This is a genomic window from Burkholderia sp. TSV86 (genome assembly GCF_001522865.1).
Taxonomy (GTDB): domain Bacteria; phylum Pseudomonadota; class Gammaproteobacteria; order Burkholderiales; family Burkholderiaceae; genus Burkholderia.
In genome coordinates, this window is the sequence record NZ_LOWB01000075.1 from 57672 (window position 1) to 285875 (window position 228204).

Consider the following 228204-nt stretch of genomic DNA (forward strand, 5'->3'; position numbering starts at 1 on the left):
TCAGTTCGGCACGAACTGGTCCGGCTTCTCCAGCTTCGCCGGCTCCGTCACCGGCCCGCTGCTGATGTACGAAGTGATGACCGCGTTCTTTCTCGAAGCAGGCTTCCTCGGCATCATGCTGTTCGGCTGGAATCGCGTGAGCCCGCGCGCGCACTTCGGTGCGACGCTGATGGTCGCGCTCGGCACGCTGATTTCGACATTCTGGATTCTCGCGTCCAATAGCTGGATGCAAACGCCGCAAGGTTTCGAGATCGTCGACGGCCGCATCGTGCCGACCGACTGGTTCAAGATCGTGTTCAACCCGTCGTTCCCTTACCGGCTCGCGCATATGGCGCTGGCGGCGTTCATCGTTGCCGCGCTCGTGGTGGCGGCGGTCGGCGCATGGCATCTGCTGAAGGGCCGCCGCGACAAGGCCGTCAAGAAGATGTTCTCGATGGCGCTGTGGCTGCTGCTCGTGCTCGCGCCGCTGCAAGCGGTCGTCGGCGACCAGCACGGCATCAACACGCTACGCCACCAGCCCGCGAAGATCGCGGCAATCGAGGGCCTGTGGGATACCGAAAAGGGTGGCACACCGCTCAATCTGTTCGGCATCCCCGACATGGACGCGCAAACCACGCGCTACGCGCTGCAAATTCCGCATCTGGGCAGCCTGATCCTCACGCATAGCTGGGACGGCGAAATTCGCGGGCTGAAGTCGTTCCCGCCCGAGGACCGGCCGAATTCGACTGTGGTGTTCTGGAGCTTTCGCATCATGGTGGGGCTCGGCTTCGCGATGATCGGCGTCGCCGTGCTTGCATGGCTGCTGCGCCGCCGCGGCCGGCTCTACGAAGCGAAATGGTTTCACAAGCTCGCGCTCGCGATGGGGCCGAGCGGCTTCATCTCGCTGCTCGCCGGCTGGGTGACGACCGAGGCGGGCCGCCAGCCGTGGGTCGTCTATGGCGTGATGCGCACGTCGCAGGCGGTGTCGCCGCTGTCGGCACAGCAAGTCAGCGTATCGCTGATGACGTTCGTGGTGGTCTACTTCCTCGTGTTCGGCACCGGCGTCTACTACATGCTGAAGCTGATGAAGAAGGGGCCTGCGCTGCCCGACGAAGCACCGGACACACAGCCGCAGCGCCCGGACCAAACCGCGCGCCGCCCACTGTCGGCCGCGCGTCAATTGATCGACGCCGCGTAAAGCCGGCGCGCCCCATCAACGAGGTCAAATCATGGATGTCACCGTAATCTGGGCTGCGATCATCGCGCTCGGGCTGTTCATGTATGTCGTGCTCGACGGTTTCGATCTGGGCATCGGCATCGTATTTCCGTTCTTCCCCGCCGAAAGCGAGCGCGACCTGATGATGAGCACCGTCGCCCCCGTGTGGGACGGCAATGAAACCTGGCTCGTGCTCGGCGGAGCGGGCCTGTTCGCCGTGTTTCCGATCGTTTATTCGACCGTGTTGTCGGCGCTGTATCTGCCGCTTATCTTCATGCTCGTGTGCCTGATTTTCCGCGGCGTATCGTTCGAGATTCGCGCGAAGGCGCGGCGCACCAAGCATCTGTGGGATCTCGCGTTCATCGGCGGCTCGACGGGCGCGACGTTTTTTCAGGGCGTCGCGCTCGGCGCGTTCCTGCAAGGCATTCCCGTCAACGGCAACGGCCATTTCGCCGGTGACGCATTCGGCTGGCTCACGCCGTTCAGCCTGCTGACAGGCCTCGGTCTCGTCGCGACCTACGCGCTGCTCGGCTGCTGCTGGCTCGTCGCGAAAACCGAAGGCGATTTACAGCGGCGGCTGCATCGCGTCGTGTGGCCGCTTACCGTCGTGCTGCTCGGTTTCATCGCGATCGTGAGCCTTTGGACGCCGCTGCAGGATGCCAACATCGCCCAGCGCTGGTTCACCTCGGGCCTGCTCTGGCGGCTGTTGCCGGTGCCGTTCCTGGTTGCCGGATGCGCGCTGTGGATGCGCCGCGCGGTTCGCGAACGGCACGACACGATGCCGTTCGTGATCGCGCTCGCGCTCGTGCTGCTCGGCTACGCCGGACTGCTCGTCAGCATCTGGCCGTATGCGATTCCGCAAAGCCTGACTTTATGGGAAGCCGCGGCGCCGCGCTCGAGCCAGATGTTCACGCTCGTCGGCGCAGCCGTGATCCTGCCGATCATCATCGCGTACACGACCATGGGTTACTGGGTATTTCGCGGCAAGGTGCGTCATGAAGACCAGCATTACTACCACCACTGATACGCGCGCTGCCGCCGTGCGCGGCGCGCGGCTGCCGGGCTGGCTATGGTTCGCTGTGCTGTGGCTCGGCGGCGTGGCCGGCGCGGTAACGCTCGGCTATGCGTTCAAGCTGTTCATGAACCTGACGCTGTTCGCTGTCAAATGATCCGGCAAGCGGCGCGCCGCGCACGCGCGCGCCGCTCGAGCGTCATGTGCGCCGGCCGAATGCCTGTTCGATCTTCTTATCCGTGTTGTACTGACTGAGCGCGTACACGGACCAGATGGCGGCCGGCAACCAGCCGATCAGCGTGATTTGCAGAATCAGGCAGATGATGCCCGCGAACGGGCGGCCAATCGTGAAAAATTGCAGCCAGGGCAGCAGCAACGCGAGTAGAAGGCGCATCGATTTTTCCTCTTCCGAAGTGCAGGCGGGCCGGAAACGGCCTGCCTGCAGGTGGCGGCGAAAGCGCGGTTTTCAAGCGCGGTTCAAGTGCGATAGCGATAGGCGGCTTGCCCGCCCTCTGCGTAGCGCGCAGCCCATGGCCACGCGATATGCCGCCGTCACGCGGGCGCCATGGAAGCCCTCATCCCGCCCCCGCCATCCGTCACCGCGCCGCGAGCCGCGCGTCGACATCGGCGATCAACCCATCGAGCCACGCGCGCAGCATCCGGTTCGACATCGCGAGCGGAATCGAACGGGCGACGATCCGGTACACATCGCCGCGCCGAACCTTCGACGCGTGCGCGGGATCGAGCCACGCATCGTTCGATGCCAGCAACGCAAGCGTCTTCAACCCGATGACGATCGGCCACAGACAAGCCAGCCGCAAGCGCGGCGCACGGCGCGCGATCGCGAACGTGTAGTCGATGCCCGCGCGGAAATGCTCCAGCGTCGTGCGCACGAGCGCGTCGAGCAGCGGCCGCGCGCGCAGCGACGCATCCGGGCGCAACAGATCCTCGACGCGCAGCCCGAGATCATCGAGCATCGTTTGCGGCAAATAGCAGCGGCCGATACGCAAATCCTTGCCGCAATCGCGCAGCACGTTGGTCAATTGCAGCGCCTTGCCGAAGCGGATGCCACGCTCGGCCATCGTGCCGGCCGGCTCGGCGAGCAAGCCGGGTAAGTGCGCGCATGTCATCTTCGTCCAGAATTCGCCGACGCAACCGGCAACCAGGTAGGTATAGCGATCGAGCGCCGGCCACGCCGGCAACGCGGCAACACGGCCCGAATGCTCGTCGGGAAACGTGCGCAGGTCGAATTCCATTCCTTCGGTCAACGTCGTCACGACATCTCGCACCGCATCGCGATCGGATGCGCTCAATTGCGACAACACCGCCAGCGCCGGACCGAGCGATTCGAGCAGCGTCTTTTCGTCCGACGCGGCCTGCTGCCCTGCCACCTCGCCGGCAATTCGCGCCAGCGCATGCGCATCGGGCGTGCCGCGCACCTGCGCGCGCAGCGACAACAGCAATTCGAGCCGCTGCGCGGGTGCGATCAGCGACGTATCGGCGATCGTATCGGCCGCGCGCGCGAGCAGGTAAGCCAGGCCGATCGGGTCGCGCATCCCGGCGGGCAACACGCGCAGCGTCAGATAGAACGAACGGGAAACGCCCTTCAGCAGAGGGCCCAGCAGAAACGCTCGGGGAGGATGGCTCATGAATCGGGAAGTCGGTCGGACGTGCTGCCGCATTGTATCGGCAATCGCACGCGTACAATCCGGTCCTTTCAGCAAAACGGCGGGAGATGAATGCGATGGCAATGAAGAAAACCGATCTCGAAAAGAATAAGGCGTTGAAACTGACGCATGCGATGAAACAGTCGGCATCCGCGCGCTTCGGCAAGGGCTCCGAAGCGTCGGCGCCCGATCGCCGCGAACGGCGCAGGCTCGACCAGGCGCAAGGAATCGTGCCGTTCGCGTGCAAGCTCAACATCGAGCTTGTCGCGCGTCTGACCGAGCGCGCCGCATCGCATCCGGAGGGGATGACCGGACTGCTGACCGAGCTGCTGCAGCGCGGTCTCGACGAAACCGCCGAATAGGCCCGACGAGACCACGGCGTTCGCGCCGGCGGCACGACATGCGATTTGCGCATCGCACGCGCGCCGGCACATGCGCTTGCCGGGATGCGCGGCCGGGACACCCGTCCGGCGGCAGCGCAGCGCTCATCGGTGCATTCACGCGCCGTAGAACGGCGCGGCGCGCCGCCGCTGCAAGCACAACGGCCCATCCGGCGCGCCGCGCACGCGGCCGTCGGCACGCCCCAGTCCGCGCGCCAGCGAAGCCGGCGCCGCCCGGTCGCCTTCGAGCGGCCGTCCAACGATCGTTCCGACCGCTCCAAAACTCCACACATTGATTGATTCAAAGCTGAACAATCAGCGCGCTCTGATCGGCCAATAGCGGCCATGCAGCGCTCATGCAGCGGCCGGGACATCGGCGTGCAGGCATTGGTACGGTTCATGCGTCCGCAAGCGGGTGCTGCACGCGAACCCACCATGACCAAGGAGACGACATGAGCTACCTGAACATCGCTGAGCGCACTGACAGCTTTTTCATGCCCTGCGTCACCCTCATCGGCCCAGGCTGCGCGCGGGAAACCGGAACGCGCGCCAAATCGCTCGGCGCGAAAAAAGTCCTGATCGTCACTGACGCGGGCCTGCACAAGATGGGGTTGTCGGAAATCATCGCGGGCTACCTGCGCGAAGCCGGCCTTCAAGCGACGATCTTCGCGGGCGCCGAACCCAATCCGACCGATCTCAACGTTCACGACGGCGTCGCGCTGTTCGAGCAGCACGGGTGCGATTTCATCGTGTCGCTCGGCGGCGGCTCGTCTCACGACTGCGCAAAAGGCATCGGGCTCGTAAGCGCCGGCGGCGGCCATATCCGCGATTACGAGGGCATCGACCGCTCCAGCGTGCCGATGACGCCGCTGATTTCGATCAATACGACGGCCGGCACCGCGGCGGAGATGACGCGCTTTTGCATCATCACGAATTCCAGCAACCACGTGAAGATGGCCATTGTCGACTGGCGCTCCACGCCGCTCGTCGCAATCGACGATCCGCGCCTGATGGTGGCGATGCCGCCGGCGTTGACCGCCGCGACCGGCATGGACGCGTTGACGCATGCGGTGGAAGCCTACGTGTCCACCGCGGCGACGCCGATCACCGACGCCTGTGCCGAAAAGGCGATCGCGCTGATCGGCCAGTGGCTGCCGAAGGCTGTCGCGAACGGCGAATCGATGGAGGCACGCGCGGCGATGTGCTACGCGCAATATCTCGCCGGCATGGCGTTCAACAATGCGTCGCTCGGCTATGTGCATGCGATGGCGCATCAGCTCGGCGGCTTCTACAACTTACCGCATGGCGTGTGCAATGCGATCTTGCTGCCGCACGTGTGCGAGTTCAATCTCATCGCCGCGCCCGAGCGCTTTGCCGCCATCGCTTCGCTGCTCGGCGCGAGCACGCCGGGGTTGAGCACCACCGAAGCTGCCCGGGCCGCTATCGCGGCCATCCGGAGCCTGTCCGCGTCGATCGGCATTCCGTCGGGCCTGGCCGGCCTCGGCGTCAAAGCCGACGATCACGAAGTGATGGCGCACAACGCGCAGAAGGATGCTTGCATGCTGACGAATCCGCGCAAGGCAAGCGTGGCCCAGGTCATCGCTATTTTCGAAGCGGCCATGTAAGCGTCGGCGCCCAGCAAGCGCCGCAGGCAGGTGCGCGCCGCGCGGCCTTCGGCGCGCCACCGGCGCTGCCGATGCGCGAAGCCGCGCGCATCCCGGCAACGAACCGGCATTGTGCGCGCGCCCGGTTCGCCGGGCGTTTTTGGTGTTTCGTGTGTTTCGCACGCCCCGTCTGCCCATCCACCTCACGCCCGGCAACGAACCGGCCGTACAGCAATTGAAATCGCGGCCGTCACCATCGAGCCGGTCAAGAAGACCGGGACTATCGCCCCATATAAGCCGGATGATCGATATCGGCGATGAGCCCGGGCTGCTGCGGCTGCCAGCCCAGCGCGGCCCGCGTCCGCTCGCTCGTGGCCGGACAATCCGTGCCCACGAACGCGGCAAGCCAGCCAAAATGCGCGTGCGCCTCTTGCGGCGGCAGCGACACGACCGGCACATCCAAGCGCCGCCCGATCACCTCGGCAATCGCCTTGAAAGGCACGCCCTCATCGGCAACCGCATGGAACGGCCCCTGTTCCGCGCGATGCTCGAAAGCCAGCCGGAACACACGGGCGGCATCGACGCGGTGCACCGCCGGCCAGCGGTTGAGACCGTCACCGATGTAAGGAGATACGCCCTTGTCGCGCGCCAGACCGACGATGCGCGGAATGAAGCCACGGTCGCCATGACCATGCACCGACGGTGGAAGCCGCACCACTGTCGCACGCACGCCCCGCGCGCTCAGCCGCGCAATCGCGCCCTCCGGGTTGCGCGGAAACGATGTGGACGGCTCGCGGGCCGGCGTCTGCTCCGTCGCCATGCCGCCGGGCGCGAGCAGCGCGATGCCCGACGTCGCCACGAATGCACGTTCGGAGCCTTCGAGCGCGGCGCCGATCGTGTCGATCACGCGCAGCTCGTGCGCCGCATTCTCGGCGAATTTCGAGAAATCGTGATTGAAGGCGGTATGGATCACCCCGTCCGATTGTTCCGCGCCTCGCCTGATGCTGTCCAGATCTTCGAGCGAGCCGCGCTGGACCTCAGCCCCCGCCGCCGCCAAAGCGTCGGCCCCTTGATCCGAACGGGCCAAGCCAAGCACCTGATGGCCGGCTTCGATCAGTTCCTTGACGACGGCCGAGCCGACCCAGCCGGTCGCGCCTGTGACGAATACACGCATCGCATTTCTCCGCAGGTATGTAATGCAGGCTATGATCGATCCACGCGTTATCCTGGTAAAGTAGTGACGTCATCATATTATGATCATTAACAGGACAGCAGGATGGTTAAGCGCGATTCATCGGGCAATCCGCTGGGAACCTATTTGAGAACCCGCCGGATGAAGCTCGATCCGGCCGCGTTCGGCTTTCCGTCCGAGCGTCGCCGCACGCCCGGCCTGCGCCGCGAGGAAGTGGCGCAGCGCGCGCATATCAGCCCGACCTGGTACACGTGGCTGGAGCAGGGGCGCGGCGGCGCGCCATCGGCGGACGTGCTCGACCGAATCGCCGGCGCCCTCATGCTGACCGACTTCGAGCGCGAACATCTGTTCGTGCTCGGCCTCGGCCATCCGCCCGAAGTGCGCTATCAGAAGAACGAAGGCGTCACGCCGCGGCTGCAACGCGTACTCGACGCGCTGGACCCGAGCCCGGCGCTCATCCGGACGGCAACGTGGGACGTTGTCGCATGGAACCGTGCGGCGACCATCATGCTGACCGACTATGGCGCGCTTCCGCCGGAGCAACGCAATATCCTGCGCATCGTGTTCCTCGATCCGCGTGTGCGCACCGTGCATCAGGATTGGGCCAACGCGGCGCGGTTCGTAGTGGGCGCATTCAGGGTCGACGCGGCGCGCGCGGGTGCGGCGGCGAACGTCGAGCCGCTCGTCGACGAGCTTTGCCGGCTCAGCCCAGAGTTCGACGCGATGTGGCGCGACCATCACATCAGCGAAGCGCATGGAGAAGCCGTCAAGCGCGTGCGGCACCCGGTGCTCGGCCCGATTGGGTTCGAGTACTCCGTCTTCGCGGTGGACGGCCGGCCGGATCTCAGCATGGCGGTCTACAACCCGGTGGAACCGGCGGACGCAGCGGCGAGGCTCAGCGCATTGATCGGCGCGCCGCCCGAGCGCACCAGGCCGGCAAGCACCGCGAATTCCCGCTGATCGAGTCGATCCGCGGCCCGCATGATCCCCCACCGTCGCTTCTGCAAGTGGCCCCAACACACGCGCCGCACCTTCGATCCGTTTGCAAGGCATTCCCGCCGTTTGGCTTGCCGATCGCTCGATGTGCGCATCTGCCGCGCACGCAAGCGCTTTTTTTCCAAGTTGGCGAAAGACTATTGACGTGCGATAACGGGCCATCACGATCCGGAGCACTACGATGGCCACGCTGGAAGCATTACGCTGCGTGCTCGACGACGAGCGCACCCCCGACATCATTCGCCACCACATCATCGACTCGCTGCAATACACGTTGCGCAATTACGGGCAGGTGTTCAGCGCGAAGGAAATCGCATGGTTGAGCGAATGGGACGATCCGCGCATTCCGATCGCCGCGCGTAAGGAACTCGACAAGCGCGAACCGGCCGGCGCAGTACGCTGACGCGGCAGCGCGCGCGACGCGCCGCCGGGCCGCCCGGCCGCGTCAGTGCCGCCATTCGAGGCCGCCTGCGTCACTTCAGCCCGAAGTCGACGCGCGTTGTCGCGCCCTTGTCGTCGATGCCTTTCGCGTCGAGCTTCGGCGCGACGATGAAGATTCGGTTCGCATCGACCTTGCCGTCCAAATATCGACGCACCGCCTGCGCGCGGTTCTGCGCAAGCGCGAGCAGCGCCGATTCATCGAGCGGCGCGTGCTCCGCGAGCGCCTTCTTCATGTCGGCGTCGGGCAGCGTCTTCGTCAAACCAATCATATTGCGCGGCTTCTTGAAATCGGCGGCCTTGTACGCTTTCGTCAGGTACTTCGAGTATTCGGCCGGCTCGACTTTCACGGTGACCGGATCGACGCTTTCGCCTTGCCCGATTACGTCCTTGAGCTTCTGCTGTTTGACGAGCCGCTCGACATACGCATCGCGCAGGCCGGGCAAATCCTTATCGGGATCGACGCGGCCGATCAGGTCGAGCCGGATCGACGGCTTGTCGGCAAGCATCTTCGAGATCGTGTCGAGCTTCTTCTGGTCCGCGTCGGACAGTTTCGCGTAACCCGGCTCGAACTCGACGTAACCGAGTTCCTCGCTGCCGCTGCCGAACGCATGCGCAAGCAGCGTGAACGGCGACGTGACGGCCTTCGCGATCAGGTTCAGCACCGCGCGCCAGATCAGCCCGCCGATACTGAACTCCGGGTTCGACAATGATCCGGACACCGGAATATTCACGTCGATTTGGCCTTGCGAGTTCTTCAACAGCGAAATCGCAAGCCGCACCGGCAGCTTCGTCGCGGTGTCGTTATCGATGTGGTCGCCGAACGTCAGTTGATCGATGAAGATGTGATTGTTCGCGGTGAGTTGGTCGTTGTCGAGCTTGTAGCTCAGATCCACGTTCAGCTTGCCTTTCGTGATCGGATAACCCGCATACTTCGCCGAGTATGGCGTGAGGTTCGTCAGCTCGATATCGTGCGCGGTCGCCGTCAAGTCGAGCGCGGGCTTCTCGATCAGCGGATTGACCGTGCCCTTGATCGCGATCGGCCCGTTGGCGGCCAGTTTCGCGTCGATGTTGACGGGCGCGGCCGTGGTGGAGTCGGTGCCGAACGCGCCGACCGTGCCGTTGATCGCGACGAGATTCGCCGAGTAGTTCGGCTTGATGAAGTTGTCGGTATACGTGACGCGGCCTTTTTGCAGCAGCAGTTGGCCGAAATGCAGCCGCACCGGATGCGCCGGCGGCGCGGCCGCTTTCACGATCACGGGAGCGGACGCGCCCGCCGGTGCGGCGGCGGATTCGGACGCGGCCGCGGACGATTCGGCAGCGGCCGGGGCCGCCTGCGTCAACGTAGCCGCGTTCGACGCGTGCGCCGCCACATCGGAGGCGGCCGTCCCTGCATGCGCGCTTGCCGCCCCGCCTGCCGCCCGCTCGCCGGCGGCAGCCGCCCCCGATACGGCCTGCGGCGACAGCGGCACCGGCTCCTTGCCGCTCGCATCGCGCGTGAGCGACTTCGCTGGGCCGGTTTCCTGCGCCACGACCTGCCGCAAATTCAGCTTGCCCTGCGCGTCGAGCAGCACGCGCCCGTAGAAATTCGAGAACGTCACGCGCGCCGCATCGACGTCCGTGCCCCGCACGCCGTCGTAATTCGCCTTCAGATTCGTGAGCGCGAGCGAGCGCCAGCCGGCAAACGGATCGGACGTCGCCTTGTCGAGCAAACGCACGTCGACGAGCGCCGCATCGCCGCGATACGACGCGCGCGCGGCCTGCTTCGTCTGCTCGAATTCGAGATCACCCTTCGCGTTCAGCAGCGCGCTCGCGATTGTCGCGTTCAGCATGCTGCCGAAATACGGCTCGAATGCGGCCGCGTCGAGCCGGTTGCCGTTCAGCTTTAGGCCAACCTTCAGCGGCGTCGCCGTCACGTCGCCCGATACGTCGAGCGAGCCCTTGCGATTGAGCGTCGCCGTGAGCTTGACGGGCAGTGGCCGGGTCAGATCGTCGCTGATCTGCCGCACGTTGAGCTGCAGCGGCGCGAGCGCAAGCTTCACGGCGCGCGGCGTCGAGCGGTCGGTGAAATTCGCGCTGGCGTCCTTCACGTTCAACTCGTCGATCTTGTAATGCCAGGCGGGCTCGGCTGCACGAGACGATGGCGCGTGCGTGCGTGCTTGGTCCGCCGGTTTGCCGCGCGATTCGCCGAGCGCCGCCAGATCGATCCGCCCGTCCGGCAGCCGCGCGACGTCCAGCGCCAGGCCCGCCGCATCGACACTCGCGATCTCGGCACGGCGCGCCGCCAGATCGACTTTCGTCACCTTCACGCGTGCATCGGGCACCACGATCGCGGGCGTCTTCGAATCCGGCAGCGCGATCTTCAGCGATTTCAGGCCAAGTTCGCTGTCGGTCACTTGCGCGTCCAACGGCGTCTTCGACCAGTCCGCCTTCGCGTTGAGCGTCGTGCTGAGCGCGCCGTCGAGCAGGTGTGCGGATGTCGCACCGGCCAAATACGGGCGCACGGCCGACAGGGCGAACGCATCGATGGCGAGCTTGGTGTCCGCCTGCCGCGCGGCAAGATTGAACGCGCCTTGCGCGTTGATCGCGCCGCCGCTCGCGAGGTCCGTCGCGAGCGTGTAGCGCGCGGGCGCCTGGCCCGTGAGCGAGAAATCGGCGAGCGTCGCCGCGACGTGCGTAAACGATAAGGCCGCGGGCGTCGCGAGCGATGCGTCGGCCACGTTCAGCGTGCCGTCGTTGATCGCGAAGCGCTTGATCGTCAGATCGAGCGGTTGCGCGTCGCGCCGCACGGGTGCGGCAACCGGGCTCGACGCGGCGCGGGCCGCGACGGCGGAAGGCGCGGACGCAGCCACGGCAGCCGGCGTTGCGGCAGCGCGCACCGCGCCCGGCACCGAAACCGCACTCGCGGAACCCGCCGCGCCGTCCGCCGGCGGCGACGACGACGCGCCCGCCAGCTTCTGCACGTTCAGCATCCCGGCCTTGTCGCGCGTCAGCGCGACGACTGGCTGATCGATCCGGATCTCGTCGAAATGCAGCGCGTTGCGCAGCGGTTCGAGCTGCGCGGCCGCCACATGCACGCCGCGCGCGGCGAAAAGCGGCTCGTTTGCCTGGCTCGTCACCTGCGCGTCGCGCAAATCGGCCGTGCCCGATATCCGCAGCACGGACGCGTCGCCCGACATCGCGAAATTCACGTTGACATCGCTCGTGAGCTTGCCCGCGCGCACGTCGACGGGCAGCTTGGCCGGCGCATACGACAGCAGCCGCGGCAAATCGAGCCCGTCGAACTTCAGATTGATCGACGATTCGCGCGACTGCGCAAACGGCTTGGTCTTACCGTCGATCGCGAACGGACTGCCGTCGACGCGCGCGCGCAGCCTCGGCTCGACGAAGACGTCGCTCTTCGAGGCCAGCGTGGCGATGAACGGAATGCCAAGCGACCATTGATCGACGACGTGCTTTTCGTTCAGCAGGCGATCGTCGAAATCGATCCGCCCGCGGTTGACCTGAATGTTCGAGACGGAAAACCGCACCGGCTTGCTGTCGGGCTGCGGCGACGGCTTGGAAAATTTGTCGATCAGATCGGTGAAATTGAAACGTTGCGCGTCATAGCGAACGACGCGCAAGTGCGGGTCATCGAGCCGCACTTCGTCGACGATCGGCGCAAGGCGCGCGACTGACGCCCACGACGCGCGCATGACGAGCGTGCCGATGTCAATGAAATCGCCCTGCCCGCCGCGCTCGCCGATTCGCACGCCGCCGGCTTCGAGCCGCAGCGTATAAGGATTGAAGGCGATCCGCGCGATCGTCGCAGGGCGCTCGAGCTGCTGGCTCAACTGCTGCTCGGCGATATGCCGGATCAACGGCGGCGCGGCGAAAAAGCCCAGCAGTCCGAATAGTATGACGAAAATCAGCGCGCCAATGCCGGCGCGCTTCGCGCGGCGCGACCGGGCAGCATCGCCGAGCTTGTGCAAGGTCGATTGGACGGGTTCTTTGTCGAAGCTTGCCATGAATGAAATGCATGATGCCGCCATCGCGGCTGGGAAAATTCGGAACGGAAACAGCTTTTGCCAGTATAGGCATGCGCGTTTTGCCGTGCAGTCACGTCGCACGCGGCCTTATGACCGGGCGACGTGTGCAAACGTTCACTTGCGAACGACCGCCGGCGGACGCCAGCTATCGTCGCAGGCTTGACGTTTCGGCGCGTAGAGGTGCAGCGCAAGCGCGAAATCGCTGCGTGGCGCGGGCAGCCAGTTCGATGCGCGGCCGCCGGGCGGCGTCGCGGACACGGCAATCTCGATTGAGCCGTCGCGGCCGCGATGCAGGTCGTGCTCGGTAAGCGAACGGCGGCCGCGGCCCAGCTCGGGCAACGCGCCGTCCGGCATGTACGGCGCAAGCGACCAGAATGCGCGCACGGGCGGCAGCGCATCCGCCGCGAAACGGATCGCGTAGCGATACGCGCCGTTCAGCGGCCGGCCCGCGCTGTCGGTCTTGACGACAGCGACCGCTTCATCGGAGCACGTCGCGGCGTCGAACTGCGTCGACGCGGCATACGCACGCAACGCATAATCGACGCCATAGTTGCCGACACCGTCGCCAAGCCAGCTCCAACCGTTCGCGGTCATCGCGTTCGGCGGCGGCGCGGCAAGCCGCACACGCGCCTCGGCGACACCGCGCTCGGCCGCGGCCAGCCGGTCGCCCTGCCACTGCACGGGCGCACCGGCCGTCACGCCGATATCCGCGAGGATTTGCTGCGCATGCGCGTCAGCCGCGGGCGGCGGATTGTCCCGCAACGCGCGCGCGGCGCGCGAGAAGAACGCATTGGGATCGAGCGCCGCGACCTGCTCCACCGGCCCGAGATCGGACGCGGCGGCCGCCGCTGATGCGTCGCCTGGCGAGCGCTCCACCGCAGACGGGCCACCCCACGCCGCTTTTGTTGACGGCAAACCCGCCGCCGGCTGCAGCGTGGGCGATTGTTGCGCCGTGCCCGATTGGGCCGCTGCCGCACGTTCGGCCAGCGGCCGTGGCTGATCCGCAGACCGTGCGCCGGCCGGCGCCTGAGGGTTCGCCATCGGCTGCCCCGCCGGCGCGCTGCCGGCCGAAGCCGCCGGGCGGCGCGCGGCCGACGCGCCTCGCGTGCCAGCCGCGCCGATATAGGCCGATAGCGGCACGACGCGAATCGCGCGCTGCAGTTTCCTGGCGGCTTCCAGATCGTGATTGCCCGCCGCGCGGATGCGCACGTCGAGCCAGACACCATGCGTGGGCGCATCGACCCGCACGACGCCCGCCGGCAGCTTGCCCGTCCAGCCGGACGCCGCGAACGCGATCGCCGACGGGCGATCCGGCCGCCCATTCGCGCGCGCGCCCGAACCGGCCATCGCCGTCGACCACAGCACATTGGTCCACATATCGAGCGCGCGCGCGTCGAGATAACGGCCGTGCGAAGCCGGCAGCACGACGACGACGGGCTCGTCGCGAACATCGAGCCACGCGGTCGAAGCCAGCAGGTCGCTGCTCGCGAGCGGCGGATTCGGCGCACCGGGCGCGGGCAGCGCGCGCGCATGGCGCAATGTGTTGACCGGCACGCCGTCCGCCGCGTCGGTTTGCCTGGCAAAGTCCATCAACACGAGCGGATAAGCGTAAATATAAGAATCGACAACTTCGCTGCGCATCCAGCCGGTCTTGCGTTGAATGGCATCCGGCGTCGACGCGCACCCCGCGAGCAGCGTCAGCGCGACAAGCGGCGCGCAGGCGCGCCGCCACGAACCAGCAGTTTCTTGCGATATTTTTATCATTCGGTGGCACGGCAAACGCGCGGCAAAGCCGCGCGCGTTGATTGGCGGTCGGCGCTCGCGTGATCTCGTGTGGTCCTCGTAGCGTTCATGCCGGCCGGGTGACGCTTGATCAGCGCTATTTTTAGGATCGGCTGTATCGTAACCTTGTCACCCCGGCAAAAACAATGTCTGCCAGCATCGGCAGCATGCGTGCTGTTCCGATGCCTGCCCGCCTCAAGCTACCCGCGCAGTTCGACAAGCCGCCCGCTGTCCAGCCCGAAACGCCGCACGACCTTCACCGATGGCTTCTGCGCAAACGATGCGCCTTCCGGCCGGTCCAGATATTCGACAACGACCACCGCCGCCGCGCCACCACGCTCTATCGATACCGCAACGGGCGTCAGCCGGTCGCCGAGCAGCACGGCCGGCGCGCCGCCGCGATCCGGCTGCGCCGCCGCGACGTACAGAAATTGACCGCTGCCGCCCGGATCGTCGCTGAGCAGCACGGCCGTCACCGGCCGGCCAGCGACCGTCACCGTGCTGCTGCGCGCGATGAGCTTCGTCACACGCTGCGTCGCGGAACCCGGCGCGGCCGCCTGCACCGCCGCGCCGTTCGTCAGTTTGATCGGCTCACCGTCGATCACGTAAACCGCACCGGCCGGATCGGCCGATAGCGGCGCCGCCGGGCCGGACGCTGCGGGCACGCCCGCAGCACGCAGCGCGAGCCGCTCGTCCGCGACGTCGCGCAACGCGGTGATCCGTGCGGTGTACGCATCCGTCAAACAGGCGATCCTGCCCCCGCACGCATCGCGCACGCGCTGCCGCCAGCTCTGCTGGCCGCCGCGCAACGCATCGCGAAACTCGCGGTAAGCCATCCCTTCATCGGCCGGACGTGCGCGCTGCAAAATTTCGTAGTACGTCGCCATCCGCACATCCAATTCGCCGAGCGCGGGACTTGCGCAGATCGCACGTTCGGCCGCGTTCGACGCGCGCGCGCAATCGAAGCTCGCGGCAAGCGCAAACGGAATATTCAGTGTCAGCGCGGCGCCCAGCGCCACGGCCCGCCATCGTATTGTCGACATCGTCTTTCCTCGCTTCACGCGCCTCGACGCCGCCGCGGCCGTTCCGCGCGACGTGCCCGGCCCCGGCAATCCCGCCCAGCACAGTACGCGCCGATTGTAACCAAACCGTCAGCCGCGCGGCCGAACGGCGCGCGCACGGCGTGCGCGCCCGTGAATCCCGTTCGGCGCGCGGCGGCCTCCTGCTTCAGGCATCCACCGCCGAACCCGCCGCGCAGCGGCAGCAAACGCTGGCGATGCATCATCCGCTTGACCTTCCTATCATGGGAATGTTGATACTTCACTCATCGGCGGCCTCGCCCGCCTTATCGAATTGGATCGCAGATGACTGATCTGTCCATTCCCGCCGACCCGGCCACGGCGACGCTGCGCATTGAAGGCATGACGTGCGACGGCTGTAAGACCCGCGTCGAGCAGGCGCTCGCCCGCGTGCCGGGCGTAAGCCGCGCGCACGTCGATCTTGCCACCGGCATCGCGAAGCTCGACACAACGCCCGCGCTCGATCCGGCCGGCCTGCTCGACGCGCTCGGCGCAGCCGGATATCGCGCGACATTCGCGCCGGCGGCCGCCGAAGGGCGTGAAGCCGGCCTGCACGCCGAAGAAAACCGTCGCGGCGACGAAAGCGAGCACGGCGACAGCCACCGTGCCGTGCAGGTTGCGACCACCGTTTCGCTCGACATCGGCGGCATGACCTGCGCGTCATGCGCCGGACGCGTCGAAAAAGCGCTGTCGCGCGTTCCCGGCGTGGTGCGCGCGTCGGTCAACCTCGCCACCGAAACAGCGACGGTCGACGCCGCCTCCGGCGTCGCCGCCGCCGCGCTCATCGATGCCGTGCGCCACGCCGGCTACCGCGCTTCGGCAATCGACAGCATCGCGCCGCCCGCGCCCGCCGCCGCCCATTCGAGCGCCGGCGAGCGCAAGCTCGCCGAAGCCCGGCGCGAGCGCCAGCTGATGATCGCGTCCGCCGCGCTGAGCGCCCCGATCGTGTGGCCGATGCTCGTCGCGCCGTTCGGCATCGACGCCGCGTTGCCCGCATCGCTGCAGCTCATATTGGCCTCGATCGTTCAGTTCGGCTTCGGCGCACGCTTCTACCGCGCCGCATGGCATGCGCTCATCGCGCGCGCCGGCAACATGGATCTGCTCGTCGCACTCGGCACGTCAGCCGCATACGGCCTGAGCCTTTGGTTGATGCTGCGCGGCGAACCCGGCCATCCCGCGCATCTGTACTTCGAGGCGGGCGCCGTGATCATCACGCTCGTACGTCTGGGCAAATGGCTCGAAGCACGCGCGAAGCGGCAAACCACCGACGCGATCCGCGCGCTCGACGCATTGCGCCCCGAGCGCGCACGCGTCGTCGAGCACGGCGTCGAGCGCGACGTCCCGCTCGCGCAAGTGTGCGTCGGCACGGCCGTGCGCGTGCGGCCAGGCGAGCGCATCCCGGTCGACGGCCGGATCGCGGCGGGCGTCACCCATGTCGACGAATCGCTGATCACCGGCGAAAGCCTGCCTGTGCCAAAGCATCCGGGCGAGCACGTGACCGCCGGCTCGATCAACGGCGAGGGCGCGCTCACCGTCGAGACAACCGCGATCGGCGCTGAAACGGCGCTCGCGCGAATCATCCGGCTCGTGGAATCGGCACAGGCCGGCAAAGCGCCGATCCAGCGTCTTGTCGATCGCGTGAGCGCCGTGTTCGTGCCCGCGATCGTCGCGATCGCGCTCGTCACGCTCGCCGGCTGGCTCGCCGCGGGCGCGAGCGTCGAGACGGCGATCCTCAATGCCGTGGCGGTACTCGTGATCGCGTGCCCGTGCGCGCTCGGCCTCGCGACGCCGGCCGCGATCATGGCCGGCACCGGCGCCGCCGCGCGGCGCGGCGTGCTGATCAAGGATGCGCTCGCGCTCGAACTCGCGCAGCGCACCCGCATCGTCGCGTTCGATAAAACCGGCACGCTGACCGAAGGCCGGCCAACTGTCACGGCGCTCGAGACGATCGAAATCCCGCGCGCCGATGTGCTCGCGCTCACGGCCGCCGTCCAGCGCGACAGCACGCATCCGCTCGCGCGGGCCGTTGCCGCCGCGTTCGCCGCCGACCCCGCCGCGCGCCGCTCGCCATTCGCGGATGCGCCGGCACACGCGCCACGTGCGGTTGCGGGGCGTGGCGTCGAAGCGAACATCGACGGGCAACTGATCGCATTCGGCAGCACGCGCTGGCGCGACGAACTCGGCATCGGCGTGCCGGCCGGCATCGCGCAGCGCGCGGCGGCGCTGGAAGCGGCGGGCCATACCGTATCGTGGCTGATGCGCATCGACGCGCCGCGCGCCGCGCTCGCGCTCGTCGCATTCGGCGACACCGTCAAGCCGCAGGCGCGCGCGGCGATCGAGCGGCTGGCGGCGCGCGGCATACGCAGCGCGCTCGTCACCGGCGACAATCGCGGCAGCGCCGAGGCCGTGGCCGCGTCGCTCGGCATCGACGAAATACACGCGCAGGTGCTGCCCGACGACAAAGCGCGCGTCGTCGCCCAGATGAAGCAAAAGGCGGACGGCGGCATGGTCGCGATGGTCGGCGACGGCATCAACGACGCGCCCGCGCTCGCCGCCGCCGACGTCGGCATCGCGATGGCGACGGGCACCGACGTCGCGATGCACACGGCCGGCATCACGCTGATGCGCGGCGATCCCGCACTGGTCGCCGACGCGATCGACATCTCACGCCGCACCTACCGCAAAATCCAACAAAATCTGTTCTGGGCGTTCGCCTATAACCTGATCGGCATTCCGCTCGCCGCGCTCGGCTGGCTGAATCCGATGATCGCCGGCGCGGCCATGGCGTTTTCGAGTGTGAGCGTCGTCGCCAATGCTCTGCTGCTGCGCCGATGGACAGGAAAAGCATGATGCACGCCCCCCCGATGGCCAATGCCGCGTGCCGTCCGCGCCGCGACGCCCGCATATGGCGGCGCGCGCTTCATGCGGCCCTCACGCTCGCGGCGATCGCCGCCGGGCTCTGCCTGCCGCGCACGAGCGCGGCCGAAATCCGCTGCGGCTGGCTGGAAAATCCAACGCCAGGAAACTGACGGCTGACGGACCGCAACGGCTCATGGACACTCAGCATGATGGGCGGCCCCGAGGCCAACGGCATGGACTGGCTCCCGGCATGGCGGGCGATCAATACGTGCGGACGAACGGCTACCGCGGCTACGGATGCGCATGCCTGACCGTGGTCAGCCGCAAACGGACACAACGCATCGTGAAGGTGCTCAAAGCACGGCAATTGCCGCTGTCGGCGTGCAGGCGGGACGAGCGGCTCAAGGAGCCGTCTCGCGAATGAGCAGGGCCGCGCGCTGCGCGATTCGGAGTTAAACCAGCGTGATCGGCTTGACGAACGTCGTCGTCATCGCGGTGAAGCCCAGCGCTCGATACAGCGCGAACGCCGCGCTGTTGTGATTGAACACCGACAGGCCGATCTCGGTCACGCGCAATCGCCGCGCGTCGTCCTCAAGCGCCTGTAGCACGCGTGTGGCCCAGCCTTGACGGCGATAAGCCGGATCGATTTCGAGATCGTAGATGAACAGCGACCGATGCGGCCCTTCGGTGAGCGCTCCATACCAGAGATAGCCAAGCGCGAGGCGGTCGCTGGGGTCGCTTAGCGTCAGCAGCGTCTGATCGTCGGTCAGCAGGCCATCGGGCAACAGCGTGTCGATGCAGGCCAGCGCGCGCGCGCCGGCTTCCTCCGCCGTGCTCTGCCCGGACGCGATCAAATCCTGCGCGTAGCCGCGCGCCGCGTGCAACCGGTACTCGCGAAATTCCGTCTGGGTCATCGGGCGCATCTCGAGCATGTCGCACCTGTTTGGACGAGCGGAAACACTACCCAGTGTAGCGGGCCAAGTGCGATCACGCGAATCGGGGATGCCGGAAGCGGATCGATCAGAAATACGGGATGCCGAGCCGATCGGACGCTCGATCCGGCGTTCATTAACGTACCGGACCGCCATGCCGTGCTCTGAGGTGAACAGATCGCGTCGGCGTGTGCGCCGGCGCGAAGCGGCGTTTATCGACGGACAGACGGTTTCATTGCACCGCGCTACGGCACGGACGCTACCGCTCATCCCGATCGAGCAGCCCTTTTCCCGGGCCGGTGTTGGCGAGCCCGGCAAAGCGCCGGGCCAACACGCGCCGTACCGCGCGGCGGCTTTAGCGACGAATCAAGCCGAATTGCGCGACTTGCGACTTGCGCTGACGCTCGGCTTCAGCGTGGCGGGCCTTGTACGAATAATCGGCATCGAGCGGCAGGTGCGGGGAGGCGAAAAGATCTTCGATCTTTTGAAGCAGCGCGAAAATGAGGCTCATATGCGGCTCCTGGCAGCGAGTGACTAGGGTTTTCCCTTAGCCATCATTCTAGGTGTTTTCCCTAGATTTGCCTAGTGCGCCGCAGCAATTACGCCACGCGATCTGCGTTTCGCGCGTGTTTTCAGATCTGCTCGTTGCAGCGTCGCAACATCGAAATCCGTCCCGCTTTTCAATGTCCGTGATACGGCCGCTTGACTGGCTTGGCCGCGCCAGCGAGATGGTTCGTCAGCCGACCGACCTGCTCGCCCTGCTCGTCCAGGCGCTGCGACAGCGTGACGAGGCTCGCCTGCTGTGACATCTGCTCGGCGACGAGCCTGTCGATCCGTTGCTGCAATGCAACGGCCTCGGTGCGCAGCCGCGAAGCCTGCATCGATTGGACGATCAGCCCGGCGATCGAAAACAGCACCATCACGCCGAGCCCAAGCAGCAGGCGATTGACGCGGCGCATCTCCGCGCCGGCCGCCCGGCGCATATCGAAGATTTCTGCCTGCAGCACTCGTAACTTGTCCGCGAGCGGGCGGATGTGCGTATCGATATCGACGCTGTCGGGGGCGGCGCAGGGCGGCGGCGTCCCCGGCAGATCGCAAGCGGTGGCCGCGGACTCACGGACGGGCGACGTCTGATCGCCGGACAGCGATGCCGATGCGGCAGCGGCGGCCGCCCGGCTTGCGCCGGCCACCTGCGGTGCGGATGCAGATGCGGTGCCGCACGCCGCGTTGCCGCTTGCCGCCCGTGATTCGGGTGACGGCATCGCGGGCTCCGGTTTGGCCGAAGCGCCCGGCGCGCGCCGCTTCGACGCGCCCGCTGCCGGCGCACCTCGTCCCGGCGATTTCGGCTCGGACTTCGCGCGCTTTGGATTGGCGCGAGGCGCCGGAGCCGTCTGCCGCCGCGCCGAGGATTCGGAGCCGGCCGCCGCAGTTTCGGTGTCGATGGCCGGACGGCCGGCATGCAACGACATGTCCGCTTCGGCGCGAGCGCCCGGTACGGCCGGATCGACGCTGGCCGATGTTCGATCGCGTTCGCCCGGCATGGCGGCGGCACGCGCGGCGTCAGCGCGTGCCGCCGCGCGTGCATCGCGGCCCGCATCGCCTGCATGCGCCGCCAAGGCTCCCGCAGCCTGCGCGGCCTGTGGATCATCGGCCGGTTCGCTGGCGGAAGCAGCGGCATGCTGCGGCGGCGTCAACGCGCGGTGGTCAAGCTCACCGCCGCTACCGGCCGCCGCTTGCGCGCTGGCGGCCGTCACGTCGCCACGCGCGCCGTCAGCCGTCCCGCCGCCATTCTTGCCATCCGCGTCGTGCGCGGGCCACTGAACCGCCGCATTGGTGTCCGCGCCGCCCGCTTCACGCGCATCGCCGGCCGGCCAATCGAAACCCTCGAAGCTGCGCTGCCGCTCGTCCACGTCGGCCATCGCCGGCTGCGCCGCCTCGCGCGCCGCCAATAATGGCTTCGCGCCGGGAAGAGCGCCGCCGAACAGATCGAGCGTGCGATCGTCGCGATCGGCGTCGCCGGGCATCGCGTCGTGCGCGGCCAGGGCCGCCGCTCGCGACGGTGCGCGGCCGTCAGCCGCCACGGCACGCGGCCGCTTCGCAGCGGACGAACGGGGCAAGCGGGAAGAGCGGATATGGGAAGAAGTTGCGGAATCGGTCATGGATCGAGCAGCAGCACGCCGCATGCGCACCGGACAAATCTGTGAACAATGTCGGGAGCCGGCATTGTCTCATGCCACGGTGCCGGCACTGCGGCGGGCCCGCCACACATGCCGAGGAAGCCGGCATCCGCCGGCGCGAGCCCCCGCATGCCGCTACGCGCCGCTCTCCAACCAGCATTCACACTGCCGGACAAGCCGCACGCATCATCCGTCCTGCAACACGCCGTGCCGCTCGCGAAAACCCTTCACGCCCGGCAATTGCCTCAACCGCTTGCAAATGCTCTCGTATTCGATGTCCGATACGCGGCTCAACGCGATCGTCACATCGTCGCGATCGGCCGAATCTCTGCTTTGCTGGACGATGAATTGCTTGACGCGCGCGCTGTCGATGCCAAGCGCATCGTGCAACGACGCGAGCGTCAACGCGCCGCGCTCGACGCTCAGCGACAGATGACGGCGCTGACGCACGGTGAGGTAGCGGCGCTCGAGCGGCTTGAGGCCCGCGAGAATGATCAGGATGATGACCGTCGCCGCGATCGCCGCCACATACAGCCCGCCGCCGACCGCCAGCCCGACGGCCGCGACCGACCATAGGCTCGCGGCCGTCGTGAGGCCACGGACGATCTCGCCGCGCAGCAGAATTGATCCTGCCCCCAGAAAACCGATCCCCGACACCACCTGGGCGGCCATCCGCGACGGATCGAGATCGACGTGCGGCCGCCCGAGCACGTCGGCAAAGCCGAACGCGGACACAATCATGATGAGCGCCGAGCCGACGCAAACGAGCATGTGCGTGCGCAGCCCCGCCGCCCACGACAGCCGCCCGCGCTCGATGCCGATGACGCTGCCCAGCCCCGCCGCGAGAATCAGCCGCATGATCAATTCGAGATTGTTCTGCATTTTCCGCTCTCCTTTTTTCGACGGCGGCCGGGCGCATGCTTTATCCTTGCCGCTCGGCCCGCCTCGGCGGCCGCCGCGTTTTTCCGTCGTCAACCGCGCCGTCATCCGCCATGCCCATATCCGATTCTGCCTCCGGGCAAGCCGCGCAATTGCGCCATCATTTCGCGCAAATCGTCTTGCCGCTCTGGCGCGGACCCGGCTTCAATCCGGCGCTGCAACTGCCGTTCGAGGCCATCGCGCCGCACACGCATGCGCCGCTGCCCGTCGCCCGGTATCGCGCGATGGCCTGCGCCCGCCAGCTCTTCGTGTTCGCGCACGCCAACGATGCGGCGCATGCGCACATGCTGTTCGCCGCATTGTGCCGCCACTTCCGCGATCCGCGCCACGGCGGCTGGTTTTACAGCGTCGACGCGCAAGGCGCGCCGCTCGAGCGGACGAAGGATCTGTATACGCACGCGTTCGTCGTGTTCGCATGCGCCGAGTACTTTGCGGCATTCGGCAACCGCGACGCACGTGACATCGCGCAACACACGGCGGCACTGATCGTCGAGCGCTTCGCGCGCCAGCGTGGCGACGCATTGCTCGACGCCGCGCGCAGCGAGGATTTCGCCGAAACGGCGGGTGCGCCGCTGCAAAATCCGCTGATGCACCTGACCGAAGGCTGGCTCGCGGCGAGCCGCGCCTTCGGCGACGCCGCATTCGACGAAGCGCTGCTGCGCACCGCGCAAGCGGTCGAGCGCGCGTTCGTCGCGCCGCGCACCGGCTGCGTCGCGGAACTGCCGCTCGGCAGTGCGGACAACCGGTTCGAGCCGGGTCATCAATTCGAATGGTTCTATCTGGTCAGCGCGGCGGGCGCCCGGCTCGCGGCCACGGGCCTGCCCGACGCGCTTGCTCGCGCGTATGCGTTCGCGCAACGGCATGGCGTCGATCCGCAGACGGGCGGCGTCTGCGCGGCGCTTGACGAGCACGGCGCATGCATCGACAGCACGCAACGGATCTGGGCGCAAACGGAGTATCTGCGCGCGCTCGCGACGCACGGCGGCAGCGGGCCGCACGCGCTTGCGCAGCAGGCCGAGCGCTTTCGCACGCGCTTCCTGCATCCGCGCGGCTGGCACGAATGCAAGACCGCGCAGGGCGACGTGTCGCGCGCGGATATGCCGTCGACCACGCCCTATCATCTCGCGACCGCTTACGCGGCGTTACCCTGGGGCGATTGACCGGGCGACCAAGGCACGGCCGACGCCCCGGACCGCGAAGGCTCCGCGCGCGCCGCCTGCCTCGGACAGCAGCGCGCCGCGCGCCTTCTGTCGCGGCATCCTGTTGCGACCGCTGATGCAGCGCGGCTCGTGGATGATCGACGGCGCGGCCGGCCAAGCGCGGCCGTCGGCGACACAACGAAGCTCCACGCACCGTCGGCCGCAAACGGGAGCACACCACGCGTTGCGTGTCATGTGCCGAAACCGCGGCAAGCGGCGGCTCGCCCGCTTGAGCCGCCGCGCAACGCACACGCGCATCGCGCCACCGCGCTTGGCCGCCGTTACTCTCCCGTTAAGCCCTCGTTACGCCGCCGCGAGCCGCGGCGGCGCCGCTTCGCCTCCCGCAACAGCCTGCGCGGCGCGCGTATCGCCCAACTCGAACACCGCGACCGATCGCTGCAACTGCTCGGTCTGCTCGTTGAGCGCGCCGCCCGCCGCGGCAACCTCCTCGACCAGCGCGGCATTCTGCTGCGTCAATTGATCCATCTGCGTAACAGCCTGATTGACCTGCTCGATCCCCGCGCTCTGCTCGACCGACGCGGCCGTGATTTCCGTCATCGTTTGCGCGACCCGCTCGATCGACGCGGACACCGTGCGCATCGCACCGCCCGCGCGCTCGACAAGCTCCGAGCCGCCATTGATCTGCGCGACCGACTCCTCGATCAGTACCTTGATTTCCTTCGCCGACTGCGCGCTGCGCTGCGCGAGCGCGCGCACCTCGCCCGCGACCACCGCGAAGCCGCGCCCCTCCTCGCCCGCGCGCGCCGCCTCGACCGCCGCGTTCAGCGCGAGGATGTTGGTCTGAAACGCGATCCCATCGATCACCGCGATGATTTCCGCGATCCGGCCCGAGCTATGCGCGATTCCGCGCATCTTGTCGATCACGTCGTCGACGATCGCTCGGCCTTCGTGGGTCGCCTGCAGCGCCTCGTCGGCGAGCGCGCTCGCCGCGCGCGCGCCGTCGCTGTTCTGCCGCACGGTCGCGGTCAACTGCTCCATGCTCGCGGCCGTCTCCTCGAGCGACGCCGCCTGGCTCGCGGTGCGCGCCGACAAATCCGCATTGCCGCTCGCGATCTCGGCCGCGCCGATATGGATCGCGTCCGACGCGCCACGCACCGCGCGCACCGTCGCCGCAACGCTCGCCTGCATCGCGGCAAGCCCCTGCATCAGCCGGTCGATCTCGTATAGGCCGCGCGGCATGACCCGCTCATCGAGCCGGCCGCGCGCGATCCGCTCGAAATGCTTGCCCGCGTCGGCCAGCGGCGCGACGATCGCGCGCCGCGCCACAACGTAGATCGCCGCCGTGCACGCGAGCATCGCGGCGAACAACGCGACGCCGACCGCGTTGAACCACGCGATGCCCGTATCGATCAGGCCGAACGCATTCTTGCTGACCTTGCCGCTGAAATCGGAGAACGTGCGCAGCTCGGTGAAATACGCATCTTGGATCGATTGCGTCGGCTGATCGAGGAACGCCTGCATGTTGTCCGTTTCGAGATATTGAATCAGTTCGTCGAGCGCGGCGCGATACTTCCGGTAGCGCTCGACAAGCGCTGCGGCGCGCGCCGTGTTCTCCGCGCCGATCGACGGCTCGGCCGTCAACGCCGCGAACGCGCGATCGGCGTTCGCAAGCTGATCGCGCACGTGGCGAAGCATGTCGGCGGGCTTCGGATCGCCGCGCACCATCCGCGTACTCGCGCGCGACAAATTCGTGCGCGCGTCGAGCATGTAATGGGTCGCCAGATTGGCGGCGTCGATTTGCCGGATCGCGACGCTGGACAGATCGTCGACGCCGCGACGCGTCGACGACAGCGCCCAAAAGCCGAGCCCGTCGATCGCCATCATGAATAGACAGAACACGACGAGCACGCCGAGCAAACCGGATGCGAGCTTGATTTTGTTGATCATGAATTTCCGTTGGAGCCAAAAAAGAAGGGAGCTGCGTCGGCTTTAGCGGCATTTCGGCGGCGGACTTGAGCAATCCGGCCCGATCCCGCGATGAATTTCTTCGCCCGATTTCCTTGCGTAATGCCCATCCCATACCTAGAGTGGAGCGCAAAGGGCGGGATAGCGGCAGCGGCCTGCCGCATCGGCCGCTCGACTCAATCGAGAGCGAAGGAGCATCGATGACCGACATCGTGGATCACGCGCGCGGCGCGTTGCGTGCGCAACCCTTCAGCATGCTGCTCGGCACCGAACTCGTGCACATCGGCGGCGACGAGGCGTCGCTGCGCCTGCCGATTCGCGAAGAACTCCGGCAGCAATACGGTTTCGTTCACGGCGGCGTCATCAGTTACCTTGCCGATAACGCGCTGACATTCGCCGGCGCGCTCGCGCTCGGGCCGCGTGTCGTGACGGGGGAATACAAGATCAATTACCTGCGCCCGGCCGTCAACGGCACGCTGATTGCGCGCGCGAAGCTGGTTTACCGGGGACGGAATCAAGCGACCTGCCAGTGTCACGTGTTCGTGATAGACGGCGACCACGAGCGGCTCGTCGCGGTCGCGCAGGGGACGATCAATCGGGTCGGGGATGGGCGGGAGGCGGGGGCGGTGGAGGAGAATGCGTAGTGGCGGCCCGCTCGCGGCTGGGCCGGCGTGTGCCGGGAAAACGGCATGACGCCGACGCGCGAGGCTTCGTGAATCGCCGCGATTTGCCGCGATCCGTCAAGTAAATGGAATGACTCAGGAATGCCGCACTAGCGCGCGGCGAGCCTCTTGGTGCCACGTTTGCCCTATCTATCCATCCACACCACCGAACCGCGCCGGCACAGCCTAACCGCGCGATCAATCCCCCGGCACCCGCACCCACCCCTCCATCAACACCCGCGCGCTGCGGCTCATGATCGCCTTGGTCACCACCCATTCGCCGTTTTCCTGCTGCGCCTGCGCGCCGACGCGCAGCGTGCCCGACGGATGCCCGAAGCGCACCGCCTGGCGCTCGCCGCCGCCTGCCGCCAGATTGACGAGCGTGCCCGGAATCGCCGCCGCGGTGCCGATCGCGACCGCCGCCGTGCCCATCATCGCGTGATGCAGCTTGCCCATCGACAGCGCGCGCACGAGCAAATCGATCTCCGCCGCCGCGACGCGCTTGCCGCTCGACGCAACATAATCGGCCGGCTTCGCGACGAACGCGACCTTCGGCGTATGCTGGCGCGTCGCGATTTCGTCTAGCGTCTTAATGAGCCCCATGCGCAGCGCGCCGTGCGCGCGAATCGTCTCGAATTTCGCGAGCGCGGCGGCGTCGCCGTTGATCGCGTCCTGCAACTCGGTGCCGGTGTAGCCGATCGCGGCCGCGTCGACGAAGATCGTAGGAATGCCCGCATTGATCAGCGTCGCCTTCAGCGTGCCGACGCCCGGCACCTCAAGATCGTCGACGACATGGCCGGTCGGGAACATCGCGCCGCCGCCGTCGCCGTCTTCGTCGGCGGCCGGGTCGACGAACTCGAGCTGTACCTCGGCGGCCGGGAACGTCACGCCGTCAAGCTCGAAATCGCCCGTTTCCTGCACCGCGCCGTTGGACACCGGCACATGCGCGACGATCGTCTTGCCGATGTTCGCCTGCCAGATCCGCACCGTCGCGATACCGTCACGCGGCACGCGCGCCGCATCGACGAGCCCGCCGCTGATCGCGAACGGCCCGACCGCCGCCGACAGGTTGCCGCAATTGCCGCTCCAGTCGACGAACGGCTTGTCGATCGACACCTGCCCGAACAGGTAATCGACATCGTGATCGGGCCGCGTGCTCTTCGACACGATCACCGTCTTGCTGGTGGACGACGTCGCGCCGCCCATCCCGTCGATCTGCTTGCCGTATGGATCGGGGCTGCCGATCACGCGCAGCAGCAGCGCGTCGCGCGCGGCGCCCGGCACGCGCGCGGCCTGCGGCAGATCGTCGAGGCGAAAGAACACGCCCTTGCTGGTGCCGCCTCGCATGTACGTCGCGGCAATCCGGATTTGAGGGAGGTGAGCCATAGATATCCGTGTAGGTCCGATATAACGGGAATGGTGTCGAGCGGCCGGTGCGCGCTGCGCCGCCGGCCGTTCTGCTTCGTCATGCCGCCGCATGCCGGGCCGGCGCGGCGTGACCCGGCCCGGCGGTCCGCTGATGCGCGCCACCGCGGCAGAGGAACGGCCGGGCCGAGCGCACCCGGCCGCCCCCTAACGCCCTATGCTGCCGCACCGCCACGCCGCCCGCCGAGTCAAACCACGCGGCCCGGCGCGCGCCGCGCGTTCAAGCCGCCTTCGACGATTCGAGGAAATCCTGCGCGAAACGCTGCAGCACGCCGCCCGCTTCGTAGATCGACACTTCCTCGGCGGTATCGAGCCGGCACGTCACGGGCGTCTCGACACGTTCGCCGTTCTTGCGGTGAATCACGAGCGTCAGCGTTGCGCGCGGCGTGCGCTCGCCGATCACGTCGAACGTCTCGGTGCCGTCGATGCCGAGCGTCAGGCGGTTCGTGCCCGGCTTGAACTCGAGCGGCAGCACGCCCATGCCGATCAGGTTCGTGCGGTGAATCCGCTCGAACCCCTCGGCGACGATCGCCTCGACACCCGCGAGCCGCACGCCCTTGGCCGCCCAGTCGCGCGACGAGCCTTGCCCATAATCCGCGCCCGCGATCACGACGAGCGGCTGCTTGCGCGCCATATACGTCTCGATCGCCTCCCACATCCGCGTGATGCGGCCTTCGGGTTCGATCCGCGCAAGCGACCCCGGCTTCACGTTGCCCGCCTCGTCGCGCACCATTTCGTTTTTCAGCGTCGGATTCGCGAACGTCGCGCGCTGCGCGGTCAGGTGATCGCCGCGATGCGTCGCATACGAATTGAAGTCTTCCTCCGGCACGCCCATCTTCGCAAGATACTCGCCCGCCGCACTGGTCGGCAGGATCGCATTCGACGGCGACAGATGATCGGTCGTGATGTTGTCGCCGAGCACGGCCAGCGCACGCATGCCGTTGAGCGTGCGCTCGCCCGCGAGCGCGCCTTCCCAGTATGGCGGGCGGCGAATGTACGTGCTCCGCGGCCGCCAGTCGTACAGCGGCGCAGCCCGCTCGCCTGCGTGGGCGGGGCGCGCGAACATCGGTTCGTAGACCTGGCGGAATTGCTCGGGCTTCACGCTCGACGCAACGATCGCGTCGATTTCGTCGTCGCTCGGCCAGATGTCCTTCAACGTCACCGGCTTGCCATGCTGATCCACGCCGAGCGCGTCCTTCTCGATATCGAAGCGGATCGTGCCCGCGATCGCATACGCGACGACGAGCGGCGGCGACGCGAGAAACGCCTGCTTCGCATACGGATGAATGCGGCCGTCGAAGTTGCGGTTGCCCGACAGCACGGCGGTCGCATACAAATCGCGCTCGACGATTTCCTGCTGGATCTTCGGATCGAGCGCGCCCGACATCCCGTTGCACGTCGTGCATGCGAACGCGACGATGCCGAAACCCAGCTTCTCCAGCTCCGGCAGCAGGTTCGCCTCGTTCAGATACAGCTCCACCGCCTTCGAGCCCGGCGCAAGCGAGCTCTTCACCCACGGCTTGCGCGCGAGGCCCCGCGCATTCGCGTTGCGCGCGAGCAGGCCCGCGGCGATCACGTTGCGCGGGTTACTGGTGTTCGTGCAGCTTGTAATGGCAGCGATGATCACCGCGCCGTCCGGCATCTCGCCCGCCTTCTGTTCCCACTTGCCGGCAATACCCCGCGCGGCGAGATCGGACGTCGGCAACCGCTTGTGCGGATTCGACGGGCCGGCCATGTTGCGCACGACCGACGACAGATCGAACGTCAGCGTGCGCTCGTACTGCGCGTGTTGCAGCGTATCGGCCCACAGACCCGCCTGCTTCGCATAGGTTTCGACGAGTTTGACCTGCTCGTCGCTGCGCCCCGTCAGGCGCAGATAATCGATCGTCTGCCCGTCGATGAAGAACATCGCGGCCGTCGCGCCGTATTCGGGCGCCATGTTCGAGATCGTCGCGCGATCACCGAGCGTGAGGCTCGCCGCGCCGTCGCCGCGAAATTCCAGATACGCGCCGACCACCTTCTCGCGGCGCAGGAACTCGGTCAGCGCGAGCACGATGTCGGTCGCGGTGATGCCGGGCTGCCGCCTGCCGGTCAGCTCGACGCCGACGATATCCGGCAGCCGCATCCACGACGCGCGGCCGAGCATCACGTTCTCCGCCTCCAGCCCGCCCACGCCGATCGCGATCACGCCGAGCGCATCGACGTGCGGCGTGTGGCTATCGGTGCCGACGCAGGTGTCCGGATACGCGACGCCGTCGTGCAGCTGAATCACGGGCGACATTTTCTCCAGATTGATCTGGTGCATGATGCCGTTGCCGGGCGGAATCACATCGACGTTCTCGAACGCGCGCTTGGTCCAGTCGATGAAATGGAAACGATCTTCGTTGCGGCGATCCTCGATCGCGCGGTTCTTCGCGAACGCGTGCGGATCGAAGCCGCCGCATTCGACCGCAAGCGAATGATCGACGATCAATTGCACGGGCACGACCGGATTGACCTTCGCCGGATCGCCGCCGCGTTCGGCAATTGCGTCGCGCAGGCCCGCGAGATCGACGAGCGCGGTCTGGCCGAGAATGTCGTGGCAAACGACGCGCGCCGGATACCACGGAAAATCGCGCTCGCGCTTGCGCTCGACGAGCTGGCGCAGCGAATCATCGAGGATCGCCGGATCACAGCGCCGCACGAGGTTTTCGGCGAGCACGCGCGACGTGTAGGGCAGCGTGTCGTAAGCGCCCGGGCGGATCGCGTCGACGGCGGCGCGCGCGTCGAAGAAATCGACCGACGCACCGGGCAGGGGTTTGCGGTAAGCAGTATTCATGGCGTGGGGACACACAAGTAACGATCGGCGCCCGGCGGCAACGCTGCCGCGCGGGCAAACGCGCCGGCGAACGCGCGGCGCGGGCATCGCGCCCTGGCGCCGCGCCGGCCCGCTCAGCGTTTCTCGATCGGCACGAATTTCAGGTTTTCCGGGCCGGTGTAGTTCGCGCTCGGTCGGATGATCTTGTTGTCGATCCGCTGCTCGATGATATGCGCGCTCCAGCCGGACGTGCGCGCGATCACGAACAGCGGCGTGAACATCGCGGTCGGCACGCCCATCATCCGGTATGACACGGCGCTGAACCAGTCGAGGTTCGGGAACATCTTCTTCGCGTCCCACATCACCGATTCGAGCCGCTCGGCGATGTTGAACAGCTTCATGTCGCCCGCCTCCTTCGACAGCTTGCGCGCGATCTCCTTGATCACCTTGTTGCGCGGATCGGAGATCGTGTAGACCGGGTGGCCGAAGCCGATCACCACTTCCTTGTTCTCGACGCGGCGGCGAATATCGGCCTCTGCTTCGTCGGGCGTGCGGTAGCGGCTTTGAATCTCGTAGGCGACTTCGTTCGCGCCGCCGTGTTTCGGCCCGCGCAGCGCGCCGATCGCGCCGGTGATCGCAGAATAAATGTCCGAGCCCGTACCGGCGATCACGCGGCCGGTGAACGTCGACGCGTTGAATTCATGCTCCGCGTACAAGATCAGCGACGCGTGCATCGCCGCCACCCACGATTTCGACGGCTCCTTGCCGTGCAGCAGATGCAGAAAGTGGCCGCCGATCGAATCGTCGTCGGTTTCGGTCTCGATCCGGCGGCCGTTGTGCGAATAGTGATACCAGTACAGCAGCATCGAGCCGAGCGATGCCATCAGCCGGTCCGCGATATCGCGCGCGCCCGGCAGATTGTGATCGTCCTTCTCGGGCAGCACGGTGCCGAGCACCGACACGCCGGTGCGCATCACGTCCATCGGATGCGCGGACGCGGGCACCCATTCGAGCGCGGCCTTCACGTTCGCCGGCAGCCCGCGCAGCGCGCGCAGCTTGGTCTTGTACGCGGCGAGTTCGGTCGCGTTCGGCAGCGTCTCATGCACGAGCAGGTGTGCAATTTCCTCGAATTCGCTCGAGCCGGCGATATCGAGAATGTCGTATCCGCGGTAATGCAGGTCGTTGCCAGTCTTGCCGACCGTGCACAGCGCGGTGTTGCCCGCCGCAACGCCCGACAGCGCGACCGATTTCTTCGGCTTGAAACCGCCCGCCGCGCTCGTTGCCGTTGCTTCTTTCGTCTCGCTCATTGTTCGTTCTCCTGGGGTTCGAATCCTTGAATCCGGGGGCCGCTTCAGTTGCGGCCTTCGCTGAAGAGCCGGTCGAGCTTCTCTTCGTATGCGTAATAGCCGAGATAATCGTAGAGTTCCGCGCGCGTTTGCATCGTCGGCACCGCGGCTTTTTGCGTGCCGTCGCGGCGCACCGTTTCATAGAAGTTCAGCGCGGCCTTGTTCATCGCGCGGTAGGCGCCACAGCAATAAAGCGCGATGTCGACGTTCGCGCTCTTGAGTTCGTCCGTCGTGAAGAACGGCGTCGAGCCGAACTCGGTCAGGTTCGCGAGAATCGGCACCTTGACGGCCGCCTTGAAACGCCGGTAATCGTCGAGCGTCTTCATCGCCTCGGGGAAGATCATGTCCGCGCCCGCCTCGACATAGGCAACCGCGCGCTCGATCGCCGAATCGAGCCCCTCGGCCGCGGCCGCGTCGGTGCGCGCCATGATGACGAAGCCGTCGTCGGTGCGTGCGTCGACGGCCGCCTTGATCCGATCGACCATCTCGCCGGCCGGCACGCATTCCTTGCCGGGCCGGTGGCCGCAGCGCTTCTGCCCGACCTGATCCTCCAGATGCACGGCCGCGACGCCCGCCTTGATGAACGAGCGGATCGTGCGCGCGATATTGAACGCGCCGCCCCAGCCCGTATCGATATCGACGAGCAGCGGCAGGCTGGTCGCGTTGGTGATCCGGTTCGCGTCGATCAGCACGTCGTCCATCGTGCTGATGCCCAGATCGGGAATGCCCAGCGAATTCGCGGCAACGCCGCCGCCCGACAGATAAACCGCCTTGAAACCGACCGCCTCGGCCATCTTCGCGGCATACGCGGTGATCGCGCCGACCACTTGCAGCGGCTGCTCGGCCGCGACGGCCGCGCGGAACTTCGCGCCCGCGCTGGTAGGTTGTGGGTTGCTCATCGACTCCTCCTGAAAGATGGCCGCTATTCAGCAAAGACTGGGCCAGCTTACCCGCCTCGCGCTAACGTGCTGATTCTGCACTCATTCCCGGTTCGGCGCTCGACGCCGATGATTTCAGTTTCGAAATCAAAATTCCATATTTGCAATCATCGCGCGATAATGGCACGGTCTTCACTTCGTCCGGCGCGCCCGAGCGCCGCCCCGCCCCGATGAGCCTCTTTGCGACCGACACGGGCGTGCGCCCGCGCATCTGGGCAGTCGGCATCAGCCGGCTGCGCGCGCTGTTTCGCGACATCGCCGACGAGTACGACGAACGCGCCGACCTGCGCATCGTCGCGCGCGGCTACGAGGAAGCAATCACCGCGCTCGCGACCGCAGGCGCCGAGCGGCCCGACGCGATCGTCGCCGCGGGCTCGAACGGCACATATCTGAAAACGCGCGTGCGCGTGCCCGTCGTGCTCGTCAATCCGACCGGCTTCGATGTGATGCACGCGCTCGCCCGCGCACGACGCGACGCGGCCCGCATCGCGTTCGTCAGCCACGGCGACGCACCGGCCGAGGTGCGCAGCCTCGCCGCCGCGTATGAGCTCGACGTTGCGTTCGCGTCGTACCAGACCGCGCACGAAGCGCGCCTGCGCGTGCTTGAGCTGCGCGAGCGCGGCATCGAGACGGTGGTGGGGCCGGGGCTCGTCACCGATCTCGCCGCGAGCGTCGGAATGGGCGCGGTGTTTCTGTACTCGCACGCGTCAGTGCGCGCGGCCGTGGACACCGCGCTCGAAGTCGCGCACGCCACGCACAGCGAAGCGCTGCGCCGCCAGCGGCTCGACAATCTGCTCCAGCATCTGCGCGACGGCGTCGTCGCGCTCGACGGCGACGGGCGCGTGGAGGCGATCAACGAGCGGCTCGCGAGCGCGCTCGGCGTCGAACCGGCGGCCGCCGTCGGCCGCGCGCTGTCCGAACTCACGCCTGAGCTGCGCACGCTGCGCGCGGCCGACGGCGACACGCTCGCGACCGTGCGCGGCGTGCGCTACGTGGTTCATCGCGGGCCGCTAGCGACCGGCATCGGCGGCCGCGCGCCCGGCAGCGTGCTGACGTTCCAGGAATCGCGCGCGGTGGAGCGGCTCGACCGCACCCTGCGCACGCAGCAGCACGGCCGGCAGTTCACCGCGCGCTACCGGCTCGACGATATCGTCGGCGCGTCGCGCGAAATCGCGCGCGCGCGCGACCTCGCACGCCGCTACGCGAAATCGGACGCGACCGTGCTGATCCTCGGCGAAAGCGGCACCGGCAAGGAGATGATCGCGCAGAGCCTGCATGCGCTATCCGCGCGCCGCAAATATCCGTTCGTCGCGGTAAATTGCGGCGCGTTTCCGGAGGCGCTGCTCGAAAGCGAGCTGTTCGGCTACGACGAAGGCGCGTTCACGGGCGCGCGGCGCGGCGGCAAGGCGGGGCTTTTCGAGGCCGCGCATCGCGGCACGCTGTTTCTCGATGAAATCGGCGAAATGCCGCCGTCGCTGCAAAGCCGGCTGCTGCGCGTGCTGCAGGAGCGCGAAGTGGTGCGCGTGGGGTCGACCGAACCGGTGCCGATCGACATCCGCGTCGTCGCGGCAACGCATCGGCCGCTGCTTGCCGCAGTCGAGGCGGGCACGTTCCGCGCCGATCTGTACTACCGGCTGAACATCCTGAATATCGGGCTGCCGCCGCTGCGCGAGCGCGCGAGCGACATTCCCGCGCTCGCCGCGACGCTGCTCGCCCAGGCCGCGCAGCGCGAACCGCGCATCGGCGGGCAGCTGCGCGATGCCGAAGATGCCGCGCGCGCGCTCGCGCCGGCGAACGACGCGTTGATGCGTCACCAGTGGCCGGGCAACGTGCGCGAGCTGCAAAACGTGATCGAGCGGATTGCGGTGGAACTGGCCGATGCAGGCGGCGCCGACGCAGACTGGCGCGTCAGCCCCGACACGTTGCGCGCGATCGCGCCGGAAGTGCTGTCGGGCACACGGAGCACGCCGGACGATTGCGCAGCGCCGAAAACCAACGCCACGGCCGCGATCCGCACCGCCGATGCACACGACAACGACCTCGGCGAAGCCGTCGGCTTCCGCGCAGCGCCGCCTTTAACGCTCACGCAACGCCGCCGCCGCGCGGAAGCCGACGAAATCCGCGCGGTACTCGACGCGTGCGGCGGCGACCGCGACCGCGCTTGCGCGATGCTCGGCATCAGCAAGACGACGCTGTGGCGCAAGCTTTCGGCACAATCCGGCCGCAAGGACCGACAACCCCGGTAGCGCACCGCAGGCCAACGCCGCGGCCAACGCGATTCACGGGTGCGTCACTGCGCGGCGCCGCACGGCACGGCACACGCGCAAAATACACGCGTTCGAACCGCAAACCGCCACGCGCCCGTTCATTCATCGAACGTCCGCGCCGCGCCGGCCACGCACCCTACACGTCCTGCCGCTACGTGCCCCGCTTGCTCGCGATGAAATGGAACCATGCTTCGCCGCTCAAATCCTGATCGTCCCGCAACTGCCTGCCCGTTGAACTACCAAATGCGGCTTGCAGATGAAAGCCCGCTGCGTCCAATTGCCGCCGCTGAGTAGCGAAATCGGTGTAGGTGACGAGAATTCCAAACTTATGCGCCGCGCACACGCGCCGCGCATATCCGTCGAATTCCTGATTCAAACGCGAATTGCGCCAGTAATTCAACGTGCTGATCGGCACCGTATAGACGATTCTTGCCGCATCGATCGCCGTGACCAGCGGATTGGCCGAACGCCGCGGCCACCGAATCAACTGCGCAGGCCCCTCCCGGTAGCTCGGCCCGGCGAGATTGTGCGTCGAGAACCACATAAGACCGCCCGGTTTCAGCACGCGCGCAAATTCGTTCAGCACCGATACGCGGCCGTCGTGATCCACCGCGTCGATGCCGTTGTAGCTGAATACGACGAGCGAAAAGCTGCCGTCCGCGAACGCAGATAGATCACGTGCATCCATCAAATAGACACGCGTATCCGGATGATTGCGCCGGCAAACGTCGACCAGCTCGCTTGTGTAATCGACGGCAATATAGTCGTCACCAAGCGTCTTCAACAGCGGCACGGTGCGCCCGCCGCCCACGCCGACATCGAGAATCGGTCCGCCGTCCACCCGCTGGGCCAACCATTCGAACGCCGCCGCCTCGCCGGGATCGGTCCAGCCCGATGCGTTCCCATACGCGCGCAGCGAACTGGAACTGCGCCATGCTGCCTGATTGATGCGATCCTGCTCCAAGCCCTTATCCATCCCGCCCTCTCTCTGCCGGTCCGTTCAGTGACGTTCCGTGCTGCATGGAGTCCGCTTCGAGTATGCGACGCCACCACGCGTATCTGTGTGTTGAGGATTACACATTGGATTGCTCGCATCGAACGATGCAGTCCCGTTCCGCGCACGGGGCCGGCGAGATTTGCCGCAACGCCAAGGCCGGCTCGCGCCGCCTCCCGTCTGACGGCGGTTCGGCCGTCTACTGCGAACCTTTCGATCAAGCTTCAGTGGCCAATCTCGTGTATGGTCCTGCTAGGACACTCGCCAATCCGCCCACACACGCACCTTCGGGCGCTCTAAGCAACAAGCAGGCGAAGTCGTGGAGTCGCAGATCGTCAGGAGCGGCCGGCCTCTCGATCCCGGCACTGAGCGCAACTCTGTCGTCGACGAGGCCACATGAAAGGGATCGCCACCGAAGCAGATGTCGCTGCAATCGAATCGCAAGCCTGGCCGTCGGATCTGCCGGCGAGCACCTATGAAATGATTTGCCGCGGTGCGGCAATCGATCCGTCCGCACCCGCGCTGTCGTTCTTCCTGCGCGCGCAAAACCACCGCGACGTCGAGCGCTGGACATATCAAGAACTGTTGCGCGACATCACACGCACCGCGAACCTGTTCACCCGGCTCGGCATCGGCCGCGATCACGTCGTCGCATATGTATTGCCAAACCTGCCCGAAACGCATTTCGTCATCTGGGGCGGCGAGGCCGCCGGCATCGTCTGCGCGATCAATCCGCTGCTCGAGCGCGATGCGATCGCCGCGTTGCTGAACGCGTCGGGCGCGAGCGTGCTGGTGACGCTCGCGCCCTTCCCCGGCGTCGATCTATGGCAGAAAATCCAGCCGGTGCTCGACCGTGTTGCGTCGCTGCGCCACCTGGTGCTGGTCAATCTCGCCGACCACGTTCACGGGCTGCGTGGCGTCGCCGCGCACATGCTGCAACGGCGCGAGTGCACGCGCCTGCACGGCCCCGGCGGCGCGCGGCGGGCGATCCGCCGCGCCGTGCCTGCGCACGTCGACGTTCACGATTTCCGGCAGGCAATCCAACGCGAATCCGGCACGGCGCTCGTCAGCGGCCGCACATTCGATTCGGATGACTTATCGTCATATTTCTGCACGGGCGGCACCACCGGTCTGCCCAAGATCGCGATGCACCGCCATCGCAACGAAGTCAGCAACACTTGGAGCGCAAGCCAGTTTCTCGGCGCCGACATCGGTCCAGGCAAAACCGTTTTTTGCGGCCTGCCGCTGTTTCATGTCAACGCCGTATTCGTCACCGGTCTGCTGCCGTTCTCGCGCGGCGCCCATGCAATACTCGGCACGCCGCAAGGCTACCGCGGCGACGGCGTCGTCGCGCGTTTCTGGGATATCGTCGAGCATCATCGGATCAACTTTTTCAGCGGCGTGCCGACGCTCTATGCAGCGCTACTCGACGTGCCGATCGACGGTCACGACCTGCGCTCGCTCGAATATGCGTTATGCGGCGCCGCGCCAATGCCCGTCGAAGTCTTTCGAAAATTTCAGGAACGCACGGGGGTACGCATTCTGGAGGGTTACGGGCTGACCGAAGGCGCTTGCGTAAGCAGCGTGAATCCGCCACTGGGCGAACGCAAGATCGGCTCGATTGGACTGCGGATTCCCGGGCAAGCGATGAAGACCGTGATCGTCGACGATGCTGGCCAATACGTGCGGGACTGCTCGACCGACGAAATCGGCGTGCTCGTGATCTCGGGGCCGAACGTATTCGCCGGCTATACGGATCCCGAACAGAACCGCGGGCTCTGGCTTGATCTCGGCGACGGCGCACGCTGGCTCAACACCGGTGATCTGGGCCGGCGCGATGCCGACGGCTATTTCTGGCTGGCGGGGCGCAAAAAGGAACTGATCATTCGCGGCGGGCATAACATCGATCCGGCGGTAATCGAGGAAGTGCTGCATCGCCATCCCGCCGTGCAGATCGCCGCCGCCATCGGGCGCCCGGACGCCCACGCGGGCGAGCTGCCCGTTGCCTACGTGCAGCTCAAGCCTGGCGCCGCCGCGACCGAGGACGAACTGATGCGCTTCGCGTGCGCAACGATCGGCGAGCGTGCCGCACAGCCGAAACGGATTCACATCGTCGAAGCGCTGCCGATCACGGCCGTCGGCAAGATTTTCAAGCCGGAGCTCAAGCGCCGGGAAACGATCGATGCGTTGCATGCGGCGCTGGCCGACGCAGGCATCGAGGGCGCTTGCGTCAGCGCGCACAGCGATCTGGTCAGAGGTGGCGTCGCATTGGAAGTGGCGCTCGCCGACGCCGAGTTTGAAGCGATTGCAAATGCGGTACTCGGGCGGTTTGCGTTTGCGTACACGATCACGGTGCGCAACGAGGCAATCAAAACTCGCTGACGGCATTCCGAGCCAATGGAGCGAATCACCGATCAACCGAATGCGTATGCCGGCGCGCACGCCATGATGCCTCTGACACAAGCTCAGCCGCAGTATGCACGCGCGCTCAACGTGACAGGCACATACGATCACCCAGTGTTCTCTTGCGGCGATTTGCCGCAACGATCGTGCGATTGCAAAAATGCGGCATTCGCTACGCGAACGGTGGCGCCCCTTTGACTCTTCGCCCCTTTGATAAGCCAGCGCCAATTGTTCCGCCCCGCCCCGCGGCATTGGTGCCGAATTGAATTTCACGACGCGCGCGATGCCGGCTCGCCGCAAGACTCGAACGCAGGCAATCACGCATAAGCTTGTCACCAAACGAGCTAAAGGCATGGTGATACGGCTCATATAATCGAGCGACACTTTCACGCACGCTTCATTTCATCCGATTGATCGACCGGAGCCCTTCATGGCCGAACCCGCATCTGCTGCCGATTGGCGTCTCGAAACGATTGCCGTGCACGGCGGCTACCGCCCCGATCCCACGACTCGCGCGGCTGCGGTGCCGATCTATCAGACTGTCGCGTTCGCGTTCGACGACACTCAGCACGGCGCCGATCTGTTCGACCTGAAAGTCGAAGGCAACATCTATTCGCGCATCATGAATCCGACGAACGGCGTGCTCGAAGCGCGCGTCGCGGCGCTCGAAGGCGGCATTGGCGCGCTCGCGCTCGCATCGGGGCAAGCGGCCGTCACCTATTCGATTCTCACGATCGCAGAAGCAGGCGACAACATCGTCTCGGCAAGCACGCTGTACGGCGGCACCTATAACCTGTTCGCGCATACGCTGCCGCAATACGGCATCACGGCCCGGTTCGCCGATCCGCGCAATCCCGCTTCGTTCGAAGCGCTAATCGATTCGCGCACGAAGGCGATCTTCGCCGAATCCGTCGGCAACCCGCTCGGCAACATCACCGACATCGCCGCGCTCGCCGAACTCGCGCATCGTCACGGCGTGCCGCTGATCGTCGACAACACCGTGCCGACGCCCTATCTGCAGCGGCCGTTCGAGCATGGCGCGGACATTGTCGTCCATTCGCTGACCAAGTACCTCGGCGGTCACGGCACGAGCCTGGGCGGCGCGATCGTCGATTCGGGCCGCTTCCCGTGGGCCAAGCACGCCGAGCGCTTCAAGCGGCTGAACGAACCGGATGTCAGCTATCACGGCGTGGTCTATACCGATGCTTTCGGTGAAGCCGCTTACATCGGCCGCGCACGCGTCGTGCCGCTGCGCAATACCGGCGCGGCGATCTCCCCGTTCAATGCGTTTCAGATCCTGCAAGGCATCGAAACGCTTGCGCTGCGCATCGAGCGCATCAGCGACAATGCGCTGAAAATTGCGCAGCATCTCGCGGCGCACAGTAAGGTCGAATGGGTCGATTATTCCGGACTGCCGAATCATCGCGACCATCCGCTTGTCGAGCGCTATCTGTCGGGCCGCGGGCCAGGTATCCTGACGTTCGGCGTGAAAGGCGGCCGCGCGGCCGGCGCGGCGTTCCAGGACGCGCTGAAGCTGTTCACGCGGCTCGTCAATATCGGGGACGCGAAATCGCTCGCCACGCATCCCGCATCGACGACCCATCGTCAACTCTCACCCGACGAGTTGGCCAAAGCGGGCGTGAAGGAAGAAACCGTTCGGCTGTCGATCGGCATCGAGCACATTGACGATCTGCTCGCCGACCTCGATCAAGCGCTTGCGCAAGTCTAAGCGCTCGGCTCACCTGGCTTGGCTGGACGCGCTACCACGACGGCGACGCGTGCGGCGAACCGGCTGCCGCACTTACGAATAAAAAATGAGCAGCAGGTTCGTCCCGCCAATCACCGCGAACAACGCCCACGCGGCGCTCCGGGCGAACCCGCCGATCGCATGGCCGTTCATCACGCGCTGGTCGCTGACCGAGCGAATCAGCGGCCACATCGCGAACGGCAATTGCAGGCTCAGCAACACCTGGCTCCACACCAGCAGTTGTCCGACCGCGCCGTCTCCGAGCCACAACACGCCGACGAGCGCAGGCACGAGCGCGAGCCCGCGCGTAATCAAGCGACGTTGATAGCACGGAATTTTTACGTGCAGAAAGCCGTCCATGATGACCTGACCGGCGATCGTGCCGGTCAATGTCGAACTCTGGCCGGAAGCCAGCAGCGCGATGCCGAACAGCACTGCGGCACCGCCGCCGACAAGCGGCGTGATCAGCTTGTACGCCTGCTCGATATCGGTAACATTGGTCTGGCCCGCCGTGTGGAATGCGGCGCCCGCGAGAATCAGAATCGCCGCGTTGACGAGCATCGCGACGAACAGCGACACGCAGGTATCGATGCGCACCATCGCGAGCGTGTCCCGCACGCCGTCGCCCGCGCCACCGACGACGCGCCGCGTCTGCACGACCGACGAGTGCAGATATAGATTGTGCGGCATGATCGTCGCGCCGACGATGCCGAGCGCAAGCAGGATCGCGTCCTTGCGGGCGTGGCCCGGATCGCCCGGCGCGAGCCCGTGCAGCACCGCCCGCCAGTCCGGCGGCACCATCGCCACTTGCGCGACGAAGCAAAACGCCATCGTGCCGATCAAGCCGAGGACGATTGCCTCGATCTGCCGAAAGCCCTTGCCTTGCAGGCCGAGCACGATCATCGTGTCGAGCGCGGTCAGCACGATACCCCATGCGAGCGGCACGCCCAACAGCAGCTTGAACGCGAGCGCGCAGCCGAGCACTTCAGCGATATCGCACGCGATGATCGATACTTCGGCCGCGATCCATTGAACGACACGCCCGAGCGGGCCGTAGCGCTCATAGCTCGCTTGCGCGAGATCGCGGCCGGCGGCAAGCCCCAGCCGCGCGGCGAGCATTTGCAGGAAGATTGCAGCGAGGCTCGAAAACACGACGACCCACAGCAACGCATAGCCGAATTGCGAGCCTGCCTGGATATCGGTCGCCCAGTTGCCGGGGTCCATATAGCCGATCGCGACCAGCAGGCCGGGACCGGCAAAGCGGCGCAGCTTCGCGACGCGCGAAACCCGTGCATCGACGACGATGCTGCCTTTGACTTCGGCCGGGCAAAATGGAGCGGTGGGAATGGTCGGGAGCGGCATGAAAACGCGTGCGGACAATGAAGTGCCGGTCATTTTACGCATGCGCAGGCGCCGCGCCCAATATGCTTGGACAGCCGCTCGCAAAGCCGTGCGACGCACGGCTCGCCCCTTACCTGCCGCACCGTCAAGCGGCGCGGCTGCGTCGTCTCGCGGAAGAACCGGGGAGTATGCCGCCGAGTCGTGGCGGGCACCGCCGCCCGTCTCTGCTCACGCGCGCGGCGTACTCGCGGATACGCTCGCCAAGTGCCGCGCAACCGCATCGATGGTTCGATGCAAATACAAATCACCGATCGACAATCCGATATTCCGCGCACGCGTGGCCACCACGACACGCAGCGCTGTCAGCGACTGCATGCCGTATGTCGCGAACAAATCCTCGCCGCTCGACACTTCCGCACGCTTCAACACGTCCGACACGATCTGCAACAGCGCCTGCGCGATCAGCTCCGCCGATTGAACAGGGCTGCTTGTTTCCGGAGTCGTCATCGTCTTGCTCCACGTCGCGTTCATCGCGGCAGAATGGGCAGCACCTTCGCGCGTGAAGGTGCAGTACGCGGCCTTGGCATGGGCATCGGCATGTTCGGCTCGGCCAGATATCGCCGGCGCGCCGCAATCGCGATGTTGCGCAATCTCGCCATCACGTCGTCACGCACCGATGGATTATCCGGCGTCACGAATTTCATCCCGACCAGCTCGTTGAAGCCTCGCACGAACGATATGACGTCGTCGCGCGAGAAGCCGTGGCGCATCAAATAATAGATGCTCCAATCCTCGAAACCGTTCTGAGGACACCACACCGAATTCCGGATCGTCAGGAACATATGCTCGATCAGCGCGCTGGCTTCATGGTTGTCCATCGTCGGATGCTGCCACTCGAAACCACCGCCGACGACGCCGAGCTTCTCGCGATCGCGCCACACCGGCGTAGCCGGGTCGAGATAAAAGAGCTGGGCGCGATAGAAAGTCGGCGCGTGCGTCTCGATGAATTCCATCGTTTCGAACACCGAATCGCGCGTCTCGCCGGGAAAGCCGATAATGAACGAGCCGTAGGTCGTGATGCCGACTTCCCGGAATTTGTCGATGGCGGCTCCGTAGTGCTTCTTTCTCGCCGCCTTGTTCATCAACTCGAGGATACGATCGCAGCCGGATTCGATGCCTAGAAACACGCCCTCGCAACCGGAAGCGGCCATCAGTTCGATCGTCTCGGCGTCACCGTGATCGGAGCGGTAAAACGAATTCCAGCGAAACCCATAGCCGCGATCGATCATCAGACGCAGGATCGATTTGAAACGGCCCTTCGGCACATTGAACGTATCGTCGAGAAATGTGAGCGTCGACACGGTACCAAGCTCCGCGATCGCATCGAGTTCCCGCTCGACGTAATCGAGGTCCGTATAGACGTAATTGCCCGCACGCTGCGGAAAACCGCAGAAATTGCAGTTGAACGGGCACGACTTGGCGGTGCGCAACGACACAAAACGGCCGATTGCCTCCGGCCCGAACAGCGAATAGTCGATCGGCTCGTCGTGCAATTCATTGCGTTCGGTTTCTAACGGATGAAAATCGAATGCTGCTCCGTCTGCGCCCGGCACAGCGATGTTCGGGATTCCGTCGAGACTCTCGCCGGCCTTCAGCCGCGCGATGATTTTCGCAAGCGCCGTTTCGCCTTCCGAACTGATGACATAGACATCGCCGCCGATGAAATTGAAGAGCAGCGACAGTTCATCCTCCGACATGACCTTGTGCTGGTTCGAGATATACGGCCCCCCGATGATGATCGGCGCGTCGATGCCGATCGAGCGCAGATATTCGACGATTTCGATGATCGGCTGCGGCGACACATATACCGTCGTCGTGATGACCACGCTGCGAAAACGCTTGCCTTCGAAGCGTTCGGGCAGTTCATCCTTCTCGCGATGGAACAGGCTCACATAATCGAATGAGAACCCTCGGCGGTGGAGAAAAGAACCGAGGTACAGGACGACCGGCCAGACGAAATCGCAATTCTCATAGGGCGTATCGGGCGGCATCCCGGCTTCGGTCATCAAGTGATTGATCAAATCGAGACAGCGTAACGGCACGCCTCCCACTTCGGTGAACGTCAGGTTCAAGTCGCGGAACGCACCCGTATCTTCTCCCGTACCGCGCATCATCTCTACGAAATCGGAGAAGCTCGGGTCATGAAAGCCGATGATCAAGCAGTCCTTGATCGATTCGTCGATGTCGTTCATGGTAGTGGACACTGGACTCTCACGTGCGCGACGAGCGCGCGATCGATGTTGAATTGGAACGGCCATTGGCCGCGTTCGATTGCTTCAGGCGCTCAACGACTTCCGCAAGGCCTTCAGCCGTTGGTTGAAGATAGAAATCCTTGATCGACACCTGAACACCATGCGATTGCCGAATGCGAGACAGCACTTGCAACGCGAGCAGCGAATGGCCGCCCGCCTTGAAGAAATTATCGCGTGGCGCGATCGTGCCACGCTTGAGCAGCGCGGTGAAAATCCCGGCGATTTCAGCAGCCATGCCGTCGCCCGGCGTTTCCGGCTCGTCCTGCTGCGTGCGCGCCGCCGATGCACCGTCGTTGCTCCATTCGAGCGCTTCGACGAGCTTCGCCACATCGGTTTTGCCGCTCGCCTTGACGGGAAACGTGCGCGTGATTTCAATGCGCTGCGGAACCAGATAGGACGGCAGCTTCACGGCAAGAAACTGGCGAACCGCATCGACATTCAGTTCGTGACTGCCCGCCGGCATCACGAAAACGACCAGCGTCGGATCGCCGTTCGGCGCGGTGGCAATGGCCGCCGCCGCGGCCTGCGCATGAGGAAATTGCGCCAGGCAACGCTCGATCTCGCCCAGTTCGATCCGAAAGCCGCGGAATTTGATCTGGTTGTCCGCGCGCCCTTTGTGGAGCAACGTGCCGTCCGGCAGCCGAAGCGCGAGGTCGCCGGTTCGGTAGATGCGCTGCCCCGGCTCTTTCGCATATGGGTTCGGAATGAAGCGCTCAGCGGTCAACGCCGGTGCGTCGAAGTAACCGCGCGCGAGATTTTCGCCGCCGATATAGAGTTCGCCAATCGCGCCCGGCGGCACCGGCTGTAGATCGTCGTCGAGCACGTAAATCGACAGATTACCGAGCGGGCGGCCGAGATAACCATCCCGATACACGGTGCGTTCGGTCGCCTTCGCGCCTTGATACCGGATGCCGGCGGTGATGACGGTTGCTTCGGTTGGTCCGTAGGTGATCAACAAGCCGACTTCGCCGCCGCGATCGACGCGATCCCAACTGATCAGTTGATTTGCGCGGATCATCTCGCCGCCGATGACGACCTGCCTCACCGGTTCGGGAATCGACTTGCCCCGAGCAACGAGCAATTCCAGCCAGACGTTCCAATAGCCGGCCGTGAAATCGAGAAAAGTCAGCTGATGTTGTACGATCAACCGCTCGAGCGTTTCGATCGGAATCGGCCGCTCAGGATGGATCGCGAGCGTTGCGCCAGTCAGCAGCGGCGCAAAAATCTCTTCGACCGAACCGTCGAATGCAAAGCTCGAAAACAACATGCAGCGATCGTTGGAACGCAAGCCGCTCGCCTCGCGGAACGAGCATACGTGGTTCAGCACACTGCGCCACGAAATCGCAACAGCCTTCGGGTTGCCCGTCGATCCTGACGTGTACATCAGATATGCCAATTGCTCGGCGCTACTGCCGCGCACGGATTCCGGCTTGCCTGCGGCCTCGAACAAAGCCGCGTCGCGATCGAGCGTGGCGCTGCGCAGGCCGCTGCTTGTAAACTTGCCGATGAAGCGCTCCTGCGCAAGCACGAACGAGAGGCGGGCGCTGTCGAGCAGATACGCGAGACGCGACGGCGGATTTTCCGGATCGAGCGCGACATATGCCGCGCCAGCCTTCAGGATGCCAAACATGCCGACGATCATATCGATCGATGCGTCAGCGCACAGACCCACCCGCATCTCCGGGCCGATGCCCTGCTTTTGCAGATACGCGGCAACGCCATCAGTCGCACGGTCGAACTGCGCATATGACATATGGCCGTCACCGGCAACCAGCGCCGCCTTGTCGGGCATATCGCGCACGATCGCGGCAAGTAAATCGGCAATGCCCGCGTTCGTGTCGTAGTCGCGCTCGGTCGCATTCCAGCGGTACAGCAGCAGGTCGCGCTCGCGCTCGTCGATGAACGCAATGCTCGAGACCGGTTCGGACGGTGCGGCCAAGCATGCATTCAGCAGCGTACTGAAGTGGCGGGCGAAACGCTGTATCGTGGCGCGCTCGAACAGATTCGTTCGATATTCAAAGCGGCATTCGATCCGACCGTCGGCACTCGGACAGGCATCGAGCAGCAGTTCGAATTGCGCGATTTCGGGGCCGGCGACGAACGGCTCGCACTGCAGACCGTCGAGTGCAAGCACTTCGCGCGCGGCAACATGGTAATTCACACAGCATCTGAAAAGCGGATGCCCATCGACGTCGCGTGCGGGATTGAGTTCGCGCACGATCTTCTGGAACGGCACGTCCTGATTCGAATAAGCATCGAACAGCAGATCGCGCACTTGCTGAACGACATCCTCGAAACTCGGCTGCTCGGTGAATTGAATGCGCAGAACGAGGCTGTTGACGAGCATGCCGATCATCGATTCGCTTTCGGGCAGCAACCGTCCGGACACGATGTAACCGAGGCTGATGTCCCGCTCGCGCGTGTAACGGTTCAGCACCAGTGCGAGCGTCGCGACGAGGATCGCGGCGGGCGGCGCGTGAACGCGGCTGGCGAACGCATCCAGCGCCCGCCGAGCCTGCGAATCCAGCGTGAAGCACTGGCGCTCGCCGCGATAGTCGTCATGCCCCGGATTCGGCCGGTGATCGGCAGCCACCATCACCGGCGCGGCGGCGTCCATCAGGCAGCGCCGCCAGTGGCTTAGTTGACGCTCTATTTCCGGCGCGGCCTCGGGCCGGCGCTGCCAGGCAGCGTAATCCGGAAATTGCATGCGCGGCGGCGCAATTTCCGCACCGTTGCCGCCACTCGCCGCTATCCGGTACAGCACGCCCAGTTCACGAATCAGAATGTCCGTCGACCATTCATCGAAGACGGCGTGATGCACTGTGAACATCAGCACATAATCGTCCGGCGCCATTTTAGCGATCGTCAAACGCACGAGCGAGCCGCGCTCGAGATCGAATGCGTCGAGACTCGTCGCTTCCGCGAGGCGGGTAAGCTCCCGTTGCGCGGCCTGCGGCGGCATCGCGGACAGATCGATGGAACGCGTATCAGGCGGCAACTCCGTGTGAACCACCTGCATCAGACCTTCTGGCTTCGACACGAAGACGGTCCGCAAGCTGTCATGGCGCTGAACCAGCATTCCGAGCGCGGCCGTCAACGCGGCGCAATCGAGATTGCCGCGCACGCGGAATGCGAGCGGGCAATTGTATAGATAACGCCCGGCAATCGAGTGATGGAGCAGCCATAGCCCTTCCTGAGAAGGCGTGGCGAGAAGCGTGCGGGGGGATGAGCGCATCGATGCTTTCCGTGTGTGCTGGTCGCTGATCATGATTTCCGTCACCTCCCCGCGGCCGGGACGCCTTCGGATAAGGTGGCGCAAGCTATGCGCTTCAGGCGCAGATAGTCGATCTTTCCGTTGTCGTTGACGGGAAACGGCGCGAGCGGAACGAAGATGCGCGGCACCATGTACACCGGCAATTCGTTGGCGCACAGCGCCGCGAGTGCATCGCGATCGCACTCCAGCCGATTGCAGAACGCAACGAGCTGCATTTCCTGCTCGTCGCCGCCTCTCGCCGCGACCACGGCAACCTGCTGATCCGGCAAAAGCCGCCGCAGCGTCGCCTCGATTTCCTGAAGTTCGATTCGAAAGCCGCGCACTTTCACCTGATGATCGGCCCGGCCATGAAAGACATAGCCATGACGAGGATCCCGGCTGACGAAATCGCCCGTCCGATACCAGCGCACCCGTTCATCGACGGAGTCGGCAACGAAATGGCGGCTCTGGTCGATCGCGTCGCCCCAGTATCGATCGACGACCTGTGGGCCGGACAGCAACAGCTCGCCCGTCGAGCCGTCCGGTGCGGACGATGTATCGATACGCGCAACGACAGTGTGGAGCGGCTCGCCGATCGGCACCCATTCGCTTTGCGGCGGGCGGTCCGGATCGAAAGTGTAGGAAGTCGCGAAAACAGCGGCCTCGGTGGGACCATACAAATTGACGATTCGCGACGCGGGCGCCGCGTCATGCCAAAAACGCGCGATGCTAGTCGGAAGCGCTTCGCCGCAAAAAAGCGAGAGCCGCAGCGTCGGCATCGGCTCGCTTCCGAGCGCGCTCAGTTGCTGGACGTATGCCGCAAGCGTCGGAACGGAACTCCACAGGGTAAGCGCGTTGCGCCTAACGAATGCAGACGGGTCGAGCAAATCCGACTGAGACGGCACATAAAGGCAAGCGCCCGCGTCCCAGCATGGAAAGATCTCGCCTATCGAAAAATCGAAACTCAGCTCCGCGAAATGCGTGAGCCGATCGTCACGCTTCAGCGCGAGCAACGGGCGAAGGCCGGACAACAGCGCAAGCACGTTCGAGTGCGCAACCGGCACGCCCTTCGGCAGGCCGGTGCTGCCGGATGTAAACATCAAATACGCAAGAGCGCAACCGTGCGCAGCGGACGGCGAGACCATGGCGTCCGTTGGATGGACGATACGCAGCCAACGTGTGGATGCCGGAGGGTGGCCGGCGTTCTGCGTCGCGTCGACGACGACGATCGTGCCGGCCGTCTCCGCGCCCGTCAGCATCGCGGCGGCCAGATCAAAAGACGCCGAATCGACGACGAACGTCGAGATCGCGGCCTGCTCGATGACGCGACGAAGACGTTCGACCGGATGACCCGGATTGAGCGGAACGTATACGTTGCCGCTGCCCATGATCGCCAACATACCCGCATACGCCGCAGGCGATTTCGCGCACAACAGCCCGATAGGCCGCCGGGCGTCGTACAGACCTTCGTCGATCAGCGTCGCCCGTATCCGTTCCTTGAGCCCGGCCAATGCCGCATAACTGACGAAACGTCCGTCGACGTGCAATGCGGGCGAATCCGGATACTCGGCGGCGCGCGCGTCGAAAAGCGCATCGAGACTTCGCGGGTGCGCATGAGCGCCTTTCATCGAATGACTATGCATCTTGCCACTTCATAGCTAGAGATTGCGTTCGAAACGCACGCTGGCGCGTATGTTCCACTCACATCTGCAACGAACGACAAAAGCACAAAACAAATCGGCCTGGATGCCGGTCACATGCGAATCACCGCTATCGGCATGCAGTTCCTGCCGAACAGCGCGCTTGGCGCCATCCGCCACGGCAGACTCGTTCGGACACCCCAACGAATCTGCAAGCCGTACTTCATCGATATCATTCGACGGCGCGTACGCCGCCGGCCAAACATGATTGCCGCGTTACTGCACCGCGCCGGCTCGTAACAGCAAGTACGCGCAATCTGCTCAACTTTTTTGCGCATGCGCGGCCATGCGCTGTGCGCGAAGCGCGTCGTTACGTGCGCGAGCATCGGCAACAAAACGCGTGATCTCGATCGACTCCAGCACCGCGACGTGCTCATGCGCAGGATGATCGACGGGCAGCGGCCGCCGTTCGTATGTCCGGCCAAAGCCGTCACGCTGCCAATAGCCCATGTCGATCAGCGTTCGCCTCAACTCGACATGATCGATCCGCAGCATCGCGCCTTCTTCGTCCAGCCACCGCCTGAGCGCCTGATTGACCGCGCTTTCGGCAAGCGCGACATTCGCCGGGATGCACATGGCTGCCATCGCAAGTGTGACGGTCATATCGGGCGATGACATATTGCCAAGGGTAATGCCCTTCTTGGACACCAACTTCTCGAGCGCCGCCAACGTCCTTGATTGATCTGACGGCGGTTGAGTGTCAATCGGTTCTTTCATTCGTCGATTATCCAAAGTGAATAAACATGCTGCCCAATCCGCATCGACCGATAGCGCGATACATTGCACCGTCAATCGCTGAAAAAAGCTGACTGCGCCCTCAATGTCCTTCGAAATGCAGCCGCTGCAATCCGGTCCAGTTCGCTACACGCCTGCTCGATGAGACGCACGCGCATGGCGTGAGGGAAAACGTCGTCATCCGCGACGATCCTTATTTCATTGACGCCGTCACTCCGGTCAACGTTGATTGCGACGTTGATCGGGTAATGGAAGCGATCCTGCCCCGCCCAGTTCGATGTCACGAATCGATCAGAGCGCCGAACTGCGTCGAAATTGGTGAAGTTCAACGAATATCGGAAATCCCTATTCCCGCGCGCACGCAAAATCCGCGACAACGGATACAACGAGAAATCGGCCGCTTCGTTCAATGCGCGATGCACGCCCGTCAGTTCGCTTTCGATATCGGCGGCTGCATCGACGTGCATCGAGAACGGCAAAATGTTCCAGTAAAGGCCGACGGATTCCAACGCTCGCTCGATCTCCGCTGTCCGGCCATTGGTTACCGCACCGAGCGTAACGTCTCTTTCACCCTCGATCGATGCAATCGCCCGGCAAACGGCGCAAAAAAAAGCCGCTTTCGATTGCACGCGGATCGCTTGGCAATATCGATAAATCGCATCGACGGCGTGCGCGCGGATCGATTCATCTGTCTCGCCGATCCGCGCCACCTTGTGATCCCCCGGTACGCACAGGAAGTGGTCGTGCATCTCATAGCCGTCCCAGAACCGGCGTGCGCAGGCCGATTCGCTCTGCTCACGCTGCAGCCGCACGTATGCGTCGAACGGATCCGGACTCGCCTCGACTGGCTGCTCCGGCCGGCCATAGCGATCGAGCGTCGCCGTCAACAGTTGCTGCTGCCCCCAGCCGTCGTCGATTGCATGATGGGTTTCGAGCGTAACGCGCGTGCACCGCGCCGACAACGGCGTCAACTCGACGTACATCAACGGGCTGTCGGCATCGAATGGATCGATCACCTTCGATGCGCGCCCTGCCGTTCCCGGCGTCCAGGGTGGGGCCGACTGTCCGTTCGGCGTGACCGACACGGCTAGCCGCGGCGTGTCCGCACGCCGCCTGACGATATTGCCGTCGAGCCGCTCGAATACGGTGCTGAACACCGGGTACGCCGAAAACGTTTCGATGAAGCTGCGCGCCAGTTCGTCGAGATCGATATCGGCGTGAAGATCGCACAGGTCGAACGATTGCACGACGTGATAAACCTCGTTGCGTCGCGCGAGATTCGCGTCATACGCATTCAACATGATCGTCTGCATGTCGGACGCGAGCGCGCTGCCGCCGCGCGCCGGCACAACCTGTCGCTCCGCCGAGCGGTTGCATGCGGCCGCGATATTTCTGACGCTGCCCCTCACGAAAATATCCTGTACTCCGACACGCCAGCCCGCACGCGTCATCGCAAGAGCCAGATCGACCGCTCGAATCGAATCGCCGCCCGCTTCGAAGAAATCCGTGTCAACGGATACCGCATCGCTGCCGAGCACCGATCGCCAAATCGACAACAAAGCCGATTCAGCCTCGGACGGCATGGCGGCCGAGTGTGCGGACAACTCGACGGCGTGTGCTTTCATGGCGGCCAAGTCGATCTTGCCGTTGCGCGTCAGTGGAATCGTCTCGATCGAATAGAAGTTTTGCGGCGCGCAAAAGTTCGGCAATTTACGGCCGAACTGCTCGCGCAACTCGCCGATGCTCAATTGCGCGTCCGCTTCCGGCTTCACGTAGGCATCGAGTATGTCGACACCGTCGGCCGCACGTATCGATACATAGGCATCCTGCACACCATCGCACGTGCGCAACGCCGCTTCGATTTCACCGAGCGACACGCGAAACCCGCGCACCTTCAAATAGCCGCTTTTTCGCGACACGTAACCGATCGTCCCGTCAGGCATCCATTTCGCCAGATCGCCGGTTTGGTACATGCGCTCGCCGGCACGTTCGGCATATGGGCACGGCATGAACACATCGGCAGTCAAGTCGGGGCGGCCTTGATAGCCTCTCGCAAGGCCTGGTCCACTCACGAATATCTCACCAACGACGCCCTGTGGCACAGGTTCGAGATGCTCATCGAGGATGAACACCCGCAGATCGGCAATCGGATCGCCGATCAAACTCTCGCTCACGGCCGGTTCCGACACACAATCCACCGGATGCAGCGTGACGTGCACCGTCGTTTCCGTGATGCCATACATATTGACGACGACAGGTCCGGATTGGCCGGCAAGCACATACCAGCGGGCCAACTTGGTATAGTCGAGCCGCTCTCCGCCAAAAATGGTCAGCTTGACCGTCGACAGCTTGCGCAGGTCGCCAGGATGCCGCTCCAGGTATGTACATAAACGATAGAAAAACGACGGCGTCTGGTTGAGCACGGTCACGCCCGCGCGCGCGATGAATTCGCACAGCACCGCCGGATCGCGCACGTCGGGGCCGTCGGGAATTGCGAGACGCCCTCCATACAGCAGTGCCCCCCATATCTCCCAAACCGAAAAGTCGAATGCGACCGAATGCAACAACGGCCACGTGTCGTCGGGCGAAAATTCAAAGCTGTCTGCGGTTTCGTGAAAAAGCCGCATCACGCTTCTATGCGACACCATGACGCCTTTCGGGCCGCCTGTCGAACCGGATGTGTAGATGACGTATGCCAGGTTGTCCGGATTGATCGCCGGCAAGTGGACCACGTCATCGCCTTCCGATGCCTGCGCCGCGTCATCGACATAGAAGATCCCGATGCTCGGATCGAGCTTGAGCTGCCGAAGACGTTCGGATGCCATCCGAGGCGCGACGATCGCGGCAAGTCCGGCCTCGCACACGATGTTCGACAAGCGCTCGGGCGGATATGTCAAATCTAGCGGCACATACGCCGCGCCACTTTTCATCGCGCCCAGTATGGCGACGACCGCCTTCGCCCGATCGTCGATCACCACGCCAACCAGGCTCTCGAGCCTAACGCCATTGCGCATCAAGCGCATCGCGAGCGCCGAGCTTGCGGTGTCCAACTGCCCATAGCCGATCGATTCCGCACCGCGGACGATTGCCGTGCGGTTCGGACTGGCGGCGGCGATCACTCGAAATCGATCGACGATGGTTAGCGCTTCATCTTCCATGGTGGAAAATACTTGCATATTGGAGAGATTGAAAAAGCAGCGCCTCGCGTAATCGCGCCGTCAGCGTGCATGAAACCGAACGCCTGTCCGTTTGCGCCATTTACGCGGCCCCATACAGCAGATCCGCCGTGCGGCCGTATTCGCGCCGGCTGTCGATGTCGTAGGCGAGATTCAGCGCCTTGCGTCGCGTGCCACGCGCGATCGGCGTCACGCGGTGCAGGCATGCGCCCGCGTTCAACAAATAGCAGTCACCGGCCTCGTGATGCTCGACTTCGATCGCCGCCTGCGCATTGGCAAGCGCCACGCCTTTTTCGATGTCGCCGTCGGGATCCAATTGCCGATCGGTGCAAAACGTTTGCCAGTTGCGAATGATCTCGACGTTGCCGCCCTTGTCGCGCGCCGGCGATTCGAGAATCACGACCAGCGCGAATTGCGGATCATCGAGATGCCAGCCATGCGTATCCTCGAATGATTCAAGATAATTTGCCACCATGAATTCGGTCTGGTGACGCACGAAAAAAACGGGCCTTTGCGCGATTTTCGTAACGACGTCGCGCAGCGCGCTGTTTCCATACAGCATCGCCAACGCGATCGACTCGTCGACGATCCGATCGCCGCCGATGACGGACAAGCGGCGAGGCGTGTTGTACCCCGGCATCGTAAACTCGCGCCGGATACTCACCTCCTGAATTCTCTCGACTTCACGCTTGATGAATTCAAATGCATCTGCCTCGAAGAATCCCGGCAGCTTGACGTACCCCCTCGATTCGAAGTCCTCCGCCAATGCACGGACGACATTCTGATCCAGATAACGGCTTGCTACAGGATTGCAAACCAGCCAACCGAATAGAAAACGATTGTCCATATATGCTCGCACGCGACGACTCACTGAAAAATTGCATCTGCATCAATGCGCGGCCAAAACTGCGCGCTGTGGCACAACCATCGCTCAATGACCTGAAACCGGCAATCGTCAAGGCGTTTTCAGACCGATCCTAGACGAGACTGACATCGGCAAGGTACTCGGTCAGTGCTGCTTCGAGGGTCTCGCTGATCCCGGCGAGCGTTTCGAAGGATTCGAGCACAAAGTACTGCTTCTGCAATTTGAAGCTATCGTAACCAGACGCAAAAACCTGTGCGAAATCGAACGGCCGCAGTTCGATCTTCCCTCCGTAGACAGCCTCGCATTCCGCCGCCGACGTGATGATCGCGGCGCCCAGAATCTTGGTCGCGCCCGCTTCCATAACAAGCCCCGTTTCGATCGTGTACCAATACACCCTTGCCAACGACCGCAGCGCCAGGCCGTTGTCCAGAAATTTCAAGGCGGCAGCCGAATACGTGCGCAGGAATTCACCGTAAAGATCGTTGGTCAACAACGGAAGATGGCCGAGAGAGTCATGAAACAAATCCGGCAACACCGAGAATTCAAGTTCTTCCGGCCGCCGGACGTCGGCTGCAATCGGAAACGTTCGCCGTTGCAGGAGCGAATAAAACTCGTCGTCCGGCAACAGCCCATCGACGGGCTTCACGCTCCAGCCGCACGCCTGCCGGATCTTCGCATCGAGATCATCAATGCGCTCGACCGTGTGTTCGGCAAACGCCAGCCGCTTGAAGCCATGCTTGAATTCCCCACATCCGTGTGTCGACAAACGCGATATATATCCGCCCATCAACCGGGCCCACGTCTGATCGTCTTGACATTGGCCGCTACTTCGTGACACTCCGACTTGTCCGATGCTCATTAAGAACTCCGTATCAAATATCGTGCAGCACACTGTGGAAGTCCGGCTATGCGACGGGCCGGGCGGAACGCAACGCCTTTCTCGGCTGACGTAGGGCCGGAGGCTCGAAGCGCTTGGTCACCGTGATCGATGCATCGGCAGATGCCGACGCAAACAACTCAACCAAGTTTTCCAGATATCCGCGAATCGTCGCGTCGGTGAAGATATCGGTCGAATACTCGATGGCTATCGCCATACCATCCACGCCCGAGCGCAATGCGAACGACAAGTCGAACTTGGCGGTTTGCGCCGGAATGGCGATCTCCCGCGCCGGGGTGTCATCGAGAATCCACATCTGTTCGTCGGTTTCGCAGGTCACGCACACCTGAAACAGCGGATGCCAACCGAGTGAACGCGCCGGCTCCAGCGCCTCGACCAATCGGTCAAACGGCAGATTCGCATGATCGAGCGCGTCGGCCACATGCCGCTGTGTTTGCTCGACTGCCGTATGAAACGTCATTTTTTCGTCGAAACGACTGCGTAGCACCAACATGTTCGTGAAAAGGCCGATCGTGTCCTCGAATTCGGCGTGGCTGCGTCCGGCAACGGGATATCCAATGCAGATGTCGCGCACTCCACTGATCCGGTGCAACAACACGCTCACAGCGGTCAAAAACACGACGAACAGCGTCGTGGATTCGTCGCGAGCCAGTGCGGAAAAATTCGCTGCGGTGTCGGGCGGCAGCGTCGTTTGCACGATTTCGCCGGCGTAACTGCTGACCATCGGACGCGGCTTATCGAGTGGCAGTTCCAGCAACGCGGGCGCCCCCGCCAACACATCACGCCAGTAACTGAAATCTTCAGCCATTCGGTTGCGGGCATAAGCGTCGCGCTGCCATTGCGCAAAATCCCGGTATTGCGCGCGCACGTCAGGCAATCCGTGCGCACCGCCATGCTTGAAAGCGCGATAAAGCGCGTCAAGCTCCCGCGCCATTACCTGCGCGGACCATCCGTCAATCACGATATGATGAATCCCAAGCAGCAGCGCGTGCCGATCGCGCGCAAGGCGCACCAACGTCGCGTGCAAAAGCGGCCCTCGTGCAAGATCGAACGTCTGCGCGGTGAATCTTCGCGTGAGGTCGTCGAACTTTGCCGATTTCACCTCGTCATCGAACGCCGTCAAATCTTCCCATCCGAGTTCGAATCGTGCGGAATCGGCAATGCGCTGGCATGCCTGCCCGTCGACCTCGACGAACGTCGTTCTCAGCGCTTCGTGCCGGGCCACCAACGCGTTGAATCCGGCGTCGAGCGCTGCGCGGTCGATTTCGCTGTCGAACGCCAGGATATAGCGAATCGAATACGACGCATTACCTCCCGCAATCTTGTCGACAAAATACAAGCCGGCCTGAGGCGCGCTCAGCGGTATCGGAGATTCACGGTTCGTCGCGTCGACAAGCGGCATCAAACCACCGCTCGACGCATCGGGCGCGGCGTGTTCAAGTACTTGCGCGCATTCCATCAACGTACTGTTGCCCAGTAAAACGGAAAGCGGCAGCTTCCGCCCCATCTCCTGCTCGCATTTCGCCAATAAGCGGATTGCGCCAAGAGAACTTCCGCCATTCCCGTAAAAGCTTTCGTCCGTCGATAGCGAATCGACGTTCAACAGTTCGCGGATCAGCTCGAAAAAACGTGCTGTTGTCCCGGTAACGAATTCACCTCTTTGCGCCTGCGCTGCGTTTTTCTCGCGCGCACGTTGGCGCAGTATGCTGATGTCCGGTTTGCCGTGCGACGTAAGCGGAATGCCCGGCACGTCGTAGATGCGCTTCGGCGACAAATAGGCGGGCAGCTTGTCATCCATCCAACGCCGAATTCCACGAACCCGAGTTCCGGCATCGCCCGGCTCGAGCACGACGTAGGCCACTAGCCGCTTTTGCCCCAATCCGTCTTCTTCGACGTCCGCCACGGCCTCCTTGACGTCCGGATGTTCGAGCAGCTTGGCCAGCACCTCGCCAAACTCGACGCGAAATCCGTCGATCTTGATCTGGCCGTCGCGCCGGCCCTTGTACCGAATGCGGCCGTTCGAATCCCAAATGCAAACGTCGCCGGTCCGGTACAACCGGCTTCCCGGTACACCATCGAACGGATTCGGCACGAACCGCTCGGCTGTTAATTCGGGCTGCCGATAATATCCTCTGGCGAGCCCGGCGCCACCAAGATACAGTTCGCCTTGCACTCCGACCGGCACCGGCTGCATGTCCTCATCCAGGATATATGCGCTAGTGTTTGCAAACGGACGGCCAATCGGAACGTCACCATCGCGGATATCGTCGTCTTGCACAACATGCGTGCAGCTCAGCGTCGTGACTTCAGTGGGGCCGTAGCCGTTGATCAGCTCGGCCCGCACACCCGCCTGCCGCAGCCTGAGCAACGCGGCTGCATCCGCGCGATCACCGCCGAAGATGATGTGCTCGACATCGACGAACATTTCCGGCATCTCGTGCGACAGCCTCGACAGCAGCGTGCTCGCGAAATTGATCGCCTTGATCTGGTGCCGCTGTAAAAACGCGCTGAACTCGGCCGGGCTCAATACCAAGTGGTTTTCCACTAGCGCCACCGCTCCACCGTGCAGCAGCGCGCCCCAAATTTCCAGCGTCGAAGGATCGAACGACGCGCTTGCAAGCTGCGGGATCGTCAAGCCGCGCTCGAATGGCAAAAACGGATTCGATATCACGAGCCGCGCGATCGCGCGATGATCGATCGCGACGCCCTTGGGGCGTCCGGTGGAGCCCGACGTATACATCACATAGGCAAGTTGCGCGGGCGATTCGAGACGCGGCGGATTCGCGATCGCGCCGGATACGTCGGCGGACTCCGATTTCAGATCGTCGAGTTCGACGAGCGTCAACCCTTCGCGGCGACCCAGCAATGCGGCTCGAAGCTCCGATTCGAGCACAACGGCCTCGATGCCTGAGTCGTTCAGCAGATATGACAAACGCTCCGCTTGATAGTTGGCATCCAGCGGAACGTAGCAGCCGCCCGCCTTCAGGATACCGAGAATGCCGACGACCATGTCGAACCCGCGTCCGACGAGCAACCCGACCGGCGTTTCGCTATCGACGCCGAGCGCTCTGAGCCGCCATGCGAGCCGGTTGGCCGCCACGTTCAGTTCACGGTACGTCATACGGCGAGCACCGTCGATCAGCGCGGCGCGATCGGGCGTGCGTTCCACCTGTGCTTCGAACAGCCCGGCAACCGTGATCGGCGGCAATTCGCGTGCCGGGCCGGAACCCTTTTGCAGTAACCCGTCACGCTGCTCGTCACTCAGAAGACGCAGGCGCGCAGCCGCCTGATCGGGATCAGCGGCGGCGCACGCAATCAACAACGTCAGTTGCGCCAGCATGCGATCGATCGATGCGCGCTCGAACAGCTCCGTGCTGTATTCGGCCTTCAAACACCATGACGCATCGGCGTTCTGCTCGATCGCAAGCAGCAGATCGAACTTCGACGTATGTGTCGGAATATTGGCGTCGAGCGCAAACACGCCGTCGAGCGACCACATCCGTTCGTTCGCCTCGTGCGTGACGCATACCTGAAACAGCGGATGCCATCCGAGCGAGCGCGCCGGCTCCAGCGCCTCAATAAGTTGATCGAACGGCAAATCCGCATGGGCAAGCGCATCGAACACTTGATGCTGGGTTCGCTCCACGGCCTGTCGGAATGTCGTCTGCCCGTCGTGACGGCTGCGCAGCACAAGCATGTTCGTGAAGAGGCCGATCGTATCCTCGAATTCCACACCGCTTCGGCCCGCAACCGGATAGCCAATGCAAATATCGCGCTCGCCGCTGATTCGATGCAACAGTATCCGTGCGAACGTCATGAACAACACGAACGGGGTCACGGCCATCGCATCGATCAGCGCCGCGAAGCCGGCAGCCGCATCCGGCGGCAGCTCGGCCCGCACGATCTCGCCCGCATAATTCCGAACAGCCGGCCGCGGCTTGTCGAACGGCAGTTCCAGCAACGCCGGCGCATCGCTCAACGTCTCACGCCAGTAAGCCAAATCTTCGGCCATGCCGTCCTGCATGTATGCGTCGCGCTGCCACTGCGCGAAATCGCGATATTGAACGGCCATTTCCGGCAAACCATGCTCGACGTCATGCTTGAACGCGCGATAAAGCGCATCGAGTTCATGTGCCATCACATGTGCGGACCAGCCATCGAATACGATGTGGTGAACGCCGAGCAGCAGCGTATAGCGCGCGTTCGCCAAGCGCATCAGCGTCGCGCGCATCAGCGGGCCTGCCGCGAGATCGAATCGCCGTGCGGCGAATTCACGCGTGATTTCGTCTGCCTTTACCGCTCGTGCGGCGTCGTCGAGATCGGATAGATCTTCCCATCCGAGTTCGCATCGCATCGCATCGACGACATGCTGACACACCTGCCCGTCGATCTCGACGAACGTCGTGCGCAATGCCTCGTGTCTGCGGATCAGCGCATCGAGCGCCGCCTCCAATGCGGCTCGGTCGATCTCTGCGTCAAACTCCAACGTGTAGGGCACCAAATAAAGCGCCGCATCGCTGCCTATCTTGTCGAAGAAATAAATTCCTTCTTGTCCATATGCACACGGAAACACGTTCGTCATTTTCATGATGCGGGTTCCGCCGTTGGAGTTAATCGGCCGAGTAAGCCAGATCGATCGGACGCCAAAACAACGCCGCCCCCCACAGCAGCGTGGCGGCAACACTAACGGCGCCAATCACGTAGAACGCCTTGTCGTTCGGCATCGCGCCGAACAACGCACCGCCGATCAGCGCTCCGACCGGCATCGCACCCCAGACGATCAGACGGATGGCGGACGTCATTCTCCCGAGCAGCGGCTCGGGCGTGACTTCCTGACGCAACGTCATCTGCATAATCGAGGCGATCGTCGACGTTCCGCCCATCACGGCGAGCGCGAACCCCGCGATCGTCAGATCGACGAGCGCCGACGATTTCGCGAGCGGAATTGCCAGAATCGATATGACCGAGACGAGCTGCATCGAAGCCAACACCGGCAGCGGCCCCATCCGGCGGCGCAGCATTGGCGTAAGCGGCGCGCTGACGGCCGCACCGATTCCAAGGCAGCTCAACACAACGCCGATCTGCGTGGCAGACGCGCCGACGGTTTTTTGCAGCCACAAGTACAAGCCCGGCAGCAACGCAAAATAGGCGATGTGCCAGATCACGCCTCCCAGCGCGATCAGCACCAGCAGCCGGTTCGTCAAGACGAAGACCAAGCCCTTCTTCAGCGCGGGAAAAAACCGCTCGCCGACAGCTGCGGCGATGTTTTTTTCCGGCTCGTGCCGCACGAAGCAGATCAGGAAAAACGACCACAAATAGGACAGCGCGTCGAGCAGAATCGCGCCGGGCGCGCCGATCAGCGACATGATCGAACCGGCAACACTGGGGCCGATCGTCTCCGCCACGGACTGCGTCATCGCCAGCCGGCTGTTTCCTTGCGCCAACTCGCTCTTCTCTATCACGGTGGGCACATAGGACCAGAACGCCGTGTCGAAAAATACGCTGAGCGACGACACCGTGAATGCAACCGCATAGAGGCTGAATGCGTGCAGCATGTCCAGCCAATACAGCAACGGCACCAACAGTAAAATCGCGAATCTCGCGATGTCGCAGGCGATCAACAGCCGGCGGCGCGGCATTCGATCGACCAGCACGCCGGCAAACAAACCAAACAGTACTGTCGGGAGACCTTCGAGCGACAAAAGGAAGCCGAGCTGGATTGCGGAAAAATGCAAATTCTGGACGGCGAAAAGCGGGATGACCACTTGAGATATCTGGCTGCCGACGGCCGATGTGCCATGTGCCAGCCAAAGAAGGCCGAAGGTCCTTCCCGGATTCTTTCCCATTCAGCAATCTCCCGATGGGCAATTCATCGCTCGATAGAATGAATCAATGGCGATGCATTGTCCCGGCTTCTTGTGGCGAAAAACCTTCGCACGTCAGCTATGTGGATTTGACGGATCGACACGGCACTGCCGCCATCGGTTCGTCCCAAACCGACAAGCAAGACCGTGACGGGAAAGCATCAGCGCACAACACGCCAACTCAGTCTTTCGAACCCGCCTGCTCCATTGCAAGCCGCAGGCTTCTGGGCCGCATATCGGTCCACACGTCCTTGATGTGATCAAGACATGCCTCTTTCGATCCACGGTAGCCACTCGCCCGCCAGCCGGCGGGAATCACCTTGCCTTCCGGCCAAACAGAGTATTGTTCTTCGTCATTGAGTACCACGATGTAATTCGCCATCCGAATCTCCATCAATAATGGTCAAGTCAATGCGCAATTACGCTGGAATCTCATGTCCGATTCAGATCGGAACCAGACATTTCCCAGACAATGATTTGGCGAATAAATCGCCTTGATTCAATTGAGCCCGATTGACTTTTTTAGATACGGCGACAAACCAATCAGACGGCTCAAAAGCCAGATGCACGTTTATCTTGAAATAAACGCGCCTACCGCACAGGCATGGAAATACTTCGCAATCCTTGTAGATTTCATACAAGGTGCGTCGATACGGAAACATCGAAAGGAGTCTATTGCGCGTCTCGCAGATGATACGTCATCCGGCATTCGCTCATCAAACTTTTTTTCCTGACCTACTCCCGCGGCGCTAAAAGACGGCTGAATCGGGGAATGTGGATTGCTCGTCGGCGCGACGTTGAACGATCAGATATTTTTCCACCAAATTCTGATCTTGCAGAAACCGCGCGACGATCGGTTCATAGTCCGTCGCACACCGAACGGACAAACCGCACTGCATCAAATCCGATTATCTCGGGAAATCCGGCAAGCAGCGCGGCGAATATCGGTCGCGTTGAATCGGCATATCAGCGAAGATCCCGAGGCCGCCTACGCCGAATGCGAATCAGGTCGGCATGCAGCGCCGATTATGTGGCCGCACGCGTCATCTGCACCTGCTCGCCGAGCCCCGTCACGCCATAGCGCACCGTCTGCCCCGGCTTCAGATAGACAGGCGAAGGCTTCACGCCCATCCCGACGCCGGGGGGCGTGCCAGTCGCGATCACGTCGCCGGGATGCAGACTCATACAACGCGACAGATAAGCAATCAGGCTCGCGACCGAAAACACCATCGTGCCCGTATTGCCGTTCTGATAGCGATGGCCATCCACGTCGAGCCATAAATCGAGTGCCTGCGGATCGGCAATTTCGTCACGCGTGACAAGCCACGGGCCGATCGGCCCGAACGTGTCGAAGCCCTTGCCCTTATCCCACTGGCCGCCGCGGTTGACTTGCCATTCGCGCTCGGAAACGTCATTGATCACGCAATAGCCCGCGACGTATGACAGCGCGTCGGCCTCGTCAACGTTCTTGCACACACGGCCGATCACGACGCCGAGTTCGACTTCCCAATCGGTCTTCGTCGAGCCGAGCGGAATCTCGATGCCGTCATACGGGCCGCAAACCGCGCTCGTCCACTTGCCGAACACGATGGGCTCTTTCGGCACCGGCAGCCTCGCTTCGGCAGCATGATCCGCGTAGTTCAGGCCGATGCAGACGAACTTGCCGATCTGGCCCACGCATGCGCCAATGCGCGGCTCGCCCGGCACGCGCGGCAGCAACGCGAGATCGGTGTCGCGCAATCGCGCCAGGCTCGCGTCGGACAGCGCATCGCCCGCGATGTCGTCAATCAGCGCGGACAGGTCGCGGATATGCCCGTCGGCGTCGAGCACACCCGGCTTTTCATGACCCTTAGGGCCGTATCGCAGCAATTTCATAACGAGCGGTCTCCCGGTTCGATTCAAACAGAAACAAGCGGCTGCCTTCTGGCCGGCCTGCCGCAGCCCGGCACGCATTGCGCGAGTCTTTGTACCATTCGCGACGCTCGGCGGGACACCGCGCAACAGATAACGATTATTGGAGTAAGCGCTGTTCGCGCCTCTTCCGGTACTCGCTCCGACGTCAGTCGGCAATCGATTGGAGCCAGTACTTTGCACGCATACACTCGTTGCGTGCTACTGTTTTATTCAAATTTTTTGCAAAAATATCATATAAAGTTCCAATCAATTGGGTATCGTGATGATTAACACTGCTGCTTAGTTAACGCATGAACCGACGCTTCGCCGGTAGGCGTCGCGCGCCGCTGGAACGCGTGTCGCAACGCCATCGGTGTCCGGCGGTTCGTGAGCTTTATCAATAATGAATTCGATGAACCACCAACCGGCCGCGGGCGATGGAGAGCCGCGCGAGGGCAAAGAAGCCGGACGCTATCGCGCGCCCGCGCTCGACAAAGGGCTCGATATCCTCGAACTGCTCGCCGAACAGCGCGAAGGGCTGACGCGCGCGGAAATCACCAAACATCTCGGCCGCAACGCGAGCGAAATCTACCGGATGCTCGAGCGCCTCGTCGCGCGCCAATACGTGGTCCGCTCGGCAAACGGCGAGCGCTATACGCTCAGCTTGAAGCTTTACGCGCTCGCGCATCGCCACCCGCCACTCAAGCGGCTGATCACGGCAGCCCTGCCGCCGATGCAGCGCTTTGCCGACGCCGCCGAACAATCGTGCCACCTGTGCGTCTACGACCGCGGCAATCTGCTCGTGATCGCGCAAATTGAAGGCCCTGGCCCATGCGTGATTTCGGTCAGGCTCGGTACGCGGGTAAGACTCGTCGAGTCCGCGTCCGGCCCAGTACTGCTCACATTCCAGACGCATGAGCAACGTGCGCAGATGCTTGCCGAGCACGTGAAGACGAGCAACGAAACCGCGCCCGACATGCACGCGCTCGACGCACTCATCGACAGCATCCGCACTGCCGGTTCGTTGCGCCGGGACAGCCGCCAGGCGCGCGGCGTCATCGATCTTTCGTATCCGGTGCTCGGCCCGTTCGGCCAGGCGATCGCCGCCCTCACCTGCCCGTACATGCGGCGCATCGACACCCAAGCCGCGCCTTCGATCGACGAAGTCGACGCACGGCTGCGCGATGCGGCAACGCACCTGTCGATGATCAGCGGCCAATCGGCATGAGCACACGCCCGCACGCGCGCCTCAATCGGCCTGCGCCCCACCGCTGCTAAAATGGCGCCCCTTTCAAATCACCGTCCGCCGTCGACGGCGGACGTCTCACGGATGTCATGGCCAAACTTCTGACCGACCTCGAATTCCAACGTTTCTCCGAACTCCAGCAGAAGCAGGCGAGCTTCACGATCACCGCCGAAGAAGCCGACGAGCTGCGCGATATCGTCGCGCGCGCGCAAAAAAAGCGTGACGACCGCGCGTGCGCCATGCAGACCATCGAAGACTACATCGCGCAATTCGACATCACGCCAGACGAGCTGTTTTCGCCCGACCAGATCGGCGAGGCGGCACGGACGTATGGGCTGATTCCGGCCGGCAAGAAAGAGCGCTCGCTGCCGCCGTCGATCACGTTCAACGGCAAACCATATCAATGGATGAAGACGTTGCCGGACGAAGTGCGGCAACCGCTGTTCGACACATTCAAGGCCGGCGAATCGATCAAGCGCTTCCTCGCGATGCCCAAGGATACGGCCCGCTGCGCGCTGACCGTCGCGCGCCTCGAACGTGAGACGGGCGCGGTCTATCCGGATGCACTGCTCGATGAACTCGCGATATCGCGCATGCAAGTGGAAGAAGCCGCGGCAAAGCTCGCGGCCTGAAACCGTCCGCGCGCAAGTTCGCGCTAGATCGGCCCGAGCGTGCCTGGCGCCAGGCACGCTCGGCAGATACGCCGAGCGGCTCGCCAATGTCGCATCGCGCAAGCTCACGCAAGCCTCGGCGAGCCGATATTTCAAGCATTCCGAATCCTCCCGTAAAGCCTCACCTTCGCTTGCCTGCCGCTCCCGCAAACCCTCACCGTTAGCGATCAAACCGGCTGCAGCTTCAACCGAAGGCCCACGACTCCCGGCTCTCCCGTCGCCGCGACGGTGAATCCGCTGTGCTTGGCCAATGCGATCATCGCCGCGTTCTCGCGCAATGCCTCGCCAACCATCCACGCGGTGCCGCGCGAGCGCGCGTAGTCGATAATGCATGAGAGGAGCAGCCGCCCGAGCCCCTTGCCCTTCTGATCCGGACGCACCGCGATCGCGAATTCCGTTGTTTCGTTATCCGGATCAGTAACGGCGCGCACGACGCCAAGCGTCATCGTATGGCCGTGCGATCCATGGGTTGTCGCGATCAGCGCCATCTCACGGTCGTAATCGATCTGCGTCATGCGCGCGATTTGAGAATGATCGAAATCACGCACCGCGCCGAAAAAGCGCATCCGCAAATCGTCCGGCGTCATCGCACTCAGCAATTCACGATGCGCGGCCTCGTCTTCCGGACGAATCGGCCGCACCGTCAAACGCTCGCCGCGCCAATCGATCTGCTGCTCCAGATAGCGCGGATATGGGACGATCGCGAGCCGGCTGCGCCCCTTCGCGAACCCGATACGCGGACCGAGCGCGACGACGCGCTCGCTCAGAACCCGTAACACGAGCGTCATCCGCACGACTTCCCGCACCTCGCACACTGCTTGTGACAGTGCCGTCAGCGCGTGAAGCAGCGGCTGTGCCGGCGCGCGGTGCGCATATGGCGAACGCGCGACCACCGCTCGCGCGAGCACGGTATTGAACGGCGGCAGCCCATACACGACGAACGGCGCGCGCATGCTGTCCACCGCCGGCACCGAATAGCGGAATACCGGCCCGAAATTCGGATCGTCGTACAGATCGACCGTGATGTCGACAATCGAGTCGCCGTCATGCGCATCACTCGCGCGCTCGATGCCGAAGCGGGCAAGCCAGTCGAGTGCCGCATCGTCTTCGAGCGAGTCGCGCCCCTGCGCCAGCGCCATGGACGCGACTTGCTGCGCGGCGGTGACCGATGCCGGCGGCTGCGGCGGCATTCCCTCCGGGGTTTGCATCAGCAATTCGCGGCCAAGCTGATAGTCGACAAGGCGCGCATGTGCACGCGCGAGCCGCTGCGGCGTCGTATGCACTGGAATGCCGTGCTCGTGCAACGCATCGCGCGTCGGTGCATCGAGACCGCCCAGAAAGCACGCGAGCATCCCATGGTGCGCGAACTGGCGCGAACGGATCAGCACGTTCGCCACATCGCGCGCGGGCGCGCTATGCGACGTCGCGTGAACGACGAATACCGCCCCCGTTTGCGGATGCTGCGCGAGTGCTTTCAATGCCGCCTCGAAATGTTCCGGGCGCGCATCGTCGCCGAGTAGCAACGGATTGCGCGCGGCGATGCTCGCGGGCAATGCACGGCCCACGTCGTCGAGCGCGGCGGGCGGCCAATGCGCAAGCGTTTCGCCTGCCGCCGACAGCGCATCGACCGCGAGCTTCGCGACACCGGTATCGCTCGTGACGAGCGATACCGTGCCGCCCGCAACCGCACGGCCGACGCCGAGCGTCTCGATTTCATCGAGAAGATCGTCGAACGCGTCGACGCGCACGATCCCTGCCCGCTGGAACGCGGCGGTATAAAGCAGATCACCCGAATCGCCGCGCCCGGTTCGCAACGCAAGCACCGGTTTGTTGCGCGCCGCCGCGCGCGCAGCCGACATGAACTTGCGCGCGGATTTCACTGTATCGAGTTCGAGCAGGATCGCGCGCGTTGCGGTGTCGCTCGCCAGATAATCGAGCACGTCGGCGGCATCGACATCCGCTTCGGCGCCCAGCGCGAACGCATGCGAGAAACCCAGCCCGCGCGCATGCGCCCAGCCGAGCACGGCGTTGGTCAGCGCATTCGATTGAGACACCCATGCGACTGCGCCCGCTTTCGCGATACACGCGGGCGCGCCGAAGTGCACGTTCAACGCTGGCGACACCACCCCCAGACTGCCCGGCCCGACGATTCGCAGCAGATGCGGCTTCGCCGCGGCGAGTGCGCGCCCCAGCGCGCCGCGGTCGGCATTCGAACGAACTTCGCCGACGATGACGGCTGCCCGAACACCGAGACCGCCAAGCTTACGCACGATGCCCGGCCAGGTGGCGGGCGGCGTGCAGATGAGCGCCACCGACGGTGCGCCCGGCAGATGCTCGACGTGCGTATAGACTTTGTATCCGTTCAGTTCTCCATACTTTGGATTGACGGGCCAGATTGGGCCATCGAACCGGCCGTCGAGCACACATGCCCAAACCATTGCGCCGATGCTGCCTGGACGCGCTGACGCACCAACCACGGCAACGGAAGCCGGCCGGAACAAAGCATCGAGATTACGAACGGTCACGGCAACCTCACTGAAAAATTGGATGGCGATCACACAGGCAACAAGGAGACGTCACCCATAAATTCACACAATTTCCGTACAGATTAGGTGAAGCGGCGAACATTACCCGTTCGCCAACCAATTTAATTGACGATGCTCAGAAGACCCGCTGCGCCGCCAATGACGCAACGCGAACGATCGCAGCAGCCGCGGGATCGCTGAAGGTGAGAATTTTCGGGAAACAAGGTGAGCGTTTTCGGGATCAGGTAAAACACGCGATAAACCCCCCGCGAATTACCCAGGCTGACACAGTGTAATCCGCCCGAAAATACCGTAAATCAAGCCTTTTACATGCCCAAAACAAAACGGTGCGAACGGCAGGTCTGCCGTTCGCACCGTTTTCAAGGCGCCAAAGGTGAGCGTTTGCGGGATCAGTCCTTAATCAGAAAACGATTGCGATTCTTGCCGAGCCACGCCGGCGCGCGACCGCGGCCGCTCCACGTTTCGCCCGTCTTAGGATTGAGATACTTCGGCGGCAGCGCCCGTTTAGGCTTCGCGGTGGTCTTCAGGCTTTTAAACCCCAACTCTTCCGGCGTGATGTCATATTCCTCGATCTTCGCCCGAATTTCCGCAATCGCATCAGTGATCGCTTTTTCGCGCTCCTTGTCGATTTTCTGCTGAAGTTTTTCGAGCTGGACGGTCAGTTGCCTATAGGTCGCCATATGAATGATGCTCCGTGTCGTTATTGGATCGAAGTATATGAATCAATTCTGGTCAATCAAACATTTTCCGCTTGGCTTTCATATCCCGCAAACGGAGCTCAATAGCCTCTTCCCGCCTTGCACGCGAAGAGAAGGTTGCGCACACCGTTATCGACCGATTGCTGGATTGTATCGAAGTCACCGCCGCACATGCCTCGCGCATTCTGGATGCAAGTCTCCCACGGGCCGCCCGCCGGACACTGGACCATCGTGGTCGAACGCCCATCGGATGTGAACAATGGCGCACTGCCTCCGCAGCCAGAAAGCCCTGCCATTAAAGCAATCAAACAAACCATCCGCAAGAACGCGCCGTATCGCCGCGGCGCTGGCACACCCGTCTGTTTCATGAATCGGCCTATCGCTCAACATTCTTCTTGGACGACGCGAGTATATGCCATGCAACGCGGCAATGGGACACTCAGCGCCCCGCGCGGCTTGCACGAAGGGCATCGGCACGAATCGTCTGCAAGCCAAACGAATGTCCGGCCCAACCCGGGCGGTGTATCGAGCCGGCCGCCATCCGTTGCGATTGAACCACACGGCCGTCGATCTTTCGCCATCGGCAAAACAATGCTGCATCGTAATCCAATTGCTCGCAGCGAATAAAGTCACTTTGCCCATCAATCGCTTTTTTCCAACTTTTTCACAATCGGATTGTCATATAAATAGCAAATCGGCTTGCAGATGCGATGCAGCGAGCCAGACAATCGCGCCAAGTTCAGTTCGCTTAAGCGCGTTATCCGTCATTTTGACCGAGGATCATCAACAGTCCGAAGGGAACCGGACAATCGGCAATTGAATTGGCCCGTGCGAAAACGGTTCGCCGCCACCGCGTCTATCCATTCGCTTTACACGGCGAATCGGTCAATGATTGGGCTCACCCGCTTTCATCGCGATGACCAATGCCTCCGGCAGACGACGCGCGCACGCGGGCACGCCGATCCGTCTGTCGTTCGTCTCGCGCACATCAGGTGCCAATGCCGAGCGCCGCAAGCTTTTTGTAGAACGTCGCGCGTCCGATGCCGATCCGCGCGGCAGCCTCGGTCACCTTGCCGCCAGACGCCGCGAGCGCATCGAGCAGAAAGCGGCGCTCCCATGCGGCGAATGCGTCGGCGTACAACGTCGCGCCACCAGAAGGGTTCGCGGCGCACGCTGGCGCAACGGGATCGCGCGGCACGGCAACCGGTTCGCCCACGCCGCTCGCCGGCCCGAGAAGCGGCGCGAGGGCGTGTGCGTCGATCGTTGCACGATCAGACAGCATCAAAGCCCGTTCGAGGGTGTTGCGCAGCTCGCGCACATTGCCGGGCCACGGGTACGCGCATAGCAGCCGGAGCGCATCGTCGGTCAGTTCGCAGTGCTCAGCAAGCCGATGTTGAGCGGCCAATTCCTCGAGCATCGTGTAAACAAGTGTCTCGATATCGGAAACCCGATCGCGCAGCGGCGGCGCGTGGATCGTCAGCACGTTCAAGCGATAGTAGAGATCCGCGCGAAAGCGCCCCGCCGCAACGAGCGCGGGCAATTCGGCCGACGTCGCCGCGATGATCCGCACGTTCGCACGAACGATCCGGTTCGAACCAACCGGTTCGAACTCCTTATCCTGCAACACACGCAACAGCTTGCCCTGCAACGGCAGCGGCATATCGCCGATTTCGTCGAGAAACAGCGTGCCGCCGTCGGCAAGCTCGAATTTGCCGACGCGTCCTTTGCGGTCCGCGCCGGTATAGGCGCCCGGCGCCGCGCCGAAGAACTCGGTCTCGAGCAGCGTATCGGGAATCGCCGCGACGTTGACGCTCACGAGCGGCTTCATCGCACGCGCGGACGCCGCGTGAATCGCGTGCGCCAGCAGCTCCTTGCCGGTGCCTGTTTCTCCGAGCAGCAGCACCGGTGAATCAACTTGCGCGGCACGCCTGCCCTGGCGCTTGGTTTCTAGGCTGACCGCGCTCGTGCCGACGAAACTGGCGAACGTATATTTCGGGCGGCGCGCCTGCGCGAGCGAACGCTGCGTCGCGATCAGTTCCTGCTGCACCTGCTGGTAGCGCGAAAAAAGCGGCGTCAACGTCTTCAGCTCGTCGAATAGCGCAAAGCCGATTGCGCCGACGGTTTGGCCTACGTCGTCGCTAAGCGGCAGACGCGTGACGACGAGCGGCTCGCGGCCGGTCTCCATGATGTCGAGCAGGATCGGGCGGCCGGTCTCGACTACCTCGCGCAACAGACTGTGCGGAATCACCGCCTCGCAATCGAGGCCGATCGCCTGCTGCGGATCGGCGTAACCAAAGCGGGCCGCATAGCGCGGGTTGATCCAGACGACTCGCGCATGCTTGTCGACGATCACCGTGCCGACGCTCGAATGCTCGAACGTCCTGAAAAGCGCTTCGGCGGCACGCCGCAATACATCGCTGTAATCGACGGGCGGCATCATCCAGCCGTCCGAACCATTTATGGTGGTCTGCATCATCGCTATTCTGTCTTGTCTCCAAACCGGGACGAATTATCTCATTTTCGAGACATCCAGCTCTACCGCATGAAATCGCGCCATAGGGAAAATGTGGCAGCGCGATCGTCTCGATTACGAGACGACTTCGGTAGAATCTGCTGCACACCGGCCCGCGTCCGTCATGAAGCGGCCCACCGGACGGCTCGTGGCACGATTCCTGCGGCTGCACTTGCACAATAAACAACCAAGATCCAGGAGACGTCCTTGTCATTCATCATCGTTCTCGCCGCGCTGGCCTTTCTGATGTTCGCCGCGTACCGCGGCTACAGCGTGATTCTGTTCGCCCCCGTCGCCGCACTCGGCGCGGTGCTTCTGACCGATCCCGCCGCCGTTGCGCCCGTTTTTTCGGGCATCTTCATGGAGAAGATGGTGGGCTTCGTCAAGCTCTATTTCCCGGTTTTCCTGTTGGGCGCCGTGTTCGGTAAGGTCATCGAACTGTCTGGCTTTTCCGAGTCGATCGTCGCGGCTGCGATCCGTTATATCGGCCGCTCGCGCGCGAATGCGGTGATCGTCGCGGTTTGCGCGCTCCTCACCTATGGCGGCGTGTCGCTGTTCGTCGTGGTGTTCGCCGTCTATCCGTTCGCCGCCGAACTCTATCGCCAGAGCAACATCCCGAAGCGCTTGATGCCGGGTGCGATCGCGCTTGGCGCGTTCTCGTTCACGATGGATTCGCTGCCCGGCACGCCACAGATCCAGAACATCATCCCGACCACGTTCTTCAAGACCACCGCGTGGGCCGCACCTGCGCTCGGCACGATCGGCTCGCTGTTCATCATCGTGGTTGGCCTCACGTATCTCGAATGGCGCCGCCGCTCGGCGCTCGCGAAGGGCGAAGGTTACGGCACGTCGCTCACGAACGAGCCGGAGCGCGTCGAAACGAAGTCGCTGCCGCATCCGCTCTTGGCCGTGTCGCCGCTCGTACTCGTCGGCATCGCGAATTTCGCGCTGACCAAGCTGATCCCGACGTGGTACGGCAGCGCGTCCTACACGGTGCCGGCAAACGTGCTGCCCGGCGTGCACACGCCCGTCACGACACCGATCAAGACCGTCGTGGCAATCTGGTCGGTCGAGGCCGCGCTGCTGCTCGGCATTCTGCTCGTCGTCGCCACCGCGTTTGCGCGCGTGCGCGAGCGCTTCGCAACCGGGACCAAGGCCGCCGTCGGCGGCGCGCTGCTCGCCGCGATGAACACCGCGTCCGAATACGGCTTTGGCGGCGTGATTGCCGCGCTGCCGGGCTTCATCGTCGTTGGCGACGCGCTGAAGAACATCCCGAATCCGCTCGTCAATGCAGCGGTGTCGGTCAGCTCGCTCGCGGGGATCACCGGTTCAGCCTCGGGCGGCATGAGCATTGCGCTTGCGGCAATGTCCGATCTCTTCATCAAGGGCGCGCAGGCCGCGCAGATTCCGATGGAAGTACTGCATCGCGTCGTCGCGATGGCAAGCGGCGGAATGGATACGTTGCCGCACAATGGCGCAGTGATCACATTGCTCGCGGTGACCGGGCTTACCCATCGCGAATCGTATCGCGACATCTTCGCCGTCACGATGATCAAGACGCTCGCCGTCTTCTTCGTCATCGCAGTGTATTACGCGACGGGGCTCGTTTGAGCGGCGCGGCCGGCCCGCGCGCGGGCCGGCATTTCATCTGACACGATACGGCGGCGCACCGTTCGAGTGCACTCGAAAATCTCAATCCTCCCGTCCGGTTCGCGTTAAACTGCGTGGAAACAATTCGTACCATCGATTTCACGACGACGAGGACACGTTCAATGCGCACTACGGGTTCTTCCGGGGCCATGACCCTGCTAACCGAATTCGATCCGGCCGACGGCCGCGAGCTTCGCTCGCTGCGCCTCTCGGCAGCCGAAGACGGCAAAAGCGTACTGCTGATCGAGATCGACGAACGCAAGCCCGGCATTCACCGGGAAGTACGCTACGAAATCACTCCCGCCGAACTGATTGCCGCGATTCGCTCGCACGGCGCCGAGTTGCCGGGCGAAACGCATGGCGCGGCCTCACTCGCCCGCAGCCCGTCCTGATCCCTCCCCACGGTGAAACTCGGCCCGCTGGCGTTTCACCGATTCCGCCGCGCAGCCGCGCGCGGCGCCCAGCTTTTCCGCCCTGCCATTCCGTTGAAAATGGCCGATAATCGGCCCATCTAAGCCACTGCTCGCCCGCGCGCGCGAACGTGCGCCGCTTCGATATCGTTTCTCCATGCTTCATGATCTCGTCGCCCGTTACGGGCCGCTCATCGTGTTCGCCAACGTGCTCGCCGCCGCAATCGGCCTGCCCGTGCCGGCAATGCCAACGCTCGTACTGTTCGGCGCGATGGCCGCACTGCATCCGAGCATGATCGGCACGCAGGTCGTAACCGTGCTCGCGCTATCCGTGCTTGCGGCGTTGCTTGGCGATACCGCGTGGTATATCGCCGGCCGGCGCTATGGCGGCAGCACGCTGAAAACGATTTGCCGGCTTTCGCTGTCACGCGATAGCTGCGTGAAAAAAACCGAGCGTTTCTTCGGTCGCTATGGTGTACGCGTGCTGGCCATCGCCCGCTTCGTCCCCGGCCTGTCGCTCGTCTCGGTGCCGATGGCGGGCGCGCTCGGCACACGCTATCGGACATTCGCCGGCTATGATGCGCTCGGCGCCGCGCTGTGGGCCACCTGCGGGCTGCTCGTCGGGTATGTCTGCCATCAGCAGATCGACTGGCTGTTCGCCGGCGCCAGCCGGCTCGGCCGCACGGCGCTCTTCGTCGTGCTGGTGCTGCTCGCGATTTATATGGCGGTACGCTGGACGCGCCGCCGCGCATTGATTCGTCAGCTCGCCAACGCGCGGATCAGCGTCGACGAACTCGACACGCTGCTGCGCGACGCCGCCGCGCCGGTGATTCTCGATGTACGCTCCGCCGAACACCGCAAGCTCGATCCGTTCTCGATTCCCGGTGCACAGTTCGCGGACGAGCGGCATATCGACGCCATCATCGCCCGCTATCCGGTCACTCAAAAGTTTGTCGTGTATTGCTCGTGTCCGAACGAAGTGTCGGCTGCGCTAATGGCAAAACGCCTGCTCGATGCGGGCTTTGCCAATGCGCTTGCATTGCGCGGTGGCCTCGATGCATGGCGCGATACCGGACGCCAATTGACATCGCTTGCAGGCGACGAGCCCGCCGTGGCACCGGCCGAGCCTAAACCAGCCTGAAACGCGCAAACACGCTAGAGCCTGCGATGCGATGCGGCATGGCGGGCTGATGCATCATATTGCGGCACGCACTTGCTTGCGAATACATATCAACGATCTCGAACTGAAGCGGGGATATCCCCGGCAAGACGCCCCTCGCGTCGCCTGAGCCCAAAACCGCTATTCGGGGGCGCCCAGTTAGGCATTCCTAACCAGGCGCTTGCAGCCAAGATCGGCCGGAGCCAGCCTCCGCGGCGCGTGATCGGGCGGGTGGCGGAATCTCAGCCGCACCCGCGCCCCTCCGTGCGCCCCGTCAAAACACCTTCACCGGCAAATTCACGACCAGCCGGTACTCCTGATTGCCGCTGTCCGAATAATGCGTGGAGCCGACATGCCACATCGCAATGAACGTGATCTTCGTGTCCTTGAACTTGCCGCTCTGAACCGTATAAGACGGGATAAAGCCGAACTCGTGGTGACGCCCTTGCACGGGCTTGCCGTTCTTCCAGTAGATGCTCGAACGGGTCGGATCGAGCGCCGCGCCGGCGGAACCGTCCGCGCCCCAGCCCGTCACGCCCCATACCATCGCCTTGAAGCCCGGCAGGCCTGCATCCTTGCCGTAGAACGTGTAGCGCAATTGCAGCGATTTTTCGTGCGGCGCGTTATAGTCGACATCCATCGAGTTCACGAGAAAAATCCCGTTCGTCTCGTTCAGGTAATCAAAGAACTGATCGCTGAGCACCTGCTGATAACCGAGCAGCAGCTCGTGCGCGCCGTGCTGCGCGGCAAGCGACAGGCTGTACGCATTGTTGTCGATCTTGCCCTGGCGTGCGTCGCCGGTGTCGTGCGTCGAATAGAAGTTGCCGAAGCCCGTCCACTTGACCGTCTGCGGCGAGCCGTAACTTTGCTTGACCGAACCGTAATACTGACGCCACACGTCGTCGGCCTGGCCGCCGTACAGCGACACCGAGCCCGTCGGCGAATAGTCCCAGGTGCCGCCCACATAGGTGAAACGGTCGACACGCGTGCCACCGTACTGGGTAGTCAGATTCGTGAGCGTCGTGTGACCCCGCGCATTGGTTTTCGTGAAGCTGCCCGCCTCGAGCATCACATTCTTGAACTCATTGCTGACGATGGTCGCACCGAGGAAGGTCGGCGGCAACGCGCGGTTGTCGTGCTGCTCCATGAATGGATTGTCGACCGCCTGCAGACCGTATTTGATCACCGTCTCGGAAATGCGTGCCTTGACGTCATAGATGCCGGGAAACGCCCACGCAAGTTGATTCGAGCCACCGCCGCCCTTCGCGATATGCACGAAGCTGCCCGCTCCCTGGCCGCCGTCGAGCTTGAGTGCCGCGTAGATCGATGCATCGAAGCCGATGCCGACGAGCCCGGTCGTGTAACCCGACTCGAAGTTCGCCATCGCGCCCTGAACCCATGCGTGGCGATGCGGACCGCCCTTTGCATCGAGCACGTCTGCGTAGTTCCGAAACAGGATATTGAAATGGCTGTCGGCGATGAAGCCTTTCGATTTCGCCTGACTCGATTGCAACTCCGGTGGCGTAACCGCCTGCGTGGCCTCCGTGTTGATGACCGCGTTCGGCGTGGTCGCTTCCTGAGCAAGCGTCAAAGCAGGCGCCGCCTGAGCGGGCGCTGTGCTTATCATGTCGTCCGCACGCACGGCACTCACGACCGAAAAGCCCGCGAGCATCGGCACGCCCCACGCGAGCATAACTGCCCGCGTGGCCCTCTTGATTTGATATGTCGTCATTGCGTTCTCTTTTTATGTCACTACCCATTCGCCGGCCGCCAATCGCGGCCGGCGATACCCCACGCGCCGCCGTGGCGGCGCGCCTTCCCACGACGCGAATCAGATTCGCGCCGCCCACACCCCTGTCGGCTTTTTATATAAAACGACTAATCATTCATCCATGCACTTCATGCGCCGCGCCGGCACGAATACACGCGACGCATGCGGCCGATCCGCCGCGCACTTCGGGCTGCGGCACCTCTTGCGCGCAGGCATCGATCGCATCGGGGCAGCGCGTGCGAAACGCGCAGCCCGAAGGCGGATTGAGCGGCGAGGGCATCTCGCTCGCGAGCAGTAGCGGCCGCCGCGCACGTTCACGCGCCGGGTCCGGCACCGGCGCGGCGGCAAGCAGCGCACGCGTATACGGATGCTGAGGCACGCCGTACACATCGCGGCGCGCGCCGAACTCCATCACGCGGCCGAGATACATCACGAGCACGCGATGGCTGATGGCTTTCACGACAGCGAGATCGTGCGCGACGAACAGATATGACAGCGACAGCTCGCGCTGCAAATCGCGCAGCAAATTCACGATCTGCGCCTGGATCGATACGTCGAGCGCGGATACCGGCTCGTCGCAGATCACGAGGCGTGGCTCGCCGATCAGCGCGCGCGCGATACCGATCCGCTGGCACTGGCCGCCGGAGAATTCATGCGGATAACGAAGCAAATGATGGGCGTTCAAACCTACGCGCTCAAGCATCGTCAACACACGCCGGCGCATTTCTTCACGGCCGATGCCGGGCTGATGCGTGACGAGCGGCTCGGCAACCACCTGCTCGATCGTCATCCGCGGATCGAGCGACGCGAGCGGATCCTGAAAGATCATCTGCATCTCGCGGCGCAGCTTGTTCACATCACGGCGCGAGCCGCTGATAAGCGGCTCGCCGCGCCAGTAAACCGCGCCCTCCGTCATCGGCGCGAGGCCGATCAACGCGCGTGCGAGCGTCGACTTGCCGCAGCCCGATTCGCCGACGAGCCCGACGGTTTCGCCGCGGCGCACGTCGAACGACACGCCGTCGACCGCGCGCAACGTGCCCTTGCGCGACCACGGATAGCCGCCGAGCGGCACACGGAAATGCACTTTGAGATCGCGCACCGACAATAGCGTGTCGGCTTGCGGCGCCGCATCGGCGCCCGAAGCAGAAGCGGCAGACGAAGCCGCGGACGACATGAGACCAGGCGCGCTCATCGCAGCTCCTCGACGATTTCCGCAATGGGTTTGTGGCAAGCGCGCACGGCGCCGGCTTCCGAATAACGCACGAGCATGGGGCGCTCGGTCGCACAACGCTCGGTCGCGCACGCGCAGCGCTTCGCGAATGCGCAGCCGGCCAAACCCTGGCCGGGCAACGGCGGATTGCCGGCAATCGCCACCAACGGCGCGTCATCGGGCGCATCGAGGCGCGGCAGCGCGTTCAGCAGCCCGATCGTGTACGGATGCGACGGCGCGGCGAAAATGGATGCGGCGCTCGCATATTCGACGGTGCGCCCCGCGTACATCACCATCACGTCGTCGGCGAGCCCCGCGACCACGCCCATGTCGTGTGTGATCAACACGATCGCCGTGCCGCGCTCGCGATTGAGTTCGCGCAACAATTCGATGATCTGTGCTTGCACGGTGACGTCTAGCGCGGTCGTCGGCTCGTCGGCGATCAGGATCTCGGGCTCCAGCATCAGCGCCATCGCGATCATCACCCGCTGACGCATACCGCCGGAGAATTCGTGCGGATACATGCGAATCCGGCGCGCAGCGTCCGGAATCCGCACGGCTTCGAGCGCCTCGATCGCGCGCTTGACCGCCTCCTTGCGCGACAGCTTGCGATGAAGCTGCAGGCTCTCGGTCATTTGCCGTTCGATCGTCAGGAACGGATTGAGCGACGTCATCGGATCTTGGAAGATCATGCCGATCCGGTTGCCGCGCACTTCGTTCAACTGCCGCGAGTTCATCGCCAGCAGGTTCTCGCCGTCGAAGCGCGCATCGCCGGACGTCGAGCCGTTGCCCGCGAGCAGCCCGAGTAACGCCATCACGGTCTGGCTCTTGCCCGAGCCCGACTCACCGACGATGCCGAGCGTCTTGCCCGCATCGAGCGAAAACGATACGCCGGATACGGCGTCGACGGGCGGCCCGTCCCTGCGCGTGAAGCGCACGCCGAGATTATCGACTTCCAGTAGTGCCATCTCAGCGGTCCTTCGGATCGAGTGCATCGCGCAAGCCGTCGCCGACGAAATTCACGCAATAGAGCGTCACGCACAGCATCACCGCCGGCGCGAGCAACAGCCACGGCATCGCATCGAGCTTCTGCGCGCCGTCCTGGATCAGCACGCCCCAGCTCGTCATCGGCTCCTGCACGCCGAGACCGAGGAACGACAGCACGGATTCGGTCAACACGATCGCCGGCACGCTGACGGTCGCATAGACCACCACCACGCCGAGCAGGTTCGGCACCACATGGCGGCGCACGATCGTCGCGGGCGCGACGCCGATCGCACGCGCTGCATCGACAAACTCGCGCGAGCGCAGGGACAGTGTCTGGCCGCGCACCACGCGCGCCATGTCGAGCCACGAGAACGAACTGATCGTCAGCACGACAAGCCCGAACGAGCGGCCGAACAACGTCATCATCAGGATCGAGATCAGCAGATAAGGAATCGCATACATCATGTCGACGACGCGCATCATCGCCGTGTCGACACGCCCGCCCGCGAAGCCGGCAATCGCGCCCCACGCAACGCCGAAGAGCCCCGACACGAGCGTGCCGAGCAACCCGACCTCGAGCGACACGCGCCCGCCGATCAAGGTGCGCACGAGCAGATCGCGGCCCAGCTCGTCGGTGCCGAACCAGTGCATGTTCGCGAACGTCGGCGCGAGGCTGATCGACGACCAATCGCTCGCGGCCGGATCGTTCGGCAACAACAGTGGTCCGATGAAGCACGCAAGCGCGATCAACACGAGCACCGCCAGGCTCGCGAGTGCCGCGCGATTACGCAGGAAGCGGCGTGCGGCAAGCTCGAGCGGCGTGCGCGACTGCGGCGGCGCATCGGCTGGCTCGTGCAGCTCTATTGAAGAGGAAACAGGCGCCATGTCGGCCTCCTCAATAACGGATGCGCGGATCGAGCCACGCATACGCGAGGTCGACCAGCAAGTTGAACAGCACCGCGAACACGGTCGTCAGCACGACAAGTCCGAGCACCAGGGTGTAATCGCGATTAATCGCGCCGTTGACGCACAACTGGCCCAAGCCCGGCAACGCGAATACCGATTCGGTCACGACAGCCGCCGTGATCGACGAAATACAGACCGTGCCGAACAGCGATACGACCGGCATCAGCGCTGGCTTCAACGCATGGCGCAGAACGATCGTGCGGCCAGGTAGCCCCTTTGCGCGCGCGGTCCGGATGAAATTGCTCGACAGCGTTTCGATCATCGAGCCGCGCATCACGCGCGCAAGCAGCGATACGTTGATCAGCACGAGCAGCGCGATCGGCAGCACGCGGTAGCGCCAGCCGCCGTCGCCCCAGCCACCGGCGGGCAGCCAGCCGTCGCCGTCCGCGCGCTTGAGCACGATCGCAAAAATCAGCACCAGCACCGGGCCGAGCACGAACGGCGGAACCACGTTGCCGAAGTTGCCGATCAGCATCACGAAACGATCGACCGGGCTGTCGCGCCGCACCGCCGCGATGGTGCCGAGCAGCACTCCCAGCACGATCGAAATCGGAATCGACATGCCGCCGACGCCAAGACTCACCGGCAGGGCCTTCTTCACGAGATCGTTGACCGTCCAGTCGACGTAGCGGAACGACGGGCCGAGATCGCCGTGGAGCAGCGAATTCAGATACAGCAGGTACTGCTTCCACAGCGGCTCGTCGAGGTGGTACTTGGCGTTCAGGTTCGCGAGCGTTGCGGCGGAAAGCTGCTTCTCGCTGTCGAACGGCCCGCCGGGCGTGAAGTGCAGCAGCAGATAGCAGACGGTGACGACCGCGAGGATCGTCGGCACCGCCCATAACGTGCGCCGCAATGCATAGGCCAGCATGATCGGCTCCGCTTCAGTTTTAGTGCTTGGTCAGATACATGTCCTGCGAAGCGCGCATGTCGATATAGTTCGTCAGCGTATAGCCTCCGACATACGACTTGACCAGACGGTCCGCCGAATACTGGAACAGGATCGTCATCGGGTAATCGTTCATCGCAAGCTCGTGTGCCTGCGTAAGCAGCGCTGAGCGCGCGGCGTCGTCGGTCTTCTGATTCGCTTCGGCAACCAGCGCATCGACCTTCGGATTGCAGTAGCCGACCGTGTTCTGCGCGCTGCCGCAGCGAATCAGATCGAAGAACGTCGTAGCGTCGTTGTAGTCGGCAAACCAGCCGTCGCGCGCGACCTGCACCTTGCCGTCATGGCGCAGTTTCATCAGCACCTTGAATTCGACGTTCTCGAGCTTCGCGGTTGCGCCGAGCTTCGTGCGCCATTCGGATGCCGCGAAGAGCGCAACCTTCTTGTGCAGATCGTTCGTGTTGTACGTCAGCGTGAACGTGAGCGGTTTGGAATCGCCGTAGCCTGCTTGCTTGAGCAGATTCTTCGCGTATTCGACCCGCTTGGCCATCGGCCACGATGCCCAATCCGGCACAAACGGATGCTGGACGCCCTTGACGCCCTTCGGCATCAGGCCGTACATCGGCACCTCGCCTGCCTGCGTGATCTTCGAGGTCAGGATATCGCGGTCGAGCACCATCGACAGCGCCTGACGCACGCGCTTGTCCTTCAATGCCGCGTCGCCGCTGTTCGTCTGATTCAGGTAGTAGTAATAGGTGGCGAGTTGCAGGCCCTGACGCAATTCCTTGCCGAACTGCTTGTTGACCTGAGTGAACGCGCCTGCGGGAATCGAATAGGTGTAGTCAATCTGGCCCGCCTGGTACATCCGCATCGCGGTCTCGTCGTTCTCGACGGGCAGATAGGTAACCTTACGAATCACGACGTTGCGTGCATTCCAGTACTTGTCGCTCTTCACCATCACGATGTGATTGTTCGGCTGCCAATCGACGAGCGAGAACGCTCCGTTGGACACCATGTTCTTCGGCTGCGTCCACGCGGTGCCGAACTTCGTCACCGCGTCCTTGTTGACGGGCAACAGCGGCGCCATCGCGGTCAGCTCGGGGAAGTACGCAACGGGCACTTCGGTCTTCACTTCGAATGTGTACGGATCGATCGCGCGAATGCCGAGATTGGCCGGCGGCTGCTTGCCCGCGATGATCGCCGAGGCATTCTTCACGAACTCGACAAGGATCGTGTATTTCGAGCCCGTCTTGGGATCGGCCAGGCGCTGCCACGCATAGACGAAATCCGCCGCCGTCACCGGCTGGCCGTTGCTCCACTTCGCGTCGTGGCGCAGCTTGAAGATCCACGTATCCGGCGCCTTGCGCTCCCACGACTGCGCGACGCCCGGCACCACGTCCCCTTTCGCGTCGATGCGCGTGAGACCTTCGAACAGATCGAGGCCAATCGTGTTGCCGGTCCACGACTCGATGTACGCGGGATCGAGTGACTCGACCTCGGCGGGCGCTTGTCGCGTCAGATCCTGCTGCGCGGCGAGAACGACGTTCGAGGCGACCGTGACGGCGGACGCCAACGGCGTCATCGTCAGAGCGAGCGCGGCCAGCACGGCCGAGATGGCATGCGAGTGTTTCATGGTGTGCGTTTGATAGAGGTGACGGGAAAGCGGCGCGCGGCACGCAACCGTGCGGGCGCGACGCAAGAAACCTTACGGTTGCGTGGAAGCGGACTGGCCCGAGTGCTCGTATTTCGTGTTAGTCATCTCCATGCTCCTTTCGACCGGCACCCCATTTCCGAAGGAACAAAGGCATGCCGAGCCCTAGAACAATCTCGGTGTCCCGACCCAGACCACCACCGACTCGATTTTCGCGGTGTTGACCCAGCTATGCGGAACCGTCGACTGATAATGCGCGCTGTCGCCGGCTTGCAGGACGAACGACTTGCCCTCCAGCGTCAGCGACACTTCGCCTGTAATCACATACAGGAATTCCTCGCCTGCATGCGTCGTGACTTCAGACCGCTTTTGTCCCGGCGGCAGCCGCACGAGAATCGCCTCGAGCTGACGCCCTTCCGACACATTCGTCAGCCGTGCAAACAGATTCGCCGAATCGGCAAAGCTGAAAAAGCGCAACTGATCGCCGCGGCTGACCGAACGCTCTTCGCTTGGCGTCTCGACGAAATACTGCACCGTGACCCCAAGCGCATGCGCGATGCCGGCCAACGACGTGATGGACGGCGACGCAAGCCCACGCTCGACCTGCGACAAAAACGGCTTGGAAATACCCGCGGCGGTCGCTGTTTCTTCTAGCGTACGCTTCAACCGCTGACGCAGTGCTCGAATCTTGCTGCCGAGCGCGACGCCTGTACTGGCGGACCGCGTGTTTTCAGTGGAAAGAACCATATCAGGCCGAAATCTGGTCGTCAAAAATTGTTTGATGGAAAATAACGAAGTTTGATGAATAAGGCAGAATCTTCGTTGCGTCAAACGGCGTCACCCACGCATGCCCGTTGGAAACAATGCGCGCGATAGGTGACGGCCGCTATCTTGCCAGACTCATTGCGTTTACAGGCAAGCGTTGCGCGGGATTGCGCGCCACATCCTTTTTTTTCGTGGCGCATCCCTCCATATCTCAACGAAGATTATTTTTTTCAGGGATTACCCTGAGTGACGAGGGTCCGGCACGCCGTGAGAATCGCGGCCGCTGTTGACGGACGTTTCGTCTGTTTTATCCAAAGGAACACCATGAATACTCGCGTCTCCCAGACCCGATCGTTTACGACGGTCTTTCTCATCGAAATGTGGGAGCGTTTCGGCTACTACGGAATGGCTGCACTGCTCGTGCTCTTCATGGTCGACAAGCTCGGCTTCACCGACAGCCATGCGAATCTGACCTGGGGAGCGTTCACCGCGCTCGTCTACACGTCACCGTCGATCGGCGGCTGGATCGGCGACAAGGTGCTCGGCTCGCGCCGCACGATGATCATCGGCGCCATCGTGCTGTGCGCAGGTTACCTGATGCTTGCGATTCCGAACGATCGGCTTGCGTTCATGTACGCATCGCTCGGAGTGATCGTCGTCGGCAACGGGCTCTTCAAATCGAACGCCGCGAATCTCGTGCGCCGCATCTATGAAGGCGACGACGCGCGAATCGACAGCGCGTTCACCATCTATTACATGGCGGTCAACATCGGCTCGACGACGTCGATGCTCGCGACGCCTTGGATCAAGGATCACTGGGGCTGGCATGCGGCGTTCGCGGTGTGCTGCGCGGGCATGGCGCTCGCCGTGGTGAACTTCGTGTTGATGCACCGCACGCTCGCTCACATCGGCTCGCAGCCGGATGCCGAGCCGATCCATTGGCGCCGCCTGTTCGCCGTCATCGTGGGCGGTATCGCGCTCAGCGTGGCAACGATGTACGTGCTCAAACACAAACAGCTCGCCGTTGCGAGCGTATGGACAGCGGCGTTCGGAATTCTCGCGATCTTCGCGTACATGATCGCGAAATCGGAGCGCTCGGAGCGCGCCGGACTCATTGCGGCGCTGTTGCTGATCGCGCAGGTGATCCTGTTTTTCATTTTCTACGTGCAGATGTCGACGTCGCTCACGCTGTTCGCACTTCGTAACGTCGACCCGCGCTTCATGCTGTTCGGCACGACGCTCTTCACATGGAGCGCCGCACAATTCCAGGCGCTCAATCCGATCTGGATCATGGTGCTGAGCCCCGTGCTCGTCGCCATCTATAACGGCCTCGCCCGGCGCGGCCGCGACATCCCCGTCGCACTGAAATATGCATTCGGCTTCGGCGTCGTCGCGCTTGGCTATCTCATGTTCGCGATCAGCGGCCGCTACGCAATCGACGGCCGCGTGTCGTCATGGTTCATGGTCGGCGGCTACGGCTTTTATTCGCTCGGCGAACTGCTTGTGAGCGGGCTGGGCCTCGCGATGATCGCGCGCTACGTGCCGGCCCGCATGAGCGGCTTCATGATGGGCGCGTATTTCGTCGCAACCGGCGTATCGCAATATCTCGGCAGCGTTGTCGCGAACTTCGCGCAAATGCCGTCGAACGATCTGCCGGCCACCGCATCGCTGCCGCTCTATACCGAACTGTTCACCGGCCTCGGCTGGCTCGCGGCTGGCGGCATGGTATTCGGCTTGCTGCTGCTGCCGCTGCTGAACAAGCTGTCGCGCGAGCATCATCGCTGCGAAGCCGAGCGGCGCGACGCACAAGCGGCGTCGGCCGCCGCCCACTGACAGCGGGAGCGCCGCCACTTTCCCCCTCATTGCCCCGATTCGCATGCGTTGCCGGAATCGGGGCAGAACCGGCCGCATGCATGGGCGCATGCGCGCGGCCATCGCCGCCAGCGCCCCAGCCATCCGCCGCCGCGCCGAAGCAGGAAGCTGCCGAGCGCCCGGCAGAATCGTCGTTCCGTCATCCCCCGCGCGGCAAGCAAACAATTAGAAAGCCGAAGCGATGCTGTGCGCCGTGCGAATCGCGCCTATGCAGGCGCGCATGCATAGGCGCGTTGCGATACGTAGAAACATATACGTGAAAATACCCAGCGCATTTCTGTGACTTGCCCATCACATTCTCACGCTATTCCTTCGCAATCGTCCTACACTGAAACGAATTCATCGGCAGGGAGCGAACGATGAAAAACAGGACGACGAGGCTATTGCGGATGTTGTCGGACATCCGCCGCGCGCAGCGGTGCACGGCGCTGCGCGCGGCCGCCGCGGCCGCCGAAGCGGATGCGCTACTTACCGCTCGCGACGACGATCCCGCCGACAAGCCGGACACGACGCAGGACGACGCAGTCCCCGCAGCGCAACCGCGCACGAATCTGCGACATTGAGCAAACCGCGAGCGCGCGATCCGGCAGCCTGCGCGAGTCAACCGTTCGCACTCACACCGTCGACTTTCCCGGGCAGACTGGCTGTCGAGCGGCCGGGTTTAGGGCGCGACGGTTTGATTCGACCCGGCCCGCCAGCCGGTGCCGCAACACCAATATTGTCCGCCACGCAGTAACCCGCCGCCTGCAAGCGAAGAGGCGACAAGCGCTAAGCGCCGGCGCTATGGCGTGCACGTCGATCGGGACACCGTCATGCCGTCGAAACGGCCCGCACGCCCGTCACACGCATCGCGAGCCAGCGCCCCGCACCAAGGAACTGCGCGGGCGCCCTTCAACGGCAACTGGCGCGCGCAGACATCGCGCCAGTTGCCGTTGAAGGGCGCGGCGCATGCGTCCAACATCCGAGCGCCCCCGGAACTGTGCGGCCTAGTAATCGAGCGCAAGCGAAATCGCCGCATCGACGAAAAACACGCCCTCCCGCGCCAGCCGGCCGTAACGGCACACTGCGCCCCGCCCGCGCGACCGATGCAGGCCAGCCGGGCGACAAGGCCGCGCCACCGGCGACGACCGCCACGCTCACGACAGCCGCCCAACCCGCCGGTCAATGCTGCTGGAATCGCTCGAAGCGCTTATGCGCCGCGCGCTCGTCGAACGTCACCTCGGTCACGCGCGCGGCGGGCGGCCCATGCCGAAACCAAGCAAGCATCCGGTCGATCTGCGGCGCGGGGCCTTGAATCATTGCTTCGACCGAACCGTCGTCAAGATTCGTCACCCAGCCGCGCAAGCCAAGCGCATGCGCCTCGCGCACGGTCGCATGGCGAAAACCCACGCCCTGCACAATGCCACGCACGCGCACGTAATAGGTTTCGATCCGCTCGTCCAGATCGCCGCCGTCCATCATTTCCTCCTTGCCGTTTCGGGTCGCTTCAAGCCCGGCATTGTAGTCGCGCGCAACATACGATGCGCCCACCGCACGCTCGCGCGATCCGAGCACGTACAATCTCGCCCCATGCCCAACCCGCCGCACGGCGCGCCCGCGCGGCCACGAATCCATGACTGACACACAACGCGATCTTGTTCTGGTGACCGGCGCATCCGGTTTTGTCGGCTCCGCCGTCGCGCGCGCCGCGCGGCGGCAAGGCTACCGGGTGCGCGTGCTCGTGCGGCCGACGAGCCCGCGCACGAACGTCGCGGATCTCGATGCCGAAATCGCGACCGGCGACATGCGCGACGAAGCGTCGATGCGCAGCGCGCTCGCCGGCGTGCGTTACCTGCTGCACGTCGCGGCCGATTACCGGCTCTGGGCGCCCGATCCGGGCGAAATCGAGCGCGCGAATCTCGAAGGCGCGGTTGCGACGATGCGCGCGGCGCTCGCCGAGGGGGTCGAGCGGATTGTCTACACGAGCAGCGTCGCGACGCTGAAGGTCACGCCGTCCGGCGCATCGTCCGACGAATCGGCGCCGCTCACGGCCGAGCAGGCGATCGGCGTCTACAAGCGCAGCAAGGTGCTCGCCGAGCGCGCGATCGAGCGGATGATCGAGCACGACAAGCTGCCCGCGGTGATCGTCAATCCGTCGACGCCAATCGGCCCGCGCGACGTCAAGCCCACGCCGACCGGCCGCATCATCGTCGAGGCCGCGCTCGGCAAGATCCCGGCGTTCGTCGACACCGGCCTGAACCTCGCGCACGTCGACGACGTCGCGCAAGGCCACCTGCTCGCGCTCGAGCGCGGCCGGATCGGCGAGCGCTACATCCTCGGCGGCGAAAACCTGCCGCTGCAAACGATGCTCGCCGATATCGCGCGGCTGACGAACCGCAAGCCGCCGACGATCGCGCTGCCGCGCTGGCCGCTCTATCCGCTCGCGCTCGGCGCGGAGGCCGTCGCGAAGGTGACCAAGCGCGAGCCGTTCGTCACTGTCGACGGGCTCAGAATGTCGAAAAACAAGATGTATTTCACGTCGGCGAAGGCAGAGCGCGAGTTGGGCTATCGCGCGCGGCCCTATATCGAAGGCATCCGCGACGCGCTCGATTGGTTCCGGCACGCGGGCTATCTGCGCTGACGCGGCGCGCGGCGAGCCGAAAAAGGTGGGCTAACCAGCATTTTGTTACATGCCGTGCTCGAACCCGCATCAGGGCTGCGGGTAAAATTGCGGGTCCTACGTAGAGATAGCACGCATGAACTTCAACGATCAGATCGATGCGCTCGATGGCCGCATCGATCAGCTCATCCATACGGCGCATGCATTAGCAAGCGCCGCCCAGCAGGCCGCAGACAAGGCCGCCGCCGATCAAGCCGCCGCGCAAAGCGCGGCCGAAGCTGCCTTCGCCAAGCATGCGCAGGCGGAAAGGATGTGCATCGAGCAGTCGACGCTGGACACGCTCGCCGCGCAAGCCGCCGCTGATAAAGCCGCTGCCGAATCGCTCGCCGCGCAAGCCGCCGCCGACAAAACCGCTGCCGAATCCCTCGCCGCGCAGACCGCCGCCGACAAAGCCGCTGCCGAATCGCTCGCCGCGCAGACCGCCGCCGACAAAGCCGCTGCCGAATCCCTCGCCGCGCAAACCGCCGCCGACAAAACCGCTGCCGAATCGCTCACGGCTCAAGCCGCCGCCGTTCAAGCCGCGGCCGAGGCCGCCGCCGCGCAAGCCGTCACCGACAAAGCCGCTGCCGAATTGCTTGCCGCCCAGATAGCGGCCGAACGCACCGCCGCCGAACAGGCGGCCGTGCAAGCCGCAGCGGACAAAGCCGCCGCCGAAACGCTAGTGGCACAGGCTGCCGCAGCACGCACGACGACCGATTCGGACCTCGAAGCCGAGCGCGCGGAGATCGAACGCCTAGCCTCGCAAGCCGCCGAAGACAAAGCCAAGGCCGAAGCGCTGGCCGCTCAGGCTGCCGCCGACCGCGCCGCAGCCGAGCAGGCCGCTGCGCACGCCGAAGCCGATAAGCAGGGAGCGCAATCGCTGCTCGCCGAGGCCGCCGCCGAACGCTCGGCCGCGCAAGCCGCCGCCGAGCGCGCCGCCAACGACAAGGCGGCGGCCGAGGCGCTCCGCGCGCAGACCAGCCAGCCCTTGCCGGCCGCCGGCGCAGCCTCCAACCGCCCGGCGGCAGTACCGGTACCGGCCACAAACGAAGTAGGCGCGAAACCGTCGCTGCATGTCGCACGGCCGTCGCAAGATGAAATCACGCTTTCGCTCGGCGAGTACACGGTCACGCTGCCCGCGCCACAGGTCAGCCAATTGATCGAGGAATTAGCATACGCACGCGCATCGATGACGATCGAGCAGCCGTCCGGCTTGCCGAACGGCTGGCGTTTCGTGTCGACGAAAAATCCGCTGATGGCGGTTCAAAAACAGGCGAACGGCGATCGCCTGCTGGTCATGCGGCACACCGGCCACGGCTGGGTACCGTTTACGCTCTCGCCGGACGTCGTGATCCAGCTTTATATGCTGCTCACGCAAAAGTAACACGCTGCGCGCATTGGCCGGGTTCGAGTCCAATCAACTCGATACCGGCCCACAGCGTGCAGGCGAACCACTCCGCGCCGCGCCGCGATCATTCAACGATCGCGGCGCTCTTGCCTGCCTCCCCCGCGCCAGCCCTCGCGGCGCGTGCAGACGCGCCGATGTGGCGCGCGCTTCGGTTCGCGTCAACGCTCCTGCACCGGCGCCTGCACGCGCGCTTTCCACTGGCCGCCCTTGCCGCGCCAGTAACGCACCGCCGACGCGACCGTCGCGCCGACATAGAACAGCGCGACGAGCGGCAGCGCGGGCGCCCATAGCGGCGAGCGGCGGTAATAGCTCAGCATCGGCGCATACGCGGTGCACATCGACGCCCACGCGAGCCATGCCGGCCATGCGCGCGCGCCATACGCGAGCGCCGCCACGGGCGGCACCAGATAGATGATCGTCATGCCGGCGAGCGTGCCGGCCAGCAGCAGCGGCGAATAGCGAAGCTGCGTGAACGCGGTGCGCGCGATCATGTTCCAGATGTCGCGCCAGCTATCGTAAGGCCGCAGCGACACGCTGCGCTGCGCGAGATCGAGCCGGATCGGATGATGGCCGGCGCCGCGATGCTTGATCTGCGCGGCCAGGCTGCAATCGTCGATCAACGCGCCGCGAATCGATTCGATCCCGCCCGCTTCGTCCAGTGCCGCGCGCTTGACCAGCATGCAGCCCCCGGCCGCGCCCGCCGTCTTGTTGCTCGGGTCATTGACCCAAGAAAATGGATAGAGTTTTGCAAAAAAGAACACGAACGCCGGAATCAGCGCCTTCTCCCAGAACGAATCGCAGCGCAGCCGTACCATCAGCGACACGAGATCGCGCCGTTCCGCCCGTGCGCGGATGACCAGTTGCTGGAGCGCATCGGGCGGATGACCGATGTCGGCGTCCGTCAGCAATAGGTAATCAGCAGGCAGACCAAGCGAGCGCACCGCGGCGATGCCCTGCGATTGCGCCCAGACCTTGCCCGACCAGCCGGCCGGCAGCGGCTGCGCGCTCAGCACGGTAAGCCGGTCGGCGCGGCCGACGGCCGTCGCGGCGGCGCGCGCGGCCGCCGCCGTGCCGTCGGTGCTGTGATCGTCGACGACGATCAGGTGGAACGGCCCAGGATATTGCTGCCCGATGAGCGACGTAACAGCCTCGCCGATCACGTCGGCTTCGTTGCGCGCGGGCACGACGGCAGCCACCGCCGGCCAATCCGACGGCGCCGCGTCGGGCGGCAGAGGCCGCGCCGGACGGGCGCGCCAGAAACCGCCACGCGCGAACAGCAGCACGAGCCAGATCACGAGCGACAAACAGGACAGCAAAAACACGGCCACGAGCGTCATGCGCGCCCCCTTACCGGTGCGCCGCCCGGCAGGACGGCGCCACGCCGTGCCGTCTGCACCCCTGCCGTCTGCACCCCGTTACGTTCGTTCTTCATGCAAATCAGCCTTTTCTTTTCAATGCCTTTCGATATACGCGAATCGGTCAAGCAACCGAAAGATTCGATGGAACCGCTTAGTTTACTGGGTTTGGCTCGCGCGGGCGCCGGACTCGGGTGTTGTGCCAATTGCCACATTGTCAGGAACGTTAAAGCAAGGTGGAGCCGATAAGGTTAAAATGCGCGATTACTTCGGGGTGCCGGGTCCGTTTCCCGCATTCATAACATCCAAAGTTGGGGCGATCTGGCTGGCGTGCCGGCCTTCTCGCACCCCGCGTCAGTCGTCGGAGTTCGCCTATCTATGCGAGTCATCCTTGCCCAGCCCCGCGGCTTTTGTGCGGGGGTTGTCCGTGCGATCGAGATCGTCGAGCGCGCGCTGCAACAGCACGGCGCGCCGGTTTATGTACGCCACGAGATCGTCCATAACCGGCACGTCGTCGAAAATCTAAGAAATAAAGGGGCGCGATTCGTTGAGGAACTCGACGAAGTGCCGCATGGCGCCGTCGCGATCTTCAGCGCGCACGGCGTGGCCCAGACCGTCGAGAAGGACGCGCAGGCCCGCGGCCTCGATGTGCTCGACGCCACCTGCCCGCTCGTCACGAAAGTGCACGTGCAGGGCCGCCAGTACGTCGCGGCCGGCCGCCGGCTGATCCTGATAGGACATGCCGGCCATCCAGAGGTTGAAGGCACGATCGGCCAGATTCCGGGCGAGGTGATCCTCGTGCAGAGCGAAGCCGAAGTCGGCACGCTGACGCTGGCCGCCGACACGCCCGTCGCATACGTCACGCAGACGACGCTGTCGGTCGACGACACGCGCGGCATCATCGAGGCGCTGATGCGCAAATTCACCGACATCGTCGGCCCGGACACGCGCGACATCTGCTATGCGACGCAAAACCGTCAAGCGGCCGTGCGCGAGTTGAGTGCGCAGGTCGACGTGCTGCTCGTCGTCGGCGCGACGAACAGCTCGAACTCGAACCGGCTGCGCGAGATCGGCACCGAAAGCGGCGTGCCGAGCTATCTCGTCGCGGACGGCTCGGAAATTCGCGCCGAATGGTTCGAGGGCGCACGCACGGTCGGCCTCACCGCGGGCGCATCGGCGCCCGAGGAAATGGTCGACGACGTGATCGCCGCGCTGCGTGCGCTCGGCCCCGTCGAAGTCGCGACGATGGAAGGCCGCGAGGAAAAAGTCGAATTCAAGTTGCCGGCGAAGCTCATGCAAGCTGTCGCCCGCGAAGTTTAAGGAGGACACCCTTGTCTATTCCGCTGCTCCAGCAAGTCCGCGTCGGCGCATACATCGTGCGCCAACACCTGTCCGGCAACAAACGCTATCCGCTCGCGCTGATGCTCGAGCCGCTGTTCCGCTGCAACCTCGCGTGCAACGGCTGCGGCAAGATCGACTACCCCGATCCGATTCTGAACCAGCGCCTGTCGATCGACGAATGCCTGCAGGCGGTCGACGAATGCGGCGCGCCCGTCGTCTCGATCGCGGGCGGCGAGCCGCTGCTGCACAAGGACATGCCGAAAATCGTCAAGGGCATCATGAAGCGCAAGAAGTTCGTGTACCTGTGCACGAACGCGCTGCTGATGGAAAAGAAGATGGACGACTACCAGCCGAGCCCGTACTTCGTCTGGTCGGTCCACCTCGACGGCGACAAGGACATGCACGACCATTCGGTGTCGCAGGAAGGCGTGTACGACAAGGCCGTCGCGGCAATCAAGGAAGCCAAGCGCCGCGGCTTCCGCGTGAATATCAATTGCACACTGTTCAACGATGCGATCCCCGAGCGCGTCGCGAAGTTTTTCGACACGCTCAAGCCGATCGGCGTCGACGGCATCACCGTGTCGCCGGGCTACGCTTACGAGCGAGCGCCGGACCAGCAGCACTTCCTGAACCGCGACAAGACGAAGAACCTGTTTCGCGAGATCCTGAAGCGAGGCGAAGGCGGCAAGCGCTGGTCGTTCAGCCAGTCGTCGCTGTTCCTCGATTTCCTCGCCGGCAACCAGACATACAAGTGCACGCCGTGGGGCAACCCGGCGCGCACCGTGTTCGGCTGGCAGAAGCCGTGCTATCTGGTCGGCGAAGGTTACGTGAAGACCTTCAAGGAATTGATGGAAACCACCGACTGGGACAACTACGGCGTCGGCAACTACGAGAAGTGCGCGGACTGCATGGTGCACTGCGGCTTCGAGGCAACCGCTGTGATGGACACGATCGCGCATCCGCTGAAGGCGCTGCGCGTCAGCCGCAAGGGCATCAAGACCGATGGCCCGTTCGCGCCGGACATTCCGATCGACAAGCAGCGCCCGGCCGAATATGTGTTCTCGCGCCATGTCGAAATCAAGCTCGAGGAAATTCAGCGCGCGGGTAAGGGCAAGCTGCAGAAATCGGCAAAGTCGACCGCGGCGGCATAAGCCGCGTTCGCGACGCGCGTATGGCCGCAACGGCTGCGCAGCCCGCACGGTTTGCCGTCGAAAAAGCGCCATGACCACGTCATGGCGCTTTTTTTAACTCGACACAAGCCGTCACGCCGTCATTGCACGCCCGCCTGCATCGATTGCCGCCCCGCGCGATAATGAACGCCGTGCCGGCGCGGGCAAAACGACATTCAGCGCGACATACAGCGGCGGCGCTCTTTTCCATTCACATCGAGTACGGCAATGCAATTCATCGACGAAGCCACGATCGAAAGCTGGCACGCGCACGTCTACTTCGATGCGGCCAGCCGCGACGCCGCCTGGGCATTCCGGCAGATCGTCGAGCAGCGTTTCGGCGCGTTCGTCGAGCTTGGCCGCTTCCACGAACGCCTGGTCGGGCCGCATCCCGCGTGGTCGTATCAGATCGCGTTCGGCCCGGCGCGCTTTGTCGATATCGTGCCGTGGCTCGTCGTCAATCACGGCTCGCTCGATATTTTCCTGCATCCGAACACCGGCGATGAATTGCGCGATCATCGCGACGCGGCGGTGTGGATCGGGCATGCGCATACGCTGAATCTCGCGGCGCTCGACGCCTAGCCCGAGACGGAAACGCGCGGCAATCGCCGCCCTGCTGATGCGCTGATGCGCGCGCTCCCGCTCGCGAGCGCGCCTGCCGGCCGCCAGGCCTCACGCCCGGCGGCATCGCACGGCATCGGCGTCTTTGACAAGGGTCGACCGGCACCGGCGGATATGCGAAGCTTTCCGGATGGTTTCGCGATCCCGTTTTCTTCGACAAGGAGCATCACTTGGAGACCCGCCACGGAGTCAACCTGCCCCGCGCCCGCGCACTGCTCGCACGCGAGCGCGACGCGTTCGAACGTGCGATGCCGAAATCGCGTGCGCTATCCGCCACGGCGGCGCAGCACCTGATGTTCGGCGTGCCGCTGCACTGGATGCGCGACTGGTCGACGCCGTTCTCTCTTTATGTCGATCACGCGCGCGGCGCGCATTTCACCGACGTCGACGGGCATCGCTACGTCGATTTCTGCCTGGGCGACACCGGGGCGATGTTCGGCCACGCGCCCGAGCCTGTCGCGCGCGCGCTCGCCGAGCAGGCAACCCGCGGCTACACGACCATGCTGCCGAGCAGCGATGCCGCGTGGGTCGGCGCGGAACTTGCGCGCCGCTTCAAGCTGCCGTACTGGCAATTCGCGCTGAGCGCGAGCGACGCGAACCGCTTCGTGCTGCGCTGGGCGCGCGCGGCAACTGGCCGCCGGCACATCGTCGTGTTCAACGGCTGCTATCACGGCACGGTCGACGACGTGTTCGTCGATCTGGCCGACGGCCAGCCCGTGCAGCGCGACAGCCTGCTCGGCCAGGCGCACGATCTGCTTGCTTATACACGCGTGGTCGAATTCAACGATCCGGCGGCGCTCGACGCCGCGCTTGCGCATGGCGACGTCGCATGCGTGCTCGCCGAGCCGGCGATGACCAACATCGGCATGGTGCTGCCCGACCCGGACTATTGGCGGCAGGCGCGCGAGATCACGCGCCGCCACGGCACTCTGCTCGCGATCGACGAAACCCATACGATCAGCAGCGGGCCCGGCGGCTATGCGGCCGCACACGGGCTGGAGCCGGACGTGCTGATCATCGGCAAGCCGATCGGCGGCGGCGTGCCGTGTGCGGTGTACGGCTTCAGCGCCGAAGTGGCGGCCCGCGCGCAGCAAGCAAAAGCGAGCGCGCCGCCCGGCCATTCGGGTATCGGCACGACGTTGACCGCGAACATGCTCGCGATGCACGCCATCCGCGCAACGCTCGCCGACGTGATGACCGACGATGCATACGCGCATATGTTTGGCTTGGCCGCGCGCCTTTCGAGCGGGCTCGAGCAGATCATCGCGCAACGCGGGCTGCCGTGGTGCGTGACGCGGATCGGCGCGCGCACCGAATTCCAGTTCGCGCCGACGCCGCCGCGCAACGGCACGATCGCCGGCGCACAACTCGACGGCGAGCTTGAACATATCGTGCATCTGTATCTGCTCAATCGCGGCATTCTGATCACGCCGTTCCACAACATGATGCTCGTGTGCCCGGAGACGACGGCCGACGATGTCGACCGGCTGATCGCGGCATTCGATGCGTGCGTCGGGGAAATGGTTTAAGCGTTCGGGCAAGGCGGCGCGAAACGCGACGCCTTATCCTATTTGAGTTATTTCAATATCGAAAACAAAATACCGGCCGTGCTGCAAAAGCATAAAAAATCAAGAAATACAGCCAATTCAATGGCCTAATATGATTTCATCCGCCGCGCCGCTCGCCTCTCGATTAAGCCAAAATTCTCTTAATTGAGATTATTTTATCTTAATAAGTTGATCACTTTTGTCGCGTGCCGCAACACAATGCGGCCATGCCAAAGCCCAAAAACGAAAAAAGTATCGCGTTCTCGAAACGCTTGAAACACGCGGTGAAAAACACCGTCGGGAGAGCTTTGCGTCCGCAGGAATTCATTCGGGAATTCCAGTTGCGCCATCACGGCGAGCCGGTTTCGAATCAGGCCATCTACAAATGGCTGAATGGCACCGTCATTCCGAAATCGAAAAACATGGTAACGCTCGTCGAGTGGCTGAAGGTCGACGAGCATTGGCTGCGCTACGGCCCGTCGCCGTCCGCGGCGAACCCGCAAGCCCCGTCGCGCGATACGAAATACCCGCTGCAACAGGAAACGATCGAGCTTGCGACCAAAATCGAATCGCTGTCGCCAAACGATCGCCACATGATGGAAGAGCTGGTCGATCGACTGTACGGCGGCCCGCCAAAGCCGCGCGACGATTGACGCATCGCTGCGCCGCCCGCCGCGCGGCGGGCGCCGTCAACAGCACTTGCCCGCCCCTGCCCCATACCGCGCGTTCTGCCGTTCGCGGAAAAATTCCTCGTATGACATCACCGGCCGGTCGGGATGCGTCGCACGCATATGCGCGACGTATCCGTCGTAATCAGGCAAGCCGACCATCAGCCGCAGCGCCTGCCCGAGATAGCGCCCGGCGCTGCGCAACTCGCCGCTGAGATCAGAAAACATCGCCGCCTCCGCTGACGATCAACGGCCGCTGCCGAGCGCCTGCGCGGCGGGCATCGGCTCGAACGGCGTCTCGCGCGAACTCGGCTGCGCGATGCGACGCGCGCGCGCCACGGCGATCACGCCGTACACCGCGATGCTCAACACGACAAAGATGAAAAGCCCGGCCAGCGCCGCATCGACATAGTCGTTGAAGATGATCCGCTGCATCTGCGCCAGCGACTTCGCCGGCGCCAGCACCTTGCCGTCGGCCGCCGCCGCTTGCAGCTTCGCCGCGTGCGCGACGAAGCCGACCTTCGGATTCGCGTCGAACACCTTCTGCCAGCCGGCCGTCAGCGTACAGATCAGCAGCCACACGGTGGGCACGATCGTGACCCACGCGTAGCGCTCGCGCTTCATCTTGAACAACACGACGGTGCCGAGTACGAGCGCGATCGCCGCGAGCATCTGATTCGAGATGCCGAACAGCGGCCACAGCGTATTGATGCCGCCGAGCGGATCTACCACGCCCTGATACAGGAAATAACCCCACGCGGCCACGCACAGCGCCGTTGCGACCAGGTTCGCCGGCAGCGACTCGGTGCGCTTCAACGCCGGATGGAACGTGCCAAGCAAATCCTGCAGCATGAAGCGGCCCGCGCGCGTGCCCGCGTCGACCGCGGTCAGGATGAACAGCGCCTCGAACAGGATCGCGAAGTGATACCAGAACGCCATCATCGCTTGCCCGCCGATCACCTGATGCAGGATGTGCGCCATGCCGACCGCCAGCGTCGGCGCGCCACCCGCGCGCGCGACGATCGTCGTCTCGCCAACTGCCTTCGCGGTTTCGGTCAGCATCTCGGGCGTCAGCACGAAGCCCCATTGCGTGACGGTCTGCGCAACGGCTTCGGGCGTGGTGCCGAGCAGCGCCGCCGGCGAGTTCATTGCGAAATAGATGCCCGGCTCGATCACGCATGCGGCCACGAGCGCCATGATCGCGACGAACGATTCCATCAGCATCGCGCCGTAGCCAATCAGCCGCGCGTTGGTTTCGTTGTCGAGCAGCTTAGGCGTGGTGCCCGACGAAATCAGCGAATGAAAACCCGACACCGCGCCGCAGGCGATCGTGATGAACAGGAACGGGAACAGATTGCCGGCCCACACCGGCCCGGTGCCGTCGACGAACTTCGTCAGCGCCGGCATCTTCAACTCCGGCGCGACGATCAGAATGCCGATCGCGAGGCCGACGATCGTGCCGATCTTCAGGAAAGTCGACAGATAATCGCGCGGCGCGAGCAGCAGCCACACCGGCAGCACCGATGCGACAAAGCCGTAGCCGATCAAGATCCACGTGAGCTGCGTGCCGCTGAACGTGAACCACGCGGCGAGCGCCGCCGAATCGTGCACGTGCTGGCCGTAGGCGATCGCCGCCATCAGCAGCACGAAGCCGATGATCGACACCTCGCCGATCCGCCCGGGGCGGATGAAGCGCGTGTAGACGCCCATGAACAGCGCGATCGGGATCGTCGCGGCGACGGTGAACGTGCCCCACGGCGAGTTCGTCAGCGCCTTCACGACGATCAGCGCGAGCACCGCGAGGATGATCACCATGATCAGGAACGCGCCGAACAGCGCGATCACGCCGGGCACCGTGCCCAACTCCATCTTGACGAGATCGCCGAGCGAGCGGCCGTCGCGGCGCGACGAGATGAACAGCACGATGAAATCCTGCACCGCGCCCGCGAACACGACGCCCGCGAGAATCCACAGCATTCCCGGCGTATAGCCCATCTGCGCGGCAAGCACGGGGCCGACGAGCGGCCCGGCGCCTGCGATCGCGGCGAAATGGTGGCCGAACAGCACGTACTTGTTGGTCGGCACGTAGTCGAGGCCGTCGTTGTACTTGACGGCGGGCGTCATTCGCAGGCCGTCGAGCTGCACGACCTTGCTCGCGATGAAGCGGCTGTAGAAGCGGTATGCGATCAAGTACACGCAGACAGCGGCGATCACGATCCATAGCGCGCTAACCCGCTCGCCGTGCGCGAGCGCGATCGTGCCGAACGCGAACGCGCCGATGAGCGCGACCGCGATCCAGATCAAGTAGCTGGAAGCCCGATTCATGGTGTCTCCTGTCTTTATTTATCGAAATAGGCGCGGTGGGCAACCCGTAGCGGGCGTCCGCCCGAAACGGCGGTAAGCCTTCCACCCCGCGAGCGCCAAGCGATGACTCGATATTGTTCGCCTTTGACGCGGACCTAACAAGCGGATAACTACGTATGGCGGCTACGTAAGACTTCGTAGGGGTTTGCGAGGACAAGCGCGGCGACAGAGCAATCATGCGGCGCATCGATTCGCGCCGCGCGCGCCGCCGCTCAATGCATGTCGCGCGGTATCGCACCGGCGGCGAACGCGGGCAGTGCCTGCAGAAACGCATCGCGCGAGCGCATGCCTGCCGACGGCTTGCCGCGCCGCTCATCCTGAATCAAGTTCGCGAACACGAGCGTGCGCGAGCCCTTGGTCGCCCAGCCGACAAACCAGCCGTATGCGCGGGCCGCATCGTACCGGATGCCAGGCGAGCCGGTTCCCGTCTTGCCATGCACGACCCAACCGTCCGGTCGCGCATCGAGCGCGGTGATGTGCTCCGTCATGTCATATGCATGCGCACTGATCGGCAGCGTGCGGTTGACGATTTTGCGCATGAAATCGACCTGTTCGAGCGGCGAGATCCGCAGCGACGAGTTGACCCACGCCCCCATCACGCCGTTGCGTTCGCCCTGCATGGTCGTTACGTCCATATTGCCGTAGCCGAATGCGCCCGTGTACTTCTGAAAGCGCACTTGGCCAAGGGCTTGCGTGACCTGCTGCGAGTACCAAAAAATCGACAGCTTGATCCAACGGGCAGGATCGGTCGGCTCGCGCCACGCGGGGCCGCCCCAGTCAGGATAGCCGGCTCGATAGGCAAGCGCCGGCGCGTGCTCGTCCTTCAGGACGCCGGAATCGAAACCCATCAGGCTGATCGCGATCTTAAAAGTGGAGGCGGGTGTCACACGGGTCGCGCAATCGCCTTGCTGCACGAGCACACGGCCGGTTGCGGCGTCGGCGACGACCGTGCATAGCGGTTTCGCGCTGACAGCGGCGGCGGCGAACAAGGCAACCGGAGAAATGAACAGCGTGCAGTACCCAGGCCTCAACGTAACGCTCCTAACGGAATCGGAAACAATAGGTCAAGGCGGCGCGAACGGCACAGGCAACCGCACAGGCGACGCCTGGTCAGAGAAATAACGGCCGGCAACGCCGCCGGCAATAAGAAAACAACGGGCCAGCCCGAGCGGAATCGAGCCCGCGCGCTCTATCACGCGCCGGGGCCGATCAACTTCGTGTCGATCACCGCGCCCGGCATCATGAGGCGCAACCCGTCGATCAATCGATCGCCTGCTTCATGAAGCGCTTCCAGCGGCATTGCCGACAAGCTTTCCAGAATGAACCACATCTGTCTGGCATCGGCATTCAGTCTCGTCCTGATGCCTTGCCGCCAGTTCCAGCGCCGGCACGTGACACCGAGATCGTCGCGCCAGACCGCCTCCCCCGCCTCGGGCGTTTCCCGGGCCGGCGCGCCGTCCTTCACGGTGTCGAAGGGTTCCGTGCCATTCGCGATGACCAGCCTGGGCATGCCGGCATAGGCCGCAAAATTCTCGCCGCCGACCGGAATCGCATATTGAATGCTGATTGCGTTGTACAGATCGACCACCGGATCGATGCTCGGCAGGCTGCCGTCGCGCAGCACACGTTTGCGCAACGCTTCGGCGGAAGGCGGCGTGCGCTGGGGCTTCGCGCCGAATTTCCTGAACACGTCAGCCCAAGCAGCCAGATGCGCATCGGCCCATGCGGCGCCGCCTGTGGCGAGCGATCGGCACGCGCGGGTCAGCGCGTCGCCGGCAATGCCCGGATTCGCAACCCCGGCAGCTTCGACGCTGACGCTGAGCGCACGAAACCCCGGCGCCAAGCTGGCGATAGCCGGATCGACCGACGGCAGAACGCAAAGCATCGCTAAATCCTTGAGCGGCTGATTGGTTCGATGCTAACGACCCGTGAGTGCAAGCGTCAACAACGCGCCCCCACTTCGGCATCGCTGGAAGAACCGTCAGCAGCCTACGCCGATATGCGTGGCGATGTACGCGGTGCACGAACGAGCGCGGAACCAAGTTGCTTTCATGACGCATGACGCACCATGCGCTGGCCGATCGGACGACTCGTCGGGCCAGGCCGCTGGACGCTACGCTCAGACATCAATCAAGCACATGCGCAAAGCCCCGGCCACATCGGTCCTCTATCCATCGACACTCGACATGACACTCGATATTGCACACACAGAACGATACCGCGCGGCTGCTCGCGAAGCGCGATGTCAAAGCCGCATACGACGCGCCGCATGTGCCGTGGGCAACGCGGCGCGACGCTGGCCCAACGCAAGCAGAAGCAACCGAACGAACGGGAACGGCGGCATCGGCCGGATAGCGGCCCGAAGCGCCGCTATCCGGCGAAAAGCATCCGCTATCGTTTGCAACGCTGCACAGAGAGGCGGCCGCTCGCGGCAAGAGGCTAGTGATTTCGTTTGCTTAGCGGAAAACCTCGGGCGCCGGCGATCGCACGCGTGCATCCGGTCCGTACCGGCTGTGTGCGCCACGGCGATCGCGCAGGCACGACAAGCACCTGCACCACGCGATCACCACGCATCACGGCCGGTACGGCCGGCGCTGCCCCCACGATCAGGCCGCCGCTTCCGATCCCGCCTCGTTGACAGCCATCCGCAGCCCGATCATCGCGGCGCGTGCGCCATTCGCATCGTAACCGTCGATCGCCGCGGCAAGCCGCCCGGCCGCACCGCGAATCGCATCGTACCGGCCGTGCAACGACACGGCATCCCAGTCGATCGCCGTCACGCCGGCCCGCGCGACCTCGCCCATCTGCCGGATGAACTGGTTGCGGCTCGCCTCGACCACCGACGCATGCAGCGCCTCGAGCCCGCGGCGCAACGCATCCGCCCCGACCGCATCCCGCACCGCCGCGTAGGCCGCGCGAATCGCACGCCGCTGCACATCATCCGCATGTGTTGCCGCCTGCGCGGCAGCTTCGGGCTCGACCAGGTCGCACATCGCCACCACATCGTGCAGAAAATCGACGTCCGCCGTGATCCGCATCCGCCACTGCATCACGTGATCGTCGAAGAGCCGCCATTCGCTGCGCGGCGTGAGACGCGTGCCGGCCTTCGTCCGCGCCTGCACCATTCGCCGCGCAGTCAACACGCGCGTAACTTCGCGCATCACCGAACGCGGCACGCCCAGTTCACGCGCGAGCACATCCTGCGGCGGCAGCAGGCCGGACGTGAATTCGCCGTCGACGATCCGGGTCACGACGGCATCGAGCACCCGCTGCACACGCGGCGACGCCTTCAGCGAACGGCGCTCGGTCGACTCACGCGTCACGGCGACGAGCGTGCGCGCCGGATTGGAAAAAGGATTGGTGTCTATAGAATTCATCGTACTCATCCAAATGCGAATCGAAATTCCTAACGAAATTCCTTCGTGATGAACGGCAGAATGCTTAGCCATACAACCAACGGCGCGCATCTGCCACGACGCCAAGCAAATACAATTCCGACCACAACTGCCGCTAGCCGTCTCGGAAATTAAAGCCAGTGCAACGCGCGTGCTCCAACCGCCACGCCATCACACAGCCAATACTCCACGGACCGCACGCAGCAAACAAAGCAATATGGCCGCTGTGCGCACGACACGCGATTCACGCAATGCAGCGGGCTTACCGGCATATAACGCCCGGCCGGCACACGTTGCATCCGCGCGATTCGTCCCCCCGCATCGCGGCACGCTCCCCGCTTATATGCTGCGCATCCGTCTTGTGCGGCACACAGCTCGCTTTAGCCGGAAAACGACAATGGCAAGCACTTACGCGCCTGCCGCCGGCAAACGACGTAACCAATCAAGCCGGCCGGTTGGCCAGCCTGCCTACGGAAAAATCGATTGCCGGAAAACCCGGCACGAACGACGCCAATGTCAAGCCATCCGCATCCGGCCGATCAAAAAGGCACAATTAATCGAATCGACCATCGAACCACTTCCGTCCAATGGCTGCGAACCTAAAACGGCAAGCGGCGCCCCGCCAGGACATAGCAGTCCGGCGTGTCGCAACAGCGGCTGACGCCCATGGCCCGCCACTCAGCTAGGCACAAGCTGAATGGCCAAGAGCACAGATATGGGTTTGGCGCCGGAAACCGGCATCCGGAATCTTCATCACGCGACGTGTCTCTCGATTCGCGTCGACGAAGTAGACAGGCAGCACGATCCCATCCACGACGCCGGCCCTCCGAACCATTGCGAGCGCGCGCTTTCGATAGCGATCTGCTGCCTCGTATGGCCCGTATTGGTATCGACAGGCGCATCGCCGCGCCCGGTTGTTTCGGCTCATTATCGCCATACTGTATGATCACAGTGACAGCAACTTTAGTGCACAGGCGTTGCCTGTTGAGGCAACATGCTTATGGATCAATCGTTCCAGGTCAATTTGAGCCGCCTGCGATATTTCCAGGCCATTCTCGAACACGGGTCGATCCGCTCCGCCGCCGAACGGCTGAACACCGCGCCGTCCGTGGTCAGCCGGCAATTGCACCTGCTCGAAAGCGAAATCGGCGCACCGCTGTTCGACCGCCGGCACCACGGCATGATCGCGACTGAAGCAGCCGATCTGCTGCTTGAATATGCACATGCATACAGAATCGGACTAGAGCAATTCCACGAATCGTTGCATGGCGAATTGCGCGGCCGCATTGAGATCGCACTGACGATCGGCTATGTCGAAAGTCTGATGGATTCGGTCGTCGCCGATTTCCTGAACCGGCACCCGCACGTATCGATCGAGTTGAACGTGCGCACGGCAAACAGCGTGGTGGACGACGTGCTGCGCAAGCGCGCCCATATCGGGCTCACGTACAACCCGTCGCTGCCGCCGGGCATTCGCGAATGTCTGAGCGTGTCGCACCCGACCTTTCTTGCCGTCGCCCCCGACCATCCGCTCACGCGCCACAACGGGCCGCTCGAGATGCGCGACGCCGTCCGCTACCCGCTCGCGATGATGCCCGCGCCGCATTTCGGTGTCGGCCAGATTGTCTATACCGTCGCGCATGCGGAAAACATTCCGCTCGCGCCGCGATTCGTCACGAACTCCCCGGCCGCATTGCGGCGCTTCGTCCGTTCAGGCGACGGCGTCGCGTTCCTGACGCATCTGCTGATTGCCGACGATCTCGACGAGGGCAAGATCATCGCGCTGCGCATGCGCAATCCGCTGTTCAATTCACCATGCGGAAAAGTGATCGTGCATGGTGAGCGCCCACTACCGCGCGCGGCAGCCGAGATCCTGACGCACATTCAACGCGACTTGCCGTCATTCAAACAGTAGCCGCGCGCCACATGCGCCGCCCCCGCCGTCATCGAGATCAGCAAACGCGCTGAGGAACGCAAGCTTGCCCGGCAGCGCCGCCGCCACAACGCTCTCGCGGCACATTAATCAGCGTGGGCAACGGCCGGACTTCGTCGATCGCCAACGGGCCGCCCCTTAGCCGTCGTAATGCATTGCGCGGCCCGACCCGCTTGTATGAACCCGGCATCAACGCCCCGGCAAGCGGGCCACGCGCTGCGCGCACGCCGGTCAATCCGGCCGCACGGATATTCGGCAGACGTTATATGTATATGAATGGAAAGCCCGTGTGCGGCACGACGCTCCCGGCAAGTGGCAGGTGCGTTGCCGCCGCGCTTGTCGTTGTCGTTGCCAATGCCGAAGCCAACGCAACGCACGTAATTACCCCAGTTGATTATTACATTAATCAATGTCACATTTTGTGCAGGCGCATGCCGATCGGCGCCGTCTTTTCCCCTCCGACACGCGAGCGTCCCATGACACGACAACGGATAGAAATCGCCGAAGAGTTTGATGCGCCGGTTCAGCACGTCTTCCATTTCTTCAGCGAGCACGAGAATCTGGCCTCACTGTTCAAGCCGGCAAGTGTCCGCCGGATCAGCGATGGCGAAGCGGCCCGCAACGGCGTGGGCTCCGCTCGCGAGATGCGCGTTCCGGGCGCGCCGCCGTTCGTCGAAACCGTCACCGATTACCAGGAAAATCGACTGATCGAGTATCGGATCACGCGCGGCAGCCCATTGCGCGACCATCTCGGCGTGATGCGATTCGTGCCGATCGACGATCAGCGCACGTATTTTCACTATGTGATCACGTTCGGCGGCAAGGTGCCGTTCATCGCGCCGATCGTCCGGCACGTTCTCGAAAGAAGCGTCCGCCGCGGCATCGCGCGAGCACGAACGCGCTATCTGCACGCGTAAAGCGCAAACGAATCGTCCGGCATTGCGCCGCTGCTCCTGGTCATGCGGCGCAGGTCGGCCTATGCTGAAGCCATTGCGCAGCGCACGCCCGTTGCCGCCAGATCCCGATCCGCCAGGAGATCCCATTCGATGCTGTACGCGTGGCTCGAAATGCAACGCGAATTCGCCCGGACATGCCAGCCCTGGACGGGCGCCGCGCAGCGCGCGGGCTGGCTCGCACGCGCGCCGGGCTGGCCGACCTGGGGACCGATGGCCCGCGCTGCCGATGCCGTTCCCGCGCCGCCGCCGTTCGAGATCGATACGGTCGTCCCCGGCCACGCTGGAATCGCAATTGCGGTGCAAGAGCGGATCGTCGGCCACACGCCGTTCTGCACGCTGCGCCAGTTCGTGCGCCAAACCGCCGGCACGACGGCCGCGCGGGCGCCGATCCTGCTCTGCGCGCCGCTTGCCGGACATCATGCTGTCATGTTGCGTGAAACGGTCGAGACGCTGCTGGTCGCACACGATGTCTACATCACCGACTGGCACAACGCGCGCGACGTCCCGCGCGAGGCCGGCGCATTCAGCCTCGACGACTATGTGCAAACGCTCGAGCACTTCATCGTCGCCGCGCAAACGCAAGCGCACGGGCTGCATGTGATGGCGGTCTGCCAGGCGACCGCGCCCGCGCTCGCGGCCGCCGCGCTGCTCGCCGCTCGCGGCGTACACGTGGCGAGCATCGCACTGCTTGGCGGCCCGATCGACACGCGCGAGCATCCCACCCCCATCGATCGCTTCGCGCTCGGCCACGATCTCGATTGGTTCCGCCGCACCGTGATCGACACTGTGCCGCCGCCATATGCAGGCGCCGGACGGCGCGTCTATCCGGGCTTCATCCAGCATGCGGCGATCGTCGCCGCGCATCCGCACCGGTGCATCGCACTCGAAAGCCGCTACTGGGCAGCCTGGCTGACGGGCGATTTAGCCGGCGCGGCATGCTGCATGCGCGAAATGAACGAATACGGCGCAGTGCTCGACATGACCGAGCGCTATTTTCTCGACACGATCCATGTGATCTTTCACGAGCAGCTGCTCGCCGACGGGCGCTGGTCGGTCGGCGAGCGCCGCGTCGAGCCGCGGCGGCTCACGCGCACGCCGCTCTGCACGGTCGAAGGCGGCCTCGACGACATCGCGGGCCCGGGCCAAACCCACGCGGCGCAACGCCTGTGCAGTGCATTGCCCGAAGCCGCGCGCGAGCGCATCACCGCGCCGGACTGCGATCACTACGATCTGTTCGTTGGGCCGCGCTGGCGGCAATCGGTCTATCCGGCGCTGGACGCGTTTTGGGCGCGCGTTGAAGCGGCGCATGCGCGCGGCGCGCTCCACTGAGCGTCGCGATCGCCACGCGCTTCGCCTCTCTTGCCGCGCCACGGTGTTCGAATCGACGGGCGGCGCGGACACGCACCGGCGGGCCCACGAGCGTGGCGCCCACGCATGCGCGCCGCGCGCTTCACCGCGTGCCGCCGGCTCTGGCCCACCGGCCGAGCGGGTCGACGCCGCCGATAAGCCGCCTCAGCCCCCTCAATTGCCCTCCGGCGCGCTTGCGGCGGGCGCATCGGGCGTCGGCGTCGGCGAAACCGGTTCGTCGCCGCTCGGCAGACCGCGCGCCGCATCCCCAGCCGGATGCGGCGCGGGCAGCAACGGGGCCTGCCCAGCAGAAGGAGCGAGCGGCACTGCTGGCGTAACGGCCGATGCCGGGTTCGCCGCCGACGCGGGTGCGCCCGCGTCGCTCGCCAACGCCGCTGCGGACGCGGCCGACGGCACGGCTTCAGACGCAGCCGCTTGCGCCTGTTCCGGCCCAGGCTGCTCCACTTCAGCCGCCGGTGCGCGCACGCCCGGCGGCGCGGGCGGCGGCGCCTCGTTGCGCGGCTGTGCTTTGTCGAACAGATAGCGATACCAATCGCGCAGCTTGCCGCGAAACGTCTCGAACGCGGTGGGCTGCGCCTGCGTGGCAAAGCGTTCGCGCGCATCGACGATCCGCGCGCGCAGCGCGCGCTGATAGAACTCGCCGACGATCGGCAGTGCGCTGCGCGCCCCCTGCCCCCAATCGCTGCCGAGCGTCACGCGGCCGTCGTCGAAACCAACCCACGCGCCCGCGACCAGCTGCGGCTGCATCAGGATGAACCAGCCGTCGGTATCGCCTTGCGTCGTGCCGGTCTTGCCCGCGACATCCGCGCGAATCCCGAAGCGCGTGCGGATCGCCGAGCCGGTGCCGCGCGCGATAACGCCGCGCATCACGTCGATCAGCGTGCGCGCGGCCGCCACGTCGAGCGCACGCTCGGGCGACGCGCTCGCGAATTCGACAAGCACGTTGCCGTGGCGATCCTCGATACGCGTGACCATGCGCGGCTCGACATATTCGCCGACGTTCGCGATCGTCGCATACGCTGACACCATCTCCTTCAACGTGACAGGGCTCGTGCCGAGCGCGAGCGACGGCACGGCTTCGAGCGCGCTGTCGCGCACGCCCATCGCGCGCGCGAGCCGCGCGACCTTCGCCGGGCCTACTTTCATCATCAGTTGCGCGGTGATCCGGTTGCGCGAATACGCGATCGCGTCGCGCAGCGCCATCGGCTTGCCCGTGGGCGGCGCGTCGTCGTCCGGCCGCCAGATCTCGCCGCCCTTCAAGGGAATCTCGACCGGCTGATCGACGAACGCGTCGTCGGGCGTCGCGCCCGCCGCGAACGCCGCGCCGTAGACGAACGGCTTAAATGTCGAGCCCGGCTGCCGCCGCGCCTGCTGCACATGATCGAACGGCTCGGTCGCGAAATCGCGGCTGCCGACCCACGCGGCAATCTGCCCGTTGCGCGGATCGATCGCGACGAAGCCGGCCTGCACGTCGGCCTTCGCGCGGCACAGCGCGCGCGTGAACGCGCGGTCCGCGAGCAGATGCTTGAGCGCGGCTTCGTCGGTCGCGCCGCCGTCCAGCGCCGTGCGGAATTCCGGCGTCTCGCGCACGAACGCGCGCATCAACGGGCTGCCGCTCGCGCAGCCACTGCCGGCGTTCCACATGCCGTTCGCGATCCGCTGCAACTGGCTGGTCTGCCGCGCAAGCGCCTGCGTCGCGTATGCCTGCAACCGCGAATCGATCGTCGTGCGCACGACGAGGCCGTCCGAGTAGATGTTGTAGTCGTTGCGGTCGGCCCAAGCAATCAGCCATTTGCGCAACTGCTGCGCGAAATGCGGGGCGGGGCCGGGCGGCTCTTTCTGCCGCTCGAAGTCGATGCGCAGCGGCTTTTTCGCCAGCGACGCATACGCGGCCGGCGACAGCTTTCCGTACTTCACCATCTGCGCCAGCACCGTGTTGCGCCGCGCGAGCGCGCGTTCGGGATTGAGCACCGGGTTGTAATAGCTGTTGCCCTTGAGTATGCCGACGAGCGTCGCGGCGTCGAGCGCGTCGAGCTGATCCGCCGATTTGTCGAAGTACGTGCGCGCCGCCATCTCGACGCCATAGGCGTTGTACAGGAACGGCACCGTATTCAGATAGGTCTCGAGGATCTGGTCCTTGCTATAGACCGCCTCGATTTTCAGCGCGGTGATCGCTTCCTTCAGCTTGCGTGTGAGCGTCGGCGCGCGGCCGATCTCGTCCGGATACAGATTGCGCGCGAGCTGCTGCGTGATTGTCGAGCCGCCCTGACGATCGCCGGAGAACGTGCGCAGCGCGGCGCCCGCCGTGCGCCGCCAGTCAAGGCCGTGATGCTGGTAGAAGCGGTGATCCTCGGTGGCAATCAGCGCGTCGACCACCTTCGGCGAAATGCCTGGCAACGGCACCCATTCGCGGTTCGACGGCTTGAACTCGGCGAGCAGCTTGCCGTCGGCGGACAAGATCTGCGCGGGCGCGTCCACGCGCGCCTTGCGGATATCGCCGATGCCCGGCGTGAACGGAATCAGCGCAAGCACGTACAACACGAAAAGCGCCGGAACGGCGGCGACGGCCAGCGCGACGCCGCGCCGCGTGGGATGGCGCAAACGCGTCAGCGCGGCGGCGGCAAGCGGCTTGGCCGCGGCGGACCAGGCCGTAAAACGGCTGGCGATAAACGAGAGAATTCGACGGTTCACGCAGCGGGGCGAACGAATGAGAAAGCGTGAATCGTATCAAACGTGAGACGGTGCGCAGCGCGCCGGAGTGATATAAAAAATAACGCGATTCCCACCCAGACCGGACCCAAATGGGTTTGATTTCAACGGTGGGCGTCGTCTTCAAAAACTTGCGCAGCAAGGCGCGGAGGCCCTCGTCCCGATGGTGGAACCGGTAGCAAGCTCCAGCCGGATAAAGATGGAAGAATTTTTGGGGCACGCCGCGGTATCGATAGAGCCAGTTCTTGGCGCAGATTCAGAAGCCTTCGATACCATTGATGCGATCTCGCCCGACGGGTTTGTCTTTCTCCTTGCACAAGATCACATGGCTGTCACGCAGCCGGAGCGTGGCATGGGCCCGCCATCCATCGGTGTAGTACAGCGCACCTTCTCGCGTATGCGTTTGGATCCACCCCATGATCGTTACTTGGTCACGCGTTGCAATCGGTACGGCCTTGACTTCGCCATTGCGTTTGACAATGCTCGTCTCGAAATCATCAGGATAACGATCGATTCCGTATCAAACGCACAAACCTTTGAAACGTAGCTAAACGCTGCCTTATAGTTATCTCCGACGAAGGTCCGCGCAAAGGATGTGGGATTCACTGCAACCAGGAGACAACCATGAGCTCAGCCGCCCCAAAAGCCACTCCCGGTGCATGGTCGGCCGTGTTGGCGATCGGCCTGGCCAGTGTCGTCGGAGCGTCCTGCGCAACGCCGCCACCTCCCGCCGCGCCGGACCGAACCGCGCATGTCGCTGCGCCGATGGGCTGGTCGTCGTGGAACAGCCTCGAGGAGAACGTCAGCTTCGACACGATCAAAGCTCAAGCGGACGGCATGGTCAGGCTGAACCGCGCGATCGAATCCGGCGCGAAATACGAATACGTCAACATCGACGAGGGCTGGTGGACGTCCGGACAGCGCGACGCAAACGGCAATTTCATCGTCGATACGCAGCAATGGCCGGGCGGCATGCAGGCAATCGCGCAATATATTCACAGCAAGGGCCTGAAGGCCGGTATCTATATCGACGCCGGTCCGCTCGGCTGCGGTTTTCGCCACGACGGCACGCGATTCGTCGGCAGCGACGTCGCACACTATCGAACCGATTTCCTGCAGTTCGCGCAATGGGGCTTCGATTTCGTGAAGGTCGATTTCTGTGGCGGCCGCGACGCCGGTTACGATCCGCAACAGGCATACACGGCGATTGCCGCCGCGATCGACGACGCCTACGCGAAAACCGGCCAGCGGCTCACGCTCAGCATCTGCGACTGGGGCACGATCGGCGGCGACCGCGCATTTCCCGATTACAACCAAGGCCCGTGGGACTGGGCGCCCGGCATCGGCCGAATGTGGCGCACCACTGACGACATCTACAAACACGACATCGGCGCGACGCAATTCGCCCGCGTCATCCGCAACTTCAACGGCAACGATTGGCCCGAGGCGCAGCACACCGGCTACTACAACGATCCCGACATGATGATCGCGGGCATGGGCATGTCGGCCACGCAAGATCGCGCGCACGTGAGCCTGTGGGCGATCGCCGGCGCGCCGCTGATTCTCGGCAACGATCTGTCGAAGCCGCTCGCCGCCGGTACGCTGGGCCTGCTGACCAACTCCGAAGTCATCGCAATCGATCAAGATCCGCTCGGGCTGCAAGGGCTGAAGGTCACACAATCCGGCGACGGCACACGGCAGGTGTGGGCGAAGCTGCTTGCGGGCAGCGGGCAGCGCGCGGTCGTCCTGCTCAACAACTCGAACACCGATGCGCCGATGACGTTCACCTGGGCGCAACTCGGCCTCGAGCCCGCCGAGCGCGCCGCGGTGCGCGACGTATGGGCACGCCAAGATCTCGGCATCGCGACGCAGTCGTACACCGTACCGCTCGTGCCGGCCGGCGGCGCGGTCATGCTGCGCGTCGGCGGGCGCGATGCCACGGATGAGCCCAAGCGGCCGAATGCATTCGGCGGCGACGGCATCGATGTATCGCACACGCGCTGCGACACATGCGAAGACGACGAAGATGACGAAGACAACTCATCAGAGCGGCACAGGCAGGCCACGGTCCGCGCGCATGTCAAATCGCGCACCACGGGCGGCTATATCGAAATCGCCTATGCGAATCCGCACAATGAAACGCGGTACGCGCGGCTTGCCGTCAACGGCAGCACCCCGACGACGCTCGCGTTCGCGCCGACCCTGGGCGCGGCGCGCACCGGCACCGTCATCGTCTATGCGCGCGTAAAGCCAGGGATGAATCAGATCGCGTTATCGAGTGTCGACGCGATGAAACCCATGCCCGGCATCCGCTCGGTCGCGTCTGTCGCCGGTCCGGTTCGCCTGCCCACGCCCCGCCCCGCCTATGAGGCCGCCGCGCATTCGAACACGCTCACGGGCGCAGCCCGCGTGCAAGTGTGCGCGGGTTGCGCAAGCGGCCAGGCCGTCGGGCAACTCGGCAACGGCGGGACGCTGACGATCAATCGGCTCGCGGCGCCAGCTGACGGCGCTTATAGCGTACAGATCGTGTTCGTGAACGGAGACAGCGTCGACCGTGTCGCGCAAATCAGCTTCAACAGCAGCGCGCCCGTGCCCGTCACATTTCCGACCACGGGCAATTGGGCCACGCCGTCGACGCTCACCGTCCACGGCATGTTTCGCGCGGGCCGCGCCAACACGCTGACGTTCTCGAATCCGTCCGCGCCCGCACCCGCCATCAACGGCATCGACATATCGACGCCGCAATGAAGGCGGCGGCAGAGCCTGATGCGCTTCAAGCCTTCGCGGGCTTGATCAGGCTCTCACAAGCGCCGGCTTGCGGATCGCCGGCCGGCAGCTTGCCGCACACGCCCTCGAACTGCTTGACGACCGCCTGCACCGTCGCATCGTGCGCGCCGCCCTGACGCCAGCGCACCAGCTGCGTGACGAGCCGCGTCAACGCGCGCTTGTTCGCGCCGTAGAACGCATTGCGCGTCTGGCCCGCCTGCGTCAGCACGTCGTTGGCAATCTGCTTGATGCGCGCCGCGTCGTCCGGTGCGAGATCGACGGCATTCGCGAAATATGCAGCGCCCCAACGCAGCCGCGTCGCCGGGCCGCTCGCCGCATCGTAGGCCTTGCGATACCAGTCGAGCGCGGCGGCCTTGTCGCCGCGCGCCTTCGCGTTCGCCGCCAGCCCCGACATGAAGAAGTACGGCGTCGGCGAACGGGGCAGCTCCGCCTTGAGCAGCGCGTCGGCCGCGTCGAACTGGCGGGCGTCGGTGAGCGTCGCGGCCGCTTCGCTGACGACCGCCTGCCGCGCATAAACATTCGTCGATTCGCCAACGGCCGCCGAGGTCTGCCGCCGCACTGCATCGGCAAGCGCGGCGGGCAGCGGCGCGCCCGGCTTCGTGTCGAGCCGCGCGAGCAGCACGCGGCCATGCAGCGCCATGGTCCGGTCGATCGCCGCGAGCGACGTATCCGTCGACAACCGTGCGAGCGCCGCATCGAACTGCTTCGCGAGCGCCGCGCGCTTGCCCGCGTCGTCACCGGCGACGTATTTGACAACGTCGTCCGGCGCGGCGATCAGCACATCGTAATCGCTGCGCGCGAGCTTCGGGTCGCCCAATGCATCGCGCACCGCGTTCGCGCCCGCCGCCTTGTCGATGTCGCCTTGCTGCGGCGGCTCGCCCGTTGCCGCCGACACCACCGCTTTCAGTTCGAGCCGCAGCGCTTCGGCGCTCGCGCGGTCCGCGCGCGCGTGCCGCGCGAGCGTTTGCAGCGTCGTCGCGACGCGCTCGGGCGGCACCGGCAGATCGCCGTCGGTATCCCACGAGTAATCGGCCAGCACCCGCCATTCGTCGGGCGACACATGCGCGCCGTCCTTCAGCGCGGCGGCAAGCGTTTGCTTGAACGGATGCGCGGCGTTCAGCCCGATCGACAATGCCTGCATGTAACGGTCGAGATCGACCTCGCCCGGCAGCCGCGTGACTTCGGTGCCGTCGGGTCGGAACAGGATCATCGTCGGATAGCCGCGCACCTTGAAGCGCTCGCCGATCTTCTGCGCGTTCTCGCTGTCGCCGTCAAGATAGACCGGCACGAAGAACGCCGAGCGCGCCTTGAACGCCTGCTGGCTGAATATCGTCGATTTCACCTGGTTGCATGACGGGCACCACACCGCGCCCCAATATAGAAACAACGGCTTGTTCGTGCGCTTGGCTTGCGCGAACGCCGCATCAACGTCGCCTTGCTGCCACGCGATGCCGGGCGGCAGATGCTCGGGGGCGTGCGGCGCGTCGGCCGCGAAACACGCGCTCGCGGCAGCCAGAAGCAGTGACGCGGTCAGCTTTCCAATCGCAGTTTTCATCGGTGAGCGTCCTGTTTGTCATGATGGGTGGATTCACGCGTGCGCCGCGACAGCGCAACGCGCCCGACTGTTCCTCGTCGCAAGCCGCCGCGCGGCATGGCCGCGAGAGGAAGGTATTTCATGCGGCGGCGCGCCGGGCTGCCCCAGCGCGCGAAACGCCCCGGCGCACGCAACAGGCGCCGGGCGATTCCATTCAGCTTAGAACTTGTGCCGGATGCCGACGATCGCGAGTTCCTGCGTATCGGTGCCGGAATTCGCGCCATACGAGCCGACTGACGCCTGCGCGTCGATCACCGCGCCATTCGCGCCGACCGTCCTGCCGCTCGCCTTCTGGTAGCCGAACAGCGCGTACAGATCGGTACGCTTGGACAGCGCGTAATCGGCGCCCAGATTCACCTGATGATAATGCGCGGAAGCCGGTCCTGTCAGCGACGTATAGCTGTAGCCGACGCCGGTGGTCAATGCCGGCGTGAACCGGTAATTGAAGAATCCCGAGCCGCTGTTGAATTTCGCGGTATTGCTGAATGCCGACAGCGAATCGCGGCCGTATTGCGTGTTCGAGTAAGCGAGGCCGAACGTCGCCGCGCCGAGTACGTATTGGCCCGCAGCGCGCACGCTCTTGATCGACTTCGCGCTCGCGAAGCCCTGGTTGATCACGGTGTTGAACAGCGTGTCCGAGCTGCCTGTCCACGTGCGCACGCCGTTGTTCGCGGTCGTTCCGCCGTCCGCGTACAGGTAGCCCGCGCCGAGCGACAGCGGGCCGTTCGTGTACGCCGCCGCGAAACTGTACGTGCGGCCGCTGCCGGTCGCCCCCGCGACACCACCGAAGCCGTACAGCGCCTCGAACTGCAAGCCCGACCACTGCGGGCTCACGTACTTCACCGAGTTGCTCACGCGCAGGCTGTTGTCGTAGTTGTCGAGATCGCCCGGCGTCGCGAACACGCCGCCGAAATAATTGTCCTCGGTGAGCCCTTGCACGAGATCGACGACCGGATCGTACTGGCGGCCAAGCGTCACCGTGCCCCACGTGTTGCTCGCCAACCCGACGATCGCCTTGCGCCCGAACTCGCGATTACCGCTTTGCACGCCGTTGCCGATGTTGAAGCCGTTTTCCAGTTGAAACACCGCCGCAAGGCCGCCGCCTAAATCTTCGCTGCCTTTCAGCCCCCAGCGGCTGCCCGACAGATTGCCGCTGCTGAATTTCACGAGCGTCGACTGGTTGCGGCCGTTTGCGTCCTGCGCATTGTGCGCATAGGCGATGCCGGCATCGACGATCCCATACAGCGTGACGCTGCTTTGCGCGGGCGCGGCGGCCGATAAAAGGAAGCCGGCGGGCAGCGCGAGCGCTGCCGCGAGTTGCTTGGTTTGCTTCATCTGATTGTCCTCGTCCGTAGGCGTGTTTTTGAAATCCGGAAACGATACGGGACAACGAACACGATGGGGAACCAATTAATTCTGCGATGTTTATGAAGCGGACGTCCGGCAAGCGGAACCGGTGAGGCGCAAGCGGCGCGGGGCGACGGCGGGACGCACCGCGCCCGGAGTCCTTCGCGTGCCGCATGCCACCGCATGCCGCTCACGCATCGAGCGGGGGAATATTCGACCGCTCGACATAGCGCGGCTCCTGCCGCCACTGCGTGGCCTGCTCGAACGCATAGCCGAGCGCGAGCAAACGCGCCTCGCTCCACGGCGCACCGACGAACGACAAACCAACCGGCAACCCGCGCACGAGGCCGGCCGGCACCGTTAAATGCGGGAAACCCGCGACTGCGGCAGGCGTCGAGAAACCGTCGCCGCTGCTGTCGCCATTGACGAGATCGGTCAGCCACGCCGTGCCGCCCGTCGGCGCGACGATCGCATCGAGCCGATGCTTGCGCAACACGCGCGCGAGCCCGTCGGTGCACGCACGGCGGCCGCAACGGATCAGCGCGCGCCGATAGGCGGCGCTGTCGAGTCCGCCGGCTGCCTGCGCACGAATCAGCATCTCCTGACCGAAGTACGGCATCTCCTTCGCGTGTTGCGCGTCGTTGAACGCGATCACGTCGGCAAGCGTGCGCACCAGCGCATCCGGCGCGAACGTGCGCAGCCACAGCGGCAGACCGTGTTTGAACTCGCAAAGCAGCACGGTCAGCTCGTCGTCCTGATAGTCGACCTTCTTCAGATCGACCGGATCGACGACCACCGCGCCCAGCTTCACCAGCTCGGCAATCGCGCGCTCGATCTGCGTATCAACTTCGTCGTGCCCGGTGAAGTACTCGCGCGCAACGCCGATGCGCGCGCCGCGCAGCGCATCCGGATCGAGCGCGCCCGCATAGTCGGCGGGCGGCGGCGCATTCGCCGTCGCGGAATCATTCGCGTCGCCGCCAGCGAGCGCGGCGAGCAACAGCGCGGCGTCGCGGACCGTGCGCGTGATCGGCCCGGCCGTATCCTGCGTATGCGACAGCGGCACGATTCCATCGCGGCTCACGCGCCCAAGCGTCGGCTTCAAGCCAACGCAGCCGTTGATCGACGCCGGCGACACGATCGAGCCGTCGGTCTCGGTGCCGACTGCCATCGGCACGAGGCCGGCCGCGACCGCGGCGGCCGAGCCCGAGCTCGAGCCGCTCGTGTTCCGATCGAGCGCATACGGATTGCGCGTCAGGCCGCCTCGACCGCTCCAGCCGCTGGTGGAGCGCGTCGAACGGAAGTTCGCCCATTCGCTCAGATTGGTTTTCGCGACGATCACCGCGCCCGCGCGACGCAACCGCGCGACGAGTTGCGCATCGCGCGCCGCGCGCACGCCGTCGAGCGCGAGCGAGCCGGCGGTGGTCGCCATCCGGTCGCCCGTCGCGATATTGTCCTTCAGCACGACGGCGACGCCGTGCAGCGGGCCGCGCACCGTGCCGGCGGCCCGCTCGGCGTCGAGCGTTCGCGCGATTGCGTCGGCGTCGGGATTCAGTTCGATGATCGCGTTCACGCACGGGCCGTCGCGGTCAATACGCGCGATGCGCTCGAACGCATCGCGCACCGACTGCGCCGCACTCGCCGCCGCGCCGGATGCGGGAGCGGCGGCGGAGCTGCCGGGCGGCGCGGAAATCGCGGCATGCGCGCTATCGAAAGCGTGCGGCATCGCAGTCAGCGCGCCGAGCGTGTGGAGAAAGTGACGTCGTTTCATATGGAGCGTTCTGTCTTCGGTTGAGCGGCAGCACGGGCAAAAGAGCGGTGCAGGGTGTCATCGCCCGCCTAGCGCGCGCCACGCCAAGACGGCCGCGTCGCTTCGGCGTGCATGCGTCCTTCAAGCGCCCGGGTCTGGCCGCGTCTGAGCCCGAGACGGTTTGCAGCGAACTTCAGGATGAACTTCGGCGACGAATCGCGATCCCTACATCTCGCGTTGGCGTTGGCGTTGGCGTTGGCGTTGGCGTTGGCGTTGGCGTTGGCGTTGGCGTTGGCGTTGGCGTTGGCGTTGGCGCGACGGCCGAGCCCGTTGCGTACCGCGCGGAATCGTCTCCCGTTCATTCAGGCAATTATCGTCTTAAGGATTCAATGAAGAAAGTCATCTCCGGTATCGCGCTTGTCGCCGTCGCCGGCTGGTTCGCCGCAACGACCACGGTGCTGCACGCGCCGAGCGAGCGCCCTTGCACGGACGCGTGGTTCGATCAGGTCGACCAGCAGCTCGCCATCGCCGACGACGCCGGGCACGGCCCCGATCCGGGCGGCAGCGAATGGCTGAGCGCGACCGAGCGCCGCGTGCAACTGCCTGCAAACGATCAATTGACCACGCAGGCGCGCTGCGACGCGATCCAGCATGCGCTTGCCAGCCGCACGACGATCATCAACCGGCATCTCGGCCTGAAATTCACGCTTTGACCAAACGGCCGCGCGCGGCACCGCCAAGCCCGGTGCGCCGAGCGCGCACGCCGCGCAACCGCAGCACGCGCGGTGCGTCAATCGTTCGCCGTCACGCTGCGGCCGCGCGGCTCGGGCGGCTGAACCGCAGCATCCGGCCCGCCGGCGCACGCGCCGGCGGCTTGCGTCCCGCGCCGCTTGAGCGATGCGATCACGTAAAACGCCGCCGGCGCGAAGACGAGCCCAAACGCCGTCGCCGCCAACACCCCGCCGAACGCGCCCGTGCCAATCGAGCGCCGGCTCTCGGCACCCGCCCCCGTCGCGATCACGAGCGGCACGACGCCCAGCAAAAACGCCATCGACGTCATCACGATCGGCCGAAAACGCGCCGTGGCCGCATCGAGCACCGCATCGCGCAGCGGCGTGCCGCGCGCGTGGAGATCGCGCGCGAACTGCACGATCAAGATCGCGTTCTTCGCCGACAGCCCGATCACCGTGATCATCCCGACCTTGAAATACACGTCGTTCGGCATGCCGCGCGCAAGCGCAGCCGCAATCGCGCCGATCGCGCCGAGCGGCACGATCGCCAGCACCGACAGCGGAATCGTCCAGCTCTCGTACAGCGCGGCAAGCGCCATGAACACCGCCAGCACCGACAGGCCGATCAACAGCGGCGTCTGCCGGGCGGACAGCCGCTCCTCGCGCGCCGCGTCGACCCAGTCGTAGCCGATGCCGGCCGGCAACGCGGCCGCGAGCCGTTCCATCTCGGCCATCGCCGCGCCCGAGCTGTAGCCGTCGGCCGCGCGGCCGTTGATATCGAGCGACGGATAGCCGTTATAGCGGTTCAGCATCACGGGGCCGACTTCCCAATGCGGTGTCGCGATTGCCGACAGCGGCACCATGTCGCCCGTGCGGTTCGGCACCATCAGCTTCATCAGTTGATCATCGGTGCTGCGCGAACCCGCGTCGGCCTCGATGATCACGCGCCGCATCCGGCCCGCCGACGGATAGTCGTCGATATAGTTCGAGCCGAACGTGCCGCCGAGCAAGCCCGAGATCCGCTCGAACGGCACGCCGAGCGCATAAGCCTTCGCACGGTCGATGTCGAGTTCGACGCGCGGCGCGTCGGGCAGGTCCTCCGAGCGGACCGACGCCAGCACCGGGCTCGCCTTCGCCCGCTCGAACAGCTTGGCGCGCGCGGCCTTCAGCGCCGCGAGGCCGACGCCGCCGCGATCCTCCAGCCGGAACGTGAAGCCGTCCGAATGGCCGATGCCCGGCACCGACGGCGGCAGCGACGCCTGCACGTCGCCGTCGAGAATCCGGGCGAACGCGCCGTTCAAACGGTCGCGCAGCGCCATTGCGTCGATGTCGCGCGTGGCCCAGTCCTTCAGTTCGACAAACGCCATTCCGACGTTCTGCCCGCTGCCGGCAAAACTCCAGCCGATCAGGCTCGTCACGTTCGAAATCGCCGGCTCGCCGTGCAAGATCCGCTCGACGCGCTCGACGATCGCCATCGTGCGTGACTGCGTCGCGCCGGCGGGCAGTTGGATCATCACCTGTAACTGGCCCTGATCCTCGGTCGGCAAAAAGCCGCCCGGCAACGACCAGTACAGCAGCGCGCACACGGCAACTAACGCCGCATAAACCGCGGCGATAACGCCGGCGCGCTGTATCGTCCGCGCGACGATGCCGCGATAGCCAGCCTCGGCGCGCGCGAAGCCGGCCGCGAAGCGCTGCGCGGCCCACGCGCCCACGCCGCGCCGGCGCGCGCCGTGCGGCACCGGCTTGAGCAGGTTCGCGCACAGCGCGGGCGTCAGCGACAGCGCCATGAACGACGATACCAGCATCGACGCGATCATCGCCACCGCGAACTGCCGGTAGATTCCGCCGACGCCGCCCGGAAAGAACGCCATCGGCACAAACACGGCGGTCAGCACCGCGGTCACGCCGACGATCGCACCGCCGATGCGCTGCATCGCGCGGCGCGTCGCCTCGCGCGGCGGCACGCGTTCGTCCTCCATCACGCGATGCACGCTTTCGACGACGACGATCGCATCGTCCACCAGAATGCCGATCGCCAGCACGAGACCAAACATCGTGAACACGTTGATCGACAGCCCGAACAGCCACATCGCGCAGAACGCGCCCATCAGCGTGACCGGGATCACGACGGTCGGCACGAGCGTATAGCGCAACTCGCGCAGGAACAGCCACATCACGCAGAACACCAGCACAATCGCCTCGACGAGCGTGATCACCACCTCGTCGATCGCGATGCCGACGAAATGCGCGCCGTCGTATGGAATTTCGACCGCGACGCCCGGCGGCAGCGTCTTCGACAATTCGGCGATGCGCGCGCGAATCGCGTTCGACGTCTCGAGCGCGTTGCCGCGCGGGCCGAGCTGGATGCCGACCGTCGCCGCCTGCTTGCCGTTCAGCCGCGACCAGAACGAGTAATCGGAGCGGCCGACCTCCACGCGCGCGACGTCGGCCACATGCACGGCCGAGCCGTCGGGCCTGGATTTCAGCACGATCCGGCCGAACTCGGCCGGCGACACGAGCTGCCCCTTGACGATCACCGAAGCGGTGAGCTGCTGGCCGTTCGCGGCCGGCGCGTCGCCGATCGAGCCCGCCGTGACCGCCGCGTTCTGCGCGGCAACGGCGCTGATCACGTCGTCCGCGCCGAGCCCATATTCGCGCAGCTTCGACGGGTCGAGCCAGATCCGCAGCGCCTCGCCCGAATCCCACAGCTCGGCCGAGCCGACGCCCGGCGCGCGCTTGAGTTCGCGCAGCAGATAGCGGTCCAGATAGTCGCCGAGTTGCGCGGAATTGCGCGAGCCGTCGGTCGACGTCAGCGTGACGAGCATCAGGAACGTGTTCGCCGCCTTGAACACGCCGATGCCTTGCTGAACCACCTGCTGCGGCAGCCGCTGCTCGACCTTCTTCAGGCGGTTCTGCACATCGACAAACGCGATATCCGGATTGGCGCCGGGCGCGAACGTCACGTCGATTTCGAGGTTGCCGAGATTGTCGCTGTTCGTCTGGTAATAGAGCAGGTTGTCCGCACCGTCGAGGCTCTCCTCGATGATGCTGCCGACGTCGCTGTCGATCGTCTCCGACGACGCGCCCGGATAGCTCGCGTTGATCACGATGCGCGGCGGCGCAAGGCGCGGATACTGCGCGACCGGAAGCTGCGGAATCGCCAGCACGCCCGCGATGACGATCGCAAGCGCGACGATCCACGCGAAAACCGGACGATCGATGAAAAAAGACGGCATGCGTTGGCAAGTGTCAATGCGACGCGCGCGGCGGCGCGGCCCAAGCGCCGGCTGGCCGCTCGCGCGTGCGCTGGGTCAAAGGGAGGACGACGGTCGAGCCTCTGATACGACGTGCACGGCGCGCAGAAATTTACCGCGGTTTGCCGCCGTATCGACGGCAAACCGATCGAAACCGCTGTCGCGGCGCAAATCGGCGAACAATCCTTGCGGATCGACGTGAAAATGGAGAAATGGCTTGCCTCGCAAGTAGAAAACGCCGCGCGACCGTTCTTTCAGACCGGGCAGCGCGCGAAGCTCGACGAGCAGATCCTCCAACCTGTCCAATGCCGTGGCATCAGCATGTTTCATTGTTTCCCCCGTCCTTGGCACAACGGCGAGTCGAGACGATCGCATCCGCCCGGCGCCTAGTCAACGTCTGGCTCATGCCACGCCAAGCGCGGCACGGCGACGAATACGCCATCGCGAAATCACGGAATCGCGCCGCGCCGCTCGCGAAGCCGAATTCGCGATGCAACGCCCGCGCCCGGCCGGCACCGGCCGCCATTATCGCGCTCGTTACAACGTCAGTTCGAACGCGCTCGCCAGCAGCCCCGGCACCTTCATGCCGCCCGTCTTGCGTTCGTGATACGACCGGTCGTCGAGCAGCAGTTGCGGCGTGGCGCCGAGCTGCTCCAGCTCGCTGCCGAGCAGCCGGTACGCGCTGTCGTCGAAACGCATTGCGTCGACGGGCGCGACGATCTTGCCGCCTTCGACCCAGAACGTCGCGAAGCGCGTCATCCCGGTGATTCGGCAATTGATCCGGTCGGAGAAATTCAGATACCAGAGATTGCCGACATAGAGGCCCGTGTCGAGCGCGGTGAGCACGTCGGCTTCGGCCAGCGCGCCGCCGGCGATCGACAGCGTCTCGGGCATCTCGTCGGCCGGCGCGCCGTTCGGCTGCAAGCCGTGCTCGCGCGCGCTGCGCGCGCTGACGAGCCGCCCGGCGCTGCGCCCGGCGGCCACGAGCGGCACGCTATCGCGCCGGTAGCCGTCCGCATTGAACGCGGGCGCGATACCGAGCGAAAAATCCTCGGCGATTTCGACGCGCGGATCGAACGCCGCATCGCCCGCGTGCAGCCGGTGCAGATTGCTGCGCGCGGCCGCATGCGCACGCGCGGAAAATCCGTCCCAGCTCAGCAATGCGGCAATCTCCTGCACCGCCGCCGGCGCGAAATACGCGCGATAGCGCCCCGGCGCGAGCGGCTTCGGCGCGCGGCCGAGCACCGGCAACCGTGCGGCGGCCTCGGTGAGCTTGCGTGCGAACGTATCGTCGTGCCAATCGTCGCCCGCATAGACGGTTTGGATCGCGCGGCCGCTCGCGTCGTACAGCGACCAGCTGAAATTGAAATTCTCGACCTCGTGCCAGCCGCGGCTGCCCGCCGTCGACGCAAAGCCGCGCGCGAGTGCGCCGCCCATGTAGAAGCCGACGAAATCGAGCCCGCGCGCGGCCTCGGCAACCGTGCGCGCCAATGCGTCGGGATCGGGCAGGCGGCCGGTGCGGCGCGTCGATGTGCGCCACACCGATGTGTCGAACAGCAGGTGCGGATCGTCCGGCGCATCGCGCAAACTGTCGCGCAGTGCCGTCAGCACGCCTGCCAGCTCGCGCAGATCCGCAGCGCCGCCGCTCACCGTCTGCGTGATGGAGCCCTGCCGCGCGCCGTCGACAAGCCGCACGGTCAATTTGCCTTGCAGCACGCGCCCGGTCTGGCGAATCCTGCCCGCGTTGAAGCGCACGAAATCGGATGTCTCGCCCGCGAACCACAGCAACACCGTCTCACCCGGCTGCTTCAGCCGCTCGGCCTCGTCGGCAAGCTGCGCGAAGTGCGCATGCCAATCGATCGCCGCGGCCTGCCCCTGTGCAAGGTAATCCGTCATCACGCGCCTCCGAACACGTCGACGTCGGCGAACACGCAGGCGGGCGCCGCGTGGCCGACACGAATAATCTGCGCGGGCTCGCCCTTGCCGCAATACGGCGTGCCGTACACACCGAAGGTGCTCGCGTCGCCGACCGCGCGCAAGCTGCGCCAGAAACTCGCGGAGATGCCGCGATAGTTGGGCCGCTTGACGACCTGCGTCAGCCGGCCGTTCTCGATGAGCTGCCCGAACTCGCAGCCGAACTGGAATTTGTTGCGATGATCGTCGATCGACCACGACGTATTGGTGCGCATCAGAATGCCGCGCTCGACGCCGGCGATCAATTCGTCGAGCGACTGCGAGCCGGGCTCGACGTTCAGGTTCGCCATCCGGTCGATCGGCGGGCGGTTCCAGCTCGATGCGCGCGCGTTCGCCACGCCCGGCAGCCCCGCGCGCGATTGCGACAGCGCGCCGCCCAGCGGCCGCTCGAGCACGCCGTCGCGAATCAGGTATTGCCGCTGCGCGGCGGTGCCGTCGTCGTCGAACGCGTAGGACGCCGCCTCGCCTGCCAGCGTCGGATCGAACGTGACGTTCAACAGCGGAGAGCCGTACTGGTACGAGCCGAACATCTCCGGTTTGACGAAGCTCCAGCCGGCGAAATTGCGCTCGTCGCCGAGAATCCGGTCGAGTTCGAGCGGATGGCCGATCGATTCGTGGATCTGAAGCATCATCTGATCGGGCATCAGCAGCAGATCGCGCCGCCCGCACGGGCAATTCGGCGCGGCGAGCAGTTGCAGCGCCTCGTCGGCGATCCGTGCACCCGCGCCGTCGAAGCCGTAGCGTGCGAGCACGTCGAGGCCGCCTTGCGCGAGCGTGCCGTAGCCGCTCAACGTGCGTACCTGCGTGTCGCCGTTCGCATGCGCGACGGCACTCAGTTGCGGCATCACGTAACGAAAGCGCTGCTCGATCCGCACGCCGTCGCTCGTCAGATAAAGCTGGTCGGTCTGCGCGAGTAGCACGCCGGCGCTGCGCTCGACGATCCGCGCATCGACGGCGGCCGCGGCGCATTCGTGCGCGAGCCGCTCGAGCCATTCAGCGCGGCTTGGCAACGGATCGTCCACGTGCGGCGACGCGTAACGGCCGCTCGCGTGCGGCCGCGCCAGCTCGCGATGGTCGATCAGCGACAGCGCCGCGCTCGCCTTCGCGCGCGCGGCGGCCACGTCGAGCGCCGCCTGCAGGCCGGCGGCCGACAAATCGGCGGTAGCCGCGTAGCCGGCGCCCGCGCCGGACCACGCAATCAGCATCGCGCCGCGATCGCGCACGCTCGCGAGCGGCTGCGCGACGCCGTTGCGGACTTCGTGCTCGTCGACCTGTTCGTCGACGACGCGCAGCGACCAAAAGCCCGCGTCACTGCGCAATTGGCGCGCGGCGTGCGCCCAGCGTTCGTCAATCATCTGTCCCTCTGACCGATCGCGCTACGGCGCCAACATCGACGACGCCAGCAACGACTGCGTATATGGATGCGACGGCGCATGCAGCACGTCGAGCGTATCGCCTGCCTCGACCACGCGCCCCGCCTTCATCACGATCACGCGATGCGCCATCGCGCGCATCACCGCTAGATCGTGCGTAATGAACAAGTAGCTGAGTTTGTACTTTTTCTGCAGATTCGTCAGCAACGCCAGCACCTGCTGCTGAATCGACACGTCGAGCGCGCTAGTCGGCTCGTCGAGCACGAGCAGCTCGGGCTCGACCGCGAGCGCGCGCGCGATCGCGATGCGCTGGCGCTGGCCGCCGGAGAATTCGTGCGGGTAGCGCAGCATCGATTCGGCCGGCATCCCGACTTCCTCCAGCAGCACTGCGATCCGCGCGCGCCGCGCGTCGCGCGCGAGGTCCGGCTTGTGCACCGCCAGCCCCTCGCCGACGATCTGCTCGATCGTCATGCGCGGCGACAGCGAGCCGAACGGGTCCTGGAACACCACTTGCATCCGTGCGTACAGCGTGCGCCGGCCGCGCGCCGTGCGCAGCGATTCGAGCGGCATTCCGTCGATCTCGATGCGCCCGGCCGCTGGCCGCTGCAGGCCGAGCACCGCGGACGCGAGCGTCGATTTGCCCGAACCCGATTCGCCGACGATGCCGATCGTCTCGCCGCGATGCAGCGTCAGCCCGACGTCGTGCACCGCGCGGAACGTGGTCTTGCCGAACAGTGAGCGCAGGCCCTTCGCGGGCGTCCGGTAATCGATCGCCAGCCCCTGCACGTCGACGATGGGGCGCGCGCCGGGCGCAACGGGCTCGATCGCGCGCTTCGGCTCGCTGTCGAGCAGGCGCTGCGTATAAGGATGCTGCGGCGCGTCGAACAGCGCCCCGGTCGTATTGGTTTCGACGAGCACGCCTTTTTCCATCACCGCAACGCGCTGCGCGAAGCGCCGCACCAGGTTCAAATCGTGCGTGATCAGCAGCACCGCCATGCCGCGCGCGGCCGCCTCCTGCTCCTGCAGCTCGATCAGCAGATCGACGATCTGCTGCCGGACCGTCACGTCGAGCGCGGTGGTCGGCTCGTCGGCGAGCAGCAGACGCGGCCGGCATGCGAGCGCCATCGCGATCATCGCGCGCTGGCGCTGGCCGCCCGACAACTGATGCGGAAAACTGTCGATCCGCCGCTCGGGCTCCGGAATGCCGGTGCGGCGCAGCAGCTCGATGCCGCGCTCGCGCGCCGGAGCTTGCCCCAGCCCTTCGTGCAGCCGCAGGCTCTCGGCGATCTGCTTGCCGATCGTATAGAGCGGGTTGAGCGCCGTCATCGGCTCCTGGAACACCATCGCGATATCCGCACCGCGAATGCCGCGCATCTGCTGCTCGGTTTTCGCCAGCAGATCCTCGCCGTCGAACAGCATCCGCCCGGCAAGCTTCGCGTTCGCGACGAGCCGCAGGATCGACAGCGCGGTCACGCTCTTGCCCGAGCCGGATTCGCCCACCAGCGCAACGCGCTCGCCCCGTGCGATCGACAAGCTCAGATTGTCGACGGCGAGCTTGTCGCCGAACCAGGCGGAAAAGCGATCGATTTCAAGCAGGGGCTGAGTCATCGCGGGCCTCCTCCGAATGCCGAGCCGCGCGTGCGCGTATCGAGCGCGTTGCGCAACGCGTCGCCCATGAACGTCAGCAGCAGCAGCGTGACGACCAGCGCCGCGAACGCGGACATCGACAGCCACCACGCCTCGAGATTGTTCTTACCTTCGAGCAGCAGCTCGCCGAGGCTCGGCAATGGCGGCTGCACGCCGAGGCCGAGAAAATCGAGGCTCGCGAGCGACAGGATCGCCGCACTCATCCGGAACGGCAGGAAGGTGATGACCGGCGTGAGGCTGTTGGGCAGCACGTGCCGCCAGATGATCTGCCAGTTCGTGAGGCCCATCGTGCGCGCCGCCTTTACGTAGTCGAGCGAGCGGTTGCGCAGGAATTCGGCGCGCATGTAGTCAGACAACATCAGCCAGCCAAACATCGACAGCAGGAGAAACAAAAGCCACAGCGACGGCGCGAAGATCGCCGAGAAAATGATCAGCAGATACAGATCCGGCAGCGAGCTCCAGATCTCGATCAGCCGCTGTCCGACCAGATCGGTGCGCCCGCCGTAGAAGCCTTGCAGCGCCCCCGTCAGTACCCCGATCACGACGCCGGAGAGAGTCAGCGCCAGCGCCATCAACACCGACAACCTGAAGCCATAGAGCAGCCGCGACACCACGTCGCGGCCGAACTGATCGGTGCCGAGCCAATTGTCGCGCGACGGCGGCGCCGGATACGGACGCGACGCGAAGTAATCGATCGTGTCGTACCGGTAGTGGTTCGGCGGAAAAATCGCGAAATTGCCGCTCGATTCGATCTTCGAGCGGATGTACGGATCGAGATAGTTCGCCTTCGCGGGAAAATCGCCGCCGAACAGCGTCTCGGGGTAGTCCTTCACGATCGGAAAGTAGTAATGGCCTTCGTAGCGCACGACGAGCGGCCGGTCGTTCGACAGCAGATCCGCGCACAGGCTCACCGCGAACAGCGCGGCGAAAATCAGAAAGCTCCAGTAGCCGAGCCGCTGACTACGGAAGCGCAGCCACGTGCGCCGCCATGGCGACGGCGACGCGGGGCAGCCGCGTGCCGGATCAGCGGTCCACGCGGTCGAATTGGATACGGGGGTCGACGAGGACATAGCAGACGTCAGCAATGAGTTTGGTAACGAGGCCGATCAGCGTGAACAGGAACAGCGAGCCGAGCACGACCGGATAGTCTCGGCGGATCACCGAGTCATACGAGAGCTGGCCCATCCCGTTCAGCGAGAACAGCGTTTCGATCAGCAGGTTGCCGTTCAGGAACGCGCCGACGAATGCGGCGGGCAGCCCGGTGACGAGCGGGATCGCGGCGTTGCGCAACACGTGCTTCCACAATACGCCGCGCTCGGGCACGCCCTTCGCGCGCGCGGTCAGCACGTACTGGCGGCCGATCTCCTCGAGGAACGTGTTCTTCGTGAGGATCGTGACGATCGCGAAATTGCCGATCACCGCGGCGGTGACGGGCAGCGCGATATGCCACAGATAGTCGAGCACCTTGGCGATTGCGCTCAGCTCGTCGAAGTTATCGGACGTGAGGCCGCGCATCGGGAACAACTGCCAGAACGTGCCGCCGCCGAACAGCATCAGCAGCAGCACGCCGAGCACGAAGCCGGGAATCGCGTAGCCGGTGAGCACGAGCACGCTCGTCACGGTGTCGAAGCGCGAGCCGTTGCGCACGGCCTTCGCAATGCCGAGCGGCACCGACACCAGATAAGTCAGGATCACGGTCCATAAGCCGAGCGTGATCGACACGGGCAAGCGCGAGCGGATCACGTCCCACACGCTTTGGTGCGCGTAATACGACTGGCCGAGATCGAACGTCGCATAGCTCTTGAGCATCAGCCAGTAACGCGTGAGCGGCGGCTTGTCGAAGCCGAACTGCTTCTTGATCTCCGCGAGCTGCTGCGCATCGATGCCCTGGCTGCCGTGGTAGCCGCCGCCGGCGCCGCCCGCTTCGCCGCCGCGCGAGGAGCCGTGGCGCAACTGGGTCATGATCTGCTCGACCGGCCCGCCCGGCACGAATTGCGTGACGACGAACGTGACCGTCACCACGCCGATGAGCGTCGGAACCATCAACAGCAGACGTCTCAGAATATAGGCAAGCATGACGTCGTCCTCGTTATGCGGCCGGTTTCGCCGTTGCCGCGTCGTGCGCGGCTGGCTTCTTCCGATACCAGTAATCGATCACCCAGTCCTCGTATTGATAGGAGTTCGGCACGATCTTCGGATGGTCGAACATCGTCTGGTAGCCGATCCGGGCATTCGGCATGTAGTACTGCGGCACCAGGATGTACAGGTTGATCAGCACGCGGTCGAGCGCGTGCATTGCGGTTTTGAGTTCGTCGAGCGAGTTCGCGGTGAGCGCCGCGCGGATCAGCGCGTCCACGGCTTGCGAGCGCACGCCGGGGAAATTCTCCGAACCGGGCTGCGTCGCCGCTGCGCTGCCGAAGCGGCGCGTGAGTTCCGTGCCTGGAATGGTCACCGGGTTGTAAATGTAGGTCGTCATGTCGTACTCGAAGTTGGTAAGCCGCTTCTCGTACAACGCGCTGTCGATCTCGTGCAGATACGCGTGGATGCCAAGCAGGCCGAGCGCCTGGCAATACGGCAGGATCAACCGGTCCATGCCGGGCTGGGCGTCCAGGATCTCGATGGTCATCGGCGTGCCGTTCGCATCGCGCAGCGCGCCGTCTCGGTAGTGCCAGCCGGCCTGCGCGAGCAGATCGCGCGCGCGCTTCAGATTGCCGCGCAGCGAATTCGGCGGCAACGTCGATGCCTGCTTGACCATCGGCCCGAATACCTCGGGCGGCAGTTCCGCGCGAAACGGCTCGAGCAGCGCCAGTTCCTTGTCGTTGGGCACGCCGGACGCGGCGAACGGGCTCGCTTCCCAGAAGCTGTTGGTGCGCACGTAATCGCCGTAAAACATCATCCGGTTCATCCAATCGTAGTCGAACGCAAGCGCGAGCGCGTGCCGCACGCGCACGTCCTGGAACATCGGCTTGCGCATGTTGATCAGGAAACCCTGCATCTGCGCGGGGCCGTCCGGGAATTTCGCCTTCTTCAGCAAGCCGTTGCGAAAATTCTTGCCGACGTAGCGCCGCGCCCACTGCGTCGCGCTGTATTCGACCATCACGCTCGTATCGCCCGATTTGAACGACTCCAGTTGCGTGTAATGATCGAGATACAGCTTGAACGCGATGCGCTGGAAGCGGTACATGCCGCGCCGCGTCGGCAGATCAGCCGCCCAGTAATGCGGGTTGCGCACGTAAGTGATCTGCTTGTCGTTCTTGCGCTGCTCGATCAGATAGGGGCCGCTCGCAATCGGCGGCACGGTCGCGATCTGGTCGAACGGCGGCCGCGTGCCGTCGGGCCGCATCCCCCATTTCGGCGAAAACACCGGCAAATCGCCCGCCACCAGCGGCGCGACGCGCTCGGGCCGCTTGAAGTCGAAGCGGATCGTCAGGCGGTCGATCACGCTCGCGCGCTTGATGATCTCGAACTGCGAGTTGAGGATCGGCGAAGCCTGCTTGCTCGTCAGCGTGTCGATCGAATACTTGACGTCGGCAGCGGTGATCGGCTCGCCATTCGAAAAGCGCGCGGCCGGATTGATGTGGAACGTCGCCGACAGACGGTCCGGCGCAACCTGCACGTCGTCCGCGATCAGCGCGTATTCGGACGCGAGTTCGTCCCAACTGCGCTGCATCAGCGTATCGAACATCAGATTCTGGATGTCCGGCGCGGACGCGCCGCGCAGCAGGAACGGATTCAGCGAATCGTAGCTCTGCAGCTCGTTGTAGTTGGTGAAATTCAGTGTGCCGTCGTTCGGCGCATCCGGGTCGGCGTAATCGAAATGCGTAAAGCCGGCCGGATATTTCGGTTCGCCATACTGAGCGATTCCCGCCGCCGCGTGCGCAGGCGGCAACGCGGCCAACGCGGCGCAGAGCGCCACCGCGAGCCGCGCCGCGCAGGCGCGCAGCCGGCCGATGGCCGGCTGGCTGGGCCCTGTCGCGGGCGCGCTCGGCAAGCGCAAGATTGCAAAAGTCATGCTGGGTCTATATCAGCGCGGTGCGAACGGCACACCGCATCGTCAAAGGGTTGCTAGGAATGGGCGGATCACGTCGCATCGCATCACCGGAAAAAGAAGCCGCTCCCAAAGGGGTGTTTAGGGAAGTGGAGCGGCCCGTCGAATGCTGGTCGATGTCAATACGCCCCCATGCACAACGGCATCAGAACTTGTATGTCGCGCCAACCTGCGCGAAGCGGCCGATATACGTGTAGATCGACTGGTCGTAGCCGGATTGACTCAGCGTGCCGTTCGCGAAGATCGGGTCATACGGCGGCGTGCGGTTGAAGAGGTTGTCGATGCCGCCATAGATCGTCCAGTGCTTGAAGCCCGTGTACGTCATCATCAGGTTGAACTGGCTGTACGAGCCCACCTTGCTTGGCGCCGGAGCCCGCATCAGGTTTTGCGCATACGGGCCCGTGAACTGCCACGTAAGCGCCGTATCGAAGCCGTGATAGTTCCAATCGAGCGTCGTGTTGCCGCGCCAGCGCGGGAAGCTGCCGCCGAACGGCTGCGAAAGCGTGAAGTTGTTGCCTGCGCCGTCCACTGGCGCCGCGCCCGGCAAGCCCAGCTTGAAGCTCTTCACATACGCCCAATCGCCCGACAGCGTCAGCGTGCCCGCGCCTTTGATAGGAAACGCCTGGCGGAACGTGGTTTCAAAGCCGTTCGTATCCAGATAGCCCAAGTTCTGGTACGGAATCACCTTGTACAGCAGTTGGCCCGTCGCCGGATCGGTGGCGATCTGCGAAGGCGAGCCCTGGCCGATCACGTTATCCACGCGGATCTTGTACCAGTCGAAGCCGACGTCCGTGAAACGGCTCGGCGACACCTCGAAACCGATGTTGAAGTTGCGCGTGCGCTCCGGCTTCAGATTCGGATTGCCGACCGTGATCGACGTATAGTTCTGCCCGGTGTTCGGGTCGACTTGGATGCCGAGCGTCTGCGACTTGCTGTCCTCGACGAACGTCGGCGCGCGAAAGCCGCGGTTGTACGACGTATACATCGTGAGTGCCTTGACCGGCTGATAGCGCAATGCGAAGCGCGGCGAGAACGCGCCGCCGACGTCCGTGTAGTGATCGTAGCGGCCGGCCTGCGTAAACGTCAGATTCTGCACAATCGGCACGATGATCTGATAGTAAACCGCCGCGACGTTGCGTTGGCCGTTCACCGTCTGAAGATCCGGGGAGATCACCGCGCCCGTCAGATATTCCGCGCCCGGCGTCAACACTTCGCTCTGGTGCGTGAACTGCGCGCCGAAGCCGATGCCTACGTCGCCCGCCGGCAAGTGAAACAGATTCGGCGTCGAAACCGTCGCGTCGATGGTGTCGAGCTTCGAGATGCCGAGGTTGTTCGCATTCTGATACAAGCCGTTGAATGCATTCGGCGTGGCAGCCGGATTCGCGAAATTCAGCGCGCCGTTTTGATAGATGTTATTCAACGCGGCAACGTTGAGCTGGTTCGTGAATACGTTCGACACCGTGCTCTGCGAATGGCTGAGCGCCGCCGACCAGTCCCAATCGCCGTATGGCAGCGTAAACGAGCCTTTTACGCCCGTCGACGCGCGCCAGTAGTTGGCATACGTCTTCTCGGCCACCGCGTTCGGAAACGCATACGTGAGCGGCGTGGCCGCGCCCGTGGTGTTGTACGGATTGGTCACCGGCACGGTCGTGTTGAACGGCGACAACAACTGTGTCTGCGGGTCCCAGACGAGCGCCGAGTTTTGCGGGTTGCCGATGACGTTGCCCCACAGGCCGTTGCTGATCGTCGACCGGTTGTTGCTCTCGAGAAAATCCGCGAACGCCGTCGTCTTGTCGTCGATCTTGAAGTCGGCATGGATCTTCGCGTTCAAACGCTCGGTCATCGGCAGGATCGACATGCTTCGCGCCGTGTTGTACGAACAGATCGTGCCCGGCAATCCTGCCGACAGCGAATTAGGCGCTGCCGGCCCAAGCGCGCCGCCGAACGGGCAGCCGCCGCTCAACGCCCGCGCGCTGCCGTCGGGCATGTTCCAGTACGACGGCGCAAGCAGCGAAAATCCGCCCGGCTTGCCGGTGAAATCCTGGTTGCGCGTCGAATCGCGATCGGCCAGCGTGAAGCCGTTGGCCTTGTAATAGCTGGCCGCCACCGTCACGTTGAAGCGGTCGGCATCCAGATCGCCAAAGCCGCCGAGCACGCCGAATTTCGTCGTGCCGTTGCCGTTGCCGCCATTGATCGCGCTGCCCAAGCTGCCATCGAGCTGCAAGCCGCGGAAATTGCGCTTCGTGATGATATTGACCACGCCGCCGATCGCATCCGAGCCGTATTGCGATACCGCGCCCGTCTTCACGATTTCGATTCTCTCGATATCGTTGAGCGGCAGCGTGTTCAGGTCGAAGAACGAATCGACGCTGTTCGAGAAGAAAGCGAACGGCGCGACGCGCTGGCCGTCGATCATCACGAGCGTGTACTTTTCGGACAGCCCGCGCAGCGCGATGCCGGCCGCGCCGGCCGCAAAATTGCCCGACTGGCCCTCGCTCCAGCTATTGGCCGAGTTCGCCGACGTATCGCGCAGGAAATCGGCAACCGTCGTCGCGCCGCTGCTCGTGATCTCCTTCGGCGTGATCGTCTGCACTTGCTGGAAGCCGGTTTTGTCCGCGCTGCGGATCAGCGAGCCGGTGACTTCGAAACGTTTGATTTGCGCGACGCCGCTCTTGCCGGGCTGGGCCTGGCCGGGCGCCGTGGCGGCCGCAGCGGCGGGCGCCGCGTCCGTCGTCGCGGCCGCGCCGGGAGCGGCGGCGGGTGGGGGGGCGGCCGAGGTGGCCGATGCGGCAACGGCAGACATGGCGGAGTCGGCAAGTGCCGGCGCGGCAATCGCCGCCGCGCTTGCCGCAACCGAGGCCTGCGCGACCGTCATCGGCGAATTCGGCCCGCCCGCTCCCGAATTCGTCGCCGGCGCCGACACGCTCTGCGCGAACGCAGGCGCCGCCAAGGTGGCCGTCAATGCCAATTCGGCCCAGACGATCCGTCTGATGGCCAACACCAATGCACTCTGTTTCATCTTCCCCCTCTTGCGGTCTGGCTTGAAAATCAACGGGTACGCGCATCGCGCGTGTCCATCCCGCCTCTTCCCCGCCCGGCGGCACGCCGGGCGGGGAAGAGGCCGCTCAGAAGGGATGGGGAGGGCATGGAGCGGCTCATCGGATGTCTGTGCGCTGCTGGGAACGCCGACTATTTCGAATCAGAACCGATACGTGGCGCCAATCTGCGCATAGCGGCCGATGTATGTATAAAGCGACGTGTCATAGCCGGTCTGATAGCTCGCGTTCATGAACACCGGATCGAACGGCGGCTTGCGGTTGAAGATATTGTCGATCCCCGCATAGAGCGTCCAATGCTTGAAGCCGGTATAACTGAAGAACAAGTTGAACTGGCTGTACGACGCCACGCTGTCCTGCATGTTTGGATAGTTCCCCGCCGGCAGGATCGCTTGGCTGTACGGCCCCACATAGAGCCACGTAAGCGTCGCATTCCACTTCTGGAATGCCCAGTTCAGGTTCGTGTTGCCCTTCCAGCGCGGAAAGCTGCCTCCGAACGGCTGATTGAGCGAACCGTTGTTGCCGGCAAAATCCGTCTCGACACCGCCCACCGGCATCTTGAAGTGCCACACATAAGCCCAGTCGCCCGAAAGCGTGAACGTACCGATCTTCGTCTTCACCGATTGCCGGAACGTCGTTTCGAAACCGTCCGTATCGAGTGTCGACAAGTTCTTGTATGGCAGCAGCACGTATGCGATCGACCCGTTCGGACCGCGAATCACCTGCGTCGGATCGTTGTTGTTGACGACCGTCTGCACGTCGTCCGTGCCGATCACGTTGTCGATGTGGATCTTGTACCAATCGAAGCCGATGTCGGTATCGCGGGTCGGCGACAACTGGAAGCCGATGTTGTAGTTCTTCGTCCGTTCCGGCTGAAGGTTCTGATTGCCCGACTGGATTTCCTCCGTGAGCGCATACCCTCCCGGATTGTTCGGATCGTTCGGATCGATCACGCCTTGCGCGCCGAATGTCTTCGACTTCGTATTTTCGATCAGCGTCGGCGCACGGAAGCCCCGGCTGTACGACGCATACGTTGTGAATTCCTTGACCGGTTGGTAACGCAACGCAAAGCGCGGTGAAAATGCGCCGCCGAAATCGCTGTAGTGATCGTAGCGCCCCGACTGCTGGAACGTCAGGTTCTTGATGATCGGGATGTCGACCTGATAAAAGACTGCGGCAACGTTACGTTGACCATTGACCGACTGGATCGACGGCGAGATAAAGGTTCCGTCGACGTAGCCGGCACCCGTGCCGATATATTGGCTTTCGTGCAGAAACTGCGCCCCCAGGCCAAAGCCGACGTCCCCCGTGGGCAACTTGAACAGATTCGGCGTCGAGATCGTTGCGTCCAACGCGTCGAGCTTCGTGATCGCCTGCGTCTGCGTATTCCCATACAGGCCATCGAGACCATTCGGCGTCGCCGCCGGATTCGCGAAATTGAACACTCCGTTTTGAACGATGTTCTCGAGCGCAGAGGCTTTGATCAGGTTCGAATAGTTATTCGATACCACGTTCTGCGAATGCGTATAGCCGACCGACCAATCCCAGTCGCCCACATACGGTGTCGAGAAGTTACCTTTCACCCCCGTCGCGGCCCGCCAGAAGTTCGAACTCGTATGAACCGCTTGCGCAGCCGGGAATGCGTAGCGCAATTGAGCCGGCACGCCGAACGGGTTGTACGGATTGCTGGCGGGCACGATGTTCGAGATCGGGTTCACGCCGCCCGTCGCCGGATCATAGGTCTGCGTGCTCGAACCCAGCCGGCCGACGAAGTTGTTGGTGACCGTCGTGTTGTTGCTCTCCCACAAATCGGCGAATGCCTGCATGGCGTCATTGATCTTGAAGTCCGCGTGTAACTTTGCGCTCAAGCGCTCAGTCCACGGAGAAATCGAAGACGCGTAGGCGGTGTTACGTTCGCAAACCGTGCCGCTCGAACCGAACAACTGCGCGGTGGAGCCGGCCGACACCGGCGAACCGCCATACGGGCAAGGATTGAGCGGTAGATTGCCGCGCCCTGGCACCCGCCACGATGAAAGTGTCTGATTCGACAGCCCGCCAGGAAAATTCGAGAAATCCTGATTCTGCGTCATATCGCGATCGGCAACCGAAATGCCGGTCGATCGATAGAAGCTGAGCCCGGCCGTCACGTTGAAGCGATCCGCGTTCAGGTCGCCAAACCCGCCCAGGATGCCGAACTTCGTCGTCCCCTGCCCGCCCCCGCCTTGCGTCGCGCCGCCATAGCTGCCGTCGAGCTGCAAGCCTTGAAAGTTCTTCTTCGTGATGATGTTGACCACGCCCGCGATCGCATCGGAACCGTACTGCGACACGGCACCCGTTTTCACGATCTCGATTCGGTCGATGATATTCAGCGGCAGCGTATTCAGATCGAAAAACTGGTCCGTGCCGTTGACTGCAAACGCATAGGGTGTCACCCGCTGACCATCGACCAGCACCAACGTGTATTTCTCGCTCAGCCCGCGCATCGCGAGGCCCGCACCGCCGGGCGCGAAACTGTTCGTCGTGCCTTCGCCCCAACTGCTCGACGAGTTCGCCGAAACGCTGCGCAGATAGTCGGCTACGCTCGTCTGTCCGCTATTTTCGATGTCCTTCGTCGTAACCGTCTGGACCTGATTGAACCCGACTTTGTCCGTACTGCGAATCAGCGAGCCCGTCACCTCGAAACGCTTGATCTGCGCGACGCCGTTCTTGCTGGCCGATTGAGCGGACTTCGCGGCGGCCGTGCCGGTTGCGGCCGGCGCGCCTGTCGTGGATGCCGCGCCTGTCGCGGGCGTGCCTGCGGTTGCCGTGCCAGTTGCCGTGCTGGTTGCCGTTGCGCCAGTTGCCGCCGCGCCCTGCTGCGCACTCTGACTCTGCGTCGCCGCAGCCGCGCCGGTATCCGGCGCCGCCGCCGGTTGCTGCTGAGCGAATGCCGGCGCCGCCAGCGTCGCCGTCAATGCCAGTTCCGCCCAAACGATCCGTCTGATTGCCAGTGCTAACGTGCTTTGTTTCATTTTTTCCTCTTACTTTCGTCAGTAAGGCCCCGTACACGCGGCAATCCGCTCTGGACTCCCGCACCCCCAAACCCGTTGGCGCCCGCCATTTCTTTTTCGCGGGCTTTTGTCGCCCGCCAGCATCCAACGCATCGAACCCGCACCATCCCATGAGCCGGCCGGCTTTCGCCGCGTCGCGCACCCGGCGCTTCGCCCAAGCCCTCCGCAACGATTAAAGACGCCAGCCCGTAACGCTTTTATAAGGAATCCTTAAATTTATATTCAGTCAACACTGCTTTTCATATATTCCGCCGCCTAGAAAAGCCTGGGCGTGCCTACCCAAACCACCACCGCCTCGCTCGCGCCGCCGTTGCGCCACGCGTGCGGCGTGGTCGATTCGTAATGCGCGGCGTCGCCCGTCCTCAGCATGAATGCCTTGTCCGCGAGCTTCAGTTCGATGTCGCCGGCCAGCACGTACAGGAACTCCTCGCCCGCATGCGTCGTCATCTCGGAGAACGCTTGCGCCGCCGGCAGTCTGACGAGGATCGCGTCAAGCTGCCGTCCGTCCACCACGTTCGTCAACCGGGCAAACGCATTCGCCGAATTCGCCAGACTGAAGTATTGCAACGTCTCGCTACGGCAAATCGATTTCGCCTCGGTCGGCGTATCGACGAAATACTGCATGGTCACACCGAGCGCCCTCGCGATTCCGACGAGCGACGTGATCGAAGGCGTTGCACGCCCGCGCTCGACCTGCGACAAAAATGGCTTCGAAATGCCCGCTGCAGCCGACGCCTCGTCGAGCGTGAGCTTGAGCCGCTGGCGCAGCGCTCGTATCTTGTTGCCGATCGAAGCAGCAACGACTGTCGATTCGTCGAGTGGCGAAACCATGGCAAGACAGAATCCCGCGGTCAAGATCCAGTTGTCGGAAAAATCTCGGGCTCGATGCGCGCACAACCATCGGGCAGCCACACCACGCTTGCGCGCGCGTATGGGCTGTGCCGATGGCATGTGCGCGCGCGCGTCGCGCGCACGCGACAGGCATACGCGACGCGAAACGAGACCGCTCGTTTCACTGCTCAGCAAAGCCACACCTCTCTAATATTTCGCCGATAGGCACCGCACCCGGCGCACCATGCGCGACTATTTCACCGCGACGGCCGCCCATAAGCGCGCGATATCGGCCGACCCGTCGCTACCCTGCACGCTGCGAAAAATCTGCACGGCTCGCGCCTTGTCGCCCGCGAAGTAATAGGCTTCGCCAAGCCTCAGGCGCGCTTCGTCGGGATGCTCGAGGCCGCCCTTCGCAATCACCGCCTCCATCGCCGCGAGCCCCTGCTTCACCTGCCCGGCGAAAACGAGATTCATGCCGGCGTCGATCGGCGCAACGGGATTCGGGTTGTCGGCTGGTGTCTGAGCGCGCTTCGCGGCAAGCGCCTGCAGCCGCTTTTCGCGCTCGGCGCCCGCGTCCTTGCCGAGCACGCCCGACGAGAAGCCTTGATCGATCACCTGCTTCGCCTCGGCGGCCGTGCCGGCAACGAGCGCGAGCTGCGTCATTTCCATGTAGGCATCGACGCCCGTGAGCGTGCCCGTCGCGCGCCTGAGCCGGTAGATGTCGAGATCGAGCGACGACAGATAACCGGGCTTGCTGCGAATCGACGTGACCAACTGGTCCCAGTAAGCCGGATTGGGGTGGTAAGCGACAAGCTTGACGAGCGAATCGCGGTAAGTCGCGCCGTCCTTCAGCTTCTGCGCGCACGTGCCGAGCAACTGCAGTTGCGCTTCGTCGGGCGCGCGCCCGGCGCGCACCTGCGCATCGATCCCCGGCTTCAACTGATTGACCACGGCCTGGCAATCGTTCAACTGGTAATACGACTGCACGAGCAACGAGCGCATCTCCGGGTCCCCGCCGCCCGCTTTCAGATAACGCTGCGCGATCTTGATCGCCTGCGGATAATTTCGCTGCTGAAAATAGATGCCGGCGAGCGTCGCGCTCGTGCGCTGCTCATCGTCCTTCGACAGCCGTCCGGAGCCGAGCATTGCTTCATATGCCTGGATCGCCTCACCCGTGTTGCCCGCCGCCATAGCCACCGCGCCGCGCGTGGCCTCGACCATGTATGCCTCGTAGGCCGTCTTGTTGGGCACCGCCGCGGCCTGCGCGATCTTGCCGAGCGCCTCGCTGTACTTGTGCGCGCGATACAAATCCTGCGCGGCGCCAAGCGGGCGCGCAACGTCCGGACGCAGCGACTCCGCCGCCGACGCGACACCAAACGGCGCCGCAAGCGCACACCCGCCCACGAGCGCGGCCGCGAGCGCGGCGCGCTTCCACCAATGCTGAATCATGGGATCGCTCGCTTCGTTATTGCATGTACTGCTCGTTGCCGATGAGGCCGATCTTGGTCGCGCCGATCCGCTGTGCGGACGCGAGCACCGCGGCAACATCCTTGTATGGCACAAGCTTGTTCGGCCGCAAATGGATCTCCGCCTGATCGGGCTGAGCCGCGACTTGCGCAAGCTTCGCCTCGAGCGCCGCGCGGTTCGGCACGAGCGTACCGTTCCACGTCGTCGTGCCGTCGAAATCGATGTCGATCTGCACGATCTCGGGCTGCTTCGCCGGCGGCGGCGGATTGCCCACCGGCAGGTTCATCTTCACCGAGTGCATCTGGATCGGAATCGTGATGATCAGCATGATCAGCAGCACCAGCATCACGTCGATAAGCGGCGTCGTGTTGATGTCGACCATCACGTCCGGTTCGCCGCCACCGCCGCCGGAAGATACGTTCATTCCCATCGTCGTCTCCTTAACCGCCGTGCGCGGGCGGCTCCGTGATGAACGCAACCTTCACGATGCCCGCACGCTCGCACGCGGTGATCACGCGGCCGATAAATTCGTAGCGCGTGTTCTGATCGCCGCGCACGTGCACATCGGGCTGCGGGGTCATCTGCGATACCGCCTTGAGCTTCGAGAGCAGCGTCGGCGCATCGATCAGCGTCGCGTTCCAGAAGAAATCGCCATCGCGGTTAACCGCGATCTCGATACTCTTCGGCGTGGTCTGCAACGGTTGCACCGTCTCCTTCGGCAATTGCACCTGGATCGTGTGCGTGACAACCGGAATCGTGATCAGGAAGATGATCAGCAGCACCAGCATCACGTCGACGAGCGGCGTCGTGTTGATGGTGGAGATCACCTCGTCGTTGTCCTCTTGCCCGACGCTCATGGCCATGATGCACCCCGCTTACTGGACGAGCGACGCGGCAGGCGCATTCGCGCGCGCCGGGCGCTTGCCGCCGGCGAGCAGCACCGTATGCAGTTGCGCGCCAAAGTTGCGCACGCGTTCCATCACCGCCTTGTTGCGGCGCACGAGGAAGTTGTAGCCGAGCACCGCCGGCACCGCCACCGCCAAACCGATCGCCGTCATGATCAGCGCCTCGCCAACCGGGCCCGCGACCTTGTCGATCGACGCCTGGCCCGCGATGCCGATCGCGGTCAGCGCGTGATAAATCCCCCACACCGTGCCGAACAGGCCGACGAACGGCGCGGTCGAGCCCACGGTGCCGAGGAACGCGAGACCGTCTTGCAGACGGTTCGATACGTTGTTGATCGCGCGCTCGACCGACACGTCGATCCACGTATTACGATCCACCGCTTCGAGCAGCGCCTCGTCGTGATGCTCGCCGGCCTCGATCGCGGTTTCGGCAATGAAACGGAACGGCGACGCCTCATCGAGCTTCTTCGCGCCCTCGCTGAGCGACGGCGCGCTCCAAAGCTCCTCGTCCGCGTGCTTCGCGCGTCGATTGGCGCGAAGCTGCTCGAGGAACTTGGTGATCATGATGTACCAGCTTCCCATCGACATCACGACAAGCAGCAGCAGCACGAAGCGCGCGACGAAATCGCCGTTTTTCCACAACGCGCCAAGACCATACGGGTTTTCGACCGATTCCGTTGCAGCCGGCGCGGGCGGCGGCGCCGGCTGCTCGGCCGAGGCGCTCGCGGGCGCCGACGGCGCGGCCGTTGCCGCGGAAACCGCGACCGCCGCATCGCTGGCCTGTGCGAAGGCGAGTTGCGGCGCGGCAAGCGCGCCGAGCGCAGCCGCGGAGATCATCATGCTTGCCGCCAGGGCGGCCAGTGAACGCTTGGTCATACCCACTCCAATCTCTCTCGTTTAACTGACAAACAACGTTCGGTTTCGACCCGATCCTGTCCTGCGCGTAGCCCGTTCAATTCAGATTGAACGAGAACGGAACCTGCACGCGCACCGACTGCCCTTGTGCGACGCACTTGAACTGCCTCACCACGTTGAGCGCCGCGCGATCCAGCACCGGATCGGCCGATTGCGCGACATGCACATTCGTCACATGCCCCTCGGCGTCGACCACGAACTCGATCGTCACGTCCCCCGTGATGTTGTTTTCCTGCGCTTCCTTCGGGTACTGCACCGATGCGCGAAGCTGGTCGGAATTCGGGCAAACCACGCCGACGTCATGGCTCACGGGCTTGGCCGGCGCGGGCGCGGGTGGCGCGACGACAGGCGGCGCGACAGCGGGCGCCGATTGCACGGGCGCAGTCTGATGGGTAATGGTCGGTTGCGGCGGCGCCTGCACCGGCACTTCCGGCGGAGGCACGAACGGCGGAGGCGGCGGCGCGAATTTCGGCGGAGGCAGCTTGACCACCGGCATCGGCGGCGGAGGCGGCGGCTTTACCGGTTCGATGATCCGGGTTTCGATCGGATGCTGAATAACTTGTACGACCTTTGTGGCGAGGCCATTGAGCAGCGCGTAGACAAGCAGGATGTGCAGCACCAGCACAATCGCGATACCGCCGAAGCGCCGAGCCGGATTTTGCTGTTTCTTACCGAACTCGCGCGGACGACCTAGCCTTGCAAGTCCGTCGTTTGAAACAGCCAGGCCTTCGTCGACTTTGATACCCACTCTCTCACCCCCTACTTCATTCAGCAGGCCTGGGCCCGGACACAACCACGCCCGCCCATCGGCTTCAATCCATTTCGGAATCCAAACTAATAGCAGCGATACCGTGCGCAGAAACGATCGATACAACGCATTTGATTTATTTCCCGCCGGCCGGTTGGCCGAATCGCCGTTGCAGCAACGCTATTCGACAGGTTTTTGCCGGCCTGAGATTTCAGTCTCATTCATCCGACAAAATACGTATTCTTTACTTTCTTCAAACTACCTGTCTTAAACGTGCCGCATGGGAAGAGAAGATAGCAAGGAAAAAATTTCCACGTCAAACTTTATTTGATCCACTCACACAAAATTTGGAGCAATTATTCAAAACAGTCGACTAGTAAGCATTTTGAATTAAAAGCATAACCACAGTAAACATTTTGTATGAAATCCAATTTGGGGATTTAATTAGATTATTTTTGTGCATCGCATTCACAAAGCAGGTGCATCGTTATTTTCAAATTCTCTTCTGAGATATTGTCTCGCTTCAAAATTCGCCGTCCGCCCACGCTCTTTCGCCACCGCTCACCAGCGCCGGTTGATTCGGATACCAAAATTTATGGCCCGACTTCGCAGGGCCGCTCCCGCGCGCTTGCACCATCGCCTCGTTCGTTCTTCCGCTAGAATGCGCTCGGCGAAAACGATCGGCATCCCACGGCGATGAGACTGAAATTCAAGATCTTCCTGCTCGCGATCGTGCCGTTTTTCGTCACGATCGCAGCGATCGGCCTCGGCGTGCGTCAGCAAGCAACCATGCTCGCACGCACGCAGCACGCGACGATCGAAACGGCGTATTTATCGAGCAAGGAACTGGAACTCAAGCATTACGTCGGGCTCGCGACAAGCGCGATCGCGCCGCTCTACGATGCAAGTGCCGATAACGCACGCGATGACGCGCAGCACCGCCAGCAAGCGCTCGCGATGCTGCAAAAAATGGAGTTTGGCCCCGACGGCTACTTCTTCGTCTACGATCTGCATGGCAATTCGCTGATGCATCCGCGCGAGCCCGAGCGCGTCGGCCACAATTACTGGACGCTGCGCGATCCGCAGGGCTCGCCGACGATACAGCAGCTTGCCGCGGCCGCGTTGCGCGGCGGCGGCTACGTCCGCTATATGTGGCAGCGTCCGTCAACGGGCAGGCTCGAGCCGAAGCTTGGCTACGTCATTGCATTGCCGCGCTGGGGCTGGATGGTCGGCACCGGCATTTATCTCGACGATATCGATACCGCGCTCGCGCGCATCGATGCGCGCGCGTCGGCCAATATCGAGCGCACGATGACGTGGATCACCGTCATCGCGTTATCGGGCGCCGCCGTGATCGCGCTATGCGCACTCGTGCTGAACGTCAGCGAATCGCGCAGCGCGGACGCGAAATTGAAACGCCTCGCGCAACAGGTCGTCGAATCGCAAGAGCACGAGCGCGCGCGCTCGGCGCGCGAACTGCACGACGGGATCAGTCAAATGATGGTGTCGGCAAAGCTGATGTTCGAATCAGCGCTGGAGCGCGTCGCGCATCTGCCAACCGGCGATAGCGCAGCGCAAGCGGCGCTGTCGAAAGGCATCGCGCGGCTCGGCGATACGCTGCGCGAAGTACGGCGCATCTCTCACGCGCTGCGCCCGACGATGCTGGACGATTTGGGTCTCGCGGCCGCGCTCGATCAGCTCGTTCGCGAATTCGGCACGCAAACGCTCGTCGAGTTGAGCTTCGCGCAGACCGGGCGCGTCGACGCGCCGCCTCTGCCCGCGCAGATCAATACCGCGCTGTTCCGGATCGCGCAGGAAGCGCTGACCAACGTCATGCGCCACGCCCATGCGACGCGCGCGGCCGTCACGCTCGACATTTCGCCGCATGCGCTCGCACTGTCGATCGCCGACAACGGCGTGGGCTTCGACGCCGGGCGCGCGCAAGCCGATGCGCGCGGCGGCGTCGGCTTGCGCAACATGCGCGAGCGGCTCGATGCGCTCGGCGGCACGCTCGCAATCAGCTCGCAAGTCGGACACACTGTCGTTACCGCGCGCGTGCCGCTGTTCGGCCACGCCAGCCCAGGAACTCCACGATGACCGATTCCGCTTTGTCACCGGGCGCCGCGCGCCTTCTGCTCGTCGACGATCATCCGCTCGTGCGCGACGGCCTGAAGATGCGCCTCGAGGCAGCGTCCGGCCTCGCCGTCGTCGGCGAAGCCGGTAATGCCGACGACGCGCTCGCGCTCGCAGCCGCACTCGAACCCGATCTCGCGCTGATGGATATCGGCATGCAAGGCATGAACGGCATCGCGCTCGCAGGTGTTTTTCACGAGCAATTTCCGGCGATCCGCGTGCTGATGCTGTCGATGCACGACAACGTCGAATACGTGACGCAAGCCGTGCGCGCCGGCGCAAGCGGTTATTTGCTGAAGGATTCGCCCGCAACCGAAATCATCCGCGCGATCGGCGCGGTGCTCGCCGGGCAAACATTCTTCAGCGAAGGGCTCGCGGCGCGGATGATCCACGCAAGCGCGGAAGCCTCGCCGCTCGATCGGCTGACGCCGCGCGAGCGCGATATCCTCGATGCGCTCGCACAAGGGCTGTCGAGCAAGCAGATCGCGCAACGTACCGGCCTGTCGGTCCGCACCGTCGAAACGCATCGGCTGAATCTGAAGCGCAAGCTCGGCATCGAGGGGCAAGCCGAACTGATCAAGTTCGCCGTCGAGCACCGCCGTCGCTGACCGCGGCAGCCAAGAAAAAAAGGGCGCTGCGGCGCCCTTTTTTGCACGATGCCGGCGAACGGCGCGCGCTTCACGGCGCGCCTGCTCGTCAGTTCGCGCGCGCGTTGTGCTTGGTCAGGAATGCGATCAATCCGTCGATTCCGCCCTGCGTGAGCTGGCTCTTGAATTGCCCTTGATAGACCTGGATCAGCCACGCGCCGGACATGTCGATGTCGTAAATCTTCCAATCGTTGCCGACCTTGCCCAGCCGGTAGCCGACAGACTGGCTGTCGCCCGGCGTCGTCACGGTCGAGCGCACCAGCGCGTCCGTGCCGCCCACGCCGCCCGCCTTGAACGTGAATTTCGCGTCCTGGCCGCCGAGCTGCGCAAGCGATGCCGCATAAGTGCGCGTCATCAAAATCCGGAACTGTTTATAAAGCGCCTGCTGCTGCTCCGGCGTTGCCTGTTTCCATGCGTCACCGACCGCAATGCGCGTCGTGCGCTCGAAATTCGTCGCGGGCAGGAAACGCGCTTCGACGATCTGCGTGATCTTCGCCATGTCGCCGCCGCGCGCCGCGGAGTCCGCCTTCATCGCGCCGACCGTGCCCTCCACCGCGTCCTTGACCACATCCACGGGCGCAGTTTGAGCGAATGCCGAAACGGACACGACGGCCGCGGCCACAAAAGCAAACAGATGACGTTTCATGCTGGTATCGAACAGAGATGGAAGAGAGCCGAGCACGCCGACGCGCCGCCCGGGTATGGCAGCAGTATACCGGGCCTCGCCCGCCCGCGCGGCCTCGTGACGCTCTGTTACGGTTTGGGCGAAATGCTTACGCATTCGGCGTTTTCGCCATGCCAAACTACCACTTGCTCACACCGATAACGGGCCCGCAAACGCGCCTGCACTTGCCCTGCGCCGGGCGGGCAGGCGCGATGTCGAGCAACGCCCGCTATATCGCCGGAAACGTAAATTCGCTTGATTGAAGATCGCTCGCGAGACGGGCCACCGCAAGGGCCGGTCCATCCGGCATTCGCGTTGCCAAAGTTCGGCATCGCTGCACCTTGCTTTGCTGCCTGCGCCAGCCTTAGCGGCCAGCCCAAGCCCGCCATTGGCGTGAACAGGCTTCGATACACCCGCGCTCGCACCCGCAGCCGATACGGCCCTGCGCCCGCATCGCCATCGGCCCGCGCGGGCGCGACGATCCGATGCTTGCAACGCTCATGCGTCAAGGCAGCAGGACAGGCTCATTTCGAAGTAACGGAAGCTGCGCTCGATGCCCGCCGTGACGTTGCGCACGACTTCGGCGCTCGGCGAATGTCCGAGAAGCGTCGCGACGATGTCGAGCGCTTCCCACGGATGCTTGTCGTCATACCCGGCGTGTACTTTCAGCCAGCGCATCGCGCGGCCGCGCACATCTTCTTCGAAGCCGAGTTCGTAGTCTTTCGTCTGACACAGATCGGAGCTCCACTCGCCGGTCACGCCCTCGATCGCATAATTGGTCGCCGCGATGCTCGCCGCGAGCGAATCCGCGTTACTGCTCTTCCAGCACCAATGGCTGAGCGCAAGCGCCGCAGGCGGGCTCATGCCGTCCGAGGCGTCCATCAGCGCCTGGCGCGATACGCCGGAAGCCTCCGCCCAGTCAATCCAGTACGCAACGTGATTCAGCTCGACGCGAATGTTGCGGATCAGATAGCGGCGAGCCTTCTCCTCGCCCGGCGAGTACGCGCCGTTTGCCTTCAGCAGGTTCATCGACATGTACTTCGGAAACTGCTCGACCACCGGCCATCCGTTGACGAAGAACGCGCTCACCTGCGGGCGCGTCAGCCGCCCTTCGCGCATGAGCGAAAAAACTTCGTGACACCGCACCCGCTCGCGCGCTTCGCTCACGGTGCCCACCACGTCTTGCAGCCATCGTGGATAGCTGGCTAGATCCATTAGATCGCCATCGCGTTCAAAAGGTATATGCACGTTCCTCTCCTTAGTTGGAAATGTGACCGACCCACGTCACGTCAATAGCCGCCTTCACTCCATGGCGAAGGCTTTGCAAACCAATACCCTTGATAAAAATCGATGCCGAGGTCGCACAGCATGTTCAGCTCTGCTTCCGATTCGACATGCTCGGCAATCGTGCGGCAACGCATCGAATGCGCGACTTCGTTGATCGCGCCGACGACGCCGTAGCTGATCCGGTCTGTCGTCATGTTCGCGACGAACTCGCCGTCGATCTTCAAATAATCGATCGGCAAATGACGCAGATAGCGGAACGACGACATGCCCGCGCCAAAGTCGTCCAGCGCGAAGCGGCAGCCGATCGCGCGCAGCTCGCTCATGAAGCGCGACGCGAGCTCAAGATTCTTCACCGCGGTCGTCTCGGTGATTTCGAAGCAGATGATCGAAGGCTGCAGGCCGCAGGCCAGCAGCTCGGCGATCACGAATTCGAGAAAGCGCTCGTCGGAAACCGACGCGCCGGACAGATTCACGTTGTATTCGTGATACTCGCGCACAGGCAGCGCGCTCAGCTTGCGGAATACCGTGCTGACCACCCAGCGGTCGATCAGCCCCATCAGCCCATAACGCTCGGCCGCCGGCAGAAACGCCGCTGGCGCGATATCGTGGCCCGCATCGTCCTTCATCCGCAGCAGCAGCTCCGCCCGCTTGGGCGCATCCGCCATCGAGCACACGTGCACGATCGGCTGCACGTAAAGCCGGAACCCGTCGGTTTCGAGCGCGGACTTGATGCGCCGGCTCCACTGCACGTCGCCAACGTGGCGCGCCTGCTGCAGATCGCTCGGATCGGCAAGCTGAATGCGGTTGCGCCCGCGCTCCTTCGCGATGTAGCACGCGATGTCGGCAAGCTTGACCGCCATCTCCAGGTTGCGCGGCGCGTGGCTCAATTCGAGCACGCCGATGCTCACGCTCACCGTGAAGCGTTCGCCTTCCCAGATGAACTCGAAGCCATCAAGGCTGCGGCGCAGCCGCTCCGCCTTGTTTTTCGATGGCCACGACGACGCGCCATGCGGCAGCAGCACGCCGAACTCGTCGCCGCCAAGCCGTGCGAGCACGTCCTCGCTGTCGAGGCAACTCTGGAAGCGCTGGGTGACCTCGCGCAGCATCGCGTCGCCCGCCGCGTGTCCGCAGGTATCGTTGATTTCCTTGAAGCGGTCGAGATCGAGCAGCAGCAGCATTGAATCCGCCGCGTCATTGCCGGACGCCTCCGCGAGCGCGGCTTCGAGCCGCCGCTCGAATTCGACACGATTGACGAGCCCCGTCAGCACATCGTGTGTCGCCTGCCATGCAAGACTTTCGAGGAATTGCTGCTCGCGCGTCATGTTGCGCAGGATCAGCACGTAGCCGATGTGCCCGTGCACGCGGTCGCCCATTTCGGAGATCGTCGTCTGCACGACGATCTTCGAGCGGTCGCGCCGCAGCAGATGCACTTCGCGCTTGATCGGCGTGCGTTCGTTTCGCGCCCAGAATTCGTCGACGATATCGACGGCCTGCCCCGTCTCCTTGTCGATCAACATCAGCACGCTCGATACCGGCGCGCCGACGCAGGCGGATGCCGAATAACCGAGCAGCTTCTCGGCGGCGTTGTTGATGAAATCCACGTTCTTCGTGAGCCCGACGGTAATCACCGCCTCGGCAACCGAGCTGAGCGCCGCTTCCGCGAACGCCTCGCTGCGATCGAGCGCGTATTGGATCGACAGCCGCTGCAATGCGGCGCGGCGCGCCCAGACGAGCGCGAGATACATCAGAAAGATCGATGCGCTGAAATACCCGACGAGCAGAAGTTCCACGCTCGAGCGGAATTCATCGCTGAACGCTTTCGAGAAACGGTCGGGCAGCCCCGACACGCGCTCGTTGATGTCCCACACCTGGCGCTCCAGCTCCTTGACGCGCGGGTCGTTGCGGCGGCCGCCGCTGATGAGCGTATGCAGCTCTTGCGCGACCTCGCGGAACGTCGCGAGTTCGCCGTCGGCCTGTTCCCACGCCTGCAACGCGTAATTGATTTTGGCGACCCAGCTCAGCTCGGGCAGCACCCAGGCCGCGGCCGCCGCGTCGGTCGGATCAATGCCGACCGCGATGATCGCCCGGCGCGCGGTTTCGCGATCGGGCGGCTTGCGCTGCAACGCGGTGCGCGCGAGCCCGAGCCGGTATGGCTTGTCGATCGCGAACTCGTAGAGCCGGTAATCGCGCTCGTCGCCCGTTTCCGCATAGCGGATCAACGAGATCACCGCATCCTTCTGCGATTTCGACCAGGTACTTTCGCCCCCGATGTAGATGCGCAGAAACGACACGATCGTCAGGCTCACGATGACGACGCACACCAGCACCGACACCATCAGCAGAATCGGCCAGACGTCGAGCGCCGGCCTTAGGTCCGGCAGCTGACCGCGCCGTCCGTCAAGGCCAAGTATCTGTTCACGCATGCTGGAAGTCTCGTTCATCGTCCACCTTGCATGAGCCCGTCGCCGCACCAATACCCCCGTATTTGCGCATCACGTCTGAAACGTGACCTGCCGCGCTGTCCGTTGCGGCACTTGCGGTAGACTGGCTATCATCCGGTTATCCGTCTGCGCGTTTCGTTACATACGACCAATACAAATGTGTCGCCGTTCGAGCCGCCCGGCGACACACTTCCCCGTATCAAACAACGGGCGGCTTGCCGCCGCCCGCCCATGCTTCACACACCCTGAAGTTTCAAACGATTCGCCTGCGCACGCATCACCGCGACCGGATCGGGCGAGAATGCGCCGCGGATGCCGACCAGTTGATTGATTTCGTCCAGGTGATTCCACTTGAATGCGGTCGAAATCACCTGGCCGTACAGCGAGCTGCAAGTCGACGCAAAACCGTCGTTCGCCCCGGCCCCGCTCATGGCCATGATATTGCCCGCCGCCAGCAGCGGCAGCGTCGACACGTCGAGCACGTTCGCCAGATCGGCAACCGGCAGCGTGCTGGTATCGACCGCCCCCGTCGTGATGCCCAGCACTCTGACCGGCTGGAACGCGCTACCGCTCCACGAATACAGCAGATGGACGTTGCCGCCGATGTTCTCGGTCGGCGCGCCCGTGGTGCACGTGCCCGACGCGCCCACACCCGCGCTCGGGAACAGTTTGTTGAACTGAGCAACGCCGGCGCTGCTAAGCGCCTGGAACGCGGCGATCCCGTCCTGGTTCGTGTTGTGCAGACCGCTCGTGATGAAGCCGAAGACGTTCATCAGCGAGCCGAAGATCGGCGTGGACAAGCCGGTCGGATCGAGCTTCAGGCCGTTGAGAATGAAATCGGACAGTTGCGAGCCGCCGTTGTGCGGCGTCGCGATCGTCGTGATCGACGCAACCAGCTCCGGTGCAACCGATGCAACGTAGCGCGACGTCAGCCCGCCCTGGCTGTGCGCGATCAGGTTGACCTTCTGCGCGCCGGTGATCGCGAGCACTTGCTTGACGTATGCGAGCAATTGCTCGCCGCGGCTGTTGGGGCCATAGTCGCTCTGGAAGCCGGACATATCGGCAACGAACACTTTCGCGCCGTGCTGCTCGAGATCCGGTTGCATGCCGTACCAATACGGCACCGCGCCGAACATATTCGCGGAGCCGGTAAGGCCGTGCACCAGAATGATCGGATAACGCGTTGCCGCATAATCGTCGATTGCGGCCGGCGCGGTTTGCGCCGACACCGCGGGCGCCGCCACCGCGCAGCATGCGGCAACGATCGCGGCCGTCCAGCCGCGGCCCAGTGTTCTTTTTGCAACTTGCGCCGCAACCACGACGCGCTCATACCAAGACTTCATTTTCGGCCTCCCCTGCCTGGCTTCATGCCAAGTTCAACGATGCGGTGCCGCGCATCCCGGTGCGCCAGCGGCGCCGGAGCGGTCACTCACCACCCCAAACAAAACCCTTGCATGTCGGCGTCGCGCTCTTCCATCGCAACCGATGCGCACCACGCCGGCCCTAACCCAATATCGGCAACCGTCCAGCACACACCGTCGCTCATGCATTCGCCGCGCGCACCGGGTTGCGGCGCCCACGGCATTTCCAACTGGCGCGGATCGCGGCGCAACCCAGCGCCGTGCGCCTTGAGCAGCGCCTCCTTGCGGGTCCACCATTGCAGCAGCATGCCGTTGCGCGCACGCGGCGCAGCAAGCTCGAACTGTTCGAGTTCACAGGCCGCGAGGCTTGCTGCCGCGAGCGCGTCGGTGTCGAGTTTCCTGTCGAGCGACTCGAGATCGCAGCCGACGCGCTTTCTCGCGATCGCGAGCAGCACGCCGCCACGCACATGACTCAAGCTGAACTGCAGATCGCGGCTGAACAGCACCGGCTTGCCGCCCGACTCGATATCGAACACGAGACGCGCCGGATCCACGTCGAGATATTCGCCCAGCACCACGCGCAGCATCGCGCGGGCAAACAGGAACAGTTCGCGATGCGCGCGGAATTTCAGCCGCGCGGCGCGTTCGTGCTCGCTCAGCGAGAGGCAATCGCATTTGAGATACGACCCTGCCTCGTCAGCGCTCGCACGCCAGATATGCACTTCACCCCGCGCAACCTGCTCCAGCAACGCCGCCGACGGTCTCGCTACGCTAAACCGCAATGGCGCTGCCTCATCGTGCGCCACTGCGTGCGGCCATCCTTCGGTTGTCATTTATCAGTCACTTCGTACTAGGGATACGCCGGCCACCCCGGCCGAATCCGCGATCCCGCCCTTCAACGGGCCGCCGCGGCAACGCGGCTTTGCCACCAAACAAATAACGGCGCACCGACGATTTCAAGCACGGTAAAGCCAATGAACGGAAAAAACGGTGCGCCGACCGACACAAGCGAAATCAAACGGCCAATTCCGCCGACGAAGATCATCAGCCAAAGCGCACGGAACAGCACGCCTTTGCGCTCGATGTCCGGAATCGTGTAGAACACGCTGAGCCCGAGCCCGAACCACACGCCCGCGAAGAAGCGCAAATTGCTGTCGAGCGTCGCGTCGTCGGGCATCGCGATGCCAAGCGATGCGTACAGCGGATCATGAATGCCCAGCATGCCGAGCACACCGGTGGCAAGCGGCACGATGCCGAGAATCGTGGTGACGATTTGTAGGGTGCGTTTGCTGCTCATCGAGAGGCGCCTCCGGTTATTGATAAAAGATCCCGAGCACCTGAACGCTGCTCGCTTCCGGCATTGCGCCGTAGCGGCTCCACGACGGGCCCGTCTGCCGCAGGAATTGCAGCGCGACGTCGAACTTGTCGAAACGCCGCCGCAACTCCAGCCAATATTGCCGCCCGGCGCCGAGGTCCAGTTGCGCGAAGCCCGTCAGGTCGACGCGGCGCACGATGAAGTTGCGCCACGCGGCCATCAGGAACAGCCCGTGCCGCGACGGCAATTCCTGCGCGAAGATCGACGTGCGCACCGCGCGGCCCCAAGCATACGGATCGCTCGCTTGCAGCGCGCGCCATTGCGAAGCCGACGCGCCGCCGCTGTTGCTTTGCAGCTCCGCCGTCAGCGACAGATCAACCGGCAATGTCCACGTGAAGCCGAACGACGAGCGCGTGCGGAACGCGCGGTCCTGATTGCCGCGCCCCGTCGACGCGCCGATCAGCGAAGGCCGCCAGCCGCCCGTCCATTCCGCGTAAGCGACCACCGCGTTGCCGAGCAGCACGCTCAAATTTTGCCCGAACTGCGGCGACTGTCCGCTTTCTCCATACAGCACCCATTGCGGCTGAATCGTCGGTGTGAGCCGCTGGCTACCGACCAGCATCCAGCGGTCGACGCCGTTGGTGCGCTGCAGATCGGACGATGCGAACGGATCGCCCGGCACGCCGCGGCTCGCGAGCCGCGGCGCCAGCATCAACGCGACCGAGCCCGAATCCCACACGCGCTGCGCACGCACCGCGACGGTGCCGAGCCGGTTCGTGTGGCGGCTGTCGGGATCGGGCGGCACGTCGAGGCTGACCGCGCCCGCCTTGAAGAAATCGGTCGGGTTGTAGCCGATCGCCGCGCCGATGCGCTGGTTGATCCGGCCCGCATCGAGCGCGAGATACGGCGACGGCTTCCAGCTCGCATAGGCTTCCTTGACGAGCATCACGTCGCGATGCGAATCCGCATTCGCCGACAGCGGATCGAAGCGGTCGAAGCGCATCGCGAAGTGCACGCCGAGCGACGGCGTCAGCGCATGGTCGAACTGGAATTCGATCGATAGTTGGTTGCGCCAGGACGTCGGCGCGTCGCGGTTGTCGCTCCAGCGCATCGCATCCTGCACGCTGAATTTCCACGGCTTCGCGGTTTCGGGCGCGGCGGCGGGCGTTGCATCGGCGAGATTGAGCGCGGCGTTCGTCGCGTCGTCGTCGACGCCGCCTGCCGAAGCCGGGGCGGCGGGTGCGCTCGGCGCGTCTGATGCGGGCGCGGCAGGCACAGCAGCAGGCTCGGCGGGTGTATGCGCCGCGCCCGCTGCTTCCGGTCCGGCCGGCGCGGCGCGAGACGGCGTCGCCGCCGCCGCGAGCAGCCAGACCAGCACGGCCAACGGTTTTCGCGTCATTGCGCCTGGAAGCGGGGCAGGTAGTCGCGTTGCAGCCACGCGTCCGGAATATCGCGCCATGCGTAGTCGGAGAAGCGCATCACCGTGACCCAATTCGGGTCGAGGCCGTCGATGATGACAGTTTCGGTCGGACGCTCGACGCCGAGCTGCATCGTATAGCGCCGGTAGAACGCGCTTTTCAGCAAACGTTCGCTTTCCGAATAAAATTTCGCCTTCACCGGCCGGCTGTTCGACGCGTCGAGCCATAGCTCGATGCGGTGATACGTGAGGCCCTCGGCCTTGCCCGTCAGCGACAGCTTGTAGCAATGCCGCGTTTGCCGGTCGCCGTCCATCACGTCCTCGGCGCCCTTCATCTGCGCTTTGTAATCGTGCGCGAGATTGACGGTCACGACGTCGCCGTTGGCGGCCTGGCCGAGCAGCCGCTGATCCGGCGAAATGCGGATGCTCGCCTGGTTGGCCGGATCGTAGAACCACAGATCGTTGCCGTTTTTCAGCATCAGCTTGCCCGCATCGCGCGCGGGCGCGACAAAGCGCACCAGCGTGCGGAACGCGCCGCCCGGCGCATCCGGCTTCGAGTAGATCGACAGCGTGTTGCCGTCGACCTGCTTGCCCGACCGGTATTCGGTCAGCGTCGCCGTCAGCACGAACGACTTCGTCGGCGTGCGGATTGCGTCGCTTTGCGCGAGCAGCGTTTGCGGATCAGGCGTGGTCTGCGCATGCGCGAGCACCGCCGCGCCGAGACTCAAGCCGATCCACCATGTACGAAACAACCGACGCACGTTGCACCTCCCCATCATTTCCAAACCCGGTTCCCCATTCTCAATCCGATATCAAACCCGACCGTCCGTTTCGTCCGCCAGGCCAACCTGTGTCACGCATACCGCAGCGCGTCGACGATCGACAGCCGCGCCGCATGACGCGCCGGCAGCCACGCGGACAGCCCCGCGACGATAGCAAGCCCGAAGAACGTCAGCGCGATCAGCTTCCATTCGCCCCACACGCGCACCGTCAACGCGACCGAATCGATCCGCGCGGGCGGCGTCCACGCGAGCCCGCTGTGGTTGACCGCGAACGCGAGCGCCAGCGCGACCACCACGCCAATCGACGCGCCGACGACGCCAAGCAGCGCGCCCTCGCACACGAACAGCGCCTGAATCCCGCTGCGCCGCACGCCCATCGAGCGCAGCGTGCCGATCTCGACCGTGCGCTCGAGAATCGCCGTGCTCATCGTGTTACTGACGACGAACAGCACGATCGCACCAATCAGCACAAAAACAAAGCCAAAAATCATCGAGAACATCCGATTCGTCTGATCATAAAACGGATTGAGCGCGGCAAAATCGAGCACGTCGAGCGGCTGATTCTCGAAGCGGCCACCAAACAACTGATCAATTCGCGCGCGCGCGGCCGCAAGCTGCGCGGTGTGCTTGAGCTGGATCTCGATGGCCGTCACGCGCGGCGCGTCGCCGCCATACACGAGCCGCTGCGCGCGCGGCAGATGCATCGCGAGATAAACGTCGTCGAACTCCTTCACGCCCTGCTGCTCGGCCTTCACCGCCGTAAAGCCGCCCACGTTCGGCGCGCCGTAGGCGTTCGCCGCGAGCACTTCGATGTGCGTCGCGCCCGAGCGCTCGCCGCGCTGCCCGACCTTTTGCGCGTCGGCCTCGGCGGCCGATAGCGCGAGCACGTCGGCGGGCGCGTCGGCGGCCTGCGCGGCGGAGGCGCCGGAGGCAGCCGCCGCGTCCTGCGCAAGATCGCCGCCGCCGCAATCGGGCACGGCAAGCGGCTCGCACAGGTGCAGCACGCGCGCGACGCCGTGCCCGACAATCACCGCGTCGGACGCGGTGCCGACGAGCGGATACGGCTTCGGCGCGAGAGGAAAACCGTAGTCGTTCCACTGCTGCATCCGGTTTTGCTCGTCGGCGTTCGCGCCTTGCACGAGCACCGTGCGCGATACGCCCGCCGCGAAATTACCGGCGATTCCGCCGAACTGCAGCGTCGGCGTGATGACCGCGATCATCGGCGACAGCACGGGATCGTCGCGCAACTGCGCAATCAGCCGCTCGTAGCCGCTAATGCCATAGGCAACCGGATTGCCGCTGCCGTACTGGAAGTAGCCGTGCCGCTGAATCTGCAAATGGCCGGTGCGGCGCACGAAATCGGTTTGCAATCCGAACGTGATGTCCTTGCTGAAACCGCCGAACAGCAGGATCGCGCACACGCCAACGATCATCGCGAGCAGCGTCGTGATCGAGCGCCGCCGGTTGCGCTGCAGATTGCGCAGCGCCAACATCAAGGTATGCATCTGCTCTACGCCTCCTGCGCGGCGCGACGCCGTCCGACAATGCGGCCGTCGCGGATTTGCACGATATCGTCGGCCGCCTCGAGCACTTGCGGATCGTGCGACGACACGATGAACGACACGCCGCTGTCGCGCTGCATCTTGTGCATCAGTGCGATGATCGCGCGGCCCGTGACGCTATCGAGGTTCGCGGTCGGCTCGTCGGCGAGCACGAGCGACGGGCCCGCCGCGAGCGCCCGCGCGATCGCGACGCGCTGCCGCTGCCCGCCGGACAACTGGCTCGGCCGGTGCTTGCCCTTGCCGCCGAGCCCGACCGCATCGAGCAGTTGCGCGACGCGCTCGGCGCGCTCGCGCTGCGGCCGGCGCGCCATCAGCAGCGGATACTCGATGTTCTCGTATGCGGACAGCACCGGCAGCAGGTTGAACGACTGAAACACATGGCCGACCTGCCGCGCCCGGAAATCGGACAGCGCATCGTCCGAGAGCGTCGCGGTGTCGTGCCCGGCGACCACCACGCGCCCCGCATCCGGCCGGTCGATGCAGCCGATCATGTTGAGCAGCGTGGTCTTGCCGCTGCCGGACGGGCCACTCAGCACGGTAAAGCAGTTCGCGCCGATATCGACCGACACGTCGGCCAGGCCAGTCACCTTCACACTGTCGAGCAGATAAGTCTTGCTGACGTTTTCGACGGTGACGATCGTCATCCCGCGCCCCCGGTGCGCACGCGCGGCGTGGCCGTGGCCGCGCCGGCCGGTCGCGCGGGCCGGGCCGACATCGCCGGCGCGGCCGGCAGCGAGCGGATCAGCCGCTTCAATTGCAGCCGGTATGCGAAGTGCTCGACCTCGATCACGTGCCGCTGCGTGTCGCTGAAGTGAATGCCGCCGTTCCAGTTCGAATGGTCGCGCTGAATCAGGCGGTCGAGCCGGGCCGCTTTCGCGGGTGCGGCGTCGCGCGCGCGCAGGTAGCGCGACACGAGCTGCGCCTGGTAGTCCATCAGCGGCCAGTTGCCGGTCGAGGTCTGGAACAGGCCAACGAAGAACAGGTTCGGATGCGCGCGATCGAATACGTTCAGATATAAGCGCGGCTGCATCTTGTCCCACTGCAAATACGACTGATCGAGAAACGGGAAGCTCAACTGGAAGCCCGTCGCATAGATGATCACGTCGATCGGCTCTTCGCTGCCGTCGGAAAACGCGACGCGGTCGCCACGCAGTTCGACGACGTCCGGCTTCGCGACGAGATCGCCGTGCCCGAGGTGGTAAAACAGCGTCGAATTGATGATGAAGTGCGATTCGAACAGCTTATGGTCAGGCTTCGGCAGCCCGTAGTCTTCCGGCTGGCCGGCGGTCGTCAGCCGCAGCAGCCGCTCGCCGAAAAAGCGCCGCGCCCACAGCGGCATGCGCAGCTTCAGCGGCCATTCGGCCCATTCGTCGGCAGGCATCCCGAACAGGAATTTCGGCCAGTAGTAATAGCCGCGCCGCGTGCTGTGGAACACCGCCTTGGCGTGATGCACGGCCTCGACGGCGATGTCGCAGCCGGAATTGCCCGCGCCGATCACCAGCACCCGCTTATCCTTGAGCACGTCGGGCGTCTTGTACAGCGCCGAATGCAGTTGCAATCCGTCGAAGCGGCCCGGATAGTCGGGCACGCGCGGCTTCGACAAGTGGCCGTTGCAGACCAGCACGCCCTTGTAGTGGCGCACCTCGTGGCCGTCGAGTTCGATGCGCCACAAGCCGCTATCGGGCAGCGGCGCGACTTCGAGCACGGTGCGGTTGAATTCCGTGTGCTCGTAGACGCCGAAGCGCCGCGCGTAGTCGCGCAGATATGCGAGCGCCTGATCACCGCGCGCGTAGGTCGGATAGTCGGCGGGCATCGGGTAGTCGGTGTACTCGGAAAACGCGCGTGAGCTGATCATGTGCACCGATCGGTAGATCGCGCTACACGGCTTGCCGTAGTACCACGTGCCGCCGAAATCGTCTTCGCGCTCGATCAGGTCGAAATCGACGCCCTGTTCGCGCAGATTCTTCGCCGTCGTAATGCCTGCCGCGCCGCCGCCGATGATGCAATAGCGCTGGCTGTCGTCCCGGCTGGGGGTGGTTGTCATCGTCGTCACTCCAATTCAGTTGTGCGCTTGCGCATCAGGCTGTCAGCGAATCGGCGAGCGCGCCCGATTCGGGCCGGGCCGGCTCGGCCTCGCCCAAGCGCGCATCGTCGAATCGCATCAGCACGTAGCCGCGCGCGTCGAGCACCGTGAAGCGGCCGGTCACATATTCGGCGACGCAGTCGGCCGACGACGCCGGCAGGCGCGCGAGCTTGACGCGGCCGATGCGCCACGTCGCCGGCGCGTGCTGCCGCGACGCGCTCCATTCGGCGAACAGCACGCGCAGCACGTGCTCGACGTGATTGACCGGCAAGCGCAATTCGAGCGGAAACGGCAACGTCCAAAGGCTCAGCACCGCCGCGGGCGACACGCGGCCGATCCTCACGATGCCCGCGGACGCGTCGTCCGGCACGCTCCAATCGCCCGCCGGCAGCAACTCGCCGTTCCACGCGGCATAGGGCACGGCAGCCAGCGGCTGGGGCGCGGGCTGCAAGCGGGGCGCGCGCGCGTATGCGGCGCCGACCGGCTCCGGCTGGGGTTGATAAACGAGCGTCATCGCGAGCAGCTCGGCGCGGGTGCGCGCATCGCTGCAGCGCACGTCGACGCACCAGACGTCACCGATCATGTAGCCGACCGCCTTGCTGTCGATCTCGACCGGTTCGACGCCGCCCGGCACCTCGGGCAGCGCGTCCAGATGCAGCGTGACGTTGGTCATCTCGGCCAGTTGACGCGGCTCGCCCGTCGGCGGCATCACCCAATCGCCCACCGCGCACGCGTGTTCGAGCACGAGCGACGCGGGCAGCACGACGCGGCCATTGAAGCGAAACGCCTGCGCGAACGGGGCGACGGCTGGATCGACGGTGTAGCGCGTCTCGAAGCGCTTGAACGGACGAAAGCGCAGCGGCTCGCCCGCGTGGTGTCCGCGCGTGACCAGCTCGCCGATGTTCGGCAGCTCGTGAATCGGATTGAAGCCCTTGATCTGCACGGGCGTCGGCGCACGGCCGATCGCGCCGACGAACGTCACTTCGCCGCTGCCCGGCGACGCAAGCTCGCGCAGCCAATGGCGCACGCCCTCGTCGACGTTCATCGGCGTCACGTAGCGCTGCGTGATCGCAAAGTTCGTGATCATCCCGACGCCTTCCCAGGTCGGCCATGCGAGCGTTTTCACGCCGCACGCGGGCGACAGCGCGTGACGCGCCGCCCACAGGCCGAGGCGCGCGAGACCGTCGTTCGCGGCCGCGTAGTCGGTCTCGCCCGTCATGCCGCCCCAGCGGCCCGTCAGCGAGCCGACGTTGCAGAACCGCACGAGCCGCGCTCGCGCACGCACCGCGTCGCACAGATTCGCGAAGCCGAGCACCTTGGTGCGCACCGTCGCCTCGAAATCGTCCGCGCTCTTCTGCACGAGCCGCACCGGACGGTCCACGCCCGCGTTATGAATCACCATGCGCAGCGAATCGCCGAGCTCGTCGCACAGCGCGCGCACGGCGGCCGCATCCGTCACGTCACAGACGCGATAGCGCACCGGCAGATCGCGCGCGGCGAATTCGTCGAGTGCCGCCTTCAGCGCGCGCTGGCGCTTGAGCCGGGAAAGGCGCGCGCGAATCGCTTTCGGCGGATTGTCCGGCGACGCGGCTCGCAACTGTTCGTGGCTGTATCGCTTGAACCCTTCTTCGTCGAGCGCGGCCCACGGCTCGCTGCCTTCCGGCGGCGTGTCGCGGCCCGTGACGATGACCGTGCAGCCGTACTGCTCGGCAAGCGCGCGCGCGCATAGCAGGCCGATGCCGCGCGCGCCGCCGGAGAACAGCACGGCGTCGCCCGGCGCGAGCAGCGAGGGCGCGGGCGCCTCCGCCGGCGGCAATTCATGGCGCTGAGCGTGCAGCGTATAGCGCACGCCCTGCCGGTAGCCGACTTCGAACAGCCCCCAGCGATACAGCTCGTTGACGATCAGCCGGTCGACGCGGCGCGTCTCGTCCGGCGAGATGTCGAGCACCCGCACGTTGCAGTTCGGCAGCTCCTGCGGCAGCGTCTTCGCGAGCCCCGCCCACAGGCCGCCGAGCGGCTGCGTGAGTGTGTCGTCGCCATAGCCCATCATGCCGTCCATCCACGTGACGGCGACATAGAAGAGCCGCGACGTGTCCTCTACCTCCGCCCATTCGTCGTAGCACACCTTCAGCAGCTCGACCGTGCGGCGCATCGGCGCTTCCCACGCATTCGCCGCATCAAGCGCGAACGGCGTTTCGAGGCCGAGATCGATGATGCCATCGAGCGGGCCGGATTCATCGAGGAACGTTTTCGCGGCAACTGCGCAATCAACGTGCTCGGCCGGCGCGAACACCGACACCTTCGCGCACGCGCGCGCAAGCGCCGCCGCCACGCGCTCGACCGTGCCGCCGCGCCCGTTGACGAGCGCGATCCGCTTGCCGCTCAACGCAGACGACGGCATGTCGGACACCGGCTCGACCGGCGTCGGACGCCACGTAAAGCGCCACGCCGGCACGCTAGGCACGCTCGCGGCTTCGGCCGCGCTCCCGGAGGCGGTTGAAGCCGGCTGGCCGGCCGAGTCGGTCGCGTCGGCCGACTCGCCCACCGGGCAGGCCGCCGCGATTCCGGCGGCGCCCGCCGCCGCGCCGGCCGCATGCGCCGCACCGGCCGCGCCCGGCTCGCGCGCCGCATGCATCGGGCACACCGCGCGTTCATCGCCCGCATAGCCGGCGGCCTGATCGGCCGCGCGCGCTTGCTCGTATTCGCGCACGCGCGCGAAATGGCTGCGCTCGCGCTCGCGTGGCTTCACGATCAGCCGAATGCCGTGCACCGGCCGCAGCGAGATCATCGCGCCAAGCTCGATCGGATGGCCGGGCAGCGCGTTCAAATCGCAATGCTGCGCGATCACCGCCACCAGCACGCGCATTTGCAGCAGCGCGGTCTGGAAGCCGATGCATTTGCGCATCCCGCCGCCGAACGGGAAAAATGCGTAGCGATGGCGGCCGGCGGCCGCTTCGCTTGCGAAGTTCTCCGGATCGAACGCGTCCGGATTTCGCCAAAACGCGGGATGCCGATGCGTGACGTAAGGCGACACGAAAATCGACGAGCCCGCCGGGATGTGATAACCGCCGATCTCGTCGTCATCGACGAGATCGCGCGTGAAGCCCCAGATCGGCGGATAGACGCGCAGCACCTCGTCGACCACCTGTTGCAGATACGGCAACTGCTCGAGATCCTGCACCGTCGGCGCCCGCCCGCCGAGCCGCGCGTCGAGTTCCTCGCGCAACTGGCGCAATACCGCCGGATGCTGCGCGAGCGCGTAGAGCGCCCACGCGAGGCCCGAGCCCGTCGTCTCGTGCCCAGCGAGGAACACGGTCAGCACTTCGTCGTGCACTTCCTTTTGCGTCAACGGCTGGCCGGTGTCCGGATCGCGGGCGTTCATCAGCATCGAGATCACATCGCTCGGCTCGCAGTTGCCTTCGCGATGGTCGGCGATGATCTTATCGATAATCGTGTTGATCGCGCGCTGCGCATGCGCGACCTTGCGATTGAAGCGCGTGGGCACCCAGCGCGGCGTGAAATCGTTTGCGTCGCCCTGTGGCATCATCGCTTCGATTCCGAAGCGCACTGCCGGCCCGAGCGCCTGAGCGTGCGTCGACACGTCGGAGTTGAACACCATCAGCCCGAGCATTCTCAGGCTCAGCGTCATCATTTCCTCGACGACGTCGATCGCCTCGCCGGGCGGCAGCCCGCTCCAGCGGTGCGCGAGCGCGAGCGCCGCGTCGCCCACCGCCGCCGCGTGCGATTCGACCTGCTTCTTATGGAACAGCGGCTGAACGACGCGCCGGTGGCGGCGCCAGAAGTCGCCGTCGGTCGTCAAAATGCCGTCGCCGAAAAACTTCTTGAAATTGTCGTAGAAGCGTCCGCGCACGTAGTTGCGATGATTCTCCTGCAATACGTACTGGACGTAGTCCGGATGCGCGAGCGCATGCGTGACGAAAGGCCCCAGCCGGTTGCGCACGACGTCGCCGTATTGCTGCTGCAGGCGCAGCAGCATCGTGATCGGATTACGCTTGTACTCGGCCAAATTACCCATCATGAGGCTGCCGCGCGGCCCCGGCGCTTGGCTGCGTTTGCTCATGCCGTCTCCCTTTCGGTTGCGCGACGCGCGACGAGCGCGTCGACTTCGGCCTTCGTCGCATAGGCGCCCGTCGTCCGGTGCACGTAGCCGATCACGACGCCCGTCACGTCGGTCATCTGCATCAGCATCCGGCCGTCGGGGCGCACCGCGACGAAGCGGTTGCCGCCGTGCCCGCCTTCGAGCGCGAACTCGCGCGGCGTTGCGTACAGATCGATCCGCTCGTGGCGGCTCGTCAGTTCGCAATCGTTGCCGCCTTCATATAGATCGATTCGGCCGATCGTCAGCGGAGCAGCAAGCGGAATATAGTCGTCGGCGACATAGTTCAGCGCGGCGACCCGTGCCAGGCCGTCGAGCATGATGCTCGGGACCACGAAGCGCGAGAACACCGGGTCGTCGACGGCGACGTTCAGTTGATAGCGCGCACCCTTGCCCGACGCGCTCATGCCCGTGTCGGTGGTGGACACGAACATGTTGGTCAGGCGCACGGGCGCCGATTCGAAATGGTAAGGATCGGCCACCGGCGTGCGCGGCTCATTCTGCGCGGGCCATACCGGCGCATACGCGTAGCGCGGCGCAACGAGCGCCTTGATCTCGAAGTGCAGCTTGTCGCGCACCAGAAGCTGGCCGTTCGGTGCGAACACGTCGCCCGTCACCCGCACCTGCACGACCGACGTGTCGCCTTCGCGGCCGACGAGCTGCGCGTGAATCCGCTTGGTGCTCGGCCGGTCCGCGTCATAAACGCGCAGGAAATGGCGGAACGCGGCGTCGCGGAAACCCACCACGCACTGCCCCGGCATCAGCTTCAGCGCGGCTTCGGCGGCAAGCTCCGGCACGAACGTGCCGGGCAGCGTCGCGAAGCCGTTGACGACGTGGTGCTGCAAATACGCGTCGGTACGCAGGTCGAAGACGCGCTCGAACGTCACGCTGTCGCTCGTGCGGCTCACCTCACGGCCCAGGTAGAAATCGCGCGCGGCTGCCGGCACGGCAGGCGCGGATTGCGGCACGGGTTGGACCGCGGCCGCAGCGTGCGGCTCGGCGCGCTGACTCGGCGCGCGCCGGTTCGACGACGCGCTCGGCATCGATGGTTCGCCCGGAGCCGACGCGGCATGCGCCGCCGGCACGGCTTGCGCATCGTTGTCGAAGAACGTCGGCAGATATGCCTCGATCGCGCGGCGCTCGGCGTCGCCGAGATGCACGGAACTGGCGGCACGCGCGCTCAGGTTGATCTCGCGCAGGAAGTGATGAATCCCCTCGTTGGTCCGCATGCTGGTGAACAGCCCGCTCTTTTCGAGGAACGCGCGCGTCACGGGGTTCGAGCCGAGGCCGACCGAGCGCCACAGCGTCCAGCCGATCGTAAACTCGTCTTGCGCGAGCGCCGCGCGGTGATAGGCCGCCTGCGTGTTCAGGAAATCGTTGCCCGACGCGTAATCGGTCTCGCCCGCTTGGCCCGTCAGCCCGATGAACGAGCCGAAGTTGCACCACGCGCGCGGCTGCGCGGCGCCGAACGCGCTGCGCAGATTCCAGTAGCCGCGAATCTTGATGTCGCGCACCGCGACGAAATCCGCGAACGATTTCACGTTGACCGACGCCGAGCGATTGAGGCCCGCCGCGTTGATGACAAGATCGACCGGCCGGCCGGCGGCGGTGATCCGTTCGACCGCGGCGCGCACGCTCTGTGCGTCGAGCACGTTCGCGCGCAGATAGAACACCTTGTTCGGGCCGCAGTACGACTGCATCACGTCGATGTTGCGGCGCGCGGCGCGGGCGTCGATCTGACGCTCGAACGCCTTGATGATCGCGGGCAGCGGCAGCGTCGGATTCAACGCTTTCTGCTCGCGGATGTAATCGGCGCGGCGGCGCGCGAACGCTTCGTCGCTGCCTGCGTATACATCCGGGCCGTAAGCGTCGAGCGCGCTGCTGCCGATCAGGTAGATCGTCGGGCGGAAATGCTCGGCCACCGCTTTCATCAGCTCGGCCGTGATGCCGCGCGCGCCGCCGAATGCAACGATCACCGAATCGGGGCCGATCCGCGCGAAGCCGTCGGCGGGCAGCGCGCCCGCGTCGCGCGTGACGCGCGGCGTCAAACGCCGCGTGCCGGCCAGCGCGACCACCGGCAGCAGATGCTGCGCGCCGCTCTCGCGCTCGGCCTGCGCGACGCCTTGGCGGATATCCGCATCGCTCGTGAGCACCGCGAGCGAGCGCGCTTTCGGCAGCTCGATCGCGAGCGCCTTGGCGAATCCCGTAAACATGCCGGCGTCCGGGTGCGGCACGCCGTCTTTCACCGCGTCGAGCAGCAGTTCGACGAACGAGCCTTCGGCGGCCACATCGTCATAACACTGCTTGAGCGTGACGAACGCGAGATCGTGCAGCTTCAGCCGCTGCGGCGTCGGCGCGGCGAGATGATCCGGCGCGAGCGCGCTCGCGTTCAGCGAAGTCAGCACGCGCACGTGGCTCGTGCCGGCCGGAATCAGCGCTTGCAGCGCGGTTTCGTCGACCGTGTCGATCACCGCGACGCGCGCGCGCGAGAACGTCGTCGCACGCGTGGAGAGCACCAGCAGATCGGCGGGCAGCATGCCGATGCCGTCGAGCAGCTCGGGCATGTCGGTGACGACCACGCTGCCTGCGGGCAGATACGCGAGGGTGCCGGCACCTGCCTGCCACGGCGTGTCCAGCCATTCGATCCGGTAGCGGGTAACGCCGAGCGGTTCGCCGTCCGCGGCAACGTCGACGGCTTTCAGCGTCTGCGGAATCGCCACGCGCGGCGCGGCCAGCACGCCGGGCGCAACCGGTGCGTTCGCGGCGGCAACGGCAACGGCCGGCATGGTGGCAGCGGTGGCAGCGGCCGACACGGCGGTAACACCAGCAACAGCCGGCTGTGCCAACGCGCCCGGCACTACGGCGCGGGCCGCGGCGTCCGCGCTCTTGCGCGTGCGATCAACGGGTGCCGGCGGCTGCTTGCGATCGACGCGCAATCCAAAGCGCGCCTGATCGGCACCGTTGCCGAATGCGATCGACGCCGCATCCGGACCGCTCACGAGCGCGCGCAGCACCGCGAGCGCGCCGTCGGCGCCCGCATACGTGACATCGCGGCCAGCCGCATCGCGCAACACCGCGGGCGCGAGCCCTTCGTCGAACTCGCGGCCGCTCTCGACCCACGCCAGCACCGGCAGCCCCGCCTCCTCGGCCTGCGCCTTGGTGGTCACCGCGAACAGCACGATGCCCTCGGCGAGCGGCTTGTCGAACGCGGGCTGCACTTCGTCGGCCGAGTTGCCGTTGATGCCGCCGACGATCGCCATATCGAGTTCGCCGCTCCTCAGGAAGCGCGATGCGACTTCGAACGCGGCCAGCGTCGACGCATGTCCAGCGTCGACGGTCATGTTCATCCCGTGCAGATCGTAGTAGTTCGCCACGCGCGCCGGAATCACGTTCGGCATCATGCCGGGGAACGAATTCTCGGTGGTCGGCGGCACGAGGCTCTTCGTTTTGTCGGCAACGCGCGCGAGCAGCTCGTCGAGCGCGGCGCGCGACGCATCATCGGCGCCCGCGCGCACGGCGGTCGCGATATCGTCGATATAGCAGCGGCTCGCGTACAGTGCGGCGTTACGCGTCGGGCCCATATGCCCCATCACCACGCCGATCGTGTTCGCATGCGCGCGCCAGTAATCGCTGATCTGCTCGCGCAGATCGTGCGCGGCGTCGAGCGCCATCAATTGGCAACGGTCGAGCGCGCGCAGCACCGCGGGCGGCATGCGCACGCGTTCGAAGCTCGGCAGCGCATACGTGAGGCCGAAGCTCGCGCCCGGCTGCGCGCCGGTGCCGGCAAGCCACGCGGCGACGGCGTCACGGCTGTCGAGGCCGGGAATCTTCGCCGACCAGCCGACGATCGCAAGCGGCTCGCGGTTGACGCGCGCGGCCGGCTTCGGCGCGCGCAGGTCCGGCCGGTACTCGCCGACGATCAAGTGACCATTCGTGCCGCCGAAGCCGAAGCCCGACACGGCCGCAAAACGCGGCGCGTGCGGCTTGCGCGGCCAATCGACCGGGCGCGTGGGCACCGTGAGGCCGCTCGATTCGATCTCGAACTCGGCCGGCGGCTCGGCAAACCGGTGCTGCGGCGGAATGCAGCCGTGCTCGAGCGCGAGCAGCACCTGAATCAGCGATACGACACCCGCCGCCCAGCCGGTATGCCCGACGAGCGATTTATTCGACGTGACCTGCACCGGCCGCTCGCGGGACAGCATCTCGCGCAGGCTCTGGAATTCGGCGAGATCGCCGGCCGGCGTGCCGGTCGCGTGCGCGACGACCCAGTCGATCGATGCCTTCGGCACGTCGGTCTGCTGGTATGCGCGGCCGATCGCAATGCTCTGGCCGGCCGAATTCGGCGCGTAGATCGCCTTGCCCTTGCCGTCCGACGACGAGCCGAACGTCTTCAGCACGCCGAGCACACGGTCGCCGTCGGCGATCGCCCGCTTCAGACGCTTGAGAATCACGATGCCCGCGCCGTCGGCGAACAGCACACCGTCGCTGGCCTTGTCGAGCGGGCGCACCTCGCCGCTCTTGGACAATCCGTGCAGCTTCGCGAACATCACCGAGCCGCGCGGCGCGAGCGCGAACGCACCGCCGCACGCCACCACGTCATGCTTGCCCTCGAGCAGGCTCTTCAGGCCGAGGTCGACCGAATAGAGCGACGACGAGCACGCAGTGTCGATCATCATGTATTCGGCGTCGTCGGGCAGCACACCGCGCATCGCGTTCAGGCCCACCCGGTGCGGGAAAAATTCGGCAAGCTCGCCCTCGTTGCCGCGCGCATAGCGCGCGCGCAGCGTGGCGTCTATCTGCGCGATGCGGTGCGCGCGCGCCTCGGCCGTCACGCCGGCCTCGTCGAGCGCCGCGCCAAGCCGCGTGCGCATTGCCGCCAGCACCATCCCTTCCTCGAGATGCTGGCTGCCGTCGGCGGTGTAGCCGACGACGAACGATGTGCGGTCGCCGTCTCGAATGGTCACGCCGGCGAGCGCCTGGCGCAGCGAATGGCGCAGCCACAGGGTTGTCAGCTCGTGCGGCGCGGCGGCGGCGTCGATCTCGGCGCGCAGCTTCGCCTCGGGCTCGAAATGCTCGATGAACACCGAACGCGATTGATAGCTCTTGTCTTCGGCCGACAGGTCCGGCGAGTAGAACGACCGGTAATCCCAACGATCGGGCGGCACGTTGCCGAACAGCTCGGGGCCGTCGAGAAGCGCCCGCCAGAATGCCTGCGGATCGCTCGCGCCCGGCAGCGCGACGCCCATGCCGACGACGGCGATTTCGTCGGCGTCGTCCGCGTCGCTCGAATCGGCGGCGGGCGCTTGTGCGGCGGCAGGCGCGGCGGCTTGCGGCGCGGCAGCAGCGGCAACAGGCGCGGCGGCGGCTTGCGCGAGCGCAGCGGCCGGCGCCGATGCAGCGGCAGCCACAGCGGGCGCCGTCCGCGCGAAGGCGGCCGGCGCTTGTGTCAGCGGTGCAGCCGCGTGCGCGGACGGAGCGGCGGCAGCCGAACCCACCGTCGGTGCGGCATGCGCGGCGGACGCTTGCGCAGCCTGCACGGATACCGGCGTCTGCGCCGCGTTCACCGCCACGATGCCATTTGCCGGCACAACCGGCGCCACAGCCGCTGCTTGTCCGGCATCCGGCTGCGTGCGCCATTCAGGCCGCGGCGACAAACCTTCGCTGCACAGCGACATCCCGCCGTCCGCGACAATCACCTGCCCAGTAATCCAGCGCGCCGCGTCCGACGCGAGAAACAGCACGACGTCCGCGAGATCGTCGGGCGTCGCGAGCCGGCCCAGCGGCGTCGCCGCGATGCTCGAACGCTTCGTATTCTCGGGATCGGGGAATTGCGCGGCGACGTCGCCGTCGATCAGCGTGGACGACGCGCCGTTCACACGAATGCCGGCCTGCGCGTACTCGACAGCCAGATAGCGCGTCAGCGATTCGAGCGCGGCCTTCGCGGTGCCGACCACGAGATAGTTGGCCGGCACCAGAATCGCGCCCACCGACGACACGTTGACGATCGCGCCACCGCCGGCGCGCGCCATCAGCCGCGCGGCGCGGCGCGCGCACCAGAACGCGCCTTTCAGATTGGTGTCGATCGCGCGGTCGAAATGCGCGGATTCGATGTCGTCGATCGGCAGCAGCGCGCCCGACGCCGCGTTGTTGACGAGAATGTCGATCGTTCCGTATTTCGCCTCGATCTCGTCGAACATCCGGTTGACTTGCGCCTCCTGAGCCACCGACGCGCGCACGACGTCAACCGTCGCACCGAGCGCGCGCAGCTCTGCCGCGGTTTCCTTGGATGCATCGAGCGAATGGAAGAAGTTGACGATGACATGAGCGCCAGCTTCGGCGAATCGGCGGCAGATTGCCTTGCCGACGTTTTTCGCCCCGCCCGTCACCAGTACCCGTTTCCCCTTCAGGTAGGAGTTCGGCAGAATGGAATTCGACATATCTTTTGATCGATCAGGAGTGCAAGTGGTTAGGACGAGATGCCCCGTCTGAGCCGGCCCCTTCGATTGTTGTTCTGTCGGTGCAGGGGCGGGCGCGGGGCAACCGCCGCTCAGCCCGCGACGAGCGCGGCCTTGTGCTGGTGTTCGTAGACGAAATCGACGATTTGTCCCATCGTCTTGAAATCGCCGGCCCGGAAGTTCGACGGCAGCGGCGGCAGCCCATAGCGCGCGCTGATGCGCTGAATGATTTCGGTCTGCTTGACGGAATCGATTCCAAGCTCGGCTTCGAGTTCGACCGTTTCGGTGAACACTTCAACCGGGTACTCCATTGCTTCAGCATAGATGGCGACAAGCTCGTTGAACAGCCGATCGCGCGGCACGTGCGCCACGCCGGCGGGTGCGGCGGGAGCAGCGGGCGTAGCGGGCACATACGACGCAGCGGCAGCCTGCGCGACGGGCGCGAAAGCGGCATGAGGCTCGACATGCGTGGCGGGCGCGAACGCCGCAGGGGCGGCCGGCGCGGCGGGAGCAGCCGGCGCATAGGCCGCCGGTGCGGCCGGTGCAAACGCAGCAGGCTCGACCGGCGCAAATGCCGCGGGCGCAACGGCAGCAAACGCGGCGGGTGCGGCAGGCGCGACGCGAAGGTCGGTAACGATCTGCGGCGCGGGCGTTGCTTGCAAGCCGCGGTGGGCGTGCGCATCGAAGAAACGCTTGAGTTCGCCCTTGATCTTGTCGACGATCCCTGGGCCGCTCACGCGCCAGAATTCATCGAAATCGGGTTGCAGATTGCTTGCTCGGATGTCGTCGTTCATGGTTCGGCTCTCTTTGTCGAAGTATGCGAGTACGTTTTCCACTGCACCCAACTCATCGCGCACGTTCGCGGCTCCGGAGAAGGTTTTGATACCCCCCGGCCCCACGACGCGTACCGCGATCTTGCTGAGTGCATTCAGCGCGCCGCACTCGACGAGTACGCCAACGCCAGACGCCTTGAGTCTTGCCACCGCCTGCGCAAACCGCACCGGCAATACGAGATGATCCGCAAGACAAGCGCCGAGATCGTCGGCGCCGGCGTAATACCGATTCAAAATCGGCGAATAAACCGGATATTCAAGCGGCCCGGTTTTATAACTCTTTAACCGTTTACCGAATTCGACGCGCGCATTTTCCAAATCCATATGATGAAATGCGTATGGCGAATTCAAGATTTGCGCGGAAATATTTTTCTGCGCGCAATAAGCAATGAATGTCTCGACATGGTGGTGCGCGCCCGACACCACCGTTTGCGCCGAGTGGTTCTCGACCGCGATGCTCACGCGCCCCGGCTGTACATCGAGCGAGTCTCCAAAGCATGCCGCGATGAGTTCGTGCACTGCCTGCGGCGCGGCGGACACCGCCGCCATCCGGCCGTCGGCCGGCGCCATCATCCGCAACGAATCGATCCGGTCACAGACCATCTCGGCCCCCGTCTCGACCGGGAACGCGCCGCCGCACGCAAGCGCGGCAATCTCGCCGAAGCTGTGCCCAACGAGCACGGCCGGCCGCGCCCCACGGGCGCGCAACGCTTCGAAGAACGAAACGGATGTCGCATAGAGCGCGAGTTGCAGCAGATCGGGCGCATGCTGCAGCCATTGGCCGATATCGAGACGCTCATCCCCGAGCGCCGTCAGCAGCGAACGGCGCAGCCGCCGCACGGCCACCGCGTCGATAGCCTGCATCGACTGTTTCACGGCGGGATAGGCGCGACTCAGCGCCTGGGTCGCGCCCGCGTAAAATGCACCTTGCCCCGGAAACAGAAATGCTGCTTGCATCATGTGATTGCCTTTATCCACCAGCCACGCCGAGTAACCCGACGATCGGTCGAGAATGTGTCCCCCCAGTCTCTGCTCGTTATTCGATTACGCATCGCGGCGGCGATATGCAGCCTCTAATCAATAATGCATTAACGATAAAGTAACATGAGGATATAAATACCTATGTTCGGCATACTACACATCCTCTACTGGTATTTAATATCAGGAATCGTCAAGTCATCATTCTTTGACGATTCATTCAATCGCGCGAATATTATCTGTCAAGAATTGTGAATTCCCGGCTACGCATTGGCAGTCCTGGCGGGCCGCCAGGATTGAGCGTGTTGCGGAAGGAATAGGCTCACGCGCGAACGGCTTTCGCCGAATACCGGCAATGGCATCGCTATTTCACAATGATTTAAAATATGCGCGATGCCGCTTTTATCTGATTTATTCAATCGACCGGCGCGATTTGTTAAAAATCATGGATTCGCCGCGTCGCGAATTCGCTGTTGAATTGACGAATCGCGCGCAACGCAACCGGACGCGCGCCCGTGCGATTCCCCACCTTATTTCGCAATAATCGCTCAGCGTGCCAGTATGCCGGAGCCCTCACGCCAATGAAATTCCCGCACCGGTATACTTGGGCATTTTTTGCCTCAACGTAGGCTGGCCCGCCGTCTCATGCTGACTTCCGCCCTCGTCCGACTCGTTGCCTGGTCGGTGCGGCGCCCGATTTGGGTCGTCGTGCTGTCGCTTGCCATCGCCGCATTGAGCGGTGTCTATGTCGCACGCCATTTCAAGATCAATACCGACGTCAGCAAACTGGTCGAGAATGACCCCAAATGGGCCGCGCTCGGCCACGCGATCGACGACGCGTTCCCGCAACGCAATCAAACGATCCTCGCGGTTATCGAGGCGCCCGCGCCCGAATTCGCGAACGCCGCGGCCGATGCGCTCGCCAGCGGCCTGCGCCGCGAAACGGACGCGGGCCGCATCGGCCAGGTGTCGGAACCCGCGGGCGGCCCGCTCTTCGAGCACAACGGCCTGCTGTTCCTGCCTGAGCAGGATGTCGCGAGCACGACCGGACAACTCGCAAGCGCGCGGCCGCTCATCAACGTGCTCGCCAAAGACCCGAGCGTCACCGGGCTCGCCACGACACTATCGACCACGCTCGGACTGCCGCTGCAATCGGGCCAGGTCAAGCTGCCGGGCATGGCGAAACTGCTGTCGCAGAGCGCCGCGACCGTCGACGCGGTGCTCGCCGGCCGGCCCGCCGCGTTCTCGTGGCGCGCGCTCGTCGATCCCGAGGCCGCCCGCCAACCCGCACGCGCGTTCGTGACCGTGCAACCCGTGATCAATTACCAGGCGCTGAAGGCGGGCGAACAGACCTCTCAGACGATTCGCGACACCGCGCGCGCGCTCGAACTCGACAAGCGTTTCGGCGCACGCGTGCGATTGACGGGCGAGCAACCGCTCGCCGACGAGGAGTTCGCGTCGGTCGAGGACGGCGCGGCCGTCAACGGCATTGCGACGCTCGCGATCGTGCTCGTGATCCTGTGGATCGCGCTGCGCTCCAAGCGGATGATCGCGGCCGTGTTCGTCACGCTGTTCGTCGGCCTGGCGGTAACCGCCGCGCTCGGGCTGATGATGGTCGGTTCGCTGAACATGATTTCGGTTGCGTTCATGGTGCTGTTCGTCGGGCTCGGCGTCGATTTCGCGATTCAATACGGGGTCAAATACCGCGAGGAGCGCTATCGCGATCCGGACCTCGATCATGCGCTCGTCGGCGCCGCGCATATGATGGGCATGCCGCTCGTGCTCGCGACGGCGGCCGTCGCGGCGAGCTTCTTCTCGTTCCTGCCGACCGCCTACCGCGGCGTGTCCGAACTCGGGCTGATCGCGGGCGTCGGGATGTTCGTCGCGCTCGGCACCACGATGACGCTGCTGCCTGCGCTGCTCAAGCTGCTCGCGCCGCCCGGCGAGCGGCAGTCGCCCGGCTTTAAGCGTCTTGCGCCCGTCGACGACTATCTCGACCGCCATCGCAAGCCGATCCTGATCGGCACGCTCGCGATCGTGATCGGCGCGCTGCCGCTGCTCGCGCATCTGCGCTTCGATTTCAATCCGCTGCATTTGAAGGACCCGCGCAGCGAATCGATGGCGACGCTGCTCGCGCTGAAGGATTCGCCGGAGGCGTCGGTCAACGACGTGTCGCTGCTCGCGCCGTCGCTCGCGGCCGCCGACGCCGCCGCCAAGCGCCTCGGCGCATTGCCGGAAGTCGGCCGCACCACCACGCTGTCGACGTTCATCCCCGACGCGCAGCCGCAAAAGCTCGCGTCGATCGCGGCGGCCGCGCGCGCGCTGCTGCCCGCGCTCACGCAATCGCCCGCGCCGGCGGTGCCCGATGCGCAGCGCGTCGCGGCGCTCAAACGCGCGTCGAACCTGCTCGAATACGCGGCGGAGGATTATCCCGGCCCGGGCGCGGCGGCGGCCAAGCATCTGTCCGAGTCGCTCGCCAAGCTCGCGGCGGCCGACAGCGAAACGCGCGATCGCGCCGAAACAGCGTTCTCGTCGACATTGCGCATCGCGCTGAACCAGCTCGCGATGCTGCTGCAGCCGTCCGGCATCACGCGCGACAATCTTCCGCCGCAAATCGTGCGCGATTGGGTCGCACCGGATGGCCGCGCGCTCGTACAGATCTCGCCGAAGGTGCAAAAAGGCGCCGATCCGGGCGACGACGCGATGCTGCGCCGTTTCGTGCAGGCCGTGAAGGCAGCCGAGCCCAACGCGACCGGCGGCCCGATCTCGATCCTGCACTCGGCCGATACGATCATCCGCGCGTTCCTGCAAGCCGCCGCGCTGTCGATCGTGTCGATCACGCTGCTGCTGTGGGTCGCGCTGCGCCGCTTCGGCGACGTGCTGCGCACGCTCGTGCCGCTGCTCGTGTCGGGCGTCGTGACGCTTGAGCTGTGCGTGCTGTTCGGCATGCCGCTCAACTTCGCGAACATCATCGCGCTGCCGTTGATGCTCGGCGTCGGCGTCGCATTCAAAGTGTATTTCGTGATGGCGTGGCGCGCGGGTCAAACGGGCCTGCTGCAATCGAGCCTCACGCATGCGGTGCTGTTCAGCGCCGCGACAACCGCGACCGCGTTCGGCAGCCTGTGGTTATCGCATCATCCCGGCACGGCCAGCATGGGGCGCCTGCTCGCGCTCGCGCTGTCGTGCACGCTGATCGGCGCTGTCGTGTTCCAGCCCGTGCTGATGGGCAAGCCGCGCGACAAGCGCGTGACGAATCAATCGCAAGGAATCGATGAATAAGATCAAGACGCGCCTGTCCGCGTCCGCGCTCGCCGCAGCCGCGCTGCTGAGCGGCTGCGCGACCGGCCCCAACCGCACCCCGGGCGACCCGCTCGAACCGATGAACCGCACGGTCTTCAAATTCAACGACGCGGTCGACCAGACCATCGCCGTGCCGATCGCGAAGGGCTATCAAGCCGTCACGCCGACGCCGGTGCGCACGGCGGTCAGCAGCTTCTTCTCGAACCTTGGCGACCTCGGCAACATCGCGAACAATCTGCTGCAGCTTCGTATCACCGACGCGACGCAAGACATGATGCGCGTTGTGATCAATTCGGTATTCGGCGTCGCCGGCCTGTTCGATGTCGCCTCGCTCGCCGGGCTGCCGAAACATCATCAGGACTTCGGGCTCACGCTCGCGCGCTGGGGCGTGCCGGCCGGCCCATATTTGGTGCTGCCCATTTTCGGGCCGAGTTCGTTTCGCGACGGCGTGGGCCGCGCAGTCGACGTTCGCTTCAATCTGCTGAACTACATCGAGCCCGCCGCGCGCAATCCGATGTATGTCGCGCAATTCATCAGCGCGCGTTCGGATCTGCTCGGCGCGACCGATCTGCTGCAGCAGGCCGCGCTCGACAAATATTCGTTCGTGCGCGACGCATATGTCCAGCAACGCCGCTCGCTCACGTATCGCGGCCACGGCAACGATGAACCGGCGCTGCCGAACTATGGCGAACCGGACAGCGAAGCCACGCCGGGCGCGAAGCGCGGCAGTGGAGAACCGGGCGGCTTGCCGCAATACCAGGATCCGGGTGACGCGGGCAGCGGCGGATCGCCGAGCCATTCGAATTCGGGCAAAGCGGCGCGCGAGCCGGCCGGGCTGCCGCAATATCGAGACCCGGGCGACGATACGGCCATGAAAAAAGGCGGCGGCGCGGCTGGCCACACAGCAGCGCCGGGCGCTGGCAAAGCGGCATCGCCCGCGTCGGGCGCCGCCGCGCACTAACCGCGCCGGCATTGCCGTCAATACAGCGGGCGGCTGCCGTCGCAGCTTCGGCCAAGCTCCGCCGTCCCGCTATCGGAATGCCGGCATCAAAAGAAAAACCCCCGGGCGAAGCCGGGGGCAGCTTACTTCAGCCCTGCATGGCAGCACGGGCATCAGCCTCTTCGATTCATTCAATTCGACTCGACGAACTGAATATACGGCGTCGTTCCGCCGTTTGCCGAACAGGTTCCCAGCTTCAGGTTGTTCGTCTCGCCCGTCGTGCCGCCGTTCGTCGGGCCAATGCAGCTCGGCGAACTGGTCGTGCCGTCATTGACCGCGAGCTTCACCGTCAGCGACGAGCCCGAATTGAAATTGACTCCCGAGCCCCCGCCGTTGCCGACCACGTTGAACTCCGACGTGTTCCACACATACGCGATCCCGAGCGTGCTATCGCTTTGCGTAACCGAGTGAGCAACGCCGCCGTAAGTGAACGTCACGGTATCCACGCCATTGGCCGCGGCGGAGCCGGTCAGCGAAGCGGACGCGAGCTGCGAGGCCGGAACGAACGAGACGGCCACTGCATTGCTGTTGCGATAACACGCATATTGCGGGCTGTACGAATACCATCCGCGCGGGCATCCCTTGCGCGAATAATCGCTGCTAGACAGGAACATCCAGTCCTGAATAAACGCTTGCGGCCCCGCCGGCGCCGGGCTGTCCGCGCCGTTGTATGTCGAATAAATGAACTGCTGCCAGACTGAGCACGACGTATAGCCATACGACGCGCAAGCGGGCGAGCCGCTGGCAAAATTGGTATTGAGTTGCAGCGTATAGCCATTGGTTCCGCCGTATCCATTCGGGTTGTTCGTCGATGTCACACCCGAAACGATCGGAAAGCTGCCGACGGCCGACCGCGTCAACTGCGCAGTCTGCGCGGCATAATCGGTGCCGTTGCCTACCGTCTGCGGCGCGCTATAAGCGTCGCGTCTCGGGCCGACTTTCGGACTCGACCGGTATTTCGGGCTTGCCAGGCACGTCTCCTTTTCCCAGGTCAGATTGGGGTAGACCGCCCGAAAACAGCCTGCCGCGGGCGTCGCGACTTTCTTGATGTGTTCGTGCCAGACCTTCAGCGCTTCAGGGCTCGCTTGAGCAGCCGCGGCCACGGCGGCGGCATCGGCCGGCTGGTCGGCAAACGCCGGTGAAATCGAGACGACGCCGAACAAACCCGCCACGCACGCAGTGAGGCCCCAACGGCCCAAGCCAGATTTCTTTTTCGATTGCATGAGTACCCCCTCCACAAGGGAAATTGCACCGTTCACATGTCATTTGGAAAAACGGACAGAGCGATATCGATTGAATTGATCTATACCCACCTCCCAATATTTTTCGATCACACCACATTCGCCATTCTTTATTTTCGATGCGTCGAATTTTTACTCACGGCAATTACATCGCTTAATCGCGTCGATTCAAATGAATCAACCTTTCGTCTCGTTCATCGGGTAACACCTCTCTTTGCAGCGCCGCTGCCATCGATCGTGCACGGGAAAATCCCTAGTCTTGCCAAGAGCCGGCATCACGAATCAATTCGCCCGATATCACGACAGCGCCGCGTCAAACCTCGAGCGCTTTGGGGCGCACGCCGGCAGCCGCATCATCAGCGGGCTGTCCGGTCAACGCGCATGAGATCGAAGCCGCACCCGGCGCCCGTGACGTCGATGCGAACCCAAACCAAACATGCGACGGAAATTCGACTCTTTTCCGTTTCGTGAATCCCCCCGGCAATACGGCATACCACCGGCAATTCGCTTTTTTAAAAAGCGATCAGCAATTAATTCGAGATATCGATCAATTACCCTTTACCGCCTGTCCGCCTGTAAAAACAAACGGCGACCAGTTGCGTCACATTCGACCCGGCGATCGAAAACAAGCCGTAAAAAAAATCCGGCTTATTTTGAGATGGCCATTCAATGAAATATCGGCAGCCATGCCACGGCCACCCTCTCCGGCACCTCACCGTGAGGATAGTTAGTCATGCAAAACGATGAGATAAGAAAACTCCATCACCACGTTTTTAATAAGCTATCAAACTTTTTTTGATGTGAGATTTAAATATTGTTAAATTTACAGAATGCCAACTTGACAATTACATAAAGGGGAGATAGAGATCAGGCCCCGCGCCATGCGCCGGCGCGCTCGACCGCGCGCCGGGCATCCACGAGCGTCGCCCGCGCCGCGCGCGCGTCGCCGGCAACCTGCAGCAGCGCGCCAAGCTGTGACGGCTGCCGGGCAAGTTCACGCAGAATTGGAAGGATCGCGGTGCTGCCGTCGTCGCGCAATCCTGCTGTCGCCGCTTTGGGTAACGTGCGCCACGCAGGATCGACGATCGCCCGGCATACCGCGAACGGCACGCCGCGCGCTGCCGCGAACGCGCCCGCTATGTGGGATTCCATGTCAACCGCGAGCGCGCCTTTCGCACGATGCAGCGCTGCCTTGTCGCGCGCGTCGATGACAGGCTCGCTGACCGCCGCGAGCGTGCCGCGCCGCACCCGCGACGCGACCGGCCCGCCGGCGAGCGCGGCAACGATCCGCGCACTCCATCGAGCATCGGTCTTTAACCGTCCGAACGGGCCGTCGACCGCATCGGCAATGATCAGCGCGCCCGGCACCAAGTCCGGCGCGAGACCGCCCGCCGTGCCGAAGCTGACAACCGCCGCGCAACCGTGCGCGTCGGCCGCATCGGCAAGTGCACGCTCGAGCCGGTCCGCGCGCGCCGCATAGACTGCCTCGACGCCCGCGCCGCGCGCAATGCGCGCTTCGAACGCCATCCCTGCAACGGCAATCACCGGCGCTGCCACTTGGCCGGACCTCGACACCATCGGCCGTTTACATCCCGACCGTCACGCGCGTCGTGTTCGCGCGCTTCAGGCTCCGGTAACGCGCCAGCGCCCAGAGCGGGAAGAATTTCCGATAGCCGTGATAACGCAAATAGAACACGCGCGGAAAGCCTGTTGCGGTAAAACGCGTTTCGTCCCACAGGCCATGCTCGCGCTGCGTGCCGAGCAGATAATCGACCCCCCGCGCGACGGCCGGATGATTGACCTCGCCCGCCGCCATCAGGCCGAGCAACGCCCAGGCGGTCTGCGACGACGTGCTCGGCGCACGCTCGTAGCCGCGATAGTCGAGCTTGTAGCTATCGCCGTCCTCGCCCCAGCCGCCGTCCGGGTTCTGAACCGACAGCAGCCATTGCGCGCCGCGCTTCACGCGCGGGTCGTCATGGCCGAGGCCGGCCGCGTTCAGCGCGCACAGCGCGCTCCATGTGCCATAGATGTAGTTCATCCCCCAGCGGCCATACCAGCTGCCGTCGGCTTCCTGCTCGTTCAGCAGATAGTCGAGCGCGCGGCGCGCCGGCTCGCTCGCGGCAGGCGTTTCGCCCAGTTGCGCGAGCATCGACAAGCAGCGGCCCGACACGTCGGCGGTCGGCGGATCGAGCAGCGCGCCGTGATCCGAGAACGGAATGTTGTTCAGATAATGATGGGTGTTCTCCGGCTCGAATGCGCCCCAGCCGCCATCGCTGCTCTGCATGCCGACCACCCATTCGCGCGCGCGCGCGATCGATTCGCGGTACACGTTCGGCTGCGCGGCTTGGGCTTGGTCTTGGTCTTGCGCGACCAGGTCCGCAACCCGTTCCTTCGCGACGCGGTCCATCGCCATCGCAACCACCGCCGTATCGTCGACATCCGGATAATGCGGATTCGCGTACTGGAACGCCCAGCCGCCTGGGCGCACGTTCGGCCGGCGCACGATCCAGTCGCCACGCACGTCGAGAATCTGCAGTGGACGCAGCCAGTCGAGCCCGCGCGCGGCCGCGTCGATCGCACGCGCGTCGCCCGTCTCGATCAGCGCGTGCGCGGCCAGCGATGTATCCCAAACCGGCGACAGGCACGGCTGGCAATACGCCTCGTCGTCGCCGACGACGAGCAATTTTTCGATCGACCGGCGCGCGATCGCGCGGCTCGGATGATCTTCTGGGTAGCCAAGCGCCGCGTACATCATCACTGCGTTCGCCATGGCCGGATAAATCGCGCCGAGGCCGTCCTCGCCGTTCAGCCGCTCGTCGACGAACGCAACCGCCTGGTTGATCGCGCGCTCGCGCGAATAGCTCGGCAGCAAGCCGTCGACAAGCCGCAGCACGCCGTCGACCGCACGGAAAAACATGAACCAGCCGGTGCTTTGATGCGGTTGCTTCGGCAGCAGCCCGGTGTTGACGGGCGGGCTCTTGAACAACTCGTCGATACGCACGCCACGCGGGTTCTTCGCAATCGGCCGCTTCGCGTTCAGCACGAGAAGCGGCACGATCACGGTACGGGCCCAATACGACACTTTCGACAAATGGAACGGGAACCACTGCGGCAGCAGCATCACCTCGACCGGCATCATCGGCACCGCATACCACGGCACGACACCATAAAGTGCGAGCTGAATCCGCGTGAACACATTCGACATCTCCGCGCCGCCCATCGCGTGGATCGCGCGGCGCGCGCGCTGCATGTGCTCGGCGTTCTCGTCATCGCCGATCACTTTCAGCGCGAAATATGCCTTCACGCTCGCGCTGATGTTCGGCGCACCGTCGGCAAACAACGGCCAGCCGCCGTCCGGCTGCTGGATGCGGCGCAGATAGCGGGCGATCTTCCGCTCGAGTTCGATATTCGGCGTCTCGCCCAGATAGTGGACGAGCAGCACGTATTCGGCGGGAATGGTCGAATCGGCTTCCAGCTCGTAGACCCAATGGCCATCCGGGTTCTGCGCGGCGAGCAGCGCGTCGGTCGCGCGCGCGACGGCAGCGTCGAGCGTGGCGGGCGCGGCGGCGGCCGCAGCCGTTGCAGGTGCCGCGTGCGTATCAACGGACGCATCGGATGCGTCGAGCGTTTGCATATCGGTCATGTCGTTCATCGGTCCCTCTCTCATTGCCGGCACGCGCGTCCAGCCAGTTCACCGGATTCGGACGCGTGCCCGTTGCCGCGGGTCGGCCTGCGGCCGTCCAGACGCCCGCGAACGTCCGCCTCGGCACACACTCGCGCATGCCAGGGCATGGCGCTCGCCACGCAGGCTGCGTGAAGTAGCGCCTGTTACATCGGATCAAAACAATGCGTAGCGCGCCGCGAGCAGCAGCATGCGCGCGCGCGGCTTGCGCAGCGGTGCGCGCGGCGGCGCGAATCCGCGTGCCACCGCAGCTTCGAGAATCAGCCGGTAGGCGCCCGACATAATGCGCGGCGCACGCACCTGCACACGGGGCGATGCGTCCATTACCGCGTCGGCCTGCGCGAAATGCCGCTGCGCGCGCTCGACGAGCGTCGCGCATACGCGCGGCAACGCCGGGTCGCGCGCGATCGTGCGCGGATCGGGATCGGCAAGCGCGATTCCCTCGCGCGCGAGCAGCTCGCGCGGCAGATAGCAGCGGTTGATCGCCGCATCGTCGTCGATGTCGCGCAAGATGTTCGTCAGTTGCAGCGCGCGGCCAAGGTGGTGCGACAGCAGCCGGCCCGGCTCGTCCGGCATCCCGAAAATCCTCACCGATAGCCGCCCGGCCGCACTCGCGACGCGGTCGCAATACAAATCGAGCGTCGCGTCGTCCGGCGCGCAGATATCCTCGGCCGCGTCCATCGCCATCCCGTCGATCATCGCGTGAAAATCGTCGCGCCGCAGCCCGAATTTCTCGATCTCGCGCGTGAGCGGCACAAGCGACGCACGCGGGCGGCCCGCGTAGCAAGCGTCGATGTCGGCGCGCCAGCGCTCGAGCTGCGCCGCGCGCTCAGCGCGCGAGCCGCCTTCGTCGGCGATGTCGTCAACCGCGCGGCAAAACGCGTACACCTGGAACATCGCGTCACGCTGCCCGGCGGGCAGGATGCGCATCGCAAGATAGAAAGAGCTGCCCGATGTGACGGCAGCGGCGTCGGTTTCGGTATCGTCCACGACGGGATTGGAAACGGCCAAGACGAGCTCCGCTAAGGCGCCCTTGCGGGGCGATTGAAGAAGCCATGCCCGGCTGGGGATGGTAAATGCGTGCGAGATACGCGAACGATCGGCGCAGACAGGCACAAATTACCGGCGGGAAGCCGGAATTGGCCGAGAGTATAGCAATCTTTGACAGTCGATGCCGCCCGATTCGCCCGGCCGCGCAATCCGTTGTGCCCCGGTAAGATGCGCACACAGGCAAACGGCCGCGCTGGCCGCCGCCGATCAACATAATCACGAAACCTAGAGAGACTGCCTTGCCAATCGAACCGCACAACGCAGCGCCTGCTGCCACTCGCCACGCCGCGCCGGCATCCGAGCCGCCGGCTGCGCCATTCGTGCTCGTGCACGGCGCCTGGCATGGCGCATGGGCCTATTCACGCGTGATCCCCGCGCTGGCTGCCCACGGCCATGCGGCCATCGCCGGCGATTTGCCCGCGCACGGCGCCAATGCGCGCTTTCCCGCATCGTTCTTCAAGCGTCCGCTCGACGCGGCCGCGTTCGCGAGCGAGCCGTCGCCCGTCGCGAGCACGACGCTCGACGATTACGTCGACCATGTGCTGCACACCATCGATCAGGCCCGCGCGCTCGGTCATGAGCGGGTCGTGCTCGTCGGCCATAGCATGGGCGGCCTCGCGGTCACGCTGGCCGCCGAGCGCGCGCCGCAGAAAATCGCCAAGCTCGTTTACCTGGCGGCATTCATGCCCACGGCGGGCACGACAGCGCTCGACTACACGCGCGGGCCGGAAAATCGCGGCGAGATGCTCGGCGCGCTGATGATGGCCAGCCCGATAACAACCGGCGCGCTGCGGCTGGACCCGCACAGCGACGATCCGGCCTATCGTGCCGCCGCCAAGCGCGCGCTCTGCGACGACGCGGCCGACGCCGATTACACCGCGTTCGGCCGTCTACTGAGCTGCGACACTCCCGCCGCGCCGTTCGCGGCGCGCATCGAGACGACGTCCGGGCGCTGGGGCGCGATCGAGCGCCACTACATCCGGTGCCTGCGCGACCATACGTTGCTGCCGGCGTTGCAGCAGCGTTTCATCGACGAAGCAGACGCGCTCACACCCGACAACCGGACGCATGTGCACGCGCTCGACAGCAGTCATTCGCCGTTCATCTCGCAGCCGCAACGGCTCGCCGACCTGCTGGCCGACATCGCCCGAAGCTGACGCGGGCCGCCGGCGCCCGCCCGGCAACCGGTCACGTTCATTGATGGCGGGCGCTAGCTGAACGCGACCGAACAATTGCGCCCTTGCCGCTTCGCGCGGTAAAGCGCAGCGTCAGCCTGGTTGACGAGCGTTTCGTGCGTGAGGGTGCCGGGGCGCGCGGCCGCGCCGCCGACGCTCGCCGTCACCGGCACCCGCGCGCCCTCCGCATCGAACGGCGCGCTGCCGATCGCCTGCCGTATCTTTTCGGCAACGCTCATCGCCTCGTCGAGCGACGTGCAAGGCAGCAGCAGCGCGAATTCCTCGCCGCCGAAACGGCCAAACGTATCTTGTGATCGCACCACGTCCGCGACGCGGCGCGCCATCACGCGCAACACGTTGTCGCCAACGACGTGGCCGAAACGGTCGTTGATCGTCTTGAAGTGGTCGAGATCGAACAGCAGCACCGACAAATTGCCGCCATAACGCTGCCAGCGCGTGAACTCGTCGCTGAGCCGCGCTTCGAAGAAGCGCCGGTTCGCGATGCCGGTGAGCCCGTCGAGGTTCGCATATTCCTGCAGCTTCGCGACCGCCTCCTCCCGCTCGCGCTGCATCACGCTGACGTGCGTGACATCGGCGATCGTCACGCACACCGCCTCGACTTCGCGGCCGCGCGTGATCGGCACGAACGTGCAGTCCTGCTGCATGAAATCGACGCCGCCCGTGATCGGCCGGTCGTGATCGAAGCGAAACAGATACGGCCGCTGCTCCCACGAACTGAACGCGAAGCTGCCGAGCTGGAACACGCTTTCGAGCTTACGCGCGAGCCACGCGCGCGGCAGTTGGGGAAAGCAATCGAACAGGTTGCGCCCGATCACGTCGGCCGCCGCGACGCCGCTATGATCGTGCATGAACCGATTCCACATCAGCACGTTCATCGCACGGTCGAGCACGAAAATGCCAAAGCTGACTCGTTCGATGACAAGATCGCTCAGCGAAGGATGAGGGTTCATAAACTGGACAGCAGGGAATCGAGCGCGTCGCTCATCTGGTGGATCGAATCTTCCGCAAGCAGCATCACGAAGTGGGGGCGGAAGCTATCGTCGGCCACACCGAAATTCACCTCGAGCAGCAGCGTCTCGCGCCACGCGAGCACGTTGGGCGGGAACACGTCGTCGAACGTAACGTTCGTGCCGAGCAGCCCCGGCGGCGAAAATACGGGCGTGCGGCCCAGCTCGTCGAGAATCGCGGACACGCATGCGCCCATCAGCACGTTTGCCACATCGAACACGAACTCGGCCTGCGTGAGCGCTTCCCACGCGTCATCGTCGTAGGCGTCGAACAGCAGCGCCAAGCGTTCGACTTCCGAGCTGCGGCAAAGCATCAGCGCCTCGCCCTTGATATCCGAACGAAAGCCCTGGCGCACGGCGGTCACGTTATCGTCGATACCCGTCATGTCGCGCAGCACGCGGCAAACGTCGGCCGAGCGCACGACGCGCACGCGCGGCACCGAAAGCTCGATGAAAGTGCCGAAAAGCAGCGCGAGGCGCGCCGCCGCGCGCCCCATCGCAAGGTTGGCGATCTCCTGCAATGCGTCGCGCTGCTCCGCCGTCAACATCGTGTCAACCATACAACCCATACTCCTTGAGAATGGGCAGCAAAGCTTCCGGCGTGACAGGCTTCGCAACGAATGCCGCCGCGCCCAACTCGCGCACGCGCGCTTGCGCCTTCGGCTGGATATCGGCGGAAACGACAATCACGAACGTGTTCAGATCCTCATCGCGCAACGCCTCGAGCACCTGATAGCCGCTCATGTCGGGCATCGTCAAATCGAGAAACATCACCGACGCCTTGCCGTCGCGATACAGCGTCAGCGCCTCTTGGCCGTTCGACGCATAGGTCACGTCGACATCCCAGTCTGCCGGCAGCGCCTTGGTCAGCAGCTTGCGCGCAAGCAGAGAATCATCGGCGATCACAATCGGCAGAGGCATAGCAGTCGCGGCGGTAAGCGGAGTCGTCTGCCTCGCGTTAACGACGATTCGCCGCGCATCTTTAGGAAGAAGCGACAAGCGGTAATACGAGGCACGGGCCTCGCCCGGGCATCACGGGCGAATTCCGCATAGGGAGGTGATGCGGAATTCTCAGAGTAAACCCGGTGCGTTGCAACTCGCCGTTTTTTCCGGTCAGAACAGAATTGATTAACTCGAATTCGAATCCGGGAATAGCTCGAATTGTTTTCGCGATAACCACGCAAATTATTCCTTTGCTTACGTTTGCGCTTTTGGATTCGTCGCTGTTTGCGGCGTCGCGCACAATCGTCGAAAAAAACACCATCGCGCATGCCGCGCCGGGGTCCCGAGGGCGTGCGCGAGTCGTTTATGATGCCGATCAAGCTCTTTCGCAATCGATCGATCATGACGCCCGAACGGCCCGACGCCTCCCGACCAACTCCGCCCGACGCAGATTGGGAGGATGACGCGTCGTTCGCCGCCGCACCCGAGCAGGATTTCGCGATGCGGCGCATTACGCTGATCGTGATGCTTGTTGCCGCAATCGTGCTGCCATGCATTTATGTTGCGGTCATGGCGTACAACGATCTGCGCACGCGCGAAGCAACCGCGCGCGACGTGACAATGCGCACCGCACGCGTCGCCGAAGAGCACGCGCTGAAGGTGTTCGATCTGTCGGAGACGCTCGATGCGCGCATCGTCGATCTCGTTCAGGATCTCGGCGACAACACGATTCGCACTGCCGAAGCCGATATTCACGATGCGCTTAATACGATCGGCGGCGGCTATCCGCAGGTCGCGTCGGTGTCGATCTTCGGCGCGAGCGGGATGCTGCTCGCGAACAGCCTCTATTACCCGGCGCCTTATGCATCGATCGCGAATCGCGACGATTTCGTCGGCATCCGCGACGGCAAGGTGACGGAGCACATCTCGCGGGTAATGCCGGGGCCGGCCAGGGCGCCAAACTCCGGGCCCGTGTTCAATACCGGCGTCGCGCGCCGCCATAGCAACGGGACGTTCGCGGGCATGGTGTCGATCGCGTTGAAAGCGTCATATTTCGTCGCGTTCTATCGCGATCTGCTGGGCGGCGCGAATACGCCGATGACGATGTCGCTCACGCGCAGCAACGATGAAGTGCTCGTGTCCTACCCGCCCGCGCCGCACGGCGCGGCAGCCGGCGGCGGGGCAAGCAACGGCCCCGGCCATGCGACGGCCGGCGGCGATTCCGCCGCGCAGCCCGGCAATGTCCGCAACGAGCACCGAGCCGGCGTCATGCGCGTGAAGCGCGACGGCGACAGCGAGATCGTCGCGTATCGGCAAGTCGGCGGCTATCCGGTATTCGTGTCGTGCGCGTACCGGACGTCCGCGATCCGCCGAGCCTGGTATGAATACTTGAGCGTGCTTTTCATTTCGATGTTCGCGCCGTCCGCCGCGCTATGGAGCGTGATCTGGCTGTCGCTCAAACGGCTGCGGGCGGAAGAGCAGGCGTGGGAGCGCTGGCAGGCCGAAGCGTCGATGCGGCGCTCGATCGAATCGGCGTATCGGCAATCGCGCAAGATGGAGGCGCTCGGCAATCTCGTCGGCAGCGTCGCGCACGATTTCAACAACCTGCTGATGATCATTTCGAGCAACACGCAGATCGTCCGGCGGCGCGGCGTTCAGCATCTCGACACGGAGCTGGCCGCAATCGAGCGCGCGCTGAAGAACGGGCAGTCGCTCACGCGGCAGTTGCTCGGCGTCGCGCGCAAGCAGCCGCTGCGCAACGAGACCATCGATGTCGCGCAGTGGCTCGCGTCGTGCCGCGAATTGCTGAAGACATCGCTCGGCTCGAAATCGTCGCTCGTCGTCGATACGCAGCCGGATCTGTGGCCGGTACGGATCGACGTCGCGGAACTCGAACTCGCGATGATCAACCTCTCCGTCAATGCGCGCGACGCCATGCCGCAGGGCGGCTGCTTTACGATCCGCGCGCACAACATCACCTTTCGCCGCGAGGACGGCTTTCCGCTAACAGGCGACTTCGTGCAGATCTCGGTGGAGGATACCGGGCGCGGCATGCCGCCCGACGTGCTGGCGCGCGCGTTCGAGCCGCTTTTCACGACCAAGGCAAACGGAATGGGCACCGGGCTCGGCCTGCCGCAGGTATTCGCGTTCTGCGAACGCTCGGGCGGCCTGGCGACGATCGACAGCAAAGTAGGCGCCGGCACGTCGGTTCGCCTTTATCTGCCGCGCACCGCGGCAGCCGCCGCAAAGGCGGCGAATACGGACGGCGGCGCGGGCAACAGCATCAATGCGGGCGCGAGCGGGTGCGCGGCCCATGCGGCCGGCAATCAGGCAAAGACGTCCGCTGGACTGAGAATTCTGCTCGTCGAGGACAACGGCGAAGTCGCGGCGGGCACCGAAGCGCTGCTCGAACTGCTCGGCCACCAGATCACGCACGCATCGAACGCGGACGATGCGCTACGGATGCTGAATCAAACGGACGCGAATCCTTCGGCACCTCGCGCGTTCGATCTCGTGATCTCCGATATCCATATGCCGGGTACGCTGAACGGCCTCGACCTCGCCGAAGCCATCGAACGCGCCGACACGAAGCTGCCGGTCATCCTGATTACCGGCTATGCGAAGGAATTCGACCGGACCCGCCATGTCAACGCGCGCTTGCTGTCAAAGCCGTTCGATATCGCGCTCCTCGACGGCATGCTTCAGACGATCCAGCAAGAGCGCGACGCACGGCCTGCCGCTCAAGCGAGCGATTGAGCGGCAAGCGGCAGTGGTGGTTTTCGCGGTGACAAGCGCGGTTTGCCGGCCCGTGCGTGCGCCGTCAGGTCAAATCGATTTTGCGTGCAGGCGCACCCAGCCCGCGTAGCGGTCGACGAAACCTTGCAGGAATTTACGCGTATCGTCATTGACGATATTGCCCTGCGCATCGATTCGCGACGGATCATGCCGGATGAACATCTCGGGTTGGCCGAGCGTGGGCGCATCGAAATAGGCGAGCACGTTGCGCAGATGCTGCTGCGACAGCGCGGTGCCCGTCGCGCCGGGCGACGTGCCGAGCACGGCGGCCGGCTTGCCGGCCCATGAATTGCTGCCCCACGGGCGCGAGCCCCAATCGAGCGCGTTCTTCAGCACGCCGGGAATCGAGCGGTTGTACTCGGGCGTGACGAACAACAAGCCCTGCGCCGCTTCGATCGATTGTTTGAAGCGTTTCGCAACTTCGGGAAAATCCGCATCGTAATCCTGACTGTACAACGGCAGTTCGCCGATCTCGACCGACTCGAACGACAGGTCGGCCGGCGCGAGCGACATCACGGCTTTCGCGAGCGCGCGGTTTGACGATTCGCGCCGCAGGCTGCCGACGATCACTGCAATACGATAAGTCATCAGAATCTCCTTCCGTTCAGTTGAGAATCGTTAGTATTACTTGTCGGTCGCGTAATAAACGGCCTTTTTGTTGGCAAACCCACTTTTGCCCCGACACGTCGGGGCTTCACAGTGGATTTCCACAAAGTTTTCCACAGAAAATGTGGATAACTTGATTGGTATATCGGCTGGTTACATTTATGTCAGATAAACATTAGTCATGAATTCGTCTCACGCCGGCATCGTTCGTAGCGCATATGATGTCGGGCACGATGCGCGAAACCGCATCAACGCGCGCGGATACTGCGAAACGCCAAGTCTTGCCGACCGCCGCTTCGCGGTGCAGCCGCATTGGAAGAATTATCACGCGTTCACGCTTCGCGCGGGCGAGCGCGCGTGAAATCGACAGGAAACCCTTTCATGGAGCACACGCGCACGGCGTATGACGATCCCGCGTACCTTGCCCAATTGCGTCGTGATTTGTTGCGCTTCGCGCGTCTGCAACTGCGTGATGCCGATGCCGCCGAAGACGCGGTCCAAGAGGCGCTGGCCGCAGCGTGGGCGCAGTCCGAGCATTTCGACGGGCAAGCGAGCCACAAAACCTGGGTGTTCGGCATCCTGCGCTACAAGCTGATCGATACGATGCGTGCGCGGCGACGGACCATCAACGCGTCGGCGCTGGACAGCGAACTCGACGGCGAAGCGCTACTTGAACGCGAGCTATTCTCGGACAATGGGCACTGGGCCGCGCATGCGAAGCCTCGCCCATGGCCGAAGCCGGAAACAGTCCTCCAGCAGCGACAATTCTGGATGCTGTTCGAGGCATGCCTCGATCACCTGCCCGAGCAGATCGGCCGTGTTTTCATGATGCGAGAATTTCTCGACTTCGATATCGACGACATTTGCACGGAACTCGAATTGAAGGCGAATCACTGCAGCGTACTGCTGTATCGTGCGCGGACTCGGCTGCGAATATGTCTCACCGAAAAAGGCTTGACGACGGAAGATGCTACTGGGGAAATGTAAGGACATCACACGGCTTTTATCTGATCAACTCGATCGGCCGCTGTCGCTCGACGAACGGCTCCGCGTGCAGGTCCATCTACCGACTTGCAGCGGTTGCCGCAATTACCGCCTGCAGATTCGCCTACTGCGGAATGCTGCGCGCATCGCGAGTGGAAAGGCAGAGGAGCGCAGCGAATGAGCGTAACGGCATGCACATTTCCATTTTGATGCCGTTTTGAAATTTTATTTTTAAAAATTACTCGAACAACACTTTGATGGCCTCTGGTGGACGGCCAATGGCTGCGTTGCCGTTATAAACAACGATCGGACGCTGAAGCAGGATGGGATGCGCGGCGATTGCTTCATACATTTGCTCATCCGACACACCGCGCACGTCCAGCTTGAGATCTTTGTACGGTGTCTCGTTATCGCGCAACATATCGCTAACCGGGCGGCCGAGTTGCTGATGCAACATCTTCAACTGTGAAGCAGTCAACGGCTGTTTTAGATATTCGACGACTTGGATCTCTTCTCCAACTGGCTTAAGCGACTCAAGAAGTACCAAAGTTTCGCGAGATTTGGAGCAACGGGGATTATGATAGATCGTAATCATTGAATTCGAAGGTAAGGGGGATGGATCGATGGTCCGATTATTGTAGCGGCCTAGCATAGCGATTATCACTAGCGCGCCTGGTGGTTCGAAATTTTTAGGGAGGCATGTCGCTCGATAGCCAGCCTGCGCCGCAGTGGGTTTATGCGCATAAAGGAGCGGCGGGGGGTTTGCATAACTTCCAGACCCCATCGGCATGAGGCCATTGACACCCTGCATCTGCCCGCCCGACTATTTCTTCAATTTCGCCCTCGCTGGCAAGAGTCCTCTCGGCCATCACCGCTGCTTTATGCGCATAAATCGCCCCTAGCCAAACGACCAACGCGTCGCCCATCAACAACAAATTCATTGAAATATAAAATCTCTCCGGTAGAATTCTTACAATCAAAAATAGGAGTGAAAATTGGCGGCGGAAATCATTGCAGTCACTCAACAAAAGGGCGGCGTAGGCAAGAGCACCATTGCGATGCATCTGGGCGCCGCATTCCATGAGAAAGGTCGGCGCGTACTAGTAATCGACGCGGACGGTCAAAACACTCTCGTTCATTGGTCTAGCGCATCAGCGGACAGCGAAACCGGTATTCCATTTCCCGTCGTCAACCTCGCCGAGGCCGGCGGCCAAATCCATCGCGAAATCAAGAAGTTCATCAACGATTACGACATCATCGTCGTCGACTGCCCGCCGTCAATCACTGAAAAAGTATCGGGTGTCGTACTGCTCGCAGCGACGATCGCCGTCATTCCCACGTCGTCATCGCCTGCGGATTATTGGTCGAGCGTCGGTCTCGTTAAGCTGATCCAGCAAGCTCAGGTGATGAACGAGGATCTACGAGCGGTATTTCTGCTCAACAAGACCGAGGAAAAGCGCATGCTTACACGCGAATTGAAGCGTGCGCTGGAAGAACTCGGCTTTCCGCTCCTCAAAACACAAATTCCTACGCGAGAGGCCTACAAGCAGGCAATGGCACTTGGCCAGACTGTCCTGCAAATGAACGACCGCGGCGCCAAGCTCGCGGCGGCGGAAATTCGCGCATGCGCCGATGAAATCGTCGCCATGCTGCCCTGACTTTATGCGCATAAAGGATCCTGAATGAAACCTTCCCAATTCGCCAAAGGCTTCCAGGCGCGTCCCGACACGTCGACCAGCGAAAAACGCACGGCGCTTGACCGGCTCAACGCCATCGACGGTATTGTCAAATCCGACGCAACACCCTCAACCGCACCGGCCGGCAAGTCCCCGAAGAAAAACATTCCCGTCACGATCGTCGAGACCCCGCCAATCGATGATCATCCGGACGAATCCAGCCAATATCGCACGTGGCGAATCGAGAACCGCTATCAGCCTGGGCAAGTCATCGAACTACCACTGAAGGCGATCAAGCCCAGCCCGTTCAACCCGCGACACTTCTACCTGAAGTCGTCGATTGCCGAGCTGGCGGTCAACTTGGCCAAACAGGGGCAACAGCAGGCGATTCACGTAATCCCGGATTACGACAATCCTGGCACCTATTTCGTCAGTGACGGTGGACGCCGGGTTCGCGCGTTGAAAGAAGCGAATAAGGAATCGGTGAAGGCAATCGTTATCGATTTGCCCATCGGCCTTCAGAGTTACAAGCTTGGCTATGACCTGAATGTCCAGCGTGATTCGCAGACCGTCTTCGATAACGCGGTGGTCTGGAAGCGCTTTCTCGAGGAAAAATATTTTCAAAGCCAGAAAGAACTCGCCGAGCACCTCGGGCTCGACGAATCCACGGTTGCGGTAGCGCTATCGATAGGCAAACTGCCGGAAGCAGTAATGCAGGAAATGGTTTCCCGCCCTGATCGCTTCGGCTCAAATATGGCCTACCAAGTAGGTCGCTATCATGCGGCGCGCGGTACCGACGCGACATTGCGTCTTATCAACAAGATTCTTTCCGATGACCTCAGCACTCGCCAAGTCGCCGATATCGTGAAGGGCAGAGCGACTGCGCAGGAAAATCCCAAACCGGCGAGCAGGCAGCGTTATGCGCAACGCCATGAAATCAAGCTCGATGGCGTGTCGGTGGGCGATCTGAAATCGTATGGCGACGACCGCTTGGAACTCCGCTTGCGTGGTCTGACGAAGGAAAAGCGCGACGAAATTCTGCTGCAGCTTGAGCGGATGTTGCTGCCAAATTGATCGAGAAATTGAGTCAAACAATACGAAGGGGCCCAGAACCTGAACCGCGCCAAAGATTGAGCTGTCTGCCAATCTTTGGGGTGCAATTCAAGAACCGGGCCCCTTTTTGATGCGACGAAATCAATCCGAGTGTGGCCGAATCACATCATTGATCAAGGTGCGCGAGATTGGCTGAGCGTGAACGACAGTAAATCGCCGTCCGTCGGCTCACCCCAGGTTTTCTGAGCCAGCCAATCGAAAAACGCGGTTTCGACAAGTTTCGAGTCCAATCCCCGCCGCCGCCAATCGTCGCGCAGATGCGAGCCCAATGCAGGCAACACATCGGCTTCGAACGACGCTCGCGCAACCTCCCGTTCCGCCTCACCTTGCTCTTCGTAAAGCTGCTTCGCTTCCTTACGGCGATACGCGTCATATTCGCTGCGCAAGCGCGCTTTCGGATCATCCGCCAGCCCGGCAGCCGCCGTACCGCCGGCTTTACCGGCGCCCGTGCCAGTACTGTTCGGCAACGACTCCACCGTATCGACGGGCGGCGCATAACCTTTCTTCAATGCATCCTTGAAAAGCGCGGCCCCGCTGCGCACCGGCGGCAATGTCGTGCTGCGCATCCGCTGTTCGGTCAGTTGCAACGCGGCGCGGATGCGATTTTCCTCGCTATCCGCATACAGCGTTTGCGCTTCCTTCAACGGAATGCCAATCTTCACCATCCGGTCCACGAGCGTGCTGTCAAAAACGTTCGGATGTTCGTCAAGCGCAAGCATCGGCTGCTTGCGCTCCGACACGCGGAACTGGATCTCGGCGACCCGCCGTCCCTCGCGGTGCTCGACCAACTCGACGAAGATGTTAGTAACCGCATTGACCTCGGCAATCGCCGGGCGTAAATAATCACGCTTGAAGTACTTGTACTCGCGCTTCGCCTCGTCACCGGCTTCGGTATCAGGCGTACCCGACAAGATCGGCCGCCACCACTCCCAAGGCTCGCGCATTGTCAGGTGGCTCGGATTAGTCAAATAGCGCACGCAGATTTCGTACAACGCGAGCCCAGCACTGCTTCGCAACTGGCTCTGAAATTGCAAACTCAGCCGCGCGTACTGAACCGGATCGAGCAGTTTCTTTTTGATCTTCGGCGCAAACGAAAACTCCACCCATACGCGGCGCGTAGTCGGATCTTCCAGAATTTCCGCATCGGCAATCAGCGTCGAAATCCCCCATTTGCGGCCAGGCTTCTGGCTCGACGTGCCGGTACTCCATTCGACTTGCACCGACACCATCCGCCGCAAGTGTTCCTTGACGAGCGCCGTATCGTTGGAGTCGAAAGCCGAATTCGCGACGATATCCGACAACAGCGCGCGATAAGTGTCGCCGGAATCGTCCGCTTGCTGGGCAACGGCGAGCAGCACGTTGAACAACTTGCGGGTTAGGAGGGTAATCTTGCCGCTCTTGGGCTGAATGGCGATTGCCTCGACGGCCTTGCGCAATTCGGCTGAGCTGGCGCTCACCACATCTACATCGGTTTTCTTGGCGCGCTTCGTAGCCATGCGTCAGGGCGGAGGAGAAATTTCCCGAAAGAATAGCGCCTGTGGTGATGCGAGTCCAGAACGGCATGCTCACCGTATCCGGTGAAGCCCACCGATTCATCACAACTCACCCGATTGCAATCCCGTAAAGGCTCACCGGTCCAAAATCCGGCGATCTCCAACTCACCTTTATGTGTCGCGGAAAATGCGGATAACGACAGTTTCCCGGCTCGCGCGGACTGTGGCCGAACCACTCCCGTAACGTCTCACCTCAAATCCTGTCGCAAAATTGCGACGGCGATGTTCCCGCAAATACTCGGCAAACCCCTGCTCCCAACTCCGTCACGGACAAGCACCCGAATACGCGGGCAGATGATTGGACGCCGGCAGAACAAGCACTCGCCCGCTCAAGCCCTTCATATGACCATAGCCAGCCAGCGCAAGCTGCACAAACGGCTAGCGTGAGCATCATCGCCAAATTCGATTCACCATCCCGACCAGCAACGGAAGGCCGTAAGGGTGCGATGGGCCTGGCTAAACCTTTTCAGCGCCCCTTGTCAGGCACCGCGGGAGACTCACGCCGCGAACAACGTGAGCAGCCCATGCCGCGCGCTTCTCACCGTTAATGTACTTGCCGCCCCATTTGCTCAGCCCCGCCAACGCGACATCGGCTAACGTGAACACATCCATATGGTTCCACCTCACCTGCGATTCGACCATTCGGCAACGTTTAGCCGCCGGCCACGCGGAATCGAACCTCAAATTCGCGTCGCTAGCGTCCTGGACGCTTCGCATCCAGGCTGCCATTCAATTTCAAGTCCCGAAAAAGCTCACCATCCGCTATCTGTGTTCGTACAGTTACTCGTTGCCGCAGAACCGGCACACGGGCGATTGCCGGCAATTAACTCCCGAAAACGTTCACCTTTGACAAAATCGGGCTCGCGTCTTTAAAGCCCGGTGTATTCCCGAAAAAGCTCACCACTCTCGCAGCGCACCTAAAAAACCTAATGAACTCTAGGACTTAAGTGCCGCTTTTGAAGCAGCGATCGAACCGTACCTGCTCCCGAATTTCCTCACCTGACAGAAGGCGCTCCATCGATGTTATCCGAATGCCACCCCCGAAAATTCTCACCTTTAATGAAAATCACACGTCGCAGAGCTGTCTCGTCGTCAGTATCCACGGGCCTTTTCGGGCAAGTGGATGCTCACTTTTCCCGAAAACTCTCACCTTTGGCAAATTTCCACAGAATTTTGTTTCCCGTAAAATCTCACCTAAAGCGTAGGCACTCACTGACGACACACTCCCGAAAAACTTCACCTTCGCACTGAACTGCCTCCCCAAGCCACTATCGAGTTCCCGAAAAACCTCACCTCACCGAGATTGAAGCCTCAAAACCCCGTCAAATCGGCGTCCTTTCCTGGAAATGCTCACGCGTGACCAGGCTGGAATCCCGAGAATACTCACCTATCGGTCAAAACTGCTTAAAAGAAGGGCAGAATCAGTACCGCAGATGTATCCCGTAGCGCCTCACCTGTGCATATCCCACAGCAGACGGATCATTTCAGGCCCTGTGTGGCTTCGCCGCTATCAGCCCCCCCGAAAAACCTCACCTTTGCTGAATTTGCCGGCGGAACGCGGTCCTGAACCCGCTCACGATCTTTCCCGCATCGGCTCACGCTGGTCCCTGAACCCCATCACGTCGATTCCCGCAAGATGTCACCTTGACTCCCGTAAAGCTTCACCTTATCGGCCGGAAACCCTTGCTGCATAAGGCTTTGGGGTGGCGTTAACGTTTTTAACAAGGGTTTCAAGGGTGTTTACTTCTAATACTCTCAAGATTCCCCCGTCGAGTTCTCCACAGAAACCTCACTCACTCTTCAGAGAGATCGTCGAGATCTCCTCTTTTCGAGATGTGAAACAATTTGCACCATTCGGCCCTTATCGAATAACCTTTTATAAACATAAGGTTAATGGCGATTCTTCGTTTTGTTTCACGGATTTGGAAGATTCAGGCAGCGAAAACCCAGTTCAATCTGCTCAAAAGCTGACTCAAGTAGCAAACAAACGACAGCCCATCAAAAATGTATCAAATAGAACGTGTTTTGTTATTATTGATACGAACCATCCTCTTCCACCGGCCATCATGCTCGATCAGATCCGACAAACTATTCGTGACGAACTCGATACGATGCGAACAGCTGGGGCACGTCGTCAGGAATTGTCGCTACATGCATGCAAGCGATTGTTTTTCGATCTTGGCATTCGTCCGTCCGCCGCTAACGTACGCGATTTGACCCAAACCGGCAGTGCCAGCGATATCCCAAAGGACATCGATCATTTTTGGGAACGCATCCGAGCCGCATCGAAAATCCGGCTCGAGGGCGCGGCTATACCCAAACCCGTGGAGGAAAAGGCTGCCGCCCTGTTGGGAGCGCTATATGAAGAAGCGCTGAAGCAAGCCCGGCATAGCTTCGAGATCGAACACCAACAGGCAAGCAATGAGATAACCGCGGTTGAGCAAAAATATCGCGACGCGCTGATTCGCCAGGAGTCACTCGAAGCCGCGCTCTCTCGTAGCGACGCTCGCGCCGATCATTTGCAAAACAAGTTGACTGAGATTGAGATCAAGCTCGCGTCCGCGTCGACGGAAGAAGCCACGCGCCGGGATTCATCGCAGGATCTGATCCGTCGGCTCGAAAACGAAAACGCGCTACTGAGCCGCCGCATCGAATCCGAGCAGGCGCAAAATGCTGCGCTACGCGAGCGGATTGACGCGCTCCATACGGAATTGCGCGAAAATACCGAGCACTATGCAAGGCAAATCAAAGATGCGGTCGCGGAAGCCGAGCGTCGCGTGAAGCCGATGCTGGTCGAATTGGATTCGTTGCGTAGCATGGCGTCGACTTATCAACAAGGGCTGCGGGACGTCAATCGCAAGGAATTCGATTTCCTACAGCAACTCAGCGCGGCCAAAGCTCGGGCGGATCGGCTCGACGAACAATTGCGCGAACAAAGTGACGATCTGGCCGAGGCAATCAAAGAAGTGGAGATTTTGCGGGCAAGCCAAGGAATAACGCCTGAACTTGCCGCGCTGATCCAGCGCTTAGCCGACGCCGGCCAGCTCGATACCGCTGCATTCGATGCGATCGGCACGTCGCTTGATCAGCATGTGACGCTTCCTGCCCGTTGTCCGAAATGCGGCCATGGCGAACCTGAACTGTCGCACAGCACGGACGGGTATGAATTATTTTGCCCCGATTGTGAGCACACGTCCGACGCTCAACCGTCGCGCTTTGCTGCCGCGACTCATTTTTTCCGCTCGCGATGAATGGTGCGGCCGGGCAACTTCAAAGGTGAGAATATTCGGGAGTAAAAAGGTGAGCGTTTTCGGGGGCAAAAAAAGGTGGTTTCAAGCGCGGCGCGGCGCGATGGCAGTTTCATCAGCAGAAGGTTTCGCGCCGGGTAATGCGTGAACGAGGTTTTCTTGCCAGTTTTTCCACGCACGATGCAGCCGATTTGCCGAAATCGGTTGGGCGAACCCCAACCATTGACCGACCTTTTCCGGCTCGACGCCATTTTCGAACAATTCGGCCGCGAATGTATTGCGCAACGTCTGAGGGCTTGCTCGCGCTTCGCGCGACGACGCAATGTCGGCGGCCTCGATAATTGCATCGACGGCGCGCAGCATCGTCGCCTTGTGCATTGGCCGACCGGATAGCGAGGCAGGGAAAACCAAATCGCCTGGGATCTCGCAGCGTTGGCGTTCGGCAAGCCACGCGCCAAATAACGCGATCGCGAACGAGGCAAGATGGGTATCGCGGGTGAATTCCGGCTGAGCGGCTGGAACCGTCAGCATGGTCGATTCCAGATTTACGCAACTAATCGTAATAGAGCGGGCTTCACCGGTTTTCAGCCCCGCACCGAGGAATGCTGCAACGAGCGCGCGATCGCGACGTTCTTTCCAGAGCGTTGCACCGATCGACGGCAATGGAGAAAACAAATAGGCGAGCAACGCGGCACGTTCGGCCGGCGTCAAAAAACTAGTGGGTTCGTTGTCGCGCGCGCGGCGCCAAGTTGCTTCGCCATCCTGAGCAATGAAGCGAGCGGGATTGGTCGAGCCGAGTTCGCTTTTGCGCACATGATCGAGTACGCGCTCGATCAGCCGTAAATAGCGCACCCGCTGCGTTTTCTTGATTGGCAACTCGCCGACGAAGTGCGAGATCGTTTCGGTATCGACCGTGGCAAGTGTTTTCTGCCGTTTCGCGAGCCAGCCGAGGAACGCTCCCCATTGTGCGCGATAGACCTCGGCCGACGAGTGACGGAATTGCTGACTGGCAAGCCATGCGTCAAAGGCCGTGTCCGGATGATGGAGCCAGTCTGACGTGCCGCGATCGAACAGATCGTTTTGGATATCGGGCATTGAGGGAATATGGGTCACGGGCGGCGACATGTGATTGATTCCGTTAGTTGCATTAATCTTGGCTTGTCGCGATAGCTCAATGAAGAATCGGCCGCGTTGGCTCTAGTCGCCCCAGGCTCGTGTCATGCGCACCGGCCGGGCCGGCGGGCGCGCGTCGCCGTGGGCATGCGCCGCGGCCTCGTAGGCTGCCACGGCGAACGAGAACACCGCGGGCAGCGCGTTTGATTGCCCAAAGTCGACGAGATCGTCGGTTTCGGGAAAATGCATGTCTGCCGGGCGTTCGAACAAACAGCGCACGATCGGATCGTGCCGGCTGGCAAAGCCGAGATCGGCGAGCGCTTCGGCCTCGACCGCATGCAGGAGCCGCCACGTCAGCGGAACATGCTGACGGATATAGCGATCGGCAATGTGGCGGACAATTGTCTCGATATCGTGCGCCGCAGCCTTGAAGCTGAGCGCGGCCAAATCATGTTCGGTCATCGCGGGCTCCTGATTTGCGTATACTGTACGAATATACAGTATTTTGTGCAACTAGCTAAACAGACAGGTCAATTGATTACGCGCTGTGCTGCCGGTGGATCACGACGAGGAGCGCTTTGGCTTCGCTCTTGCCGGCATTGCGGATTGCATGAGGCCCGTCGGCCGGATAGCGGGCGGTATCGCCGGCCTTGAGGCGCCGTGTGCCGCCTGCCGCGTCAACTTCGAGCGTCCCGTGCAGCACGGTTAGATGCTCGCGCGTGCCCGGTTCGTGCGGATTCGATGCGAGCGTGCCATTGGCCGGCAGCGTGAGTTCGTACCATTCGAATTTGCCTGCGAGTTCGATCGGCCCCCAAACGCGCAGCAAATAATGGGCTTCGTGGCCGGCGAGGGTCGGAATGTCGTGTGGGCTATCGACGCGAATCGTTTCGGGCGTTTTCGGCTGCGCAAACAATTCGTCGAGACTGATGCCAAGCGCGTTCGTGAGCCTCCATGCAACGGCGATCGTCGGATTCGCCTTGTCGCGCTCGATCTCCGACAGCATCGACTTCGATACACCCGCCGCGCGTGACAGATCGTCGAGCGTCAGCTTGCGTTCGTTGCGCAGCCGCTGGATATGTTCGCCGACGCGCGGCGGCGTTGCAGGCGCGGATGTGGCGCGGCGTGTGCCGGAAGAGCTTGCCATTTGAATTCCGTTCGCTTAGAGTTGTTCGATATTCCGAATTTTAGTTCGAAATATAAGAAAAATACGCTAAACCCAACAGCCGACTATAACAGCAGCAGGCCGCTTCACCGCCGCCGCGAGTGCGGGCGAGCGCCGGATCATGGGCCCCCGCGGGCATGCGCCGGGGCCACCAAGCACGGTGGCGGCGTTCGACGCGGCGGTCAACTGGGATGCGGGAGCGATTCATTTCAGGAGCTATGCGATGCGTGATGCTTATCTTGCCCATCTGCGCCAGACGATCGATCAGATTCGCGCGGACGGTTTCTACAAGACCGAACGCGAGATCGCGAGCCCACAGGCCGCCGATATCCGGCTCGCCGATGGCCAGCAGGTGCTGAATTTTTGTGCGAACAACTATCTGGGCCTCGCGGACGATTCGCGGCTGATCGCCGCCGCGCAAGCGGCGCTGGAGCGGGATGGGTTCGGCATGGCGTCGGTGCGTTTCATTTGCGGGACACAGACCGTGCATAAGCAACTGGAAGCCGCGTTGTCCGCGTTCCTGAAGACCGACGACGCGATTCTCTATTCGAGCTGTTTCGACGCGAACGGCGGCCTGTTCGAAACGCTGCTTGGTGAAGAGGATGCAATCATCAGCGACGAGCTGAACCACGCGAGCATCATCGACGGAGTCCGGCTGTCGAAGGCCAAGCGCTTTCGTTACAAGAATAACGATCTCGCCGATCTCGAAACGAAGCTGCGCGAGGCCGACGCCGCGGGCGCGCGCTTCAAGCTGATCGCCACCGATGGCGTGTTCTCGATGGACGGCATCATCGCGAACCTGAAAGGCATTTGCGATCTGGCCGATCGTTACGGTGCGCTCGTGATGGTCGACGATTCGCATGCGGTCGGCTTTATCGGCGAGCATGGACGCGGCACGCCCGAGCATTGCGGCGTTGAAGGGCGGATCGACATCGTGACGGGTACGCTCGGCAAGGCGCTGGGCGGCGCATCGGGCGGCTATGTCGCCGCGCGGCGTGAAGTCGTCGAACTGCTCAGGCAGCGTTCGCGCCCGTATCTGTTCTCGAACACGCTCGCGCCGAGCATTGCGTCGGCGTCGCTGCGCGTGCTCGAACTGCTGGCGAGCGACGAAGGCGCGAAACGGCGCGAGCGCGTTCGTGCGAACGGCGCGCGCTTTCGCGAGAAAATGGGCGCGGCAGGCTTCACGCTCGTGCCGGGCGAGCATCCGATCATTCCGGTGATGCTAGGCGACGCTCAAGTGGCCACGAAGATGGCCGATGCGCTGCTTGCCGAAGGTGTGTATGTGATCGGCTTCTCGTATCCGGTCGTGCCGCGCGGGCGCGCGCGCATCCGCACGCAGATGAGCGCCGCGCACACGCAGGAGCAGATCGATCGCGCGGTTGACGCGTTCGTGCGCGTCGGCAAGACGCTCGGCGTGGTGTAAGGAGATGCCGATGAAAGCGCTTGTCAAACTGAATCCCGCGCCGGGCCTGACGCTTACGCGCGTGAAGAAACCCGAGGTCGGCCACAACGACGTGCTCATCAAGATTCGCCGCACCGCGATCTGCGGCACCGACGTCCACATCTGGAAGTGGGACGAATGGGCGCGCAAGACGATTCCCGTGCCAATGCATGTCGGGCATGAATATGTTGGCGAGATCGTCGAGATGGGCCAGGAGGTGCGCGGCTTCGAAATCGGCGATCGCGTGTCGGGCGAAGGCCACATTACCTGCGGATTCTGCCGGAACTGCCGCGCGGGGCGCCGGCATTTATGCCGCAATACGGTGGGCGTGGGCGTGAACCGCGAAGGGGCGTTCGCCGAGTATTTGGCGATACCCGCATTCAACGCGTTCAAGATTCCGGCAGAGATCTCCGATGATCTCGCCGCGATTTTCGATCCGTTCGGCAACGCCGCGCATACCGCGCTGTCGTTCAACCTCGTCGGCGAGGACGTCTTGATCACCGGTGCGGGGCCGATCGGTGTGATGGCGGTGGCGATCGCCAAGCATGTCGGCGCGCGCAACGTCGTGATCACCGACGTCAACGATTACCGGCTGGAGCTTGCGCGCAAGATGGGCGCGACACGCGCGGTGAACGTGTCGCGCGAATCGCTGCGCGACGTGATGGCCGATCTGCGAATGACCGAGGGCTTTGATATCGGGCTCGAGATGTCGGGTGCGCCGAGCGCGTTCACGAGCTTGCTCGATGCGATGAATCATGGCGGTAAGGTCGCGCTGCTCGGTATTCCTCCCGCGCAGACCGCGATCGATTGGAATCAAGTGATTTTCAAGGGGCTCGAAATCAAGGGCATTTACGGCCGCGAGATGTTCGAGACTTGGTACAAGATGGTCGCGATGCTGCAAAGCGGGCTTGACCTGTCGCCGATTCTCACGCACCGCTTTCCGGTCGATGAGTTCGAAAAGGGTTTCGCGGCGATGATCTCGGGTGAAAGCGGTAAGGTGATTCTCGACTGGACGCAGTGACGAAGCATCTACGGTGCGCTTCCGACGCACTGGCCCGTCGCTCGGCGCGAACGAACCGTGCATTGCATCGGCCGCGCTTGCCGGCGCGTTGAACGCGTGATCTGCACTGGAGGCAGCAAGTGCTTGCGGATCGAGCGGCAGCGCAGAGCGAACGATCGCCAACGACGTTCAATAGCAGCCTGACGACATACACCGTCGCCCGGTTGCTATTGAGTGCGCGGCATCAATGCGCGTGGCGCGATAGATCCATCGTTCGACATTTCAGCCGTGTTTCACGATTTCGTTACAGCGTAACGGCTGCCAATTCGATCGAAAGAACTCAAAGGTGAGAATAAACGGGATATCAAAATTTCAACGCCGTGCGAGCAGACGGTGTTGACTCGTTCGTCATCGCGCATCGTCGAGCAGATGCGGATTCAATTCGATATGCAGAATCACGAGCCAACGTTTCGGGCAGCCGGCCGGCACGGTATGCGCGGCTCCGGCGCGCGGTGCTTGGCGCTTCAGCCGGCCGCTCGCCAGCGCATCGCGATATGCGCGTTGTGCGTCGGCTTGCAGCCAGAAGCTGACGAGTGCGCAACTGACGAAGTTGAATCCGAGCAACACGGCCGGATCGGCGTCGTATCCGATGGCGCGCACGGTGCCGGCAAACGCGGCGCTCAGCGCCTGGCTCACCGCGATCGTGACGAAAACGATTTTCGCCATCCCGCGCGCGCGCATCGCAGCCTTCGCGAGCGTGGGCGTTGGCGTATCGCGTCGGTCCGATGCGAGTGAGCGGCCGTGCTTGCGCAAGCCGTTGTTGCGTTTCATGCGGCGTGCCGCAGCGGTGTCAGCGCGAGCGGAAATTCGCGTGCGCTACGCGCGAACAACGGCGAAATCGCGGTCGGCTTGCAGAGGATTGCGCTATCGTAGCCTTTGCCCGCGAAATGCATGACATCGACCACACGGAATCCCTGGCTCGTGTAGAAATCGATGAGGTGCGCAGCCGGTTGCGGTGTGTCGAGCGCAACACGCGTATAGCCGCGCGCCGCGGCCCAGTGTGCGGCGCAGGTGAGCATCGCGCGCCCGATGCCGCGCCCTTGCCAGATTGGATCGACGCCGAACTGGCGCAGCGTCGCGACGCCGCAACGGCGATAAAGCTCGCAATCGGACAGTACGTCGCGCGTGTGCAGCGTCATCGTCGCGATCAAATGGCCGTTGCAGACGGCGACGTAGCATTCGCCGGCAAGCGCCCGTTGCCGTGTGACCGCGGCGGGCTGGTCGACGCATACGCAGTTGAGCCCCATCTGGCCGAGCCGCGCGAACGCGCGATGCAAAAGCGCGGTCAGCTCGTCATATGAATCGTATGCCGGATTGAAACGCCTTAGCACGACTCGTCCATCCATACGCTTTGCACAGGCGATATGCAAAGGCCGTTCGGTAATTGCCCGTTGCTGCATGATGCCTCCGTAACCTCGATGGTTGTTCGCAGTGTAGGGAGACGCAAGCGGGCCTTTCAAGAAAAAATGTCGTAAAAAAAATGGCTCGTGGCTGCCACGTCGTCACGAACGCGTCGCTTCACCTTCCTTGACAAATTCCGCTTCGATTCGCACGCGCACTTCGTCTCCAACTGCCGGATACCAGCTCGTCACGCCGAATTGGGCGCGGCTGAAGGTGGCGCTTGCGGAGAAGCCGAGCGTGTCCTGCCTCGTCAGTGGATTGCCGCCATAGCCGTTGAAGGTGACCGTGAGCGTGACGGGGCGTGTGATGTCGAGGATCGTCAGGTTGCCGCTCAGCGTGCCTTGCGTGTCGCTTATACGCGTGAAGCGCGTGCTTTCGAAGCGGATATGCGGATGGCGGGCGGTATCGAGCGCGTCGTTGCCGGCGATGAGCTTGTCGAGCAGTGGCACATTGGTATCGATGCTCGATGCATCGATCGACACGGTTGCGCTGCTTTCGGTCAGACCGCCTGTGCGCCAGTCGAGTTGGGCGCTCGCGCGGTCGAAACGCATCGCGAAGCGCGAATACTTCAAGTGGTCGACATCGAACACGATGCTCCAGTGATGTGGATCGAGCGCGTAGCGGCCCACCGGAACGGCAGCCTGCGCCGCTGTCGGATGATGCGTGACGACGCGCCATGGCATGCAGCCGGGCAACGTTGCTGCAAGCGCGGCGATGCTGGCGATCGACATCGCCCATTGCACTGGTTTCATTCGCATTCCTTCCTTGCTCGGAAACGTGCGCAGACGATAGCGCATCGGCCGGATGTTGACAAAGGAGAATGATCGTTCTACCTTAGGCGGATGGACACGAAACCGGATCTTTCCTCAACCGGCGTGCGCGAGCGTTTGCTTGACGCGGCCGACACGCTGATCTACGCAGGCGGCATTCATGCGACCGGCGTTGATGCGATCGTCAAGCTGTCGGGCGCGGCGCGCAAGAGCTTTTATACGCATTTCGAATCGAAAGAGGCGCTGGTTGCCGCCGCGCTGGCGCGGCGCGACGAGCGTTGGATGACATGGTTCGCCGAAGCGACGATGAAACGCGGCAAGACGCCGCGTGCGAGGCTCGTCGGCATGTTCGACGTGTTGCGCGAGTGGTTCGAGCAACCGGATTTTCACGGCTGCGCTTTTCTCAACGTGTCCGGAGAGATCGAGCGGCCGGATGATCCGATTCGCGTCGTCGCGCGCGCGCATAAGGCGCGGTTGCTCGAGTTCGTGCGCGAGCAGCTCGCCGCGCACGCGGCCGACACGGGCGCGGATCGGCGGCCGCTTGCGCGGCTCGCGCGCCAATGGCTCGTATTGATCGACGGCGCGATCGGCGTCGCGCTCGTGAGCGGCGATGCGTCGGCCGCGCACGACGCGAAAGCGGCGGCAAGCATGCTGCTCGACGCGACGTTACCGAGCCAACCCGCTTGATACCGGTTTTCGTCGTGACTGACCAGCTTTTCCCTTCATTCGATCGAATCGCGGCTCGTCAATCTGACTGCCGTCCGTTGGCAATCCGGGCGGGCCTTTCATGCCTTCAATTTGGAGAACGTCATGTCTGATTCAGCCGAAATCCGCCCGCCGGTTCCGCCATTTACCGAGGAGACCGCGCGCCAGAAGGTGCGCGCGGCCGAAGACGGATGGAACACGCGCGACCCGGAGCGCGTATCGCTTGCCTATACGCGGGACAGCCGATGGCGCAACCGAGCCGAATTCGCCACCGGGCGCGATGAGATTGTTGCGCTCTTGCGGCGCAAGTGGGCGCGCGAACTCGACTACCGGCTCATCAAGGAATTGTGGGCGTTCGGCGGCAATCGGATCGCCGTGCGCTTTGCCTACGAATGGCACGACGATGCCGGCAACTGGTTCCGCTCGTATGGAAACGAGAATTGGGCATTCGACGAACACGGCCTGATGGCGCATCGGCATGCATGCATCAACGATTTGCCGATACGGGAAGCCGATCGGCTGTTCCACTGGTCGCTCGGTCGGCGGCCCGACGATCATCCGGGGCTGTCGGATCTCGGGCTTTGAGTTGCCGCGGGCGCCGCGCACGCGCGGCGCCCGTGCGGCCGTGCTCGGCCGAGTCAGCCGCGTTGCGGCACCTCGCGTTCGAGACGGCCAAGCCGTACTACAGTGACCCCAGGCCGCAATTGGCGCAGCGACGGCATCACGAGCACGCAATGAGGGTAAGGCGTCGTGATGGGGGCGCCGTCTGACCAGCCGATCACCTCGCCTGCTTCGGCAAAATGCTCGAGGCCGGTGTATGCGCCGGCGAAGCGGAAATCGCGGCTCGCGGCGACCACGGGATGCGTCACCTGTACGACGCGCACGGTTGACGCGAGCGGTTGAAACCAGTCGGCGGGCAGATCCTGCGCATCGACGATGCCGGATGCGTTTAGGAACCGTGCGGTGCTGTCGTAGCCAATGGTGACGGCCCGTGCTTCCCAGTGCTGGCCGCATTCGATCAGCAGCGCGTTCTTTTCGCTGGCGGGGTTGCCGAAGCCGCCGTAGTCGCGCATGCGCGTGCCTTCCGGATGGCCCGCGTCCCGAATCACGGTCGAAGGCGCGCCGATGCGCAGCGCAAGCGCCGCGCCCTTGTCGAGCGGGCCCGCGACGATTAGCGGCGCACTGCGTTCGTGCATCGAATGCAGATCGAGCAGCCAATCGGCTTCGTCGACGAACGGCCGCAATGCGCGCGCGCGATCAAGTTCGACCGACCGTTGCGACCGGTCGTCGAGCATGGCGGGTGTCCACACGCGGTTGAAATCCTGATCGACGAAACGCGCGGCATCCGGCGCTTGCGGATCGAAGCGCGCGTAGGCGGCGACGTTCGCGAACGACAACGTCAGCACCCCGCGGCGCGGGCGCACCGCGCGCTTGAGCAGCGCATCGACGACGATCGCGCCGCACACCTCGTTGCCGTGCGTAAGCGCGTTGACCATCACGCACGGGCCGGGTACGCCGGAATCGAAACGATGCACGTAATCGACACCGGTGTTGCCGGCACGGTGCGTGCCGAGGTCAGGAAAGCGAACTTCGACCGGATAGGGAGAATGGTGAGGAAATTCGGGAGCCGGTTCGATCATGGTGAGCTTTTGCAGGAACGGGGCGAAATACCGGAGTTCGATGCGGCCTTCGCGTGATGATCGGCTCGTCCGACTATTACCTCCAATCGTCAGACCGATGCCGTTTCACCGAGCAGATGCGCGACGATGGCGCTGCCGACTTCGCTCGTCGATGCTTGGCCGCCCAGATCGCGCGTGCGCGGGCCGTGCTTCAACACGTGCTCGATCGCGGCGAGGATCGCGTCGTGCGCTTCGCGCGCCGGGCCTTCGCCGTGGCCGAGAAAATCGATCATCATCGCAGTCGACCAGATCATCGCAATCGGATTGGCGATCTTGCGGCCCGCGATGTCCGGTGCGGAACCATGCACCGGCTCGAACAGCGACGGAAACGCGCGCTCGGGATTCAGATTCGCCGACGGCGCGATGCCGATTGTGCCGGTGCAGGCCGGCCCGAGATCGGACAGGATGTCGCCGAACAGATTCGATGCGACGACGACGTCGAACCGGTTCGGCTGCATCACGAAACGCGCGCAAAGGATATCGATATGCTGCTTATCCCAGGTGACGTCCGGGTAGTGCGCGGCCACTTCGGCCGCGCGCGCGTCCCACCACGGCATGCTGATTGCAATGCCGTTGCTTTTTGTCGCGACGGTGAGCTGTTTGGCGCGGCGCTGTGCCAGCTCGAACGCGAACCGCATTACGCGCTCGGTGCTATGCCGCGTGAACACGGCTTGCTGAACGACGAATTCGCGTTCGGTGCCCTCGAACATCGTGCCTCCGACGGCCGAATATTCGCCCTCGGTGTTCTCGCGCACGATCATGAAATCGATATCGCCCGCGCTGCGGCCGGCGAGCGGGCACGGCACGCCGTCGAACAGGCGAGCGGGCCGCAGATTCACATATTGGTCGAACTCGCGGCGGAACTTGATCAACGAGCCCCACAGCGAGACGTGATCAGGCACCGTCGCGGGCCAGCCGATGGCGCCGAACAGCAGCGCGTCCATGCCCGATAGCTGGGCCTTCCAGTCGTCGGGCATCATTTGGCCGTGCCGCGCGTAGTAGTCGCAGCTCGCCCATTCGATCGGCGTGTAGTCGAAGCGCAAGCCGAAGCGGCGGCTTACCGCGTCGAGCGCGCGCAGCCCTTCGGGCATCACTTCGACGCCGATGCCGTCGCCGGGAATCACGGCGATTCGATATGTGTTGTCGCTCATGCTGGGTGCCTCATCGTGTCCAACCTCCTGCGGGCTTGGGCCGGCCGGGCGGTGCATCGCGCGGCCGGGCGGCGTGAGCGATGGTTTTGTCGCCTCATCTTCGCATCGTCTCATCCTCGGTTCGTGCATTTTACGGGTTTACGGAAGATTAGAATCGGCTCTGCGGTAAATCGAATGTCGACGAAGCGTGACGCGCGCCGAGCGTTGTCGGTTTGCGTGGGTTCGGTGCAGTTTTGCGGTTGGCTTGCGTTAGCTTGGCCGCCGCACGAGTGAGCGGCATGGATCCGATCCCGGCACGAAAGCATCATGCGCGACGGCGTCGCGTAGCATGACGCGGCGAGATTTGAGCCCGCCGCACGTATCGCACATCGCGATGAATGCAAAAGGACGTGCGGCATGGATACGCTATCGAAGCAGACACTGAACGCGCAAGTGCGATATCTCATCGTGTTCGCCGTGCTGACCTTCGTGCCGGCGGGGTCGTTGCGCTATCGCGCAGGCGTGGATTTATTGGCTGGTGTTCGCCGTGTCGTCGAGCTGGATCGCGCTTTATTTCCTGCGGCACGATCCGGCGCTGGTCGCATGCCGGCAGCGCGTCGACGTGAAAGCGGAGCGCGAGCCGCTGCAGAAAATCGTTCTCGGTATCGCAACCGTCGAATCTGTCGCGTTTCCGATGGCTGCCGGGATCGAATGGCGTTTTGCGCATACGCCGCTCGATTGGGCGGCGGTGCTCATCGGCAATGGCTTGGTGGCGGCGGGTTTCGTGCCGTGCTTCTTTACGCTGCGCGAAAACAGCTTTGCATCGAGCGCGATCGAGGTCAGCCGGGAGCAGACGGTCGTGCCGACCAGGCCATATGGCCCGGTTCGCCATCCGCTGTACTCGCGGCAATGGTGATACTTTTCGGGAGCCCGGTCGCGCTGCAATCGCGCTGGGCGGTTGCGCTGATGGCGCTGCTCGCAGCCGTCATCGTTGTGCGGCTGATCGACGAGGAACGCTATCTGAAAACGCGTCTCGAAGGCTATCGCGCGTATTGCGATACGGTGCGCTGGCGGCTCGTGCCGGATCTCTGGTGAGCGTTGCATTGCGCGCGAGCGCCATTTGCGGCCCGCATCCGCTCTGTTCCGCTGGCCTGCCCTCGCCCGCGGGAACTGTAGCTGTCGGCGCGCTCGGCGCGTTTCTACAATCGTTTCGAACTCTTCTCGATCAAAGGACATCCGATGCTGAAAGTACTCGGTAAGACATCGTCGATCAACGTTCGCAAGGTGCAGTGGACATGCGCGGAGCTGCGGCTCGACTACCAGCGCGAGGATTGGGGCATCGGGTTTCAGCCGACACAGACGCCCGAGTTTCTTGCACGCAATCCGAACGGCCTCGTGCCCGTGCTCGAAGACGGCGATTTCGTGCTTTGGGAATCGAACGCGATCATCCGCTATCTCGCGAACCGCTACGGCGGCGCGCATTTGTATCCGGACGAGCCGCAGGCGCGGGCGCGCGTCGACCAATGGCTCGACTGGCAGGCAACGACGCTCAATCCCGCATGGGTCTACGCGTTTCTCGGCCTGATTCGCCAGCAACCGGCGTATCAGGATGCCGCGCAGATCCGCGCGTCATGCGATGCGTGGGCGCAGCGCATGACGCTTCTCGATGCGCAACTCGGCAAGACGGGCGCCTTCGTCGTGGGGCCGGACTATACGTTGGCGGATATCGTGATCGGCTTGTCGGTGAATCGTTGGTTGCGCACGCCGTTCGACAAGCCGGAATTGCCGGCCGTGTCTGCATACTTCGAGCGGCTCGCCGCGCGGCCCGGTTTTACCGAGCACAACAGCGTGCCTTGAGCCGCGCGGCCGTTTCCGTGTCGAGCTGGAGCGCATGCGCGTTCCAGCTCGGAGCTGGTGTGACGTTTTGATGGATATCGGCTTTTTTTTCAAAGGTGAGATTTTTCGGGAGCCGCTGGTCGGGCGTTCGCTCGCCGTCGAAATCCTGCTGGCGTGTTTGCGCATCACATCATTCGATGCCGAGCGGCAAACCATGCGTCGAGCCGATAAGGGCGTTGTATCGCTTGTGGCCCTTTGGTCGAGCCTCACGTGTGAGCGGTGTTGAGAAATTGTCGTTCGTGGATTGAGCGCGGCTGCCCCGAAGCCGCAAATGCACGCGTGGGGCCCGCGCAATGCGGGGCGATGGCGGCGCATGCGTGCCGCGCGTGCGTTCGAATGCGGCGCGTGTTGTCCGTTCTGCCTGTAACGAAACGTTTGCCTGGCGTCGCGACGAAGCGCCTGCCGTCCAATTCGATCAAGCGGGCTTTCGGTGTGGCGGGATCGAGGCCGCTATCACGGCAGGCCGCGCGCGGCTGGGCCAACCGATTCGCTCGTTTTGCATCGCGCGGCGGCGCATCAGGGGAGGAACGGGGTGCGAGATCCAATGAGACAAAACGGCTGAATCTTGAGACAAAACAAACTTTCACCCGATTTGGTTTCTGATTATTCTTTTTCCCGTCGATTGGCCGAGGTGGTGTCAAATAAATCCGAATGGATTTTACTGATGCCAATAAAAAACTGGAAAATGACGGTGTTTTTATGTTGTCCAAATGGTCGGATATTTGAAAGGGTGATGTTATCCGGAATTAGGGCATCTTAAACGGAAAACTCATGCAAACGCGCTGCCGCGTGCCGGCGCGTGTTGGCGACGGCCCGTGCCCGCGAACGCCATACGCCGTGATTCTGGCGTCCCTGATACCAGGGAGGCTGGCGGTCGCCATCGTGTTTTTTCTGTCGGCCATTCGCACGTCGAGCGATGGTTTGAGTGGTAAAGCCGTATCTCCTGTTATGACGGAGAGCAGTATTAAAAAATAATCGGATCGGAATCAGAGCAATACGCCGAATCCGGGAATTAGGCGTTCCAATTCAGTTTATGAAAGTGATTGGCGAGTGTTTAGCTGGTCACGCTTCATAGATTATTTCTTGAGCACCTGATCTCAAACGCAAAATAGGACGAATTGCCATGACTTTCAATAGAATTTCCGCTGACTCGCACATCGACCTGCATTGGCTGCCGTCGGATTTATTCACCAAAAATGCCCGGTCTGAACTGAAGGACCGGATGCCGTTCGTGGTCGAAGCGGAAGATCCGTATTGGACGAACCACAAGAAAACCTGGTTGGGCTACGTGTGCGGCTTCGGTCCATATGGCCAGAAATACGTGCCGGGCAGCAATGCGAAGATCGACATCATGGCTGCGACCGGCCTGTATCGGGATGCCGCGAACGGCCGCCGCCGCGTGAGCGATCCGGTGCTGCGGCAGGAGGATATGGATCTCGACGGAGTCGATGCCGACGTCGTGTACGGTCTCGCCGCCGAAACGCTGATGCGCATGGAAGATCCGGAAGCTGCGATCGAGATGTGCCGCATCTACAACGATTGGCTCGTCGATTTCTGCAAGGGCTCGAGCGGCCGGCTTTATGGCCTTGCCGCGTTGAACGATTCGGATGTGGACGCCGCCGTTCAGGAAGTGCGCCGCATCGCCGAATATCGTAAGTCCGGCATCGTGGGCGTGAATCTCGCGATGAGCCGTGAGACGCGTCCGCTCTGGCATCCGAGCTGGGAGCCGCTGTGGCGCACGATCGCGGAATCGGGCCTGCCGCTGCACATTCACTGCTTCCGCTCGCTGCCGTTGACGCTCGAGGAAATCGACGTCCAGGGGCAAGCCAAGCGCGCCGCGTTCTTCACGAGCGTGACCGGCTTCCAGATGAGTCTCGTGCATCCGCTGGCGGCGCTGATCGGCTCGGGTGTGCTCGAACGTCATCCGAACCTGCGCGTCGTGCTGGGCGAAAGCGGCCTGGGCTGGCTGCCATACGTGCTCGAGCGGATGGATCATGAATTCAAGGGGCGTTTCCAGGATCTCGAACTGAAGATGCTGCCGAGCGAGTACTGGCGGCGCCAGTGCAAGGCGTGCTTCCAGACCGACCGGATCGGCTTCAAGCTGGTCGAGGATCTTGGCGTCGAGACGCTGATGTGGGGCTCCGACTATCCGCACTCGGACGGCACGTGGCCCGAATCGGCAAAGGTGTTCGCCGAGCAGTTCAGCGGACTGTCGGATGACGTGATGCGCAAGATCACGTATGAGAACGCCGGCCATTTCTACGGCATCCTCAAAAACTGAGCGGCCGCATACCGGGGGCAGCATGATCAAGATCTACGACTGCACGTTGAGGGAGGGGGCTCAGGCGTCCGGGGTCTCCTTTTCGGTACAAGACAAGCTGCGAATCACGGAGCTGTTGGACGACATCGGGTTCACGTACACCGAGGGCGGATGGCCCGGCTCGAACGCCAAGGACACGCTCTTTTTCCAGGAGCTGAAGGCACTGCCGCTGAAGAAGATCAAGGTCGTCGCCTTCGGGCGCACCAAGCGCGCATCGAGCCGGGCGGAGGATGACGCGAGCCTCAATGCGCTTGTGCGCACCGGCATTCCCTACGGGCACATCTTCGGCAAGGGCTGGGATTTGCACGTGAGCGAGGTGCTCGGCATCTCGCCGGAGGAGAATCTCGAATCGGTGTACGAATCGATCCGTTTCCTCAAGAAGCACATGGAAGAGGTCAGCTTCGGGTTTGAGCATTTCTTCGACGCGTACAAGGAGAATCCGGCCGGCGCGATGAAGCTGATCGAGACCGCGGTTCAAGCCGGCGTCGATTGGATCGATCTGGCCGATACGAACGGCGGCTGCTTTCCGCACGAAGTGGCTTCGATCGTATCCACTGTCACCCGGTCGTTCGATATCGAGTTCGCCGTTCATTGCCATAACGATACGGGCTGCGGCGTCGCCAATACGATCGCCGCGGTGCAGAACGGCGTGAAGATCGTCGAGGGAACGGTCAACGGGTATTCCGAGCGTTGCGGGATGGCCGACCTCTGCACGGTCATTCCCAATCTGCAACTGAAGCTCGGCTATCCGATCCTCGAGCCGGGCAAGCTGCAGCAATTGACGCGGCTGTCGCAGGAAGTTGCCGAGCTGTTGCAGGCCGAGCCGCCCGCGTTCCATCCGTATGTCGGATCGCTCGCGTTCACGCACAAGGCAGGCGTGCATGTCGATGGCTTCTTAAAGCTAAAGCGAACTTACGAACATATCGATCCGGAATTGGTCGGCAATCGCAGCGATATTGTCGTGTCGGAAGTCTCGGGCAAGAGCAATCTGAACAGCTTCCTGCGCAAGCATCGGCTCGACCATCTGTTCGCTGACCGCGATCTCGAAGGGCTCGTGCGGCTCGTCAAGGAACTCGAGTTCGGCGGTTTCGAATTCAACTCGTCCGAGGAGTCGCTCGTTTTGATGCTGCTGCGGCATTGCGGGAAGACGAGCCGCCGTATCCAGGTAAACCGGCTGTCCGTCAAATTGGCGGACGAGGCCGCGCCGGACGCGGCCATCGGCGGCGCGATTTCCGCGTTGGCGGACAACCGCGCCGATCTGCCGGATTGGGGCGTGCCGATCGGCGCCAGCACGATCGAGTTCGACGGCGTTTTCGACTTTATGTCCGGCCGGGAACCGATCGTCGGCGAGCGCGTGCAGTTTTCACTGACGAACGACAAGGCGTCGCTCAATCATCTGGTAGAGGGTTTCGTCGCGCGCTGCAGCGAGTTTTTCCCCGAGCTGGCGGGCACGAGGCTCGTCGATTTCAAGATTCGCGCGATCAACGACCGCACGCGCCGCGTTCGCGTCGTGCTGGAGTTCACCGACGGTTCCCGGACGTGGAAGATGGGCGCGGTCAATTCGAGTGTCGCCAATGCCACGCTGAACGCGACGATCGAGGCGCTCGAGTATCGGCTGTGCATGGGCGATCTCGGCACGTTCACGCAGACGGCGGCCAACCCGCAGACGGTCGTCAATCTCGTGCCGGCGGCCAGCGACAGCCGGCAATCCGCGTTCGCAGACAACGGGAGGTAATCATGTGCGGCATCACGGGCTGGGTGGACTGGAGTCACGATTTGCGCGAGCACGTCGCGACGTTGCGCAATATGACGGCGTCCCTCGTGCATCGCGGTCCGGATGCGTCGGGCGAATGGGTGAGCGCGCGCGCCGCGCTCGGCCATCGCCGGCTGTCGATCATCGATCCCGCCAACGGCGCGCAACCGATGGTGCGTCACGCGCGCCATCGCACCTTTGTCATCGCCTATAACGGCGAGCTTTATAACACGCCTGAATTGCGGCGTGCGCTGGAAAGCCGGGGTTGCCGGTTCGACACGCATTGCGATACGGAAGTGCTGCTGCAGGCGTATATCGAGTGGGGACCGGCTTGCCTGGATCGTCTCAACGGCATTTTTGCGTTCGCCGTTTGGGACGAAAGCGACAAGCGTCTTTTCATAGCGCGGGACCGGATCGGCGTGAAGCCGCTGTTCTTCGCGAAACTGGATAGCGGCTTGCTGTTCGGCTCCGAGATGAAGGCGATTCTCGCGCATCCGCAGGTGTCGCGCGAAGTCAAGGTAGACGCGTTTCACGAGCTGCTGTTTCTCGGGCCGGCGCGCACGCCGGGCTCCGGCGTGTTCCGCCAGATCGACGAACTGAAGCCGGGCTGGTGCCTGACGTACAGCGCAAGCGGAATCGAGACGTGGCAGTACTGGAAACTCGAAAGCCATCCGCATGAAGACAGCTTCGAGACGACCGTCGAGCGCGTGCGCGAGCTGGTGGTCGATGCCGTGACGAACCAGCTGGTGTCCGATGTGCCGGTGGGCACGATGGTGTCGGGCGGGCTCGATTCCAGTTCGATCACCGCGATCTCCGCAGGCGTGTTCAAGGATGCGGGCAAGCAGCTCGATACGTATTCGATCGATTTCGTCGACAACAGCGCGCACTTCAAGCCGACCGATTACGTGCCGGACGAGGATGCGCCGTGGGCGGACAAGGTCACCCGCTATTTGCAGACGAATCACCATCGCGTGTTGCTCGATACGTCCGAGCTGATTTCGCAGCTCGGCGCCGCGATGCGCTCGCGCGATCTGCCGGGGATGTGGGAAGTCGACGCGTCGCTTCAACTCTTTTGCCGCGAGATCAAGAAACATTCGACGGTGGTGCTGTCGGGCGAAACCGCCGACGAGATTTTCGGCGGCTATCGCTGGTTTCATCAGGCGCGCGATTACGAAGTCGAGCGCTTTCCTTGGGTGCGCATGGTGGACGGCCGCGAGCGGCTGCTCGCGCCGGCGCTGCGCGACGGGCTCGATGCCGATGCGCTCGTGGCCGAGCATTATCGGCAGACCATCGCCGAATGCCCGGCATTACCGGGAGAGGAGCTTGGCGAGGCGCGCCGCCGCCAAATGTTCTACATCAACTTCACCCGCTGGCTGCCGATGATGCTCGATCGCAAGGACCGGGCGAGCATGGCTGAAGGGCTGGAAGTGCGTGTGCCGTTCTGCGATCACCGCATCGTCGAGTATCTGTGGAACGTGCCGTGGACCATGAAGAACGCCGGCGACCGCGAAAAAGGGCTGTTGCGGCACGCGATGCAGGGCATTTTGCCTGACGACGTGATCTGGCGGCCGAAGAGCCCGTTTCCGACCACGCACAACCCGAAGTATCTGCACGACGTGCGCGCGCTGCTGACCGAGCGGTTGCGTGATGCGGCGTCGCCGCTGCGGCCGCTGCTCGATTCGGCCGAATTGGACCGCGTGCTCGCCGCGCCCGACGACGAGGCAAGAGACCGGCACTGGTTCGGCATGTACGCGAAGGACGCGCAGTTCCTCGCCTATCTGTATCAGATCGACCTATGGATGTCGGAGTACCGGGTCTCGCTCGTGTGACGCCGCGAAGGCTCCGAAGTCCTGCGACCAACATTGTGCGGCCGAACGCCCGTTGACGCGTTTGGCCGCGACATCGAAGAGGTGGACAACGTGCGTATCAAGGATGAACTTTTGAGCCGCGAAAGCGGCCTGAAAACCGTTTCGCTCGAACCGATCTGGACGCTGCGCGAGCAGTCGGCGGAAATTTTCGACGCGCTGTCGGCCGTCGAGCCCGCGCTCAACGGCGTCTATGACCTGCTCGGCAGCGAATTGCCGGTGCAGCAGCAATGGGCGTTCGGCGACTATGGCCCGGTGTCGCGGCCGGATCGCCACGTCCGCGCGTTCTATCTCGATCTCGGCAAGCTCAAGAGCGTGCCGAACGGCCAGGGCTACATCGCGATCAAGGGCACCGAGCCGGTGTCCGAGAACTTCGGCAGCATCACGAAGCGCATGGGCGAGATGTGGAACATCTTCAGTTGGACGATCGGCGGACAGGCCCGCCACGTGCTCGAGGATCTGACGCTGATGAACCAGCTCGAACGTTTCCCGATCAGCGAGGGCAAGCCGCCGGGCGTGCATCCGCTGTGGGACGCGGACGACGAAGCGCGCTGCGCGCTCGAATTGCAGAGCGCGTATTACCGCCGCTTCGGGCGCCTGGCCCGGATTCCCACGCCGCTGTTCGTATACCGCTGGCCGGCCGAGGTGCGCGAGCGCGCGCTCGACGTACTGCGTCCGCAACTGTCGCCGAGAACGGCAACCCTGGTCGAGGCGATGATCCGCGACGATCTGGGCGCTTACGTGTACTACTACCCGTCCTATCCGCTGCGCGCGATGCACGTGCGTGGCGGTGACGTCGGCCCGGAAGTGTCATATGACAAGCGCCATGCGGTATTGCGCGAGCTGTCGGATCCGGACACGGCGATCCAGCGCTGGATTCGCCTGACCGCCGAGTTTCTCGCGCTCGGCTGGATTCCGACCGATCCATCGCACTTCGGCCGCGGCAATTGCCTGATGGCGCAGAACCTAGTGCTCGACGGCGGGATCGTCGACGTGAACAGCATCCGCCACGTGTCGACCATGCGCGCGCCCGGCGAGCTGGATTTCGCGGTGCGCCAGAGCGTGCGCGAGCTGACGCAGTCGATCAGCTGGTACTTGATCGGCACCGAAGCGGGCATTCCGTGGTTCCAGCGCATTTTCGTCGATGCGTTCGCGCAGGTCTGGGACGTTCTCAAGCGCGAACTGGCTGATCTCGATGCGCCGGCGCAAATCCAGGCGGTCTTCGCGACCGGCGACGGCGCGTACCGCTCGCTCGACCGGCTGTTCCGCAACTACTTCGAGCTGAGCGCTTACCGGCCGCAAGACGCCGAGTCCAAGGAATATCGCCAACCGGCGCAGGGCCGCAACTGAACCGGACGAGGAGTCTCTTTCATGCAGATCACCGCATCCACCTTGCGTCGCGATTTTGCCGATCTCGTCAGCGTGCTGCGCTGGCGGGGCGAGCACGAGCGCGAGCGCCGGGCGTTCACCTACGTCAGCGACGACAATCTGAGCGACGCGAAGACGCTTTCCTACGGCGAGCTCGATACCCTCGCGCGCGCGATCGGCGCGACGCTCGTGGCACGCGGCGCGGCGGGCAAGCCCGTATTGCTGATCTTTGGGTCGGGGCTCGATTTCATCTCGGCGTTCTGGGGGTGCCTGTACGCCGGGGCGATTGCCGTGCCGCTCGCGTTGCCGGAGCGTGCGGGACACGATGGCGCGCTCGCGCGCATCGAGGGTGTCGCGGGCGATGCGAAACCGCATTGCGTGCTGACGACAACCGACGCCGACGCGCATCTCGCCACGCTGTTTGCCGCCTCGCCCGCGCTGCGCGAACTGCCGCGCATTGCATCGGACCGGATCGAGCCGTCGCAGGCGAGCCGCTGGCAGGCGCCCGAGCCGAGCGGCGAGCGCATCGCGTGTTTGCAATACACTTCCGGCTCGACGGGCACCGCCAAGGGCGTGATGCTTTCGCACGCCAACTTCCTCGCCAACAGCGAACGTTCGGCTGCGGGTTCGGGGTTCGCGAGCGACAGCGTGCTGGTGACGTGGTCGCCCACGTCGCACGCGGCCGGGCTCATGTATGGCGCGTGTCTGCCGGTCAGCATCGGCTTTCATGCGATCCATCTGGCGACGCAGTTGTTCATCGAGCAGCCGGTGCGCTGGCTGCGCGCGATTTCGCATTTCCGCGCCACACATTCGGGCGGGCCGAACTTCGCGTATGACCTTTGCGTGCAGCGCGTGAAGCCCGAGCAGTGGCAGGCGCTTCGGCTCGATTGCTGGCGTAACGCGTACAGCTCGGGCGAGGCGGTGCGTGCCGAGACGCTGCGGCGCTTTGCCGAAGCGGCGGCGCTGAGCGGTTTCAGCGCAACCGCATGTCAGCCGTGCTATGGCATTTCGGAAGTGACGATGCGGGTGGCCGAGGCGCCGGCGGGCCGGTTTCCGCTCGTGCGCAAGTTCGATGTCCACGCGCTGGGCCAAGGCCGGGCGATTGCCGTGGCCGATGGCGGCGCGTCGGACGAGGGCATCGAGGCGCTCGGCTACGGGCCGCTCGAGCGGCCCGGCCGCACGATCCGGATCGTCGATCCGCAAACGCTGCGCCGCTGCGAGGACGGCCAGGTTGGCGAAGTCTGGCTGTCCGGCGCGGACGTCGCGCTCGGTTACCTGAACCGGCCCGACGATAGCGAGCAGATTTTCCGCGCGACGCTCGCGGGCGATCCCGGCTCCTATCTGCGCACCGGGGATCTCGGCGTCGCGTTCGACGGCGAGCTGTTCCTGGTGGGACGTCTGAAGGAGTTGATCATCATTCGCGGCGCGAATCATTTTCCGCAAGACATCGAGCAGGATGTCGAGCGCGCCGCCGCGCAGGCAGGCGTCGAGCGGGCGGCCGCGTTTTCGCATCTGGTCGCGGGGGAGGAAGTGCTCGTGGTGGCCGCGGAGCTGGCGGCCGACGCGCTCGGCCGCACGGACGAGGCAGTGGCGGCGATCCGCGAAGTCGTGAGCCGCAAGCACGGCCTGCGGATTCGCGACATCGTGTTCGTCGCGTCGGGATCGCTGCCGCGCACCGGCAGCGGCAAGCTGCAGCGCACGCTGTGCCGCGCCCGCTATATTGCCGGCGCACTTGACGTGATCGCGCGCGCGCCGCGCCGCAGCGCGCGGGCGGCGGAGTATGCGCAGCGCGCGCGCGCCGATCTGCGCGCCTATATCCGCCGTGCGCTTGCCGAGCGCGTGGATTTGCCGGAAGACGAAATCGGCGATCGTCCGTTTGCCGAATACGGCCTCGATTCGCTCGGGCTCGTGAGTTTGGCAGGCGAGCTGAGCGAGCATCTCGGCTGGCCGTTGCCGCCTGTCGCGCTGTATGACCATCCGAGCGTCGATGCGCTGGTCCGGTATTTGACTGAGCGCGACACGGCCGCGCCGAGCGCGCCCGCCGCCGCGCCGGCAGTGCGCCGTTCGGGCGATACGGCCGCGCCGGTGGCGATCATCGGAATGTACATCCGGTTTCCGGGCGGCGAGGGCCTCGACGATTATTGGCGGCTGTTGAGCGAAGGCATCGACGCCGTGACCGAGGTGCCCGCGTCGCGCTGGGACGCCGACGCGTTTTACGATCCCGAGCCGGGCGCGCCGGGCAAGACCAATAGCCGCTGGGGCGGCTTCGTCGACGGCGTCGACCAGTTCGACCGCGAACTGTTCGGCCTGTCCGAGCGGGCCGCGACGGACGCCGATCCGCAACACCGGCTGCTGCTGGAGGCGGCCTGGGCCGCGATCGAGGATGCGGGCATCGCGCCGGCGGCACTCGCCGGCAGCCAGACCGGCGTGTTCGTCGGCATCTCGCAATCGGATTACGGCCGCATCACGCTCGCGCGCATCCACGATTCCAGCCCGTTCGTATCGACCGGCGCGAGCCCGGCCGTCGCCTCCGGGCGGCTGTCGTACACGTTCGATCTGCATGGGCCGAGCATGTCGATCGATACCGCGTGCTCGTCGTCGCTCGTCGCCGTGCATCATGCGTGCCGCGCGATCGCGAACGGCGAATGCGGCCTTGCGCTCGCGGCGGGCGTCAACCTGATCCTCACGCCGGAGCGCACCATCTCGCTGAGCCACGGTACGTTCTTCTCGCCTGACGGCAAATGCAAGCCGTTCGATGCGAGCGCGAACGGTTACGTGCGCTCGGAAGGCGTGGGCGTGGTGCTGCTCAAGTCGCTCGACGACGCCGTGCGCGACGGCGACCGGATCTACGCGGTGATCCGCGGCAGCGCGGTGAATCAGGACGGCAAGACCAACGGCCTCACCGCGCCGAACGGCCTCGCGCAACGCGAAGTCGTGCGCGCCGCGTTGCGCAGCGCGGGCCTGCGGCCGCGCGACGTGCATTACGTGGAGGCTCATGGCACCGGTACGGCGCTGGGCGATCCGATCGAAGTCGAAGCGCTCGGCGCGGTATTCGCGTCGGACGGCCCGAGAGCCGCGCCGCTTGCGATCGGCTCGCTCAAATCGAATATCGGCCATCTGGAGGCGGCGGCCGGCATTGCCGGGCTGATCAAGGCCGCGCTGTGCCTGCATCGGCATACGCTGGTGCCGACGTTGCATCTAAAGACGCTCAATCCGAACATCCGGTTCGCCGAGCTGCCGATCGTCGTGCAGCAGCGCACCGAGCCGTGGCACGCCGAATCTGCACGCATCGCGGGCGTGAGTTCGTTCGGCTATAGCGGCACGAACGCGCATGTGACGCTCGCGCAAGCGCCCGAGCCCGCGCCGGACGCGCCTGCGGCACACGATGCCGATGCAGATGCCGCCGCCGATGCGCGCGCGCCGCGCGCCGTGCGCTCGCGGCACGTGCTGACGCTTTCCGGCGCGAACGAAGGCGCGGTGCGCGAACTGGCCGCCCGCTATACCGAGTATCTGACGCACGCGGATGCGGCGCAGCTCGCCAACGTGTGCTTCACTGCCGCGACGGCACGCTCGCATCTGCCGTATCGGCTCGCGGTGGCGGGCGCGACGAGCGCCGATGTTGCCGGCGCGCTGCGCTCGTTTGCCGAAGGCCGCGCGCGCGCTGGCTCGTCGTTCGCCCGCGTGCCCGCCGGGGCCGCGCCGAAGATCGCGTTTCTCTACACGGGCAGCGGCGCGCAATATGCGGGAATGGGCCGCGATCTCTACGACACCGAGCCCGTGTTTCGCGGCGCCCTCGATCGCTGCGAGCGCATCCTGTCGGACGTGCTGGATTTCCCGCTGACCTCGGTGATGTTCGGCGAAGGTGTCGACAAGACGCTGATCGACGAGCTTGCGTATCTTCAGCCCGCGCTGTTCGCGTTCGAATACGCGATGACCGAGCTGTGGCGCTCGTGGGGCATCGAGCCGCACGTCGTCATCGGGCACAGCCTCGGTGAGCTTGTCGCGGCGTGCGTCGCCGGCGTGTTCGATCTGGAGGACGGGCTGCGGCTCGTCGCCACGCGCGGGCTGCTGATGCAATCGGTGCCGCAAAAGGGCGAGATGCTGTCGATCGTCGCGGATCTCGCGCGTGCGCAAGAGGCGGTGCACGCGCATCCGGACGAGCTTGCGATCGCCGCGGTCAACGGGCCGCAAAGCATCGTGATTTCGGGCACGGGCGCGGCCATCGGCGCCGTACAGGCGCAGCTGGAGGCCGAAGGCGTCAAATGCGCGCGCTTGCAGGTGTCCGGCGCCGCGCACTCGGCGCTGATGGACCCGATCCTCGATCAGTTCGAAGCCGTTGCGTCGCGCGTGACGTTCCGGCCGCCGCGCATCTCGGTGATCTCCAATTTGACGGGCACTGTTGCATCGGCCGAATACATCTGCTCGCCGAAGTATTGGCGGCGGCATATCCGCGATACCGTGCGCTTCGCGCAAGGCATCGAGACGCTGCTCGACAGCCGGTGCGATATCGTGATCGAGGTCGGGCCGCGCCCGACGCTGCTCGGCCTCGCGCGCGAAATCGCGGGCGACGCGCAAGGCGTGTGGCTGCCGTCCGTTCACAAGGGGCGCGGCAGCGATGAGCAACTGGCCGAGAGCCTGGGCGCGGTTTATGCGCACGGCGGGCCGGTCGATTGGCCCGCGTTCTATCCGCGCGACAGCCATCGGCGCCTGCCGGTGCCGACCTATCCGTTCCAGCGCCGCCGCTATTGGGTCAGCGACGATCGGCCGGCCGCCGCGCGCGCGCCGATGGCGCGGGCCGGCGGCGCGGGCCATCCGCTGCTGGGCCAGCCGCTCGGCATCCTCGGCGCGTTCGAGCAGCCGCTGTCCGCGCTGCCCGCGTTCATCGGCGAGCATCACGTGTTCGGCCGCGTGGTGTTTCCGGGCGCGGGTTTCATCGAAACGGCGCTGGCGCTGGCGCGCACGCGCTGGGGCGCGGCAGCGTACCGGCTGTCCGACGTGAACCTGATGGCGGCGCTCGTCGTCGGCGACGTCGACGAGCGGTATCTGCACATTCATGCGCTTGCCGACGGCGACGATACGCTGCACGTGCGCATCTTCAGCGGCACGCCCGGCGGCGTGGAGCCGGCGGCGGGCGACAGCGTGCCGCCGAGCGAGCATGTGCGCGTCGACGTGCAGCGCGCCGGCGACGCAGCGCCGGCGCACATCGATTGGGCCGCATTGCGCGCGCGCTGCGACGAGCGCGTGTCTGCCGCCGACCAGTATCAAAGCCTGCACAAACTCGGCTTGCAGATTGGGCCGGCGTTTCAGGGCATGCGCGAGATTTGGCGCGGAGACGGCGAGGCCGTTGCCGAAATCGAGCTGGACGAGGCACGAAGCCGCGAGATCGGCCAGTATCTGATCCATCCGGCGATGCTCGATTGCGGCTTTCAATTGAGCGGCGTCGCGCAGCGCGTGATGGAGGGATTGTCGGTGCCGGTCGGCGTCGAGCGCATCACGTTTTTCGCTTCTCCCGGCAAGCGCGTCCGCTGCCATGCGCGGATTCGTGAGCAGCAGGGGCCGCACATCAAATCGGATGTCCGTTTCTTCGATGCGGATGGCCGCCTGCTGGTCGAAATCGAAGGCTACGTGAAGCGCGCGGTTCGGCCCGAAACGCTGATTGGCGCATCCGCCGATTGGGCGCGCTGGGTCTGGCAACAGGAGTGGAGCCCTGCTGCCGCCGTCAGAGTCGCGGCACGCGCACCGGCGGCCGGCGGCCGCCACTGGCTGGTGCTGGCGCGCGGCGAGTTAGCGGCGGGCCTGCAGCGCTCGCTGGCGGCCGCGGGCGATGCTTGCACACTGGTCGTGCACGGCGATCACTACGCGCGGCTGCGTGACGGCCGTTTTGTCGCGACCGGAAACGACGCGGACGAATTCGAGCAGATCGTGCGGCAGGCGGCGGCGCACAGCGGGCCGGTGACCGATATCGTCTACGCGTGGCCGGCCGACGCCGACGCGGGCGACGGGCCGCACGATTGGCGCCGATCGCTCGAGACGAACGGCCGCGCAGCGTTGCACGTCGTGCAAGGCGCGCTCGCGTACATGGACAAGAGCGGCGCTGCGCTGCGCATATCGTTCGCGACCCGCGGCGCGCAACCTGCCGGCGCCGCGCCGGTGGCGTTCGATCAAGCGCCGCTTTGGGGTTTTGCGCGCGTCGTCAGGCGCGAGCATCCAGAGCTTGAAGGCCGTTTGATCGATCTCGATCCGCAACACGCGATCGACGCTCAGGCCGAATGGCTCGCGAACGAACTGCGCGATGCACCGGCCGGCGCTCAGGACGGCGCAGGCGCGGAAGTGGCGGTGCGCGCCGGCACGCGCTATACGCCGCGGCTCGCGCGTTTCCGGCCGGGCGCGGCGGTGCCGGAGAACCGCGTGCGGCCTGACGCGACCTATCTCGTCACCGGCGGCCTGAGCGGGCTGGGTCTTGCCGCTGCGCGGCGGCTCGTCGAGCGCGGCGCCCGCGCGCTCGCGCTCGTCGGACGGCGTGGCAGCACGCAGGAGGCCGAGCCGGTGCTGCAATGGATGCACGCACAGGGCGCGCGCGTTTCGGTGTACCGCGCCGACGTGTCGCGTGCCGACGACGTGGCGCGCGTGCTTGCCGACGTGCGCCGCACGCTGCCGCCGCTGCGCGGCGTGCTGCACTGCGCGGGCCTGACGGCCGACGGCGCGCTCGAACGGCAGACATGGGCGGGCTTCAACGACGTATTCGGTCCAAAGGCGGATGGCGCATGGCATCTGCACCAGGAAACGCTCGCCGATACGCTCGACTTCTTCGTGCTGTTCTCGTCGAATTCCGCTCTCGTTGGCCTGGGCGGTCAGGCGAATTACGCGGCGGCGAACGCGTTCCTCGACGCTTTTGCGCACTACCGGCTCGCCCACGGGCTTCCCGCGCTCGCGATCAACTGGGGGCCGTGGGCCGAGGTCGGCCTGGCCGTGCGCGCGAAGCTCGCGAAAGAGCGCTTGACGATCGATCCGCGCATCGGGCTGCAGGTGCTCGATGGCCTGCTCGATGCCGGCGCGAACGTGCCGCAGGTCGTGGTGCCGACCACCACGGCGCAGAACAGCTCCGCCTCCACGCAGGCGCCGGCTGCCACGGGCTTGCTCGAGCGGCTCGCCGGCATGGGGGCCGGCGAGCGGCTCGCGGCGCTGCGCGAATTCGTGCGGGAATCGGTCGCGGCGGTGTCGGGCAAGGCGGTGGGTGACGTTCCCGACGATCAGCCAGTCGTCGATCTCGGTCTCGATTCGCTGATGACCGTCGAGTTGCGGCTGAAGCTCGGAAGCGCGATGGGCGGCAAGCGATTGTCGAGCACGTTCACGCTCAATCATCCAAGCGTTGCCGCGATGGCCGATCAACTGATGCGCGACCTGGCGGCGCTCGTGCCGCAAGCACAGGCTCAGGCCGATGGCGCGGCCGCCGGCGGCGCGCACGCCGACGCGGCGGGCGGTCAGACGCCGGAGCGCGCGGGCGCCGCTGGCGGTGCGGCGGCGGGCGAGGCGTCCAACGTGGTGTCGCTGCCGGGCGATGCGTCGAAGACGCCGCTCGTGCTGGTTCACGGCATGGGCGGCTATGCGTGGTCCTACTTGCCGTTGCGTCAGTACCTCGGTGACCGGCCGATCACGCTGCTCAACAAGGTGCTCGGCGGCGAGACGCTGCCCGAATACGTTGCTTTGCTGGTGGAGACGCTCAGGAGCCGCCAGCCGCATGGCCCTTATCTGCTGGGCGGCTGGTCCGCTGGCGGACGCCTGGCGTTCGAGGTGGCGGCGTTGCTCGAGCGCCAGGGCGAGCGTGTGCTCGGCGTGCTGATGTTCGACGTCTATCGGCAGACGGGCGTGCGGCTCGAGAAATTCATCGAGGCGCGCAAGCTGATGGATGCCGATCCGTTGCACGACGCGCTCGCGGGCATGCACCCGATCGAGCGCCTGGTCACCGTGTTCGGCACGGACATACGGCTCGCGAGCGCAGGCGACGTCTTGCATCTCGCGCGGCTCGTGCTGCCCCACGTATCCGCGCCGCCGCAGCTTGCGAGCGCCGGGATGGCGCAAACGGCGCAATGGTTCCTCGATCAGCTCGCCGAGAACGGGCGCGGCCTGATGCTGCCCGATCCGAGCGGCGAGACGACCGAGGCGCTCGAAACGCTGTTCACGATCCGGCGCTTCTACCGGATGACGATGGGCGAAATCGACGGGCCCGTCACGCTGGCGGCGCGCGCATTCTCGATCAACGTCGAGGGCAACGTGTTTTCGCGCGGCTGGGAGCGGCACTTTGCCGGGCCGATCCGCGAACTGGACGTGCGCATCGACGCTGTCGAGGCGCCGCAGCTCACGCCGTTCTCGCGTTTTGCCGAGCACATCGCGCTGTTCGATCGCGAAAACGTGCAGCGCTTCGGGCCGCAGGTGGCAGAGTTTGTCGCGTCGCTCGACGGCGACACGTTTGGCAAGCACGACGCCGGTTCGCAACAAGCGGACGGTTCGCGAAAAGAGGAGGAGCGCAATGCGACAGCCATTCTTTCTGACCATGCTTGAGGCGGCCACGCGCGGGCTTGCGCCCGAGGCCCGGCTCGCGCATCCGTTCTTGCGCGAGCGGATCGAGGGCGCGGACGCGGTCGTGCGCAGCCTCGGTCATCTCGAGGAGGCGCTCGGCGACGAAGCCAGCGCATACCTCGAATTCCGCGGCGACGCCGCCGCCGCCGTGGCATGGCGCGCCGGCAAGCCGGATCGGCGCATCGAAGGCGTGACGCTCGCGCTGACGAACGCCGACGGGATGATCGACGACGTGCGCGTCGCGGTGCGGCCGCTGCAATGGCTCGGACCTTGGCGGGACCGGTTGCGGCGCGTGATGACGGCATGGAACGAGGAGCGCACGCTCGATCCGGTCGGCTTCGCCGAGCCCGCCGACAGCGAGCCCGTGCCCCGGCGGCTGCCGTTTCCGTTGAGCGACGAGGCCGTGTTCCACGGCCCGGCGTTCGTGCGGCCGGTGTACGGAGCGGCCGCCGTGTCTCACGTGCTCGGTCATGCGGGCGCGGTGTATGGCGAATGCGAATACGGCCCGGCGTTGCGAAACGGCGCGCATTTTCTGCGGGCCTTCACGTCGAAGCGCTTGCCGCTCGAAATCGTCAGCATCGCGCATCTCGATAGCGACGAGCGCATCGATGAATGGACCGCCTTCATGCAACCGTGGCCGAGCATGGTGCTGTTTCGCGATCATCTCAAAAGGCGCTTAGGCGACTATCTGGACGCATCGTTTTACGGCGACGCGTAGCGATCGCGGCGCGGCGGCGGGCCGGCGGGCTATTCCGGTGTTTCGCCGCCGCGGCAAATTTCAGCCGGCCGGCGTCGGCATGATGGCGCATGCAAACGAAATCCCACGAGGCAGATTCGCTCATGACCGATTTTCTCGCTCCTCTTCTCAAGCGGCGCTCCACGCCGATTCGTCAACTTGGCGGCTCAGTCCCCGATCCTGCGACGCTGAACCGTCTGCTGGAGGCCGCCATTCGCGTGCCGGATCACGGCAAGCTCGAACCGTTCCGGCTGATTCTGCTCGAAGGCGAGGCCAAGCTGGACTTCGGCGAGCGGCTCGTCGAACGCGCGCTGCGCCGGGAGCCCGGATTGTCCGCCGCTCAGCAGGAAAAAGAGCGGCTGCGCTATACGTTCGCGCCGCTCGTGATCGCCGTGATCGCGCGTATCGATCCGGCGCACAAGGTTCCGGCTCTGGAGCAGCAGCTCAGCGCCGGCTGCGTCGCGTACAACCTGCTGCTCGGCGCATCGCAGATCGGGCTCGGCGCACAATGGCTGACGGGCTGGGCGGCTTACGATCCCGAAGTCGCCGCGCTGCTGGGCCTGCTGCCGAACGAACAGGTGATCGGTTTCGTGCACCTGGGCCACGCGCGCGGCGAGCTGCCCGAGCGCAGCCGGCCGGAGCTGGGCAAGCTGGTGAGCCGATGGAAGCCGGCGGCGGTCACCGCCTGAGACAAGGCGGGCCTATCCGATCCGATTCGCGCACGCCTCCCGACAGATCACGCCCCATGACGCATTTCAGCCATTTCCATCAGCCGTTTCCCTTTCCGTTACCGGACGGCTCGAGCGCACGCTTCGTGTCGCTGCGCGAGGTGACGCGCAGCCATGCGCAGGTGAGCCGCTTTCCGGTGTCGATACGCATCCTGCTCGAAGCCGCATTGCGCCGCTGTGACGGCACGGCCGCCACGGTGCAGCAAGCGCACGCGATACTCGACTGGCGCCCGGGATGCAGCCACGACATTGCGCTCTGGGTGTCGCGCGTGCTGCTGCAGGACGCATCCGGCATTCCGCTGTTGGGCGATCTCGCGGCCATGCGCAGCGCGGCCGTGCGTGCGGGCGCGCCGCCGCAGGCCGTTCAGCCGGCGTTGCCGGTCGATCTCGTCATCGATCATTCCGTCGTCGTCGATGCATATGGCGATGCGAATGCGCGGCAGGTCAATCTCGCCGCCGAACATCGGCTCAATGCCGAGCGCTTCGAGTTCGTCAAATGGGCCGCGCAGGCGTTCCGGAACGTGCGCGTGGTGCCGCCGGGGCAAGGCATCGTTCATCAGGTCAACCTCGAGTTTCTCGCCGACGTGGTCGTGCAGCGCGACGGCTGGATTTATCCCGAAACGATTGTCGGCACCGATTCGCACACGACGATGATCAACGGGCTGGGCGTGCTCGGCTGGGGGGTGGGCGGCCTGGAGGCCGAGATCGCGCTGCTGGGCGAGCCGCTTTATCAGCGCGTGCCGGATGTCGTCGCGGTGCGGCTGACGGGGCGGCCCGACAGCCGGGTGTATGCGACCGATATCGCACTGCACCTGACGCACGCGCTGCGCGAATTCGGCGTGGTCGGCAAATTGCTCGAATTCGTCGGTCCGGGCGCGCGCGGCCTGTCGCTGCCGGATCGCGCGACGATCGCGAACATGGCGCCGGAGTATGGCGCGACGAGTGCGTATTGGGGGATCGACGACGCCACGCTCGCCTATTTGCGGCAAACCGGGCGCTCGGCCGAGCAGGTCGAGACGATCCGCGCGTACTGCATCGAGCAGGGACTGTTCGGGATTCCCGATGCCGAGCAGTTCGATTATTCGGCGGTCGTCGATGTCGATTTGTCCGCCGTGCGGCCGACGCTGGCCGGTCCGTCCCGGCCGCATCAGAAGCTCACGCTCGCGCAGGTGAGCGCCAGCAGCACCTGCGCCGGGCGCCCGGCGCAGGTGCCCGCCCGGCTCGATCACGGCGCCGTCGTACTGGCCGCGATCACGTCCTGCACCAACACCGCCAATCCGGCGGCGATGCTGGCGGCCGGCCTGCTCGCGCAACGCGCGCTCGCGCGCGGATTGCGCCCGCCATCGTATGTGAAGACCGTGCTCGCGCCCGGCTCGCGCGCCGTGACGCGCTACCTCGAGCGCGCCGGTTTGCTCGACGCGTTGCAGCGGCTCGGTTTTTTCGTCGCCGCATACGGGTGCGCGTCGTGTGTCGGCAATACCGGCGCGCTTGCCGAGGGCGTCGAAGCGGCTATCGGTGAGCGCGATTTGTCGGTGGCGGCGGTGCTGTCCGGGAACCGGAACTTCGACGGAAGAATCCACCGGTCGATCAAGGCCAATTATCTGGCGAACCCCGCGCTCGTCGTCGCTTATGCGTTGGCGGGCACCATTTCCATCGATTTCGATACGCAGCCGCTCGCGTTCAATTCGTCGGGCGCGCCGGTTTTCCTGGCGCAGCTGTGGCCGGACAAATCGGAAATCGACGCGCTTGTTGGCGAGGTGGTCGACGAGCGGGCTTATGCCGGCCTGTATCCGCGCGAATCCGGCGGCGCGCTCCGCGAACGCGGCGATATCAGCGGCGATATCAGCGGCGACGTCAGCGATCGCAACACCCGCGCCGACTCAGATCCGGACACCGCGTGGCAGCAAATCGAAGCGCCGGTGGGCATGGTGTTCCAGTGGCGGAAAACGTCTGGCTATTTCGTCGAGCCGCCGTTCTTCGAGCGCCCGTCCGGCGCGGCGGCGCCATTCGGCCCGATTCGCGGCGCGCGCGTGCTGGGCGTGCTCGGCGACAACGTGACGACCGACCACATCAGCCCGGTCGGCGAGATCGCCGCCGATAGCGACGCGGCACGCTATCTGCGCGAGCAGGGTGTGGCGCCGCACGAGTTCAACAGCTACGGCGCGCGCCGCTGCAATCATCATGTGATGATTCGGGGCACGTTCGCGAATCCACGCCTTCAAAACCGGCTGACGGGCCTCGGCACCGGCCCTCTCGCGCGTTCGGCGCGCGACGGCGCGGTGCGCAGCCTGTTCGACGTCGCGATGGAAAATCTCGCCGACCGCACGCCCAGCGTGATCTTCGCCGGAGCGCTCTACGGTTGCGGCAGCGCGCGTGACTGGGCGGCGAAGGGCACGTCGCTGCTCGGCGTCGCGGCGGTGGTGGCCAAGAGCTTCGAGCGCATCCATCGCAGCAATCTCGCGCTGATGGGCGTGCTGCCGGTCGAGATCGGCGCGTCGAGCGTGCTCGACGCACTGGTTTGGGATGGCTCGGAGCGCGTCGATATCGAATTCGATTCAGCCGCGCGCACGCCGCGTCCGCCCGCGACCGTCACGGTCAGCCGCAACGGAGACGAAATCGCCAGGGTGGCCGGCACGTTGCGCATCGATACGGCGGCGGAATGGCGCTACGTGCGCGAAGGCGGCGTGTTGCGCGCGATTTTTGCGAAAAGCATCGCACCGCGCGCTTGAACGACGCCGCCGGCCGCGCGGTTTCCGCATCGAATCCAGCTTACGATTACGCTTTGGAATCGATGCCGTCAATTCCGGATGGCCGATTAACGCATAGAGGCTGAGCATGGCTCAAATCCCGATGTCCGGACTGGAGATGTTGCGCGCGGCGGCGGCAGGCGAGTTGCCGCACGCCCCGATGTGGACGACGATGCCGATGCGCGCGGAACTCATCGAAGCCGGCTACGTAAAAATGACTGCTCGCGCCGACGAGCGACACCTGAATTCGCAGGGTGTGGTGCACGGCGGTTTTGCGGCGACCGTGCTTGATACGGTCACGGGCTGCGCCGTTCACACGATGCTCGATGCCGGCGTCGGCTATGCCACGATCGATTTGAACGTCAAGATGCTGCGCCCGGCGCCGCAGTCTGTCGACCTGATTGCCGAGGGCAAGGTCATTCATTTGTCCAGAAGCCTGGGCGTGGCCGAGGGCGTGTTGTCGACGGCCGACGGCAAGAAAATCGCGTTGGCAACGGCCACCTGCTTTATCCGGAGGGCGGACGCCGCCCGATAGCGCGGGGGCCGCCCTCCGGTCAGCGCGTTCGTTGATTGGCCGCGCCGGTCACGCAACCGGCTCCGCGGTGCTTTGATCAGAACGTTTGCTTGAATCGTGCACGTCGTTGCGCACGAATTCGCTCAGGTGTTCGACGAACGCGCGCACCTTTGGTGGAAAATATTGCGACGGATAAACGAGATCGATGCCGACGCACGGCAGCCGGTAGTCGTCCAACAGGCTGGCAAGCGTGCCACGCGCGAGATCGTCGTTGACCAGATAGCGCGGCAGGATCGCAATACCCATCTCCAGTAGCGCAAACTGCCGCAGCATGTCCGCGTTATTGGTCCGCGCGGCGTTGTTGAAGCTCACGCGCACGGGCCCGTGCGGCCCGGAAAACTCCAGTTGATCCACGTGCCGCTCGCATGGCAGATGCAGCCACGCGTGCGTCGACAATTCCGCGGGATGCACCGGCAGGCCGTATCGGCGCAGATAACCCGGCGATGCGCAAACCGTCATGTGATGGGTGATCAAACGGCGCCTGACGATGCGGTCGCCCGTCGTCTGCCTGCCGGTGAGCAGGCCCACGTCGAAGCGTTCGTCGATCAGGCTAACCTGCCGATCCGTCAGCGTGACGTCCAGCGTGACCTCCGGATAGCGTTGCGCATACGCATTGAGCATCGACGAAAAGCCGTGCAGCCCGAACGTGACCGGCGCAACGATACGCAGCGTGCCTGCCGGGGGGTGCGAGTTGGTCGCGACCAGTTGCTCGGCGCGCTCGATATCCCGAAGCACTTCGCGCACACATTCGAGATAGGCCCGCCCCTGCTCGGTCAGTGACAGGCGCCGCGTGCTGCGCTGAAACAGACGGGCGTTCAGATGATGCTCGAGCGACGCGATCTGCCGCGTCGCCAGCGAGTTGGAGATGTTCATTGACTTCGCGGCCCGGGAATAATTGCCGAGTTCGGCGATCCGGACGAAGGTACGTATCGACTGTAAGTAGTCCATTGGACAGTCCCTGTCTCTATTTTTGGTCGCAAGCGGCCGCGGTCGCTTCGCGGTCCGCTGCGGGCTGGGCGGTGGCCGGGAGCCATCGGACGCAGTTGCGTTTCCCGATGGTTCTTGACGGATTAGGTCAAGCGTCCTAGCATGCAGGCATTGTAGGACGAGAATCCTAATTTCGCTGCGCAAAATCAGGGCAACACGGGCGGTTCGGCAGATGGACGCATCGCCAAGCTTGTTCCACGTGGTGCCGGCAACACAAAGGTGTGTTCATGAAAGCCGAAGCAACTCGCGATCTCATCGTCAATTCCGCCGATGAGTTGTTCTATCAGCATGGCTACGGCCGCACATCCTTCTCGGATATCGCGGACGCGGTGAAGATTTCGCGCGGCAATTTCTACTACCACTTCAAAACCAAGGACGAGATCCTCGACGCCGTGATCGACGTGCGTCAGGTGAACATCCAATCGATGCTGGAAGAGTGGGAAGCCGAATGGCCGGAGCCGCTCGACCGCCTCAAGCGTTTCGCGAACATGCTGATCGTGAACCGGGGCAAGATCATCCGTTCCGGCTGCCCGGTCGGCACGCTTTGCGCCGAACTGACGAAGCTCGATCATGTTGCGCAGAACCGGGCGAACGAGTTGTTTACGGCATTTCGGGGGTGGCTGTGCAAGCAATTCGTGCTGCTTGGCCACGATGCCGGCGTCGAGGCCGATATGTTGGCGATGCATCTGCTGTCGCGCACGCAAGGCGTCGCGATGTTGGCGAACGCCTATTCCGATGAGGTATTCCTTCGGCGTGAGGTCAAGCAGATCTGCGAGTGGCTGGACACAGTCGTGCAACGCAACTGATGCCGCCGGCGGCTGACGAACTGGGGCGCCTGGGCCGATACAGTGGGTGAGCGGCCGGCCGATCGGACAGCGCGCGGCTCGCACAAAGGCATCGATATCGAACACAGTAAAGCGGCATTGCGGCGAGCGGCCGCTCCGAAACGATCAATTCGGATCACTAAACAAAATGCCGTGTCGGCGAGGCTGCGTTTAGCCCGGTTCGGCGAATTTCGGTACGGCGGTCGCTGCGGCTTGTGCGATTCGCATGCTGGCCAGTTGGATATTTTTTGGGAGATGCAATGGAATCAGCTCAGCTCAATTCGAAACGGCCGCTCTATTGGCTGGCGCTAGGAGCGTTCGCGCTATCGACAGAGGGTTTCATGATCGCTCCGCTGCTGCCGAGCATCTCCGGCGATCTGTCGGTCAGCGTTGGCGTTGCGGGGTTGCTCGTGACGGTTTTCGCATTCGCCTATGCGATCAGCTCGCCGATTCTCACGACGCTCACGGGCAATCTCAACCGGCGCATCCTGCTGATATTCAGTCTTGCCGCATTCACCGTTGCCAACGTGGCGGCGTGGTATTCGACCAGCTTCTTCCAATTAATGGGCGCGCGAATCCTGCTGGCGTTCGCTGCCGGACTTTACTTGCCGAACGCCAACGCGGTAGCCGGATCGCTGGTCGCGCCTGAGCAGCGCGGGCGCGCATTGTCGATCGTCAATGGCGGCTCCAGCCTCGCGATCGCGCTTGGCGTGCCTTTCGGGTCGATCATCGCGAGTTTCGGCAGTTGGCGGACGACGTTCGCGAGCGTGGCGGTGCTTGGTGCGATCGGCACTGTGGGGCTGCTGTTCGGTTTGCCGAAAGGGTTCGGCAAGGGTCTGCCGACGGCGACCCTGACTCAGCGGATTCAAGTGGCGAGCAGGCCCGCCGTATTGATGGCGCTGCTGTCGACGATGCTTTGGGCGGCCGGCGCATACACGGTCTATACCTATATCGCGGCGTATATCGGCGAGACGCTGAAGGTACATGGATCGCTGCTGAGCGGCGTGCTGTTCGTCTGGGGGGTATCGGCCGTGACCGGGATGATCTCGGGTGGCCGTCTTACCGACAGGCTTGGTTCGCATCGGGTCATCGTGCTTGCATTGAGCGTGCTGACCGCGGCGTTCGTGGCGTTGTCGGCAATCAATGCGTATGTTCCGCCGCCGCTTGCCGTGGTTCCGGTGATCGTTGCGGTGATTCTGTGGGGCGCGTCGGTCTGGGGATTCATTCCGCCGCAGCAATCCAGGCTCATTGGCATCGGCGGGGTGAATGTCGCGCCTGTCGCACTTTCGTTGAATGCGTCGTTCATGTACATCGGCTTTTCATTGGGTTCCGCCCTGGGCGGATTTGCGCTGAGCAGGCAAGGGGTGGGCAGTCTCGGTTTGATCGGCGCGGCGCTCGAAGCGGTTTCGCTTGGCATCGTGCTGCTTACCGCCCGGAAAAAGGCGGCCCGCGCTGCGACGCGGGAGTTGGTGGACGGTTGAGCTGCATTGTTTTGTTGTCTGGCACGCCTTCTGCGCCGGTCGGCGAGATGGCGCTGCCACGCCGACGTTGTTGGTTGCACTCGAAGTGAAATGCCGATTCTGTCCGATGGCGACAGGTCGGCTGCAGTGTGGGGCACGGAGCGCCTGAGGCACAGGCTGCTGTTCTGAATAATCGAATGCTTGCCGAAATCGGAATGGCATTTCGAAATTTCAGTACGTTAGTAATACTTAAAAAAATATCGATCGATCGGGAAATACCGAGATGAAGATTTTGCATACTCGCCGCTCTCGCATTGTGTTGGCCGGAGTTGCTGCAATTGCATTCGCGGGCTTCGGTTTGGCGGGCGTGATTGGTGTGCGGGCGAGCGCACCCGACAAGGCGCAGGCGCCGCTGACGGAAGTGGACGTGGCCGGCGTGCTGTCGAAGACGGTAACGGATTGGCAGAGC

General features: G+C 64.2%; 162 protein-coding genes and 4 pseudogenes (1 of these 166 cut by a window edge). 65 read left to right on the plus strand and 101 right to left on the minus strand.

Features of this window, described 5'->3' with window-relative positions:
- The 3 genes in view from WS68_RS12420 to WS68_RS26150 are tightly spaced (at most 31 nt apart) and all read left to right on the plus strand, a layout consistent with a single transcriptional unit that may run on beyond the window.
- Positions 1-1177: the 3' portion of a cytochrome ubiquinol oxidase subunit I gene (locus WS68_RS12420; RefSeq protein WP_059571098.1), read on the plus strand. 233 nt of this gene lie to the left of the window's left edge; 1177 of the gene's 1410 nt are visible here — the last part of the coding sequence; its start codon lies beyond the left edge, outside the window; the stop codon is at positions 1175-1177.
- A gap of 31 nt (positions 1178-1208) precedes the next feature.
- The gene (gene cydB / locus WS68_RS12425; protein WP_059571099.1) at positions 1209-2219 is read left to right on the plus strand and encodes a cytochrome d ubiquinol oxidase subunit II; all 1011 of its coding nucleotides are present in this window, start codon (positions 1209-1211) and stop codon (positions 2217-2219) included.
- Entirely contained in the window at positions 2191-2364 is a 174-nt protein-coding gene (locus tag WS68_RS26150) for a hypothetical protein (RefSeq protein ID WP_082709994.1), read from the plus strand. The genes cydB and WS68_RS26150 overlap by 29 nt, the downstream gene beginning before the upstream one ends.
- 42 nt (positions 2365-2406) lie before the next feature.
- On the opposite strand, the gene WS68_RS12430 is transcribed toward WS68_RS26150, so the two are convergent.
- Both WS68_RS12430 and WS68_RS12435 read right to left on the minus strand, forming a co-directional pair.
- The gene (locus WS68_RS12430; RefSeq protein ID WP_059571100.1) at positions 2407-2601 is read right to left on the minus strand and encodes a YqaE/Pmp3 family membrane protein; all 195 of its coding nucleotides are present in this window, start codon (positions 2599-2601) and stop codon (positions 2407-2409) included.
- Between the two features lie 202 nt (positions 2602-2803).
- Positions 2804-3856 carry a phytoene/squalene synthase family protein gene (locus WS68_RS12435; protein ID WP_059571101.1) on the minus strand — a complete coding sequence of 351 codons (1053 nt, stop codon included), beginning with the start codon at positions 3854-3856 and terminating at the stop codon, positions 2804-2806.
- Between the two features lie 86 nt (positions 3857-3942).
- Between WS68_RS12435 and WS68_RS12440 the strand changes: the two genes are divergently transcribed.
- Both WS68_RS12440 and mdh read left to right on the plus strand, forming a co-directional pair.
- The gene (locus tag WS68_RS12440) at positions 3943-4236 is read left to right on the plus strand and encodes a hypothetical protein (RefSeq protein WP_059571102.1); all 294 of its coding nucleotides are present in this window, start codon (positions 3943-3945) and stop codon (positions 4234-4236) included.
- A 470-nt stretch (positions 4237-4706) separates the two neighbouring features.
- Entirely contained in the window at positions 4707-5879 is a 1173-nt protein-coding gene (gene mdh, locus WS68_RS12450; RefSeq protein ID WP_059571104.1) for an iron-dependent methanol dehydrogenase, read from the plus strand.
- A 259-nt stretch (positions 5880-6138) separates the two neighbouring features.
- On the opposite strand, the gene WS68_RS12455 is transcribed toward mdh, so the two are convergent.
- Positions 6139-7032: an SDR family oxidoreductase gene (locus tag WS68_RS12455; RefSeq protein ID WP_059571105.1), complete on the minus strand. Its 894-nt coding sequence runs from the start codon at positions 7030-7032 to the stop codon at positions 6139-6141.
- 102 nt (positions 7033-7134) lie between these two features.
- Here WS68_RS12455 and WS68_RS12460 point away from each other — a divergent pair, with 102 nt between their 5' ends.
- Positions 7135-8010, plus strand: coding sequence for a helix-turn-helix transcriptional regulator (locus WS68_RS12460; RefSeq protein WP_059571106.1), 876 nt, complete (start codon positions 7135-7137; stop codon positions 8008-8010).
- A gap of 217 nt (positions 8011-8227) precedes the next feature.
- The gene (locus tag WS68_RS12465; RefSeq protein ID WP_059571107.1) at positions 8228-8449 is read left to right on the plus strand and encodes a hypothetical protein; all 222 of its coding nucleotides are present in this window, start codon (positions 8228-8230) and stop codon (positions 8447-8449) included.
- Positions 8450-8519: 70 nt separating this feature from the next.
- Here the strand turns inward: WS68_RS12465 and WS68_RS12470 are convergent, their stop codons facing one another.
- From WS68_RS12470 to WS68_RS12480, 3 genes are all read right to left on the minus strand, one after another.
- On the minus strand, positions 8520-12491 hold the full coding sequence (locus tag WS68_RS12470; RefSeq protein ID WP_059571108.1) for a DUF748 domain-containing protein: 3972 nt from the start codon (positions 12489-12491) through the stop codon (positions 8520-8522).
- A gap of 135 nt (positions 12492-12626) precedes the next feature.
- Positions 12627-14276: a DUF1254 domain-containing protein gene (locus WS68_RS12475; RefSeq protein WP_059571109.1), complete on the minus strand. Its 1650-nt coding sequence runs from the start codon at positions 14274-14276 to the stop codon at positions 12627-12629.
- Between the two features lie 218 nt (positions 14277-14494).
- Positions 14495-15337, minus strand: coding sequence for a lysozyme inhibitor LprI family protein (locus tag WS68_RS12480; RefSeq protein ID WP_059571243.1), 843 nt, complete (start codon positions 15335-15337; stop codon positions 14495-14497).
- A 321-nt stretch (positions 15338-15658) separates the two neighbouring features.
- Here WS68_RS12480 and WS68_RS12490 point away from each other — a divergent pair, with 321 nt between their 5' ends.
- Both WS68_RS12490 and WS68_RS12495 read left to right on the plus strand, forming a co-directional pair.
- Positions 15659-18223, plus strand: a complete 2565-nt coding sequence (locus WS68_RS12490; RefSeq protein WP_059571111.1) for a heavy metal translocating P-type ATPase — start codon at positions 15659-15661, stop codon at positions 18221-18223.
- Positions 18224-18237: 14 nt separating this feature from the next.
- Positions 18238-18656 (plus strand): annotated as a pseudogene (locus WS68_RS12495) (DUF4087 domain-containing protein).
- A 28-nt stretch (positions 18657-18684) separates the two neighbouring features.
- Here WS68_RS12495 and WS68_RS12500 read toward each other — a convergent pair.
- The 4 genes from WS68_RS12500 to WS68_RS12510 all read right to left on the minus strand — a co-directional run bounded on the left by WS68_RS12500 (position 18685) and on the right by WS68_RS12510 (position 22223).
- Complete coding sequence (locus WS68_RS12500) at positions 18685-19164, minus strand: GNAT family N-acetyltransferase (RefSeq protein ID WP_059571112.1); 480 nt, start codon at positions 19162-19164, stop codon at positions 18685-18687.
- A 355-nt stretch (positions 19165-19519) separates the two neighbouring features.
- A complete protein-coding gene (locus tag WS68_RS28350) occupies positions 19520-19675 on the minus strand; it encodes a hypothetical protein (protein WP_197419593.1) in 156 nt (51 codons plus the stop codon).
- Between the two features lie 169 nt (positions 19676-19844).
- Positions 19845-21323: a hypothetical protein gene (locus WS68_RS12505; RefSeq protein WP_156429484.1), complete on the minus strand. Its 1479-nt coding sequence runs from the start codon at positions 21321-21323 to the stop codon at positions 19845-19847.
- 204 nt (positions 21324-21527) lie between these two features.
- Positions 21528-22223, minus strand: coding sequence for an MgtC/SapB family protein (locus WS68_RS12510; protein WP_059571244.1), 696 nt, complete (start codon positions 22221-22223; stop codon positions 21528-21530).
- 110 nt (positions 22224-22333) lie between these two features.
- Here WS68_RS12510 and WS68_RS12515 point away from each other — a divergent pair, with 110 nt between their 5' ends.
- Positions 22334-23440 (plus strand): AGE family epimerase/isomerase, encoded by a 1107-nt coding sequence (locus WS68_RS12515; RefSeq protein ID WP_059571114.1) that lies wholly within the window; start codon positions 22334-22336, stop codon positions 23438-23440.
- Between the two features lie 342 nt (positions 23441-23782).
- Here the strand turns inward: WS68_RS12515 and WS68_RS12520 are convergent, their stop codons facing one another.
- Entirely contained in the window at positions 23783-25387 is a 1605-nt protein-coding gene (locus WS68_RS12520) for a methyl-accepting chemotaxis protein (protein ID WP_059571115.1), read from the minus strand.
- A gap of 218 nt (positions 25388-25605) precedes the next feature.
- Here WS68_RS12520 and WS68_RS12525 point away from each other — a divergent pair, with 218 nt between their 5' ends.
- Positions 25606-26049, plus strand: a complete 444-nt coding sequence (locus WS68_RS12525; RefSeq protein WP_059571245.1) for a PaaI family thioesterase — start codon at positions 25606-25608, stop codon at positions 26047-26049.
- Between the two features lie 216 nt (positions 26050-26265).
- On the opposite strand, the gene prpF is transcribed toward WS68_RS12525, so the two are convergent.
- From prpF to prpB, 4 genes are all read right to left on the minus strand, one after another.
- Positions 26266-27453: a 2-methylaconitate cis-trans isomerase PrpF gene (prpF, locus tag WS68_RS12530; RefSeq protein ID WP_059571116.1), complete on the minus strand. Its 1188-nt coding sequence runs from the start codon at positions 27451-27453 to the stop codon at positions 26266-26268.
- 259 nt (positions 27454-27712) lie between these two features.
- Positions 27713-30310: a Fe/S-dependent 2-methylisocitrate dehydratase AcnD gene (acnD, locus tag WS68_RS12535; RefSeq protein WP_059571117.1), complete on the minus strand. Its 2598-nt coding sequence runs from the start codon at positions 30308-30310 to the stop codon at positions 27713-27715.
- A 113-nt stretch (positions 30311-30423) separates the two neighbouring features.
- Positions 30424-31596 carry a bifunctional 2-methylcitrate synthase/citrate synthase gene (prpC, locus tag WS68_RS12540; RefSeq protein ID WP_059571118.1) on the minus strand — a complete coding sequence of 391 codons (1173 nt, stop codon included), beginning with the start codon at positions 31594-31596 and terminating at the stop codon, positions 30424-30426.
- Positions 31597-31640: 44 nt separating this feature from the next.
- Entirely contained in the window at positions 31641-32534 is an 894-nt protein-coding gene (gene prpB / locus WS68_RS12545) for a methylisocitrate lyase (protein WP_059571119.1), read from the minus strand.
- A 209-nt stretch (positions 32535-32743) separates the two neighbouring features.
- Between prpB and prpR the strand changes: the two genes are divergently transcribed.
- Entirely contained in the window at positions 32744-34819 is a 2076-nt protein-coding gene (prpR, locus tag WS68_RS12550; protein ID WP_059571246.1) for a propionate catabolism operon regulatory protein PrpR, read from the plus strand.
- Between the two features lie 172 nt (positions 34820-34991).
- On the opposite strand, the gene WS68_RS12555 is transcribed toward prpR, so the two are convergent.
- Positions 34992-35816 carry a class I SAM-dependent methyltransferase gene (locus WS68_RS12555; protein WP_059571120.1) on the minus strand — a complete coding sequence of 275 codons (825 nt, stop codon included), beginning with the start codon at positions 35814-35816 and terminating at the stop codon, positions 34992-34994.
- Between the two features lie 414 nt (positions 35817-36230).
- Between WS68_RS12555 and WS68_RS12560 the strand changes: the two genes are divergently transcribed.
- On the plus strand, positions 36231-38216 hold the full coding sequence (locus WS68_RS12560) for an acyl-CoA synthetase (protein ID WP_059571121.1): 1986 nt from the start codon (positions 36231-36233) through the stop codon (positions 38214-38216).
- 451 nt (positions 38217-38667) lie between these two features.
- Positions 38668-39966, plus strand: coding sequence for an O-acetylhomoserine aminocarboxypropyltransferase/cysteine synthase family protein (locus tag WS68_RS12570; RefSeq protein WP_059571123.1), 1299 nt, complete (start codon positions 38668-38670; stop codon positions 39964-39966).
- Positions 39967-40038: 72 nt separating this feature from the next.
- Here WS68_RS12570 and WS68_RS12575 read toward each other — a convergent pair whose 3' ends face one another.
- The 13 genes from WS68_RS12575 to WS68_RS12640 form a co-directional block, all read right to left on the minus strand.
- Complete coding sequence (locus WS68_RS12575; RefSeq protein WP_059571247.1) at positions 40039-41346, minus strand: Nramp family divalent metal transporter; 1308 nt, start codon at positions 41344-41346, stop codon at positions 40039-40041.
- A gap of 207 nt (positions 41347-41553) precedes the next feature.
- Positions 41554-41832, minus strand: a complete 279-nt coding sequence (locus WS68_RS12580) for an acyl carrier protein (RefSeq protein ID WP_197419594.1) — start codon at positions 41830-41832, stop codon at positions 41554-41556.
- Positions 41833-41852: 20 nt separating this feature from the next.
- Positions 41853-43589 (minus strand): PhpK family radical SAM P-methyltransferase, encoded by a 1737-nt coding sequence (locus tag WS68_RS12585; RefSeq protein WP_197419595.1) that lies wholly within the window; start codon positions 43587-43589, stop codon positions 41853-41855.
- A 7-nt stretch (positions 43590-43596) separates the two neighbouring features.
- The gene (locus WS68_RS12590; protein WP_197419596.1) at positions 43597-46872 is read right to left on the minus strand and encodes a non-ribosomal peptide synthetase; all 3276 of its coding nucleotides are present in this window, start codon (positions 46870-46872) and stop codon (positions 43597-43599) included.
- A 41-nt stretch (positions 46873-46913) separates the two neighbouring features.
- A complete protein-coding gene (locus tag WS68_RS12595; protein WP_197419597.1) occupies positions 46914-48518 on the minus strand; it encodes an AMP-binding protein in 1605 nt (534 codons plus the stop codon).
- A gap of 333 nt (positions 48519-48851) precedes the next feature.
- Positions 48852-49307 carry a DUF2087 domain-containing protein gene (locus tag WS68_RS12605; RefSeq protein ID WP_082709996.1) on the minus strand — a complete coding sequence of 152 codons (456 nt, stop codon included), beginning with the start codon at positions 49305-49307 and terminating at the stop codon, positions 48852-48854.
- A 71-nt stretch (positions 49308-49378) separates the two neighbouring features.
- Positions 49379-52483: a non-ribosomal peptide synthetase gene (locus WS68_RS12610; RefSeq protein ID WP_059571130.1), complete on the minus strand. Its 3105-nt coding sequence runs from the start codon at positions 52481-52483 to the stop codon at positions 49379-49381.
- A gap of 100 nt (positions 52484-52583) precedes the next feature.
- On the minus strand, positions 52584-53348 hold the full coding sequence (locus WS68_RS12615) for a HalD/BesD family halogenase (protein ID WP_059571131.1): 765 nt from the start codon (positions 53346-53348) through the stop codon (positions 52584-52586).
- 130 nt (positions 53349-53478) lie between these two features.
- A complete protein-coding gene (locus WS68_RS12620) occupies positions 53479-54225 on the minus strand; it encodes a hypothetical protein (RefSeq protein WP_082709998.1) in 747 nt (248 codons plus the stop codon).
- 46 nt (positions 54226-54271) lie between these two features.
- Positions 54272-58852, minus strand: coding sequence for a non-ribosomal peptide synthetase (locus WS68_RS12625; RefSeq protein ID WP_059571133.1), 4581 nt, complete (start codon positions 58850-58852; stop codon positions 54272-54274).
- Between the two features lie 22 nt (positions 58853-58874).
- Positions 58875-60110: an MFS transporter gene (locus tag WS68_RS12630; protein ID WP_059571134.1), complete on the minus strand. Its 1236-nt coding sequence runs from the start codon at positions 60108-60110 to the stop codon at positions 58875-58877.
- Positions 60111-60309: 199 nt separating this feature from the next.
- On the minus strand, positions 60310-60510 hold the full coding sequence (locus tag WS68_RS12635) for an MbtH family protein (RefSeq protein ID WP_059571248.1): 201 nt from the start codon (positions 60508-60510) through the stop codon (positions 60310-60312).
- Positions 60511-61154: 644 nt separating this feature from the next.
- Entirely contained in the window at positions 61155-62003 is an 849-nt protein-coding gene (locus WS68_RS12640) for an ureidoglycolate lyase (RefSeq protein WP_059571135.1), read from the minus strand.
- A gap of 421 nt (positions 62004-62424) precedes the next feature.
- Here WS68_RS12640 and WS68_RS12645 point away from each other — a divergent pair, with 421 nt between their 5' ends.
- Together WS68_RS12645 and WS68_RS12650 are read left to right on the plus strand one after the other, a co-directional pair.
- Positions 62425-63249 carry an IclR family transcriptional regulator gene (locus WS68_RS12645; RefSeq protein ID WP_059571136.1) on the plus strand — a complete coding sequence of 275 codons (825 nt, stop codon included), beginning with the start codon at positions 62425-62427 and terminating at the stop codon, positions 63247-63249.
- A 107-nt stretch (positions 63250-63356) separates the two neighbouring features.
- Entirely contained in the window at positions 63357-63899 is a 543-nt protein-coding gene (locus WS68_RS12650; RefSeq protein WP_059571137.1) for a hypothetical protein, read from the plus strand.
- 206 nt (positions 63900-64105) lie between these two features.
- Here the strand turns inward: WS68_RS12650 and WS68_RS12655 are convergent, their stop codons facing one another.
- From WS68_RS12655 to WS68_RS12665, 4 genes are all read right to left on the minus strand, one after another.
- Positions 64106-66463, minus strand: coding sequence for a GNAT family N-acetyltransferase (locus WS68_RS12655; protein ID WP_059571249.1), 2358 nt, complete (start codon positions 66461-66463; stop codon positions 64106-64108).
- A gap of 410 nt (positions 66464-66873) precedes the next feature.
- Positions 66874-67164, minus strand: coding sequence for an H-NS histone family protein (locus WS68_RS12660; RefSeq protein ID WP_059571138.1), 291 nt, complete (start codon positions 67162-67164; stop codon positions 66874-66876).
- Positions 67165-67262: 98 nt separating this feature from the next.
- The gene (locus tag WS68_RS28920) at positions 67263-67562 is read right to left on the minus strand and encodes a hypothetical protein (protein WP_442857164.1); all 300 of its coding nucleotides are present in this window, start codon (positions 67560-67562) and stop codon (positions 67263-67265) included.
- A 608-nt stretch (positions 67563-68170) separates the two neighbouring features.
- Complete coding sequence (locus WS68_RS12665; RefSeq protein WP_059571250.1) at positions 68171-69655, minus strand: sigma-54 interaction domain-containing protein; 1485 nt, start codon at positions 69653-69655, stop codon at positions 68171-68173.
- A gap of 246 nt (positions 69656-69901) precedes the next feature.
- Here WS68_RS12665 and WS68_RS12670 point away from each other — a divergent pair, with 246 nt between their 5' ends.
- From WS68_RS12670 to WS68_RS12680, 3 genes are all read left to right on the plus strand, one after another.
- The gene (locus WS68_RS12670) at positions 69902-71305 is read left to right on the plus strand and encodes a GntP family permease (RefSeq protein ID WP_059571139.1); all 1404 of its coding nucleotides are present in this window, start codon (positions 69902-69904) and stop codon (positions 71303-71305) included.
- A 161-nt stretch (positions 71306-71466) separates the two neighbouring features.
- Positions 71467-71736, plus strand: a complete 270-nt coding sequence (locus WS68_RS12675; RefSeq protein WP_059512624.1) for a hypothetical protein — start codon at positions 71467-71469, stop codon at positions 71734-71736.
- A 175-nt stretch (positions 71737-71911) separates the two neighbouring features.
- Positions 71912-72895 (plus strand): DedA family protein/thiosulfate sulfurtransferase GlpE, encoded by a 984-nt coding sequence (locus WS68_RS12680; protein WP_059571140.1) that lies wholly within the window; start codon positions 71912-71914, stop codon positions 72893-72895.
- 292 nt (positions 72896-73187) lie between these two features.
- On the opposite strand, the gene WS68_RS12685 is transcribed toward WS68_RS12680, so the two are convergent.
- From WS68_RS12685 to WS68_RS12715, 7 genes are all read right to left on the minus strand, one after another.
- Positions 73188-74645, minus strand: coding sequence for an OprD family porin (locus WS68_RS12685; protein ID WP_059571141.1), 1458 nt, complete (start codon positions 74643-74645; stop codon positions 73188-73190).
- A 154-nt stretch (positions 74646-74799) separates the two neighbouring features.
- The gene (locus WS68_RS12690) at positions 74800-75858 is read right to left on the minus strand and encodes an ABC transporter ATP-binding protein (RefSeq protein WP_197419601.1); all 1059 of its coding nucleotides are present in this window, start codon (positions 75856-75858) and stop codon (positions 74800-74802) included.
- Between the two features lie 14 nt (positions 75859-75872).
- Positions 75873-76862, minus strand: a complete 990-nt coding sequence (locus WS68_RS12695) for an ABC transporter ATP-binding protein (protein WP_059571143.1) — start codon at positions 76860-76862, stop codon at positions 75873-75875.
- 1 nt (position 76863) lies between these two features.
- The gene (locus WS68_RS12700) at positions 76864-77766 is read right to left on the minus strand and encodes an ABC transporter permease (RefSeq protein WP_059571144.1); all 903 of its coding nucleotides are present in this window, start codon (positions 77764-77766) and stop codon (positions 76864-76866) included.
- 10 nt (positions 77767-77776) lie between these two features.
- Positions 77777-78715, minus strand: coding sequence for an ABC transporter permease subunit (locus tag WS68_RS12705; protein WP_059571145.1), 939 nt, complete (start codon positions 78713-78715; stop codon positions 77777-77779).
- A 19-nt stretch (positions 78716-78734) separates the two neighbouring features.
- On the minus strand, positions 78735-80363 hold the full coding sequence (locus WS68_RS12710) for a peptide ABC transporter substrate-binding protein (protein ID WP_059571146.1): 1629 nt from the start codon (positions 80361-80363) through the stop codon (positions 78735-78737).
- Between the two features lie 183 nt (positions 80364-80546).
- Positions 80547-81128 (minus strand): helix-turn-helix domain-containing protein, encoded by a 582-nt coding sequence (locus tag WS68_RS12715; protein WP_059571147.1) that lies wholly within the window; start codon positions 81126-81128, stop codon positions 80547-80549.
- A gap of 342 nt (positions 81129-81470) precedes the next feature.
- Between WS68_RS12715 and WS68_RS12720 the strand changes: the two genes are divergently transcribed.
- Positions 81471-82979 carry a peptide MFS transporter gene (locus WS68_RS12720; RefSeq protein ID WP_059571148.1) on the plus strand — a complete coding sequence of 503 codons (1509 nt, stop codon included), beginning with the start codon at positions 81471-81473 and terminating at the stop codon, positions 82977-82979.
- Positions 82980-83377: 398 nt separating this feature from the next.
- On the plus strand, positions 83378-83581 hold the full coding sequence (locus WS68_RS12725; RefSeq protein WP_059571149.1) for a hypothetical protein: 204 nt from the start codon (positions 83378-83380) through the stop codon (positions 83579-83581).
- A 598-nt stretch (positions 83582-84179) separates the two neighbouring features.
- Here the strand turns inward: WS68_RS12725 and WS68_RS12730 are convergent.
- Entirely contained in the window at positions 84180-84476 is a 297-nt protein-coding gene (locus WS68_RS12730) for an acylphosphatase (protein WP_059571251.1), read from the minus strand.
- Between the two features lie 154 nt (positions 84477-84630).
- On the opposite strand from WS68_RS12730, the gene hpnA reads away from it, so the two are divergent.
- Complete coding sequence (gene hpnA, locus WS68_RS12735) at positions 84631-85638, plus strand: hopanoid-associated sugar epimerase (RefSeq protein ID WP_059571150.1); 1008 nt, start codon at positions 84631-84633, stop codon at positions 85636-85638.
- Positions 85639-85753: 115 nt separating this feature from the next.
- A complete protein-coding gene (locus WS68_RS12740) occupies positions 85754-87040 on the plus strand; it encodes a hypothetical protein (protein WP_059571151.1) in 1287 nt (428 codons plus the stop codon).
- A gap of 182 nt (positions 87041-87222) precedes the next feature.
- Here the strand turns inward: WS68_RS12740 and WS68_RS12745 are convergent, their stop codons facing one another.
- Positions 87223-88401, minus strand: a complete 1179-nt coding sequence (locus WS68_RS12745; protein ID WP_059571152.1) for a glycosyltransferase — start codon at positions 88399-88401, stop codon at positions 87223-87225.
- A 396-nt stretch (positions 88402-88797) separates the two neighbouring features.
- On the opposite strand from WS68_RS12745, the gene ispH reads away from it, so the two are divergent.
- The 5 genes from ispH to WS68_RS12770 all read left to right on the plus strand — a co-directional run bounded on the left by ispH (position 88798) and on the right by WS68_RS12770 (position 93750).
- On the plus strand, positions 88798-89739 hold the full coding sequence (ispH, locus tag WS68_RS12750; protein ID WP_059571153.1) for a 4-hydroxy-3-methylbut-2-enyl diphosphate reductase: 942 nt from the start codon (positions 88798-88800) through the stop codon (positions 89737-89739).
- 11 nt (positions 89740-89750) lie between these two features.
- On the plus strand, positions 89751-90911 hold the full coding sequence (hpnH, locus tag WS68_RS12755; RefSeq protein WP_059571154.1) for an adenosyl-hopene transferase HpnH: 1161 nt from the start codon (positions 89751-89753) through the stop codon (positions 90909-90911).
- 246 nt (positions 90912-91157) lie between these two features.
- The gene (locus tag WS68_RS12760; protein WP_059571155.1) at positions 91158-91511 is read left to right on the plus strand and encodes a DOPA 4,5-dioxygenase family protein; all 354 of its coding nucleotides are present in this window, start codon (positions 91158-91160) and stop codon (positions 91509-91511) included.
- 209 nt (positions 91512-91720) lie between these two features.
- Positions 91721-93079: an aspartate aminotransferase family protein gene (locus tag WS68_RS12765; protein ID WP_059571156.1), complete on the plus strand. Its 1359-nt coding sequence runs from the start codon at positions 91721-91723 to the stop codon at positions 93077-93079.
- A 245-nt stretch (positions 93080-93324) separates the two neighbouring features.
- Positions 93325-93750 carry a hypothetical protein gene (locus WS68_RS12770; protein ID WP_059571157.1) on the plus strand — a complete coding sequence of 142 codons (426 nt, stop codon included), beginning with the start codon at positions 93325-93327 and terminating at the stop codon, positions 93748-93750.
- Between the two features lie 36 nt (positions 93751-93786).
- Here WS68_RS12770 and WS68_RS12775 read toward each other — a convergent pair whose 3' ends face one another.
- From WS68_RS12775 to WS68_RS12800, 5 genes are all read right to left on the minus strand, one after another.
- Complete coding sequence (locus WS68_RS12775) at positions 93787-93993, minus strand: YbdD/YjiX family protein (protein ID WP_059571158.1); 207 nt, start codon at positions 93991-93993, stop codon at positions 93787-93789.
- An 18-nt stretch (positions 93994-94011) separates the two neighbouring features.
- Positions 94012-96090 carry a carbon starvation CstA family protein gene (locus WS68_RS12780; RefSeq protein WP_059571159.1) on the minus strand — a complete coding sequence of 693 codons (2079 nt, stop codon included), beginning with the start codon at positions 96088-96090 and terminating at the stop codon, positions 94012-94014.
- A 251-nt stretch (positions 96091-96341) separates the two neighbouring features.
- Positions 96342-97160: a class D beta-lactamase gene (gene blaOXA / locus WS68_RS12785; protein ID WP_059571160.1), complete on the minus strand. Its 819-nt coding sequence runs from the start codon at positions 97158-97160 to the stop codon at positions 96342-96344.
- 161 nt (positions 97161-97321) lie between these two features.
- A complete protein-coding gene (locus WS68_RS12790; RefSeq protein ID WP_059571161.1) occupies positions 97322-98014 on the minus strand; it encodes a B3/B4 domain-containing protein in 693 nt (230 codons plus the stop codon).
- A gap of 721 nt (positions 98015-98735) precedes the next feature.
- Positions 98736-99506 carry a FadR/GntR family transcriptional regulator gene (locus WS68_RS12800; RefSeq protein WP_059571162.1) on the minus strand — a complete coding sequence of 257 codons (771 nt, stop codon included), beginning with the start codon at positions 99504-99506 and terminating at the stop codon, positions 98736-98738.
- A gap of 1018 nt (positions 99507-100524) precedes the next feature.
- On the opposite strand from WS68_RS12800, the gene WS68_RS12805 reads away from it, so the two are divergent.
- From WS68_RS12805 to phaZ, 3 genes are all read left to right on the plus strand, one after another.
- Positions 100525-101439 carry a LysR family transcriptional regulator gene (locus WS68_RS12805; RefSeq protein WP_059571163.1) on the plus strand — a complete coding sequence of 305 codons (915 nt, stop codon included), beginning with the start codon at positions 100525-100527 and terminating at the stop codon, positions 101437-101439.
- Positions 101440-101933: 494 nt separating this feature from the next.
- Positions 101934-102374 carry an SRPBCC family protein gene (locus WS68_RS12810; RefSeq protein WP_059571164.1) on the plus strand — a complete coding sequence of 147 codons (441 nt, stop codon included), beginning with the start codon at positions 101934-101936 and terminating at the stop codon, positions 102372-102374.
- Positions 102375-102503: 129 nt separating this feature from the next.
- Positions 102504-103742, plus strand: coding sequence for a polyhydroxyalkanoate depolymerase (gene phaZ, locus WS68_RS12815; protein WP_059571165.1), 1239 nt, complete (start codon positions 102504-102506; stop codon positions 103740-103742).
- A 192-nt stretch (positions 103743-103934) separates the two neighbouring features.
- On the opposite strand, the gene WS68_RS12820 is transcribed toward phaZ, so the two are convergent.
- Entirely contained in the window at positions 103935-106472 is a 2538-nt protein-coding gene (locus tag WS68_RS12820; RefSeq protein ID WP_059571166.1) for a penicillin-binding protein 1A, read from the minus strand.
- A gap of 217 nt (positions 106473-106689) precedes the next feature.
- Here WS68_RS12820 and WS68_RS27640 point away from each other — a divergent pair, with 217 nt between their 5' ends.
- Both WS68_RS27640 and WS68_RS12830 read left to right on the plus strand, forming a co-directional pair.
- The gene (locus tag WS68_RS27640) at positions 106690-107037 is read left to right on the plus strand and encodes a hypothetical protein (protein WP_156429488.1); all 348 of its coding nucleotides are present in this window, start codon (positions 106690-106692) and stop codon (positions 107035-107037) included.
- 77 nt (positions 107038-107114) lie between these two features.
- Positions 107115-109238, plus strand: coding sequence for an alpha-galactosidase (locus WS68_RS12830; protein ID WP_082710002.1), 2124 nt, complete (start codon positions 107115-107117; stop codon positions 109236-109238).
- A 25-nt stretch (positions 109239-109263) separates the two neighbouring features.
- On the opposite strand, the gene WS68_RS12835 is transcribed toward WS68_RS12830, so the two are convergent.
- The 4 genes from WS68_RS12835 to WS68_RS28355 all read right to left on the minus strand — a co-directional run bounded on the left by WS68_RS12835 (position 109264) and on the right by WS68_RS28355 (position 114327).
- Positions 109264-110832, minus strand: coding sequence for a thioredoxin family protein (locus WS68_RS12835; RefSeq protein ID WP_059571169.1), 1569 nt, complete (start codon positions 110830-110832; stop codon positions 109264-109266).
- A 198-nt stretch (positions 110833-111030) separates the two neighbouring features.
- Entirely contained in the window at positions 111031-112206 is a 1176-nt protein-coding gene (locus WS68_RS12840; protein WP_059571170.1) for a porin, read from the minus strand.
- A 202-nt stretch (positions 112207-112408) separates the two neighbouring features.
- A complete protein-coding gene (locus WS68_RS12845; RefSeq protein WP_059571171.1) occupies positions 112409-113986 on the minus strand; it encodes an amidase in 1578 nt (525 codons plus the stop codon).
- A gap of 68 nt (positions 113987-114054) precedes the next feature.
- A complete protein-coding gene (locus WS68_RS28355) occupies positions 114055-114327 on the minus strand; it encodes a hypothetical protein (RefSeq protein ID WP_197419598.1) in 273 nt (90 codons plus the stop codon).
- A 27-nt stretch (positions 114328-114354) separates the two neighbouring features.
- Between WS68_RS28355 and WS68_RS28360 the strand changes: the two genes are divergently transcribed.
- Positions 114355-114678 carry a hypothetical protein gene (locus tag WS68_RS28360; RefSeq protein ID WP_059571173.1) on the plus strand — a complete coding sequence of 108 codons (324 nt, stop codon included), beginning with the start codon at positions 114355-114357 and terminating at the stop codon, positions 114676-114678.
- A 77-nt stretch (positions 114679-114755) separates the two neighbouring features.
- Here the strand turns inward: WS68_RS28360 and WS68_RS12860 are convergent, their stop codons facing one another.
- The 16 genes from WS68_RS12860 to WS68_RS12940 all read right to left on the minus strand — a co-directional run bounded on the left by WS68_RS12860 (position 114756) and on the right by WS68_RS12940 (position 137964).
- On the minus strand, positions 114756-117935 hold the full coding sequence (locus WS68_RS12860) for a multidrug efflux RND transporter permease subunit (RefSeq protein ID WP_082710004.1): 3180 nt from the start codon (positions 117933-117935) through the stop codon (positions 114756-114758).
- Positions 117936-118010: 75 nt separating this feature from the next.
- Complete coding sequence (locus WS68_RS12865; protein WP_231753009.1) at positions 118011-118250, minus strand: hypothetical protein; 240 nt, start codon at positions 118248-118250, stop codon at positions 118011-118013.
- A gap of 240 nt (positions 118251-118490) precedes the next feature.
- On the minus strand, positions 118491-119849 hold the full coding sequence (locus tag WS68_RS12875) for a metallopeptidase TldD-related protein (protein ID WP_059571176.1): 1359 nt from the start codon (positions 119847-119849) through the stop codon (positions 118491-118493).
- On the minus strand, positions 119849-121282 hold the full coding sequence (locus tag WS68_RS12880) for a TldD/PmbA family protein (RefSeq protein ID WP_059571177.1): 1434 nt from the start codon (positions 121280-121282) through the stop codon (positions 119849-119851). The genes WS68_RS12875 and WS68_RS12880 overlap by 1 nt, the downstream gene beginning before the upstream one ends.
- A 21-nt stretch (positions 121283-121303) precedes the next feature.
- Entirely contained in the window at positions 121304-122908 is a 1605-nt protein-coding gene (locus WS68_RS12885; RefSeq protein WP_059571178.1) for an ABC transporter ATP-binding protein, read from the minus strand.
- Entirely contained in the window at positions 122905-124017 is a 1113-nt protein-coding gene (locus WS68_RS12890; protein WP_059571179.1) for an ABC transporter permease, read from the minus strand. The genes WS68_RS12885 and WS68_RS12890 overlap by 4 nt, the downstream gene beginning before the upstream one ends.
- The gene (locus WS68_RS12895) at positions 123971-125023 is read right to left on the minus strand and encodes a microcin C ABC transporter permease YejB (RefSeq protein ID WP_059571180.1); all 1053 of its coding nucleotides are present in this window, start codon (positions 125021-125023) and stop codon (positions 123971-123973) included. Before WS68_RS12895 ends, WS68_RS12890 begins: the two co-directional genes overlap by 47 nt.
- A gap of 13 nt (positions 125024-125036) precedes the next feature.
- Entirely contained in the window at positions 125037-126959 is a 1923-nt protein-coding gene (locus WS68_RS12900) for an extracellular solute-binding protein (RefSeq protein ID WP_082710005.1), read from the minus strand.
- Positions 126960-127140: 181 nt separating this feature from the next.
- Positions 127141-130014 carry a TonB-dependent receptor gene (locus WS68_RS12905; RefSeq protein WP_059571181.1) on the minus strand — a complete coding sequence of 958 codons (2874 nt, stop codon included), beginning with the start codon at positions 130012-130014 and terminating at the stop codon, positions 127141-127143.
- Between the two features lie 180 nt (positions 130015-130194).
- Positions 130195-133062: a TonB-dependent receptor gene (locus WS68_RS12910; protein ID WP_059571182.1), complete on the minus strand. Its 2868-nt coding sequence runs from the start codon at positions 133060-133062 to the stop codon at positions 130195-130197.
- Positions 133063-133356: 294 nt separating this feature from the next.
- Entirely contained in the window at positions 133357-133932 is a 576-nt protein-coding gene (locus tag WS68_RS12915) for a helix-turn-helix domain-containing protein (protein WP_059571183.1), read from the minus strand.
- A 252-nt stretch (positions 133933-134184) separates the two neighbouring features.
- Positions 134185-135384, minus strand: a complete 1200-nt coding sequence (locus WS68_RS12920; RefSeq protein ID WP_059571184.1) for a tetratricopeptide repeat protein — start codon at positions 135382-135384, stop codon at positions 134185-134187.
- 16 nt (positions 135385-135400) lie between these two features.
- Entirely contained in the window at positions 135401-135832 is a 432-nt protein-coding gene (locus WS68_RS12925; protein ID WP_059515692.1) for an ExbD/TolR family protein, read from the minus strand.
- Positions 135833-135842: 10 nt separating this feature from the next.
- Entirely contained in the window at positions 135843-136265 is a 423-nt protein-coding gene (locus WS68_RS12930) for an ExbD/TolR family protein (protein ID WP_059571185.1), read from the minus strand.
- A gap of 12 nt (positions 136266-136277) precedes the next feature.
- Positions 136278-137183, minus strand: coding sequence for a MotA/TolQ/ExbB proton channel family protein (locus tag WS68_RS12935; protein ID WP_059571186.1), 906 nt, complete (start codon positions 137181-137183; stop codon positions 136278-136280).
- Positions 137184-137259: 76 nt separating this feature from the next.
- Entirely contained in the window at positions 137260-137964 is a 705-nt protein-coding gene (locus WS68_RS12940; RefSeq protein WP_059571253.1) for an energy transducer TonB, read from the minus strand.
- 702 nt (positions 137965-138666) lie between these two features.
- On the opposite strand from WS68_RS12940, the gene WS68_RS12945 reads away from it, so the two are divergent.
- Together WS68_RS12945 and WS68_RS12950 are read left to right on the plus strand one after the other, a co-directional pair.
- Complete coding sequence (locus tag WS68_RS12945; RefSeq protein ID WP_059571187.1) at positions 138667-140067, plus strand: cache domain-containing protein; 1401 nt, start codon at positions 138667-138669, stop codon at positions 140065-140067.
- Positions 140064-140711 carry a response regulator gene (locus WS68_RS12950; protein WP_059571188.1) on the plus strand — a complete coding sequence of 216 codons (648 nt, stop codon included), beginning with the start codon at positions 140064-140066 and terminating at the stop codon, positions 140709-140711. The genes WS68_RS12945 and WS68_RS12950 overlap by 4 nt, the downstream gene beginning before the upstream one ends.
- An 88-nt stretch (positions 140712-140799) precedes the next feature.
- Here WS68_RS12950 and WS68_RS12955 read toward each other — a convergent pair whose 3' ends face one another.
- The 14 genes from WS68_RS12955 to WS68_RS13020 form a co-directional block, all read right to left on the minus strand.
- Positions 140800-141396 (minus strand): MlaC/ttg2D family ABC transporter substrate-binding protein, encoded by a 597-nt coding sequence (locus WS68_RS12955; RefSeq protein ID WP_059571189.1) that lies wholly within the window; start codon positions 141394-141396, stop codon positions 140800-140802.
- Positions 141397-141912: 516 nt separating this feature from the next.
- Positions 141913-142662 (minus strand): TenA family transcriptional regulator, encoded by a 750-nt coding sequence (locus tag WS68_RS12960; RefSeq protein ID WP_059571190.1) that lies wholly within the window; start codon positions 142660-142662, stop codon positions 141913-141915.
- 41 nt (positions 142663-142703) lie between these two features.
- A complete protein-coding gene (locus WS68_RS12965) occupies positions 142704-145124 on the minus strand; it encodes a putative bifunctional diguanylate cyclase/phosphodiesterase (protein WP_059571191.1) in 2421 nt (806 codons plus the stop codon).
- A gap of 254 nt (positions 145125-145378) precedes the next feature.
- Positions 145379-146485 carry a triacylglycerol lipase gene (locus WS68_RS12970; RefSeq protein WP_059571192.1) on the minus strand — a complete coding sequence of 369 codons (1107 nt, stop codon included), beginning with the start codon at positions 146483-146485 and terminating at the stop codon, positions 145379-145381.
- 86 nt (positions 146486-146571) lie between these two features.
- Positions 146572-147336 carry a 4'-phosphopantetheinyl transferase family protein gene (locus WS68_RS12975; RefSeq protein ID WP_059571193.1) on the minus strand — a complete coding sequence of 255 codons (765 nt, stop codon included), beginning with the start codon at positions 147334-147336 and terminating at the stop codon, positions 146572-146574.
- A 62-nt stretch (positions 147337-147398) separates the two neighbouring features.
- A complete protein-coding gene (locus WS68_RS12980) occupies positions 147399-147800 on the minus strand; it encodes a DUF4345 domain-containing protein (RefSeq protein ID WP_059571194.1) in 402 nt (133 codons plus the stop codon).
- A 16-nt stretch (positions 147801-147816) separates the two neighbouring features.
- Positions 147817-149217, minus strand: coding sequence for a hypothetical protein (locus WS68_RS12985; RefSeq protein ID WP_231753010.1), 1401 nt, complete (start codon positions 149215-149217; stop codon positions 147817-147819).
- Positions 149214-149996, minus strand: coding sequence for an outer membrane lipoprotein-sorting protein (locus WS68_RS12990; protein WP_059571254.1), 783 nt, complete (start codon positions 149994-149996; stop codon positions 149214-149216). Before WS68_RS12990 ends, WS68_RS12985 begins: the two co-directional genes overlap by 4 nt.
- A gap of 92 nt (positions 149997-150088) precedes the next feature.
- Positions 150089-151522, minus strand: coding sequence for an ABC transporter permease (locus WS68_RS12995; protein ID WP_059571195.1), 1434 nt, complete (start codon positions 151520-151522; stop codon positions 150089-150091).
- 5 nt (positions 151523-151527) lie between these two features.
- A complete protein-coding gene (locus tag WS68_RS13000; protein ID WP_059571196.1) occupies positions 151528-152223 on the minus strand; it encodes an ABC transporter ATP-binding protein in 696 nt (231 codons plus the stop codon).
- On the minus strand, positions 152220-153623 hold the full coding sequence (locus tag WS68_RS13005) for a flavin-containing monooxygenase (RefSeq protein WP_082710007.1): 1404 nt from the start codon (positions 153621-153623) through the stop codon (positions 152220-152222). Before WS68_RS13005 ends, WS68_RS13000 begins: the two co-directional genes overlap by 4 nt.
- A 34-nt stretch (positions 153624-153657) precedes the next feature.
- Complete coding sequence (locus WS68_RS13010; protein WP_059571198.1) at positions 153658-157743, minus strand: cytochrome P450; 4086 nt, start codon at positions 157741-157743, stop codon at positions 153658-153660.
- The gene (locus tag WS68_RS13015) at positions 157740-164201 is read right to left on the minus strand and encodes an SDR family oxidoreductase (RefSeq protein ID WP_059571256.1); all 6462 of its coding nucleotides are present in this window, start codon (positions 164199-164201) and stop codon (positions 157740-157742) included. Before WS68_RS13015 ends, WS68_RS13010 begins: the two co-directional genes overlap by 4 nt.
- Positions 164202-164326: 125 nt before the next feature.
- Positions 164327-166027, minus strand: a complete 1701-nt coding sequence (locus WS68_RS13020; RefSeq protein WP_059571199.1) for an acyltransferase domain-containing protein — start codon at positions 166025-166027, stop codon at positions 164327-164329.
- A 663-nt stretch (positions 166028-166690) separates the two neighbouring features.
- Here WS68_RS13020 and WS68_RS13030 point away from each other — a divergent pair.
- Positions 166691-169324 carry an MMPL family transporter gene (locus WS68_RS13030; protein WP_059571201.1) on the plus strand — a complete coding sequence of 878 codons (2634 nt, stop codon included), beginning with the start codon at positions 166691-166693 and terminating at the stop codon, positions 169322-169324.
- On the plus strand, positions 169317-170306 hold the full coding sequence (locus tag WS68_RS13035; protein ID WP_059571202.1) for an MlaA family lipoprotein: 990 nt from the start codon (positions 169317-169319) through the stop codon (positions 170304-170306). The genes WS68_RS13030 and WS68_RS13035 overlap by 8 nt, the downstream gene beginning before the upstream one ends.
- 170 nt (positions 170307-170476) lie before the next feature.
- Here the strand turns inward: WS68_RS13035 and WS68_RS13040 are convergent, their stop codons facing one another.
- The 4 genes from WS68_RS13040 to hpnD all read right to left on the minus strand — a co-directional run bounded on the left by WS68_RS13040 (position 170477) and on the right by hpnD (position 176279).
- Positions 170477-171568 carry a hypothetical protein gene (locus tag WS68_RS13040; protein ID WP_059571203.1) on the minus strand — a complete coding sequence of 364 codons (1092 nt, stop codon included), beginning with the start codon at positions 171566-171568 and terminating at the stop codon, positions 170477-170479.
- An 885-nt stretch (positions 171569-172453) separates the two neighbouring features.
- Positions 172454-173164 (minus strand): phosphorylase, encoded by a 711-nt coding sequence (locus WS68_RS13045; protein ID WP_059571204.1) that lies wholly within the window; start codon positions 173162-173164, stop codon positions 172454-172456.
- Positions 173165-173171: 7 nt separating this feature from the next.
- A complete protein-coding gene (gene shc / locus WS68_RS13050) occupies positions 173172-175238 on the minus strand; it encodes a squalene--hopene cyclase (RefSeq protein ID WP_082710009.1) in 2067 nt (688 codons plus the stop codon).
- A 186-nt stretch (positions 175239-175424) separates the two neighbouring features.
- On the minus strand, positions 175425-176279 hold the full coding sequence (gene hpnD / locus WS68_RS13055) for a presqualene diphosphate synthase HpnD (RefSeq protein ID WP_059571205.1): 855 nt from the start codon (positions 176277-176279) through the stop codon (positions 175425-175427).
- A gap of 284 nt (positions 176280-176563) precedes the next feature.
- On the opposite strand from hpnD, the gene WS68_RS13060 reads away from it, so the two are divergent.
- On the plus strand, positions 176564-177475 hold the full coding sequence (locus WS68_RS13060; protein ID WP_442857165.1) for an alpha/beta fold hydrolase: 912 nt from the start codon (positions 176564-176566) through the stop codon (positions 177473-177475).
- Between the two features lie 53 nt (positions 177476-177528).
- Here the strand turns inward: WS68_RS13060 and WS68_RS13065 are convergent, their stop codons facing one another.
- The 3 genes from WS68_RS13065 to WS68_RS13075 are packed head-to-tail and all read right to left on the minus strand — an operon-like array spanning position 177529 to position 179442.
- Complete coding sequence (locus tag WS68_RS13065; protein WP_059571207.1) at positions 177529-178464, minus strand: GGDEF domain-containing protein; 936 nt, start codon at positions 178462-178464, stop codon at positions 177529-177531.
- Positions 178461-179081, minus strand: coding sequence for a chemotaxis protein CheC (locus tag WS68_RS13070; RefSeq protein ID WP_059571208.1), 621 nt, complete (start codon positions 179079-179081; stop codon positions 178461-178463). The genes WS68_RS13065 and WS68_RS13070 overlap by 4 nt, the downstream gene beginning before the upstream one ends.
- On the minus strand, positions 179074-179442 hold the full coding sequence (locus WS68_RS13075; RefSeq protein WP_059571209.1) for a response regulator: 369 nt from the start codon (positions 179440-179442) through the stop codon (positions 179074-179076). The genes WS68_RS13070 and WS68_RS13075 overlap by 8 nt, the downstream gene beginning before the upstream one ends.
- Before the next feature lie 1257 nt (positions 179443-180699).
- Between WS68_RS13075 and WS68_RS29605 the strand changes: the two are divergent.
- A pseudogene (locus WS68_RS29605) lies at positions 180700-182220 on the plus strand (ATP-binding protein); the annotation flags it as partial.
- 69 nt (positions 182221-182289) lie between these two features.
- Here WS68_RS29605 and WS68_RS13085 read toward each other — a convergent pair.
- A complete protein-coding gene (locus WS68_RS13085; RefSeq protein ID WP_059571210.1) occupies positions 182290-182847 on the minus strand; it encodes an NADPH-dependent FMN reductase in 558 nt (185 codons plus the stop codon).
- 199 nt (positions 182848-183046) lie between these two features.
- Between WS68_RS13085 and WS68_RS13090 the strand changes: the two genes are divergently transcribed.
- The 3 genes from WS68_RS13090 to WS68_RS26180 are packed head-to-tail and all read left to right on the plus strand — an operon-like array spanning position 183047 to position 184030.
- The gene (locus WS68_RS13090; protein WP_059571211.1) at positions 183047-183226 is read left to right on the plus strand and encodes a hypothetical protein; all 180 of its coding nucleotides are present in this window, start codon (positions 183047-183049) and stop codon (positions 183224-183226) included.
- 20 nt (positions 183227-183246) lie between these two features.
- Positions 183247-183852, plus strand: a complete 606-nt coding sequence (locus WS68_RS13095) for an RNA polymerase factor sigma-70 (RefSeq protein ID WP_059571212.1) — start codon at positions 183247-183249, stop codon at positions 183850-183852.
- A complete protein-coding gene (locus WS68_RS26180; RefSeq protein ID WP_082710011.1) occupies positions 183833-184030 on the plus strand; it encodes a zf-HC2 domain-containing protein in 198 nt (65 codons plus the stop codon). Before WS68_RS13095 ends, WS68_RS26180 begins: the two co-directional genes overlap by 20 nt.
- 57 nt (positions 184031-184087) lie before the next feature.
- Here the strand turns inward: WS68_RS26180 and arsC are convergent, their stop codons facing one another.
- Positions 184088-184444 (minus strand): arsenate reductase (glutaredoxin), encoded by a 357-nt coding sequence (gene arsC / locus WS68_RS13100; protein ID WP_059571213.1) that lies wholly within the window; start codon positions 184442-184444, stop codon positions 184088-184090.
- 400 nt (positions 184445-184844) lie between these two features.
- On the opposite strand from arsC, the gene parA reads away from it, so the two are divergent.
- Together parA and WS68_RS13110 are read left to right on the plus strand one after the other, a co-directional pair.
- Complete coding sequence (gene parA, locus WS68_RS13105) at positions 184845-185507, plus strand: ParA family partition ATPase (protein ID WP_059515629.1); 663 nt, start codon at positions 184845-184847, stop codon at positions 185505-185507.
- 24 nt (positions 185508-185531) lie between these two features.
- Entirely contained in the window at positions 185532-186599 is a 1068-nt protein-coding gene (locus tag WS68_RS13110; RefSeq protein WP_059571214.1) for a ParB/RepB/Spo0J family partition protein, read from the plus strand.
- A 152-nt stretch (positions 186600-186751) separates the two neighbouring features.
- Here the strand turns inward: WS68_RS13110 and WS68_RS13115 are convergent, their stop codons facing one another.
- Complete coding sequence (locus WS68_RS13115; protein WP_059571215.1) at positions 186752-188134, minus strand: replication initiation protein; 1383 nt, start codon at positions 188132-188134, stop codon at positions 186752-186754.
- Between the two features lie 2120 nt (positions 188135-190254).
- On the opposite strand from WS68_RS13115, the gene WS68_RS13125 reads away from it, so the two are divergent.
- Positions 190255-191442 carry a DNA-binding protein gene (locus tag WS68_RS13125; protein WP_059571259.1) on the plus strand — a complete coding sequence of 396 codons (1188 nt, stop codon included), beginning with the start codon at positions 190255-190257 and terminating at the stop codon, positions 191440-191442.
- 81 nt (positions 191443-191523) lie between these two features.
- Here WS68_RS13125 and WS68_RS13130 read toward each other — a convergent pair whose 3' ends face one another.
- From WS68_RS13130 to WS68_RS13140, 3 genes are all read right to left on the minus strand, one after another.
- On the minus strand, positions 191524-192564 hold the full coding sequence (locus WS68_RS13130) for a tyrosine-type recombinase/integrase (RefSeq protein WP_059571217.1): 1041 nt from the start codon (positions 192562-192564) through the stop codon (positions 191524-191526).
- A gap of 72 nt (positions 192565-192636) precedes the next feature.
- Complete coding sequence (locus tag WS68_RS13135) at positions 192637-193014, minus strand: DUF2471 family protein (protein WP_059571218.1); 378 nt, start codon at positions 193012-193014, stop codon at positions 192637-192639.
- A gap of 76 nt (positions 193015-193090) precedes the next feature.
- Complete coding sequence (locus tag WS68_RS13140; RefSeq protein WP_059571219.1) at positions 193091-193696, minus strand: helix-turn-helix domain-containing protein; 606 nt, start codon at positions 193694-193696, stop codon at positions 193091-193093.
- Between the two features lie 241 nt (positions 193697-193937).
- Here WS68_RS13140 and WS68_RS13145 point away from each other — a divergent pair, with 241 nt between their 5' ends.
- Together WS68_RS13145 and tdh are read left to right on the plus strand one after the other, a co-directional pair.
- A complete protein-coding gene (locus WS68_RS13145) occupies positions 193938-195137 on the plus strand; it encodes a glycine C-acetyltransferase (protein WP_059571260.1) in 1200 nt (399 codons plus the stop codon).
- 10 nt (positions 195138-195147) lie between these two features.
- A complete protein-coding gene (gene tdh / locus WS68_RS13150; RefSeq protein WP_059571261.1) occupies positions 195148-196176 on the plus strand; it encodes an L-threonine 3-dehydrogenase in 1029 nt (342 codons plus the stop codon).
- A gap of 387 nt (positions 196177-196563) precedes the next feature.
- Here tdh and WS68_RS13155 read toward each other — a convergent pair whose 3' ends face one another.
- The 3 genes from WS68_RS13155 to WS68_RS13165 form a co-directional block, all read right to left on the minus strand.
- On the minus strand, positions 196564-196986 hold the full coding sequence (locus WS68_RS13155) for a hypothetical protein (RefSeq protein WP_059571220.1): 423 nt from the start codon (positions 196984-196986) through the stop codon (positions 196564-196566).
- Positions 196983-197561, minus strand: coding sequence for a GNAT family N-acetyltransferase (locus WS68_RS13160; protein ID WP_059571221.1), 579 nt, complete (start codon positions 197559-197561; stop codon positions 196983-196985). Before WS68_RS13160 ends, WS68_RS13155 begins: the two co-directional genes overlap by 4 nt.
- A 156-nt stretch (positions 197562-197717) precedes the next feature.
- On the minus strand, positions 197718-198368 hold the full coding sequence (locus WS68_RS13165; protein WP_059571262.1) for a YceI family protein: 651 nt from the start codon (positions 198366-198368) through the stop codon (positions 197718-197720).
- A gap of 90 nt (positions 198369-198458) precedes the next feature.
- Between WS68_RS13165 and WS68_RS13170 the strand changes: the two genes are divergently transcribed.
- Together WS68_RS13170 and WS68_RS13175 are read left to right on the plus strand one after the other, a co-directional pair.
- Entirely contained in the window at positions 198459-199073 is a 615-nt protein-coding gene (locus WS68_RS13170) for a TetR/AcrR family transcriptional regulator (RefSeq protein ID WP_059571222.1), read from the plus strand.
- Positions 199074-199196: 123 nt separating this feature from the next.
- A complete protein-coding gene (locus tag WS68_RS13175) occupies positions 199197-199676 on the plus strand; it encodes a nuclear transport factor 2 family protein (protein WP_059571223.1) in 480 nt (159 codons plus the stop codon).
- Positions 199677-199729: 53 nt separating this feature from the next.
- Here the strand turns inward: WS68_RS13175 and WS68_RS13180 are convergent, their stop codons facing one another.
- Both WS68_RS13180 and WS68_RS13185 read right to left on the minus strand, forming a co-directional pair.
- On the minus strand, positions 199730-200731 hold the full coding sequence (locus tag WS68_RS13180) for a M14 family metallopeptidase (RefSeq protein ID WP_059571224.1): 1002 nt from the start codon (positions 200729-200731) through the stop codon (positions 199730-199732).
- 89 nt (positions 200732-200820) lie between these two features.
- Positions 200821-201921 (minus strand): tartrate dehydrogenase, encoded by a 1101-nt coding sequence (locus tag WS68_RS13185; RefSeq protein WP_059571225.1) that lies wholly within the window; start codon positions 201919-201921, stop codon positions 200821-200823.
- Positions 201922-202317: 396 nt separating this feature from the next.
- On the opposite strand from WS68_RS13185, the pseudogene WS68_RS29360 reads away from it, so the two are divergent.
- The 12 genes and pseudogenes from WS68_RS29360 to WS68_RS13250 all read left to right on the plus strand — a co-directional run bounded on the left by WS68_RS29360 (position 202318) and on the right by WS68_RS13250 (position 224425).
- Positions 202318-202995, plus strand: a pseudogene (locus WS68_RS29360) (methyltransferase family protein).
- Positions 202996-203139: 144 nt separating this feature from the next.
- Positions 203140-203757, plus strand: coding sequence for a glutathione S-transferase family protein (locus WS68_RS13195; protein ID WP_059571226.1), 618 nt, complete (start codon positions 203140-203142; stop codon positions 203755-203757).
- Between the two features lie 70 nt (positions 203758-203827).
- Positions 203828-204022 carry a hypothetical protein gene (locus WS68_RS13200; RefSeq protein ID WP_059571227.1) on the plus strand — a complete coding sequence of 65 codons (195 nt, stop codon included), beginning with the start codon at positions 203828-203830 and terminating at the stop codon, positions 204020-204022.
- A gap of 897 nt (positions 204023-204919) precedes the next feature.
- Positions 204920-206077 carry an amidohydrolase family protein gene (locus WS68_RS13210; RefSeq protein WP_059571229.1) on the plus strand — a complete coding sequence of 386 codons (1158 nt, stop codon included), beginning with the start codon at positions 204920-204922 and terminating at the stop codon, positions 206075-206077.
- A 22-nt stretch (positions 206078-206099) separates the two neighbouring features.
- Positions 206100-207851, plus strand: a complete 1752-nt coding sequence (gene cimA / locus WS68_RS13215) for a citramalate synthase (RefSeq protein WP_197419599.1) — start codon at positions 206100-206102, stop codon at positions 207849-207851.
- A 2-nt stretch (positions 207852-207853) separates the two neighbouring features.
- Positions 207854-209698: an asparagine synthase (glutamine-hydrolyzing) gene (asnB, locus tag WS68_RS13220; RefSeq protein WP_059571231.1), complete on the plus strand. Its 1845-nt coding sequence runs from the start codon at positions 207854-207856 to the stop codon at positions 209696-209698.
- Between the two features lie 111 nt (positions 209699-209809).
- On the plus strand, positions 209810-211084 hold the full coding sequence (locus WS68_RS13225; RefSeq protein WP_156429493.1) for a hypothetical protein: 1275 nt from the start codon (positions 209810-209812) through the stop codon (positions 211082-211084).
- A 21-nt stretch (positions 211085-211105) separates the two neighbouring features.
- Entirely contained in the window at positions 211106-219661 is an 8556-nt protein-coding gene (locus WS68_RS13230) for a type I polyketide synthase (RefSeq protein WP_082710013.1), read from the plus strand.
- Positions 219630-220397, plus strand: coding sequence for a hypothetical protein (locus tag WS68_RS13235; protein ID WP_156429494.1), 768 nt, complete (start codon positions 219630-219632; stop codon positions 220395-220397). The genes WS68_RS13230 and WS68_RS13235 overlap by 32 nt, the downstream gene beginning before the upstream one ends.
- An 89-nt stretch (positions 220398-220486) precedes the next feature.
- Entirely contained in the window at positions 220487-221104 is a 618-nt protein-coding gene (locus WS68_RS13240; protein ID WP_197419600.1) for a nitroreductase family protein, read from the plus strand.
- A gap of 56 nt (positions 221105-221160) precedes the next feature.
- On the plus strand, positions 221161-223872 hold the full coding sequence (locus WS68_RS13245; RefSeq protein ID WP_059571235.1) for an aconitate hydratase: 2712 nt from the start codon (positions 221161-221163) through the stop codon (positions 223870-223872).
- A gap of 106 nt (positions 223873-223978) precedes the next feature.
- Positions 223979-224425, plus strand: coding sequence for a PaaI family thioesterase (locus WS68_RS13250; RefSeq protein ID WP_059571236.1), 447 nt, complete (start codon positions 223979-223981; stop codon positions 224423-224425).
- Between the two features lie 48 nt (positions 224426-224473).
- Here WS68_RS13250 and WS68_RS13255 read toward each other — a convergent pair whose 3' ends face one another.
- Positions 224474-225412, minus strand: coding sequence for a LysR family transcriptional regulator (locus tag WS68_RS13255; RefSeq protein ID WP_082710014.1), 939 nt, complete (start codon positions 225410-225412; stop codon positions 224474-224476).
- Between the two features lie 266 nt (positions 225413-225678).
- Here WS68_RS13255 and WS68_RS13260 point away from each other — a divergent pair, with 266 nt between their 5' ends.
- The 3 genes and pseudogenes from WS68_RS13260 to WS68_RS13270 form a co-directional block, all read left to right on the plus strand.
- The gene (locus WS68_RS13260; RefSeq protein WP_059571237.1) at positions 225679-226257 is read left to right on the plus strand and encodes a TetR/AcrR family transcriptional regulator; all 579 of its coding nucleotides are present in this window, start codon (positions 225679-225681) and stop codon (positions 226255-226257) included.
- Positions 226258-226535: 278 nt separating this feature from the next.
- Positions 226536-227756, plus strand: a complete 1221-nt coding sequence (locus WS68_RS13265) for an MFS transporter (protein ID WP_059571238.1) — start codon at positions 226536-226538, stop codon at positions 227754-227756.
- A 262-nt stretch (positions 227757-228018) separates the two neighbouring features.
- Positions 228019-228204: pseudogene (locus WS68_RS13270) on the plus strand (efflux transporter periplasmic adaptor subunit); the annotation flags it as partial.

What these genes read in the sequence shown, in the direction of transcription:
- cydB (WP_059571099.1), top strand. Translation starts at nt 1,209, where the DNA reads ATGGATGTCACCGTAATCTGGGCTGCGATCATCGCGCTCGGGCTGTTC.
- WS68_RS26150 (WP_082709994.1), top strand. Translation starts at nt 2,191, where the DNA reads ATGAAGACCAGCATTACTACCACCACTGATACGCGCGCTGCCGCCGTG.
- WS68_RS12430 (WP_059571100.1), bottom strand. Translation starts at nt 2,601, where the DNA reads ATGCGCCTTCTACTCGCGTTGCTGCTGCCCTGGCTGCAATTTTTCACG.
- WS68_RS12435 (WP_059571101.1), bottom strand. Translation starts at nt 3,856, where the DNA reads ATGAGCCATCCTCCCCGAGCGTTTCTGCTGGGCCCTCTGCTGAAGGGC.
- WS68_RS12440 (WP_059571102.1), top strand. Translation starts at nt 3,943, where the DNA reads ATGAATGCGATGGCAATGAAGAAAACCGATCTCGAAAAGAATAAGGCG.
- mdh (WP_059571104.1), top strand. Translation starts at nt 4,707, where the DNA reads ATGAGCTACCTGAACATCGCTGAGCGCACTGACAGCTTTTTCATGCCC.
- WS68_RS12455 (WP_059571105.1), bottom strand. Translation starts at nt 7,032, where the DNA reads ATGCGTGTATTCGTCACAGGCGCGACCGGCTGGGTCGGCTCGGCCGTC.
- WS68_RS12460 (WP_059571106.1), top strand. Translation starts at nt 7,135, where the DNA reads ATGGTTAAGCGCGATTCATCGGGCAATCCGCTGGGAACCTATTTGAGA.
- WS68_RS12465 (WP_059571107.1), top strand. Translation starts at nt 8,228, where the DNA reads ATGGCCACGCTGGAAGCATTACGCTGCGTGCTCGACGACGAGCGCACC.
- WS68_RS12470 (WP_059571108.1), bottom strand. Translation starts at nt 12,491, where the DNA reads ATGGCAAGCTTCGACAAAGAACCCGTCCAATCGACCTTGCACAAGCTC.
- WS68_RS12475 (WP_059571109.1), bottom strand. Translation starts at nt 14,276, where the DNA reads ATGATAAAAATATCGCAAGAAACTGCTGGTTCGTGGCGGCGCGCCTGC.
- WS68_RS12480 (WP_059571243.1), bottom strand. Translation starts at nt 15,337, where the DNA reads ATGTCGACAATACGATGGCGGGCCGTGGCGCTGGGCGCCGCGCTGACA.
- WS68_RS12490 (WP_059571111.1), top strand. Translation starts at nt 15,659, where the DNA reads ATGACTGATCTGTCCATTCCCGCCGACCCGGCCACGGCGACGCTGCGC.
- WS68_RS12500 (WP_059571112.1), bottom strand. Translation starts at nt 19,164, where the DNA reads ATGCTCGAGATGCGCCCGATGACCCAGACGGAATTTCGCGAGTACCGG.
- WS68_RS28350 (WP_197419593.1), bottom strand. Translation starts at nt 19,675, where the DNA reads ATGAGCCTCATTTTCGCGCTGCTTCAAAAGATCGAAGATCTTTTCGCC.
- WS68_RS12505 (WP_156429484.1), bottom strand. Translation starts at nt 21,323, where the DNA reads ATGACCGATTCCGCAACTTCTTCCCATATCCGCTCTTCCCGCTTGCCC.
- WS68_RS12510 (WP_059571244.1), bottom strand. Translation starts at nt 22,223, where the DNA reads ATGCAGAACAATCTCGAATTGATCATGCGGCTGATTCTCGCGGCGGGG.
- WS68_RS12515 (WP_059571114.1), top strand. Translation starts at nt 22,334, where the DNA reads ATGCCCATATCCGATTCTGCCTCCGGGCAAGCCGCGCAATTGCGCCAT.
- WS68_RS12520 (WP_059571115.1), bottom strand. Translation starts at nt 25,387, where the DNA reads ATGATCAACAAAATCAAGCTCGCATCCGGTTTGCTCGGCGTGCTCGTC.
- WS68_RS12525 (WP_059571245.1), top strand. Translation starts at nt 25,606, where the DNA reads ATGACCGACATCGTGGATCACGCGCGCGGCGCGTTGCGTGCGCAACCC.
- prpF (WP_059571116.1), bottom strand. Translation starts at nt 27,453, where the DNA reads ATGGCTCACCTCCCTCAAATCCGGATTGCCGCGACGTACATGCGAGGC.
- acnD (WP_059571117.1), bottom strand. Translation starts at nt 30,310, where the DNA reads ATGAATACTGCTTACCGCAAACCCCTGCCCGGTGCGTCGGTCGATTTC.
- prpC (WP_059571118.1), bottom strand. Translation starts at nt 31,596, where the DNA reads ATGAGCGAGACGAAAGAAGCAACGGCAACGAGCGCGGCGGGCGGTTTC.
- prpB (WP_059571119.1), bottom strand. Translation starts at nt 32,534, where the DNA reads ATGAGCAACCCACAACCTACCAGCGCGGGCGCGAAGTTCCGCGCGGCC.
- prpR (WP_059571246.1), top strand. Translation starts at nt 32,744, where the DNA reads ATGAGCCTCTTTGCGACCGACACGGGCGTGCGCCCGCGCATCTGGGCA.
- WS68_RS12555 (WP_059571120.1), bottom strand. Translation starts at nt 35,816, where the DNA reads ATGGATAAGGGCTTGGAGCAGGATCGCATCAATCAGGCAGCATGGCGC.
- WS68_RS12560 (WP_059571121.1), top strand. Translation starts at nt 36,231, where the DNA reads ATGAAAGGGATCGCCACCGAAGCAGATGTCGCTGCAATCGAATCGCAA.
- WS68_RS12570 (WP_059571123.1), top strand. Translation starts at nt 38,668, where the DNA reads ATGGCCGAACCCGCATCTGCTGCCGATTGGCGTCTCGAAACGATTGCC.
- WS68_RS12575 (WP_059571247.1), bottom strand. Translation starts at nt 41,346, where the DNA reads ATGCCGCTCCCGACCATTCCCACCGCTCCATTTTGCCCGGCCGAAGTC.
- WS68_RS12580 (WP_197419594.1), bottom strand. Translation starts at nt 41,832, where the DNA reads ATGACGACTCCGGAAACAAGCAGCCCTGTTCAATCGGCGGAGCTGATC.
- WS68_RS12590 (WP_197419596.1), bottom strand. Translation starts at nt 46,872, where the DNA reads ATGCGCTCATCCCCCCGCACGCTTCTCGCCACGCCTTCTCAGGAAGGG.
- WS68_RS12595 (WP_197419597.1), bottom strand. Translation starts at nt 48,518, where the DNA reads ATGAAAGGCGCTCATGCGCACCCGCGAAGTCTCGATGCGCTTTTCGAC.
- WS68_RS12605 (WP_082709996.1), bottom strand. Translation starts at nt 49,307, where the DNA reads ATGAAAGAACCGATTGACACTCAACCGCCGTCAGATCAATCAAGGACG.
- WS68_RS12610 (WP_059571130.1), bottom strand. Translation starts at nt 52,483, where the DNA reads ATGGAAGATGAAGCGCTAACCATCGTCGATCGATTTCGAGTGATCGCC.
- WS68_RS12615 (WP_059571131.1), bottom strand. Translation starts at nt 53,348, where the DNA reads ATGGACAATCGTTTTCTATTCGGTTGGCTGGTTTGCAATCCTGTAGCA.
- WS68_RS12620 (WP_082709998.1), bottom strand. Translation starts at nt 54,225, where the DNA reads ATGAGCATCGGACAAGTCGGAGTGTCACGAAGTAGCGGCCAATGTCAA.
- WS68_RS12625 (WP_059571133.1), bottom strand. Translation starts at nt 58,852, where the DNA reads ATGAAAATGACGAACGTGTTTCCGTGTGCATATGGACAAGAAGGAATT.
- WS68_RS12630 (WP_059571134.1), bottom strand. Translation starts at nt 60,110, where the DNA reads ATGGGAAAGAATCCGGGAAGGACCTTCGGCCTTCTTTGGCTGGCACAT.
- WS68_RS12635 (WP_059571248.1), bottom strand. Translation starts at nt 60,510, where the DNA reads ATGGCGAATTACATCGTGGTACTCAATGACGAAGAACAATACTCTGTT.
- WS68_RS12640 (WP_059571135.1), bottom strand. Translation starts at nt 62,003, where the DNA reads ATGAAATTGCTGCGATACGGCCCTAAGGGTCATGAAAAGCCGGGTGTG.
- WS68_RS12645 (WP_059571136.1), top strand. Translation starts at nt 62,425, where the DNA reads ATGAATTCGATGAACCACCAACCGGCCGCGGGCGATGGAGAGCCGCGC.
- WS68_RS12650 (WP_059571137.1), top strand. Translation starts at nt 63,357, where the DNA reads ATGGCCAAACTTCTGACCGACCTCGAATTCCAACGTTTCTCCGAACTC.
- WS68_RS12660 (WP_059571138.1), bottom strand. Translation starts at nt 67,164, where the DNA reads ATGGCGACCTATAGGCAACTGACCGTCCAGCTCGAAAAACTTCAGCAG.
- WS68_RS12665 (WP_059571250.1), bottom strand. Translation starts at nt 69,655, where the DNA reads ATGCAGACCACCATAAATGGTTCGGACGGCTGGATGATGCCGCCCGTC.
- WS68_RS12675 (WP_059512624.1), top strand. Translation starts at nt 71,467, where the DNA reads ATGCGCACTACGGGTTCTTCCGGGGCCATGACCCTGCTAACCGAATTC.
- WS68_RS12680 (WP_059571140.1), top strand. Translation starts at nt 71,912, where the DNA reads ATGCTTCATGATCTCGTCGCCCGTTACGGGCCGCTCATCGTGTTCGCC.
- WS68_RS12685 (WP_059571141.1), bottom strand. Translation starts at nt 74,645, where the DNA reads ATGACGACATATCAAATCAAGAGGGCCACGCGGGCAGTTATGCTCGCG.
- WS68_RS12690 (WP_197419601.1), bottom strand. Translation starts at nt 75,858, where the DNA reads ATGTCGTCCGCGGCTTCGTCTGCCGCTTCTGCTTCGGGCGCCGATGCG.
- WS68_RS12695 (WP_059571143.1), bottom strand. Translation starts at nt 76,862, where the DNA reads ATGGCACTACTGGAAGTCGATAATCTCGGCGTGCGCTTCACGCGCAGG.
- WS68_RS12700 (WP_059571144.1), bottom strand. Translation starts at nt 77,766, where the DNA reads ATGGCGCCTGTTTCCTCTTCAATAGAGCTGCACGAGCCAGCCGATGCG.
- WS68_RS12705 (WP_059571145.1), bottom strand. Translation starts at nt 78,715, where the DNA reads ATGCTGGCCTATGCATTGCGGCGCACGTTATGGGCGGTGCCGACGATC.
- WS68_RS12710 (WP_059571146.1), bottom strand. Translation starts at nt 80,363, where the DNA reads ATGAAACACTCGCATGCCATCTCGGCCGTGCTGGCCGCGCTCGCTCTG.
- WS68_RS12715 (WP_059571147.1), bottom strand. Translation starts at nt 81,128, where the DNA reads ATGGTTCTTTCCACTGAAAACACGCGGTCCGCCAGTACAGGCGTCGCG.
- WS68_RS12720 (WP_059571148.1), top strand. Translation starts at nt 81,471, where the DNA reads ATGAATACTCGCGTCTCCCAGACCCGATCGTTTACGACGGTCTTTCTC.
- WS68_RS12725 (WP_059571149.1), top strand. Translation starts at nt 83,378, where the DNA reads ATGAAAAACAGGACGACGAGGCTATTGCGGATGTTGTCGGACATCCGC.
- WS68_RS12730 (WP_059571251.1), bottom strand. Translation starts at nt 84,476, where the DNA reads ATGGACGGCGGCGATCTGGACGAGCGGATCGAAACCTATTACGTGCGC.
- hpnA (WP_059571150.1), top strand. Translation starts at nt 84,631, where the DNA reads ATGACTGACACACAACGCGATCTTGTTCTGGTGACCGGCGCATCCGGT.
- WS68_RS12740 (WP_059571151.1), top strand. Translation starts at nt 85,754, where the DNA reads ATGAACTTCAACGATCAGATCGATGCGCTCGATGGCCGCATCGATCAG.
- WS68_RS12745 (WP_059571152.1), bottom strand. Translation starts at nt 88,401, where the DNA reads ATGACGCTCGTGGCCGTGTTTTTGCTGTCCTGTTTGTCGCTCGTGATC.
- ispH (WP_059571153.1), top strand. Translation starts at nt 88,798, where the DNA reads ATGCGAGTCATCCTTGCCCAGCCCCGCGGCTTTTGTGCGGGGGTTGTC.
- WS68_RS12760 (WP_059571155.1), top strand. Translation starts at nt 91,158, where the DNA reads ATGCAATTCATCGACGAAGCCACGATCGAAAGCTGGCACGCGCACGTC.
- WS68_RS12770 (WP_059571157.1), top strand. Translation starts at nt 93,325, where the DNA reads ATGCCAAAGCCCAAAAACGAAAAAAGTATCGCGTTCTCGAAACGCTTG.
- WS68_RS12775 (WP_059571158.1), bottom strand. Translation starts at nt 93,993, where the DNA reads ATGTTTTCTGATCTCAGCGGCGAGTTGCGCAGCGCCGGGCGCTATCTC.
- WS68_RS12780 (WP_059571159.1), bottom strand. Translation starts at nt 96,090, where the DNA reads ATGAATCGGGCTTCCAGCTACTTGATCTGGATCGCGGTCGCGCTCATC.
- WS68_RS12790 (WP_059571161.1), bottom strand. Translation starts at nt 98,014, where the DNA reads ATGCTTTGCGTTCTGCCGTCGGTCGATCCGGCTATCGCCAGCTTGGCG.
- WS68_RS12800 (WP_059571162.1), bottom strand. Translation starts at nt 99,506, where the DNA reads ATGAATTCTATAGACACCAATCCTTTTTCCAATCCGGCGCGCACGCTC.
- WS68_RS12805 (WP_059571163.1), top strand. Translation starts at nt 100,525, where the DNA reads ATGGATCAATCGTTCCAGGTCAATTTGAGCCGCCTGCGATATTTCCAG.
- WS68_RS12810 (WP_059571164.1), top strand. Translation starts at nt 101,934, where the DNA reads ATGACACGACAACGGATAGAAATCGCCGAAGAGTTTGATGCGCCGGTT.
- phaZ (WP_059571165.1), top strand. Translation starts at nt 102,504, where the DNA reads ATGCTGTACGCGTGGCTCGAAATGCAACGCGAATTCGCCCGGACATGC.
- WS68_RS27640 (WP_156429488.1), top strand. Translation starts at nt 106,690, where the DNA reads ATGGAAGAATTTTTGGGGCACGCCGCGGTATCGATAGAGCCAGTTCTT.
- WS68_RS12830 (WP_082710002.1), top strand. Translation starts at nt 107,115, where the DNA reads ATGAGCTCAGCCGCCCCAAAAGCCACTCCCGGTGCATGGTCGGCCGTG.
- WS68_RS12835 (WP_059571169.1), bottom strand. Translation starts at nt 110,832, where the DNA reads ATGAAAACTGCGATTGGAAAGCTGACCGCGTCACTGCTTCTGGCTGCC.
- WS68_RS12840 (WP_059571170.1), bottom strand. Translation starts at nt 112,206, where the DNA reads ATGAAGCAAACCAAGCAACTCGCGGCAGCGCTCGCGCTGCCCGCCGGC.
- WS68_RS12845 (WP_059571171.1), bottom strand. Translation starts at nt 113,986, where the DNA reads ATGAAACGACGTCACTTTCTCCACACGCTCGGCGCGCTGACTGCGATG.
- WS68_RS28355 (WP_197419598.1), bottom strand. Translation starts at nt 114,327, where the DNA reads ATGAACGGGAGACGATTCCGCGCGGTACGCAACGGGCTCGGCCGTCGC.
- WS68_RS28360 (WP_059571173.1), top strand. Translation starts at nt 114,355, where the DNA reads ATGAAGAAAGTCATCTCCGGTATCGCGCTTGTCGCCGTCGCCGGCTGG.
- WS68_RS12860 (WP_082710004.1), bottom strand. Translation starts at nt 117,935, where the DNA reads ATGCCGTCTTTTTTCATCGATCGTCCGGTTTTCGCGTGGATCGTCGCG.
- WS68_RS12875 (WP_059571176.1), bottom strand. Translation starts at nt 119,849, where the DNA reads ATGACGGATTACCTTGCACAGGGGCAGGCCGCGGCGATCGATTGGCAT.
- WS68_RS12880 (WP_059571177.1), bottom strand. Translation starts at nt 121,282, where the DNA reads ATGATTGACGAACGCTGGGCGCACGCCGCGCGCCAATTGCGCAGTGAC.
- WS68_RS12885 (WP_059571178.1), bottom strand. Translation starts at nt 122,908, where the DNA reads ATGACTCAGCCCCTGCTTGAAATCGATCGCTTTTCCGCCTGGTTCGGC.
- WS68_RS12890 (WP_059571179.1), bottom strand. Translation starts at nt 124,017, where the DNA reads ATGTCCTCGTCGACCCCCGTATCCAATTCGACCGCGTGGACCGCTGAT.
- WS68_RS12895 (WP_059571180.1), bottom strand. Translation starts at nt 125,023, where the DNA reads ATGCTTGCCTATATTCTGAGACGTCTGCTGTTGATGGTTCCGACGCTC.
- WS68_RS12900 (WP_082710005.1), bottom strand. Translation starts at nt 126,959, where the DNA reads ATGACTTTTGCAATCTTGCGCTTGCCGAGCGCGCCCGCGACAGGGCCC.
- WS68_RS12905 (WP_059571181.1), bottom strand. Translation starts at nt 130,014, where the DNA reads ATGAAACAGAGTGCATTGGTGTTGGCCATCAGACGGATCGTCTGGGCC.
- WS68_RS12910 (WP_059571182.1), bottom strand. Translation starts at nt 133,062, where the DNA reads ATGAAACAAAGCACGTTAGCACTGGCAATCAGACGGATCGTTTGGGCG.
- WS68_RS12915 (WP_059571183.1), bottom strand. Translation starts at nt 133,932, where the DNA reads ATGGTTTCGCCACTCGACGAATCGACAGTCGTTGCTGCTTCGATCGGC.
- WS68_RS12920 (WP_059571184.1), bottom strand. Translation starts at nt 135,384, where the DNA reads ATGATTCAGCATTGGTGGAAGCGCGCCGCGCTCGCGGCCGCGCTCGTG.
- WS68_RS12925 (WP_059515692.1), bottom strand. Translation starts at nt 135,832, where the DNA reads ATGGGAATGAACGTATCTTCCGGCGGCGGTGGCGGCGAACCGGACGTG.
- WS68_RS12930 (WP_059571185.1), bottom strand. Translation starts at nt 136,265, where the DNA reads ATGGCCATGAGCGTCGGGCAAGAGGACAACGACGAGGTGATCTCCACC.
- WS68_RS12935 (WP_059571186.1), bottom strand. Translation starts at nt 137,183, where the DNA reads ATGACCAAGCGTTCACTGGCCGCCCTGGCGGCAAGCATGATGATCTCC.
- WS68_RS12945 (WP_059571187.1), top strand. Translation starts at nt 138,667, where the DNA reads ATGAGACTGAAATTCAAGATCTTCCTGCTCGCGATCGTGCCGTTTTTC.
- WS68_RS12950 (WP_059571188.1), top strand. Translation starts at nt 140,064, where the DNA reads ATGACCGATTCCGCTTTGTCACCGGGCGCCGCGCGCCTTCTGCTCGTC.
- WS68_RS12955 (WP_059571189.1), bottom strand. Translation starts at nt 141,396, where the DNA reads ATGAAACGTCATCTGTTTGCTTTTGTGGCCGCGGCCGTCGTGTCCGTT.
- WS68_RS12965 (WP_059571191.1), bottom strand. Translation starts at nt 145,124, where the DNA reads ATGCGTGAACAGATACTTGGCCTTGACGGACGGCGCGGTCAGCTGCCG.
- WS68_RS12970 (WP_059571192.1), bottom strand. Translation starts at nt 146,485, where the DNA reads ATGAAGTCTTGGTATGAGCGCGTCGTGGTTGCGGCGCAAGTTGCAAAA.
- WS68_RS12975 (WP_059571193.1), bottom strand. Translation starts at nt 147,336, where the DNA reads ATGACAACCGAAGGATGGCCGCACGCAGTGGCGCACGATGAGGCAGCG.
- WS68_RS12980 (WP_059571194.1), bottom strand. Translation starts at nt 147,800, where the DNA reads ATGAGCAGCAAACGCACCCTACAAATCGTCACCACGATTCTCGGCATC.
- WS68_RS12985 (WP_231753010.1), bottom strand. Translation starts at nt 149,217, where the DNA reads ATGACGCGAAAACCGTTGGCCGTGCTGGTCTGGCTGCTCGCGGCGGCG.
- WS68_RS12995 (WP_059571195.1), bottom strand. Translation starts at nt 151,522, where the DNA reads ATGCATACCTTGATGTTGGCGCTGCGCAATCTGCAGCGCAACCGGCGG.
- WS68_RS13000 (WP_059571196.1), bottom strand. Translation starts at nt 152,223, where the DNA reads ATGACGATCGTCACCGTCGAAAACGTCAGCAAGACTTATCTGCTCGAC.
- WS68_RS13005 (WP_082710007.1), bottom strand. Translation starts at nt 153,623, where the DNA reads ATGACAACCACCCCCAGCCGGGACGACAGCCAGCGCTATTGCATCATC.
- WS68_RS13010 (WP_059571198.1), bottom strand. Translation starts at nt 157,743, where the DNA reads ATGAGCAAACGCAGCCAAGCGCCGGGGCCGCGCGGCAGCCTCATGATG.
- WS68_RS13020 (WP_059571199.1), bottom strand. Translation starts at nt 166,027, where the DNA reads ATGATGCAAGCAGCATTTCTGTTTCCGGGGCAAGGTGCATTTTACGCG.
- WS68_RS13030 (WP_059571201.1), top strand. Translation starts at nt 166,691, where the DNA reads ATGCTGACTTCCGCCCTCGTCCGACTCGTTGCCTGGTCGGTGCGGCGC.
- WS68_RS13035 (WP_059571202.1), top strand. Translation starts at nt 169,317, where the DNA reads ATGAATAAGATCAAGACGCGCCTGTCCGCGTCCGCGCTCGCCGCAGCC.
- WS68_RS13040 (WP_059571203.1), bottom strand. Translation starts at nt 171,568, where the DNA reads ATGCAATCGAAAAAGAAATCTGGCTTGGGCCGTTGGGGCCTCACTGCG.
- WS68_RS13045 (WP_059571204.1), bottom strand. Translation starts at nt 173,164, where the DNA reads ATGGTGTCGAGGTCCGGCCAAGTGGCAGCGCCGGTGATTGCCGTTGCA.
- shc (WP_082710009.1), bottom strand. Translation starts at nt 175,238, where the DNA reads ATGAACGACATGACCGATATGCAAACGCTCGACGCATCCGATGCGTCC.
- WS68_RS13065 (WP_059571207.1), bottom strand. Translation starts at nt 178,464, where the DNA reads ATGAACCCTCATCCTTCGCTGAGCGATCTTGTCATCGAACGAGTCAGC.
- WS68_RS13070 (WP_059571208.1), bottom strand. Translation starts at nt 179,081, where the DNA reads ATGGTTGACACGATGTTGACGGCGGAGCAGCGCGACGCATTGCAGGAG.
- WS68_RS13075 (WP_059571209.1), bottom strand. Translation starts at nt 179,442, where the DNA reads ATGCCTCTGCCGATTGTGATCGCCGATGATTCTCTGCTTGCGCGCAAG.
- WS68_RS13085 (WP_059571210.1), bottom strand. Translation starts at nt 182,847, where the DNA reads ATGACTTATCGTATTGCAGTGATCGTCGGCAGCCTGCGGCGCGAATCG.
- WS68_RS13090 (WP_059571211.1), top strand. Translation starts at nt 183,047, where the DNA reads ATGAATTCGTCTCACGCCGGCATCGTTCGTAGCGCATATGATGTCGGG.
- WS68_RS13095 (WP_059571212.1), top strand. Translation starts at nt 183,247, where the DNA reads ATGGAGCACACGCGCACGGCGTATGACGATCCCGCGTACCTTGCCCAA.
- WS68_RS26180 (WP_082710011.1), top strand. Translation starts at nt 183,833, where the DNA reads ATGCTACTGGGGAAATGTAAGGACATCACACGGCTTTTATCTGATCAA.
- arsC (WP_059571213.1), bottom strand. Translation starts at nt 184,444, where the DNA reads ATGATTACGATCTATCATAATCCCCGTTGCTCCAAATCTCGCGAAACT.
- WS68_RS13110 (WP_059571214.1), top strand. Translation starts at nt 185,532, where the DNA reads ATGAAACCTTCCCAATTCGCCAAAGGCTTCCAGGCGCGTCCCGACACG.
- WS68_RS13115 (WP_059571215.1), bottom strand. Translation starts at nt 188,134, where the DNA reads ATGGCTACGAAGCGCGCCAAGAAAACCGATGTAGATGTGGTGAGCGCC.
- WS68_RS13130 (WP_059571217.1), bottom strand. Translation starts at nt 192,564, where the DNA reads ATGTCGCCGCCCGTGACCCATATTCCCTCAATGCCCGATATCCAAAAC.
- WS68_RS13135 (WP_059571218.1), bottom strand. Translation starts at nt 193,014, where the DNA reads ATGACCGAACATGATTTGGCCGCGCTCAGCTTCAAGGCTGCGGCGCAC.
- WS68_RS13140 (WP_059571219.1), bottom strand. Translation starts at nt 193,696, where the DNA reads ATGGCAAGCTCTTCCGGCACACGCCGCGCCACATCCGCGCCTGCAACG.
- WS68_RS13145 (WP_059571260.1), top strand. Translation starts at nt 193,938, where the DNA reads ATGCGTGATGCTTATCTTGCCCATCTGCGCCAGACGATCGATCAGATT.
- tdh (WP_059571261.1), top strand. Translation starts at nt 195,148, where the DNA reads ATGAAAGCGCTTGTCAAACTGAATCCCGCGCCGGGCCTGACGCTTACG.
- WS68_RS13155 (WP_059571220.1), bottom strand. Translation starts at nt 196,986, where the DNA reads ATGAAACGCAACAACGGCTTGCGCAAGCACGGCCGCTCACTCGCATCG.
- WS68_RS13160 (WP_059571221.1), bottom strand. Translation starts at nt 197,561, where the DNA reads ATGGATGGACGAGTCGTGCTAAGGCGTTTCAATCCGGCATACGATTCA.
- WS68_RS13165 (WP_059571262.1), bottom strand. Translation starts at nt 198,368, where the DNA reads ATGAAACCAGTGCAATGGGCGATGTCGATCGCCAGCATCGCCGCGCTT.
- WS68_RS13170 (WP_059571222.1), top strand. Translation starts at nt 198,459, where the DNA reads ATGGACACGAAACCGGATCTTTCCTCAACCGGCGTGCGCGAGCGTTTG.
- WS68_RS13175 (WP_059571223.1), top strand. Translation starts at nt 199,197, where the DNA reads ATGTCTGATTCAGCCGAAATCCGCCCGCCGGTTCCGCCATTTACCGAG.
- WS68_RS13180 (WP_059571224.1), bottom strand. Translation starts at nt 200,731, where the DNA reads ATGATCGAACCGGCTCCCGAATTTCCTCACCATTCTCCCTATCCGGTC.
- WS68_RS13185 (WP_059571225.1), bottom strand. Translation starts at nt 201,921, where the DNA reads ATGAGCGACAACACATATCGAATCGCCGTGATTCCCGGCGACGGCATC.
- WS68_RS13195 (WP_059571226.1), top strand. Translation starts at nt 203,140, where the DNA reads ATGCTGAAAGTACTCGGTAAGACATCGTCGATCAACGTTCGCAAGGTG.
- WS68_RS13200 (WP_059571227.1), top strand. Translation starts at nt 203,828, where the DNA reads ATGGATATCGGCTTTTTTTTCAAAGGTGAGATTTTTCGGGAGCCGCTG.
- WS68_RS13210 (WP_059571229.1), top strand. Translation starts at nt 204,920, where the DNA reads ATGACTTTCAATAGAATTTCCGCTGACTCGCACATCGACCTGCATTGG.
- cimA (WP_197419599.1), top strand. Translation starts at nt 206,100, where the DNA reads ATGATCAAGATCTACGACTGCACGTTGAGGGAGGGGGCTCAGGCGTCC.
- asnB (WP_059571231.1), top strand. Translation starts at nt 207,854, where the DNA reads ATGTGCGGCATCACGGGCTGGGTGGACTGGAGTCACGATTTGCGCGAG.
- WS68_RS13230 (WP_082710013.1), top strand. Translation starts at nt 211,106, where the DNA reads ATGCAGATCACCGCATCCACCTTGCGTCGCGATTTTGCCGATCTCGTC.
- WS68_RS13235 (WP_156429494.1), top strand. Translation starts at nt 219,630, where the DNA reads ATGCGACAGCCATTCTTTCTGACCATGCTTGAGGCGGCCACGCGCGGG.
- WS68_RS13240 (WP_197419600.1), top strand. Translation starts at nt 220,487, where the DNA reads ATGCAAACGAAATCCCACGAGGCAGATTCGCTCATGACCGATTTTCTC.
- WS68_RS13245 (WP_059571235.1), top strand. Translation starts at nt 221,161, where the DNA reads ATGACGCATTTCAGCCATTTCCATCAGCCGTTTCCCTTTCCGTTACCG.
- WS68_RS13250 (WP_059571236.1), top strand. Translation starts at nt 223,979, where the DNA reads ATGGCTCAAATCCCGATGTCCGGACTGGAGATGTTGCGCGCGGCGGCG.
- WS68_RS13255 (WP_082710014.1), bottom strand. Translation starts at nt 225,412, where the DNA reads ATGGACTACTTACAGTCGATACGTACCTTCGTCCGGATCGCCGAACTC.
- WS68_RS13260 (WP_059571237.1), top strand. Translation starts at nt 225,679, where the DNA reads ATGAAAGCCGAAGCAACTCGCGATCTCATCGTCAATTCCGCCGATGAG.
- WS68_RS13265 (WP_059571238.1), top strand. Translation starts at nt 226,536, where the DNA reads ATGGAATCAGCTCAGCTCAATTCGAAACGGCCGCTCTATTGGCTGGCG.